At 65.8% G+C, this 227854-nt stretch carries 202 protein-coding genes and 3 tRNA genes (2 of these 205 cut by a window edge); 111 read left to right on the top strand and 94 right to left on the bottom strand.

From position 1 onward, the window contains the following. The 3 genes from AC1DOP_RS04170 to AC1DOP_RS04160 all read left to right on the top strand — a co-directional run. Positions 1-108, top strand: partial view of an aldehyde dehydrogenase family protein gene (locus AC1DOP_RS04170; protein WP_442122298.1) — the 3' portion only. The gene continues 2271 nt to the left of window position 1, outside the view; only the last 108 of its 2379 coding nucleotides appear in the window; the start codon falls outside the window, past its left edge; it ends in the stop codon at positions 106-108. 124 nt (positions 109-232) lie between these two features. Next, positions 233-1555 (top strand): thymidine phosphorylase, encoded by a 1323-nt coding sequence (deoA, locus tag AC1DOP_RS04165; protein WP_442122299.1) that lies wholly within the window; start codon positions 233-235, stop codon positions 1553-1555. Between the two features lie 24 nt (positions 1556-1579). Beyond that, positions 1580-1984 carry a cytidine deaminase gene (locus tag AC1DOP_RS04160; RefSeq protein WP_442122300.1) on the top strand — a complete coding sequence of 135 codons (405 nt, stop codon included), beginning with the start codon at positions 1580-1582 and terminating at the stop codon, positions 1982-1984. A gap of 31 nt (positions 1985-2015) precedes the next feature. Here the strand turns inward: AC1DOP_RS04160 and AC1DOP_RS04155 are convergent, their stop codons facing one another. Next, the gene (locus tag AC1DOP_RS04155; RefSeq protein WP_442122301.1) at positions 2016-2426 is read right to left on the bottom strand and encodes a DUF4259 domain-containing protein; all 411 of its coding nucleotides are present in this window, start codon (positions 2424-2426) and stop codon (positions 2016-2018) included. A gap of 245 nt (positions 2427-2671) precedes the next feature. Here AC1DOP_RS04155 and AC1DOP_RS04150 point away from each other — a divergent pair, with 245 nt between their 5' ends. Further along, positions 2672-4429, top strand: coding sequence for an ABC transporter ATP-binding protein/permease (locus AC1DOP_RS04150; RefSeq protein ID WP_477249962.1), 1758 nt, complete (start codon positions 2672-2674; stop codon positions 4427-4429). Between the two features lie 60 nt (positions 4430-4489). Then, positions 4490-5254: a DUF2076 domain-containing protein gene (locus tag AC1DOP_RS04145; RefSeq protein ID WP_477249960.1), complete on the top strand. Its 765-nt coding sequence runs from the start codon at positions 4490-4492 to the stop codon at positions 5252-5254. Between the two features lie 13 nt (positions 5255-5267). Here AC1DOP_RS04145 and AC1DOP_RS04140 read toward each other — a convergent pair whose 3' ends face one another. The 4 genes from AC1DOP_RS04140 to AC1DOP_RS04125 are packed head-to-tail and all read right to left on the bottom strand — an operon-like array spanning position 5268 to position 7694. Next, the gene (locus tag AC1DOP_RS04140) at positions 5268-5699 is read right to left on the bottom strand and encodes a VOC family protein (RefSeq protein ID WP_477249958.1); all 432 of its coding nucleotides are present in this window, start codon (positions 5697-5699) and stop codon (positions 5268-5270) included. Between the two features lie 53 nt (positions 5700-5752). Then, complete coding sequence (locus tag AC1DOP_RS04135) at positions 5753-6541, bottom strand: LytR/AlgR family response regulator transcription factor (protein ID WP_477249956.1); 789 nt, start codon at positions 6539-6541, stop codon at positions 5753-5755. Next, the gene (locus AC1DOP_RS04130; RefSeq protein ID WP_442122305.1) at positions 6538-7428 is read right to left on the bottom strand and encodes a sensor histidine kinase; all 891 of its coding nucleotides are present in this window, start codon (positions 7426-7428) and stop codon (positions 6538-6540) included. The genes AC1DOP_RS04135 and AC1DOP_RS04130 overlap by 4 nt, the downstream gene beginning before the upstream one ends. Before the next feature lie 11 nt (positions 7429-7439). Next, a complete protein-coding gene (locus AC1DOP_RS04125) occupies positions 7440-7694 on the bottom strand; it encodes a hypothetical protein (RefSeq protein WP_442122306.1) in 255 nt (84 codons plus the stop codon). A gap of 167 nt (positions 7695-7861) precedes the next feature. Between AC1DOP_RS04125 and AC1DOP_RS04120 the strand changes: the two genes are divergently transcribed. The 5 genes from AC1DOP_RS04120 to AC1DOP_RS04100 all read left to right on the top strand — a co-directional run bounded on the left by AC1DOP_RS04120 (position 7862) and on the right by AC1DOP_RS04100 (position 10715). Then, on the top strand, positions 7862-8398 hold the full coding sequence (locus AC1DOP_RS04120) for a DinB family protein (protein ID WP_442122307.1): 537 nt from the start codon (positions 7862-7864) through the stop codon (positions 8396-8398). Further along, positions 8395-9087 (top strand): helix-turn-helix transcriptional regulator, encoded by a 693-nt coding sequence (locus AC1DOP_RS04115; RefSeq protein ID WP_477249953.1) that lies wholly within the window; start codon positions 8395-8397, stop codon positions 9085-9087. Before AC1DOP_RS04120 ends, AC1DOP_RS04115 begins: the two co-directional genes overlap by 4 nt. Before the next feature lie 60 nt (positions 9088-9147). Next, complete coding sequence (locus AC1DOP_RS04110; RefSeq protein ID WP_442122309.1) at positions 9148-9765, top strand: glutathione S-transferase family protein; 618 nt, start codon at positions 9148-9150, stop codon at positions 9763-9765. Positions 9766-9858: 93 nt separating this feature from the next. Beyond that, the gene (locus AC1DOP_RS04105) at positions 9859-10257 is read left to right on the top strand and encodes a VOC family protein (RefSeq protein ID WP_442122310.1); all 399 of its coding nucleotides are present in this window, start codon (positions 9859-9861) and stop codon (positions 10255-10257) included. Positions 10258-10292: 35 nt separating this feature from the next. Beyond that, complete coding sequence (locus AC1DOP_RS04100) at positions 10293-10715, top strand: VOC family protein (RefSeq protein ID WP_477249950.1); 423 nt, start codon at positions 10293-10295, stop codon at positions 10713-10715. Here the strand turns inward: AC1DOP_RS04100 and AC1DOP_RS04095 are convergent. Next, on the bottom strand, positions 10697-11251 hold the full coding sequence (locus AC1DOP_RS04095; RefSeq protein ID WP_442122312.1) for a GNAT family N-acetyltransferase: 555 nt from the start codon (positions 11249-11251) through the stop codon (positions 10697-10699). The two genes, AC1DOP_RS04100 and AC1DOP_RS04095, sit on opposite strands and share 19 nt — an antisense overlap. A 129-nt stretch (positions 11252-11380) precedes the next feature. Between AC1DOP_RS04095 and AC1DOP_RS04090 the strand changes: the two genes are divergently transcribed. Then, the gene (locus tag AC1DOP_RS04090) at positions 11381-13441 is read left to right on the top strand and encodes a S9 family peptidase (protein ID WP_442122313.1); all 2061 of its coding nucleotides are present in this window, start codon (positions 11381-11383) and stop codon (positions 13439-13441) included. Here AC1DOP_RS04090 and AC1DOP_RS04085 read toward each other — a convergent pair. Both AC1DOP_RS04085 and AC1DOP_RS04080 read right to left on the bottom strand, forming a co-directional pair. Continuing rightward, positions 13434-14105, bottom strand: coding sequence for a TetR family transcriptional regulator C-terminal domain-containing protein (locus tag AC1DOP_RS04085; RefSeq protein WP_477249948.1), 672 nt, complete (start codon positions 14103-14105; stop codon positions 13434-13436). The two genes, AC1DOP_RS04090 and AC1DOP_RS04085, sit on opposite strands and share 8 nt — an antisense overlap. Before the next feature lie 11 nt (positions 14106-14116). Further along, positions 14117-15577: an aminotransferase-like domain-containing protein gene (locus tag AC1DOP_RS04080; RefSeq protein WP_477249946.1), complete on the bottom strand. Its 1461-nt coding sequence runs from the start codon at positions 15575-15577 to the stop codon at positions 14117-14119. A 154-nt stretch (positions 15578-15731) separates the two neighbouring features. Between AC1DOP_RS04080 and aptA the strand changes: the two genes are divergently transcribed. The 8 genes from aptA to AC1DOP_RS04040 all read left to right on the top strand — a co-directional run bounded on the left by aptA (position 15732) and on the right by AC1DOP_RS04040 (position 27859). Continuing rightward, the gene (gene aptA / locus AC1DOP_RS04075) at positions 15732-17048 is read left to right on the top strand and encodes an omega-aminotransferase AptA (protein ID WP_477249944.1); all 1317 of its coding nucleotides are present in this window, start codon (positions 15732-15734) and stop codon (positions 17046-17048) included. 11 nt (positions 17049-17059) lie between these two features. Beyond that, positions 17060-18553 carry a CoA-acylating methylmalonate-semialdehyde dehydrogenase gene (locus tag AC1DOP_RS04070; RefSeq protein WP_442122317.1) on the top strand — a complete coding sequence of 498 codons (1494 nt, stop codon included), beginning with the start codon at positions 17060-17062 and terminating at the stop codon, positions 18551-18553. A gap of 152 nt (positions 18554-18705) precedes the next feature. Beyond that, entirely contained in the window at positions 18706-20088 is a 1383-nt protein-coding gene (locus tag AC1DOP_RS04065) for an NAD(P)-dependent oxidoreductase (RefSeq protein WP_442122318.1), read from the top strand. Further along, positions 20076-21350, top strand: a complete 1275-nt coding sequence (gene preA, locus AC1DOP_RS04060) for an NAD-dependent dihydropyrimidine dehydrogenase subunit PreA (RefSeq protein WP_442122319.1) — start codon at positions 20076-20078, stop codon at positions 21348-21350. Before AC1DOP_RS04065 ends, preA begins: the two co-directional genes overlap by 13 nt. Before the next feature lie 94 nt (positions 21351-21444). Further along, positions 21445-22932, top strand: a complete 1488-nt coding sequence (locus tag AC1DOP_RS04055; RefSeq protein WP_442122320.1) for an NCS1 family nucleobase:cation symporter-1 — start codon at positions 21445-21447, stop codon at positions 22930-22932. A 39-nt stretch (positions 22933-22971) separates the two neighbouring features. Continuing rightward, complete coding sequence (gene hydA / locus AC1DOP_RS04050) at positions 22972-24372, top strand: dihydropyrimidinase (RefSeq protein ID WP_442122321.1); 1401 nt, start codon at positions 22972-22974, stop codon at positions 24370-24372. A gap of 103 nt (positions 24373-24475) precedes the next feature. Then, the gene (locus AC1DOP_RS04045) at positions 24476-25717 is read left to right on the top strand and encodes a Zn-dependent hydrolase (RefSeq protein WP_477249940.1); all 1242 of its coding nucleotides are present in this window, start codon (positions 24476-24478) and stop codon (positions 25715-25717) included. Between the two features lie 177 nt (positions 25718-25894). Continuing rightward, complete coding sequence (locus tag AC1DOP_RS04040; protein WP_477249938.1) at positions 25895-27859, top strand: MHYT domain-containing protein; 1965 nt, start codon at positions 25895-25897, stop codon at positions 27857-27859. Between the two features lie 6 nt (positions 27860-27865). Here the strand turns inward: AC1DOP_RS04040 and AC1DOP_RS04035 are convergent, their stop codons facing one another. The 5 genes from AC1DOP_RS04035 to AC1DOP_RS04015 all read right to left on the bottom strand — a co-directional run bounded on the left by AC1DOP_RS04035 (position 27866) and on the right by AC1DOP_RS04015 (position 32251). Further along, entirely contained in the window at positions 27866-29005 is a 1140-nt protein-coding gene (locus tag AC1DOP_RS04035; protein ID WP_477249936.1) for a TIGR03118 family protein, read from the bottom strand. A gap of 69 nt (positions 29006-29074) precedes the next feature. After that, positions 29075-29770 (bottom strand): TorF family putative porin, encoded by a 696-nt coding sequence (locus tag AC1DOP_RS04030; RefSeq protein WP_477249934.1) that lies wholly within the window; start codon positions 29768-29770, stop codon positions 29075-29077. Beyond that, positions 29728-31014 (bottom strand): S8 family peptidase, encoded by a 1287-nt coding sequence (locus tag AC1DOP_RS04025; protein ID WP_477249932.1) that lies wholly within the window; start codon positions 31012-31014, stop codon positions 29728-29730. Before AC1DOP_RS04025 ends, AC1DOP_RS04030 begins: the two co-directional genes overlap by 43 nt. After that, positions 31011-31670 (bottom strand): zf-HC2 domain-containing protein, encoded by a 660-nt coding sequence (locus tag AC1DOP_RS04020; RefSeq protein WP_477249930.1) that lies wholly within the window; start codon positions 31668-31670, stop codon positions 31011-31013. Before AC1DOP_RS04020 ends, AC1DOP_RS04025 begins: the two co-directional genes overlap by 4 nt. Further along, on the bottom strand, positions 31667-32251 hold the full coding sequence (locus tag AC1DOP_RS04015; protein ID WP_477249928.1) for an RNA polymerase sigma factor: 585 nt from the start codon (positions 32249-32251) through the stop codon (positions 31667-31669). The genes AC1DOP_RS04020 and AC1DOP_RS04015 overlap by 4 nt, the downstream gene beginning before the upstream one ends. A 134-nt stretch (positions 32252-32385) precedes the next feature. Between AC1DOP_RS04015 and AC1DOP_RS04010 the strand changes: the two genes are divergently transcribed. Then, a complete protein-coding gene (locus AC1DOP_RS04010; RefSeq protein ID WP_442122627.1) occupies positions 32386-33675 on the top strand; it encodes an Nramp family divalent metal transporter in 1290 nt (429 codons plus the stop codon). Positions 33676-33705: 30 nt separating this feature from the next. On the opposite strand, the gene AC1DOP_RS04005 is transcribed toward AC1DOP_RS04010, so the two are convergent. Next, on the bottom strand, positions 33706-34911 hold the full coding sequence (locus AC1DOP_RS04005; protein ID WP_442122628.1) for an ammonium transporter: 1206 nt from the start codon (positions 34909-34911) through the stop codon (positions 33706-33708). A 178-nt stretch (positions 34912-35089) separates the two neighbouring features. Next, complete coding sequence (locus AC1DOP_RS04000) at positions 35090-36028, bottom strand: LysR substrate-binding domain-containing protein (protein ID WP_442122629.1); 939 nt, start codon at positions 36026-36028, stop codon at positions 35090-35092. Positions 36029-36132: 104 nt separating this feature from the next. On the opposite strand from AC1DOP_RS04000, the gene AC1DOP_RS03995 reads away from it, so the two are divergent. Both AC1DOP_RS03995 and AC1DOP_RS03990 read left to right on the top strand, forming a co-directional pair. Beyond that, positions 36133-37347 (top strand): urate hydroxylase PuuD, encoded by a 1215-nt coding sequence (locus AC1DOP_RS03995; protein WP_477249925.1) that lies wholly within the window; start codon positions 36133-36135, stop codon positions 37345-37347. A 112-nt stretch (positions 37348-37459) separates the two neighbouring features. Next, positions 37460-37930: a DUF2726 domain-containing protein gene (locus tag AC1DOP_RS03990; protein ID WP_442122631.1), complete on the top strand. Its 471-nt coding sequence runs from the start codon at positions 37460-37462 to the stop codon at positions 37928-37930. On the opposite strand, the gene AC1DOP_RS03985 is transcribed toward AC1DOP_RS03990, so the two are convergent. From AC1DOP_RS03985 to AC1DOP_RS03970, 4 genes are all read right to left on the bottom strand, one after another. Beyond that, positions 37927-40158 carry a hypothetical protein gene (locus AC1DOP_RS03985; protein ID WP_477249923.1) on the bottom strand — a complete coding sequence of 744 codons (2232 nt, stop codon included), beginning with the start codon at positions 40156-40158 and terminating at the stop codon, positions 37927-37929. The genes AC1DOP_RS03990 and AC1DOP_RS03985 overlap by 4 nt on opposite strands. A gap of 81 nt (positions 40159-40239) precedes the next feature. Then, positions 40240-42657, bottom strand: a complete 2418-nt coding sequence (locus AC1DOP_RS03980; protein ID WP_477249921.1) for a S9 family peptidase — start codon at positions 42655-42657, stop codon at positions 40240-40242. Positions 42658-42792: 135 nt separating this feature from the next. Continuing rightward, on the bottom strand, positions 42793-42960 hold the full coding sequence (locus AC1DOP_RS03975; protein WP_442122634.1) for a hypothetical protein: 168 nt from the start codon (positions 42958-42960) through the stop codon (positions 42793-42795). Positions 42961-42986: 26 nt separating this feature from the next. Further along, positions 42987-43226, bottom strand: coding sequence for a hypothetical protein (locus AC1DOP_RS03970; protein WP_442122635.1), 240 nt, complete (start codon positions 43224-43226; stop codon positions 42987-42989). Between the two features lie 191 nt (positions 43227-43417). On the opposite strand from AC1DOP_RS03970, the gene AC1DOP_RS03965 reads away from it, so the two are divergent. The 8 genes from AC1DOP_RS03965 (at position 43418) to AC1DOP_RS03930 (ending at position 54348) form a co-directional block, all read left to right on the top strand. Continuing rightward, on the top strand, positions 43418-44050 hold the full coding sequence (locus AC1DOP_RS03965) for an ANTAR domain-containing response regulator (RefSeq protein ID WP_442122636.1): 633 nt from the start codon (positions 43418-43420) through the stop codon (positions 44048-44050). 20 nt (positions 44051-44070) lie between these two features. Continuing rightward, positions 44071-45225: a CmpA/NrtA family ABC transporter substrate-binding protein gene (locus AC1DOP_RS03960; protein WP_477249918.1), complete on the top strand. Its 1155-nt coding sequence runs from the start codon at positions 44071-44073 to the stop codon at positions 45223-45225. 235 nt (positions 45226-45460) lie between these two features. After that, a complete protein-coding gene (locus tag AC1DOP_RS03955; RefSeq protein WP_477249915.1) occupies positions 45461-46756 on the top strand; it encodes an MFS transporter in 1296 nt (431 codons plus the stop codon). Between the two features lie 12 nt (positions 46757-46768). Continuing rightward, the gene (gene nirB, locus AC1DOP_RS03950) at positions 46769-49297 is read left to right on the top strand and encodes a nitrite reductase large subunit NirB (protein ID WP_477249913.1); all 2529 of its coding nucleotides are present in this window, start codon (positions 46769-46771) and stop codon (positions 49295-49297) included. Positions 49298-49315: 18 nt separating this feature from the next. Continuing rightward, entirely contained in the window at positions 49316-49663 is a 348-nt protein-coding gene (gene nirD / locus AC1DOP_RS03945) for a nitrite reductase small subunit NirD (RefSeq protein WP_477249911.1), read from the top strand. Between the two features lies 1 nt (position 49664). After that, on the top strand, positions 49665-50882 hold the full coding sequence (locus tag AC1DOP_RS03940) for an NAD(P)/FAD-dependent oxidoreductase (RefSeq protein ID WP_477249909.1): 1218 nt from the start codon (positions 49665-49667) through the stop codon (positions 50880-50882). 12 nt (positions 50883-50894) lie between these two features. After that, positions 50895-53618, top strand: a complete 2724-nt coding sequence (locus AC1DOP_RS03935) for a molybdopterin-dependent oxidoreductase (RefSeq protein ID WP_477249907.1) — start codon at positions 50895-50897, stop codon at positions 53616-53618. Positions 53619-53718: 100 nt separating this feature from the next. After that, positions 53719-54348: a head GIN domain-containing protein gene (locus tag AC1DOP_RS03930; RefSeq protein WP_442122643.1), complete on the top strand. Its 630-nt coding sequence runs from the start codon at positions 53719-53721 to the stop codon at positions 54346-54348. A 2-nt stretch (positions 54349-54350) separates the two neighbouring features. Here AC1DOP_RS03930 and AC1DOP_RS03925 read toward each other — a convergent pair whose 3' ends face one another. Continuing rightward, positions 54351-55295: a LysR family transcriptional regulator gene (locus AC1DOP_RS03925; protein ID WP_477249904.1), complete on the bottom strand. Its 945-nt coding sequence runs from the start codon at positions 55293-55295 to the stop codon at positions 54351-54353. Positions 55296-55394: 99 nt separating this feature from the next. Here AC1DOP_RS03925 and AC1DOP_RS03920 point away from each other — a divergent pair, with 99 nt between their 5' ends. After that, complete coding sequence (locus AC1DOP_RS03920) at positions 55395-56597, top strand: MFS transporter (RefSeq protein WP_477249902.1); 1203 nt, start codon at positions 55395-55397, stop codon at positions 56595-56597. Between the two features lie 6 nt (positions 56598-56603). Here AC1DOP_RS03920 and AC1DOP_RS03915 read toward each other — a convergent pair whose 3' ends face one another. From AC1DOP_RS03915 to AC1DOP_RS03900, 4 genes are read right to left on the bottom strand one after another with little or no spacing between them, the layout of a single operon-like run. Beyond that, positions 56604-57254 carry a glutathione S-transferase family protein gene (locus AC1DOP_RS03915; protein WP_442122646.1) on the bottom strand — a complete coding sequence of 217 codons (651 nt, stop codon included), beginning with the start codon at positions 57252-57254 and terminating at the stop codon, positions 56604-56606. A 36-nt stretch (positions 57255-57290) separates the two neighbouring features. Further along, positions 57291-58040, bottom strand: coding sequence for a class I SAM-dependent methyltransferase (locus AC1DOP_RS03910; protein WP_442122647.1), 750 nt, complete (start codon positions 58038-58040; stop codon positions 57291-57293). Next, positions 58033-58521: a MarR family winged helix-turn-helix transcriptional regulator gene (locus tag AC1DOP_RS03905; protein WP_477249899.1), complete on the bottom strand. Its 489-nt coding sequence runs from the start codon at positions 58519-58521 to the stop codon at positions 58033-58035. The genes AC1DOP_RS03910 and AC1DOP_RS03905 overlap by 8 nt, the downstream gene beginning before the upstream one ends. A 32-nt stretch (positions 58522-58553) precedes the next feature. Then, positions 58554-58700 carry a hypothetical protein gene (locus tag AC1DOP_RS03900; RefSeq protein ID WP_442122649.1) on the bottom strand — a complete coding sequence of 49 codons (147 nt, stop codon included), beginning with the start codon at positions 58698-58700 and terminating at the stop codon, positions 58554-58556. A 389-nt stretch (positions 58701-59089) separates the two neighbouring features. On the opposite strand from AC1DOP_RS03900, the gene AC1DOP_RS03895 reads away from it, so the two are divergent. Then, the gene (locus tag AC1DOP_RS03895) at positions 59090-59488 is read left to right on the top strand and encodes a hypothetical protein (RefSeq protein WP_442122650.1); all 399 of its coding nucleotides are present in this window, start codon (positions 59090-59092) and stop codon (positions 59486-59488) included. Between the two features lie 43 nt (positions 59489-59531). On the opposite strand, the gene AC1DOP_RS03890 is transcribed toward AC1DOP_RS03895, so the two are convergent. The 3 genes from AC1DOP_RS03890 to ispB form a co-directional block, all read right to left on the bottom strand. Further along, positions 59532-59608 (bottom strand) — tRNA-Pro (locus AC1DOP_RS03890). Between the two features lie 33 nt (positions 59609-59641). Next, a tRNA-Pro gene (locus AC1DOP_RS03885) sits at positions 59642-59718 on the bottom strand. Positions 59719-59769: 51 nt separating this feature from the next. After that, the gene (ispB, locus tag AC1DOP_RS03880; protein ID WP_442122651.1) at positions 59770-60759 is read right to left on the bottom strand and encodes an octaprenyl diphosphate synthase; all 990 of its coding nucleotides are present in this window, start codon (positions 60757-60759) and stop codon (positions 59770-59772) included. A gap of 269 nt (positions 60760-61028) precedes the next feature. Between ispB and rplU the strand changes: the two genes are divergently transcribed. From rplU to proB, 5 genes are all read left to right on the top strand, one after another. After that, on the top strand, positions 61029-61340 hold the full coding sequence (rplU, locus tag AC1DOP_RS03875; RefSeq protein ID WP_036230184.1) for a 50S ribosomal protein L21: 312 nt from the start codon (positions 61029-61031) through the stop codon (positions 61338-61340). 38 nt (positions 61341-61378) lie between these two features. After that, on the top strand, positions 61379-61651 hold the full coding sequence (gene rpmA / locus AC1DOP_RS03870) for a 50S ribosomal protein L27 (protein ID WP_047824517.1): 273 nt from the start codon (positions 61379-61381) through the stop codon (positions 61649-61651). A gap of 189 nt (positions 61652-61840) precedes the next feature. Continuing rightward, complete coding sequence (gene cgtA / locus AC1DOP_RS03865) at positions 61841-62953, top strand: Obg family GTPase CgtA (protein ID WP_442122652.1); 1113 nt, start codon at positions 61841-61843, stop codon at positions 62951-62953. Position 62954: 1 nt separating this feature from the next. Beyond that, positions 62955-63365 (top strand): hypothetical protein, encoded by a 411-nt coding sequence (locus tag AC1DOP_RS03860; protein WP_442122653.1) that lies wholly within the window; start codon positions 62955-62957, stop codon positions 63363-63365. Next, positions 63362-64489 carry a glutamate 5-kinase gene (proB, locus tag AC1DOP_RS03855; protein WP_442122654.1) on the top strand — a complete coding sequence of 376 codons (1128 nt, stop codon included), beginning with the start codon at positions 63362-63364 and terminating at the stop codon, positions 64487-64489. Before AC1DOP_RS03860 ends, proB begins: the two co-directional genes overlap by 4 nt. A 3-nt stretch (positions 64490-64492) precedes the next feature. Here proB and AC1DOP_RS03850 read toward each other — a convergent pair whose 3' ends face one another. Genes AC1DOP_RS03850 through AC1DOP_RS03840 form a run of 3 tightly spaced genes read right to left on the bottom strand, consistent with a single transcriptional unit; the run spans position 64493 to position 65905 of the window. Continuing rightward, a complete protein-coding gene (locus AC1DOP_RS03850; RefSeq protein WP_477249895.1) occupies positions 64493-64978 on the bottom strand; it encodes a hypothetical protein in 486 nt (161 codons plus the stop codon). A 10-nt stretch (positions 64979-64988) separates the two neighbouring features. After that, positions 64989-65516, bottom strand: a complete 528-nt coding sequence (locus AC1DOP_RS03845; protein WP_477249893.1) for a hypothetical protein — start codon at positions 65514-65516, stop codon at positions 64989-64991. Beyond that, a complete protein-coding gene (locus AC1DOP_RS03840) occupies positions 65513-65905 on the bottom strand; it encodes a VOC family protein (protein ID WP_442122657.1) in 393 nt (130 codons plus the stop codon). Before AC1DOP_RS03840 ends, AC1DOP_RS03845 begins: the two co-directional genes overlap by 4 nt. Before the next feature lie 198 nt (positions 65906-66103). Between AC1DOP_RS03840 and AC1DOP_RS03835 the strand changes: the two genes are divergently transcribed. Genes AC1DOP_RS03835 through AC1DOP_RS03820 form a run of 4 tightly spaced genes read left to right on the top strand, consistent with a single transcriptional unit; the run spans position 66104 to position 68994 of the window. Continuing rightward, positions 66104-66751, top strand: coding sequence for a MotA/TolQ/ExbB proton channel family protein (locus tag AC1DOP_RS03835; protein ID WP_477249890.1), 648 nt, complete (start codon positions 66104-66106; stop codon positions 66749-66751). Beyond that, positions 66741-67166: an ExbD/TolR family protein gene (locus AC1DOP_RS03830; protein ID WP_477249888.1), complete on the top strand. Its 426-nt coding sequence runs from the start codon at positions 66741-66743 to the stop codon at positions 67164-67166. Before AC1DOP_RS03835 ends, AC1DOP_RS03830 begins: the two co-directional genes overlap by 11 nt. Continuing rightward, positions 67167-68606: a hypothetical protein gene (locus AC1DOP_RS03825; RefSeq protein WP_477249886.1), complete on the top strand. Its 1440-nt coding sequence runs from the start codon at positions 67167-67169 to the stop codon at positions 68604-68606. It begins immediately after the preceding gene. Between the two features lie 19 nt (positions 68607-68625). Beyond that, positions 68626-68994, top strand: a complete 369-nt coding sequence (locus AC1DOP_RS03820; protein ID WP_477249884.1) for a nuclear transport factor 2 family protein — start codon at positions 68626-68628, stop codon at positions 68992-68994. On the opposite strand, the gene nth is transcribed toward AC1DOP_RS03820, so the two are convergent. Both nth and rsxB read right to left on the bottom strand, forming a co-directional pair. Continuing rightward, a complete protein-coding gene (nth, locus tag AC1DOP_RS03815) occupies positions 68984-69661 on the bottom strand; it encodes an endonuclease III (protein ID WP_477249882.1) in 678 nt (225 codons plus the stop codon). The two genes, AC1DOP_RS03820 and nth, sit on opposite strands and share 11 nt — an antisense overlap. Next, a complete protein-coding gene (gene rsxB, locus AC1DOP_RS03810) occupies positions 69658-70329 on the bottom strand; it encodes an electron transport complex subunit RsxB (protein WP_442122663.1) in 672 nt (223 codons plus the stop codon). Before rsxB ends, nth begins: the two co-directional genes overlap by 4 nt. Before the next feature lie 142 nt (positions 70330-70471). On the opposite strand from rsxB, the gene AC1DOP_RS03805 reads away from it, so the two are divergent. Genes AC1DOP_RS03805 through AC1DOP_RS03795 form a run of 3 tightly spaced genes read left to right on the top strand, consistent with a single transcriptional unit; the run spans position 70472 to position 72060 of the window. Beyond that, the gene (locus tag AC1DOP_RS03805) at positions 70472-70978 is read left to right on the top strand and encodes an RcnB family protein (protein ID WP_477249880.1); all 507 of its coding nucleotides are present in this window, start codon (positions 70472-70474) and stop codon (positions 70976-70978) included. A 59-nt stretch (positions 70979-71037) separates the two neighbouring features. Next, positions 71038-71421: a YfeK family protein gene (locus AC1DOP_RS03800; RefSeq protein ID WP_477249878.1), complete on the top strand. Its 384-nt coding sequence runs from the start codon at positions 71038-71040 to the stop codon at positions 71419-71421. Between the two features lie 3 nt (positions 71422-71424). Then, a complete protein-coding gene (locus AC1DOP_RS03795; protein ID WP_442122666.1) occupies positions 71425-72060 on the top strand; it encodes a VTT domain-containing protein in 636 nt (211 codons plus the stop codon). Positions 72061-72106: 46 nt separating this feature from the next. On the opposite strand, the gene AC1DOP_RS03790 is transcribed toward AC1DOP_RS03795, so the two are convergent. The 5 genes from AC1DOP_RS03790 to AC1DOP_RS03770 all read right to left on the bottom strand — a co-directional run bounded on the left by AC1DOP_RS03790 (position 72107) and on the right by AC1DOP_RS03770 (position 77002). Next, on the bottom strand, positions 72107-73342 hold the full coding sequence (locus AC1DOP_RS03790; protein ID WP_442122667.1) for a polyhydroxyalkanoate depolymerase: 1236 nt from the start codon (positions 73340-73342) through the stop codon (positions 72107-72109). Positions 73343-73574: 232 nt separating this feature from the next. Beyond that, the gene (locus AC1DOP_RS03785; protein WP_442122668.1) at positions 73575-74672 is read right to left on the bottom strand and encodes an NAD(P)/FAD-dependent oxidoreductase; all 1098 of its coding nucleotides are present in this window, start codon (positions 74670-74672) and stop codon (positions 73575-73577) included. 36 nt (positions 74673-74708) lie between these two features. Beyond that, the gene (gene fdxA, locus AC1DOP_RS03780) at positions 74709-75032 is read right to left on the bottom strand and encodes a ferredoxin FdxA (RefSeq protein ID WP_430894621.1); all 324 of its coding nucleotides are present in this window, start codon (positions 75030-75032) and stop codon (positions 74709-74711) included. A gap of 163 nt (positions 75033-75195) precedes the next feature. Then, a complete protein-coding gene (locus AC1DOP_RS03775; RefSeq protein WP_442122669.1) occupies positions 75196-75474 on the bottom strand; it encodes a protealysin inhibitor emfourin in 279 nt (92 codons plus the stop codon). Position 75475: 1 nt separating this feature from the next. Then, the gene (locus AC1DOP_RS03770; protein ID WP_477249875.1) at positions 75476-77002 is read right to left on the bottom strand and encodes a hypothetical protein; all 1527 of its coding nucleotides are present in this window, start codon (positions 77000-77002) and stop codon (positions 75476-75478) included. Between the two features lie 159 nt (positions 77003-77161). Between AC1DOP_RS03770 and AC1DOP_RS03765 the strand changes: the two genes are divergently transcribed. Beyond that, positions 77162-77437 (top strand): polyhydroxyalkanoic acid system family protein, encoded by a 276-nt coding sequence (locus tag AC1DOP_RS03765; RefSeq protein ID WP_442122671.1) that lies wholly within the window; start codon positions 77162-77164, stop codon positions 77435-77437. A 9-nt stretch (positions 77438-77446) separates the two neighbouring features. Here the strand turns inward: AC1DOP_RS03765 and AC1DOP_RS03760 are convergent, their stop codons facing one another. Next, positions 77447-77704, bottom strand: coding sequence for an acyl-CoA-binding protein (locus AC1DOP_RS03760; protein ID WP_442122672.1), 258 nt, complete (start codon positions 77702-77704; stop codon positions 77447-77449). Between the two features lie 500 nt (positions 77705-78204). Continuing rightward, positions 78205-78561, bottom strand: coding sequence for an FKBP-type peptidyl-prolyl cis-trans isomerase (locus AC1DOP_RS03755; protein ID WP_442122673.1), 357 nt, complete (start codon positions 78559-78561; stop codon positions 78205-78207). Positions 78562-78760: 199 nt separating this feature from the next. On the opposite strand from AC1DOP_RS03755, the gene AC1DOP_RS03750 reads away from it, so the two are divergent. From AC1DOP_RS03750 to AC1DOP_RS03735, 4 genes are read left to right on the top strand one after another with little or no spacing between them, the layout of a single operon-like run. Beyond that, positions 78761-79732: a YncE family protein gene (locus tag AC1DOP_RS03750; RefSeq protein WP_442122674.1), complete on the top strand. Its 972-nt coding sequence runs from the start codon at positions 78761-78763 to the stop codon at positions 79730-79732. Then, on the top strand, positions 79732-80550 hold the full coding sequence (locus AC1DOP_RS03745) for a polysaccharide deacetylase family protein (RefSeq protein ID WP_442122675.1): 819 nt from the start codon (positions 79732-79734) through the stop codon (positions 80548-80550). Before AC1DOP_RS03750 ends, AC1DOP_RS03745 begins: the two co-directional genes overlap by 1 nt. Then, the gene (locus AC1DOP_RS03740) at positions 80547-81548 is read left to right on the top strand and encodes a sterol desaturase family protein (RefSeq protein WP_477249871.1); all 1002 of its coding nucleotides are present in this window, start codon (positions 80547-80549) and stop codon (positions 81546-81548) included. The genes AC1DOP_RS03745 and AC1DOP_RS03740 overlap by 4 nt, the downstream gene beginning before the upstream one ends. Further along, positions 81549-82373 carry an EI24 domain-containing protein gene (locus AC1DOP_RS03735; protein WP_442122677.1) on the top strand — a complete coding sequence of 275 codons (825 nt, stop codon included), beginning with the start codon at positions 81549-81551 and terminating at the stop codon, positions 82371-82373. Here AC1DOP_RS03735 and AC1DOP_RS03730 read toward each other — a convergent pair. Then, complete coding sequence (locus tag AC1DOP_RS03730) at positions 82357-83574, bottom strand: beta propeller repeat protein (protein WP_477249869.1); 1218 nt, start codon at positions 83572-83574, stop codon at positions 82357-82359. The genes AC1DOP_RS03735 and AC1DOP_RS03730 overlap by 17 nt on opposite strands. Positions 83575-83746: 172 nt before the next feature. Between AC1DOP_RS03730 and AC1DOP_RS03725 the strand changes: the two genes are divergently transcribed. The 3 genes from AC1DOP_RS03725 to AC1DOP_RS03715 all read left to right on the top strand — a co-directional run bounded on the left by AC1DOP_RS03725 (position 83747) and on the right by AC1DOP_RS03715 (position 89941). Beyond that, positions 83747-84550, top strand: coding sequence for a competence/damage-inducible protein A (locus AC1DOP_RS03725; RefSeq protein ID WP_442122679.1), 804 nt, complete (start codon positions 83747-83749; stop codon positions 84548-84550). 536 nt (positions 84551-85086) lie between these two features. After that, entirely contained in the window at positions 85087-88560 is a 3474-nt protein-coding gene (locus tag AC1DOP_RS03720; RefSeq protein ID WP_442122755.1) for a transglycosylase domain-containing protein, read from the top strand. A 25-nt stretch (positions 88561-88585) separates the two neighbouring features. Then, on the top strand, positions 88586-89941 hold the full coding sequence (locus AC1DOP_RS03715; protein WP_442122680.1) for a TAXI family TRAP transporter solute-binding subunit: 1356 nt from the start codon (positions 88586-88588) through the stop codon (positions 89939-89941). On the opposite strand, the gene AC1DOP_RS03710 is transcribed toward AC1DOP_RS03715, so the two are convergent. The 3 genes from AC1DOP_RS03710 to AC1DOP_RS03700 form a co-directional block, all read right to left on the bottom strand. Continuing rightward, complete coding sequence (locus AC1DOP_RS03710) at positions 89928-91007, bottom strand: NHL repeat-containing protein (RefSeq protein WP_477249866.1); 1080 nt, start codon at positions 91005-91007, stop codon at positions 89928-89930. The two genes, AC1DOP_RS03715 and AC1DOP_RS03710, sit on opposite strands and share 14 nt — an antisense overlap. A 56-nt stretch (positions 91008-91063) precedes the next feature. Next, positions 91064-92092, bottom strand: coding sequence for an NHL repeat-containing protein (locus tag AC1DOP_RS03705; RefSeq protein ID WP_477249864.1), 1029 nt, complete (start codon positions 92090-92092; stop codon positions 91064-91066). A gap of 153 nt (positions 92093-92245) precedes the next feature. Beyond that, positions 92246-92704: a rhodanese-like domain-containing protein gene (locus AC1DOP_RS03700; protein ID WP_477249862.1), complete on the bottom strand. Its 459-nt coding sequence runs from the start codon at positions 92702-92704 to the stop codon at positions 92246-92248. 295 nt (positions 92705-92999) lie between these two features. On the opposite strand from AC1DOP_RS03700, the gene glnA reads away from it, so the two are divergent. From glnA to AC1DOP_RS03670, 6 genes are all read left to right on the top strand, one after another. Next, on the top strand, positions 93000-94415 hold the full coding sequence (gene glnA / locus AC1DOP_RS03695; RefSeq protein ID WP_442122683.1) for a type I glutamate--ammonia ligase: 1416 nt from the start codon (positions 93000-93002) through the stop codon (positions 94413-94415). Between the two features lie 133 nt (positions 94416-94548). Then, entirely contained in the window at positions 94549-95082 is a 534-nt protein-coding gene (locus AC1DOP_RS03690; protein WP_442122684.1) for a DUF4124 domain-containing protein, read from the top strand. 31 nt (positions 95083-95113) lie between these two features. Continuing rightward, positions 95114-96172 (top strand): nitrogen regulation protein NR(II), encoded by a 1059-nt coding sequence (glnL, locus tag AC1DOP_RS03685; RefSeq protein ID WP_442122685.1) that lies wholly within the window; start codon positions 95114-95116, stop codon positions 96170-96172. 62 nt (positions 96173-96234) lie between these two features. Beyond that, the gene (gene ntrC, locus AC1DOP_RS03680) at positions 96235-97746 is read left to right on the top strand and encodes a nitrogen regulation protein NR(I) (RefSeq protein ID WP_477249859.1); all 1512 of its coding nucleotides are present in this window, start codon (positions 96235-96237) and stop codon (positions 97744-97746) included. 76 nt (positions 97747-97822) lie between these two features. Further along, entirely contained in the window at positions 97823-98788 is a 966-nt protein-coding gene (corA, locus tag AC1DOP_RS03675) for a magnesium/cobalt transporter CorA (RefSeq protein ID WP_442122687.1), read from the top strand. 275 nt (positions 98789-99063) lie between these two features. Continuing rightward, positions 99064-101823, top strand: coding sequence for a TonB-dependent receptor (locus AC1DOP_RS03670; RefSeq protein ID WP_477249856.1), 2760 nt, complete (start codon positions 99064-99066; stop codon positions 101821-101823). Between the two features lie 76 nt (positions 101824-101899). Here the strand turns inward: AC1DOP_RS03670 and AC1DOP_RS03665 are convergent, their stop codons facing one another. Genes AC1DOP_RS03665 through AC1DOP_RS03655 form a run of 3 tightly spaced genes read right to left on the bottom strand, consistent with a single transcriptional unit; the run spans position 101900 to position 105444 of the window. Next, positions 101900-102913 (bottom strand): acetamidase/formamidase family protein, encoded by a 1014-nt coding sequence (locus AC1DOP_RS03665; RefSeq protein WP_477249854.1) that lies wholly within the window; start codon positions 102911-102913, stop codon positions 101900-101902. A 57-nt stretch (positions 102914-102970) separates the two neighbouring features. Continuing rightward, positions 102971-103825: an EamA family transporter gene (locus tag AC1DOP_RS03660; protein ID WP_477249852.1), complete on the bottom strand. Its 855-nt coding sequence runs from the start codon at positions 103823-103825 to the stop codon at positions 102971-102973. Between the two features lie 2 nt (positions 103826-103827). Next, positions 103828-105444 (bottom strand): NAD(P)/FAD-dependent oxidoreductase, encoded by a 1617-nt coding sequence (locus tag AC1DOP_RS03655; protein WP_442122691.1) that lies wholly within the window; start codon positions 105442-105444, stop codon positions 103828-103830. Between the two features lie 636 nt (positions 105445-106080). On the opposite strand from AC1DOP_RS03655, the gene AC1DOP_RS03650 reads away from it, so the two are divergent. The 3 genes from AC1DOP_RS03650 (at position 106081) to AC1DOP_RS03640 (ending at position 112726) form a co-directional block, all read left to right on the top strand. Then, complete coding sequence (locus tag AC1DOP_RS03650) at positions 106081-109128, top strand: TonB-dependent receptor (protein ID WP_442122692.1); 3048 nt, start codon at positions 106081-106083, stop codon at positions 109126-109128. A gap of 103 nt (positions 109129-109231) precedes the next feature. Continuing rightward, positions 109232-109507, top strand: a complete 276-nt coding sequence (locus tag AC1DOP_RS03645) for a hypothetical protein (protein ID WP_442122693.1) — start codon at positions 109232-109234, stop codon at positions 109505-109507. 255 nt (positions 109508-109762) lie between these two features. Continuing rightward, positions 109763-112726, top strand: a complete 2964-nt coding sequence (locus AC1DOP_RS03640) for a TonB-dependent receptor (protein ID WP_442122694.1) — start codon at positions 109763-109765, stop codon at positions 112724-112726. Between the two features lie 119 nt (positions 112727-112845). Here the strand turns inward: AC1DOP_RS03640 and AC1DOP_RS03635 are convergent, their stop codons facing one another. Further along, on the bottom strand, positions 112846-113574 hold the full coding sequence (locus AC1DOP_RS03635; protein ID WP_442122695.1) for a 16S rRNA (uracil(1498)-N(3))-methyltransferase: 729 nt from the start codon (positions 113572-113574) through the stop codon (positions 112846-112848). 136 nt (positions 113575-113710) lie between these two features. Between AC1DOP_RS03635 and tkt the strand changes: the two genes are divergently transcribed. From tkt to AC1DOP_RS03620, 3 genes are all read left to right on the top strand, one after another. Continuing rightward, a complete protein-coding gene (gene tkt, locus AC1DOP_RS03630) occupies positions 113711-115705 on the top strand; it encodes a transketolase (RefSeq protein WP_442122696.1) in 1995 nt (664 codons plus the stop codon). A 98-nt stretch (positions 115706-115803) separates the two neighbouring features. Further along, positions 115804-116814, top strand: a complete 1011-nt coding sequence (gap, locus tag AC1DOP_RS03625; RefSeq protein WP_442122697.1) for a type I glyceraldehyde-3-phosphate dehydrogenase — start codon at positions 115804-115806, stop codon at positions 116812-116814. A gap of 249 nt (positions 116815-117063) precedes the next feature. Beyond that, the gene (locus AC1DOP_RS03620; protein WP_442122698.1) at positions 117064-119940 is read left to right on the top strand and encodes a TonB-dependent receptor plug domain-containing protein; all 2877 of its coding nucleotides are present in this window, start codon (positions 117064-117066) and stop codon (positions 119938-119940) included. A 102-nt stretch (positions 119941-120042) separates the two neighbouring features. Here AC1DOP_RS03620 and map read toward each other — a convergent pair whose 3' ends face one another. The 3 genes from map to glnE form a co-directional block, all read right to left on the bottom strand. Then, positions 120043-120807, bottom strand: a complete 765-nt coding sequence (map, locus tag AC1DOP_RS03615; protein ID WP_477249848.1) for a type I methionyl aminopeptidase — start codon at positions 120805-120807, stop codon at positions 120043-120045. A gap of 110 nt (positions 120808-120917) precedes the next feature. After that, positions 120918-123815: a TonB-dependent receptor plug domain-containing protein gene (locus tag AC1DOP_RS03610; RefSeq protein ID WP_442122700.1), complete on the bottom strand. Its 2898-nt coding sequence runs from the start codon at positions 123813-123815 to the stop codon at positions 120918-120920. 566 nt (positions 123816-124381) lie between these two features. Further along, a complete protein-coding gene (gene glnE, locus AC1DOP_RS03605) occupies positions 124382-127126 on the bottom strand; it encodes a bifunctional [glutamate--ammonia ligase]-adenylyl-L-tyrosine phosphorylase/[glutamate--ammonia-ligase] adenylyltransferase (RefSeq protein ID WP_477249845.1) in 2745 nt (914 codons plus the stop codon). 156 nt (positions 127127-127282) lie between these two features. On the opposite strand from glnE, the gene AC1DOP_RS03600 reads away from it, so the two are divergent. From AC1DOP_RS03600 to tldD, 3 genes are all read left to right on the top strand, one after another. Beyond that, a complete protein-coding gene (locus AC1DOP_RS03600; protein ID WP_477249843.1) occupies positions 127283-131620 on the top strand; it encodes a YhdP family protein in 4338 nt (1445 codons plus the stop codon). Then, entirely contained in the window at positions 131620-132423 is an 804-nt protein-coding gene (locus tag AC1DOP_RS03595) for a carbon-nitrogen hydrolase family protein (RefSeq protein WP_442122703.1), read from the top strand. Before AC1DOP_RS03600 ends, AC1DOP_RS03595 begins: the two co-directional genes overlap by 1 nt. 103 nt (positions 132424-132526) lie before the next feature. Then, a complete protein-coding gene (gene tldD / locus AC1DOP_RS03590; RefSeq protein ID WP_442122704.1) occupies positions 132527-133987 on the top strand; it encodes a metalloprotease TldD in 1461 nt (486 codons plus the stop codon). Positions 133988-134061: 74 nt separating this feature from the next. Here the strand turns inward: tldD and AC1DOP_RS03585 are convergent, their stop codons facing one another. After that, entirely contained in the window at positions 134062-136920 is a 2859-nt protein-coding gene (locus tag AC1DOP_RS03585) for a TonB-dependent receptor (RefSeq protein WP_477249841.1), read from the bottom strand. A gap of 441 nt (positions 136921-137361) precedes the next feature. On the opposite strand from AC1DOP_RS03585, the gene aroG reads away from it, so the two are divergent. From aroG to AC1DOP_RS03570, 3 genes are all read left to right on the top strand, one after another. Next, positions 137362-138420, top strand: a complete 1059-nt coding sequence (aroG, locus tag AC1DOP_RS03580) for a 3-deoxy-7-phosphoheptulonate synthase AroG (protein ID WP_442122706.1) — start codon at positions 137362-137364, stop codon at positions 138418-138420. Between the two features lie 97 nt (positions 138421-138517). Next, on the top strand, positions 138518-139123 hold the full coding sequence (locus AC1DOP_RS03575) for a TetR/AcrR family transcriptional regulator (protein ID WP_442122707.1): 606 nt from the start codon (positions 138518-138520) through the stop codon (positions 139121-139123). Positions 139124-139218: 95 nt separating this feature from the next. After that, a complete protein-coding gene (locus tag AC1DOP_RS03570) occupies positions 139219-139911 on the top strand; it encodes a type 1 glutamine amidotransferase domain-containing protein (protein ID WP_477249838.1) in 693 nt (230 codons plus the stop codon). Positions 139912-140013: 102 nt separating this feature from the next. On the opposite strand, the gene AC1DOP_RS03565 is transcribed toward AC1DOP_RS03570, so the two are convergent. After that, positions 140014-142788 (bottom strand): TonB-dependent receptor, encoded by a 2775-nt coding sequence (locus AC1DOP_RS03565; RefSeq protein ID WP_477249836.1) that lies wholly within the window; start codon positions 142786-142788, stop codon positions 140014-140016. A gap of 321 nt (positions 142789-143109) precedes the next feature. Between AC1DOP_RS03565 and AC1DOP_RS03560 the strand changes: the two genes are divergently transcribed. The 18 genes from AC1DOP_RS03560 (at position 143110) to AC1DOP_RS03475 (ending at position 164754) form a co-directional block, all read left to right on the top strand. Beyond that, a complete protein-coding gene (locus AC1DOP_RS03560) occupies positions 143110-144048 on the top strand; it encodes an ABC transporter permease (protein WP_477249834.1) in 939 nt (312 codons plus the stop codon). Between the two features lie 22 nt (positions 144049-144070). Next, a complete protein-coding gene (locus AC1DOP_RS03555) occupies positions 144071-145087 on the top strand; it encodes an ABC transporter permease (protein ID WP_477249832.1) in 1017 nt (338 codons plus the stop codon). 6 nt (positions 145088-145093) lie between these two features. Next, a complete protein-coding gene (locus tag AC1DOP_RS03550; protein ID WP_477249830.1) occupies positions 145094-146782 on the top strand; it encodes an ABC transporter ATP-binding protein in 1689 nt (562 codons plus the stop codon). A gap of 264 nt (positions 146783-147046) precedes the next feature. Further along, positions 147047-147997, top strand: a complete 951-nt coding sequence (locus tag AC1DOP_RS03545; protein WP_442122713.1) for a VTT domain-containing protein — start codon at positions 147047-147049, stop codon at positions 147995-147997. Between the two features lie 168 nt (positions 147998-148165). After that, positions 148166-149218, top strand: a complete 1053-nt coding sequence (locus AC1DOP_RS03540; protein WP_442122714.1) for a glucokinase — start codon at positions 148166-148168, stop codon at positions 149216-149218. Positions 149219-149566: 348 nt separating this feature from the next. Beyond that, a complete protein-coding gene (scpB, locus tag AC1DOP_RS03535; protein ID WP_442122715.1) occupies positions 149567-150220 on the top strand; it encodes an SMC-Scp complex subunit ScpB in 654 nt (217 codons plus the stop codon). Positions 150221-150234: 14 nt separating this feature from the next. After that, positions 150235-152274, top strand: coding sequence for a 23S rRNA pseudouridine(2605) synthase RluB (gene rluB / locus AC1DOP_RS03530; protein WP_477250113.1), 2040 nt, complete (start codon positions 150235-150237; stop codon positions 152272-152274). 342 nt (positions 152275-152616) lie between these two features. Then, entirely contained in the window at positions 152617-153105 is a 489-nt protein-coding gene (rimP, locus tag AC1DOP_RS03525; RefSeq protein ID WP_442122716.1) for a ribosome maturation factor RimP, read from the top strand. Continuing rightward, positions 153102-154667 carry a transcription termination factor NusA gene (nusA, locus tag AC1DOP_RS03520; protein ID WP_442122717.1) on the top strand — a complete coding sequence of 522 codons (1566 nt, stop codon included), beginning with the start codon at positions 153102-153104 and terminating at the stop codon, positions 154665-154667. The genes rimP and nusA overlap by 4 nt, the downstream gene beginning before the upstream one ends. A 95-nt stretch (positions 154668-154762) precedes the next feature. Then, on the top strand, positions 154763-157624 hold the full coding sequence (gene infB, locus AC1DOP_RS03515; RefSeq protein WP_442122718.1) for a translation initiation factor IF-2: 2862 nt from the start codon (positions 154763-154765) through the stop codon (positions 157622-157624). 113 nt (positions 157625-157737) lie between these two features. After that, positions 157738-158166, top strand: coding sequence for a 30S ribosome-binding factor RbfA (gene rbfA / locus AC1DOP_RS03510; RefSeq protein WP_442122719.1), 429 nt, complete (start codon positions 157738-157740; stop codon positions 158164-158166). Next, entirely contained in the window at positions 158163-159086 is a 924-nt protein-coding gene (gene truB / locus AC1DOP_RS03505) for a tRNA pseudouridine(55) synthase TruB (protein WP_442122720.1), read from the top strand. The genes rbfA and truB overlap by 4 nt, the downstream gene beginning before the upstream one ends. Before the next feature lie 128 nt (positions 159087-159214). Further along, a complete protein-coding gene (locus tag AC1DOP_RS03500) occupies positions 159215-159775 on the top strand; it encodes a hypothetical protein (protein WP_442122721.1) in 561 nt (186 codons plus the stop codon). Between the two features lie 237 nt (positions 159776-160012). Further along, a complete protein-coding gene (gene typA, locus AC1DOP_RS03495) occupies positions 160013-161848 on the top strand; it encodes a translational GTPase TypA (RefSeq protein WP_442122722.1) in 1836 nt (611 codons plus the stop codon). Positions 161849-162083: 235 nt separating this feature from the next. Next, positions 162084-162590: a DUF6160 family protein gene (locus AC1DOP_RS03490; RefSeq protein WP_442122723.1), complete on the top strand. Its 507-nt coding sequence runs from the start codon at positions 162084-162086 to the stop codon at positions 162588-162590. A gap of 78 nt (positions 162591-162668) precedes the next feature. Next, positions 162669-163445 carry a hypothetical protein gene (locus AC1DOP_RS03485; protein ID WP_477249825.1) on the top strand — a complete coding sequence of 259 codons (777 nt, stop codon included), beginning with the start codon at positions 162669-162671 and terminating at the stop codon, positions 163443-163445. Further along, positions 163445-164293 (top strand): hypothetical protein, encoded by an 849-nt coding sequence (locus tag AC1DOP_RS03480; RefSeq protein WP_477249823.1) that lies wholly within the window; start codon positions 163445-163447, stop codon positions 164291-164293. Before AC1DOP_RS03485 ends, AC1DOP_RS03480 begins: the two co-directional genes overlap by 1 nt. After that, complete coding sequence (locus tag AC1DOP_RS03475) at positions 164290-164754, top strand: hypothetical protein (protein WP_442122726.1); 465 nt, start codon at positions 164290-164292, stop codon at positions 164752-164754. The genes AC1DOP_RS03480 and AC1DOP_RS03475 overlap by 4 nt, the downstream gene beginning before the upstream one ends. Here AC1DOP_RS03475 and AC1DOP_RS03470 read toward each other — a convergent pair. Then, positions 164699-165766: an AraC family transcriptional regulator gene (locus AC1DOP_RS03470; protein ID WP_442122727.1), complete on the bottom strand. Its 1068-nt coding sequence runs from the start codon at positions 165764-165766 to the stop codon at positions 164699-164701. The genes AC1DOP_RS03475 and AC1DOP_RS03470 overlap by 56 nt on opposite strands. Positions 165767-165917: 151 nt before the next feature. Further along, positions 165918-166778 carry a helix-turn-helix domain-containing protein gene (locus AC1DOP_RS03465; protein ID WP_442122728.1) on the bottom strand — a complete coding sequence of 287 codons (861 nt, stop codon included), beginning with the start codon at positions 166776-166778 and terminating at the stop codon, positions 165918-165920. A 167-nt stretch (positions 166779-166945) separates the two neighbouring features. On the opposite strand from AC1DOP_RS03465, the gene AC1DOP_RS03460 reads away from it, so the two are divergent. From AC1DOP_RS03460 to AC1DOP_RS03440, 5 genes are read left to right on the top strand one after another with little or no spacing between them, the layout of a single operon-like run. Continuing rightward, entirely contained in the window at positions 166946-167707 is a 762-nt protein-coding gene (locus tag AC1DOP_RS03460; protein WP_442122729.1) for a C39 family peptidase, read from the top strand. 24 nt (positions 167708-167731) lie between these two features. Further along, positions 167732-168754, top strand: coding sequence for a transporter (locus AC1DOP_RS03455; protein WP_442122730.1), 1023 nt, complete (start codon positions 167732-167734; stop codon positions 168752-168754). Beyond that, on the top strand, positions 168751-170358 hold the full coding sequence (locus tag AC1DOP_RS03450) for an OmpP1/FadL family transporter (RefSeq protein WP_477249819.1): 1608 nt from the start codon (positions 168751-168753) through the stop codon (positions 170356-170358). The genes AC1DOP_RS03455 and AC1DOP_RS03450 overlap by 4 nt, the downstream gene beginning before the upstream one ends. A gap of 55 nt (positions 170359-170413) precedes the next feature. Next, complete coding sequence (locus AC1DOP_RS03445) at positions 170414-170971, top strand: DUF2059 domain-containing protein (protein WP_477249817.1); 558 nt, start codon at positions 170414-170416, stop codon at positions 170969-170971. A gap of 3 nt (positions 170972-170974) precedes the next feature. Continuing rightward, positions 170975-171739: a cyclic di-GMP-binding domain-containing protein, MshE-related gene (locus AC1DOP_RS03440; protein WP_442122733.1), complete on the top strand. Its 765-nt coding sequence runs from the start codon at positions 170975-170977 to the stop codon at positions 171737-171739. A gap of 142 nt (positions 171740-171881) precedes the next feature. Here AC1DOP_RS03440 and AC1DOP_RS03435 read toward each other — a convergent pair whose 3' ends face one another. The 12 genes from AC1DOP_RS03435 to flgB form a co-directional block, all read right to left on the bottom strand. Then, on the bottom strand, positions 171882-172919 hold the full coding sequence (locus AC1DOP_RS03435; RefSeq protein WP_477249815.1) for a hypothetical protein: 1038 nt from the start codon (positions 172917-172919) through the stop codon (positions 171882-171884). A gap of 6 nt (positions 172920-172925) precedes the next feature. After that, positions 172926-173837, bottom strand: coding sequence for a flagellar hook-associated protein FlgL (flgL, locus tag AC1DOP_RS03430; protein WP_477249813.1), 912 nt, complete (start codon positions 173835-173837; stop codon positions 172926-172928). A 16-nt stretch (positions 173838-173853) separates the two neighbouring features. Continuing rightward, positions 173854-175224 carry a flagellar hook-associated protein FlgK gene (gene flgK, locus AC1DOP_RS03425; RefSeq protein ID WP_442122736.1) on the bottom strand — a complete coding sequence of 457 codons (1371 nt, stop codon included), beginning with the start codon at positions 175222-175224 and terminating at the stop codon, positions 173854-173856. Positions 175225-175289: 65 nt separating this feature from the next. After that, positions 175290-175652, bottom strand: a complete 363-nt coding sequence (locus AC1DOP_RS03420) for a rod-binding protein (protein ID WP_442122737.1) — start codon at positions 175650-175652, stop codon at positions 175290-175292. Beyond that, complete coding sequence (locus tag AC1DOP_RS03415) at positions 175652-176791, bottom strand: flagellar basal body P-ring protein FlgI (protein ID WP_442122738.1); 1140 nt, start codon at positions 176789-176791, stop codon at positions 175652-175654. The genes AC1DOP_RS03420 and AC1DOP_RS03415 overlap by 1 nt, the downstream gene beginning before the upstream one ends. A 64-nt stretch (positions 176792-176855) precedes the next feature. Continuing rightward, positions 176856-177518 (bottom strand): flagellar basal body L-ring protein FlgH, encoded by a 663-nt coding sequence (gene flgH, locus AC1DOP_RS03410; RefSeq protein ID WP_442122739.1) that lies wholly within the window; start codon positions 177516-177518, stop codon positions 176856-176858. A gap of 12 nt (positions 177519-177530) precedes the next feature. Beyond that, complete coding sequence (flgG, locus tag AC1DOP_RS03405) at positions 177531-178316, bottom strand: flagellar basal-body rod protein FlgG (RefSeq protein WP_442122740.1); 786 nt, start codon at positions 178314-178316, stop codon at positions 177531-177533. A gap of 69 nt (positions 178317-178385) precedes the next feature. Next, positions 178386-179111 carry a flagellar basal body rod protein FlgF gene (locus AC1DOP_RS03400; protein ID WP_442122741.1) on the bottom strand — a complete coding sequence of 242 codons (726 nt, stop codon included), beginning with the start codon at positions 179109-179111 and terminating at the stop codon, positions 178386-178388. Then, on the bottom strand, positions 179111-180292 hold the full coding sequence (locus tag AC1DOP_RS03395; RefSeq protein WP_442122742.1) for a flagellar hook protein FlgE: 1182 nt from the start codon (positions 180290-180292) through the stop codon (positions 179111-179113). The genes AC1DOP_RS03400 and AC1DOP_RS03395 overlap by 1 nt, the downstream gene beginning before the upstream one ends. Positions 180293-180308: 16 nt before the next feature. Then, the gene (locus AC1DOP_RS03390; protein ID WP_477249808.1) at positions 180309-180977 is read right to left on the bottom strand and encodes a flagellar hook capping FlgD N-terminal domain-containing protein; all 669 of its coding nucleotides are present in this window, start codon (positions 180975-180977) and stop codon (positions 180309-180311) included. Continuing rightward, positions 180977-181381 carry a flagellar basal body rod protein FlgC gene (flgC, locus tag AC1DOP_RS03385; protein WP_442122744.1) on the bottom strand — a complete coding sequence of 135 codons (405 nt, stop codon included), beginning with the start codon at positions 181379-181381 and terminating at the stop codon, positions 180977-180979. Before flgC ends, AC1DOP_RS03390 begins: the two co-directional genes overlap by 1 nt. A gap of 14 nt (positions 181382-181395) precedes the next feature. After that, positions 181396-181755: a flagellar basal body rod protein FlgB gene (gene flgB, locus AC1DOP_RS03380; protein WP_442122745.1), complete on the bottom strand. Its 360-nt coding sequence runs from the start codon at positions 181753-181755 to the stop codon at positions 181396-181398. Positions 181756-181831: 76 nt separating this feature from the next. Here flgB and flgA point away from each other — a divergent pair, with 76 nt between their 5' ends. Further along, complete coding sequence (gene flgA, locus AC1DOP_RS03375) at positions 181832-182545, top strand: flagellar basal body P-ring formation chaperone FlgA (RefSeq protein WP_477249806.1); 714 nt, start codon at positions 181832-181834, stop codon at positions 182543-182545. Here the strand turns inward: flgA and AC1DOP_RS03370 are convergent. The 17 genes from AC1DOP_RS03370 to fliE are packed head-to-tail and all read right to left on the bottom strand — an operon-like array spanning position 182535 to position 196041. Then, on the bottom strand, positions 182535-183269 hold the full coding sequence (locus AC1DOP_RS03370) for a glycoside hydrolase family 73 protein (RefSeq protein ID WP_477249804.1): 735 nt from the start codon (positions 183267-183269) through the stop codon (positions 182535-182537). The genes flgA and AC1DOP_RS03370 overlap by 11 nt on opposite strands. After that, positions 183256-183684 (bottom strand): flagellar export chaperone FlgN, encoded by a 429-nt coding sequence (gene flgN, locus AC1DOP_RS03365; protein WP_442122748.1) that lies wholly within the window; start codon positions 183682-183684, stop codon positions 183256-183258. Before flgN ends, AC1DOP_RS03370 begins: the two co-directional genes overlap by 14 nt. A 2-nt stretch (positions 183685-183686) precedes the next feature. After that, positions 183687-183956 (bottom strand): flagellar biosynthesis anti-sigma factor FlgM, encoded by a 270-nt coding sequence (gene flgM, locus AC1DOP_RS03360; protein WP_442122749.1) that lies wholly within the window; start codon positions 183954-183956, stop codon positions 183687-183689. Between the two features lie 29 nt (positions 183957-183985). Continuing rightward, the gene (locus tag AC1DOP_RS03355; protein WP_442122750.1) at positions 183986-184942 is read right to left on the bottom strand and encodes a flagellar motor protein MotB; all 957 of its coding nucleotides are present in this window, start codon (positions 184940-184942) and stop codon (positions 183986-183988) included. 18 nt (positions 184943-184960) lie between these two features. Beyond that, positions 184961-185851, bottom strand: a complete 891-nt coding sequence (gene motA / locus AC1DOP_RS03350; RefSeq protein ID WP_442122751.1) for a flagellar motor stator protein MotA — start codon at positions 185849-185851, stop codon at positions 184961-184963. Between the two features lie 25 nt (positions 185852-185876). Next, the gene (locus tag AC1DOP_RS03345) at positions 185877-186608 is read right to left on the bottom strand and encodes a FliA/WhiG family RNA polymerase sigma factor (RefSeq protein ID WP_442122752.1); all 732 of its coding nucleotides are present in this window, start codon (positions 186606-186608) and stop codon (positions 185877-185879) included. A gap of 23 nt (positions 186609-186631) precedes the next feature. Then, complete coding sequence (locus AC1DOP_RS03340) at positions 186632-187093, bottom strand: flagellar basal body-associated FliL family protein (protein WP_442122753.1); 462 nt, start codon at positions 187091-187093, stop codon at positions 186632-186634. A 21-nt stretch (positions 187094-187114) separates the two neighbouring features. After that, positions 187115-188320: a flagellar hook-length control protein FliK gene (locus AC1DOP_RS03335; RefSeq protein WP_477249800.1), complete on the bottom strand. Its 1206-nt coding sequence runs from the start codon at positions 188318-188320 to the stop codon at positions 187115-187117. A gap of 2 nt (positions 188321-188322) precedes the next feature. Further along, positions 188323-188640 (bottom strand): hypothetical protein, encoded by a 318-nt coding sequence (locus AC1DOP_RS03330; RefSeq protein WP_442122485.1) that lies wholly within the window; start codon positions 188638-188640, stop codon positions 188323-188325. Further along, positions 188633-189022, bottom strand: coding sequence for a flagellar export chaperone FliS (gene fliS, locus AC1DOP_RS03325; protein ID WP_442122486.1), 390 nt, complete (start codon positions 189020-189022; stop codon positions 188633-188635). The genes AC1DOP_RS03330 and fliS overlap by 8 nt, the downstream gene beginning before the upstream one ends. A gap of 11 nt (positions 189023-189033) precedes the next feature. Beyond that, complete coding sequence (fliD, locus tag AC1DOP_RS03320; protein WP_442122487.1) at positions 189034-190473, bottom strand: flagellar filament capping protein FliD; 1440 nt, start codon at positions 190471-190473, stop codon at positions 189034-189036. A 9-nt stretch (positions 190474-190482) separates the two neighbouring features. Further along, positions 190483-190926 (bottom strand): flagellar export protein FliJ, encoded by a 444-nt coding sequence (locus tag AC1DOP_RS03315; RefSeq protein WP_442122488.1) that lies wholly within the window; start codon positions 190924-190926, stop codon positions 190483-190485. A gap of 8 nt (positions 190927-190934) precedes the next feature. Beyond that, a complete protein-coding gene (gene fliI / locus AC1DOP_RS03310; protein WP_477249797.1) occupies positions 190935-192251 on the bottom strand; it encodes a flagellar protein export ATPase FliI in 1317 nt (438 codons plus the stop codon). Beyond that, the gene (gene fliH / locus AC1DOP_RS03305) at positions 192248-192934 is read right to left on the bottom strand and encodes a flagellar assembly protein FliH (RefSeq protein ID WP_442122490.1); all 687 of its coding nucleotides are present in this window, start codon (positions 192932-192934) and stop codon (positions 192248-192250) included. The genes fliI and fliH overlap by 4 nt, the downstream gene beginning before the upstream one ends. Further along, complete coding sequence (locus tag AC1DOP_RS03300; RefSeq protein WP_442122491.1) at positions 192931-193953, bottom strand: FliG C-terminal domain-containing protein; 1023 nt, start codon at positions 193951-193953, stop codon at positions 192931-192933. The genes fliH and AC1DOP_RS03300 overlap by 4 nt, the downstream gene beginning before the upstream one ends. Further along, positions 193934-195679 (bottom strand): flagellar basal-body MS-ring/collar protein FliF, encoded by a 1746-nt coding sequence (fliF, locus tag AC1DOP_RS03295; protein WP_477249795.1) that lies wholly within the window; start codon positions 195677-195679, stop codon positions 193934-193936. The genes AC1DOP_RS03300 and fliF overlap by 20 nt, the downstream gene beginning before the upstream one ends. 17 nt (positions 195680-195696) lie before the next feature. Next, the gene (fliE, locus tag AC1DOP_RS03290) at positions 195697-196041 is read right to left on the bottom strand and encodes a flagellar hook-basal body complex protein FliE (protein ID WP_442122493.1); all 345 of its coding nucleotides are present in this window, start codon (positions 196039-196041) and stop codon (positions 195697-195699) included. A 349-nt stretch (positions 196042-196390) separates the two neighbouring features. Here fliE and AC1DOP_RS03285 point away from each other — a divergent pair, with 349 nt between their 5' ends. From AC1DOP_RS03285 to AC1DOP_RS03255, 7 genes are read left to right on the top strand one after another with little or no spacing between them, the layout of a single operon-like run. Then, entirely contained in the window at positions 196391-197245 is an 855-nt protein-coding gene (locus tag AC1DOP_RS03285) for a FliM/FliN family flagellar motor C-terminal domain-containing protein (protein ID WP_477249793.1), read from the top strand. Next, positions 197246-197608: a FliM/FliN family flagellar motor switch protein gene (locus AC1DOP_RS03280; protein WP_442122495.1), complete on the top strand. Its 363-nt coding sequence runs from the start codon at positions 197246-197248 to the stop codon at positions 197606-197608. Continuing rightward, on the top strand, positions 197605-198393 hold the full coding sequence (gene fliP, locus AC1DOP_RS03275) for a flagellar type III secretion system pore protein FliP (protein WP_442122496.1): 789 nt from the start codon (positions 197605-197607) through the stop codon (positions 198391-198393). Before AC1DOP_RS03280 ends, fliP begins: the two co-directional genes overlap by 4 nt. A gap of 12 nt (positions 198394-198405) precedes the next feature. Beyond that, a complete protein-coding gene (fliQ, locus tag AC1DOP_RS03270; RefSeq protein ID WP_442122497.1) occupies positions 198406-198675 on the top strand; it encodes a flagellar biosynthesis protein FliQ in 270 nt (89 codons plus the stop codon). Between the two features lie 13 nt (positions 198676-198688). Further along, the gene (fliR, locus tag AC1DOP_RS03265; RefSeq protein WP_442122498.1) at positions 198689-199468 is read left to right on the top strand and encodes a flagellar biosynthetic protein FliR; all 780 of its coding nucleotides are present in this window, start codon (positions 198689-198691) and stop codon (positions 199466-199468) included. After that, on the top strand, positions 199461-200600 hold the full coding sequence (locus AC1DOP_RS03260; RefSeq protein WP_477249789.1) for an EscU/YscU/HrcU family type III secretion system export apparatus switch protein: 1140 nt from the start codon (positions 199461-199463) through the stop codon (positions 200598-200600). Before fliR ends, AC1DOP_RS03260 begins: the two co-directional genes overlap by 8 nt. Beyond that, on the top strand, positions 200597-202690 hold the full coding sequence (locus AC1DOP_RS03255; protein WP_442122500.1) for a flagellar biosynthesis protein FlhA: 2094 nt from the start codon (positions 200597-200599) through the stop codon (positions 202688-202690). The genes AC1DOP_RS03260 and AC1DOP_RS03255 overlap by 4 nt, the downstream gene beginning before the upstream one ends. 32 nt (positions 202691-202722) lie before the next feature. On the opposite strand, the gene AC1DOP_RS03250 is transcribed toward AC1DOP_RS03255, so the two are convergent. Next, positions 202723-203571 carry a hypothetical protein gene (locus tag AC1DOP_RS03250; RefSeq protein WP_477249787.1) on the bottom strand — a complete coding sequence of 283 codons (849 nt, stop codon included), beginning with the start codon at positions 203569-203571 and terminating at the stop codon, positions 202723-202725. A gap of 101 nt (positions 203572-203672) precedes the next feature. Continuing rightward, entirely contained in the window at positions 203673-204554 is an 882-nt protein-coding gene (locus AC1DOP_RS03245) for a flagellin N-terminal helical domain-containing protein (protein ID WP_442122502.1), read from the bottom strand. Between the two features lie 585 nt (positions 204555-205139). On the opposite strand from AC1DOP_RS03245, the gene AC1DOP_RS03240 reads away from it, so the two are divergent. The 3 genes from AC1DOP_RS03240 to AC1DOP_RS03230 all read left to right on the top strand — a co-directional run bounded on the left by AC1DOP_RS03240 (position 205140) and on the right by AC1DOP_RS03230 (position 209581). Further along, positions 205140-207365, top strand: coding sequence for a tetratricopeptide repeat protein (locus AC1DOP_RS03240; RefSeq protein ID WP_442122503.1), 2226 nt, complete (start codon positions 205140-205142; stop codon positions 207363-207365). A 218-nt stretch (positions 207366-207583) separates the two neighbouring features. Next, positions 207584-208507 carry a glycosyltransferase family protein gene (locus AC1DOP_RS03235; protein WP_442122504.1) on the top strand — a complete coding sequence of 308 codons (924 nt, stop codon included), beginning with the start codon at positions 207584-207586 and terminating at the stop codon, positions 208505-208507. Positions 208508-208537: 30 nt separating this feature from the next. Beyond that, positions 208538-209581 (top strand): glycosyltransferase family 4 protein, encoded by a 1044-nt coding sequence (locus AC1DOP_RS03230; protein ID WP_442122505.1) that lies wholly within the window; start codon positions 208538-208540, stop codon positions 209579-209581. A 135-nt stretch (positions 209582-209716) separates the two neighbouring features. Here AC1DOP_RS03230 and AC1DOP_RS03225 read toward each other — a convergent pair whose 3' ends face one another. Continuing rightward, positions 209717-211078: a Fic family protein gene (locus AC1DOP_RS03225; protein WP_442122506.1), complete on the bottom strand. Its 1362-nt coding sequence runs from the start codon at positions 211076-211078 to the stop codon at positions 209717-209719. Positions 211079-211925: 847 nt separating this feature from the next. On the opposite strand from AC1DOP_RS03225, the gene dusA reads away from it, so the two are divergent. The 5 genes from dusA to AC1DOP_RS03200 all read left to right on the top strand — a co-directional run bounded on the left by dusA (position 211926) and on the right by AC1DOP_RS03200 (position 216579). Next, entirely contained in the window at positions 211926-212918 is a 993-nt protein-coding gene (gene dusA / locus AC1DOP_RS03220) for a tRNA dihydrouridine(20/20a) synthase DusA (RefSeq protein ID WP_477249783.1), read from the top strand. 347 nt (positions 212919-213265) lie between these two features. Continuing rightward, the gene (locus tag AC1DOP_RS03215; RefSeq protein ID WP_442122508.1) at positions 213266-215074 is read left to right on the top strand and encodes a methyl-accepting chemotaxis protein; all 1809 of its coding nucleotides are present in this window, start codon (positions 213266-213268) and stop codon (positions 215072-215074) included. 76 nt (positions 215075-215150) lie between these two features. Next, entirely contained in the window at positions 215151-215492 is a 342-nt protein-coding gene (locus tag AC1DOP_RS03210) for an energy transducer TonB (protein WP_442122509.1), read from the top strand. A 175-nt stretch (positions 215493-215667) separates the two neighbouring features. Beyond that, on the top strand, positions 215668-216042 hold the full coding sequence (locus AC1DOP_RS03205) for a YXWGXW repeat-containing protein (RefSeq protein ID WP_442122510.1): 375 nt from the start codon (positions 215668-215670) through the stop codon (positions 216040-216042). 126 nt (positions 216043-216168) lie between these two features. After that, a complete protein-coding gene (locus AC1DOP_RS03200; protein ID WP_477249780.1) occupies positions 216169-216579 on the top strand; it encodes a hypothetical protein in 411 nt (136 codons plus the stop codon). A 58-nt stretch (positions 216580-216637) separates the two neighbouring features. On the opposite strand, the gene AC1DOP_RS03195 is transcribed toward AC1DOP_RS03200, so the two are convergent. Together AC1DOP_RS03195 and murI are read right to left on the bottom strand one after the other, a co-directional pair. After that, a tRNA-His gene (locus tag AC1DOP_RS03195) sits at positions 216638-216713 on the bottom strand. 74 nt (positions 216714-216787) lie between these two features. Then, the gene (murI, locus tag AC1DOP_RS03190) at positions 216788-217651 is read right to left on the bottom strand and encodes a glutamate racemase (RefSeq protein WP_442122512.1); all 864 of its coding nucleotides are present in this window, start codon (positions 217649-217651) and stop codon (positions 216788-216790) included. 95 nt (positions 217652-217746) lie between these two features. Here murI and AC1DOP_RS03185 point away from each other — a divergent pair, with 95 nt between their 5' ends. Next, entirely contained in the window at positions 217747-219129 is a 1383-nt protein-coding gene (locus tag AC1DOP_RS03185) for a serine hydrolase domain-containing protein (RefSeq protein ID WP_477249777.1), read from the top strand. Positions 219130-219186: 57 nt separating this feature from the next. Here AC1DOP_RS03185 and AC1DOP_RS03180 read toward each other — a convergent pair whose 3' ends face one another. Together AC1DOP_RS03180 and AC1DOP_RS03175 are read right to left on the bottom strand one after the other, a co-directional pair. After that, on the bottom strand, positions 219187-220722 hold the full coding sequence (locus tag AC1DOP_RS03180; RefSeq protein WP_477249775.1) for a fumarate hydratase: 1536 nt from the start codon (positions 220720-220722) through the stop codon (positions 219187-219189). 17 nt (positions 220723-220739) lie between these two features. Then, a complete protein-coding gene (locus tag AC1DOP_RS03175; protein WP_477249773.1) occupies positions 220740-221348 on the bottom strand; it encodes a YqhA family protein in 609 nt (202 codons plus the stop codon). 222 nt (positions 221349-221570) lie between these two features. On the opposite strand from AC1DOP_RS03175, the gene acs reads away from it, so the two are divergent. Next, positions 221571-223574 (top strand): acetate--CoA ligase, encoded by a 2004-nt coding sequence (gene acs / locus AC1DOP_RS03170; protein ID WP_477249771.1) that lies wholly within the window; start codon positions 221571-221573, stop codon positions 223572-223574. A 60-nt stretch (positions 223575-223634) separates the two neighbouring features. On the opposite strand, the gene AC1DOP_RS03165 is transcribed toward acs, so the two are convergent. The 4 genes from AC1DOP_RS03165 to AC1DOP_RS03150 form a co-directional block, all read right to left on the bottom strand. Further along, the gene (locus AC1DOP_RS03165) at positions 223635-223916 is read right to left on the bottom strand and encodes a KTSC domain-containing protein (RefSeq protein ID WP_442122516.1); all 282 of its coding nucleotides are present in this window, start codon (positions 223914-223916) and stop codon (positions 223635-223637) included. Between the two features lie 23 nt (positions 223917-223939). Next, positions 223940-226645, bottom strand: coding sequence for a polysaccharide deacetylase family protein (locus AC1DOP_RS03160; RefSeq protein ID WP_442122517.1), 2706 nt, complete (start codon positions 226643-226645; stop codon positions 223940-223942). Positions 226646-226724: 79 nt separating this feature from the next. After that, positions 226725-227387: a PEP-CTERM sorting domain-containing protein gene (locus tag AC1DOP_RS03155; protein WP_442122518.1), complete on the bottom strand. Its 663-nt coding sequence runs from the start codon at positions 227385-227387 to the stop codon at positions 226725-226727. A gap of 292 nt (positions 227388-227679) precedes the next feature. After that, positions 227680-227854, bottom strand: partial view of a VOC family protein gene (locus AC1DOP_RS03150; RefSeq protein WP_442122519.1) — the end only. It continues 191 nt past the right edge of the window; only the last 175 of its 366 coding nucleotides appear in the window; the start codon falls outside the window, past its right edge; the stop codon is at positions 227680-227682.

Genomic DNA, 227854 nt, shown 5'->3' with positions numbered 1-227854 from the left:
GGCGGCGCCAAGGGCCGCGACTGGTTCGATGCCAAGCAGGCTTGCGGCAAGACGGTACTGCAGCACGCCAGCCAGGTTAAGAACGTCTGGATTCCGTACGGCGTTTAATACTGAGTTACCCCGTCGTTCCCGCGCAGGCGGGAGCCCAAGTTCTGCTAGCGTAACGCGAACAAACTTGGGTTCCCGCCTCCGCGGGAACGACGTTTACGAGCTAACACTTAAGGAAGCAATCATGTTCCTCCCCCAAGAAATCGTCCGCAAAAAGCGCGACGGCGGCACCCTGACCAAGGAAGAAATCCAGTTCTTCGTACGCGGCATCCCGAACGGTGAAGTCACCGAAGGCCAGATCGCGGCCCTCGCCATGGCCGTCTACTTCAACGACATGAACATGGACGAGCGGGTCGCCTTCACGCTGGCGATGCGCGATTCCGGCCAGGTCATGGAGTGGAAATCGCTGAACCTGCCGGGGCCGGTGGTCGACAAGCACTCGACCGGCGGCGTCGGCGACGTCGTTTCGCTGATGCTGGGCCCGATGATCGCGGCCTGCGGCGGCTTCGTGCCGATGATCTCGGGCCGTGGCCTGGGCCACACCGGCGGCACCCTGGACAAATTCGATTCGATCCCGGGCTACTCGACGGTGCCGGATCCCGAGCTGTTCAAGAAGGTGGTGAAGGAAGTCGGCGTCGCCATCATCGGCCAGACCGCCCAGCTGGCGCCGGCCGACAAGCGCTTCTACAGCATCCGCGACACCACCGCCACCGTCGAATCGGTGGCGATGATCACCGGCTCGATCCTGTCGAAGAAGCTGGCGGCGGGCCTCGACGCCCTGGTCATGGACGTCAAGGCTGGCAGCGGCGCCTTCATGCCGACCTACGAAAAATCGGTGGAGCTGGCCGAGTCGATCGTCAAGGTAGGCAACGGTGCAGGCACCCGCACTTCGGCGATCCTGACCGGCATGAACGAGTCCTTGTGCCCGGCGGCCGGCAATGCAGTCGAAGTGCGCGTCGCGATCGACTACCTGACCGGCAAGTCGAGACCAAAGCGCCTGCACGAAGTGACGATGGCGCTGTGCGCCGAGATGCTGGTCATCTCGGGCCTGGCCGCGACCAGCGAAGAAGCCCACGCCAAGCTGCAGCACGCCCTGGATTCGGGCGAAGCCGCCGAGCGTTTCGCGCGCATGGTCACCGCCCTGGGCGGCCCGGCCGACCTGATGGACAAGCCGGACGCCCATCTGGCCAAGGCGCCGATCGTGGTGCCGGTGCCGGCCCTGGAATCGGGTTACGCCTACTCGACCGACTGCCGCGGCCTGGGCCTGGCGGTGGTGGCGCTGGGCGGCGGCCGCGTGCGTCCGCAAGACCCGATCGACTTCGCCGTTGGCCTGACCGACCTGATCGAACTCGGTAACAAGGTCGATGCGGGTCAGCCGATCGCGCTGGTGCATGCGCGCTCCAGCGAAGCGGCGGAGCAGGCGGTGCGCCAGGTGCAGGCGGCTTACCGCATCGCGGCGGAGGCGCCGGCTGCGCAGCCGATGATCTACAAGACCATTCGTCCGTAAAAACCACGACGGCCTGGAGTTCCCATGAAATACGAAAAACTCATCGAAGAAGCCCGCGCCGCACGCGAACTGGCCTATACCCCCTACTCGAAGTTCAAGGTCGGCGCCGCACTCGAGTGCAAGGACGGCCGCATCTTCCGCGGCTGTAACGTGGAGAACGCGTCCTATGGCTTGTGCAACTGCGCCGAGCGCACCGCTTTCTTCTCGGCCATCGCCCACGGCTACAAGCCGGGCGATTTCACGGCCCTGGCCGTGATCGGCGATACCGACGGTCCGATCGCCCCCTGCGGCGCCTGCCGCCAGGTGACCCTCGAACTGGGTGGCAACGAGCTGCCGGTCGTGTTGACCAACCTGAAGGGCGACCTGCTCGAGACCACGGCCGCCGGCCAGCTGCCGAATGCCTTCGGCGGCTGGGATCTGCAGAAGTAAGCTGTCATACCCCCAGGCTGCGTACGCGTCGTCAGATGCGTATGCGGTCCTTGAGCTCTCTTACAGAAGCCTGCCACGCCTCCGATTCCCCGGATTCGTCCCACAGTTCCATCAACTCGGAAGGACCGGCGAGCACGCGATCGAGGGCACGACGCGCCTTCGCCGCAAGGTCGGCCGAGGGCAGGAGCCGGATGCGCTCCACCCAGGCGTCGAGTTCTTCCGGTAAGGCATCCGCCGTGCCGGGATTGCCCTGCAGCCGGGCCACCACTTCAGCCGCCGCAATGGCTTCGGACGCCTCCGGCGCCTCGAGCTCGTCGTCGCCGGCCTCGAGCACGGTGTCGAGCGTCGCCTCGACAAGGCTCAGGTCATCGTATTCGTCCAGCTGTGCTGCCCAATCGCATGCGTCATCGTTTCCGAATGACTCGTGAGACCACGCTCCCATTTGGCTCTCCCTGTGTATACGGCACCGGTTTCAGTCATTGTAATCAATCGCCGCTATGTCCGTTTCCGCACCGAACGCCTTCATTCCTGGTCGTATGCTGGGACTGATGCCACGTTTATGCCCTTGAAATGAACACGCCCACCTCCGCCAGAACCGACGCCAGGACCGATGACGCGTCGGCGGCACCAAAGAAACGACGCCGCGCCGCGCCCTTGTCGCTCGCTGCTTGGAAGCAATTTATCGGTGTGGCAAAACCTTACTGGCTGGGGGAAGAAAAGGGGAGGGCCTGGCTGCTGCTGGCGCTCCTGATCGTGCTGATGCTGGTCGAGACCAAGCTGGCCGTCATGCTGAACGACCAGTCCGGCGAGATGACTTCGGCGCTGGCGGCCAAGGATGGTGGCCGCTTCTGGAAATCGGTGAGGATGTGCCTGTTCGTGCTGGCTTTCGCGGTGCCGGTCTATGCCTTCTATTACTACATGCGCGACCTGTTCGCCAACCAGTGGCGGCGCTGGCTGACCGGGCGCTTCCTCGACGGCTATCTGAAAGGGCGCAGGTATTACGAACTGGGTTCGAGCAGCGAGATCGACAACCCCGACCAGCGCATCAGCGAAGACATCAATACCTTCACGGGAAGGTCGATCAATTTCCTGCTGATCTTCCTGGGTTCGGTCATGCAACTGGTGGCCTTCAGCGCCGTGCTGTGGTCGATTTCCCACCTGCTGGTCGGCGTGCTGGCCGTGTATGCGACGTTCGGCACCGTCATCGCCCTCTGGATATTCGGCACCCCGCTGATCCACCTGAATTTCTGGCAGCTGAGGCGCGAGGCGGATTTCCGCTTCAGCCTGATGCGCGTGCGCGAAAACGCGGAATCGATCGCCTTCTACCGCGGCGAAGCCCAGGAGCGGGTGCATATCGACAGTAAACTGGACAAGGTTATCCAGAATTATGGACGCCTCATCAAGAGGCAGCGCTCCCTCAACTTTTTCCAGCGCACCTTCAGCCAGCTCACCCTGGTGTTGCCGGGCGTGATCCTGGCAGACGGCGTCCTGTCCGGGGAACTGGAAGTCGGGCGGGCGATCCAGGCGGCCGGTGCCTTTACCGCGGTGCTCGGCGCCGTGGGCGTCATCGTCGACAACTTCGAGAGCCTGAGCCGCTTCGTGGCGGGCATCGGCCGCCTGGAGGCCCTGTCCGAACTCGTGCTCCCCGGTGCCGCGCCCGACACCGCAGCCGCCGACGGCCAGCATCCGCGCATCCAGCGGCATCCGGCCGGGCAGCTCGCGCTGGAATCCCTGACCTTGCATCCGCCGCAATCCGAGCGCGTGCTGATCAAGGAGCTGAGCCTGGTGCTGAAGCCGGGCGACGCGCTGCTCATCACCGGCGACAGCGGCTGCGGCAAGAGTTCGCTGCTGCGCGCGATCGCCGGCTTGTGGCACACGGGCAGCGGCGCCATCCATCATCCGCCGCTTGAAGAGTTCTTCTTCCTGCCCCAGCAGCCCTATCTGCAGCATGGCACCCTGCGCAGCCAGCTCATCTATCCGAGTGCGCAGTCCGACCTGAGCGACGACCAGTTGCTGGCGATCCTGGAGCAGGTCCATCTGCCGCAGCTGGCCGAACGCGTGGGCGGCCTGGAGGCGGTGCAGGACTGGGAGAAGCTGTTGTCGGTGGGCGAGCAGCAGCGCCTGGCCTTCGGCCGCGTGCTGGTGCATGCGCCGCGCATCGTAATCCTGGACGAGGCGACCAGCGCCCTCGACAGCGGCAACGAAGCCTCGCTCTACGGGCGCCTGCGCGACAGCGGCGCCACCCTGATCAGCATCGCCCACCGTCCCGCCGTGCTGCGCCATCACACCCATGTGCTGCACCTGATGGGGGAGGGGGCCTGGGAACTGCATGAGGCGGGCGGCTTCCGTTTCGACGGCGCGTCCGACGAAGCCGGCGAAGCTGCCGGCAGCGCAGGCAAGCCGCCTCCGGCGCGGCCAGCGCGCGAAACGGCGATCGTGACTTGAAATCCTGACCACACCCTCCAACATGGGGGCTATCCGGAATCACATTGAGGAGGCAAGGCCATGAGCCCGCAAGATTCACAGATGTTGCACGATTTCCTGAGCCAGCTGATCCAGGCGCGCGGGATCCAGAAGGATGCGGAAGCCGATGCGCTGATCCAGCGTGCGGTTGCCCAGCAGCCGGACGCCGCCTATCTGCTGGTGCAGCGCTCGCTGTTGCTGGAGCAGGCGCTGAAGAATGCCAAGGGGCAGATCGCCCAGCTGGAAGACCAGCTCCGCAGCGCCCAACAGGGCGACAGGCGCTTCCTGGACGCCAATACCTGGGGCAATAGCGGCGAGACGCGTCCCGCCAGTGCGCCGATGCAGCAGGAGCGGCGCGAGTACCAGCGAGAGGAAGCGCCGCAGCAATACCAGCAGCCATACCAGCAGCCGCCGGTGTCGGGCGGCATGTTCGGTTCGCGCTCCGGCGGCTTCCTTGGCGGCGGCCTGCTGGGCTCGATCGCGGCCACGGCGGCGGGTGTCGCGGCCGGTAATTTCCTGTTCCAGGGCATCGAGAACATGTTCGGTCACCACGGCCAGGGCGGCAACCACCTGCTGAACAGCGACGACCCGGGCAACAACCTGTTCAGCGACCAGTCGGGCAGCTCGCTGGCCGACCAGGCCGGCCTGGGCGACGTCGGTTCCCAGGGCAGGCGCCTGCTCGACAGCGGCTCGGGCGAGGTCGCGTCGGAAGGTCTGTTCGACAGCGGCCTCGATGACAGTGGCGGCCTGGACAGCAATGGCGGCTTCTTCGACGGCGACGGATCCGACGAGGGCCTGTTTGGCTGATCGTCCCGGCTGTTCAGGGCTTGTCGAACAGCGCCCCGGCCTGCCACGGGTCGTAGGTGCCGACATTCCACACATGGCCTTCGCGGTCGCGGCACAGGAAGCCGCGGCTGCCGAACTCGGTGTCGGCCGGCTCCTGCAGGATCGTCGCGCCGGCATCGCGGGCGCGTTCGCAGACGCGGTCGGCGTCCTGCACCCGCAGGTAGACGGTCTGGGTCTCGCGGCCGCCGATCTCGTCCGGCTGGGCCAGCAGGCGTCCGTATTCGCCTTCGCTGCTGACCGAACCGAGCATGATCATGCCGCCGTCCAGGGTCAGCTGGGCATGGGCGATGGCGCCGTCGCTGCCGGGCACCGCCAGCTGGCATTCGAAGCCGAAGACCTCGCACAGCCAGTCGATGGCGGCGGCCGCGTCGCGGTAGCGCAGGCAGGGAATCGCAATGGATGACATGGCAGCTCCTTCATGAAAGGGGAGGCGCCATCCTACCAGCGCGCCGCTGCGATTCACATCTGCTGGAATAGATAGGTGTGATTGCGGCTCACCTCGAGCTCGAAGGGATGGCCGCGCAGCTTCAGCATATGGCGTCCGCGCAGGTCGCGCGTGACTTCGCCGATGGCGTCCACGCGCACCAGGGTCGAGCGGTGGATGCGCCAGAACTCGTCCGGGTCGAGCTCTTCGGCCAGTTCCTTCAGTGTTTTACGGATCAGGAATTCGGCGCCGGCCGTCTGCACCCGCGTGTACTTCTCGTCCGACTGGAAGAACAGCACTTCGCGCGTGCTCACCATGCGCAGGCTGGAGCCGACCTGGGCCTGGATCCAGCGCAGGTAGCCGGTCTTCGGCTGGGACGAGCCCTTGTTTTCGAGCAGCGAGGTAAGCTTCGCCAGCTGCTGGCCGATATCCGGCTGGGCGGGCGCGTGCAGTTTCAGGCGCGTCTGCAGGCGCGCGCAGGTGGTGGCCAGGCGCTCCGCGCTCACCGGCTTGAGCAGGTAGTCGAGGGCGCCCTGTTCGAAGGCGTCCAGCGCGTACTGGTCGTAGGCGGTGGCGAACACGATGTGCGAGCGCCGGTACAGCTGGCGCGCCGCCTCGATGCCGCTCATGCCCGGCATGCGGATGTCGAGGAAGGCGATGTCGGGCTTGTGCTGCTCGCCGAGGGCGACGGCTTCGACGCCGTTGGCCGCCTCGGCGACGATGCGCAGTTCGGGCCAGACGGCGGCCAGGCGCGCGCGCAGCAGGTCGCGCATCGGCGCTTCGTCGTCGGCGATCATGGCGGTCAGCGCGCGCTCAATGCTCATGCGGTCTCCATCATCTTGTAGGGCAGCTTGATCAGGGCGCAGGCGCCGCCGCTTGGCGGCATCTGGATCACCAGCTCGGCCTTGTCGCCGTACAGCAGCTGCAGGCGTTCGCGGATATTCGCCAGGCCGATGCCGTCGTCGGCGTGCGGGTCGATGCCGACGCCGTCGTCGCAGACTTCGACGTGCAGGGTGGCGCCGTCGACGTAGGCGCGCACGGTCACGGTGCCGCCGGCGATCTTCGGCTCCAGGCCGTGCTTGATCGAATTCTCGATCAGGGTCTGCAGCATCATCGGCGGGAAGGGCGCGCTGCCGAGGAACATCGGGACCTCGAAGCGCACGTTCAGCCTCTCCTTCATCCGCGCCTGCATGATGGCCAGGTAGGCCTTCGACAGCTCGACCTGCTTGCCGAGGGTGCCGCCGTCGCGGGCGCGCATCTGCGGCAGGGTCGAGCGCAGGTACTCGATCAGGTGGGCGTGCACCCGCGCCGCTTCCGGCGGATCGGTCTCGATCAGCTGGCCGATCAGGGCCAGGGTATTGAACAGGAAGTGAGGCTCGACCTGGGCCTGCAGGGCCGCCATCTGCGCCTCCATCAGGCGGCGTTCGAGGGTGGCGACATTCGCCTGCATGGTCGCTTCCTTCGCCACCAGCTCGGCCCTGCGCTTGCCGCCGGCCAGCACCTTCACGCCGAAGGAAACGATGACGTACCAGACCGCCGGCTCGGGCACGTTCAGCGGCACGCAGACCATCAGGGCGAGGAACCAGGTGAGCGCCAGCTGGCGCCATTCGACCACGGCGAGCCAGTCGAAGAAGCGCCACCACAGCACGCTGGCTTCGCGGAAGGCATCGCGTAAAAAATCGAGCCCGGAATTGATCTGGCTGGCACGCATGATACTTCTCCTTACTGCTCGCGCACGCTGCGGCGGCGGTCGATCACGAAGGCGCCGGCCACCACCTTGACGGCCATGAACAGGACGAACAGGAACAGGGCCAGCGGCAGGATGCTGATCACGAAAGCCAGCAGGATGCAGCAGACCAGCATGGCCGGCCAGGGCATGGCGGCGATGGTGCGGGCGCCACGGCGGCAGGCGCGGACGATGTCGTGGGCGACGTCTTCCATGCTGTCGCAGAAGGTTTTGAAGTTGGCGCTTTTCATGGTTCGGGACTCCTGTGTTGTGCTTCGATGGAATCACTGTAATCCCGCTCGCAGCGCGGTTCCAGCATGCTCCGACGAAATGCAGTAAACATGGGATGACCGGTCATGCAGACAGATAAATGGAAGGATATTGTAGTATTGCAAACCCGGAATATTTCCCCCACGCCATGACCACCAACACCTGTTTTTCGCAGCTAGCTTCGTACAACCAATGGATGAACGGCAAGCTGTATGACGCGGCCGCCGCCTTGCCGGAGGAAGAGCTGCGGCGCGACCGGGGCGCGTTTTTCGGCTCGGTTTTCGGCACCCTCAACCATATCGCGATCGGCGATATTCTCTGGTTCAAGCGGATTGCCCGCTACCTGCCCGATCTCGCGTCCTTGAAGTGCGTGGAGCAGCTGCCGCCGCCGGGCTTCCCGAACACGCCGCTGCGCGACACCCTGGCCGAACTGGCCGGACTCCGGGCCATGCTGGATGAAGCGATCATCGCGTTCTGCGCGGAAGTCACGCCGGCCCGGTTGGGCGAAGCCTTCGAATGGACGTCGACCAGGGGCATCCCGAGCAGGAAAGTCCTCGGCGACGTGCTCCTGCACGTCTTCAATCACCAGACCCATCATCGCGGGCAGGCGACCACCCTGTTTTCGCAGATGGGCATCGATGTCGGCGCGACCGACCTGCTCCTGCTGCTGCCGGACGCCCCATGACCCGCACCGGCCGCCTGTTCCAGCTGATGGATGCCCTGCGCGGCAGCCGCCGCCCGGTCACGGCCGCGACCCTGGCCGAACGGCTGGGCGTGTCCGAGCGCACCATCTACCGCGACATCCAGAGCCTGGCCCAGCTCGGCGCGCCGGTCGAGGGATCGGCCGGCGTCGGCTACCTGCTGCGCAGCGGCTTCTTCCTGCCGCCGCTGATGTTCGACGCCGACGAGCTGGAAGCGCTGGTGCTGGGCGCGCGCTGGGTGAGTCACCAGGGCGATGCCGGCCTGAGCGAGGCCGCCAGGCGCGCGCTGGCGAAGATCGCGACCGCCACTCCGCGCGACCTGCGCGACCACATGGCCGAGACCAGCCTGTGGGTGCCGGTGGCGCCGGCCAATGCCCAGCCGGATGTCTTCGTGCAGCCGGCGCGCGAAGCGATCCGGCGTCAATGCAAGCTGCATATCGCCTACCGCGACGAGCAGGGCACGCCCTCGGAGCGCCTGGTGTGGCCGTTCGCGCTTGCCTTCTTCCAGGAGCGCCGCGTGATGGCGGCCTGGTGCGAGCTGCGCGACGCCATCCGCCATTTCCGCGTCGACCGCATCGTGCACGCCGAGCTGGGCGGCGAACGCTATCCGACGCCGCGCCACGCCCTGCTGAAACAGTGGCGGACGATGTACGACGTTCCCGATCATTCCTGACAGGATCTGTCATGGCTCGTCGCTAACATTGCCGCATTCTCAACCCGTAAGGAGACGGCAATGCAGCTCTACTACCACCCGGTTTCGTCCAACGCCCGCCGCGCACTGATGGCGGCCGACCACCTCGGCATCCAGCTCGACCTCATCGAATGCAACCTGATGAGCGAGGCCGACCGCCGCCGACTCGGCGAAGTCAACGACAACAACAAGATCCCGGTGCTGGTGGACGACGGATTCGTGCTGTGGGAATCCTGCGCGATCATGCAATACCTGGCCGACAGCAAGCCGGGCCAGACTGTCTATCCGCAGGACCCGCTGGCGCGCGCCGACGTCAACCGCTGGATGTTCTGGGCCTGCCAGCACTTCTCGCCGGCGATCGGCGTGATCGCCTGGGAAAACGTGTGGAAGAAGGCGGTGACCGGGCAGGATGCCGACGTTAACGAGCTGGCGCGCGGCGCCGCCGACCTGGCCCGGGGGGCCGCCGTGCTGGACAGGCACCTGGCGACCCGCCGCTGGCTGGTGTGGGAGGGCGTCACCCTGGCCGACTATGCGGTGGCCGCCCCGCTGATGTACCGCGAACGCGCCCGCCTGCCGCTGGACGAGTACCCGCATCTGCTGGCCTGGCTGGAGCGGGTGCAGGCCTTGCCGGCCTGGCGCAATACCGAAGCGGTCTGGTAAAAAATATTTTCAGACGCTTGTCGATTTCGTTCATCATCACTCGTCGTCGAAATGCAGGGCCATTTTTCACTCACCTTTCAACATGGGGATGTCATGAACAAGCAGATCTTCGTCAACCTGCCGGTCAAGGACCTGGACAAGTCCAAGGCCTTCTTCAACGCGCTCGGCTACAGCTTCAACCCGCAGTTCAGCAACGAGAGCGGGGCCTGCATGGTCATCGCGGAGGGCAGCATCTACGCGATGCTGTTGACCGAACCCTTCTTCAAGACCTTCATCGACAAGCCGATCGTGCAGGCGAAGGAGGCGACCGAGGTGCTGGTCTGCCTGAGCTGCGAGAGCCGCGAAGAGGTCGACGGCCTGGTGGCGAAGGCCGTCGCCGCCGGCGGCCTCACCCCGCGCCCGCCGCAGGACCACGGCTTCATGTACGCCCACGCCTTCGAAGACCTGGACGGCCACATCTGGGAACTGGTGTGGATGGCGCCCCAGGCTTGAGCGCTTCAACCCGCAATCGACAAGGAGACAACATCATGAGCAAGCAAGTCATCTTCAACCTGCCCGTCAAGAACCTGGAAAAATCGAAGGCCTTCTTCGCCAGCCTCGGCTTCGGCTTCAACCCGAACATGTCCAACGAGAGCGCGGCGATGGTGGTCATCGAGAAGGACAAGATCAGCGCCATGCTGACCACCGAAGCCTTCTTCAAGAGCCTGATCGACAAGCCGGTGGTGCAGGCGAAGGAAGCCAACGAAGTCATCATCTGCCTGATGTGCGAGACCCGCGACGAAGTGGCGGGCCTGGTGGAGAAGGCCGTCGCCGCCGGCGGCCGCACCCCGCATCCGCTGGAAGACCATGGCTTCATGGTCACCCAGGGTTTCGAGGATATCGATGGCCATTTGTGGAACCTGGTCTGGATGAATCCCGCCAGCGGGGCCTCTCAGGCCTCGTCCCAGTAACGCTTCAGCAGCCCGTAGTTGACCGTATCGGCAAACTCGCCGAACACGAACCAGCGTTCGGGCATGAAGCCTTCCTTCCTGAAGCCGAGCTTTTCCAGGACCCGCGCCGAGCCGATATTGCGCGGGTCGATGTCGGCTTCAATGCGGTTCAGGTCCAGGGCCTCGAAGCCGTGCCGGATTGCCGCGCGCAGCGCTTCGGTCGCATAACCCTGGCCCCAGTGGCGGCTGCCGAGCGCATAGCCGATCTCGCAGCGGCGGTTCGATCCGAAGAAGTGGTGCAGGCCCACGTTGCCGATCAATTCGCCGGTGGACAGCAGCTCGATGCCGAAGCGGGCTTCGCTGCCGTCCGCCTGCGCGGCCAGGATGGCCTTGATCGATTCCTCGGCCTGGACGATGTCGGTCCAGGGTTCGCGGCTCCAGTAGCGCGCCACGTCGGAATCGGAGAAGACGGCGTAATGCGCCGGGATGTCGGCCTCGAGCAGCGGGCGCAGCCTGAGGCGGGCGGTCTCGATGGTGGGGAGATGGATCGTGGGCATGGCGGATCTCGGAATCGGGAAAGCTTGCTAGTCTAGCACTGTCGAGTATTGACAACACGCCGGAAAATTGTCTTTCTTCCAAGGCCCGATCTGGCTAGGATGGCTTTTCATCCCTGTCGCGAGGTCACTATGCTGCGCACTATTCTGCTTGCATGTTTCGCCCTCAGTTTCACGCCCGCCGTGCTTGCCCAGGGCGCGGCCGCATCTGCCAACCCGCCCGTCAACAACGAGGTCCCGCTGATCGAGCGCGCCAAACTGTTCGGCAATCCCAGCAAGACCGCCGGCAGCATCAGCCCGGACGGCAAGTGGCTGTCGTGGATCGCCCCGCGCGACGGCGTGCTGAACGTGTGGGTGGCGCCGATCGGCGCGCCCAACGAAGCCAGGCCGCTGACCGCGGAGAAGACGCGGCCGATCCGCACGGTGTACTGGGCGCCGGATTCGAAGTCGCTGCTGTTCATCAACGACAAGGGCGGCGACGAGAACTTCCTGCTGTACGGCGTCGACATCGCCAGCGGCAAGCAGACCCTGTTCACGCCTTTCGAGAAGACCCGGGTCCAGATCATCAACATCAGCCGCCACGTCAAGGACCGCATCCTCGTCGGCATCAACAACCGCGACCCGCGCTGGCACGACGCCTACAGCCTGGACCTGAAGAGCGGCAAGCTGAGCCTCGTCTACAAGAACGTCGACGACTATGGCGACCTGTTCGCGGACGAGCAGCTGAACCTGCGCGTGGCCAGCAAGTCGCGCAAGGATGGCGGCATCGACTACTACCGGCTGGCCATGGGCAAGGACAGGGGCAAGGCCGAGGAGACGCCCTTCGTCAAGGTCGACCTGGACGATGCGCTGACCACCTCGCCGCAGGGCTTCACGACCGACGGCAAGACCCTGTACTGGAGCGACTCGCGCGGCCGCGACACGGCGGCGCTGGTGGCCCAGGACATCGCCACCGGCGCAACCAGGGTCGTGGCCCAGGACGCGCGCGCCGACATCGGTGCGGCCCTGTTCGATCCGCGCACCGGGCGCGCCCAGGCCTACGAGCTCGAATACCTGAAGCGCGACTACGTGCCGCTCGACCGCGCGGTGGCGCCCGACCTGACCTGGCTGAAGGAGCACGTGAAGGGCGACTTGACGATCCGCTCGCGCGACGATGCGGACAGCAAATGGGTGGTCATGGCCGACCCGGTCTCGGCGCCGGCCGCGACCTGGCTCTACGAGCGCAAGGGCAAGCGCCTCAGCAAGCTGTTCACCTCGCGCCCCGAACTGGAAGGCGCGCCGCTGGTCGCCATGTTCCCGCAGGAGATCCGCTCGCGCGACGGCCTGACCCTGGTGTCCTACCTGTCGCTGCCGAAGGCCGCCGGCGCGGACGCCAACGGCAAGGCCGCGCGCCCGGTGCCGATGGTGCTGCTGGTGCACGGCGGCCCATGGGGACGCGACCGATACGGCTACTATGCCTTCCACCAGTGGCTGGCCAACCGCGGCTACGCGGTGCTGTCGGTGAACTTCCGCGGCTCCACCGGCTTCGGTAAGGCCTTCATCTCGAAGGGCGACCTGCAGTGGGGCCGCAAGATGCACGACGACCTGCTCGATGCCGTCGACTGGGCGGTCGGGAGCGGCGTCACCACGCGCGAGAAGGTCGCCATCATGGGCGGCTCCTACGGCGGCTACGCGACCCTGGCCGGCATGAGCTTCACACCCACCACCTTCGCCTGCGGCGTCGACATCGTCGGCCCCTCGAACCTGTTCACGCTGCTGGAGACCATTCCGCCGTACTGGGAGGCGTTCAAGCAGCAGTTCTACAAGCGCATGGGCGATCCGACCACCGAGGAAGGCCGCGCGCTGCTGAAGGAACGCTCGCCGCTCAACTTCGCCGACAAGATCTCGAAGCCGCTGCTGATCGGGCAGGGCGCGAACGACCCGCGGGTGAATGTGCGCGAATCCGACCAGATCGTCGCGGCGATGAATGCGCGGCGCATCCCGGTGACCTACGTCGTGTTCCCGGACGAAGGCCACGGATTCGCGCGGCCGGTCAACAGCATCGCCTTCAACGCCGTCTCCGAAAACTTCCTTGCGCCCTGCCTGGGCGGGCGCGCGGAGCCGATCGGCGACGCCCTGAAGGCGTCCACCGCCGAGGTCAGGCAGGGCGCCGAATTCGTGCCCGGCCTGAAGAACGCGACAGGGCTCAGGTAGCGCGTCCGCCGCGCACGAGGGACAGGACCATCGCCGTGATCACGCGTTCGGCATCCTCGAAGTCCTGTCCCGTCAGCTCGTTCCGGCCCAGCACCAGGGTCATCTGCGCCGCGAAGTCGGCGTAGGACTGGGTCATGGCCCATACCGCGAACAGCAGGTGGGTGGCGTCGACCGGCGCGATGCGCCCGTCCGCGATCCAACGCTCGAACACGGCGATGTCCTGGCGCAGCAGCGGCACCACGCGCTCGCGGATCTGCGCGCCGTACAGCTTGGCGCCGCCGATCACTTCCATCGCATACACGCGCGAGGCCAGCGGCTGCTCGCGCGAGAAGCGCAGCTTGGCCGCGACGTAGGCGCGCAGCACGTCGGCCGGATCCTGGCCGGGGTCGGCCAGGCTGGCCATGCGCGCCAGCCAGTCGTCCAGCACGTCGTCCAGCACGCGTTCGTAGAGCGCCTGCTTGGTCGGAAAGTAGTACATCAGGTTCTGCTTCGAAAGGCCGGCGCGCTCGGCGACTTCCTGGATCGGCGTGCCCTCGAAGCCGCGTTCGGCGAACAGACGCACGGCTTCGCGCAGGATCGCGCCCTCGACCTCCTCGCGATGCTGGACTCTTTTGCCGGGCATGGTGTCGTTGGCAGACGTGATCGTGTTCGTGGGCGTGGTCATGGCCATCCTTGTCAAGATTGGGCGCGCAGGAAGTCGAGCAGCAGCGGCTCGTGCGCATAAGCGACGTTGAAGCGGAACCAGGGCGTTTGCGGCGGCCGAAGGCTGAAGAATTCGCCGGGCGCCAGCAGGATGCCGGCGCGCAGGGCGCGTTCGGCGATCGTCCTGCCGTTGCGCTCCGCGGTGGCGGGAGACGTCCAGCCGGCGCTGACGAACATGCCGCCGCGCGGGCGCGCCAGCGGCTGCAGGCCGGCCTCGACCAGCTTTTCCTGCGCGCGCTCGCCGGCCTCGATCAGTTGCTGGGCCAGGCGCTCGGTCTGGCGCCGGTAGGCGCGGCTGCTGACCGCATCGAACACGGCGCGCTCGTTGACCTCCGAAGTCGTCAGCCCGGTCAGCATCTTGACCCGCACCAGTTCCGGGATCAGCGAACCGGAGGCGCAGATCGAGCCCACCCTCAGCACCGGCGACAAAGTCTTGGAAAAGCTGCCGATGCGGATCACGCGGCGCAGGCCGTCCATCGCCGCCAGCGAGGCTTCGCCGGGGGCGGCCAGCTCGCGGTAGATGTCGTCCTCGACCAGCCAGAAATCGAAAGCTTCGGCCAGCGCCAGCAGGCGGTGGGCCTGGGCCTGCGACAGCGAGGTGCCGAGGGGATTCTGCAGCACCGTGTTGACGAACATGAGCTTGGGATGATGCAGCTCCGCTTCGCGCGCCAGCGCCTCCATGTCCAGCCCGGCCGCGCCGCGCGGAATGCCGACCGGGACGCAGCCGTGGTGGCGCACCAGGGCCAGCAGGTTGCTGTAGCCGGGATCCTCGACGAACACCACGTCGCCGGGGCGCGTCAGGGTGCGCAGCACGAGGTCGAAGGCGTGGGTGGCGCCATTCGTCAGCAGCAGCTGTTCCGCTTCGACCGCGCACAGCTCGTCCGACAGGGTGTGGGCCAGGTGCTGGCGCAGCGAGGGAAAACCGAGAGGGTGGCCATAGCCGCGCAGGCGGCCGGCCGGGATCTTCATCGCGTGGCGCACCGCGTCCAGGATCGTCGATTCGCCATACCACTCCGGCGGCAGCCAGCCGGCGCCGACCGGCAGCGCATCGGACTGGCCGGAATACAGGTCGGGCGTGAGGGCGTCGACCGCCGCGGACAGGTTGCCCGTGAAGGCGGTGGGGCAGGGCGGTGATGTGGCGTCGGGGCCGCGGGCGACGAAGAAGCCGGAACCGCGGCGCGAGGACAGCACGCCCAGGTGCAGCAGGCGGTCGTAGGACTCGACCACCGTGAAGGTGCTGACGGCGTTGACCTTTGCGAATTGTCGAACCGAGGGCATTTTGGTGCCGACCCGCAGTTCGCGCCGATTTACCATCCCGGAGATCGCCGCGACGATCTGGTCGACCAGGCTGCCGCGGCGCTGGCGGTCGATCGGCAGCGCCGGCCAGGCCGGGTCGGCTTTCGTCGCGCGCAGGTCTTCCCCAGTCCCAGCCATGGTCCACTCCTTCGGTGCGACGCCGGCAACTGTACAGGTTATGCTACCAGTACGGTTGGCCGATTTCGCCGGTTGTGTATATGTGCCGCCGTTGTCTTGCTGACTATTATTGCACGATGATTTTGCCAATTGGTAAATCTTTTGGGAGAGCCGCATGAACCAGTCAAAGCCCCAGTCGATGTCGTCGTTCTGGATGCCGTTCACGAACAACCGCGACTTCAAGGCCAACCCCCGCCTGCTGGTGTCGGCGGAAGGCATGTACTACAAGGACGTCGACGGCAATGCCATCCTCGACGGTACCGCCGGCCTGTGGTGCGTGCCCTGCGGGCATGCGCAGCCGAAGATCGTCGCCGCCGTCAGCGAAATGGTCGGCCAGCTCGACTTCGCGCCCACCTTCCAGATGGGCCACCCGGCCGCCTTCGACCTGGCCGAGCAGCTGATGGAGTATACGGGCCACAAGTTCGGCCACGTGTTCTACACCAACTCCGGTTCGGAAGCGGTCGATACCGCATTGAAGATCGCGCTGGCCTACCATAAGGCGCGCGGCGAGGGCGGACGTACCCGCCTGATCGGCCGCGAGCGTGGCTACCACGGGGTCGGCTTCGGCGGCCTGTCGGTGGGCGGCATCGGCCCGAACCGCAAGAACTTCGGCCCGCTGCTGCCCGGCGTGGACCACCTGCCGCACACCCACAACCTGCTGAAGAATGCCTTCTCGCGCGGCGAGCCGGACTTCGGCGCCGAGCTGGCCGATGAGCTGGAGCGCATCGTCGCCCTGCACGACCCGTCGACGATTGCCGCCGTGATCATCGAACCGGTGTCGGGCTCCACCGGCGTGCTGGTGCCGCCCAAGGGCTACCTGAAGCGCCTGCGCGAGATCACCAGCAAGTACGGAATCCTGCTGATCTTCGACGAGGTCATCACCGGCTTCGGCAGGCTGACCACGCCGTTCGCGGCCGACTACTTCGACGTCGAGCCGGACATGCTCACCACCGCGAAAGGCATCACCAACGGCACCGTGCCGATGGGCGCCGTGTTCTCGAAAAAATTCATCCACGATACCTTCATGGAAGCGCCGCCGGGCATCGAACTGGCCCACGGCTACACCTATTCCGGCCACCCGCTGGCTTGCGCGGCCGGCATCGCCACCCTCGAAGTCTTCAAGGAGCAGGGCGTGCTGGAAAACGCGAAGGCGATCCAGCCCTACTGGGAAGATGCGGTGCACTCGCTGCGCGGGCTGCCGCACGTGATCGACATCCGCACCATCGGCCTGGTGGCCGGCATCGAGCTGGAGCCGATCGCCGGCAAGCCGGGCGCGCGCGCCTATGCCGCGTTCAAGAAGGCCTTCGCGGACGGCATCCTGATCCGCACGACGGGGGATATCATCGCCCTGTCGCCGCCGCTGATCCTCGAGAAAAAACATATCGACGAGCTGTTCGGCAAGCTGGCCGACGTACTCCGGAACCTGGACTAATAAAGCACATCATGAACGAGACCATCCAACACTTCATCAATGGCGAAGGCGTGGAGGGCGGCGGCCGCTATGCCGACGTCTACAACCCGGCGCTCGGCCAGCCCTGCGCACGCGTGGCGCTGGCCTCGGCCGACGACGTGAACGCGGCCGTGGCCGCGGCCCACGCGGCCTTCCCGGCCTGGGCCGCGACCCCGCCGCTGGCGCGCGCACGGGTGCTCTTCAAATACCTGCAGCTGTGCCAGCAGCACGTCGACGACTTCGCCGCGCTGGTGACGCGCGAGCACGGCAAGACCTTCGCCGACGCCCAGGGCGAGGTGGCGCGCGGCATCGAGGTGGTCGAGTTCGCGGTCGGCATCCCGCAACTGCTGAAGGGTGAATTCACCGACCAGATCGCACGCGGCATCGACGCCTGGTCGATGCGCCAGCCGCTCGGCGTGGTCGCAGGCATCACCCCCTTCAACTTCCCGGTGATGGTGCCGATGTGGATGTTCCCGGTCGCCATCGCCTGCGGCAATACCTTCGTGCTGAAGCCCTCGGAGCGCGATCCTTCGGCGTCGCTGCTGCATGCGAAATTGCTGAAGGAGGCAGGGCTGCCGGACGGCGTGTTCAACGTGGTCCAGGGCGACAAGCTTGCTGTCGACGCCATCCTCGACCATCCGGACGTGCAGGCCGTCAGCTTCGTCGGCTCGACCCCGATCGCCGAATACATCTACGCCCGCGGCAGCGCGGCCGGCAAACGCGTGCAGGCGCTGGGCGGCGCCAAGAACCACATGGTGGTGATGCCGGACGCCGACATGGACATGGCCGTCGACGCCCTGATCGGCGCCGCATACGGCTCGGCCGGCGAGCGCTGCATGGCGATCTCGGTGGCGGTGGCGATCGGCGACGCCGGCGACAAGCTGATGGAGCGCCTCGCCGAACGCACCAGGGCGCTGAAGGTGGGCGACGGCATGGAGCAGGGCGCCGAGATGGGCCCGGTCGTGACCCTGGCGGCCAAGCAGCGCATCGAGAAGCTGATCGGCGAAGGCGTGGAGCAGGGCGCGACCCTGGTGGTGGACGGCCGCGGCTTCAAGGTGGCCGGCCGCGAGGAAGGCTTCTTCGTCGGCGGCACCCTGTTCGACCACGTGCAGCCCGAGATGAGCATCTACCGGGAAGAGATCTTCGGCCCGGTGCTGTGCGTGGTGCGCATGCCGGACGTCGGCAGCGCGCTGGAGCTGATCAACAGGAACGAATACGGCAACGGCGTCGCCGTCTTCACCCGCGACGGCGGCGTGGCCCGCGAATTCGTGCGACAGGTACAGGTGGGCATGGTCGGCGTGAACGTACCGCTGCCGGTGCCGATGGCCTTCAACAGCTTCGGCGGATGGAAGAAGAGCCTGTTCGGCGATCACCATGCCTATGGGCCGGAGGGGGTGAGGTTCTATACGCGGCACAAGGCGGTGATGCAGCGCTGGCCGAATACCGCGAGTAGCGGGGTGGAGTTCGCGTTTCCGCAGATGAAGTAAGCATCGTTAGCCCGTCGTTCCCGCGCAGGCGGGAACCCAAGTTTGCATGCGTTTCGACGGCTAATCGAACTTGGACCCCCGCCTTCGCGGGGGCGACGGGGACTTGCCAGCATTTCCCGCAGTACGAAGTACTCAAACAAAAAGGGATGCACATGATCGAGTCACTCCACTACCTGCCGCCAGCAGGCGGCACGCACAGCGCATTGTCCGAGCGCTTCACCGACCTGGCGCCGCCGCTCACCGCGCGCCAGGCCGCCATCGAAAGCGCGCGCTGCCTCTACTGTTACGACGCACCCTGCATGCGCGCCTGCCCGACCGGCATCGACGTCGCCAGCTTCATCCGCAACATCCACGACCACAATATCGAAGGCGCGGCGATCAAGATCCTGCAGCAGAACATCTTCGGCGGCAGCTGCGCGCGCGTGTGCCCGACCGAGATCCTGTGCGAGGACGCCTGCGTGCGCAACCACGACGCCGAAGGACAGCCGGTCAGGATCGGCCTGCTGCAGCGCCATGCGATCGACAACGCCGAATTCAAGGGCCATCCCTTCCAGCGCGCACCCAGCACCGGCAAGACCATCGCCGTGGTCGGCGCCGGTCCCGCCGGGCTGGCCTGCGCCCACCGGCTGGCGATGCTGGGCCACGGCGTGGTCGTGTTCGAGGCGCGCGAGAAGCCGGGCGGCCTGAACGAGTACGGGATCGCCAAGTACAAGCTGCCGGGCGACTTCGCCCAGCAGGAGGTCGAGTTCCTGCTCTCGATCGGCGGCATCGAGATCCACTACGGCCAGGCTCTGGGCGACAATCTGCAGCTGGCCGACCTGCACGCCTGCTTCGATGCCGTCTTCCTCGGCCTCGGCCTGGCCGCCAGCCGCCGCCTGGGCCTGACCGGTGAAGACGCGCCCGGCCTGATGGCGGCGGTCGACTACATCGCCACCCTGCGCCAGGCTAGCGACCTGGCCGCGCTGCCGGTGCCGCGCCGCGCCATCGTGATCGGCGCCGGCAATACCGCGATCGACATGGCGGTGCAGCTCAAGCGCCTGGGCGCCGACGAGGTCACGCTGGTGTACCGGCGCGGTTTCGAGGCCATGAGCGCGACTGGCCACGAGATCGAGATCGCCAAGACCCATTTCGTGCGCATCCGTACCTGGGCTGCGCCGCTCGAGGTCCTGCTCGACGGGGACGGCCGCGTGCGCGGCATGCGCTTCGAGGAGACCCGGCTCGAAGACGGACGCCTGGTGAACACCGGCGCGATCATCGAGATCGCGGCCGACGCCGTGTTCAAGGCGATCGGCCAGGGCATGGCCGCGCTGGCCGATCCGCTGGCACCGGGGCTGGAAAATGAGCTCGAGCATGAGCGCGACAAGATCCGCGTCGACGCCCATTTCCGCACCGCGCTGCCGGGCGTGTACGCGGGCGGCGATTGCGTCGCACCCGGCCAGGACCTGACGGTGCAGGCGGTCCAGCACGGCAAGCTGGCCGCGCTGGCCATCCACAACGACATCCTATCCAAAGCGGAGGCAGCATGGCCGACCTGAGCATCGATTTCTGCGGCATCAAGTCCCCGAACCCGTTCTGGCTGGCCTCGGCGCCGCCGACCGACAAGGCCTACAACGTGGTGCGCGCCTTCGAGGCCGGCTGGGGCGGCGTGGTGTGGAAGACGCTGGGCGAGGATCCGCCGGCCGTCAACGTCTCTTCGCGCTACTCGGCCCTGCACGGCAAGAACCGCGAAGTCATCGGCTTCAACAACATCGAGCTGATCACCGACCGGAGCCTGGCCATCAACCTGGAAGAGATCACCGCGGTCAAGAAGGCATGGCCGGACCGCGCCATGATCGTCTCGCTGATGGTGCCCTGCGAAGAGGCGCCGTGGCGCGAGATCCTGCCGCTGGTCGAAGCCACCGGCGCCGACGGCATCGAACTGAACTTCGGCTGCCCGCACGGCATGCCCGAGCGCGGCATGGGCGCGGCGGTGGGCCAGCAGCCGGACCTGATCGAGCGGGTCACGCGCTGGTGCAAGACCTATACGCGGCTGCCGGTCATCGTCAAGCTGACGCCCAACATCACCGACGTGCGCGCGCCGGCGCGGGCGGCGCTGGCGGGCGGGGCGGACGCGGTCTCGCTGATCAACACCGTCAATTCCATCACCCACCTGGATCTCGACCGCATGGTGGCCCATCCCATCGTCGGGGGCGCAAGTACCCACGGCGGCTATTGCGGCGCGGCGGTGAAGCCGATCGCGCTGAACATGGTGGCCGAGATAGCGCGCGATCCGCTCACCAGCCGGCTGCCGATCTCGGGCATCGGCGGCATCGGCAGCTGGAGCGATGCCGCCGAGTTCATCGCGCTGGGCGCCGGTTCGGTCCAGGTCTGTACCGCCGCCATGCTGCACGGTTTCCGCATCGTCGAGGAGATGAAGGACGGGCTGTCGCGCTGGATGGACAGCAAGGGCTACGAGAACATCGCCGCCTTCTCGCGCAAGGCGGTGGCCAATACGACCGACTGGAAATACCTGGACATGAATTACCAGGTCATCGCCAGCATCGACCAGGACAAGTGCATCCAGTGCGGCAAGTGCTACGTGGCCTGCGAAGACACCTCGCACCAGGCGATCGCTCGGCTGGTGGAGGGAGAAGCGAGGCGCTACGAGGTCAAGCCCTCCGAGTGCGTGGGCTGCAACCTGTGCGAAATCACCTGCCCGGTCGAGAACTGCATCACGATGGTGCCCCAGCCGACCGGCCTGCCCTACATGAACTGGACGAAGGATCCGCGCAATCCCAGGGCGGAGGTGAGCGCGTAGGGCGGGCATATCCTGCCCACGCGAATGGTGGCATCATGTGGCCATTCGCGTGGGCGAAGGCCGCCCACCCTACGTCCCGATGGAGAACGACCCGATGAGCATGGACCCAGCCGCACACCCCGACCTCTGGAACCACGACCTGGCACCGACCGGCGCCGCCCAGCGCACCTGGCGCTGGTATCACTTTGCCGCCCTGTGGGTCGGCATGGTGATCAGCATTCCCGCCTATATGCTGGCGTCGAGCCTGATCGAGGGCGGCATGTCGGCCTGGCAGGCGGTGATGACGGTGTTCGCCGCCAACGTGATCGTGCTGCTGCCGATGCTCCTGATCGGCCACGCCGGCACCAAGTACGGGATTCCCTACGCGGTACTGGCGCGCGCCTCCTTCGGCACGCGCGGCGCGCGGCTGCCGGCGCTGATGCGCGCCGTGGTCGCCTGCGGCTGGTACGGCATCCAGACCTGGTTCGGCGGCAGCATGATCTACACGCTGCTGGGCGTGCTGCTCGGCGCCCCGATCGGCGGCGACAAGCTGCCGGGGCTGGGCATCAATGCCGGCCAGCTGGGCTGCTTCCTGGGCTTCTGGGCGATCCAGATGTATTTCATCGTGCACGGCATGGATTCGATCCGCAAGCTCGAAACCTATACCGCGCCGCTGAAGATCGCGATCTGCTTCCTGCTGCTGTGGTGGGTCTACGACAAGGTCGGCGGCTTCGGCCCGCTGCTGGACCAGCCTTCGCAGTTCGCCCCGGGCGGACCGAAGGCCGGGATGTTCTGGTCCGTGTTCTGGCCCTCGCTGACCGCGATGATCGGCTACTGGGCCACGCTGGCGCTGAACATTCCCGACTTCACCCGCTTCGCGAAGACCCAGCGCGACCAGGTGGTCGGCCAGTCGCTCGGCCTGCCGCTGCCGATGGCACTGCTGGCGGCGCTGGCCGTGACCGTCACCTCGGCCACCGTCGTCCTGTACGGGAAGGCGCTGTGGGACCCGGTCGACGTTTCCAGCCGCATGACCGGCGCCGGGGTGCTGGTGGCGCTGCTGATCCTGCTGATCGATACCGCCAGCGTCAACCTGGCCGCCAACATGGTCGGCCCCGCCTACGATTTCTCGGCGCTGTCGCCGAAGCGCATCTCCTACCGCGTCGGTGGCTACATCACCGCCGGCATCGCGCTGGCCATGATGCCGTGGAAGATACTCGAGAAGACCGAGAACTACATCTTCATCTGGCTGACCGGCTATTCGGCCCTGCTCGGACCGATCGCCGGCATCCTGATCATCGACTACTACTTCATCCGCAAGACCGAGCTGGCGGTCGATCAGCTCTACCGCGACGACGGCATCTATACCTACCGGAGCGGCTGGAACACGGCCGCCATCGTGGCCTTCGTCGCCGGCGTGCTGCCGAACATCCCGGGCTTCCTGAACGCGGCCTTCCCGGACGCCTTCCCCGGCGTCGGCGCCACCTTCAAGACCCTGTACACCTATGCATGGTTCGTCGGCATCGCGATCGCCGCGGTGGTGTACGGCCTGATGATGAAGGGCAGGGCGGTGCCTGCGATGGCGCCCGCCCGCTCGCTGGACTGACCACGTGGGCACGGGGTGCCCACCCTACAGGAGATATGTATGAGTGTACTGATCCGCGGTGGTACCGTCGTGAACGCCGACCGGGCGTTCCGTGCCGACGTCCTGTGCGAAGGCGGCAAGATCGTTGCCGTCGGCGAGAATCTCGAAGCGCCTGCAAATGCAAGCGTGATCGATGCCGGCGGCCAGTACGTGATGCCGGGCGGGATCGACACCCATACCCACATGCAGCTGCCCTTCATGGGCACGGTCACCGCCGACGATTTCTATACCGGCACCGCGGCCGCGCTGGCCGGCGGCACCACCACCATCATGGACTTCGTGATCCCCGATCCGAAGCAGCCGCTGATGGACGCCTTCCACACCTGGCGCGGCTGGGCGAAGAAGTCGGCCGCCGACTACACCTTCCACGTCGCCGTCACCTGGTGGGACGAGTCGGTGCACGAAGACATGGGCACGCTGGTGCGCGAGCATGGCGTGAACAGCTTCAAGCACTTCATGGCCTACAAGAACGCGATCATGGCCGACGACGAGACCCTGGTGAAGAGCTTCCGCCGCGCGCTCGAACTCGGCGCGATTCCGACCGTGCATGCGGAGAACGGCGAGCTGGTCTACCAGCTGCAGCGCGAGCTGCTGGCCAAGGGCATCCGCGGACCGCAAGCGCATCCGCTGTCACGTCCTCCGGCGGTGGAAGCCGAGGCGGCGAACCGCGCGATCGCCATCGCCGGCGTGCTCGGCACCCCGGTCTACATCGTGCACGTGTCCTGCGCCGAATCGCTGGAAGCCATCACGCGCGCCCGCGCCCACGGCCAGCGCGTGTATGGCGAGGCCCTGGCCGGCCACCTGGTGATCGACGACAGCGTCTACAGCAATCCCGATCCCGCCTTCGCGCGCGCCTTCGTGATGAGTCCCCCGTTCCGCTCCAGCCACCACCAGACCGCGCTGTGGCAGGGCCTGCAGGGCGGGAACCTGCACACCACGGCAACCGACCATTGTACCTTCTGCGCCGAGCAGAAGGCGATGGGCGCCGACGACTTCACGCGGATTCCCAACGGCTGCGGCGGGGTCGAGGAGCGCATGGCCGTGGTCTGGGACGCCGGCGTCAACACGGGGCGCCTGACCCCGTCCGAATTCGTGCGCGTGACCTCGGCCAACGCGGCGCAGATCTTCAACATCTACCCGCGCAAGGGCGTGGTGCAGGTGGGCGCCGATGCCGACATCGTGGTGTGGGATCCGGAGGCGACGCGCACGCTGTCGGCGGCGACCCAGCATTCGAAGGGTGGGTTCAATGTGTTCGAGGGGCGGACCGTCCGCGGGGTGCCGACGCATACGGTGGCGGCGGGGAAGGTGGCGTATGCGCAGGGCGATTTGCGGGCGGAAGAGGGGGCTGGTCGTTACCTTGAACGGCCGGCGTTTACGGCCACGACCGCAGCCGCTGCGTGAACGCGAACAGCACCGCCAACGCCCGAACGTCGTCCCCTCCTTCGCGGTGACGACGTTAGCCAGTTCTCCGTTACATCCAGCGATACGAATCCGAAGGATCACCATGAACGAACTCCGCATCAACGGCTCCCGCCTCTGGACCTCCCTGATGGACCTCGCCCGCATCGGCGCCACCGACAAGGGCGGCGTCAAACGCCTGGCCCTCACCGACCTCGACCGCCAGGGCCGCGACCTGGTGGTCCAGTGGGCGCAGGAAGCAGGCCTGAGCATCACGGTAGACCGGATCGGCAACGTCTTCATGCGCCGCGAAGGTACGAATCCGGCGCTGCCGCCCATCGTCACCGGCAGCCATATCGACACCCAGCCCACCGGCGGCAAGTTCGACGGCAACTACGGCGTGCTGGCCGGGCTCGAGGTGGTGCGTACCCTGAACGACCTTCGAATAAAAACCGAGGCCCCGATCGAGGTTGCGTTCTGGACCAACGAGGAAGGCTCACGCTTCGTGCCGGTGATGATGGGTTCGGGCGTGTTCTGCGGCGCCTTCAGCCTGGAGACGGCCTATGCCGCGCGCGACGTCGACGGACTGAGCGTCGGCGAGGAACTGGCGCGCATCGGCTACCAGGGAGAACAGACCCCGGGCGAGCACCCGATCGGCGCCTACTTCGAGACCCATATCGAGCAGGGCCCGGTGCTGGAAGACGAGGATAAGGTGATCGGCGTGGTGCCGGCCGTGATGGGCCTGTCGTGGTACGACTGCACGGTCGAAGGCATGGAGGCGCATGCCGGCCCGACCCCGATGCACCTGCGCCGCGACGCGCTGCAGGTCGCGACCAGGATCATGCAGGAGACGGTGGCGATCGCGAACCGCTATCCGCCGTATGGCCGCGGCACGGTCGGCATGGTGCAGGTATTCCCGAACAGCCGCAACGTGATTCCGGGCCGGGTCAAGTTCAGCATCGACCTGCGCAACGTGAACGACGAACTCCTGAACACCATGCACGAGGAGATCACCGCCTTCGTCGAACGCAGCGCCAGGGAGACCGGCTTGAAGATCCAGCTCGAGCGCGTGTCCTACTATCCGCCTTGCCCCTTCCACCCGGATTGCGTGGGCGCGGTGCGCAATGCCGCCGCGAAGCTCGGCTACTCGACCATGGACGTGGTGTCCGGCGCCGGCCACGATGCGATCTACGTGGCGCGCCTGGCCCCGGCCGGCATGATCTTCGTGCCCTGCAAGGACGGCATCAGCCACAACGAGATCGAGGACGCCCAGCCGACCCACCTGGAGGCCGGCTGCAACGTGCTGCTACATGCGATGCTCGAGCGGGCGGGGGTGCTTGCGGGCTAGCACACGGGCGCGCCAGCACGATAGACGAAATTGTTTCATAGTCGTAACAATTCGACTGGGACGTTTCTTGTGTCGCCGAACCGGAGGAAGTCGTAGCATACTGGGGGCAGACTTCTTCCGTGGAGCGCTGCCTGGCGCAGCCTGCTCCGGCCTTCAGTCCTCCAACGGGCTTCGACGATGCTGACTGGACACTACGAAACACCGCTGGTCCTGGTTTCGATCCTGGTCGCGATCGCCGCCTCCTATGCGGCGCTCAGCCTCGCGGGCCGCGTGAGCCAGTCGCGCGGCCGCGCCGTCGCCGCCTGGATCGTCGGCGGCGCCATCGCCATGGGCTCGGGCATCTGGGCCATGCACTTCGTCGGCATGCTGGCCTTCCGCCTGCCGATCCCGATCGCCTTCGATTTCTCGCTGACCCTGGTCTCGCTGCTGCTGCCGATCGCCGCCTCCGGCCTGGCCCTGTGGCAGGTCAGCCGCGGCGAGCTGGGGAAGAAGCGCCTGGCCGCCAGCGCCGTGCTGATGGGGATCGGCATCAACGCCATGCACTACACCGGCATGGCCGCCATGCGCATGGAGCCGGGCATCGTCTACGATCCCTGGCTGTTCGCGCTGTCGGTGGCGATCGCCATCGCCGCGTCCGGCCTGGGATTGTGGATCGCCTTCCGGCTGCGCCGTAACGCCCCCAACGTGTGGCTGCCGCGCGTGGGTGCGGCGGTGGTGATGGGCGTGGCCATCGTCGGCATGCACTACACCGGCATGGCGGCCGCCAGCTTCCCGCTGGACTCGGTCTGCATGGCCGCGAAGGGCGGCGTCAACCACGACGGCCTGGCGACCCTGGTCGTGATCGCGACCTTCGGCGTGCTCGGCTTCGCCCTGCTGGCGTCCGTGTTCGATGCGCGCCTGGAGGCGAATGCGCGCGTGCTGTCGATCTCGCAGGCCACCGCCGCCGAGCGCCAGGAGCTGCTCACGCGCGAGCGCGCCGCGCGCGACGAGGCCGAGCGCCTGAGCGCCCTGAAGGACGAATTCCTGGCCACCCTCTCGCACGAGCTGCGCACGCCGCTCAACGCCGTGCTCGGCTGGGCCAGCATGCTGCAGCGCGGCGTCAGGGACGAGGCGACCCTCAAGCGCGGCCTCGAAACCATCGAGCGCAATGCGCGCGCCCAGGCCCAGCTGATCGACGACCTGCTCGACATGAGCCGCATCATTTCCGGCAACCTGCGCCTGGACGTGCAGCTGATCGAGCCGGACAAGGTGATCGAGGCGGCGCTCGGCACCGTGTATCCGGCCGCGGTGGCCAAGCGCATCGATTTGCGTGTCGACGTCGCGCGCGGCATCGGTACCGTGCTGGGCGACCCCGGCCGGCTGCAGCAGGTGATGTGGAACCTGCTGTCGAATGCGGTCAAGTTCACGCCGAGCGGCGGCATGGTGCATGTGCTGATGGGTCGCGAAGGCCAGGACGTCGTGATCCGCGTGACCGATTCCGGCATCGGCATCGCGCCCGAATTCCTGCCCTACGTGTTCGACCGCTTCCGCCAGCAGGATGCGTCGATCACCCGCAGGCACGGCGGCCTGGGCCTGGGCCTGTCGATCGCGCGCCAGCTGGTCGAGCTGCATGGCGGCACCATCGACGTCGTCAGCGCGGGCTCGCATGCCGGCGCCACCTTCACGCTGCGCCTGCCGCTGGCCGAGCCGGAAGCCGCGGCGGCGCCGGCGGCTGCTCGCGCGGAACCGGCGCACGCGCCGGGGCAGGGCGGCCTGGCGGGCGTCAAGGTGCTGCTGGTGGACGATGCCGAGGACACCCTCGACGTGCTGCAGCAGATCCTGCACCAGAGCGGCGCCACCACCATGGCCGCCTCCAGCGCCGGCACCGCCCTCGCGCTGCTGGAGCGCGAGCGGCCGGACGTGATCGTCAGCGACATCGGCATGCCCGACGTCGACGGCTTCGAGCTGATGCGCCGCGTCCGGCGCCGTTCGGCCGGCGCCGGCGGCGCCATCCCGGCCATCGCCCTGACCGCGTTCACGCGCCAGGACGACCGCAACCGGGCGATCCAGGCCGGCTTCACGGACTACCTCGCCAAGCCGGTCGAGCCTGGCTCACTGGTCGACCACATCGCCCAGGCGGTGGGGCCGCGCGTGCTTCACTGACGGGCTTCACTGAGCATCGATGCGGCCATACGCGCCATGCGCCTCGTCGCCGGGGCCGGCGGTGTAGAACAGGGTGTTCGCCGGCTGGTTGTTGACGCCGTTGCCGAAGGCGATGCCCCACAGGCCGTCGATCACGATCGCGCTGCCGTCGGCGCGCATCAGGGTGCCGGCGAAGGCGCCGGTGTCGGCATTGTAGGCATTGATTTTCCCATCGCCGAAATTCCCCACCAGCAGCATGTTGCTGGCGCCGCCGAAATTGGCCGGCGCCATCGCCAGGCCCCAGGGCGCGTTCAATGCGCCGCCGGTGACGAGCCGCTTCACCAGCGCGCCGCTGGCATCGAAGACGTCGACGATACCGAGTCCGGCGCCCTTGGTTTCGTCGATGCTGCCGGTGGTGCGCTGGGCGTAGGCGACAACGATGCGGCCGCCGATGGCCTGGATGCCGAAGGGCGCGTAGCCGGCCGGCAGGTTGGGATCGGCGAAGGCGCCGCCGGGCAGGGTCACCCGGTTCCAGCCAGCGTCGTAGACGTCGACCCGGGCGTTGCGGAAGTCCGCCGCGTACAGGTAGTTGGCGCCGGCGTAGGTGGCGATCGCCAGGCCCTTGTAGACCGCGCCGCTGGCGCCGGTGTCGACCGCCAGCACCGCGTTGTTGCGGTTGACCGCCGGCGACCAGCCCGATAACGTGCCGTTCTCGGTGGCGAAGATGAAGGCGCTGGCCCCGCTCACGCCGTTCTGGGTCACCTGGAAGCTGGTGCTGCCGTTGTAGACGATGCCGGTCGGGCTGGAGGTGCCGGCGCTGCCCGGCGGAATCGCGACCACCAGCGTCTGGGGCACGCCGTTGCCGTCGTACAGGGTCGAGGTGGCGCTGCCGTTGTTCGCCACCCAGACGAAGCCGGTCGGATTGAAGACGAGGCCCCAGGCATTGACGAGATGGCCGTCGAGGTGTTCGGCGCCGCTGCCGCTGTCCGCCACCAGGGTCCGGGTGGCGAAGGCGCCGGCGATGGTGGGCGTGACCGGGGGCGGGTTCATCTGCATGGAACTGCCGCCGTCGCCGCCACCGCCGCCGCAGGAGGCGAGGGCGATGGCGAGACCGGCGCCGAACAGGCCTGCCCTGAGGCAGGCGGTCGCTCTGGAATGAAGGTTCATGATTGCTCCTGTCAGGACGAATCGAAGGAAGGGCAGGTGTTTATGCCCTTCTGTCCGCCAAAGGTTCAATCAGAAGCGGATGCCGACGCTGCCGGACAGGGCGCGGGCGCGTGGTGCGTTGCCGCCGGCGCGCAGCAGCGTCTGCCAGCCGAGCTGCACGGTGCAGTCGCCGAAGGTGGCGGCCAGGCCGAGGCGCAGGTCGGCGTGGTCGCGCGGCCCCGCGTAGGCGCCGAAGCGGTGCAGCAGCCCGGCGTGGAAGGTCAGCCTGAGCCGCTCGCCGAGGGGATGGAAGGCGTTCAGGTCGAGATAGGCGCTGGGCTCGTTGCCGTAATAGGCGGGCGATACGAAGAGGCTGGCGCTGGCCTGGTCCAGCGCGATGCCGGCATGGAATTCGGTGTAGTCGTACTCATGGCTGCGCAGGAAGACGGCGCGGCTGAGGCCGGCGTCCCAGGACAGGCCGGACGGCAGGCTGCCGGCCCGGCCGCCGTAGACGATCAGGCCGGCCTGGCGGCCGTCGTTGCCCAGTTTGACCGGCGAGGCGAAGCCGCCCGCATACCAGCCGTCCGCCATGTCATGGTCGATGCGCAGCTGCAGGGCCGGACGACCGCCACTCAGCGAGATGCCGCGCACCGCGTACTCGGACACCAGGCCCAGGCTGCCGCTGGTCTGGGCGCACGCCGGGCCGGCCGCGCAAACCAGGCCCAGGCCCAGGCAGGCGGCCGTCAGGGAGAAGCATTGGCGGTCATGGCGGTGGTCTGGTGACATCGGCAAACGCATGCTCCGGCGGCGCGCGCAATGGTCGCGCATGCGTCTATGCTACCAGTTTGCTCCTGCTCCCGATCAGCATCGTGCGCGGCCAGGGCGGTGTGCAGCGGCGGCGCCAGCATGCTGCGCAGTTGCAAGGGCGCGGTGCCCGGCCGCAGCTCGAGCACCAGCGCGGCCAGCCCGGCCACATGGGCCGCCGCATACGAGGAGCCCGACACCAGGCCCCAGCGCGCGCCGGGCAGGGTGGTGGGGATGTCGGCGCCGGGGGCGCGCAGCGCGCCGGGCGGCAGGGCATGCCGGTCGCCGGCCTGGGCCACCGCGATCACGCCGCGCTGCGAGGCCGGAAAGCCGCCGTCGGGGCGCAGCGGATCGACCGCGGCGACCACCGCCATGCCGCGTGCCAGGGCGGCGTCGATCAGGGTCTGCAACAGGCGGTCCGCCGGGCCGCCCAGGCTGAGGTTGATGATGCGGGCCCCGTTCAGCAGCGCGAAATGCAGGGCCTTGCCCAGCGTGAAGCTGTTGCAGAGCGTTTCCTGTTTTGCCGTTTCCCAACAGGCGCGCAGGGCCATCAGCCTGGCCTGCGGGGCGATCCCGGCGATACCGACCCCATTGCCTTCGCGTGCGGCAACGATGCCGGCAACTGCGGTGCCATGCGCTTCGGCGACATCCGGCACACCGTCGACGAAGTTCTGGCGCAGCGCCAGCTGGCCGGCCAGGTCCGGATGGTCGCCGTCGACGCCGCTGTCCACCACCGCCACCATCACCATGCGGCCGGTGCCGGCGCGGTGCAGCTCGGCCAGGTGCCAGGCGCGCGCCGCCGGCTGCACCGCATACAGCGGATCGCCGTCCAATCCATGGTAGGTGTTGACCGGCTGGGCCCAGGCCACGCGCGGATCGTGGGCGAGGGCGTCCAGCACGCGCTCGAGCGGGACGTCGTCGGCATCTTCCATCACGAAGCAGTCGATGCCGATCGCCGGCATCGGCCAGTCGTCCACCACCCTGAGCCCGTGGGCGGCGGCCAGTTCCGCGGCCTGGCGGCGGCGCGCGGCGCGGCTGCCGTCGTCGGCGTAGCCGCTGCCGTAGGCGCTGTCGGGACGGAAGTGGGGTGGCGGCATGCGCAGCATCACCAGCACCTGGCGCGCCGCCCTGGCGCCGGTGTCGCCGCCGGCGCCGGCGCCGGCCCCGCATGGCAGGGCGCAGCAGGCCAGCGCCAGCGTCAGCAGGGCGGCGAGCAGGCGTTTCACGGCCGTGCTCCGGCGCCGAGCGGCTCGGCCAGCTCGACGGCGGGTTCGGCGCGCAGCCGGGCCAGCACCGCCGCCGTGTCGCCGCCGTCCAGCAGCCAGGCGTCGGCGGCGGTCGGGCCGCCGGCCAGCCGGGCGCCGCTGGCACGCACGATGCGGCGCAGCTCGCGTTCCGGGGTGTCGGGGCGGAACACGACCACGATGCCGGCCCGGACCGGCGCCGCGGCGCCGAGCCCGCGGTAGGCCGTGCCCGCGTCCTGGCCCTGATCCGGGCGCACCAGCAGGGCCGCCAGCACGGCGATCAGGCAGCATTGCAGGGCCACCGCGCCGCGCAGCCAGCTGCGGTCGTTGGCGGCGATGCGCGCACCCCAGCGCGCCAGGGTGCCGGGCATGGACGCGGCCTGCGGCTGGTCGAGGCGTTGCTGCATGCGCGCCCAGGCGCGGTCGGGGTCGCAGCCGGGTGCCGGCCCCGAGCCGGGGCCCGGCCCGGCGGCCCGCACGGCCTGCAGCAGCGCGAGCTCGTCGCGGCAGCAGGCGCAGCTGCGCAGGTGGGTGCGCAGCCGCTCTTCCTCGCCGGCGTCCAGCGTGGCGTTGGCGAGCCAGGGCAGGGCTTCCTGCGCCGCCCTATGCTCTGCCGAAAAGGTCTCGTCGAGGCTCATGTCCTGCCCTCCAGTTGCCGCCCCAGCTGCAGGGCAAGGCGGCGGCGCGCATGGAACAGCCGGGTCTTGATGGTGTTGACGGGGCATTCCATGATGTCTGCGATCTCCGCGTAACTCATGTCGTGATAGAAAGTCAGCTGGAAGGCGGCGCGCTGCTCCAGCGGCAGGGCGGCGAGCGCGGCGTCCAGCGCATGGCCGAGGCGCAGCTGCTCGAAGCGGCATTCGGGCTGCTCTTCTTCGGCGCCTTCCCAGGTGTCCGGGAAGGCCTCCAGCGGCTCGTCGAGTCCGTGCAGCGCCTTGCAGGCCTTGCGGTAGGCGATCGCGAACACCCAGGTCGAGAGCTTGCAGCTGCCGTCGAAGGTCGCCGCCCGCTGCCACACGACCAGCATGGTGTCGTCGACGATCTCCTCGATCGTGGCGGCGTTGCGCGTCATGCGGTGCAGGAAGCGCGTCAGCCGCGGAAAGTAGCTGCGGTACAGGATTTCGAAGGCATGCCGGTCCCCGGCCGCGATCCGGTCAACCAGGTCCGCCTCGCCATCGGACCGCTCATTCGCCTGCTGGTCCACGCATTCGGTCTCCACTGTTTCCGGTGAATACCCGGTTGCCGCGCAAAGGTTCAATCGCATTGTTACACGGAAGGGCGCAGCCCGCGCCGGCCCGCACTTGCGTGCGCGGGCGAACGGATGACACAGCCGTTTGCCCGCATCATGCAGGCATGGACGACAAGGACGCAGACAAGCCATCGCCGGAAGCCGCCGCCTGGCTCTCGAAGCTGGGCCCGGGCCTGATCACCGGCGCGGCGGACGACGACCCGAGCGGCATCGCGACCTACTCCCAGGCCGGGGCCCAGTTCGGCTTCAACCTGCTGTGGACCCTGCTGCTCACCTATCCGCTGATGGTGGCGATCCAGGTGATCAGCGCCCACATCGGCCGGGTCACCGGCCGCGGCCTGGCCACCAACCTGCAGCGTTTCGCGCCGCGCCGGCTGGTCTGGCTGATCGTCGGCCTGCTGCTGGTCGCGAACGTCATCAACATCGCGGCCGACATCTCGGCGATGGGCGACGCGATGGCCCTGGTCGCTCCCGGCAAACCCCATTACTACGCGGTCGGATTCGGCGTGCTGTCGATCCTGCTGCAGGTCTTCATTCCCTACCAGCGCTACGTCAACCTGCTGAAATGGCTGACCCTGGTGCTGCTGGCCTATGTCGCCACCGTGTTCGTGGTGCGCGTGCCCTGGGGCGAGGTGCTGCATGCCACGCTGCTGCCGCGCCTGGAGTGGCACAAGGAATACCTGACCACCATCGTCGCCGTATTCGGCACCACCATCAGCCCCTACCTGTTCTTCTGGCAGGCTTCGCAGGAAGTCGAGGAGCTGCGCGCGGACGCCGATGCGCAGCCGCTGCGGCGCGCGCCGGAACAGGTGACGGCGCAGTTCCGCCGGATCCGCTTCGACACCCTGGTCGGCATGGCGGTGTCGAACCTGGTCGCCTTCTTCATCATGCTGACCACCGCCACCACCCTGCACGCGCACGGCACGCTCGACCTGCAGACTTCGGCCCAGGCCGCAACGGCATTGAAGCCGGTCGCCGGCGAACTGGCCTTCCTCCTGTTCGCGCTGGGCATCGTCGGCACCGGCCTGCTGGCGATTCCGGTGCTGGCCGGTTCGGCCGCCTATGCGATGGCCGGCACCTTCCACTGGAAGAGCAGCCTGGATTCCAAGTTCTCGGCGGCGCGCAAGTTCTACGCCATCATCATCGTCTCGACCCTGGCCGGGATCGGCATCAACTTCGCGCCGATCGACCCGATCAAGGCGCTCTACTGGAGCGCGGTGCTGAACGGCGTGATCGCGGTGCCGGTCATGGTGATCATGATGGCGGTGGCCTCGAGCACGAAGATCATGGGCGAGCTGAAGATCTCGGGCCGGCTGCGCGTGCTCGGCTGGATCTGTACCGGCGTGATGGCGGTCGCCGTGCTGGCGATGTTCGGGGCCGGGTTCATGCATTGACGGCTTCCCCCGCACGGGGGGGGAAGGAATCTACTGGAAGGTGGTCTCGCGCTCCGGCGTGGCGCTGATGCGGTGGATCGACAGGTCGGCGCCGTCGAATTCCTGTTCCGGATCCAGGCGCAGGCCCACCGTCTTCTTCAGCAGGCCGTACACGATCCAGCTGCCGAGCCCGGAAATGACGATGCCGAGCACGGTGCCGACCAGCTGAGACCAGATGGAGACGCCGCCCAGCCCGCCCAGCGCGCGGCTGCCGAAGATGCCGGCCGCGATGCCGCCCCAGGCGCCGCACAGGCCGTGCAGCGGCCACACGCCCAGCACGTCGTCGATCTTCCAGCGGTTCTGCGCCAGCGTGAACAGCGAGACGAACATCGCGCCGGCGACCGCGCCGGTGACCAGGGCGCCGAGCGGATGCATCAGGTCCGAGCCGGCGCACACCGCCACCAGGCCGGCCAGCGGCCCGTTGTAGACGAAGCCGGGGTCGTTGCGGCCCATGACGAAGGCGGTCAGGGTGCCGCCCGTCAGCGCCATCAGGGAATTCACCGCCACCAGGCCGTTCATCTTGTCGAGGGTCTGGGCGCTCATCACGTTGAAGCCGAACCAGCCCACCGTCAGGATCCAGGCGCCCAGCGCCAGGAAGGGGATGTTCGAGGGCGGGTGGGCGGCGATGCGTCCGTCCTTCGCATAGCGGCCGCGGCGCGCGCCCAGCAGCAGCACCGCCGGCAGCGCGGCCCAGCCGCCCACCGCGTGCACCACCACCGAACCGGCGAAGTCGTGGAAGGGCGCGCCGAAGACGGTGTGCAGCCAGTCCTGGATGCCGAAGCGGTTGTTCCAGGCGATGCCCTCGAAGAGGGGATAGACCAGGCCGACCAGCACGGCGGTGGCGGCCATCTGCGGGTGGAACTTGGCGCGTTCGGCGATGCCGCCCGAGATGATGGCCGGGATCGCCGCGGCGAAGGTCAGCAGGAAGAAGAACTTGACGAGTTCATAGCCGTTCTTCGCCACCAGGGTATCGGTACTGCCGAAGAAGTGCATGCCGTAGGCGATGCCATAGCCGACGAAGAAGTAGGCGATGGTCGAGACGGCAAAGTCGATCAGGATCTTGACCAGGGCGTTGACCTGGTTCTTGCGGCGCACCGTTCCCAGTTCGAGAAAGGCAAAGCCGGCGTGCATCGCCAGGATCATGATCCCGCCGAGCAGGATGAAGAGCGCGTCGGCCCCGGTTTTGTAGGCATCCATGCAAGTCTTTCCAAAAAAGTGCGTGAAAACAGCGTTAGCACTTCTTGGTAGCAATAAGCGTTCCAATTTGGTGAAGGAAGGCCCTGAGAATGCACCGGCCGCGGGCGGAAGTCACGTAGCGCCCCGTTCGCGTGCGTCTGCACTGCCGAGGTGCAGGCGTGCGCCAAAAAGGAACGTCTCAGCCTTTGACGAGGGCCTGGGCCGCCGCCGTCACCAGGTCGCGCAGCCACTTGTGCTCGGGCGACTGGTGCACCCGCTGGTGCCAGAGTTGATAGAAGCGCATCGGCGGGAACTTGATCGGCACCGTGAAGTTCTTCAGCGGCAGCGTCTTTTCGTAGAAGCGGATGAACTGGCGGCCGGTGGTCAGCACCAGGTCGGTCTGCGTCAGCATGTAGGGAATCAGGCCGAAATAGGGCGACTCGACCGCCACCTTGCGCTGCATGCCCTGGCGTTCCAGGAAGGCATCGATGACGCCGTGATAACCGGGCAGCATCGGCGAGGGCGCCACGTGCGGCAGGCTGAGGTAGTCCTCGAGCGTCATCGCATCGCCGGCCGTGCGGCGCGCGTAGGCACTTTCTGCGCGCATGGTGCAGATGATCGGGTCTTCGAACAGCTTCGAGATGTGCAGGTGGGCCGGCGGCTCGTCCCAGTTGGCGATCACGAGGTCGATCTCGCCGTCCGACAGCATGCGCAGGTAGTCGGTGCCCGGCCCCAGGTGGTGGATGGCGACCTTGCTGTTGGGCGCGCCGCGGCGGATCGAGGCCACCACGCTCGGCAGGAACTGGGTGTCCAGGTAATCCGGGGCGGCGATGTGGAAGGTGCGCGCCGCCTGCTCGGGCACGAAGGGCGACTTCCTGATGAACAGGCTCTCGGTTTCGTCGAGGATGCGCTTGGCCGGTGCGAGCAGGCTCTCGCCATGCTGGGTCGGCACCATGCCGCGCGCGCCGCGCACCAGCAGCGGATCGCCGGTCAGTTCGCGGAGCTTGCGCAGCGAGGCCGAGATCGACGGCTGGGGCTGGTTCAGCTTGAGGGCCACGCGCGACACGTTCTTTTCCACCAGCAGCAGGTAGAGGATGCGGATCAGGTGCAGGTCGAGGTGCTGGGGCAGGCTGCTCATCGGAAGGTCATATGCGTGTGCTTATGTCGAATATACGGTATTTTTCATGTTGAATAAATGGAAACCGGCGTATCTTCTCGTAATCACACGTGCAAAGGATGTGCATGGACTACCTGCTTCCGTATGGCCTCGAATGGATGAACCTGCTGGTGCGCTGGCTGCATGTCATCACCGGCATCGCCTGGATCGGCGCCTCCTTCTACTTCGTCTGGCTCGACAACTCCCTGCGGCCGCCGGCGCCCGGCAGCGAACTGGCGAAGAAGGGCGTGGCCGGCGAGCTGTGGGCCGTGCACGGCGGCGGCTTCTACAACCCGCAAAAGTACCTGGTCGCGCCTGCCGAGCTGCCCAAGGAACTGCACTGGTTCAAGTGGGAAGCCTATTCGACCTGGCTGTCGGGCTTCGCCCTGCTGACCATCGTCTACTACTTCAATGCCCAGGCCATGATGGTCGACCGCAGCGTGGCCGACCTGTCGAGCTGGCAGGCTATCGGCCTCGGTCTCGGCAGCCTGGTGGTGGGCTGGATCGTCTACGACCTGCTGTGCCGCTCGAAGCTGGGCAAGCACGACCTGGCCTTCGGCGCGGTGATGTTCGTCTTCCTGAGCGCGGCCGCCTGGGCGCTGACCCACTGGCTGAGCGGGCGCGCGGCCTATATCCACGTCGGCGCGATGATCGGCACCATCATGGTCGCCAACGTGGCGATGGTCATCATTCCGGGCCAGCGCAAGATGGTGGATGCGATGATCGCCGGCCAGAAGCCCGACCCCGTCTACGGCATCCGCGGCAAGCAGCGCAGCGTCCACAACAACTACTTCACGCTGCCGGTGCTGTTCATCATGATCAGCAACCACTTCGCCATGACTTACCGCCACGAGCACGCCTGGGCGGTGCTGGCCGCGATCATGCTGGCCGGCGTCTTCATCCGCCACTTCTTCAACCTGCGCCACAAGGGCCGGGTCGAATGGAAGTACCCGGCCGTGGGCGTGGTGCTGCTGCTGACGGTGGCCGTGGCGATCGCCCCGAAACCGCCGGCGGCCGCCCCGGCCGCAGCCGATGCCGGCGCGCAGTTCGCGGCGGTGCAGGGCATCCTGCAGCAGCGCTGCGTGTCCTGCCATTCGGCCCATCCGACGCAGCCCGGCTTCGCCACCGCGCCGGCCGGCGTGATGCTGGACAACCCGCACGGCATCACGCAGAACGCCCAGCGCATCTACCAGCAGGCCGTGCAACTGAAGGCCATGCCGCTGGCGAACATGACGAACATGACGGATGCCGAGCGGGCCCAGGTCGCGGCCTGGTTCGAGGGCGGCGCCAGAACGAAGTGAAGAAGTTGCTGTAGTTACAAAGCGAGGATTTTCCGGACCCTCTTGCTTGCTATCCTGCTGGTCCTTCAATTGCATCAAAGAAAGATCGGCTATGAATATCGCATACGTCCTCATGGCAGTGCTGTTGGTGCTCGCGCTGCTCATGGGGTTCGCACTGCGCAAGGCGAAGAGACGCGGCCCGGCGCCGGCCTACACCCGCCGCGCCATCATGACGGAAAACGAAATGGAATTTTTCGGCAGGCTGGTCGCGGCCCTGCCCGAGCATTACATCTTTCCCCAGGTAGGAATGGCGGCCCTGCTCGAATCCGCCGCCGCGGACCGCAAGCGCGCCCACGGCGACCGCCTGCGCATCGCGCAACAGCGGATCGATTACGTCGTCTGCAACCGGCGCTGCGAAGTCGTCGCGGTGGTGGAGCTGGACGACAAGACGCATTCGAGCGCGAAGGACCAGGTGCGCGATGGCCGCCTGGCGCAGGGCGGCTTCAGGACGGTTCGCTTCGAGTCGCGCCTGAAGCCTTCGCCGGCCGTGATTCGCGCCGCGGTCCTGCCGGCTGCCGTTCATGTTTCCGAGGTGGCTGCCTAATCCGGCTTCTCCTGAGGTGGCGCTTTGCGCGGCACGATCGCATACTGCGGCGCCGCGCTGTAATCCGGCTTGACGGCGCGCGCCTTGAACAGCGCCCAGGCGCGGCCGCCGGCTTCGCCGCCGGCGTCGGCCGCATAGGCCAGGGCCGGCTGGATGATGGCGGCGCTGCCGATCGGGCTGGCCGCGCCGCCCATCATTTCGCCCGGCTTGATCTTGAGCGCCTGGGCCATCTCGGCGCTTGCGCAGGTCATGCCGGTGGCTTCCGGGCGGCTCGCCTTGTAGACTTCGGCCATGGTCGGGTAGAACGGGGCTTTTTCGTCGTCGCGCACGATCATGTCGTACATCGAGGCTTCGACCCAGCAGCCGCCCGGCGCCGTCATGCGCGCGATCGGGAAGCGCGCCTTCCAGCCCAGCAGCCGGCCGGCCTCCGGAAAACCGAGTTCGGCCAGGTGGCCCGACACGGCGGTGAAGAAATCGTCCTGCCAGGGCGCGAGGCCGGTCTTGTTCTTGTAGACCACGGCATAGCTATGGCTGATGAAACCCAGTTTGGGGGCCCCCGGATCGTCCGTGTAGTGGGCGTTGTACCAGGCCAGGTTGTTGTCCAGCAGGCGGCGGAAATGGCTTTTCAGCGGATCGGCGTCGGGCACGATATAGGCCGCTTCGCCGAGCGTACGCATGCTCCAGGCCTGGCCGCGCACCTGCCCGGACGCCAGCAGCCCCTTGACGTTGCTGCGGTAGGGCGTGTAGATCGCGAACACGTTGTACATCGCCCAGAACTCCAGCTCTTCGAGATAGTAGAAGTCGCCGGTGACCAGGTAGGGCAGGTAGACGAAGGCCGGCTGGTGCGCGTCGTCGTGGGCATAGCTCGTCTTGCAGGCATTCCCGGCGCAGGTCGGCAGGCGTTCCGACTTGCCGGTCTTCGGGTTGAGCGTGTCGGTACCGGTGCCGATCAGGCCCATGTAGGGATAGTCGATCACGCTGATCGGCCTGCCGCTGCGCTGGTCGCGGTAGTGCACCGACCAGCTGCCGGCCAGGTCGGCCGTGCCCAGGGTGACCGTCTTCGCGCGCGGATCCATGCTGAGCAGGTAGGCGGCGGCCCAGGCGGGCAGCAGGCCGATGTCGTTGCGCGCACCGGTGGTCGGCATGTAGGCCAGCGCCAGGCCGATGCCCATCGGTTCGGTCTTCGGTCCGTTCCAGCCGGACCCGTAGTCCGCCAGCGCCTTGCCGGAAACGCGCACCGAGCGGTCGTAGTTCGGCAGCGCGCGGCTGGCGATCAGGTAGGCGCTGTCGTGGCGGATGTGGACGTCCGGGACCTCGCCCCACCAGAACACCTTGCGCCAGCGGGCCTGGTTCAGGTGAACGAGGTTGGTCTTCGCGTAGACCTCCTTGCCGCCCACCAGCACCCGCGCATCGTAGGCGATGTTGCCCGGCGAGGGCTCGAATGCCCAGGTGTTTTCCAGCGTGACGTCGACCCTGGCCTTGCCAAGCGTGCGGTACCAGCGCACGGCAAAATGCGCGGACAGGCGCGGATGCTCGGCGCCCTTGGCATCCTTCAGCGGCGCCGACACCAGCCATTCGGTGACCAGCGGCCCGTCCAGCCAGACCGCCGGCTTCTGGCGCAGCAGGCGGTCGGCGGAGGCCGTATAGACCTTGCCGTCGATGGTGGCGCTGACGGAGGCCGTGAAGCCGTCCTCGAGCAGGGCCGCCGGTCCGGCGCCGGCGGCAGGCCTGGCGCCCGCCTTGTCCTTCACCAGCACCAGGGTCTGGGGCTTGCCGCCGGCGGGCGGCAGGACGGCGCTGATCACCGCGTGGCGCAGCGAGCCGTCCGCATGCGTGGCCTTGACGTCCACCTGCAGCGGCACCTTGCTGCCGTCGGCCAGGCGTCCGGCCAGGCTTTCGCCGCGCCTGACGTCGCCCGGCGCGAACACCTGGCCGAAGCTCAGCGGAATGGCGGCCTTGTCCTTGCCCTCTTCGGCGTCGACCTGCACGCCGGTGATCGCCCCCTCGATACCGGCCTTGAAGTCGATGTCGGCCAGGACGGCAGCGGGCTGCCGGGCGGCGCCTGACGAAGGCAGGCCGGCGGCGGGAGCGCCTGGCGCGGCCTTGCCGTAGCGGGACTGCAGCACCTTGGCGTCGTCGAGCTGGCCGGTCTCGGGCAGGCTCTGGGCCCGGGCGGCGGGAAGAAGGGCAGCGAGGAACAGGACGAACGCGGGACGGAATGCAGGCATGGCGGTGTCTGGGGCTGAAATGAAAAGGGCGCCTTGAGGCGCCCGATGCTGAAGCGCCCGAAGGCGCCCCGATCATACCGCTTATTGTCCAGCGGGCGCTTGCTTGAGCGTGCGCTCGAACAGCTGGTAGATGCGGCGGTACTCGTCATACCAGCTTTCCGGCTGGACGAAGGAGTGGCGCTCCATCGGATACGGCGCCAGTTCCCAGTGATCCTTCTTCAGCTCGATCAGGCGCTGGGCCATGCGCACCGAGTCCTGGAAGAACACGTTGTCGTCGACCATGCCGTGGGCGATCAGCAGGTGGCCCTTCAGGTTCTGCGCGTACTCGATCGGCGAGGAGACCTTGTAGGCTTCCGGGTCGAGCTCCGGCGTGTTCAGGATATTCGCCGTGTACTCGTGGTTGTAGGTGGTCCAGTCGGTCACCGGACGCAGCGCGGCGCCCGACTTGAACACCTCCGGCGCGCGCAGCAGGGCCATGAAGGTCATGAAGCCGCCGTAGCTGCCGCCGTAGATGCCGACGTTGTTCGCATCGCCCTGCTGGTTGGCGACCATCCAGTTGACGCCGTCCAGGTAGTCCTCCAGTTCCGGGTGGCCCATCTGGCGGTAGATCGCGCTGCGCCATTTGGCGCCATAGCCTTTCGAGGCGCGGTAGTCCATGTCCAGCACCACGTAGCCCTTCTGCACCAGCAGGTTGTGGAACATCTGCTCGCGGAAGTAGGGCGTGTAGCGGTGCGAGACGTTCTGCAGGTAGCCGGCGCCGTGCACGAACATCACCACCGGATACTGCTTGCCCGGCTCGAGCTGGGCCGGGCGGTAGAGCTTGGCCCAGATCGGCTCCGCACCGTGGGTGGACGGCACCGTCACGAACTGCGGCTGGATCCAGTCGCGGGCCTTGAAGTCGGCGGTGCGGGTGTCGGTCAGCCTGACCGCCTCGCCGCCGTTCGACGGCAGGGTGGCGATCTGCGGCGGGAGGTAGGGGCCGGAATAATGCACCAGCAGCTTGCGCTGGTCCGGCGACAGGCGGAAGTCCTCGACGCCGCCATCCAGCTTGCTGACCTCGCGGGTGGCGCCGTCCTTTGCGTTGACGACGCAGACTTCATAGGTGCCCGGATCCTTGCGGTTGCAGAGCAGCCAGGCGGTGTCGCCGTCGCGCGACCAGGCCACGTCCTGGGCTTCCCACTTGCCCTGGGTGAGCGCGCGGGTACGGCCGGCGCCGTCCAGGGTGTAGAGGTGGGAGTAGCCGGTTTCCTCGGACAGGTACCAGAGCGTGGTGTCATCCGGCAGCCAGCCGAATTCGCTGTTGTCGAAGTTGACCCAGGCCTGGTCCGTCAGGCGGTGCACCGGCTTGAGCGCGGCGTGCGGCAGATCGACGGTGGCGATCCAGCGGTCCTTGTTGTCGACCGAGCGCAGCATCACGGCGGCGTTCGCGCCATTGGTGCTCCAGACCACGGTCTCGCCGTCGAAGCCGATCTTCACCGGACGGTTGCCCTTGAGCGGATCGAGCTTGCGCTCGGCACGCAGGGAGGCCAGCGGATCGTCCTTCACGCCCGGCAGGACGTCGAAGGACAGGTCTTTCACCTCGCGGGTCTGCAGGTCGATGAGTTTGAGGCCGTGCGGACGCGGATCCTTGCGGCCGACGCGGGTGCGCTCGTCCGAGGTCTCTTCATAGCCGCTCTCCGTCACGTAGCGCGGCATCTTGCCGACGCGGCCCTTGTCGGCGTCCTTCGGGCCGGTCACGACCAGCAGCCAGCGGCCGTCCGGCGACAGGTGGGTGTTCACGATGGCCAGCTTGTCGCCCAGGTAGATCGGGGCCGGGGCGCGGGTCGGATCGACGCGGCGCTCTTCCTCCTCACGGGCGCGGGTGGCGTCGCGATCAGTCTTCTGGCGCTTGAGGGTGGCGATCAGGCGCAGCTGCATGTCGCGCAGCGCATCCGGATCCTGGACGGCCGGGTCCTTGGCCGCGCGCGGCAGCGCCAGCGGCGACACCAGGCGGCTGGCGCGGTCCCAGCTGGCCCAGTCGTCACCGACGCGGAACTGCACGCTGCGGCCGTCGGCGGAATACTGCACGGCGGCGATGGCGACGCCGCTGGCGCGCGAGATCTGTACCAGTTCGCCGCTCTTCAGGTCGCGCTCGAAGAGGTCGCCGTTGCGCACGAAGGCGGAGCGGGTGCGGTCGCGGTTGTAGACGACCAGCCAGCCGTCCAGTTTGGCGAACTCCGCATCCTCGACCCTGCGCGCCTTGTTCAGGCCGGACGTGGCGCCAGTCTGGTAGACGTCGCGCAGCGGCGATCCGGCGCGCTTCTGTTTATACAGGACCTGCTTGCCGTCCCAGCTCCACCATGCGTTTTCCACGGGGTTGCCGATCCAGTCGGGCTGGGCCATGGCCTGGTCGAGGGTGACGGGTGTGCCGGCGTCGGCTGCAATGGCCGAGGTGAGGGGAACTGAGGCCAGCAGCGCGGCAAGGACGGTGAGGGCGGAAGCGGAGACAGGAAGGCGCATCGTCGGTTGTCTGAGTAGAAATTGCAAAAAAGCATTCTAGCTCAGCCAACAGTGATGCAGTGTGGATTCGATTTGCAAAAAACAACGCCCGGCCAATGCCGGGCGTGTGGAGACGCGAGCAACAACCAGGAAAGCTTAGCGCAGCTTCTCCAGGCGCGACGGGTCGCCGATCCACATTTGCGGGTGATCCGCGATCCACAGTTCCGACGGCGCGGTCACGGTCGGGTTGCGGATGAAGAACACGATGCGGGTGACGATGGCCAGGGCCGAGATGGCAACGGTGACGTATTCGACTGGGGTCATGATGGTGTCCTGTGTGAATTACTTAATTACTTGGAGGCGAAGTGGCGCAGCTCGGCCGACAGGCTCGGGCTATGCGATTCGGCGGCGGCGGCCAGCGACAGCATCTCGCGGCGGCTTGCCTGCTCGTCGCGCTTGGCATCGTGGGCGAACCAGCCGCCGTGGGCGACATAGAGTTCGATGGCGAAGGCGCGGATGTTGCGAGCGGTTTCTGCGAGTTGGTGGCGCAGACCTTTGCTCTGCGCCTGGGTGATCGTTGCGGTGCTCATTGTTTTCTCCAATAAATACTGTGTTGTTGCGGTGCAGTATAGGGAACATCGAGACATAAGTGAACTTTTACTTTTTGATGTTCTCCATCAACGTGGTGAATATTTCTTGATGGATAACTGTGGCTCGTCCTTACTTCGGTTATGCGCCTCGGAAATATCTCTCTGGCCCGGAACTTGCATATTCCCAAGGCATGAAATCGCCACCTCCCGTTCCGCGCACCCTGCGCATCGTCGTGGTCAACACCACACAAGGCACCGGCGAACAGGCCGCGGCGGCCCAGGCGCGGCGCAACACGGCGTTGCGCATCGGGTTGCTGGAATCGGGCTACGACATCGTCGCCTCGCTGCCGGCCGATATCTTCCTGCCCGAACGGATCGCCCAGATCCAGCCGGACATGATCATCATCGACAGCGAATCCGCCGCCCGCGACGTGCTCGAGCACATCGTGATCGCCACCCGCGACGAGCCGCGCCCGATCGTGCTGTTCACCGACGACCAGGATCCGTCCAGCATGGACGCCGCGATCGGCGCCGGCGTGACGGCCTATATCGTGGCCGGGCTGCAGGCCGAGCGCGTGAAGCCGGTGCTGGACGTGGCCCTGGCCCGCTTCCGGCGCGAGCGCAAGCTGCTCGACGAACTCTCCGACACCCGCCGCCAGCTGGCCGACCGCAAGCTGGTCGAGCGCGCCAAGGGCGTGCTGATGGCGCGCAGCGGGCTCAATGAAGAAGAGGCTTACAGGAAGCTGCGCAGTATGGCGATGAACCGGAAGCTGAGGTTGGCGGAGGTGGCGCAGCGGGTGCTTGACGTGGAAGACCTTCTATAGCGCCGTCCTAAGGAACTAACATGAAAACCACCCTCCAAGCCGGCTTCATGCCGCTCACCGACTGCGCCCCCCTGATCATGGCCTCGGTACTCGGCCTCGACGAGAAACACGGTATCAAACTCGCCCTCAGCCGCGAACACTCCTGGTCCGGCATGCGCGACCGCCTGCTGAACGGCAGCCTCGACGTCGCCCACGCGCTCTACGGCCTGGTGTACGGCGTCGAGATGGGCATCGGCACGCGCGCGGTGCCGATGGCAGTGCTGATGAATTTGTCGCGCAACGGCCAGGCCATCACCCTGTCGCGCGCGCTGGGCGAGGCCGGGGTGACGGACGGCGCCGCGCTGGCGGTCCAGGTCCGCAGGAGCCGCCGGCGCTTCACCTTCGCCCACACCTTCCCGACCGGGAACCACGCGATGTTCCTGTATTACTGGCTGGCCGCGAGCGGCATCGACCCGCTGCGCGACGTGCAGATGGCGACGGTGCCGCCGGGCCAGATGGCGGCCAGCCTGGCGGCCGGGCATATCGACGGCTTCTGCGCGGGCGAGCCCTGGGGCGCGCGGGCGGTGCTGGACGGCAGCGGCTTCACGGCGGCCACCAGCCAGGACATCTGGCCGGACCATCCCGGCAAGGCGCTGGGCGCCACCGCCGCCTTCGCCGACGCGCATCCGCAGGCTTGCCGCGCGCTGGTGGCGGCGCTGCTGGAAGCGGCGCGCTGGATCGACGCCTCGCCCCTGCACCGCGACGCCACGGCCGAGGTCCTGGCCAGCCCGGCCTACGTGGACGCCGGGCGCGCCACCATCGCCGCGCGCCTGCACGGGCTCTACGACGATGGCCTGGGGCGGCGCTGGCAGGACCCGGATCCGTTGCGCTTCCACGCCGGCGGCGAGGCCAACTTCCCCTGGCTCTCCGACGGCATGTGGTTCATGACCCAGCACCGGCGCTGGGGCCTGCTGCGCGAGGATCCCGACTACTATGCCACCGCCGCGCGCGTGAACCGGGTCGGCCTGTACCGCGAGGCCGCCGTGCTGGCGGGCGTGGCGGCGCCTGCCGCGTTGCTGCGTTCCTCGGTGCTGGTCGACGGCCGGATCTGGAACGGCCGCGACCCCGCCGCTTATATCTCGTCCTTCGCGAACGGTGCGCCGCGCCCTGTTTTCGGGCATGGTGCACCGCAATGAAGCGATCCAGCTGATGCTATCCCGGCGTGCCAGAGGGAAGGGCGTCTGGCACGGCTCTTGCAGATACTCTCACCAAGAGCGTTAGGCGCTCCAGGATCAACGGCGATCCCTTGAAACAAATCCAGCCGGTTCAACGAGGAACCGGCGCACAGGACAACGGCGTCCGCTGCACCCGAGCACATATGAAACGTGTTCGGCCAGGCAGCGGACGCCTTTCTTTTTATCGGGAGCGATCATGGCCGGCAAAGCGAATCACCTACAGTTGTTCTCCATCGGCACGCCACAGATGCGTGCCTTCCACCTGACCTGGGTGGCCTTCTTCATCTGCTTCTTCGCCTGGTTCGCCTGCGCGCCGCTGATGCCGGTCATCAAGGGCGAATTCCACCTGTCGGTGTCCCAGATCGCCGACATCAACATCGCCGCGGTCGCCATCACGATCCTGGTGCGCCTGCTGGTCGGCCCGCTGTGCGACCGCTTCGGCCCGCGCAAGACCTATACCGGCCTGCTGGCAATCGGCGCGATTCCCGTGCTGGGCGTGGCCATGGCCCAGAGCTACGAGAGCTTCCTGCTGTTCCGCCTTGGGATCGGCGCGGTCGGCGCCAGCTTCGTGATCACGCAGTACCACACCTCGGTGATGTTCGGCCCGCGCGTGGTCGGCACCGCCAACGCGGCGGCGGCCGGCTGGGGCAACAGCGGCGGCGGCGTGGCCCAGGCCACCATGCCCCTGCTGATGGGTGCCATGGTCATGCTGGGCGTGAGCGAGACCATGGGCTGGCGCGTGGCCCTGCTGGTGCCGGGCGTGCTGATGCTGGTGATGGCCGTCGTCTACTGGAAGTTCACCCAGGACTGCCCGGAAGGGAATTACGCCGAGCTGCGCGCCGCCGGCATTCCTTTCGAAGCCAGCGGCAAGGGCGGCTGGGCGAGCTTCGTCCAGGCCTGCGGCAACTACCGCGCCTGGCTGCTGTTCGTGACCTATGGCGCCTGCTTCGGCATCGAGCTCTTCATCCACAACGTCGCCGCCGTGTATTACGTCGACCATTTCGGCCTCTCGCTGAAGGCAGCCGGCATGGCGGCCGGCAGCTTCGGCCTGCTGGCCCTGTTCGCCCGCGCCCTGGGCGGCTGGCTGTCCGACAAGGCGGCCGCGAAGGGAGACCTGAACAGCCGCGTCAACCTGCTGTTCATCCTGATGGTGGGCGAGGGTCTGGGCCTGCTGTGGTTCTCGCAGACCGGCAGCGTGGTGCCGGCGATCGCCGCCATGCTGGCCTTCGGCGTGTGCACCCACATGGCCTGCGGCGCCACCTATGCGCTGGTGCCCTTCGTGAACCGCAAGGCGCTGGGCGGCGTGGCCGGCATCGTCGGCGCCGGCGGCAATGTCGGGGCGGTGCTGGCCGGCTTCCTGATGAAAGGCACGGGCGACGTGCGCCAGACCCTGCTCATCCTCGGCGGCGCCGTGCTGGTCTCGAGCGTGTGCGCGATCGGCGTGCGCTTCTCCAGCACCGCCATCGACACCGCGGCACCGGCCGCAGCATAAGGAAAGCGCATCATGAAACTCATCGTCATCGGCCACGGCATGGTGGGCCACAAATTTCTCGAGACTCTCCATGCCGATCCCGGCGCCTCCTCCTTCGAGGTGACGGTCCTGTGCGAGGAACCGCGGCCGGCCTACGACCGGGTGCACCTGTCGGAGTTCTTTGCCGGCCGCAGCGCCGACGAACTGTCGCTGGTGGCGCCGGGCTTTTTCGAACGCCCAGGCTTGACCCTGAAGCTGAATGCAAAGGCGGTGGCGGTCGACCGTGCGGCCAAGACCGTGACCCTGGCCAGCGGCGAAGTGCTCGGCTACGACAAGCTGGTATTCGCCACCGGTTCGTCCGCCTTCGTGCCGCCGGTTCCGGGCCGCGAGCGCGCCGGCTGCTTCGTCTACCGCACCATCGAGGACCTGGAAGCCATGCTGGCCCACGGCGGAACGGCGCGTTCGGGCGTGGTCATCGGCGGCGGCCTGCTGGGCCTGGAGTGCGCGAAGGCCCTGCGCGACATGCGGCTCGAGACCCACGTGGTCGAATTCGCGCCACGCCTGATGGCGGTGCAGGTCGACGAACTGGGCGGGCGCATGCTGCGTTCCCATATCGAGGCACTGGACGTGACGGTGCACACGCAAAAGAACACGCTGCGCATCGTCGACGGCGAGTCGGCCATGCACCGCATGGAATTTGCCGACGGCAGCTTCCTCGAGACCGACATGATCGTGTTCTCGGCCGGTATCCGCCCGCGCGACGAGCTGGCGCGGGCCAGCGGCCTGGAGCTTGGCCCGCGCGGCGGCATCGCCATCGACGATGCCTGTGTCACCTCCGATCCAGACATGTACGCGATCGGCGAATGCGCGGCCTGGAATGGCCAGACCTTCGGCCTGGTCGCACCGGGCTACGACATGGCGCGCACGGTGGCGCGCGCTTTGCTCGGCCAGCAAGGGACGTTCGGCGGCGCCGACATGAGCACCAAGCTGAAGCTGATGGGCGTGGACGTGGCCTCGATCGGCGATGCCCACGCGGCGACGCCGGGCAGCCGCAGCTTCCAGTTCAGCGACGAACGCAAGCGCGTGTATAAGAAAATCGTGGTCTCGGACTGCGGCAAGCGCCTGCTGGGCGCGGTGCTGGTCGGCGATGCGGCCGAATACGGCAGCCTGCTGCAGACCATGCTGAACGGCCTGAAGCTGCCCGCGGCACCCGAGTTCCTGATCCTGCCGGCGGGCGAGGGCGGTGCGCGCCCGGCGATCGGCGTCGACGCGCTGCCGGCCACGGCCCAGGTCTGTTCCTGCAACGCCGTCAGCAAGGGAGCCATCCTTGACGCGGTGGCGGGCGGCGCCTGCGATATCGCCGCCGTCAAGGCCTGCACCAATGCGGGCACCGCCTGCGGCGGCTGCGTGCCGCTGGTGAACCAGATCATGAAGGCGGAAATGCTTCAACGCGGGCTGGCGGTCAGCAACCACCTGTGTGAGCACTTTCCGTACTCGCGCCAGGAGCTGCACCACCTGGTCCGTGTCGGCGGGCTGCATTCCTTCGGCGAGCTGCTGCGCAAGCACGGCAAGGGCCTGGGCTGCGACATCTGTAAACCCGTGGCGGCCAACATCCTGGCCTCGACATGGAACGACTTCGTGCTGAAACCCGAGCACGCCAGCCTGCAGGACTCGAACGACTACTTCCTCGGGAATATCCAGAAGGACGGCAGCTATTCCGTGGTGCCGCGCATGCCGGGCGGCGAGGTCACGCCGGACGGCCTGATCGCGGTGGGCCAGGTAGCGAAAAAGTATGGCCTGTACACCAAGATCACCGGCGGCGCCCGCGTCGACATGTTCGGCGCCCGGGTCGACCAGCTGCCGGCGATCTGGGAAGAGCTGATCGCGGCCGGCTTCGAGTCCGGCCACGCCTACGGCAAGTCGCTGCGCACCGTGAAATCCTGCGTCGGCTCGACCTGGTGCCGCTACGGCGTGGGCGACAGCATGGCTTTTGGCGTCGCGCTGGAGAACCGCTACAAGGGCCTGCGCGCGCCGCACAAGATCAAGTTCGGCGTGTCCGGCTGCACCCGCGAGTGCGCCGAAGCCCAGGGCAAGGACGTCGGCCTGATCGCCACCGATAAAGGCTGGAACCTCTACGTGTGCGGCAACGGCGGCATGAAGCCGCGGCACGCCGAGCTGCTGGCCTCGAACCTGGACGAAGCGGCGGTCGTCAAGCTGGTCGACCGCTTCCTGATGTTCTACGTGCGCACCGGAGACAGGTTGCAGCGCACCAGCACCTGGCGCGAGGGGCTCGAGGGCGGCCTGGACTACCTGAAGCAGGTGGTGGTCGAGGACAGCCTGGGGCTGGGCGCCGAACTCGAAGCCGACATGCAGCGCGTGGTCGACAGCTATGCCGACGAATGGAAGAACGCGGTCGAGGACCCGGCCGTGCGGGCGCGCTTCCGCAGCTTCGTCAACAGCGACCAGCATGACGACAACGTGGTCTTCATGCCGGAACGCGGCCAGCAAAGGCCTGCGACGCCGGAAGAACGCCGCTTCATTCCCATCATTCGTAGCGCCTGATCATCGAGGAGAATCGACATGCATCGCGATATTCAATTAAGCCAGTGGAACGCCATCTGCCCCCTCGAGCGCATCGTGCCGGATACCGGCGTGTGCGCCCTGCTGAACGGGCGCCAGGTGGCCGTGTTCCGCGTCGGTGCGGAATCCCCGCGCCTGTTCGCCATCGATAACTACGATCCGAATTCGCACGCCGCCGTGCTGTCGCGCGGGCTGATCGGCAGCATCGGCGAACGCGTGGTGGTGGCCTCGCCGATCTACAAGCAGCACTTCGACCTGCGGACCGGCGAATGCCTGGAGGCGCCGCAGCACTCGGTGTCCAGCTATCCGGTGCGGGTCCAGGACGGCCAGGTCTGGGTAGGGGCCTAGCATGGACAAGCCATCGCTGGTCGTGATCGGCAACGGCATGGCCGGCATGCGCACGGTCGAGGAACTGCTCAAGCTGGACCGCGACAGGTACCGCATCACCGTGTTCGGCGCCGAGCCGCATGGGAACTACAACCGCATCCTCCTGTCGCCGGTGCTGGCCGGCGACAAGACGGTCGAGGACATCATGCTGCACACGCGCGAATGGTATGCGGAGCATGGCATCACGCTGCACGCGGGCGATCCGGTCGTGCGCATCGACCGCCGGCGCCGTACCGTGCACGCGGCCTCGGGATTGGCCGTCGCTTATGACCGGCTGCTGGTCGCCACCGGTTCGAAACCCTTCATCGTGCCGGTACCCGGCCACGAACTGCCGGGCGTGATCGGCTTTCGCGACCTGCACGACGTCGACGCCATGCTGGCGGCCGCGCGTGCCGGCGGCCGTGCGGTGGTGATCGGCGGCGGCCTGCTGGGACTGGAGGCCGCCAACGGCCTGCTGCGTCGGGGGATGGAGGTGACGGTGGTGCACGTGACCGCCAGCCTGATGAACCAGCAGCTCGATGCGCCCGCCGCCGAGCTGCTGCGCGCCTCGCTGGAGCGGCGCGGCCTGCGCATCCTGCTCAGCCGCCAGACCGCCGCCATCGAAGGCGAGGGAAGAGTGCAGGCGCTGCGTTTCGACGGCGGCGAGAGCATCCCGGCCGACCTGGTCGTGATGGCGGCCGGCGTGCGGCCCAACGTCGCGCTGGCGAAGGAAGCCGGCCTGCACGTCGAGCGCGCGATCGTGGTCGACGACACCCTGCAGACCTACGACCCGCGCATCTATGCCGTCGGCGAATGCGTGCAGCACCGCCGCGCCACCTTCGGCCTGGTGGCGCCGATCTGGGACCAGGCCAGGGTCTGCGCGGCCCACCTGGCGGGCGCCGGCCACCGCCGCTACGTGCAGCAGGCCACCGCCACCAAGCTGAAGGTGACGGGCGTCGACCTGTACTCGGCCGGCGACATCGTCGGCGGTGAGGGCAGCGAAGACCTGGTGCTGCGCGACCGCCGCGGCGGCGTCTACAAGCGCCTGGTGGTGAGCGGGCGCCGCCTGCTGGGCGTGGTGCTGTACGGCGACGTCGCCGACGGTCCCTGGTACTTCGAGCTGATCCAGAACCGCAGCGACATCTCTTCCATCCGCAACCACCTGCTGTTCGGCCAGGCCCAGGCCCTGGCGGCGGCATAACCGGAACTCCGCATGAAGCTGTCCGCCATTCCCACCACCGTTCGTACCACCTGTCCCTATTGCGGCGTCGGCTGCGGCGTGCGCGCCCAGGTCGGCCAGGATGGGCAGCTCGCCATCGCCGGCGACGACACGCATCCGGCCAGCCAGGGCCGCCTGTGCGTGAAGGGCTCGGCGCTGGGCGAGACCGTGGGCCTGGAGGGCAGGCTGCTGGCGCCGATGCTGCGGGACGGCGGCGCCTTGCGCGAAGTGTCGTGGGACGAGGCGCTCGGCAACGTGGCCGAAGGCTTCCGGCGCATCGTCGCCGAGCACGGCCCGGACGCGGTGGCGCTGTACGTCTCGGGCCAGCTGCTGACCGAGGATTACTACGTCGCCAACAAGTTCATGAAGGGCTATATCGGCAGCGCGAACATCGACACCAATTCGCGCCTGTGCATGTCCTCCGCCGTGGCCGGCCACAAGCGGGCCTTCGGCGAAGACATCGTGCCCGGCTGCTACGAGGACTTCGAACTGGCCGACCTGCTGGTGCTGGTGGGCTCGAACGCGGCCTGGTGCCATCCGACCCTGTACCAGCGCATCGCGCGCGCCAGGGAAGCGCGGCCGCAGATGAAGATCGTCGTGATCGACCCGCGCCGCACCGCCACCTGCGACCTGGCCGACCTGCACCTGCCGCTCAAGCCGGGCAGCGACGTCTGGCTGTTCAACGGGCTGCTGGCGTATCTGGCGACCCGGGACGCGCTCGATGCCGGCTTCGTGGCCGCGCATACGGCCGGCCTGGGCGACGCGCTGGATGCGGCGGGGCAGGCCGGCAGTCTGCTGGACGTGGCCAAGGCCTGCCGGCTCGATCCTGGCCAGCTGCTGGCCTTCTACGAGCTGTTCGCGAACACGGAGAAGACCGTCACCGCCTTCACCATGGGCGTGAACCAGTCGTCCAGCGGCGCCGACAAGGTCAACGCCATCATCAACTGTCACCTGGCCACCGGCCGCATCGGCCGTCCCGGCATGGGCCCTTTCTCGCTGACCGGCCAGCCGAACGCGATGGGCGGGCGCGAAGTCGGCGGCCTGGCCAACATGCTGGCGGCCCACATGGAGCTGGACGATGCCTCCCAGCGCGCCGCCCTGCAGGCCTTCTGGGATGCGCCGCGGATGGCGGACAAGCCGGGACTGAAGGCGGTCGACCTGTTCCGCGCGATCGAGGAGGGCAAGGTCAAGGCCGTGTGGATCATGGCGACCAATCCCCTGGTCAGCCTGCCGGATGCGGACCAGGCCCGCCGCGCGCTGGCGAAGTGCGAGCTGGTGGTGGCCTCCGACATCGTGGCCGGCACCGACACCAATGCGATGGCCCACGTGCTGCTGCCGGCCCTCGGCTGGGGCGAGAAGGACGGTACGGTCACGAACTCCGAGCGCTGCATCTCGCGCCAGCGCGCCTTTTTATCCGCGCCGGGGCAGGCGAAGGCGGACTGGGAGATCGTCTGCGAGGTCGCGCGCCGCATGGGTTTCAACGGCTTCGATTTCACTTCGCCGCACCAGATCTTCGACGAGCACGCCCGCCTGTCGGGCTGGCAGAACGGCGCCGGCAGCCAGCGCCGCCGCCTGTTCGACATCAGCGGCCTGGCCGGGATGACGCGCCGCGAATACGATGTCCTGGCGCCGCTGCAGTGGCCGGTGCGCCGTCCCGGCGACAGCGCGAAGCGCCTGTTCGGCGACGGCATGTTCTCCCATCCGGACGGCAAGGCGCGCTTCGTCGCCACCCGCGCCCGGCTGCCGGCGCACGCGCCCGACGCCGACTATCCGCTGGTGCTGAACACCGGCCGCGTGCGCGACCAGTGGCACACCATGACGCGCACCGGCCGCTCCGCCAGGCTGGCCGAGCACGTCGCGGAACCCTTCGTCGACCTGCACCCGCAGGACGCGCTGCTGTGCGGCGTGAAGGAGGGCGAGCTGGCGCGCGTGAGCAGCCGCTGGGGCGCGAGCGTGGCGCGGGTGCGGCATGGCGGCGGCATCGCGCGCGGCAGCGTCTTCATGCCCATCCACTGGAGCGGCCAGACGGCTTCCGACGCGCGGGTCGGCGCGGTGGTGAACCCGGCGGTCGACCCGGTCTCGGGCGAGCCGGAATTCAAGCACACGCCGGTACGCATCGAACCCTTCGGCGTGCGCTGGTACGGCTTCATCCTCAGCCGCGCCGCACTGCCGCTGGAAGATGCCGCCAACTGGACCCGCATCCAGGGAAGGGACTTCATCCGCTACGAGCTGGCCGGACGCCATCCCTTCGCCGAAGCGGCCGGCTGGGCGCGGCGCCTGCTGCGGGTGGAAGACGACGACGCCGACTGGATCGAACTCGAAGACCGAAGCGGCGGCGTCTACCGCGCTGCCCACCTGCTCGACGGCCGCATCGAGGCCTGCCTGTTCGTGTCGCAGCGCCAGGACCTGTCGGCGCCCGGTGCTCCGTCCCGGAATTGGCTGGCGCAGATGTTCGGCAAGGAGGCCTTGACGCAGCAGGACCGCATCGGCCTGCTGTCCGGCCGCGCGAGGGAGCAGGGCGCCGATCCGGGACCGACCGTGTGCTCCTGCTTCGGCGTGGGCCGCAACACCATCCGCATCGCCATCGAGAGGCACGGTTTGCGGGACGCTTCGCAGGTGACGACCTGCGTGAAGGCCGGCGGCAATTGCGGTTCCTGCGTGCCGGAGATCCGCGCGCTGCTGGCGGAAGTGCATGCAGCGGAAAAGGAAAGGGTTTGAACCGTTCGGGCGGCGAATCCTGCATTCCATCTCAAAAAGACAATATGGCGGGGACTTCATGCTTACAATGATTTCACCTTAACCCCACCGAGAGTATGCAATGCGTCCATTCACACTTGCAGTTGCCGCCGCCCTTTCCATCGCCGCCGCCGGCGCGCAGGCGGAGAGCGAGGTCCGCACCACGCCGGCCTTCACCTCGATCAGCGTGCAGGGTCCGATCAGCGTCACCGTGGACGCCGGCAAGGCGCAGTCGCTGACGGTGCGCGGCGACCCCCGCTTCCTCAAGGAGCTGACGAGCGAAGTCGTGAATGGCGAACTGCGCCTGCACATGCGTAACAAGAGCTACAGCACCAAGGATGGCGACCAGCGCATCGCCATCACCATGCCGGAGCTGCGCGCCATCGCCGTCGAAGGCGCCGGCGAGATCAAGCTGAATCACATCCGCGGCGAGCGCCTCGACGTCAACTACCGTGGTGCCGGCAGCATGGGCATCAACGGCGAAGTGAAGACCTTCAAGATGCAGGCCGAAGGCGTGGGCGAAGTCGATTCGAGGGCCCTGATCGCCAACGATGTCGACATCCGCTTCCGCGGCATCGGCGACGTCAAGGTCTATGCGAAGAACAGGCTCGACGCCGTCGTGCAGGGCATGGGCAGCCTGACCTATTACGGCAAGCCGGCCACGGTCAATAAATCGGTCGGCGGCATCGGTTCGGTGAAGGCCGGCGACTGAGTTCAGCCCGGCGGCAGGATCCCGAAAGCCTGCGGCACCGCCACCTTCATGATGTCGATGAAGCGCCGCAGCCGCGCCGGATAGAAGCGCGCCGGCGGATAGATCAGGTGGATGGGCAGCGGCGCGGCATGCCAGTCCGGCGTCAGCTGCACCAGGCGGCCGGCCTCCAGTTCTTCGCGCAGCGCCCAGGAGGAGCCGAGCGCCACGCCCACGCCCAGCATGGCCGCATTGCGCATCGCGTACAGGTTATCGGTGAACATGCGCGGCTGGATCGGAATGCGCTGCGTCTCGCCGCTCTGGCCGTGGGTCAGCGCGACCTCGTTGCGGTAGAAGGGGAAGACCGAGATCCAGGGCAGGGCCGCCAGCTGCTCCGGGTGGGTGGGCACCGCGCCGCCTTCCAGCACGGCGGGCGCGCACACCACGATGCGCGGCACCTCGCCCAGCCGGATCGCCACCACCGAAGGGTCGGGAATGTCGCCGACCCGGATCGCGCAATCGATGCCTTCGGCGATGAAGTCCGGCGTGCGGTCGTGCAGGGTCCAGTCGACCGTCATCTTCGGATAGCGCTTCAGGTACTCCACCAGCGGCGTCACCAACTGCTGCTGGCCGAAGGCGTGCGGCGCGATCACGCGCAGCAGCCCGACCGGTTCCTCGCCGGCGCCGCGGATCTCGCTCTCGAATTCCTGCCAGCCGGCGATCAGCTCCTTGGCCCGCGTATAGCAGCGCATGCCGTCGTCGGTCAGCTTCATCGCGTGGGTGGAGCGCTGCAGCAGGCGCACGCCCAGCGATTTTTCCAGGGTCTTGAGACGCCGGCTGATGGTCGGCTGGGTGGTCTCCAGGAGCCGCGCCGCCGCCGACAGGCTGCCGGCCTCCACGATGCGAACGAAGGTTTCCACGAGCATCATGCGATCGGCGGTGGAAACAACGCCGTTGAGGTCAAGGTTCATACGTCCATCGTATAACACTTCGACGTTACGCGCGTCTACCATACGCTGGCCGTACTGGCGATAATGGCACCATCCTCGAAGCCATCAACAATACAAGCCATGAATTCCGCTACCACTACCGCGAAACCGGCCCAGCCGCATCTATCGTCGTCGCTGACCTTCCTGCTGGCCGGCGGCACCGGCCTGACCGTCGCCGCCCTCTATTACAGCCAGCCGACGCTCGGCGTGCTGGCCGGCGACCTGCACGCCAGCCCGCGCCAGATCGGCTGGATCCCGACCCTCACCCAGTTCGGCTACGCGATCGGCCTGCTGCTGCTCGCGCCGCTGGGCGACCGCTTCGACCGCCGCAACATCATCCTGCTGAAGGCCGTGATCCTGTGCGCGGCGCTGCTGCTGACCGGCCTGGCGCCCGGCCTCGGCGTGCTGCTGGCGGCCAGCCTGCTGGTCGGCCTGTTCGCCACCGTGGCCCAGGACATCGTCCCCGCCGCCGCCACGCTGGCCCCGCCGCACGAACGCGGCAAGGCGGTCGGCACCGTGATGACGGGCCTGCTGATGGGCATCCTGCTGTCGCGCGTGGTGAGCGGCTTCGTCGCCGAGAACTTTGGCTGGCGCACCGTGTTCATTGCCGCCGCGGTCAGCGTCGCGCTGCTGGCGGTGGTGCTGGCCAGGGGCCTGCCGCGTTTCGCGCCGACCAGCACCCAATCCTATCCGGCGCTGCTGAAGTCGCTGGCCCACCTGTGGGCCCAATATCCGAAGCTGCGCCAGGCGGCGCTGGCCCAGGCCCTGCTGGCGCTCGGTTTCTCGGCCTTCTGGTCGACCCTGGCCGTGATGCTGCACGAAGCCCCGTTCCACCTCGGTTCGGCCGCCGCCGGTTCCTTCGGCCTGGCCGGCGCCATGGGCGCCCTGGCCGCGCCCTTCGCCGGCCGCCTGGCCGACCGACATGGCCCGGCCCGCGTCATCCGCATCACCGTCGGCGTGACCGTGGTCTCGTTCGCATCGATGTTCCTGATGCCGCTGCTGCCGGCGCCGGCCCAGCTGGCCCTGCTGGCCCTGGCCACGGTCGGCTTCGACCTGGGCGTGCAGGCCAGCCTGATCTCGCACCAGACCATCGTCTACGGCATCGCACCGGAAGCGCGCAGCCGCCTGAACGCGATCCTGATGACCTGCATGTTCGTCGGCATGTCGCTGGGCGGCCTGCTGGGCGCCCAGGCTCTGGCGGCCTGGGGCTGGACCGGCGTGGTGCTGCTGGCCACGGTCTCCTCGATCGGCGCGCTGCTGGTACGCCTGCGGGCCCGCAACTGAGGGAAATCAGCCCGGCGGCGGGGCAGTATTGACCGCCAGCTGCGCGGCGAAAGCGCGCCGGTAGGCCGGGCGCGCTTCGCCGCGCGCGACATAGGCGGCTAGGTTCGGAAACTCGGCCAGGATGCCGGACGACCTTGCCCTCAGCAGCACCGACACCATCATCAGGTCGCCCGCGCTGAATGCGCCGTCGAGCCAGTCGGCATCGCCAAGGCGAGCGGACAGCTGCCGCAGGCGGCTGCGTACGCGATCCCCGACCAGCGGCAGGCGCTCCGCGGCCCATGGTTTGTCGCCCTCGAGGATCCTGGCGGTGAACAGGTCGAGGATAGGCGGCTCCACGGTATTCAGCGCCGCGAACATCCAGGTAATGGCGCGTGCCCGGGCATGCGCATCCACCGGCAGCAGGCCGGCAAAGCGCTGGGCGATATGGAAGACGATCGCGCCGGTCTCGAACAGCGCCAGACCGTCTTCCTCGTAGGTCGGGATCTGGCCGAAGGGATTGAGCGCCAGGTGGGCGGCTTCCTTCATCGCGCCGAAGGACAGCAGGCGCACCGCGTAGGGCTGGCCGGCTTCTTCCAGTGCCCAGCGCACGCGGGTGTCGCGCGCCAGTCCCTTGCCGCCGTCCGGCGAGCGTTCGAAAGCGGTGATGGTGATGCTCATGTGCGGGTCCTTTCGGCGATGGCGATCGAACGGTGATTATCTACCGATCCGCATATTGATGGGCCAGCGCACCGGCCGCCTGCGGTTCGGGTCGCCCCAGGCCGCACCGATATCGTTGGCGAAGGCGATCAGCAGGTCTTCCCGTCCCGCTTCCCTGGCGCTGCGCACGGCCGACCAGGTGGTCAGATAGCCGAGGAATTCGGACAGGTGCCAGTCGAGGCGGATCTCCAGCGCGGGCGGCGCCAGCTCCTCGAAGGGGAAGGCGATGGTGGCGTAGCCGCTGTCGACCAGCTTGCGCTCCGGCGGCCAGTAGGGCCCGATCTCGTCCCAATAGAACTTCTGGAAGCGCTCGTCGAGTTCCGCTTCGAGTTTCATCACGCCATAGCTGACCAGGGCCACGGCCGCACCCGGCCTGGCGATCCGGCGCACCTCGCGGTAGAAGGCCGGCAGGTCGAACCAGTGCGCGGCCTGGGCCGCGGTGATCAGGCTGGCGCTGGCATCAAGCAGGGGAAGCTGCTCGGCCGGCGCGCAGCGGTATGCGATGCGCTCGTTCGGGATGGCGTTCGCGATCTGGTCGGCGCTCGGGTCGAGCCCGACCACTTTATTGAACCAGGGCGCCAGAAGCTGGGTCAGTTGCCCGTTGCCGCAGCCGACGTCGACGGCGGTGTCGTGGTCCGGCGCCAGCGAGGCCAGCCAGGCCGCGAGCTCGCGCGGGTATTCCGGGCGGAAGCGGGCGTAGGCGCGGCCACCCTGGTCGAACCAGTTGCGTGCCGGTGGATTAGTCATTGGCATTCTCTCCTTGTAGTTCGGTTTTCGCGGCCATCACGCGGGACGCGAAGCCTTCGCGCTCCAGGGCCCCGGCCGCGGCCTCCAGCACCTGCCTGAGCGGATAGCCGATTTCCTGTTCCAGGCGGTCGATGGCGGCAAAGGTCGCGGTCCAGTGCCGTTCCAGCTTGCGGACCAGGGCGCGGCCGGACGCGGTGAGCCGGATGCCGGTCTTGCGCCCGTCGTCGAGGGCGTGGCGTGACACGAGTCTGTCGCCGTCCAGCAGGGCGACGGTCTGGCTGATCGCGCCTTGCGTCAGGCGGGTGCTTTCGGTGATGTCGGTGACGGTGCGGGCGCCGGCGTGCAGGGCGCGCAATACCGGTGTGTAGCGCGCCCGGTAATTCAGGCGCATGGCACGGTAATGCTCCTCGGCCCCCTGTTCGACGAGGTCGTTGACGTAGCGGAGCAGTTCGCCGAGTCCGGGATTCTGTCTGGTATCCATGCGCCCGATAATACATTAGCGCTAATGTAAATTCAACGACGCGGTGGATCCGTCCTCGACGTCAGCGGATTGGCCGCGACCGCCGCCGCCAGCATCAGCCCGACCACGTCCGGCAGCAGCATCCTGGCGCCGATGAAGACGAGGATGGCGAGGATGGGGAGGATGTCCGAGGCGAACACCAGGTCCGCGGCCTCGACCGGCGCCGGTACCAGGAACAGCGGCGTGGCATGGCCTATCGGGCGGCGGGGCGCCTTGCCGTCCTGCGCATGCCGCGCCGTATCGCGTTGACGCGCCGTTCCAGTTCGGTGATCCTCGCCTCGTCTGGATCGGCCGGCACTCCTTCAGACGGCAGAGCTGCGCTAAGTTTGCGCATGAAGCGCCGGAAGGCATCCTCATCCTGCTTGTGTGCACGTTTTTTCATTTCCCTCATGTTGCCATGGAGGTGCGGCAAGCCGTGTCGCGGCACCTTGCCCTCAATTTGCCGATGCCGTATTGATGCTAAGATACTTTTCGGGACAGGCGCCAAAAGTGCCCAAGATGACGATAAAGCGAATCAAGGAGATTGCCGTTGCAAGATTTTAATAATAGTGGGCAGATCAACGTCCAGGGAGACTTTAACGTAACCGACAACTCGCATAATCAGCACAAACTGCTGATCTATTGCTCGAATGAAGAGTTGCTGGAGGAGAGGCCCTTCAGACAGGAAAATATCCGCCTTGAGCAGGCGAGGAAAATCAAGAGGTTGAGGCCACTCTACGTACTTTGTGTTCTCTTGTTTGCGAGCGCTGCTGCGTGGGCGACCATCAATGGCAAGGCTGATCTGGCGTCGTTCCTCATGGGAGCCGGCGGCCTCTTTGTCGGTTTTCAGACGCTCAAGGCCACCATCGAGCCAAATGGTTTCCAAATCGACGAGCAGAACGCCGTTAACGAAATCAATAAATTGCTGAAACAGCGTAGAGCGGAGTGAGTGCGGCTGGCAGGAAGGATCGCTGTGAACCAGCAAGATGAGGTGGTCGGGGTGAGAGGATTCGAACCTCCGGCCTCTACGTCCCGAACGTAGCGCTCTACCGGGCTAAGCTACACCCCGACTGGTATGGGTACTGCTGAGGGAAAACACTGATGGTCGGGGTGAGAGGATTCGAACCTCCGGCCTCTACGTCCCGAACGTAGCGCTCTACCGGGCTAAGCTACACCCCGACTGGTTTGAGATCCGTCGCCGAATCTCGGGAAGGCATTACTATAGTTGCCTCAGTGGTTCCTGTCAACTGCGAAGCTGCACAGCTGGAGCAGGCTTTGCTTGTATTCGCTCTCCGGCAGGTCGGCGATGGCGGCGGCTGCGCGCTCGGCGGCGGCTTCGGCTTCCCGGCGCGTATAGTCGAGCGCACCGCTGGTGGTGACGGCCGACAGCACGGCGTCGAAATGGGTCTCGTCGCCCTGTTCGATGCAGCTGCGGATCAGTTCGCGCTGCTCGGCGCTGCCGTTTTCCATCACGTAGATCAGGGGCAGGGTGGGCTTGCCTTCGCGCAGGTCGTCGCCGACGTTCTTGCCGATCTCGGCGGCGTCGCCGGCATAGTCGAGCACGTCGTCGATCAGCTGGAAGGCGGTGCCCAGCGAGCGGCCGTACTCGCCGGCGGCGTCGATCTGGGCGTCGTTGGCGCCGGCCACCAGGGCGCCGAGCTGGGCGGCGGCCTCGAACAGCTTGGCGGTCTTGGAGCGGATCACGGTCAGGTAGCTTTCCTGGGTGACGTCCGGATCGTGCATGTTCAGCAGCTGCAGGACTTCACCCTCGGCGATGACGGTGGTGGCGCGCGACAGGATTTCCATCACGCGCATGTTGTCCAGGCTGGTCATCATCTCGAAGGCGCGCGAGTACAGGTAGTCGCCGACCAGCACCGAGGCGGCGTTGCCGAACATCGCGTTGGCGGTCTGGCGGCCGCGGCGCATCGAGGATTCGTCGACCACGTCGTCGTGCAGCAGGGTCGCGGTGTGGATGAACTCCACCACGGCGGCCAGTTCGTGATGGCCGGCGCCTTTGTAGCCGTAGGCGTTGGCCAGCAGTAACACCAGTACCGGACGGATCCGCTTGCCACCGGCGCTGATGATGTATTCGGCGATCTGGTTCACCAGTGCGACGTCCGACTGAAGCCGCTGTCGGATCACGCCGTTGACGGCCTCCATGTCGGTTGCGATCGTGCGGGTGATGGGGTTCTGTTGGGCGGTATTGGTGGCGGCGGACAAGGCGGACCTGCGTGACGTTGTGGGCGGTGTGGACGTGATAAGTGGCGCGATTATACGATAAGCAAGCAAAACTCGCGCTTTTTCACATCGGTTTGGCCGGGAGGAGGCCTTTGCCACGTGCGGCTGCGGAAGCGGCATGAGGTTTCGCTGCCACAGCAGTTTTGACGCCCTGCACCAAATTATGTATAATCCTCTGTTCCCCGAATCCTGGGCACGCTGTACGCCGGGTTCGCTGGAATTTCTTTAAACAATTAATGAGGTTTCAAATCATGTACGCGGTCATAAAAACCGGTGGCAAGCAATACAAAGTTGTCGCTGGCGAAAAACTCAAAGTAGAACAGATACCGGCAGACATTGGTTCCGAACTCACTATCGATCAGGTTCTCGCCGTCGGCGAGGGCGAGAGCATCAAATTTGGTGCTCCGCTGGTGGAAGGTGCTTCGGTTCGCGTGACTGTTGTTTCGCACGGTCGTCACGACAAAGTGCGTATCTTCAAGATGCGTCGTCGTAAGCACTACCAGAAGCGTCAGGGCCATCGCCAGAACTACACCGAAATCCAAGTGGTTGCGATCAACGGCTAATTGCCGCGCGTCCTCATCAGTCATCAAGGAGCATCTAAATGGCACACAAAAAAGGCGGCGGTACTACCCGCAACGGCCGTGACTCAGAAAGCAAACGCCTTGGCGTGAAAGTCTACGGCGGCCAGTCGATCAACGCAGGCGGCATCATCATGCGTCAGCGCGGCACCACCATCCGTCCGGGCACCAACGTTGGCCTGGGCAAGGACCACACCCTGTTCGCCCTGGTGAACGGTACCGTGAAGTTCGTCAAGCAAGGCGTCGGCTCGAAGCAGTACGTGACCGTCGTTGCTGCTGAAGCAGTCGCTGCTTAAATAAAGCGGCCAGCGGAACCTCGCTCTGGCAAGGTTCCGCGACGTGAGGCGCAAGCCTTGCAATCGATAGGCTCTGCCCTCAGGTAGGGCCTTTTTAATTTCTGGCGTTGTCACCGTTAAGTGCGGATCCATGGGCCCATCTTGTGGCACATTTAACAGTGACATAGCCCTCAGTTTTGGTGGTTCATCATGAAGTTTATCGACGAAGCAAGAATCGAAGTCATCGGCGGTGACGGCGGCAACGGCTGCGCCTCGTTCCGACGCGAGAAATTCCGTCCCTTCGGCGGTCCGGACGGCGGCGACGGCGGCCGCGGCGGCTCGATCTGGGCGATCGCCGACCGCAACGTCAACACGCTGGTCGATTTCCGTTTCTCCAAGGTCCACACGGCGCGCAACGGCGAACCGGGCCGCGGCTCCGACTGCTACGGCAAGGGCGCCGAGGATGTCTACCTGCGCATGCCGGTCGGCACCCTGATCATCGACGATAACAATGGCGAGATCATCGCCGACCTTACCGAACACGAGCAGGTCGAACTGCTGGCCAAGGGTGGCGAGGGCGGCTGGGGCAACATCCACTTCAAGACCTCGACCAACCGCGCGCCGCGCCAGAAGACCGAAGGCAAGGAAGGCGAGCGCCGCGCGCTGCGCCTCGAGCTGAAGGTGCTGGCCGACGTCGGCCTGCTGGGCATGCCGAACGCCGGCAAGTCGACCTTCATCACCGCCGTGTCGAACGCGCGTCCGAAGATCGCCGACTATCCGTTCACGACCCTGCATCCGAACCTCGGCGTGGTGCGCGTCTCGCACGCGAAGAGCTTCGTGATCGCCGACATCCCGGGCCTGATCGAAGGCGCGGCGGAAGGCGCCGGCCTGGGTCACCAGTTCCTGCGCCACCTGAGCCGCACCGGCCTGCTGCTGCACATCGTCGACTTTGCGCCGGCGGACGGCAAGAGCGACCCGGTCAAGGACACCAAGGCCCTGGTCAAGGAACTCGAGAAGTACGACGAGGAACTGGTCAACAAACCGCGCTGGCTGGTATTGAACAAGCTGGACGTCGTGCCTCCGGACGAGCGCAAGAAGCTGGTCAAGGACTTCGTCAAGAAGCTGGCCTGGAAGGGTCCGGTCTTCGAGATCTCGGCCCTGAACCGCGAAGGCTGCGAAGACCTCATCCACGCGATCTACCAGTACCTGGAAGAGAAGCGCCACGCGGAACACCGCTCGGAAGAAAAGCAGATGACCGAAGAAGCGCGCGGCATCTCGTCCATCGATCCGGACGATCCCCGCTTCAAGATCCTCGAAGACTGATTTGCTGCCAAGCCCGTCGCGTCGCCTCCACCTGCGCAGCCAGCTGCTGCAGGTGACCGCCGTGGCCAGTTCGCTGGCCGCGCTGTCGGCATTGCTCGATCCGGACCGGATCGCCAACGCGCTGGGACTGTTTCTCGTCGGCGTGAACGGCTACAGCCAGTTCTACGCCATCTATGTCGGAGTGCGCCTCGCCACCGCGGGGCTGGCTCTGCTGGCGGCCAGGCGGGGCGACCAGCCCATCCTCGGCGACCTCGCAGCATTATTCATCCTGGCGCAGCCGCTCGGCCGCATCGTCGCGTCCTTCGCGATCGGCCTGCCCCAGGGCTCATTGTTCGTCGTTAGCGGGATCGAGCTGCTGGTCGGCCTGGCGCTGCTGCTGCTCCGCCCGCACGGAAAGCTTCTGTCGCCATGAATCCTGCCACCTCCGTCATCCAACAGGCCGCCCGCATCATCGTCAAGGTCGGCTCCTCGCTCGTCACCAACGAAGGCCGCGGCCTCGATAACGCCGCCATCGCGCGCTGGGCCGCGCAGATCGCCTCGCTGCGCACCCTCGGCAAGGAAGTCGTGCTGGTGTCTTCCGGCGCGATCGCCGAAGGCATGCTGCGCCTCGGCTTTTCCGCACGCCCGACCGACATCCACGAACTGCAGGCCTGCGCCGCCTGCGGCCAGATGGGCCTGGCCCAGATCTACGAAACCAGCTTCGCCACCCACGGCGTCAAGACCGCCCAGGTGCTGCTGACCCACGCCGACCTGGCCGACCGCGAACGCTATTTGAATGCGCGCTCCACCTTGACCACGTTGCTGCGCCTGGGCGTGGTCCCGATCATCAACGAGAACGACACCGTGGTCACCGACGAGATCAAGTTTGGCGACAACGACACCCTCGGCGCCCTGGTCGCCAACCTGATCGAGGCCGATGGTCTGGTCATCCTGACCGACCAGAAAGGTTTGTATTCGGCCGATCCGCGCAAGGACCCGTCCGCGAAGCTGATCCAGGAAGCCGAAGCCGGCGACACCACGCTCGAAGCGATGGCCGGCGGCGCCGGCAGCAGCATCGGCCGCGGCGGGATGCTGACCAAGGTGCTGGCCGCCAAGCGCGCCGCGCGTTCGGGCGCGCATACCGTGATCGCCTGGGGCAGGGAAGACAATGTGCTGGTGCGCCTGGCCGGCGGCGAGGCGATCGGCACCCAGCTGCTGGCGCCGACCGCGCGCCTGACCGCGCGCCGCCAGTGGATGGTCGACCACCTGCACACGGCCGGCGAACTGGTGCTGGATGCCGGCGCCGTGCAGAAACTGGTGAAGGAAGGGAAGTCGTTGCTGCCGATCGGCGTGTCCGCCGTGCGCGGCGAATTCGGGCGCGGCGCCCTCGTCTCCTGCGTGAACGAAGACGGCGCCGAGATCGCGCGCGGGCTGACCAACTACACCGCTTCCGAAGTGAAGCGCATCATGCGCCATGCCTCGTCCGAGATCGAGTCTATCCTCGGTTATGTCGAGGCGCCGGAGCTGGTGCACCGGGATAACCTGGTGCTGCTCTGACAGTCAGCGGCGCAGCAGCGCCGCGTGATTGAGCTCGACCTGGTCTTCCGCTGCGCGGAAAGTGAAGCGCAGGCCCTCTACCACCTGCTTCTGCGGCAGCTGCTGTTCGAAGCAGGTCTGCTCGACACCCGGCGCCGGCGCCGGCATACGTCCCTCCCAGGCCTTATGCCAGCCGCCGTTCCCATCCTGCACTTCGACCAGCGCCAGGTCGCGTGCGCCCATCCCGTTCATCGCGGCATGGATCGTGTCGGTGGCGACCGGTTGGTCGAAGCTCACGCTCATCCGGCGCGCCGGACTGCCTTCGACGGCGACGCCGTTCGCCTCCACCCAGCGGCCCTGCGCGGCCGTCTTGCCCCACTGTTGGCAGTCCAGTGCCGGCGCCACGCCGTAGCGAACGCCGGTGGCGGCCTGCGTCGCCGCCATGCAGCTCAGGGTCATCAACACCAGCATCAACCGGGCGCGCGCACGTGTCATGAAATGCTCAGGCATGGTGTCCTCCTTAATTCGATTTGAAGATCGCGGCATCGGCCAGGATCACCGCTTCGTCGCTGCGGCGGAAAGTGTAGCGCAGCGCCGCCACCTGGCGCGCACCGCCCAGGTCCTGCTGCAGCCACACGTAGCCGCAGCCGGCCGGCGCTTCGTGGACGCCGACCGGCGTGAGCCCGGTCCACTTGCCCTCGGCGTCGCGGATTTCCACCTTGTCGAGCGCGGCGAGCGCCGCGCGGTTCAGTCCCGCGCGCACCGCGCTGGCGGTGGCCGGGGCATCGAACAGCTCGACGAAGGTGGAAGGCCGGCCGGGTTCCGGCATTGCCCTGGGTGCGATCAGCCAGCTGCCCTGCGGCGCCCGCGCAGCCGTTCCCAGCGTGCACGCCGGCGGCAGTGCGGACAGCGTGGCACGCAGGGTTTCGGCATTGCGGCGGGCGGTCTCGATATCGTGGACAGGGTCCTGTGCGGGAGCCGTCCTGCTGCACGCGCAGGCCAGGGACAGGCAGGCAAGCAGCAGGGCCGGACGGTAAATATCGTTCATGGTCGTGCCTCGTGGCAGACCACGCACAGCTTGTTGCCGTCGGGGTCGCGGAAATAGGCGCCGTAATAATTGGCGTGGTAGTCGGGGCGCAGTCCCGGGGCGCCGGCGCAGCTGCCGCCGTGGGCGAGCGCGAGGGCATGGGCGCGGTCGACGGTGGCACGGTCCGGGGCAAGAAAAGCCGTCATCTGGCCGTTGCCGGCGGCGTGCTCGCCCTCGAAGGGCGCGCCGACCAGGAACAGCGGCCGCGGCTGGCCCGGCAGTTGCCAGCCGGCCCAGGGACGGGAGCGGTCGCAGAAGCGCTGCGCGATGGCGAGCAGGGACATCAGCGGTTCGTAGAAGGCGAGGGAGCGGTCGAAGTCGGCCGTGCCGACGAATACATGAGAAAACATGTTGCAAGACTAACAGTTTATGAGCGGCGAATGTGCGTGGATTGTTGCATCCCGGGAATCAGGAAACTGGTGCAGAGAGCTTGAGTCGGCATCGTTCGAGTATTTTTATTGCGACAATATGGAAATAAAGATTGCTAGTTAATGGATGCTTCATGCTACATTATCTCGAAATCAAGAACATCCACGGGAAGGATAGCCATGCAGGAATTGAACCTCGCCTCACAGTTGCTGGAGGGCGGCACCGGCATCGTCGTGATCGGCGCCCTGTCCGTGCTGGCACTGGCCGTGTCGCTCGAGCGCTTCGCCAACTTCCGTGTGGCCAGGGTGGCGCCGCAGGCGCTGGCCGACGAAGCCCTCGACCTGTGGCGCGCCGGCGATTACCCGGCCCTGGCGGCACTCGCCGGCGCAAGCCGCAGCAGCCTGGCGCGGGTACTGGAATTCATGGCCGGCCATTCGCGCCTGCCGGTCGAGACCCTGTCGGCGCGCTCCGCCGAGATCGCGTCCACCGAGCTGCGCCTGCAGCAGCAGAAGGCGTATGCGCTGAACGTGGTGGCCACCATCGCGCCCATCGTCGGCCTGCTGGGCACCGTGATCGGCATGATCGAAGCCTTCCACGTGATCGCCTTCAACGGCATGGGCGATCCGACCCTGCTGGCCGGCGGCATCTCGAAGGCGCTGGTCAATACCGCGGCCGGGCTGTCGGTGGCGCTGCCCGCGCTGGCGATGCATCACTTCTTCCGCAACCGCATGGTCAATATCGGCATCACGCTCGAACGCCAGCTGGGAAGGCTGCTGGACGAGACCCGCGCGCGGGAGCACATGGGGGAGGAATACCGTGCGCATTGACCTCGGCGGCGACGAGCAGCCCGAGATCGGCCTGATCGCGCTGATCGACTGCATCTTCTTCCTGCTGATGTTCTTCATGGTCGCGACCTCGTTCAAGCAGAAGGAGCAGCAGCACAAGGACAAGCCGCTGCCGATCCAGCTGCCGCGCGCCAGTGCGACGCCGGTGCGCGCCCTGGCGGCGCCGGATCCGCTGGTGATCCGGGTCGACCAGGCCGGCGTCGTCTCGATCGGCGGAGAAGGCATGGGCGCCGAAGCCCTGCACGAGCGCCTGCGCGAGGAGGCGCGGCGCCAGCCGGGACGCCCGGTGCGCATCGAGGGCGACGGCCGCGTGCATTACCAGAGCATCGTCCGCGTGCTGGACCTGTGCCAGTTCGAGGGCCTGACGAATATCGCGATGCTGACGCGGCGGCAGTAGATGGAAGCCCTGGCCGATCCGAAGCTCGAGCGTGCGAGCCTGCGGCAGCTGGCGCTGCGCCGGCCCTGGTTGCCGCTGTCGGCCGCCGCGCATGGCGTGCTGCTGCTTGCCCTGATCGGCGCCGGCCCGGTGCGCGTGGAACTCAGGCGCGACGAAGGCTTGCGCGCGCAGGTGGACGAATCGCTGCGGCAGACCGCGCGCCGCGAGATGCAGCGCGAGTTGCGGAGCATGGAAGAGATCCGGGACGCGCTCGAGAGCAGCAGCGGACGCGCGCCCGCCGGAGAGGGCAGGCAGGGCGGGGCCAGGGGCGCGCCGCCGGCCAGCGATCCGGCACGGCGGGCGCGCCAGCTGATGGAGGCGATCGGGAAGGTGCAGCAGGAAGTGCGCGCCGCCGAGATGGCGCGTGTGCTGGGCATTCCCGAAAACGAGGCGCTCAGGCGCGTGCAGGCCGAGGAGGCGGGCAAGCCGAAGGCGGCGCTGCCCAAGGGCCGGCCGGAAGCGGTGGTGGCAAAGCTGGCCGCCGACGCCAGGGCCGCGTTGGCGCAGCGCCGCGCCCAGCTGATGGCGCAGCAGCAGGGCGTCAAGCTGAGCCAGCAGGGGCAACAGCGTGGCCCGGGCAGCCGCGGCGGCCAGGGTGGGCAGACCGGCCAGCTCGCGAAGACCGCCGATGCCGGGCAGGGCGGGCTGGGGGCCATGAACGGCGGCGTCGCCACCAACGGTCCGGGCGGCCAGTCGGCGTCGATGGGCGGCCGGCTCGACGCCCTGGCCAGCGGCCTCGGGATGAACACGCCGACTGCGCTGGCCGGCAGCAGCCTGGACATGTCGAGCGAAGGCTTCAGCGACCAGCGCCGCTACGGCGAATTCCTCGCGCCGCCGGTCGTCGACGCGGCCACGGTGCGCACCGGCGCCGGCCGCACGCTGGGCCGCGGCGGCAGCTACGCCAACCGCATCTACCTGAATACATGGTACGTGATCGGTCCCTTCGCCGGCCGCGGACGCGACAGCATCGAGGCCGTCTATCCGCCCGAGCGCGGCGTCGACCTGGACGCGGTCTACTACGGCAAGAACGACGAACCGGTGCGCTGGATCTGGCAGCAGGACACCGACTATCCCTTCGTGCCGCGCCCGCGCGCCGAGAGCGCGGTCTACTACGCCTACACCGAGGTCATGGTCGAGGAGGACACCGACATGTGGATGCACATCGGCGGGGACGACGACACCAGGCTGTGGTTCAACGACCGCCTGGTCTGGAACAGCGGCGACGGCGACAAGCCCTGGTACCGCCAGCCCTACACCACGCTGGACACGCAGATGGCGCTGTTGAACCTGACCGAAGGCCAGCGCAAGCTGCACTTCCACAAGGGCCGCAACACGATCCTGCTGAAGCTCTACAACGGCACGAACCTGATGTTCTTTTCCGTCGTTCTCACGCCAGCATGATGCTGTAGACTCGAGGGCCATGGAAAATACTTCGCCCCTCGCCGTCGTCCAGGCCCAATTGGACGCCTTCAACGCCAAGGACATCGATGCCCTGATGCGCACCTATGCGCCGGACGCCGAGCAGTTCGCGCTGCACGGCGAACGCCTGGCCAGGGGGCATGAAGAACTGCGGCCGCGCTACCTGGCGCGCTTTTCGGAGCCGGACCTGCATGCGCGCCTGCTGTCGCGCACCGCGATGGGAAACTTCGTGACCGACTTCGAACTCATCACCCGCAACTTCCCGGAAGGCCCGGGCACCCTCGAGATGCTGTGCATTTACGAGGTGATCGATGGACGCATCCGGCGCGCCTCGTTCGCGCCGGGCGCGATGACTCTCCTTACTCGCTGAGCGAAGGCACGGCGGCGGGCAGGAGGTTCTTCGGCGCCGGCGTCTTGTCCTTGAACTCGCACAGGTCGCTGATGATGCAGTTCCAGCACTCGGGCGTGCGCGCCACGCAGGTGTAGCGGCCGTGCAGGATCAGCCAGTGGTGGGCGTCCTGCAGGAATTCCTTCGGCACGAATTTGAGCAGCTTCTGCTCGACCACGTCGACGTTCTTGCCCGGCGCGATTCCGGTGCGGTTCGAGACGCGGAAGATGTGGGTATCGACCGCCATGGTCGGTTCGCCGAAGGCGGTGTTCAGCACCACGTTGGCGGTCTTGCGGCCCACGCCCGGCAGGGCTTCCAGCGCCTCGCGCTCGCGCGGCACTTCGCCGCCGTACTGGTTCACCAGGATCTCGCAGGTGGCGATCACGTTCTTGGCCTTGTTGTTGTACAGGCCGATGGTCGAGATATAGGTCTTCAGCTCGTCGAGGCCGAGGTCGAGGATGGCCTGCGGTGTGTTCGCCACCGGATACAGCCTGCGGGTGGCCTTGTTGACGCCGACGTCGGTGGACTGAGCCGACAGCAGCACCGCGATCAGCAGTTCGAAGGGCGTGCTGAATTCGAGTTCGGTGGTCGGATGCGGATTGGCGGCGCGAAAGCGCGTGAAGATCTCGTAGCGCTTGGTTGCGTTCATTCGGGTTTTCCTGCGGCCTTCTGGCGCGCGCGCTCGATGGCGGCGGCGATGATGGCACGCTTGCGCTCCTTCTCGGCCAGCTCTTCGGCGGTGTTGGTTTCTTCGGCGGTCACGGCGCGCATCTTTTCCAGGGCCTTGGCGGCCAGGCGCGCATCGTTTTCTTCTTTTTCGCGTTGCAGGCGCTCGGTGCGGAAGTCGTGGCGCGCACGCGCGGCGTCGGCCTGTTCCTGCGACCAGGCGTCCCAGCCGGTGCGCTCGCCGGTCACCGGAATCATCGCGATGCAGTCGACCGGGCAGGGCGCCACGCACAGGTCGCAGCCGGTGCACAGGCTGGGCAGGATGGTGTGCATCTGCTTGGGCGCGCCGAGGATGGCGTCGACCGGGCAGGCCTGGATGCACAGGGTGCAGCCGATGCACAGGTTCTCGTCGATGAAGGCGACCGGGCGCGGACGCTCCAGGCCATTCGCGGGATTGATCGGGATGACGGGACGGCCCGTCAGCCGCGCCAGCCGCGCGACGCCCTCCATGCCGCCCGGCGGGCAGCGGTTGATGTCGGCCTCGCCGCTGGCGATCGCTTCCGCGTACGGACGGCAGGCGGGATAGCCGCACTTCGTACACTGCGTCTGCGGCAACAGGTCTTCAATCTGGTCGGCGAGGGTCTTCGTCACGATGGGTCGCGCAATGTTCTAAACCGCCATTATCCGATAAACGACCAGCCTTTGTCCTACATGGTTTCGTGAGGCAACGAACGGAGCAGTAGTTGTGGATGGTGGTCTACTGGACCCAGGCAATAAACTACTGGAGGGTCTTATGGAAAAGAAGCACCTCATCATTCCGGCATTGGTCACTGCACTGCTGAGCGCCAGCGCCGCGAGTTTTGCCCAGGACCGCTATCAAGGCGACCGTGACCGCAACGACCATGGCGACCGTTATAGCCAGCGCGACCGCAACGACGGCCGCCGTGACGACAACCGCCGTGACGACAACCGCCGTGACGACAACCGCCGTGACGACGGCCGCCGCGACCATGGATACGACAACCGCGGGGATGGCTACCAGGCCCGTGGCGGCGGCCGCGCCGGCAACGAAGGCTGGGGCGAGGAGCGCCGCTGGAGCGGCGCCGGTCCGGACCACAGTTTCCGCCGCGGCGACCGCCTGCCCGAACGCTACCGCAACCACCAATATGTGGTGAACAATTATCGGGAACATCATTTGCGGCCGCCGCCGCGGGGCTATCACTGGGTGCAGACGGGTGGCGACTATGTGCTGGCGGCGATTGCCACCGGCGTGATCGCAGACCTGATCATCAATCACTGAAGCCGTGGGCTGCCCCCGCGTGGGGCGGCCCCGGTAGGTGACACACCGGAAGGGAAGCCATGCGCCGCAGACAGCCGTTCACAACCTTGTCCATCGCCCTCGCCATGTGCACGTGTGCGCCCGCATGGGCCCAGCAGGACGTGCATGCTCGCCAGGAAATCGCCCACCTGCTCGATTTCGTCGCCCAGTCCGGCTGCCAGTTCAATCGCAACGGCAGCTGGCACGACAGCAAGGCGGCGCGCGACCATCTCCAGGACAAATACGCTTACCTGCAGCGCCGCAATCTGGTGCCGGACACCCGCGCCTTCATCGAACGGGCGGCCTCGGAGAGCAGTTTCACGCACCGGGCCTACCAGGTCCGCTGCGGAAATGGACAGCCGATCACCAGCGCGCAATGGCTGAACGCCGAGCTGGAGCGTTACCGGGCCGGCGAGCATAAATAGTCCATGTGGCATACGCTGACGGACTGGCTGCTCCATCCCGATACCCACCTGGCCGCCCTGGCTGCCAGCCATGGCATGGCGGTCTACCTGCTGCTGTTCGCCGTCATCTTCATCGAGACCGGGGTCGTGATCCTGCCTTTCCTCCCGGGCGACTCGATGCTGTTCGTGGCCGGCGCCTTCGCGGCCCAGGGCACCTTCAATCTTGCGATCCTGTTCCCGCTGCTGGCGCTGGCCGCCATCGCCGGCGACAGCGCCAACTACGCGGCGGGAGGCCTGGTGCGCAAGCGGGCCGTCGACACGCGGCGCCTGCCCTTCGTGAAACCCGAACACATCGACCGCACCCGCGCCTTTTTCGAGCGCCACGGTCCGAAGACCATCGTGCTGGCGCGCTTCGTGCCGGTGGTGCGCACCATGGCGCCTTTCGTGGCCGCGCTCGGCAGCATGGCTTATCGCCGCTTCTTTGCCTATAACGTGGCCGGCGGCCTGGTCTGGGTCGGCGCGCTGCTGGCCGCCGGGCGCTTGTTCGGCAATATCGCCTGGGTGCGCGAGCACCTGACCATGGTGCTGCTCGGGATCGTCGCCCTGTCGCTGGCGCCGGGCATCGCCGGCTGGTTGATGGAACGCGGGCGCGCGGAATGAAAAAAGCCGCGGAACAATCCGCGGCTTTGCATGGGCGCTCTGAAAATCAGGCGTTCTTGCGAATGAACTCGCCGATCATCGGGCAGATGATCTCGCGCCAGCGGCGGCCCGAGAAGATGCCGTAGTGGCCGCATTTCGGCGCCGTGAAGTGCAGCTGCTTTTCGGCCGGGATGCCGGTGCACAGCTCGTGGGCGGCCTGGGTCTGGCCGGCGCCCGAGATGTCGTCCAGTTCGCCTTCGATGGTGAACAGGGCCACGCTCTCGATATCCTGCGGGCGCACCAGCTGGCCGCCGACTTCCCAGGTGCCTTTCGGCAGGCGGAACTCCTGGAACACGGTCTTGATGGTCTCCAGGTAGTACTCGGCCGGCATGTCCAGCACGGCGTTGTACTCGTCGTAGAACTTGCGGTGGGCTTCCGCCGAATCGTCGTCGCCGCGCACCAGGTGCTGGTAGAACTCGCGGTGGCTCTGGGCGTGGCGGCCCGGGTTCATGGCGATGAAGCCGGCATGCTGCAGGAAGCCAGGATAGACCTTGCGGCCGAAGCCCGGGTAGTTGCCCGGCACCGCGTAGATCACGGTGTTCTCGAACCAGGAGAAGGGCTTCTCGGTGGCCAGGTCGTTGACCGCGGTCGGCGATTTGCGCGGGTCGATCGGGCCGCCCATCATGACCATGGATTTCGGCAGCTTCGGATCCTTGTTGGTCGCCATCAGCGAGATCGCGGCCAGCACCGGCACGGTCGGCTGGCAGACCGAGATCACGTGCACGTCCGGGCCGAGGTGGCGGATGAAGTCCTGCACGTAGTAGATATAGTCGTCGAGGTGGAACGGTCCGTCCGACAGTGGCACCATGCGGGCATCGACCCAGTCGGTGATGTAGACGTCCTGGTTCGGCAGCAGGGCGCGCACGGTGTCGCGCAGCAGCGTGGCGTGGTGCCCCGACAATGGAGCAACCACCAGCACGGTGGGCTGCTTGAGCGCCGCGAAATCGGCGTCCGGCATGTCTTTCTTGAAATGCATCAGCTTGCAGAAGGGCTTGCTGACCGCGGTGCGTTCCATGATGCCGACGGTCTGGCCGTCGATCGTGGTCGAGTTCAGGTCGAAGGCCGGTTTTTCGTAATCCTTGCCCAGGCGGTACATGAGTTCATAGCCGGCGGCGATACGCTGGGAGAACGGGGTGTGGGCGAACGGCGAGACGGGATTCGTGAACAGCTTTGCAGAGGCATCGGCCCACTGCATCAGCGGGTTCAGGAAGGAGCGTTGCATCTCATGCAGTTGATAAAGCATATTATTTCCTTCACATTGCTCTGCTTACAGAATGGTTGCGCAGCAGATTCAATCAATTATAGGCCAATTGCCTTGGCATGGGGCAACATGAAATGATGACCGCCATTGAAAAAATAGTGCATTGCAACATTAGTATCACAGTTCCCTATCCGCCTTCGGTTAGGTGCCCTACATAAGAAAAATGCCCCGCGCTGGCGGGGCATTTTTTGTCGTACGTCGGTAACGGAACGTTCTAGTCGAATACCGGGGTCTCGACACCGAGGATCTTGTGCAGCTTCGGCGAAGTCGTCGTGTACTGCATGTGGATCTTCTTGTCCGGGAAGATGTAGGGCGCGGCGCCGAAGGCGGCCAGCGCGGCTTCGTGGAAGCCCGACAGGATCAGCTTCTTCTTGCCCGGGTAGGTGTTGATGTCACCCACGGCGAAGATGCCCGGCACATTGGTTTCGAACTTCTCGGTGTCCACCACCTTGAGCTGCTTGCGCTCGATGTCCAGGCCCCATTCGGCGATCGGGCCCAGCTTCGGCGACAGGCCGAAGAACACCATCAGCATGTCCAGCGGGACGCGGCGGGTCACGCCGTCGGCGCCGGTGACTTTCACTTCGGACAGCTGGCCGTCCTTTTCGTCGAAACCGGTGACCTGGCCGATGATCAGCTGCATCTCGTACTCGTCGCACAGCTGCTTCATCTTGGCGACCGAGGCCGGGGCGGCACGGAAGTCTTCACGGCGGTGCACCAGCACGACCGATTCGGCCTTGCCGACGAAGTTCAGGGCCCAGTCCAGGGCGGAGTCGCCGCCGCCGCAGATGACCAGGTTCTTGCCTTCGAACGGTGCCGGATCCTTGACGCGGTAGAACAGCTGCTCGCCTTCGAACTTCTCGATGCCGTCGACCTTGATCGTACGGGCCTGGAAGGAGCCGACGCCGGCGGCGATGAAGATGGTCTTGGTGATGAAGCGGGTGCCGGTCGAGGTCTCGACGTTGAAGCGCTGGTCTTCGCGGCGCTGCACGGTCGTGACTTCCTGGCCCAGGTGGAAGGTCGGGTCGAAAGGCTCGATCTGCTTCAGCAGGTTGTCGGTCAGTTCCTGGCCAGTGCAGACGGGCACGGCCGGGATGTCGTAGATCGGCTTGTCCGGGTACAGTTCCACGCACTGGCCGCCGACGGCCGGCAGCGAGTCGATCACGTGGGCCTTGATTTCAAGCAGGCCCAGTTCGAACACCTGGAACAGGCCGACAGGGCCCGCGCCGATGATCACGGCATCGGCTTCGATGGCGCCGGCAAAAGAGCTGTTGGGAGCGATGGTGCCCACTTCCTGGGCAGCACTGATAGTCATGCGTATATCCTGTTGATGTGGTTCGGCAGACGCGTATTAGCGGGCCAGTTGGTCCAGCTTGTCCTTGACGTCTTTCCACTCTTCCGCGTCGGGCAGGGCGGGCTTGGTCTTGGTGATCGACGGCCAGAAGCGCGACAGGTCGGCGTTGATCTTGATGAATTGCTGCTGGTCCGACGGCACGTCCTCTTCCGCGTAGATCGCGTTGACCGGGCATTCCGCCACGCACACGGCGCAGTCGATGCACTCGTCCGGATCAATGGCGAGGAAGTTCGGGCCTTCCCGGAAACAATCTACCGGGCATACATCCACGCAATCGGTATAGCGACAACGGATGCACGATTCGGTGACAACGTGGGTCATAACAGTCCTTAATCAGTGGAAGCGGCGGCGTGTTGGGTACGGGGGAGTTCGCCGGACGCGGCAAAGCACTGTATTTTAGGGCAATTCCGCATTTACGACAAATCAGGCTTATACACAATACACATAAGCAAATGTTCTTCTTACGCGCAAAATTGCCGAATATTTAACGGCTCGCGCGCAGGTGTTCGATCAGGGCCCGCCAGTTGCCCGCGTTGGCGCCGCCTTCCGGCAAGCTCACCGTGCGGCAGCGGCGGCCGTCGTCGGCCGTGATCTCCCAGCGCACCAGGTCGGCACCCACCGGACAGGCCGGCGTGGCGCCGAAGAAGTCGAGGCGCTCGAGCAGGGACTCGATCGCCCGGCCGTCGCGATGGCAGCCGGTGTCGAGCTCGAAGCGTTCCGTGCGGCCGGCAAAGCCGCCGCTCGCGCGGGCCGTGATCTTCATGTCAGCTTGCGGGAATGGTGGCGACCTTGAGCGCCGCCACCGTCGCTTCGGCTTCGGCGGCAGCGCTCTCTTCGCCGGCCGGGCCGAAGCGGCCATGCTCGGCGCACCAGCGCGCCAAGGCCTGCGCCTCGGCGTCCAGGATGCGTTCGACCTCGTAGTACTCGGCCAGGTTCATGGTGCCGCAGCAGGCGCGCCGGTCCTGCCTGGCGCCGGGGGCGTCCTGCACGCAGGGCGCCAGGCGCAGCCCGGCCGGATGCGGGGCGGCGAGCATGGCGGCCGGCACCTCGACCACCTCGCGCTGGGCGAAGCGGTTGCGGATGAAGGTGGCGTACTCGGCCGGCTTGCCGTCCTCGAGGCCCAGGCGCAGCATTTCGTTGGCGACGTCGGCATAGGTGGCGCCGGTGTCGGGCGCGGCGATCAGCGCGCGCAGCAGCACGCCGCGCAGCCAGGCGGCGACCCGGTGCAGCACGCTGGCGCAATCCTCGAATTCGGGGTTGCGCTCGAAGGCGAAGATGTCGGCCAGGATGTCGTAGATGGCGCCGGTGAAGACCTGGGAGATGGCGTGGACTTCGGTGCCGGCCTCGCTCAGGGTCAGGTCGTTGTCGGCGTTGCGCAGGCCGTTTGTGCTGCCCAGGGCCAGTCCGAACTGCTCGGCGATGTCGGACAGGAAGGTTTTGTCGTGCAGGTGGGCCTTGGTCTGGGCCACCACCGCCTCGCACTGGTCGAGCTGCGAGAGGGCCAGGAAGATCGCGGTCAGGTCGCCGAAGGATTCGTGCAGGCCGCCGGTCTGCGGCGGATTGTCGGCCATCAGCCATTGCGGCTTGAGGCCGTCCAGCACCGCGTGGCCGGTCTCGTGGGAGACGATGTCGAAGGAGCGGCAGGTGTAGACGCGCGCGGTCTCGCCGGGCGGAATGAAGTCGCCGAACTTCAGGCAGGACTGGGTCCGGCTGTAATAGGCGTTCATCACGTTCGGCAGGCCGTAGGGATGCACCTGCAGCGGCGAGGTGTCGACGCTGCTGTTCCACTGCCAGGGCAGGGGCATGGTGCTGCCTGCGGTGGACAGGGCGCGCTGGTACATGGTGAGGGTCTGGCGCACCACGGCCCAGGTGTGGACGGCATCGAATTGCGGCGTGTCCGGCATGGTGACAAAGTCGCCGAAGGCATTCGGCTCGACCGCCGGGATGTCCGGATCGCCGGCGATGGCGATGCGGGCGTCGCGCGGGCCGGCCAGCACCACGCCCGGCAGGTAGACCTTGCGGGTGCCGATCTCGGCCACCGACGGGTCCTGCTTCCACATCAGCACCCGCGCGCCGAAGGCATACGGCAGGGGCAGGTCGTTATGCGGGTTTTCCTCGCCATCGCCGGCCAGGCCCGGGCCCCGGGGCGCCGGACCGGCCAGCGGGCGCGGCCGGCCGGGCTGGTCGAGCAGCTGGGCGGCCTTGCGGTGCTGGCGATAGGGAGCGGCCGGCATCGGCACGTAGCCGATCGGGGGCTGGGCGGATTCGGGCAGGCTGGCTTCTGTTGACATGATCGTTTCTCCGGTGGAGCAGGCCGCGACAGGCAGGCCGCAAGGGAAATGGTCGCCCGTCATCCGAATCGGACATTGATTTGAGTCAACTAGCCAATGCGCGGCACAGCTGGCATCATGGCGGGCTCTGTGGTTTTCGATTCAGGAAGGATTGCCAGGATGGCGGATATCAGCATTACCCAACAGCACCAGCTCAGCCAGGACGCGGCGCGCGCGGCGGCCCAGAAAGTGGCGGACAAGCTGGCCGGGGAATATGGCCTGCAGTGCAGGTGGGATGGCGACGTGCTGCGTTTCGAGCGCAGCGGTGTGGAGGGCACGCTCGCGCTGGGCGAGCGTCAGGCGGCCTTGCGTATCAAGCTGGGCATGCTGATGAGCGCTTTCCGCTCCACCATCGAGGCGAAGGTGGCGGAAAGCATGCGCAAGACCTTTGCCTGAAACGCCGGATCAGGCGTCCTTCAGGTCTTCGATCAGGTCGACGTACTGCTGCATGGCGTCTTCCTGCGAGCTGCCTTTCAGCGCCGCCCAGGCATCGTACTTGGCGCGGCCGACCATGTCGGTGAAGCCCGGACGTTCGCCGGTGGCGTCGCCGCTCGAACCCTGCTTGTACAGGGCGTAGATCTTCAGCAGGGTCATGTTGTCCGGACGCTCGGGCAGGTTCTTCGAATCGGCCTGGGCCTGGGCGAACTGTTCTTGCAAACTCATGGGGACTCCTTGGATAAAATGGCAATACTTCGGCCATCTTAGCGCATCTCGAAGGGAATCAGCGGTTAATTAGAGGGAATTCTCAAACGCCGTACGTGGGCTCGGGAGTCCACCCTACGCAATGGTAGGGCTCCCAGTGACTACTGCAGCTACAGGAAGGGTTCCGGCGCGCTTGATCGCACGCGCCGTCTTCGACGATTCAGCCGCGCTCCAGGCGTTCTTGGATGGTTGCTTATGCAACCTTATTGGCTGCCAAATCCCAATCGCCGACAGTCGAGCCGCCTCTTTGATGCCGTCCGAGTCAAGAAATAATTAGTGGCTCATATCACGTCGATATGTGCATTCCAAATACTCTGGTGACGGATTGTCCGTCACCAAAGGCCTTGTCGCATCAGTTGCGTGTCCACGCTATAAGTGCAATTACGTTAGTACCATTGCGATGGCGCCGAATCGGTGGGGGCGCGCGGCCGGCGTAGGCACGCCGTGCCCACGCCGTCGAATTACAGACCCAGCAGCTCGACGTCGAAAATCAGCGTCGCATTCGGCGGAATCACGCCGCCGGCGCCGCGGGCGCCATAGCCCAGCGCTGCCGGGATGATCAGGCGGCGCGCGCCGCCGACCTTCATGCCCTGCACGCCTTCGTCCCAGCCCTTGATCACGTGGCCGGCGCCCAGCGGGAACTGGAACGGGTCGTTGCGGTCTTTGCTGGAATCGAACTTGGCGCCCTGGCTGCCGTCGTCGTTCTGCAGCCAGCCGGTGTAGTGCACGGTCACGTACTGGCCGGCCTTGGCTTCCGGACCGTCGCCGACGACGGTGTCTTCGTATTGCAGGCCGGAATTCGTGGTGGTGATGGGCATGGGATTGTCCTTTTGTTCAGGGTGAAATAGCGATTGTAGTGCATGGCGTGTCAAGCTGCCATCGACGCGCCGTTGACGCCTTTTCCACTGTGTTGCGACAGCGCGCCGAATTCCGCACTAATCCTGTCAACCACCCCTTGAGCCAACGCGTTTCCTCGTAGAATAGTGACTTTCCACCCTCCGGGCACCACGTCCTCCCATGCTGCGTCGTTTTCGTAAGCTTTTCCTCTCCGGTATTTGTCTGTTGGGCGCTGTGCATGCCGCGCAGGCCAACGTCGTCGTCGTCCTGAATTCGCGTGACGCCACGGTCCAGTTGATCGACCAGGCGACCGGCGCCGACAACGGCACCTTTGCCGTCGGCAAGGAGCCGCACCACCTGATGGCCACGCCGGACAACAAGTCCGTGATCGTCGCCAGCTCGGTCGGCAACGAGCTGATCTTCCTCGATCCGATCACCGGCAAGATCCAGCAGCGCCTGACCGACGTGCTCGATCCTTACCAGATCGGCTTCTCGCCGGACCAGAAATGGTTCGTCTCGACCGCGCTGCGCCTCGACCGCGTCGACATCTACCAGTACGTGAACGGCAAGCTGATCCTGAGCCGCCGCGTGCCGATGCCGCGCATGCCCAGCCACATCGCCTTCGACGCCGCCAGCACCACCGCCTTCATCACCCGCCAGGGCAGCGACCAGGTCAGCGCGATCGACCTGAAGACCGGCGTCATCAAGTGGACCCTTGCGGTCGGTAAGCTGCCGGCCGGCATCACCATGACCCCGGACGACAAATACCTGCTGGTCGGGATCATGGGCAGCGACTACGTCGAAGTGATCGACTGGCGCACCGCCAAGAGCGTCAAGCGCATCAAGACCGGCAACGGCGCCCACAACTTCCGCGCCGTCGGCGACAAGCGCCACGTGTTCGTCTCGAACCGCGTGCAGAACTCGATCAGCATCATCGACCAGGTCACGCTGGAGAACGTCGGCATGATCCCGGTGCCGGGCGGTCCGGACTGCATGGAACTGTCGGCCGACGGCAAGACCCTGTGGGTCACCCAGCGCTGGATCAAGAAGGTGGCGGTGGTCGACGTCGCCAGCCGCAAGGTGATCAAGATGATCCCGGTAGGGCGCTCGCCGCACGGCGTGTTCTTCGCCAACGCGGCGCCGAGGATGTGATGTCCGGGCGGCCAAGGTCTCGATGGACTCCGGCCGCCGCGGCGCTGCTGCTGGCGGCCACCATCTTCCCGGGCCTGCACGCCTCCGCGGCGGCCGAGCCTGCGCCCGGACCCTGCAAGGGCACGATTTATCTCAGCTTCGACACCGGCAGCCAGTCCCAGGCCGAGCTGATCGCCGATACCCTGCGCCGTCACCACATCAAGGCCACTTTCTTCCTGGCCAACGAAAAGACGGTGCGCGGTGACTGGTCGCTCGACCCGTCCTGGGCCGCGTTCTGGAAGGCGCGGGTGGCGGAGGGGCACGCCTTCGGTTCCCACACCTTCGACCACGTCTACTGGAAGCGCGACGAGCCTGGCGGGCGCATCGCGGTCAAGCCGCAGTTCGGCGCCCAGGCCGGCAAGCTGGCCAGCTGGACCCCGCAGCAGTACTGCGACGAGCTGAACCGCGTCGACACCCGCTTCCACGAACTGACCGGCCACCACATCGACCCGATCTTCCGCGCGCCCGGCGGGCATACCTCGCCGAACCTGCTGGCGGCAGCCAAAAGCTGCGGCTACAGCCACGTGGGCTGGGCCAAGGCCGGTTTTTCCGGCGACGAGACGTCCAGCGAGGTCTACCCGAACGCACTGCTGCTCAAGCGCGCCCTCGGGGCTTTGCGCGACGGCGACATCTTCATGGCTCACATGGGCATCTGGTCGCGCAAAGACCCGTGGGCGCCGGCCAACCTGGAGCCGCTGATTGCCGGGCTCGAGCAGAAAGGCTTCTGTTTCGCTACACTGCGTGAGCATCCGGATTACCTTAACCGATTTAAAAAATGATTCAGCATTTCCTCGACTGGTTCGCATTCCTGCAGGGCTGGCTGTTCGAGTCCGTGGTCGAACCCTTCCTGTTCTACACCGGCATGGGCGAGTATGCCGAGGACGCCTTCGAGGGCGTCGAGTGGTTCCTGGCCGGCGCCTGCGAGGTGGCGGCCCTGTGGCTGGTGCTGCGCCCGCTGGAAGCCCTCATTCCGGCGCAGAAGATGAGCGACCGCTACGCGCGCTGGAACGACTTCGTCTACACCCTGATCCACCGCCTCGGCTTCTTCACGATGGCGGTATTCTTCACCCTCGACCCCATCATGGACCACGTGGCCGGCGCGCTGCGCATGGACGGCATGCATCCCTTCAACCTGGAGTCGCTGGTGACCGGCATGAGCCCGCTGGCCAGCTTCCTGGTCTATCTGGTGGTGATCGACTTCTTCGACTACTGGTTCCACCGCGGCCAGCATAAATTCCGCTGGTGGTGGGCCCTGCACAGCCTGCACCACAGCCAGCAGAACATGAACCTGTGGAGCGACGACCGGAACCACCTGCTGGACGACCTGTTGCGCGACGTCTACCTGGCCGTCATCGCGCTGGCGATCGGCGTGGCGCCGTCGCAGTACGTGCTGCTGGTGTCGGTGTCGCGGGCGCTGCAATCGCTGCAGCATGCCAATGTGCGCATCCACTTCGGCTGGCTCGGCGAGCGCCTGCTGGTGTCGCCGCGCTTCCACCGCACCCACCACGCGGTCGGCATCGGCCACGAATCGAAGGGCCGGGAATTGGGCGGCTGCAATTTCGGCGTGCTGCTGCCGGTCTGGGACCTGCTGTTCAGGACCGCCAACTTCGCGCCGGGCTGGTACGGCACCGGCGTGCGCGACCAGTTCGAGCGCACCGCGGCGGACGGCAGTGTCAAGCCGGCGCGCGACTACGGGCGCGGCTTCTGGCGCCAGCAGTGGCTGGGCCTGGTGCGCCTGATGGATGCCATCGGGCGCCGCCCAAGAGGCGCGCCTTAAATGGTCCGTCCGATCGCCATCGCCTACGGCCGCGCGCTGCGCTCGCAGTTTTCCGGCCGTATGCTGCTGCTGTCGGTGGTGCCCCTGCTGCTGTCGCTGGCGCTGTGGGGCAGCCTGCTGTACGCCGGCATGCAGCCGCTCTACGACTGGCTGCAGGACACCTTCAGGGAATATGGACTGTTCGAGACCAGCGGCAGCATCCTGACCACCCTGGGCCTGGGCTTCCTCAAGACCATGGTGGTGCCGCTGGTGGCGATGCTGGCGCTGTTGCCGCTGATGATCATCACCTCGCTGCTGTTCATCGGCGTGGGCGCGATGCCGGCCATTGCGCGCCATGTCAGCCGGGTGCAGTTCCCTCATCTGGAGCGCAGGGAAGGCGGCAGCTTTCTCGGCAGCCTGGCCGTCAACCTGACCGGCATCGTGGTGTTCGCGCTGCTGTGGATCGTGACCTTGCCGCTGTACGCACTGGCGCCGGTGGCGCTGATGGTACAGGCGTTGCTGTGGGGCTGGCTGACGGCGCGCGTGATGAGCTACGACGCGCTGTCGATCCATGCCAGCCTGGAAGAGCGCCGCATCATCGTGCACAGCCGGCGCCGCCAGCTGCTCCTGATCGGCACCATTTCCGGCCTGCTGGGCGCGCTGCCCGGCGTGGCCTGGATCGGCGGCGCGCTGTTCTCGGTGGTGCTGTTCCCGGTGCTGGCGGTGCTGTCGATCTGGCTCTACCTGATCATCTTCATCTTCACCGGACTGTGGTTTCAGTACTACTGCCTGCAGGCGCTGGCCGACCTGCGGGCCGGCCAGGACACCCTTAACGCACCAGGGTAAGCAACAGCACCCGGCCCTCGCTGCCGTTCTTCAGGTTGACGGTCACGATCACGCGGCCCTGCGGATCCTCGCTCACCGAACTCACTTCCGCGAACGCGGTGTCGCCCGCCGCGCGCGCATAGCCCGGCAGCAGCGAGGAGATGTCGGTCCAGCTGGTGCCGCCGTCGGCCGACCACGCCAGGTAGGGCAGGGCCCTGGCCTTGTCGAAACCGCCCACCACCATCGTGTCGGGCTTGCCCGACAGCGCCAGAAAGTAACGGATATACGGGTAGCCCGCATTCCCCTCCAGTGGCTGCTGGATCACGAACCTGAAGGACTGGCCGCCGTCGTCGCTGCGCAGCAGGCCGCCCTCGACGCCGGCAAACACGCGCTGGCTGTTCGCCACCTGCTGGATGAACTGCACGTTGCGGTTCTCCAGCTTCGGCAGCGATACCGGCAGCTCGTCCGTCGAGGCCGGCATGCCGTCGGCGCCGAGTTCATAGGCGCGGATGTAGGCGAAGTCGAGCGGGCATTCGCCGCCCACCAGCAGGCGTTCTCCAACGATCTGGAACGCCTGGTGGGTGCAGATCATCGAATCGAACTGGCCCAGCGCCACGCGCCAGCTGGCGGCGGCATCGCCGGACACGAACAGGTTCTGGCCGGCGCCGGCGTTGGCGTAGAGGCGGTTGTTGAACAGCTTCAGATCGTTCATCGCCAGCGGTGCGCACCAGCCGCCGATGCAGTTCTCGAGCGGCAGGTCGCGCGCCGCGAAGCTGCCGGAAGCGTCGAGCGTGCACAGGCCGTGTTCGCCGGCCTGGCCCTGCTGGCGTTCGTGGGCGCTCTGGAACAGCCACAGGGTCGAGCCGAGCGCGCGCAACGACGGCGTGCGCGCGGTTTCTGCGCTGTCCGACCTGGGCAGCGCGCAGGCGCCGAGCGGCACCTCGGTCCAGCGCGAACTCGCCTGCAGCGGCAGGGGCGTCTTCATGACGACGCTGCCGCCGGTGGTGGAATTCGACATCGACACCCAGGCCGCGCCGTCCTTGTAGACGAGGTTGCCGAGGCCGCGCGTCGACGTGGCCAATACTTCGATGCGGGTGCCCGCGGGCGTGGTGCCGCCGGCATCCGGCGGCAGGCCGACACCGACGGAACCGCCGCCGCAGCCGGCGACGAGGAGAAGGGCGGCCGCGGCGGCGATGGCCGGGCCCGGACGTTTCTGGATCATGGATCTTCCTTGCGCACTCGAAAAGGTAGGGCGATTCTAGGACCGGACGGCGCGCCGATCTTGCGCAGGTTTGTCGGGAGATTGTCGGGAAATGTATCGGTACGAAGCAGCGCGCGACGGTTTCGCCGTTCGTGGCACACTGGAACCAACGACATCTCGGGAGCGGCGGGCGATGGCATTCGGCCTGATCATCATCGGCGACGAAATCCTGTCCGGCAAACGCAGCGACAAGCACCTGCCCAAGGTGATCGAACTGCTGGCCGAACGCGGACTGCAGCTGGCATGGGCCGAGATCGTCGGCGACGATCCTGCGCGCATCACCGCGCTGCTGGAACGCAGCTTTGCGGGAGACGACATCGTGTTCTCCTGCGGCGGCATCGGCGCCACGCCCGACGACCACACGCGCCAGTGCGCGGCGGCCGCGCTCCGGGTGCCGCTGGTGCTGCATCCGGAAGGCAAGCTGCTGGTGCAGGAGAGGATTCGCGACACGGCGCGCGAAGCCGGCATCGAAGCGGACCTCGACGCGCCCGAGAACCTGCAGCGCCTCAAGATGGCCGAGTTCCCGCAAGGGGCCACACTCATCCCGAATCCCTACAACCGCATTCCCGGCTTCAGCGTGGCGTCCCACGCCGGCGCCGCTCATCATTTCGTGCCGGGCTTCCCGGTCATGGCCTGGCCGATGATCGCCTGGGTGCTCGATACCCATTACCGCGACCTGTTCCACCGCGAAGACCGCGCCGAGCGCGCGCTGCTGGTGTTCGAGCAGGCCGAGGCCGTGCTGACTCCGCTGATGGAGCGCCTCGAGGCCGCCTATCCAGGCGTGCGCGTGTTCAGCCTGCCCAGCGTCGGCGATGCGCAGACGCGCCGCCATATCGAACTCGGCGTCAAAGGCGATGCGGCCCAGGTCGGTTTCGCCTTCGCGGAAATGCGTGCGGAACTCGATCGCATGAAGGCCGACTATCGGCTGTCAACCTAGCCCGTCGCTTGGCCGTTGCAAGGCTGGTACGCTCGTGCAAACTGGGCCGTTGTTTTTTTGCGAAAATACACGGACGACGCCAAAAATCTGTACGAGTGGTTCCTGAATGTCACATTGATGTGGTGGAATGGTGTCTGTGGGCAGAGCGATCTGGAGTGAGGTCGCGCCTGACTTTGTGAAATTCTTGACAACCTGGATCACTCGCACCGACCAGCATCATGGGCGCGCCGGTTGACGGGAATTGCAGGTAGTAGATTCAAACCGGTTAAGCCAATATGGAAAGTATTCGCCGTCAAGGACGGCCCCGCATCTCCACCCGCATGCTGCGCCGCCTCCGCAGGCTCGTGCTGCCGGGCCAACCCGAACTCGCAGGCCTGCCCGTCATGGCTGCCGTGCAGGAAGTCCCGCTGCACGGCGCCGATACGCGCCTGGAACCCGCACTCGATCCCGGCTTCGAACCGGCGCCGGTCCCGGCCCCCGCCGAATCCGGCCAGGGCGCGGAACCGCCGCCGGCGCCGCCCAGGCGCCGATGGCGCATGGTCAAGCGCGCCTTCCTGGTACTGCTGCTGATCGCGGTGGCCGGCGGCGCCGCCTTCGCCGTCTACGAAAGCCGCACCTCGGCGATGCAGGCGCGCTTCTTCGCCGGCCTGGCGAAAAAGGTCAGCTACCGCGTCGAGAAGGGACCGAGCGACGCGATCCGCTTCCCCGCGTCCAGCCCCTACGACGAGCGGCTCGGCTATTCGAACCTGCCGAACTACCTGGCCAAGCTGAAGACGCGCGACTACGTGATCGAATCGCAGGCGCGCATGTCGCCGAAGATGGTCGAGCTGGCCGACATGGGCCTGTTCGCGACCTATCACGAGAAGACCCGCGCCGGCCTCGACATCCTCGACTACAGCGGCGAGCCGCTGTTCTCGGCGCGCTTCCCGGAACGACTGTACGAGAAGTTCGACGCCGCGCCCTCGCTGCTGGTGCATAGCCTGCTGTACATCGAGAACCGCGAGCTGCTCGACACCACCTACCCGAAGCGCAATCCGGCGGTGGAGTGGGACCGCTTCTCGAAAGCGGTGTTCGACAAATCCCTGCACGCGGTCGGCCTGGGCGGCGGCGGCAGGGTGGCCGGCGGCAGCACGCTGGCGACCCAGATCGAAAAATACCGCCATTCGCCGGAAGGCCGCACCGCCTCGCTGTCGGACAAGCTGCGCCAGATGGCCTCGGCCATGCTGCGCGCCTACCAGGACGGCGAGGACACCAGCGCGACCCGGCGCCGCATCGTGCTCGAGTACCTGAACACGGTGCCGCTGTCGGCCAAGCTGGGCTACGGTGAAGTCAACGGCATCGGCGACGGCATGTGGGTCTGGTATGGCCGCGACTTCGCCGACGTCAACCGGGTCCTGTCCAGCAACCAGGTCACGCCCGACTTCGCCTTGGTGTACAAGGAAGCGCTGTCGCTGATGATCGCGCAGCGCCGTCCGGCCTACTACCTGGGCGCCGGCGAGAAGGATCTCGAACAGCTCACCAACAGCCACCTGCGGGTGCTGGCCCAGGCCGGCGTGATCTCGCCGCAGCTGCGCGACGCCGCGCTGGGCGTGGTCCTGCATCCGGCCCTCGGCTCGGGCGTGGCGCCGCCGCCGGCCAACACCTTCGTCACCCGCAAGGCCGCCAACGCGGTGCGCAACCACCTGGCCAACCTGCTGGGCGACTCGCGCCTGTACAACCTCGACCGCCTCGACCTGTCGGTGGTGACGACCCTGAATTCGGAAGCGCAGAAGGCCGTCACCGCGGCACTGCGCCGCCTGACCGACAACGAAGCGGCGGCCGCCGCCGGCCTGACCGGCAAGGGCATGCTCGGCAACGGCGATCCGTCCAAGGTCGTGTACAGCTTCACGCTGATGGAACGCGGCGACAAGGTCAACTACCTGCGCGTCCAGACCGACAACTACGACCAGCCGCTCGACATCAACGAAGGCGCCAAGCTGGATCTCGGCTCGACCGCCAAGCTGCGCACCCTGACCACCTACCTCGACATCGTCGACCAGCTGCACCAGCGCTACGAGCCGATGTCGAAGGCAGAGCTGGCCAAGGTCAGGATCGACCCGAAGGACAGGCTGAGCCAGTGGGCGATCGACTACTTCCTGGCGCTGCCGCCGGGCGCCGACCGGACCCTCCCCCCGATGCTGGGCGCGGCGATGGAGCGCAAGTATTCGGGCAATCCGGGCGAAGCCTTCTTCACCGGCGGCGGCGTCCACATCTTCGGCAACTTCAGCAAGCTGGACAACAGCCGCATCCTCACCGTCCAGCAGGCGTTGCAGAACTCGACCAACCTGGTGTTCGTGCGCCTGATGCGCGACGTGGTGCGCTACTACATGTTCCAGCTGCCGGGCTCCTCGGCCCAACTGCTGGCCGACGCCGACGATCCGCGCCGCGCCGAATACCTGTCGCGCTTCGCCGACCGCGAAGGCAAGGACTTCCTGGCGCGCTTCTGGAACAAGTACCGCGGCATGGACTGGCCCGAGATCGAAACCGCGCTGATGCAGGGCGTGCGCCCGGCGGCCTCGAAGATCGCGGCGGTCCACCGCACCATCATGCCGGACGCCTCGCTGGCCGAGTTCAGCAAGTTCGTCCATACCTACCTGCCCGATTCCAGGGACGTCGACGAAGAGCGCATCGCCAAGATGTACGACCAGTACTCGGTGGCGAACATGTCGCTGGCCGACCGCGGCTACGTGGCCTCGGTCCACCCGCTCGAGCTGTGGCTGGCCGGCTACCTGCGCACCCATCCGAAGGCGGGCTGGGACGAGGTCACCAAGGCGTCGGTGAAGGAGCGACAGGAAGTGTATTCCTGGCTGTTCAAGACCCACCGCAAGCATGCCCAGGACAAGCGCATCGCCGGCCTGATCGAGGTCGAAGCCTTCCTGAAGATCCACGCGCAGTGGAAGAAGATGGGCTATCCCTTCGATTCCCTGGTGCCGTCCTATGCGACGACCCTGGGCGCCTCGGCGGACCGTCCGATCGCGCTGGCCGAACTGATGGGCATCATCATCAACGGCGGCGTGCGCAAGCCGACCGAGCGCATCGACTCGCTGCACTTCGCCAAGGACACGCCTTACGAGACCATGGTCAAGCGCAGCCAGGACAGCAAGGGCGAGCAGGTGCTGAACCCCGACGTCGCGCGTGCGGTGGCCAACGCCATCCGCGGCGTGGTGCAGGAAGGCACGGCCAAGCGCGTCAAGCAGGCCTTCTACAAGCAGGACGGCAGCGTGATCGCACTGGGCGGCAAGACCGGCACCGGCGACCAGCGCTTCGACGTCTACGGCGCCGGTCACCGCCTGATCGAGTCGCGCTACGTGAACCGTTCGGCGACCTTCGTGTTCAACATCGGCGAGCGCTTCTTCGGCAGCATGACGGCCTATGTGCACGGTCCGGAATCGGCCCACTACGACTTCACCAGCGCGTTGCCGGTGCAGCTGCTGGTGACGCTGGCGCCGAGCCTGATGCCGATGATCGAGAAGCAGGACACGGTGACGGTGCCGGGCCTGCACGTGACCCCGGCCAAGCCGCCGGCGCCGACGCCGACCCCGCTCACCGACGACGTCGCCACCGTGAAGCCGGCGCCCGACAGCGCCCAGGCGGAAGAGATCGAGGCGCCGGCCAAGCCTGCGAAACCGGCTGCCGCGGAAGCCGAGGCGGTCAAGCCGGCCAAGCCTGCCGCCGAGGCAACGCCGGTGCATCCCAAGCCGGTGAAGGAAGCGGCGCCGGAGGCCAAATCCGAGGCCGCCGACACGCCGCACCACAAGCCGGCCGCGCCGAAGCCGGCCGTTCCCAAGCCGGCGGGCGAAAGCGCCCACGCAAAGCCGGCCGACGCGGACGAGCACCCGAAGGCGGTGGACGCCCTGCGCGCCAGGGCGCCGGCCAAGCCGGTCAAGCCGCGCACCGAGCCTTCGGAACAGCCGAAGGCAGAGCCGGCGCCGCGCCAGAAGCCGGCGGCGGTGGAGGAAGTGCTGCATTGAGCGGGACCGCCCGCAAGGAGGGCGCGTGAAGCGGCCCAGGATCGGCAAGTTCAGCCTGGTATCGCTGCGCGACCTGGTGGTCGCCTCCCTGCCCACCATCCTGCTGGTGCTGGCGGCCTGCGTTGTCGCCTATATCGTGGTCGACCCGGCGCCGCCGCGCCACGTGGTGCTGGCCACCGGCCAGGAAAACAGCGCCTACGAGGAGTTCGGGCGCAAGTACGCGGCCGTGCTGGCGCGCGACGGCATCAAGGCCGAGCTGCAGCGCTCCCTCGGCTCCGAAGACAACCTGCAGCGCCTCATCGACGGCAAGGCCGACATCGCCTTCGTGCAGAGCGGCTCGACCAGCGAAGCCCAGGCCGAGCGGCGCAACCTGATGTCGCTGGGCAGCCTGTTCACCGAACCGGTGTGGCTGTTCCTGCGCGAAGGTAAGAAGAGCCGTAAAGCCGACATCCACAGCCTCACGCAACTGAAGGGCCTGCGCATCAACCTGGGCCCGGAAGGCACCGGCGTGCCGCGGCTGTTCCGCCAGGTGCTGGCGGTGAACGGCGTCGAGCCGGGCCAGCTGACCATCTCGTCGCTGGAGAATACCCCGGCCACCGTCGAGCTGCTGGCGGGACGCATCGACGGCCTCGTGTTCAGCTCCGCGCCCGAGGCGCCGCTGATCCAGATGCTGCTCCAGACCCCGGGCATCAGGCTGTTCGACTTCCGCCAGGCCGAAGCCTATACGCGCCGCCTGCCTTTCCTGACCCATGTGGTGCTGCCGCGCGGGATCGTCGATCTCGGCAAGGATATCCCGGCCCAGGACTTCCACCTGATCGCGCCCACCGCCACCCTGGTCGCGCGCGACGATTTGCATCCGGCCCTGGTCGACGAACTCGTGAAAGCCGCCACCGAGATCCACGGCGGCGCCGGCTGGTTCCAGCAGCAGGGCCAGTTCCCGTCGCCGAAGTACACCGAGATCCCGGTCTCGCGCGAGGCGGCGAAATACTACCGCGACGGCCCGCCCTTCCTGCAGCGCTACCTCTCGTTCTGGCTGGCGAATCTGTTCGACCGCCTGTGGGTCGTGGTGGTGGCGCTGGCGGCGCTGGTGATCCCGCTGTCGAAGATCGTGCCGCCGCTGTACGTGTGGCGGATCCGCTCGCGCGTCTACCGCTGGTACGGCCAGCTGCGTGCGGTCGAGCAGGCACTGGAGAGCGCCGATCCGGCGCATTGCGACGAGGTGCGCACCAACCTGCTGCGGCGCCTCGACGACATCGAGGCGCGCGTCAACCACATCTCGATCCCGCTGGCCTATGCCGATGCGCTGTACGGCTTGCGGAGCCACATCAACTTCGTGCGCCAGCGCGTGCGCGCCGGCCTGAAGAGCTCTACGGCAGGGTGATCTTCACCACCGCATTGCCGGAAATCGCATACAGCTTCCCCTTGCCGTCGCCCGTTAGTCCGCCCAGCGCGGGCAGGGCGCCCGGTCCGTTGCCGAGCTGGAGCGTCGTAGCGCCGATGGTGCCGGCCACCGTGGAAACCGTCCGGTCCGGCGCGATCCTGCGGACCAGGTCGTTGCCGGCGTCGGCCGCATACAGCATGCCGGCGGCGTCCAAGGTCAGCGCGATCAGGTGGTCGAAGCGCGCCGCGCCGGCCACGCCGTCGGCAAAGCCGCGCCCGCCGGACAGGCCGGCCAGCGCCATCTTGTTGCCGGCAGTGTCGATGCGGCTGACCGTGCTGGCAAAGTCACCCACGTAGACGGTGCCGTCCTTCGCGGCGGCCACCCCGCGCTGCTGGAAGGCATGGCTGCCCAGCACGCTGGCGATATTGTCCAGGCGCGCCACACCGTCGATCATGGTGACGGCGCCGGTGGGCGAGATCTTGCGCACCCCGATCGCATTCGCCACCACCACGTTGGCGAAGCCATCGACGGCGATGCCGCCGCCGTAGAAATAAGGGATGTCGGCGGCGTTCACCACGGTGGCGGTATCGAGGGTGGCGATGGTGCGCACCGTGCCGGCCTGGTCGATCTCGCGCACCGCCAGGCCGTCGGTGGCGTACAGCCTGCCGTCGGGCGAAGCGGCGATCGCGGTCAGGAAGGAAAAGCCCGCCACGCCGGCGGCGCCGTCGATGCTCCGGCAGCGCTGGGGCGAGCCGGCGAGGGTGCTGACGGCGCCCGCCCCACTGATCCTGCGGATGCTGCAGTTGTCGCGGTCGGCCACATACAGGTTGCCGGCAGTGTCGGCGGCGATCCCGGCCGGATGGGCGAAGCGGGCCGCGGCGCCGGTGGCGTCGACGTTGCCGGCCTCGCCGGCGCTGCCGGCCACCAGGGTCAGCGTGGTGACGCCGGCGGAAAAGCCCGGGCTGCCTGGGCCGCTCGAGCCGCCGCTGCCGCCACCGCCTCCGCAGGCGGCGCACAGGGCCGTTACCATCGCAAATTCGAGCGATCGTGCTGTTTTCGGCGGCATGCCGTTCTCCGAATATTGTGTTTTCGGCATCCTAGCATGGCGGGCGGCCGTGCCGCTCAGGGAAGGACGATCTTGACGATGGTGCTGCCCGAGCTTGCGTACAGATTGCCCTTGCCGTCGACGGCGATACCGCCCAGCAGGGACAGGCTGCCGGGCAGAGCGCCGGTTTGCAGCTCGTTCACGCCTGGCTTGCCGGCGATGGTCGTGACCACGCCTGCGGGGGTGATTTTCCGGATCAGGGTGCTCCTCGTGGAGCTGCCGCTGCTGTCGGGGAGCAGGCCGGATTCCGCAGCATACAGGTTGCCCTGTCCATCCAGCGCAAGCGCAACGATGCCGTAGAAGCGCGCTTCGGCGCCGGTGCCGTCCCTGGCGCCGAATTGGCCGCTGCTGCCGGCCAGGACCGTCGTTTTGCCGGCCGTGTCGATGCGCAGGATCGTGGCGTCGTAGCTGGCCAGGTAGACCGTGCCGGCGGCGTCGACGGCTACGCCGCGGCGTTCCGGAACATAGGTATTGAATCCGGCTTCTCCGCTGGCCGTGCCCGCCAGCATGGTATAGCTGCCAGAAGGGGAGAGCCGGCGCGCGCCGAAGCCGGTGGTCACGATCAGGTTGCCGGCGGCATCGACGGCCAGGCCGTTGCCGAAGCCGATCCCGGCGCCGCGTCCGCCTCCGGTGGGCGCTTCCAGCACCGCGACCGTGCGCGTCGCCCCGGTCGGGCTGACCTCGAAAATATCCAGGCCGTAATCGGTCATGAACAGCCTGCCCTCGGACGCTGCCGCCAGGGCGAAAGCTGTCGGAAAACCATTCTGGGTAGTGCCGGTGCAGTAGGTGCCGGCGTGGAGGGAGACCACGCCCGACGGCGTGATCTTGCGGATGGCGCAGGATGCGCCTGCGTAGAGATTGCCGCTGGCATCGATCGTCAGCGGCGTGGGTCCGATGAAACGTGCCGCGGCGCCGCTGCCGTCGACTTCGCCGGATTCGGTGGGGCTGCCGGCAAGCACGGAGATCGCGGGCATGACGACGGGCGGGGAAGTGCCCACCGGCGGCGTGGGGTTGCCGCCACCACCGCAGGCAATGCACAAGGCCATCGACAGCCCTGCGCCGAACGCATTCAGAAGCGGGCGAAGCCGCAGCGTGATCGTGGATGCCATACCGGAACTCCTTCGTTGGAATCCCGGCAGGCTAACACGTTGGAACTGTGAAAATTCTGTTAAATTGTCGCGGCGCCGCGGCGCGGTGGATCAGGCGCCGGTCCAGGGCAGGCCGGCCTTGCACCAGCCGCCCACGGTCTTGCGGTGGCCTTCGCCGTCGCGGTCGCCTTCGAAGCCTTCCAGGATGTCGAAGGCGTTCTCGTAGCCGAGTTCGGTTGCCACGCGCGCGGCGTGGCGCGAGCGCACGCCCGAGCGGCACAGGAAGAGCAGCACGTCGTCCTTGTCCGCGGCCTGCTGCAGCTGGGTGGCGAAGTCCGGATTCGGCGCACCGCCGGGGTACAGGGTCCACTGCACCGCACCGTGCTGGGCCTCGGGGATGGCGGGGCGGCCGATCCAGTCGCGCTCCGCATTCGTGCGGACGTCGACCAGCTTGACGCGCGGATCGGTCTTGATCAGGGTGAACGCTTCCTGCGGCGTGACGGCGCCCGCATAGGGCTGGCCGGGGGCGCGCTCCCTGGCGGCGGCCAGGATTTCGTCGGTTGTGCTCATGGTCGTTTTCCTATGATTGTTGTGCTCGCACAAATGGTGCATCCTGCATCAAGTTGGTGCATACTGCCGCACTTGCACCAAGCTGGTGCGTATGGATGAGCTCGCAGCGAGCCTGCATCAAGTTTGTGCACCGCACCGGTGGTCGATTTTAAGGGGCAAATCGCAGGCGGTCCAAGGACAGATTGCTTATTTGCTCAGAGTCAAGTGCTGGCACAGTTTTCGCTTTAACGGAGATGTGCCTGTCGCACGCCCCGTTGGCGTCACCGACACCCCTTTTTCAATCAGGAGAATACGAATGGCAAGGACCGCCGCAGATGTAATGCAGATGCTGAAGGATAACGAAGTCAAGTTCGTCGATTTGCGTTTCGCCGATACCCGCGGCAAAGAGCAGCACGTGACCGTTCCCATCTCGCATTTTGACGAAGACAAGTTCGAATCCGGCCACGCCTTCGACGGCTCGTCGATCGCCGGCTGGAAGGGCATCGAAGCATCGGACATGCTGCTGATCCCGGACCCGAGCACCGCCAACATCGACCCGTTCATGGAAGAGACCACCGTCTTCATGCAGTGCGACGTGATCGAACCGTCGGACGGCAAGGGCTATGACCGCGACCCGCGCTCGATCGCCAGGCGCGCCGAAGCCTACCTGAAGTCCTCGGGCGTGGGCGATACCGCCTTCTTCGGCCCGGAACCGGAATTCTTCATCTTCGACTCGGTCCACTGGAAGATCGACATGTCGGGCTCGATGGTCAAGATCAGCTCGGAAGAAGCATCCTGGTCGACCGACAAGGAATTCGAAGGCGGCAACAGCGGCCACCGTCCGACCGTCAAGGGCGGCTACTTCCCGGTCCCGCCGGTCGACAGCTTCCAGGACATGCGCTCGGAAATGTGCCTGATCCTCGAATCGCTGGGCATCCCGGTCGAAGTGCACCACCATGAAGTGGCCGGCGCCGGCCAGAACGAAATCGGCACCCGCTTCTCGACCCTGGTCGAGCGCGCCGACTGGACCCAGACCATGAAGTACGTAATCTGGAACGTCGCCCACAGCTACGGCAAGACCGCCACCTTCATGCCGAAGCCGATGAACGGCGACAACGGCTCGGGCATGCACGTGCACCAGTCGATCTGGAAGGACGGCAAGAACCTGTTCGCCGGCGACGGCTATGCCGGCCTGTCGGAAACCGCCCTGTACTACATCGGCGGCATCATCAAGCACGCCAAGGCCCTGAACGCGATCACCAACCCGGGCACCAACTCGTACAAGCGCCTGGTGCCGGGCTACGAAGCCCCGGTCAAGCTGGCTTACTCGGCCCGCAACCGTTCGGCCTCGATCCGCATCCCGCACGTGGCAAACCCGAAAGGCCGCCGCATCGAAGTGCGCTTCCCGGACCCGCTGGCCAACGTCTACCTGTGCTTCGCCGCGCTGCTGATGGCCGGCCTGGACGGCATCCAGAACAAGATCCACCCGGGCGAAGCCGCGAGCAAGGACCTGTACCACCTGCCGCCGGAAGAAGACAAGCTGATCCCGACCGTGTGCGCATCGCTGGAAGAAGCCCTGGAAGCCCTGGACAAGGACCGCGAGTTCCTGACCCGCGGCGGCGTGTTCAGCGACAGCATGATCGACGCCTACCTCGAGCTGAAGATGCAGGAAGTGCAGCGTCTGCGCATGACCCCGCACCCGGCCGAATTCGACATGTACTACTCGTCGTAATCTCTCGACAAGCTGTATCCATGCGGTAACAAAAACGCGGGGAAAGCCGGCCGGCTGCCCCGCGTTTTTCTTTGGATGCGGTATAGTCGGTGGATTCCCAACCAGGCACATCGTGCCGACTGACCTGATGCGAATGACAAGCTCTGCCGTTTGCCTGCGCCTGGCCGGCATCTACCTGGCGCTCGCGCTGGCCGTCCCGGCCTTCGCCCAATCCGTCGTCTACCGCTGCGTCGACAAGGAAGGCCGCGTGCTGTACACCGATACCAATACCGGCAACTGCAAGGTGGTCGATTCGATCGTCTCCGGCGCCATCTCGACACCGGCGCCGACCCGCGCCCCGGCCGCGAATCCTGCTGTGACGATGCGCCAGGGCGCCAGCCGTCCGCCGGCCGCGGCCTCCAGCCCGGCGAATTTCCCGCGCGTCGACAACGCCACCCAGCGCGCCCGCGACGACGACCGCCGCGCCATCCTCGACGAGGAATTGCGCGCCGAAGAAAAGAAACTGGCCGACCTCAAGCGCGACTTCAACAACGGCGAGCCCGAACGCCAGGGCAACGAGCGCAACTACGCCAAGTACCAGGAGCGCGTGGCCCAGATGCGCGAGGATATCGGCCGCGCCGAAAAGAACATCGAAGCGATCAAGCGCGAGATCGCCAATATCCGCTGACCCAATTTCCGCTGACCCAATACCCGCTGACATGACGCCGAACCACGAGCGCTTCGCCGGTCTCGACCTGCTCGCATCCAGCGTGCTGGTGACCGATGCCGCCGGCCAGGTGCGCTACGCGAATCCGGCCGCCGAGCACCTGCTCGAGGTGTCGGTGAAATCGCTGTCGCGCCAGACCCTGGCGGAACTCTTCACCAACGGCGAGGAGCTGGATGCGCTGTGCCGCCAGGCGCGGGCGCACAAGTACGCCGACCTGCGCCAGGACCTGACCCTGCAGCGCAGCGGACGCGAGCCCCTGCACGTGCACGTGATCGTCAGCGCCGCCGGCGAAGAGGAGGTGATGGTCGAGCTGCGCGAGAACGTCCAGCAGCTCAAGCTCGACCGCGAGGAGCGCATCCTCGACCAGAGCCAGGCCAACAAGGAACTGGTCCGCAACCTGGCGCACGAGATCAAGAACCCGCTGGGCGGCATTCGCGGCGCCGCCCAGCTGCTCGAGCTCGAACTGCCGGATGCCTCGCTGCGCGAATATACCCAGGTCATCATCAAGGAGGCCGACCGCCTGCAGACCCTGGTCGACCGCCTGCTGGCGCCGCACCGCCGTCCCCATATCGTCGGCGACGTCAACATCCACGAAGTCTGCGAGCGGGTGCGCAGCCTGGTGCTGGCCGAATTTCCGTCCGGCCTGGCGATCCGCCGCGACTACGACGCCTCGATTCCCGAGTTCCGCGGCGACAAGGAGCAGCTGATCCAGGCCGTGCTGAACATCGTCCACAACGCCGCCCAGGCCCTGCGCGAGCGGATTGCCGCGGGCGATGCCGAGATCGTGCTGCGCACCAGGGTGGCGCGCCAGGTCACACTGGCCAAGGTTCGTTACGGGCTGGCATTAGACTTGCATATCATCGACAATGGACCGGGCATCGCCCCCGATATCCGCGACCGCATCTTCTATCCGCTCGTCTCCGGGCGCGACGGCGGCAGCGGTCTCGGGCTGACGCTGGCGCAGACCTTCGTGCAACAGCACCTGGGGCTGATCGAGTGCGAAAGCCGGCCTGGACTGACGGATTTCCGCATCCTGATCCCGCTGCCATAAGCGCCGGGATGGTGCGGCCGCGGTCCAACGATGGATGTACTTATGCGGGAAGCACTGAACCAATGAAACCAATCTGGATTGTCGACGACGATGCATCGATCCGCTGGGTGCTGGAAAAAGCCCTGGCGCGCGAGAACCTCGCAACCCGGAGCTTCGCCAGCGGACGCGAGGCGCTGGCCGCGTTCGAGGAAGATACGCCCCAAGTCCTGGTCTCGGACATCCGCATGCCGGGCGAATCCGGCCTCGACCTGCTGGCCGCCGTCAAGGAAAAGCATCCCGGCCTGCCGGTGATCGTGATCACCGCCTTCTCCGACCTCGATTCCGCGGTCGCTTCCTTCCAGGGCGGCGCCTTCGAATACCTGGCCAAGCCCTTCGACATCGACAAGGCGGTGGCCCTGATCCGCCGCGCCCTCGAGGAAAGCCTGCGCGAAGCGAGCGTCGAGACCGTGCCCAGCGAGACCCCCGAGATCCTCGGCCAGGCGCCGGCGATGCAGGAAGTGTTCCGCGCCATCGGCCGCCTGTCGCAATCGAATGTGACGGTGCTGATCACGGGCGAGAGCGGCACCGGCAAGGAGCTGGTGGCGCGCGCCCTGCACAAGCACAGCCCGCGTGCTTCCCAGCCTTTCATCGCCCTGAACACGGCGGCGATCCCGAAGGATCTGCTGGAATCCGAACTGTTCGGCCACGAGCGCGGCGCCTTCACCGGCGCCCAGGCGATGCGGCGCGGCCGCTTCGAGCAGGCCGAGAACGGCACCCTGTTCCTGGACGAGATCGGCGACATGCCCTTCGACTTGCAGACCCGCCTGCTGCGGGTGCTGTCCGACGGCCACTTCTACCGCGTGGGCGGGCACCAGCCGGTCAAGGCGAACGTGCGCGTGATCGCCGCCACCCACCAGAACCTGGAGCAGCGCGTGCGCGACGGCCTGTTCCGCGAAGACCTGTACCACCGCCTGAACGTGATCCGGCTGCGGCTGCCGTCCCTGCGCGAGCGGCGCGAAGACATCCCCATCCTGGTGCGCCACTTCCTGGTGCAGAGCGCACGCCAGTTGGGCGTCGAGCCCAAGCGGCTGAGCGAGGATGCGCAGCGCTTCCTCTCCAGCCTCGACCTGCCGGGCAATGTGCGTCAGCTGGAAAACCTGTGCAACTGGATCACCGTGATGGCGCCCGGCCAGACCGTCGAGGTCAAGGACCTGCCGCGCGACCTGACGACCCAGGCCCAGGCGCTGCCCGCGGCGGCCATGGCGCCGGTGGTGGCGATGCCGGCGCCGGCGGCGAGCCCCCTGTACGGCGGCACGGACGCCAGCGGCATCCTGTCGGCGATGACGCCAGCCGCGCCGGCCGCCGCCGACGGCTGGATCGGCCTGCTCGAACTGCAGGCCGCGCGCATGCTGTCCGACGGCCAGGTCGAGGTGATGGACGTGCTGGGCAAGCAGTTCGAAACGGCCTTGATCCGCACGGCGCTCAAGCATACCCACGGACGCAAGAACGATGCGGCGATCCGGCTGGGGATCGGGCGCAATACGATCACGCGCAAGATTGCCGAGCTGGGGATTGATGGGGCCAAAGACGAATAAGCGGTACGCGGGGACGGCGGCGGGGTAGCGTCCGCGCGGGCGCGGGAGCGCCCACCCTACGTGATAAACTGTTGGCATGCTGATCAACTGCGTCGCCTACCAGGAAGGTAAAAAACTCTCCGACATCCCCGTCGAGGACATCAGTGATTATCTGGAGCGCCCCGGCTGCTTCGTGTGGGTCGCGCTGCGCGATGCCACCGACGCCGAGATGGTGCAGATGAAGGAAGAGTTCGGCCTGCACGAGCTGGCGGTCGAGGATGCCGCCCGCGGCCACCAGCGGCCCAAGATCGAGGAATACGGCGACAGCCTGTTCACCATCGTGCACACGGTCGACCTCGAGGGCGATGCCCTGGTCACCGGCGAACTCGCGATCTTCGCCGGCCCGAATTACGTGCTGTCGGCGCGGCGCGACGCCGTCAAGGGTTTCCTCGGCGTGCGCGCCCGCGCCGAGCGCGAACCCCACCTGCTGAGCATGGGCTCGTGCTTCGTGATGTATGCGCTGATGGACGCCGTGGTCGACCGCTACTTCCCGGTGGTCGACATGCTCGAATCCGAACTGGAAACCATCGAGGACCGCATCTTCACCCACGGCGCCCAGCGCCAGAACGTCGAGCGCCTGTACCAGCTCAAGCGCAAGGGCCTGGAGCTGCGCCATGCCGTGATCCCGCTGGTGGATGCCGTCGGCTCGCTGCTGGGCGGGCGGGCGCCGGCGCTGGCGACCGGCGTCCAGGATTACCTGCGCGACGTCCACGACCACCTGATCCGCATCGCCGGCCGCCTCGACAGCATCCGCGACACCATCGCCACCGCGATCCAGGTGAACCTGGCCATGGTCTCGATCGACGAGAGCGAGGTGAATAAACAGCTGGCCGCCTGGGCCGCGATCTTTGCCGTCTTCACCGCCTTCGCCGGCGTGTGGGGCATGAATTTCAAGGTGATGCCCGAGCTGGAATGGAAGTGGGGCTACCCGATGGCCCTCGGCGTGATGATTGCGGTATGTGTCTATTTGTATCGGCGTTTCCGCAAGGCTGGATGGCTGTAATCATGGGAAACGTCATCAAAACGTCATGAAAATGTGAAAAAATCCGAAAGAAGGCGCCTTGAGCGCCTTTTTTTATTGCTATGCAGCAAATGGAACGAACCATACGTTGTTCAGCAACCTTACAATTGTTACTAAATGTTCTGTTGCGAAAATGTATTTCGAGCGCTGTAAATATTGACCGATACTCAAGGCGGCGATCATTATTCAGTCCGCCGACTTGGGCGACCTGATCTTCCCAAGCCAGCGACATCTCATCATCGTTTGGGAAAACATCCATGTTCAAAGAAAAAACCTTGTCGCGCGCCGTGCGCGTCATGTTCGCCGGCGCCGTTGGCGCAGGCATGTTCGGCCAGGCGCTGGCGCAGGAGTCGGCTCAGGAATCCGCCAAGCCGATCGCCCGCGTCGAAGTGACCGGCTCCTCGATCAAGCGCGCCGACGTCGAAGGCGCGCTGCCGGTGCAGATGGTCACCGCCGCCGACATCAAGCGCAGCGGCGCCACCAACACCGCCGAACTGCTGACCACCCTGACCTCGAACGCCATGGCCGGCGCGACCAACCAGGCCGAAGGCGCGGGCCAGTCGACCTACGGCATGTCCAGCGCCAGCCTGCGCGGCCTGGGCTCGAGCAAGACCCTGGTGCTGGTCAACGGCCGCCGCCTCGGCAACTACGCCACCGACGGCACCGCCGTCGACGTCAACGCGATCCCGCTGGCGTCGATCGACCACGTGGAAGTCCTGAAGGACGGCGCCTCGGGCGTGTACGGCTCCGATGCGATCGGCGGCGTCATCAACTTCATCACCCGCCAGAACTACCAGGGCGTGGAAGCCACCGGCTACACCAGCGTCAGCCGCTACGGCGGCGGCCAGACCCACAAGGCCAGCCTGCTGGGCGGCTGGGGCGACTTCGACAGCGACCGCTACAACATCACCCTGTCGGCCGACGTGAGCAAGGACGACGCCATCTTCGGCCGTCAGCGCGACTATGCGCGCAACGGCTGGAACAACAACGGTCTGCGCGACGCCAGCGCCACCCCGAGCGGCGCGTACAGCACCTTCGATCCGTCCACCACCCCGAACGCCATGGGCGTGGTCCCGAATTCGCTGAACTCGATCGGCACCGGCATCGGCCACGGCCTGTCGCAGGCCAACTGCGCGGCCAACGGCAGCGCCTGGGACGCCAACCTCGGCAAATGCCGCTTCGACAGCTCGCCGTACGTGAACCTGGTGCCGGCGGCCAAGCGCGCCAACATCGGCGGCAACTTCCGCTTCAAGCTGAACGACAACGCCGAATTCTTCATGGAAGGCTTCGTGTCGCGCAACGAGACCACGCAGCAGGCGCAGGCTTCGCCGTACAGCGCCTCCTTCCTGTCGACCGACCCGGCCTTCGCGACCAACAACCAGTACCCGGCCATCGTCGTCTCGCCGAACAGCCAGTACTACCCGACCGCCCTGGCCACCGCGGCCGGCGTCAACGGCCAGCCGCTGACCGTCAGCTACCGCGCCTTCGACGGCGGCGACCGCATCGCCAAGGACACCGCGATCGCATCGCACCTGGTGCTGGGCTTCCGCGGCAACGTCAAGGGCTATGACTACGACGTCGCCTACACCCACAACTCGAGCGACGTCACCGAGCGCGCGATCCAGGGCTACCAGCGCCAGACCGAACTGGTCAAGCTGCTGAGCAACAACCCCGACTTCAACCCGCTGGTCCAGTACCAGTCGGCCGACCTGGCGCGCAAGATCTACGGCACCAACTACGTCGGTCCGGTCATGAACGCCGTGCTGCGCAACGACGCCCTGAACGCACGCATCTCGGGCGACCTGTACCAGCTGCCGGCCGGCATGGTGAAGTTTGCCGTCGGCGCTTCGATGTCCGACGAGAACCTGGCGATCAACCCGAGCGCGGCTTACCAGAGCGGCGACGTGTCGGGCTACGGCGGCGCCCAGCTGCCGCTGTCGGCATCGCGCAATTCGTCGGCGGTGTTCGCGGAAGCCATCGTCCCGATCGTGAAGAACCTGGAAGCCGACCTGGCCGTCCGTCACGACCGCTACCCGAACGCCAGCGCCACCAACCCGAAGGTCAGCCTGCGCTGGCAGCCGATCTCGCAGGTGCTGCTGCGCGGCTCCTACGGCAAGGGCTTCCGCGAGCCGTCGCTGCCTGAGCTGATGAACCAGCAGACCATCGGCACCAGCGCCAACCTGACCGACCCGGTCACCGGCCAGTTCGGCCAGTTCAACCAGACCTACGGCGGCAACCCGAAGCTGCAGCCGGAGAAGTCGGAACAGTCCTCGCTGGGCATCGTCGTCGACCCGGTCAAGGGCCTGTCGATCGCCGTCGACTGGTGGAAGATCAACGTGAACAACCTGGTGACCACGCTGTCGCCGTCGTTCACGCTGGGCCAGGCGGCTGCCGGCAACCCGGCCTACACCGGCCTGGTGACCCGTGATTCCGCAGGCAACATCACCAACATCGTCGGCACCAACATCAACGCCGGCAGCGTGAAGACCGAAGGCGTCGACCTCGACCTGCGCTGGGCACTGCTGAAGAGCCCGACCTACGGTAACTTCAACCTGCGCCTGAACGGTACCTACACCTCGAAGTACGACCTGACCCTGGCCGACGGCACCGTGCAGCGCAGCGTCGCCGCCACCATCGACAAGGACGGCAACGTGCTGAGCGCAGTCTCCAACGGCGGCATCATCTTCCGCTGGAGGGATCAGCTGACCCTGGACTGGAAGTACAAGAAGTTCGGCCTCGCGCTGACCAACAACTTCCAGTCGGGCTACTGGGATGCGGCCCGCGCGGACGCGGACCTGCCGGTCGCCCAGCACGTCGGCGCCTTCTCGACCTGGGACCTGCAGGGCACCTACGGCGGCATCAAGAACCTGACCCTGACCGCGGGCGTCAAGAACCTGTTCAACCGCAAGCCGACCGAAGTCATCACTGGTGGTTCCTACTTCCAGACCGGCTACGATCCGACCTGGTACGATCCGCACGGCCAGACCGGCTACGTGAGCGCGACCTACCAGTTCTAAATCCTGTCCTGGTAAGCGTGTAAACGACGAAACCCGCCGCATGCAGATGCGGCGGGTTTTTTCATGCCTGCGCGGCTTATCGTTTCGCGCTGAAGATCTTCTTCGGCAGCATGGCATGCACGCCGACGTTGCCGTCCACCAGTTGGGTGATCTCCATGTCGACCGCCACGCTGGACAGCATGTAGGCGTCGTCGCGCGACAGCTTCTTTTCCTCCATCAGGAACGCGATCATGTCGCGCAGCGCCAGGGTGGTCGCTTCCTTCAGGTCCTTCGAGAAGCCCATCGAGATGTAGTGGGTCGGCGTTTCGGCGCGCGGCCAGATCAGGCGGCGGTCCTTGTGCACCACGAAGCGGAAGGTCCCCGACAGATAGGTCTCCAGCGCGGTGATGTCGACCTCGCCGTTGCCCTGGGCCGCGTGGCCGTCGCCGGCCTGGAACAGCGCGCCCTTCGCCGCCACCGGGATGTAGAGGGTGGTGCCGGCCACCAGCTCCTTGTTGTCCAGGTTGCCGGCGTGGACGAAGGGCGGCGCGGTGTCGATCTTGCCGCCGGCGGGCGCCACGCCCATGCTGCCGAAGAAGGGCCGCAGCGGGATCTCGATGCCGGGCGCGAAATGGCCGATCATCTTCTTGCGGTCGAGCGGGACCACCTTGTAGCGGCCGTAAGGATAGTCGGTCGGCAGGAAGCCGGAACCGACGCCGAACACATTGCAGGCGAAATCGGCGTCCAGGTCGACTTTCAGGATCTGCACCTCGAGCACGTCGCCGGGCTCCGCTTCCGCGATCGCCACCGGCCCGGTCAGGATATGCCCGCCCGGGCCCTTTTCCTTGACCTCGTTATAGATCGCTGCGGTGTAGGGCGGGATGTCTTCCGCCCTGACCCCGTTGGCGATCATGCGCTCGGGCGAGCCGCAGGTCGACAGGGCCTGCAAGCGGACCGTGTCGCCGGAATGGACGGTGAGGACGGGTTTCGACTGGCCCGAGTAGTAGCCCCAGGCCACCGTTTGCGGCGTGGCGGGCAGGGCGTATTCGGCGGCCACGGATGGGGCGCAGATGGCCAGGGCCAGGCAGCTGGAAAGGAAGGTTTTGCGCATGGAGACTGTGGTCGAAGTGGCAACAATCCTAGTCTACACGCGAACCTCAAGCGAAGGTCAGTCCGATGCGCTGGCCGCGGTCGCGCCGCAGGCGAGAATGACCAGGGCGATCCCGATCCACTGGCCGGGGGCGAGGCGCTCGCCCAGCACCACGAAGCCGGCCAGCGCGGCCACCGCCGGCGAGGAGCTGACCAGGATGCCGAACACCCGCCGCGGCAGCCGGCGCAGCGCGATCATCTCCAGCGTGTACGGGGCGGCCGAGGACAGCACCGCCACCGCCAGGCCGGCCGCCAGCACGAAGGGCGAGAGCAGGGCGCTGCCCGCGTAGTGGGCGCCGATCGGCACGATGAAGACGCTGGCCGCCAGCATGCCCCAGGCGACGATGCCGGAACCCCGGGCCTGGGAGGCGCGCTTGCCGAACACGATGTACAGCGCCCAGCAGAAGGCGGCGCCGGCCGCATAGGCGATGCCGACCGGGTCGAGGGCGGCGCTGGAGCCGCGCAGCGGCAGCAGCAGCCACAGGCCGAAGCCGGCGCAGGCCACCCACGCGAAGTCGCGCGCGCGGCGCGAGGACAGCAGCACCACGGCGAGCGGTCCCATCACCTCGATCGAGACCGCGATGCCGATCGGGATGCGCGAGAACGCACGGTAGATCAGCAGGTTCATGGAGCCGAGCGCCAGGCCGTACAGCAGCAGCCAGGGGAGGTCGGCGCGCGAGGGCAGGGCGCGCCAGGGCCGGGCGAATCCCGCCAGCAGCAGGGCCGACAGGCCGACGCGCAGCCCGACCACGCCCTCGCTTCCTACCAGCGGGAACAGGTGCTTGGCGAAGGCCGCGCCGGCGTAGGTCGAGACCATGCTTGCTGCGATCGCCAGCACCGGGATGGCGGCGCCGTCCTTGCTCTCGGACGCCACGCTCAGCCGGCCATCGACAGGGCGACCGCTTCGGCGACCCGGATGCCGTCCACCGCGGCCGACATGATGCCGCCCGCGTAGCCGGCGCCTTCGCCGGCCGGGTACAGGCCGCGGGTGTTCAGGCTCTGCAGGTTGTCGTCGCGGCGCTTGATGCGGATCGGCGAGGAGGTGCGGGTCTCGACCCCGGTCAGTACCGCGTCCTCCTTGTAGTAGCCCTTGATCTGCTTGTCGAAGGCGACGAAGGCTTCGCGCAGGGCGTGGGTGGCGTAGTCGGGCAGGGCGGTGGCGAGGTCGGTCAGGTGCACGGCCGGCTTGAAGGACGGGACCACCGAACCGAATTCGGTGGAAGCGACGCCGCGCACGAAGTCGCCCATCAGCTGGCCCGGGGCATCGTAGTTGCTGCCGCCGAGGACGAAGGCGCGCGACTCCAGCTCGCGCTGGAAGGCGATGCCGGCCAGCGGGTGGCCCGGATAGTCTTCCGGCGTGATGCCGACCACGATCGCGCTGTTGGCGTTGCGCTCGGCGCGCGAGTACTGGCTCATGCCGTTGGTGACCACGCGGCCTTCTTCCGAGGACGCGGCGACCACCGTGCCGCCAGGGCACATGCAGAAGCTGTACACGCTGCGGCCGTTGGAGGCGTGGTGCACGATCTTGTAGTCGGCCGCGCCGAGGATCTTGTTGCCGGCGTTCGGGCCGAAGCGGCAGGCGTCGATCAGCGATTGCGGGTGCTCGACGCGGAAACCGATCGAGAACGGCTTCGCTTCTATATAAACGCCGCGGTCGTACAGCATCTGGAAGGTGTCGCGCGCGCTGTGGCCGATCGCCATCACCAGGTGGCGGGTCGGGATTTCCTCGCCCGAGGCCAGGCGCACGCCGACCACCTGGCGATTGTCGCCTTGGCCTTCGACCAGCACGTCTTCCAGGCGGGTCTCGAAGCGGATTTCGCCGCCCAGCGACAGGATCTCGGCGCGCATCTGCTCCACCATCTTGACCAGGCGGAAGGTGCCGATGTGGGGTTTGCTGACGTACAGGATCTCTTCCGGCGCGCCCGACTTCACGAACTCGGACAGGACCTTGCGGCCATAGTGCTTCGGATCCTTGATCTGGCTGTACAGCTTGCCGTCCGAGAAGGTGCCGGCGCCGCCTTCGCCGAACTGCACGTTCGACTCGGTGTTCAGCTTGCGCTTGCGCCAGAAGCCGAAGGTGTCGACGGTGCGCTCGCGCACGATCTTGCCGCGCTCCAGGACGATCGGGTTCAGGCCCATCTGGGCCAGGATCAGGGCCACGAACAGGCCGCAGGGGCCCAGGCCGACCACGATCGGGCGCGGCATGCCGGGGGCCGGTTTGCCAGCCTGCACGAATTTGTAGCCGGTATCGGGGGCAGGCATGACCTGGCGGTCGTCGCGCATGCGGGCCAGTACCTGTGCTTCGTTCTTCACCTCCACGTCCAGCGCATAGATCAGCACGATGGCGCTGCGCTTGCGCGCGTCATAGCTGCGCTTGAACACGGTGAAGTCGATCAGTTCGTCTTCAGCGATGCCGAGGCGCTTCAGCACGGCCTGGCGCAGTTGGGGCTCGGTATGGTCGAGGGGAAGTTTTAATTCGGCAATTCTCAACATGGTAGGGTCGTCGCTAGCAAACGCTTGGTCGGTTCAACCTTCTATTGTAACCCGCCGGGGCCGGCGGCAAAATGCCCTGTCCGCATTGTCCGTTTTCCATGCCTTGCCGGGGCCGGGCGCCATGTCTGCTGCATGTCCGCCGGGTGTCCGCCATATGTCCGCTGCATGCCCCCGACGTTGCACCGGCCCAACATTTGACAAATTCCAGACAAAATTCTTGAATGCACCATAACGGTGCATTATTTCTTGATATAAGAATTTTGTATATACAAATACCGCGCTGCAATAAACTCAAGACGCATGGTATTGACGCATATGTATATGTATTGACTTGATTTTATTGAGGTTTTTTCAAGCATGCGGATGCCTGGTGTAGTCGGAAGCGTTTGTATTGCTGCGCCACACAATTGTGCATATCGGCATGCCCTCTTTCGGTGCACGATTTTTTTGTAATTACGCTGCGGTCATCAGGCAATTTCCGGCAATTGACAGTTGCAGAATCGCCATGTTTCTATGTGTGTACATATCCTTAACGAAAGAAGGATACGGCCTTCGCTTGCGGGCGAATTAGAGAGAGAAGTTTTCGATCTGGCTAGTTGAGTGATTCAAAACGTACTACCCATAATAGGAAATCACATGCTTAAGAAAACAGTTTTAGTACATGCGTTGACGCTGGCATTCAGTGGCGCCGCGCTGACCGTTGCCGTGATGGAACCGGCAATGGCGCAGTCGAACGCCACCGGCAGCATCTACGGCCGCACCACGGCCGGCAGCGACGTCAAGGTCGTGGTCGAAAACCCTGCGACCGGCCTGCGCCGTGTCCTGACGCCGGATGCCCAGGGTCGTTTCCAGGCAACCGCACTGCCGCCGGGTACGTACAAGGTTTCCCAGGTGCGTGGCGACACCGTGGTGTCGTCGGTCGACGTCGACGCCAGCGTCAGCTCGAATTCGGAAGCCGTCTTCGCGCCGGCCGCCGGCGTGCAGACCGTCCAGATCACCGGCCAGCGCCGCACCATCGACGTCACCAGTTCCACCGGCGGCGCGACCTTCAATGCGCGCCAGCTGGCGGCGCTGCCGATCGCCCGCAACATCAACGCCATCATCCAGCTGGCCCCGAACACCACCCGCGTCGACTCCCGCTTCTCCGGCGGCGCTTCGATGGGCGGCGGCGCCGCATCGGAAAACTCGTACTACATCAACGGCTTCCCGGTCACCAACCCGCTGACCGGCCTGGGCGCGTCCCAGCTGCCTTACGGCGCAATCGCCGAGGCGCAGGTGCTGACCGGCGGCTTCGGCGCCGAATTCGGCCGTTCGGTCGGCGGCGTGCTGAACATCATCACCAAGAGCGGTACCAATACCTGGGAAGCCGGCGCCATGGCGATGTGGGAGCCGGAGAGCCTGCGCGCCCGCGAGAAGGACATCTACTACGGCAATACGCACCAGACCTATAACGCGGCAACCGACGGCACCATCCGTTTCTACCAGCACGACAACACCCAGACGCAGAAGACCTACGGCGCCTATGTCGGCGGTCCGATCATCAAGGACAAGCTGTTCATGTTCGTGTCGGCCGAATATAACGACCGCCAGCGCGGCTACGTCAACCTGGAGCGCATCTCGCCGTCGATGGCCAACAACGGCTGGCGCGACGACGACAAGAAGGTCAAGCGCTGGATGGGCAAGCTCGACTGGAACATCACCGACGACCACCGCCTCGAGTACACCAATATCGGCGACACGCCCGAGCGCAACCTGACCGACAGCGGCTTCGACTTCGCGAACAAGAAACGCACCGGCAACGTCACCTCGCAACAGACCCTGAACAACGTCAACGACAATGGCGCCGTGGTCAACATGGGCAAGTACACCGGCAACATCACCCAGGACTTCACGGTGACCGCGCTGTACGGCCGTTCGGTGTCGAAGCACGAGAACGCCTTCGTCGGCTATAACCCGAACGTGTTCTCGACCAGCTCCGACCCGTCGGTGCGCGCGCCGGGCCTGACCTACACCAACCCGCAGGTCATCGCCGGCAATATCCTGGCGCCGGGCTCGAAGGACATCGTCAAGAACGGCCGTCTGGACCTCGAATACCGCCTGGGCGAACACACCCTGCGCGGCGGCTTCGACCAGTCGAAGATCTCGTCGCTGAAGGCCGGTGAGTTCAAGGCCGGCGGCGGTACCTGGATCTACTACCGTACCGACACCCCGAACGCACCGGTCGACGTGACCGGCGGCACCATGCCGGCGCCGGCGACCGGCGGCGGCCTGGGCACCCAGGGCTACTACGTGGCCAAGGACCTGTTCTCGACCGTGACCGACTCCTTCAGCGAGCAGAGCGCGCTGTACCTGGAAGACAAGTGGCAGGTCACCAAGGACGTGCTGCTGACCCTGGGTCTGCGCAGCGAGTCGTTCAAGAACCAGAACGACGCGCACGTGACCTTCCTGGAGATGAAGAACCAGATCCAGCCGCGTATCGCCGCTGCCTGGGACGTCTATGGCGACGCCAGCCTGAAGGTCTACGGTACCCTGGGCCGCTACTCGGTGCCGATCCCGACCCACATCTCGGTGCGCGGCGCCGGCCGTTCGACCTTTACCGACCAGTACTACACCTATACCGGCGTCGACGCCAACGGCGCCCCGACCGGCCTGGTGCAGCTGACCCCGCCGCTCTCGGGCAATAACGAGTTCGGCCAGGACAAGGTCACCGCGACCCTCGCCGCCCTCGACATGAAACCGTCCTACCAGGACGAGATCAGCCTGGGCTTCGAGCGGGCCTGGTCGCCGAACCTGAACTTCGGCGCCAAGTTCACCTACCGCAAGCTGGGCGCGACCATCGACGACTTCTGCGACGTGCGTCCGTTCGAGCGCTATGCGAAGGCCAACAACATCGCGATCACCAACCCGCTGTGGGGCAATACCTGCCAGAGCTTCAACCCGGGCGAGGCCAATGTCTTCCTGGTGGACTTCTCGGGCGATACCTCGAAGCTGACCCGTGTTCCGCTGAGCGCGGCCGACATGGGCTTCGACAAGGCGAAGCGCACCTACTCCGCCCTCGACCTGTTCGCCGAGCACCCGTATCGCAACGGCTGGTACGGCAAGATGACCTATACCTGGTCGCGCAACAAGGGTAATACCGAAGGCCAGGTGAAGTCGGATAACGCCCAGACCGACGTGTCGGCGACCTCGACCTGGGACTACCCGGAGCTGATGGTCGGCGCCTACGGCTATCTGCCGAACGACCGTACCCACCAGATCAAGGCCTACGGCTTCTATGACGTGACCAAGGAATGGATCGCCGGCGCCAACTTCCTGGCAGCATCGGGCCGTCCGCGCAGCTGTATCGGTACTTCGGCACAGCCGGGCGACTCGCCGAACTACGCCAACCAGTCCTTCTGGTGCCTGGGTTCGGACGTGCCGCACAACACGGTCCATCAGCGTGGCAGCATCGGCCGCCTGCCGTGGGATATCAACCTGGACCTGAACATGGCCTACAAGCCTGACTTCCTGCCGGGCCTGCAGGCACGCGTCGACCTGTTCAACGTCTTCAACAAGCAGACCGTGCAGAACGTGGAAGAGCGCTACAACAGCGGCAATCGTATCCGCAACACCTACGAGACCCCGCTGAGCTATACCCAGCCGCGTTCGGTTCGCCTGACCGTGTCGTACGACAAGAAGTTCTGATCAGCCTGGCCTGAAGCAAAAATGCCCCGGTTCGCCGGGGCATTTTTTTTGCTTGTTGCAGCAATCAGACATGTCGATTGCATAATTTGTATATGCAAGCCGCATGATTTTTACATTGGGTTTGCCGAATTTGCTTCGGCAAAGTGCGCCATACGCACCAGATTGTTGCGCCGCATGGGGCGCAATACGGAACAGTGGCTCTTTAATTCTTGCTAACTTCGGCGATCGTTACCCGAAAATAGCAAAAAATCAAATCACGGGGATAAAACGACTCGGCCGGCATACTGCGACGCAGCATGCTGGAGATATGGATTTGCACCAAATCGGCGCATCAAATTTTGGCTGCGGCAATGCGATGTCAATACGTAAAGAAAATTGACATTGAAAGAATGCATATGTTTTTATGGCAAAACATTATCTTTGTGCACCAAAGAAATGGGCGCCCTATTTTGATCCCTATAAATACAGGTGTCAATACAAAGTGGGTAGGGGCCGTGATTTAAAAAGAAACGGTCTACAAGACTGTTTGAATCGAAAATAAGGGAATCACATGTTGAAGAAATCCGTATTAGTTCATGCCTTGGCCTTGGCATTTGGAGGGGTTGCGCTGACCGTTGGCGTCGTCGAGCCGGCAATGGCGCAGTCGAATGCGTCAGGCGCCGTGTTCGGCAAGATCGCGGCCGGCAGTGGAGATGCCGTCGTCCTGAAGAACACCGGCACGAACGCGACCCGTACGACCGCGGTGGATGCAGGCGGTAACTTCCGCGCTACCAGTCTGCCGATCGGTAGCTATACCGCTACCCTGATGAAAGGCGGAAACGTCGTCAGCACCACCCAGCTCGAAGTCATCGCAGGCCAGGGTGTCGAAGCTTTCTTCGCGAATGGCCCCGTGCAAACGGTGCAGGTGAGCGGACGCCGTACCCGTATCGACGTGTCGAGCTCCGTCAACGGCGCCACCTTCACCGCACGTGAACTGGACAAGCTGCCGATCGGCCACAACGTCGACGCCATCATCCAGCTGGCCCCGAACACCACTCGCAGCGACCCGAGCTATGGCGCCGGCGCCAGCTTCGGCGGTGGCGCGGCCACCGAGAATGCCTACTACATCAACGGCATGACCGTGACCAACCCGCTGACCGGCCTGGGCGCGATGGAGCTGCCGTTCGGTGCGATCGCCCAGGCATCGGTGCTGACCGGCGGCTACGGCGCCGAATTCGGCCGTTCGATCGGCGGCGTGGTGAACATCACCACCAAATCCGGTACCAACACCTGGGAAGCCGGCGCCTACGCGGCGATCACCCCGTCGTCGACCCGCGCCAAGTACCGCGACCGCTACTACGCGAACACCGGCGCCTTCCCGGCCACCGACGGCACCCTGTACGTGCGCCGTTCGCAGAACGAACTGGAGCAGAAGCAGTACTCGGCCTACGCTGGCGGCCCGCTGATCAAGGACACCCTGTTCGGCTTCGTCGCGCTGGAGCAGACCCGGAGCGACCAGCACGCGGTCGCCAGCGCCATCAGCGCGACCAACCTGGCCACCGCGGGCTGGCGTGACACGCAAACCACCAACAACCGCTACATGGGCAAGTTGGACTGGAACATCAACGACAATCACCGCCTGGAATTCACGTCCATCGGTGACCTGCCGAAATCGGATGCCTCTTCCCGTTCCTACGACTACGCGACCGGCGCGATCGGTTCGACCGTCACCGCTTCGAACCACCAGGAATTCGGCCCGGACCAGAACAATGGCGGCAAGTTCAACAGCCTGCGCTACGTCGGCAACATCACCGACAACCTGACCATCAACGCCCTGTACGGCAAGATGAAGTCGGAACACATCTATGAGCCGACCGGCTACGATCCGACCCTGCCGCAGGTGTCGGCAGCGACGGCCAACCGCTATCCTGGCTTTAACTACACCAGCGGCCAGAAGGTCACCGGCACGGTGCCGCTGAGCGGATCGAGCGACGAAGTGCAGTCGAAGCGCCTGGACCTCGAATACAAGCTGGGCGACCACACCATCCGCGGCGGCGTGGACAACAACAAGATCGTGACGCAGTCCGCCGGCGTCGGCTATGCCGGCGGCAGCCTCTGGCAATACCAGAAGACCAGCAACGTGACCACGCCGCTGGTCGTGTCGGGCGGCGTCCTGCCGGCACCGCTGAACACCTATGGCGGCATCGCTGCGCAAGGCTACTACGTCCGTAACATCGTTTACAAGACCTACTCGAACGCCTTTGCCGGCCAGGACGCGCAGTACCTGGAAGACCGCTGGCAGGTGACCAAGGACGTGCTGCTGACCGCCGGCGTGCGCCGTGAAGGCTTCTACAACGCCAACCAGGACGGCGCCAAGTACATCGAGATGAAGAACCAGTGGCTGCCGCGCCTGAACGTGGCGTGGGACGTGAACGGCGACAGCTCGTTCAAGGTCTACGGCAGCGCCGGCCGCTACACCGTGCCGATCCCGAGCTCGGTTGCCCTGCGCGGCGCCAACGGTTCGACCTACACCTTCGAGTACTTCACCTACACCGGCACCGATGCGAACGGCCTGCCGACCGGTACCCAGCGCATCCTCCAGCCGGTGTCGAACAACAACGAGTTCGGCCAGGCCAAGGATCCGAAGACCGTCGCCGCGCAGGACATGAAGCCGGCTTACCAGGACGAGATCACGCTGGGCCTGGAACGCCAGTTGACCCCGGACTACACCTTCGGCATGAAGTTCACCTACCGCAAGCTGAAGTCGACCATCGACGACTTCTGCGATTCGCGTCCGATCGACGCCTATGCCGTGGCCCACAACATCGACACCTCGAACTATGCCGGCTTCGGCTGCGCCACGTTCAATCCGGGTGAAGACAACAACTTCCTGGTCGACTATGCCGGCAACAAGAACTACACCCAGGTTCACCTGAGCAAGGCCGACCTGGGCTTCGACAAGCCGACGCGTTCGTACGCGGCACTCGACTTCACCTTCGAGCACCCGTACCGCAATGGCTGGTGGGCACGCCTGACCTATACCCTGTCGCGCAACAAGGGTAATACCGAAGGCCAGACCCTGTCGGATACCTCGACCGCCCAGGCCGACGTCGCAGCAACCCAGACCTGGGATTACCCGGAGCAGATGATCGGCGCAGATGGCCTGCTGCCGAACGACCGTACGCACCAGATCAAGGCTTTCGGTTTCTACGACCTGACGCCTGAACTGGCCATCGGCGGCAACCTGCTGCTGGCATCGGGCCGTCCGCGCTCGTGCTTCGGCACCGACCCGCTGCATCGCGGTGGCGACTACAGCAGCGCCGCGCACTACTGCTTCGGTGACGTTGCCGAAAACAATGTGCTGTCGCCGCGTGGCTCCCTCGGCCGCCTGCCTTGGGAAAAGACTGTCGACCTGAACCTGACCTACCGTCCGAAGTTCCTGCAAGGCCTGTCGCTGCGTGCGGACATCTTCAACGTGTTCAACAGCCAGACCGTCACCAAGGTTGATGAAAGCTACAACAGCGACAGCGCGCGCGTCGCTACGTACGAAATGCCGATCTATTTCTCGGCACCGCGTTCGATGAAGTTCAGCGCCGAGTACAACTACAAGTTCAAGTAATTGAAACTGTAGCCTTGGGGTCAGAGCCCGGTTTTCACGGGTGGGCTCTGACCCCGACTGATCACCGACTGATCAAGTCGCCTGATCAAGCAAAGCCCACGGTTCGCCGTGGGCTTTTTTTATACTTCAGCCCAGACAGCGTTCAAGGTCGCCAGCGCCGCCAGCCCGGCGGTCTCGGTGCGCAGCACCCGCGGCCCCATCGACAACGCCAGTGCGCCGGCAGCGATGGCGGCATCCTCTTCCTGGGCACTGAAACCGCCTTCGGGCCCGATCAGGAAGGTGACCGGGCAGGGCGGCGTGGCGCGCGCCCAGCCGGCCAGCGATTGCGTCGCCCGCGGCGACAGTAAAATCCGCGGCTGGTCCGGCGGCTGCGCGATATAGCGCCCGAAATCCTGCAGTGGCGCCAGCCGCGCCAGCCGGTTGCGGCCGCTCTGCTCGGACGCGGCCACGATCACGCCTTCCCAGTGCGCCTGGCGTTTTTCCGCGCGCTCGCCCGACAGCTTGACCACCGAGCGCGCCGCCGCCAGCGGCTGGATCGCGGCCACGCCCAGTTCGACCGCCTTCTCGACGATCCAGTCCATCTTGGTGCTGCCTTCGGGCAGGCCCTGGGCCAGGGTGACGGGGTAGGGGAGTTCGACGTCGACGTCCTCGAAGGCGACCACGTCCGCGCTGGCGCGCCGCTTGCCGATCTCGCGCAGGCGCGCGCGAACCTGGCCGCCTTCGCCGTTGAACAGCACCACCTCGTCCCCCGGCTGCTGGCGCACGACGTGCAGGTGGTGGGCGACGGCTTCCGGCAGGTCGACGATCGCGCCTTCGATGAGCGGCTGGGGGCAGTAGAAACGTGGCATGAACGGCAAGCTCTCTATATAAGAAGTCGGCATTTTAAGGCTTCGCCGGCATGCTCTGGTAAAATACCCGGTTAAGACCAGCAGTGCTCATGCATTGCAGCACCACCGCTTTCCAATCCTCAGACTTACCACATCCATGAAACCAGTTCAAACCACCACCCTGATGGCCAACGCGATCCGTGCGCTGGCGATGGACGCCGTCCAGAAAGCCAATTCCGGCCACCCGGGCATGCCGATGGGCATGGCCGAGATCGCCGTTGCGCTGTGGGACGGCCACTATCGCCACAATCCGGGCAATCCGGGGTGGATGAACCGCGACCGCTTCCTGCTCTCGAACGGCCACGGTTCGATGCTGCATTATTCGCTGCTGCACCTGTCGGGCTACGACCTGTCGATGGACGACCTGCGCAACTTCCGTCAGATGCACTCGAAGACCCCGGGCCACCCGGAAGTGCATATCACGCCGGGCGTGGAAACCACCACCGGCCCGCTGGGCCAGGGCATTGCCAACTCAGTCGGCATGGCGCTGGCCGAGTGGCTGCTGGCGAAGGAATTCAACCGTCCGGGCTTCGACGTGGTCGACCACCACACCTACGCCTTCCTGGGCGACGGCTGCCTGATGGAAGGCATCTCGCACGAAGTGGCCTCGCTGGCCGGCACCCTGCGCCTGAACAAGCTGATCTGGCTGTACGACGACAACGGCATCTCGATCGACGGCAAGGTCGAAGGCTGGTTCACCGACGACACCCCGAAGCGCTTCGAGGCCTACGGCTGGAACGTGATCCCGGACGTCGACGGCCACAGCGTCGAAGCCGTCGATGCCGCCATCGCCAAGGCCAAGACCTCGGACCGTCCGACCCTGATCTGCTGCAAGACCATCATCGGCAAGGGTTCGCCGAACCTGCAGGGCGGCGACAAGGTGCACGGCGCCGCGTTGGGCGAGAAGGAAGTGGCGGCCGTGCGCGAACACCTGATTTGGGATGCGATCCCGTTCGACATCCCGGCCCCGATCTATGAAGCATGGGACCACAAGCAGAAAGGCGCCGAGGACGAAGGCCAGTGGAACAAGCTGTTCGACGGCTACCGCGCGCAATTCCCGGAACTGGCCGCCGAATTCGAGCGCCGCATGAAGGGCGAGCTGCCGGGCAAGTTCGAGGAAACCCTGGCCGCCGCCATCGCTGCGACGCTGGAGAAGAAGGAAACCATCGCCACCCGCAAGGCCAGCCAGAACGCGATCCAGGCGCTGGCCGGCGTGCTGCCGGAATTCCTGGGCGGCTCGGCCGACCTGACCGGCTCGAACCTGACCAACTGGAAGGAATCGATCCCGGTCCGTTCGGGCACCCCGGGCAACCACATCAACTACGGCGTGCGCGAATTCGGCATGGCCGCCATGATGAACGGCATCGCCCTGCACGGCGGCTACATCCCGTTCGGCGCGACCTTCCTGACCTTCTCGGACTACAGCCGCAATGCGCTGCGCATGGCCGCGCTGATGAAGATCCGCTCGCTGTTCGTGTTCACCCACGACTCGATCGGCCTGGGCGAAGACGGCCCGACCCACCAGTCGGTCGAGCACGTGTCCTCGCTGCGCCTGATCCCGAACCTGGACAACTGGCGTCCGTGCGACACCACCGAATCGATGGTGGCCTGGGGCGAGTCCCTGAAGCGCAAGGACGGCCCGTCGACCCTGATCTTCTCGCGCCAGAACCTGCCGTTCATGGAGCGTGACGCCACCACCGTGGCCAACATCGCCAAGGGCGGCTACATCCTGCGCGACGCCGACAATCCGCGCGCCGTGCTGATCGCCACCGGTTCGGAAGTCGAACTGGCCGTGAACGCCGCCGCTACGCTGGCCGGCCAGGGCATCGCCGTGCGCGTGGTCTCGATGCCGTCGACCGACGTGTTCGAGCGCCAGGACGCCGCCTACAAGGCCGCCGTCCTCGGCAAGGGAATTCCTCGCGTGGCCGTCGAGGCCGGCGTGACCGACTTCTGGTACAAGTACGTCGGCCTGGAAGGCGCCGTGGTCGGCATCGACACCTTCGGCGAATCGGCCCCGGCCCCGGTGCTGTTCAAGTACTTCGGCTTCACCGTCGAGAACGTGGTCGGCAAGGTCAAGTCCGTGCTGGTTTGAGTTTTGATGTAGATGCCGCGCGGGCCCGGAGACGGCCTGCGCGGCAAGCGTCTCGCGCTATGCTTCGACGATAAGATTTTTTTCAATCAGGAGTAAACATGACGATCAAAGTAGCAATCAACGGCTATGGCCGCATCGGCCGCAACGTGCTGCGCGCTTTCTACGAAGGCGGCAAGAAGCAGGACATCCAGATCGTGGCGATCAACGATCTCGGCAACGCCGAGCACAACGCCCACCTGACCCGTTACGACACCACCCACGGCAAGTTCCCGGGCACCGTCGTGGTCGAGGGCGATACCATGATCGTCAACGGCGACAAGATCCGCGTGTTCGCGCAGCGTAACCCGGCCGAAATCCCGTGGGGCGAGCTGGGCGTGGACGTGGTGCTGGAGTGCACCGGCTTCTTCACCACCAAGGAAAAGGCGTCGGCCCACCTGAAGGGCGGCGCCAAGAAAGTCATCATCTCGGCCCCGGGCGGCAAGGATGTCGACGCCACCATCGTCTTCGGCGTGAACCAGGACGTGCTGAAGAGCACCGATACCGTCATCTCGAACGCTTCCTGCACCACCAACTGCCTGGCCCCGCTGGTCAAGCCGCTGCACGACGCCATCGGCCTGGAAACCGGCCTGATGACCACCGTGCACGCCTACACCAACGACCAGGTGCTGACCGACGTGATGCACGAAGACCTGCGCCGCGCCCGTTCGGCCACCCAGTCGATGATCCCGACCAAGACCGGCGCCGCCGCCGCGGTCGGCCTGGTGCTGCCGGAACTGAACGGCAAGCTGGACGGCTACGCGATCCGCGTGCCTACCATCAACGTGTCGATCGTCGACCTGTCCTTCATCGCCAAGCGCGACACGACTGTTGAAGAAATCAACAAGATCATGAAGGACGCTTCGGAAGGCGCGCTGAAAGGCATCCTGACCTACAACACCGAGCCGCTGGTGTCGGTCGACTTCAACCACAACCCGGCCTCGTCGAACTTCGACGCCACCCTGACCAAGGTCTCGGGCCGTCTGGTGAAGGTCTCCTCGTGGTACGACAACGAGTGGGGCTTCAGCAACCGCATGCTGGATACCACCGTCGCGCTGATGAACGCGAAATAATCGGTTAGATTTAACCGGCAGTAAAAACGCCCCTGGACTGGGAAACCGGACCAGGGGCGTTGTTTTATGCTAGTTGTAAATACTATATTAGCAAAAAGATGTTTCGAAAATACAACGAAGGTCATTTTCTTGTAATAATTTGATACAAATCAGTACAAAAAAATATTTTCCTCAGCGACACTCTTGATGTGCATACAGGTGATGCATATAACAACTAGATGCCGAGGGATTAACTTGAACAAGCAACTCATGCTGAAACGTAGCGTCATCGCCGTGGCGATGACGCTCGGGGGAACGTCGATCACGTTCGCCCAAACCGTAAGTGGCAGTGGCAGTGCAGTTACCGAGACCACGACTGGCAGCCACATCCAGAAAGTCGTCGTGACGGGTTCCAACCTGAAGCGCACCGACACGGAAGGCTCCTCGCCGATCGCCGTCATGACGGCACAGGACATCAAGAACACCGGTGCCGCGTCCGTATCCGAACTGATGAAGTTCGTGCCGTCGATGGGTACCGACGGCGCTCAGGACTTCCAGAGCGGCTCCGGCTTCGCCAAGGGCGTGGCCACCGCCTCGCTGCGCGGCCTGGGCTCGTCCTCGACCCTGGTGCTGCTGAATGGCCGCCGTGTCACCCCGGCCCCGTATGCCGACCCGAACGACGGCAACTCGGTCCTGTACGACCTGAACTCGATTCCGATCTCGGCCATCGAGCGCGTCGAAGTGCTGCAGGACGGCGCATCGGCCGTGTACGGCTCCGACGCCATCGCCGGCGTCATCAACTTCATCCTGAAGCAGAACTACGAAGGCGTGGAAGTCGCCGGACGCTACAGCGCGAACGACGACAACCTGTTCCGCCGCAAAGGCTTCAACGGCATCTTCGGCAAGGGCAACCTGGACACCGACGGCTACAACTTCATGATCACCGCCGACGTGAACCAGCGTGATCGCACCACCCGCCGCGATGCCAAGGATGTCGAATACGACCAGCTCAAGCTGCTGAACGGCCGCTTCCTGTCGCCGTATGCCAGCTCGGTGTCGCAGTACCCGACCATGTACAAGGAAACCCGTCCGGGTTCCAAGAACTTCGGCGTGACCCAGGCCACCGGTCCGACCAACATGCTGTTCGACCTGGGCTGCCCGGCCAGCCAACAGATCACCGGCAGCGTTGCCGGCAATGGCCTGCTGCCGACCAGCACCCTGGTGGGCCGCACCTTCTGTAACTTCGACAACACGCCTTACCTGGAAGCCCAGGGCTATGGCCGCGATGCCAACATCATCTCCCACGGTGAGCTGAAGCTGGGCAAGGACGTCACCGGTTTCGCGGACATCGCCTATTCGCGCGCCCGCCGCGACTACACCGGCGAGCCGATCACCATCGGCACCGGCGTCGTGACCAACTGGACCGCCAACGGTCCGGGTGCTTCCTACCAGACCATCCTGCCGATCGGCCACCCGAACAACCCGTTCCCGGATGCGCGCGCTTCGCTCGGCTACCGCTTCGTCAACCTGCGCGGCGGTTCGCAGGCTATCAACGAGGGCAAGCGCCTGCTGGCCGGCGTCAAGGGCACGCACTTCGGCTGGGACTGGGAATCCGCGCTGCTGTGGAACCGTGCCGAGAACGAAAGCACCAACTACGGCCGTCTCTACCTGCCGACCCTGAGCAAGCTGAACGCCGGCGCTTCGATCGCTTCGGTGGCGGCCGACCCGACCATCGGTCATGACGTGGTCACCCACAACATGTCGCAGATCACGCAGTGGGACGGCAAGGCCACCACCGAGTTCGGCCAGCTGGCTGGCGGCGCAATCGGCTTCGCGGCCGGCTTCGAACTGCGCAAGGAAAAGATCAACCTGACCCCGGATCCGCTGGTGGCAAGCGGCCAGATCTACGGCCTGGCCAATACCATCCTGAACAGCGAGCGCAACGTCAAGTCGGCCTTCGTCGAGGCGCGCCTGCCGGTCCTGAAGAACCTCGAGTTCGATTTTGCCGGCCGCGCCGACAAATATCCGAACCTGAAGACCAACTATGTGCCGAAGATCAGCGGCAAGTGGACCGTCACCGACACCTTCGCGATCCGCGGCACCTACGCGGAAGGCTTCCGCGCACCGTCGCTGAGCCAGGTCGTGCCGGGCGGCGCCCAGTTCTTCCTGAACGGCACCTGGGATCCGAAGCGTTGCAACGAAGACGAGGTCACCCCGAAGCCCAACGGCACCACCGCCGACTGCTCGAAGAGCGTGGGCGGCTCCGGCGGCTTCAACCCGGACCTGAAGCCGGAAACCTCGAAGAGCTACAACCTGGGCTTCGTCTGGTCGCCGAGCACCAAGTTCGACGTGTCGGTGGACTTCTACCGCATCAAGCGCGAGAACGAGATCGTGCTGGGCAGCTCGTATGACGCACTGAAGAACGAAGACCGCGTGCCGGCCAACGTGGTGCGCGACACCAACCCGGTCAACTTCATCACCGACGCCAACGGCAAGCCGATCCCGGGCACCGGTCCGCTGATCATGCTGTTCCTGCCGTGGCAGAACCAGGGCATGACCGAACTGCGCGGCGCCGACATCGAAGCTCACCTGCGCCAGAACCTTGGCCAGTGGGGCTCGCTGTCGACCACCCTGCGTTCGACCTATGTAGACACCCTCTACATCCAGACCTTCGCCGGCGATCCGATCCACAACCTGGCCGGTTCGTTCCCGAGCGTCCGCGACTGGGCACTGTCGACCGGCAGCGCGACCCCGCGCTGGAAGAGCAACGTCTCGACCACCTGGCGCTATGGCGACCACGCGGTCAACCTGTCGGCCAACTACGTGGGCAAGGTTTCCCGCCTGCGTATCTGGGAAGGCGACACCACCTACGCGCAGCCGTTCTGCCAGTACAGCACCAAGGGCAGCAACACCATCCCGCTGTACACGACTTACTACCCGCGCTGCGAAGTCAAGGAATGGCTGACCTTCGGCCTGGGTTACACGTACACCGGCCTGAAGAACTGGACCATGAGCCTGAACATCCAGAACATCTTCGACGAGAAGGCTCCGTACGATCCGGGTTACACGGCTTCCGGCTACAACGAAACCCTGCACAACCCGTACGGCCGTTACTTCAGCCTGAGCGCACGCTACATCTTCAAGTGATTCCTGCTTGAGTCACCCGTCCGGCTTGCCGGACGGGCAGCAAAAAGCCCGCGGATGTTTGCCCGCGGGCTTTTTTCGTTTTGCGCGGGTGTTCCGCCGAAATTACCGCTTGGGCCAGGGCGTCAGGATCTCGAAGCCATTCTTCGTCACCGCGATCATATGCTCCCACTGCGCCGACAGCGATTTGTCCGCCGTCACCACGGTCCAGCCGTCGTCGAGCTGCTCGACGTCGGCGTCGCCCGCGTTCAGCATCGGCTCGACGGTGAAGGTCATGCCTTCCTTCAGCAGCAGGCCGGTGTTCGGGCGGCCGTAATGCAGCACCTGCGGGTCTTCATGGTAGACGCGGCCGATGCCGTGGCCGCAGTATTCGCGCACCACCGAATAGCCGGCCTTTTCGGCCAGGGTCTGGATCGCGTGGCCGACGTCGCCCAGGCGCGCGCCCGGCTTCACCACGCGGATGCCGGCCATCATGGCCTCGAAGGTGACGTCGACCAGGCGCTTCGCCTCGGGGGAGGGCGTGCCGGCGAAGTACATGCGGCTGGTGTCGCCGTGCCAGCCGTCCTTGATCACGGTGACGTCGATGTTGATGATGTCGCCGTCCTTCAGCACCTCCTTCTCGCTCGGGATGCCGTGGCAGACCACGCCGTTCACCGAGGTGCACAGGGTCTTCGGGAAGCCGTGGTAGCCGACGTTGGCCGGGGTCGCCTTCTGCACCTTGCGGATGTATTCGTTGCAGCGCCGGTCGAGCTCCTCGGTGGAGACGCCGGGCACCACGTGTTCGGAGATCATGTCGAGCACCTCGGCGGCCAGGCGGCCGGCGACGCGCATCTTGGCGATGTCCTTGTCGTTCTTGAGTTTGATGACCATGTATATAGAGTGTGATGGCCGGCCCTGCGCCGGCATCCCTCTATGATAACCGCGAATAAAAAAACGCCGGGCGAACCCGGCGTTCCTGGATCATCCCCGCAGGGAAGCGATCAGAGCTTCACGCGGATACCTGCGTAGTAACGGCGGCCGATCGGATCGTAGGTGCTGGCATCCGTTTCGGTACCGGTGCTGTCGCCCGGCAGGCCACTGATGATCGGTGGCGCCTTCTGGTTGAACGCATTGTTCATGCCGAAGTACAGCTCGGTCGACTTCATCAGGGCCCACGATGCCTGCAGGTCGGTGTAGGTACGCGAGCCGACCTTGATCGAGTTCGCCGGCAGCTTGAAGCCAGCCAGGAACTGGTCATCCAGCGAAGAGCGGCCGAGGTAGGTCATGGTCGCGCTCACGCTGAGCTGGTTCCACTTGTAGCCGATGTCGAACAGTGCCTTGTTCTTCGGCGCGCCCAGTTCGCCGGCGAACTGATTGCGGTCGGAATTCGGTTGCGGCGTGGTGTAGCCCTGCTTCACATAGGTGTACGCCAGCTTGGTCGACAGACGGCCAGGGCCGACGCGGTCATTCCAGGAAGCCGTCAGGTCGATACCCTCGGTGCCGAGCGTGCCGCTGTTCGACACGGCGGTGTCGATATATTGCAGCGAGCCGGCGCTGTTGTTGCCGGTGGCTGCCGGGCGGCGGGTAATGAATTGGCAGAACGATGGGTTCGAACCACTGTAGCAGCTCGTCAGGATGAACGCACGATCGGTGCTCACGATCGCATCGGCGATCTTGATGTTGAAGTAGTCAGCCGTGAAGGTGAAACGCTTCAGCGCGTCGATCGAACGCGGGGTCCAGACCACGCCGACGGTGGTCGACCGGCCTTTTTCCGCCTTCAGGTTCGGGTTACCCCGGTTGAAGCCGCTGATGCCCTGCAGGTCGGCCTGGTTCTGCGTGAAACTGCCGTTGGCGGCGATGTTCGCCGAGACGCCCGGTGCGGCGCGGCACAGTGCGTCATACGGTGTTGCGTTCGAGGTCGCGGTCACGCCGAGGCAGGGGTCGACGATGCCGGACGGGAAGTCCTGGCTCGGGGCCTGGTACAGCTCGTTGATGTTCGGCGCGCGGGTCGACAGCGAACGGGTGCCGCGGAACTTGACGTCGTCGACCAGCGACCATTCGAAGCCGGCGTTCCAGCTGTTGGTGCTGCCCACCGACGAGTAGTCGCCGTGGCGGAAGGCGCCCAGGAAGTTCAGTTCCTTGACGAAAGGCAGGCCCTTCAGCACCGGCACGCGGGTTTCGACGAAGACTTCCTTGACGCTGAAGTCGCCCGAGGTCGGCGGGGTCGCGTTACCGGCGTTCAGGCCGGCCTGGGTCAGGGCATCCGGAACGGCTTCCGAATGTTCCTTGCGCCATTCGAAACCGGCGGCGATGCCCAGCGGGCCGGCCGGCAGGTCCCAGATTTCGCTGTTGATCTGGCCGCCCACCAGCTTCTGGGTGGTGCGGGTCACCAGCGAGCCCGGTGCGGTCACGTAGGCCAGCGCGGCCGGCGTGATGCTGTTGAAGCCGAACACATTGATCGGCACGCAACCCTGGGCGCGCGCATCGGCGCTGGCGCAGACCGGCGGACCGCCGTTCTCGCCCGGAATCGCCTGCAGTGCGTTGGCGAAGTTCAGGACATTGACCTGGCCGGTCGACTGCTGGGCTTCCTTGGTCTGACCGTAGGCGCCGTACACTTCGTAGTTCCAGGTCTTCCAGGCATCGAAGTCTCCCTTGAGGCCGGTGACGAAGCGGAAGGTGTCGCGGTCCGCGGTGCTGCTGCGGGTGCCGACTTCCGACAGGCGGCGGGTGAAGTAGTAGTCCGGGATACCGTCGCCGTCGGTGTCGCTGATGCGGTCGTACAGGTACTGCGGCACCAGCGGATTCTTCACCAGCTTGCCGTTGACCATCGAGGCGGCCGGGACCTGGCCGGTGGTCGGGAAGATATTTTCCGCGCCCAGTGCAAACGGCTCGATGGTCGAGGACACGCGGCTGGAGGCATAGGTGCCTTCCATGAAGGCGCGGGTACGCTCCGTGATCTTCAGCTCGCCGTTGGTGGCGAACAGGTAGCGGTCGACCGGCACGGCGATCGAGCGGTAGAAGGAGCGGTTGAAACCGGTCGCGCCGACGCCGTTGGTGCCGTTCTGGTTCCACGGAATGACGTTGCCCTGCGCATCGTAAGTATAGCTGCCGGTATCATGGAAGAAGCGGCCTTGCGGTGCATAGCTCGAGTAGAACGGGCGGATCGGCGTGAAAGCGTCGGCCGGATTGCGGGTGCTGATCATTTTCGAGTTCTGGTCGATCGCCGAGGCTTCGCGGTCGCGCGACCAGACCTGGCCCTGGCGCGTGAAGCCCAGGTGGCCCATCAGGAAGCCGTCGTCGTTGCTGGTGCCGAAGGTCAGCGAGAACTTGCGCTTCAGGTCGTCGTGGTGGGAGCTCTGGCCGGCCTGGGCGTCCAGCAGCAGGCCGTTGAAGTTGCGCTTGGTGATGATGTTGACCACGCCGGCCACGGCGTCGGAGCCGTAGGCTGCGGAGGCGCCGCCGGTCAGGAGTTCGACGCGCTCGATGAAGTCGGTCGGGATGGAGTTCAGGTCGACTGCGGATTCGCCCGGGATGCCGGAAACGAAGCGGCGGCCGTTGACCAGCACCAGGGTACGCGAGATGCCCAGGTTACGCAGGTCGACGGTGGACACGCCCACGCTGGCGGTCTGGAAAGCCGAGTTGGTGCGGCTGATCGCCGGCGAGCCCATGGTCGGGTTTTCCAGCAGCACCTGCTGCAGGTTGGTGGCGCCGGACGCGGCGATGTCGGCGGCGGACAGCACCTGCAGCGGCGACGGCGAATCGGCGTTCGGCGAGGCGATGCGCGAACCGGTCACTTCCACACGCTGGATCGCGGCGGGTGCCTGCGTCGGCGTCTGGGTTGCCGCTGCAGCTTGCTGCTGTGCGGCACCGCTCTGGTTCTGTCCCTGCTGCGTCTGCATCTCCTGCGCATACGTAGCGTTCACACTGAGAGCAACGCCACCCAGACAGATCAGGCGGATCGACCGGGATAAGACTTTTTCCATCATCATTGCAAAACTCCTAGGGTTAGGGCACGGTGGACTGATCAAGCAAACCGTGAAGAATGCCGTCGTTGTCGCGGCTTATTTGAAACGATGTGCAGAGTACATACATTCCAAAACAGCAATAAAATCATCTTGTGGAACCGGATGTCAATCGTTTCCGGAGAATAAATAATTTTGTTGCATATTTGCGTAAATACCAACGTTCTTTTGAAACATTTCACGTTACGCAAGCAGCCGAATTCTCACAAAGAATTGCGCGTGAGAATTGTTTCCGAACAGCTGGAAACCAGCCTGTGCAGTGTGTCATCGGGTTTATGCTTTGCAAAGCTGGCACAATAGAAATGCAGCGTGAGAGCGCTATTTCTTAGCGCTTTGTCACTTTTGCGCAACGTTCAACCTTAACTGTTTGTCTTGGGGAAATATCAAGATTGACGTCTATTGTTTATGCTGCGTGCATAAACGAGTCGGAATTTCGCGGGATCTCAGCCGAAACAGGCGCGCCACAGGCGTAAAACCACATCGGCGTGGGCTGCCACGAGGGCGGGGTCGACACGGGCCTGTTCCTGGCCCTGCAGGCGCACCTGGTGCTGGAGCCGGCGCATGACGCGGTAGGCGTCGGCGGCGCCTTGTGCCAGGGCGGGATCGATGAGGCCGAGTTCGCCGCACATGCGCAGCAGGGCGATATTGCCCTTGTTGGCCGTGAGCTGGGGATGGGCGTGGGAATGGCGCAGGACCAGGTACTGGACGATGAATTCGATGTCGATCATGCCGCCATCGTCCTGCTTCAGGTCGAAACGGTCGCTGTGGCTGGGGTGGGCGTCGTGCATGCGCTTGCGCATTTTGACCACTTCGTCGCGCAGCTCGGCCTCGCGCGTGCCGCGGTCCTGGCGCAGCACTTCCTCGCGGATGGCTTCGAAACGGGCGCCGATATCGGTGTCGCCGGCGCAGAACCTGGCCCGGGTGAGGGCCTGGTGCTCCCAGATCCAGGCCGAGCTGCGCTGGTAGCGTTCGAAGGCGGAAACGGTCGAGACCAGCATGCCGCTGGCGCCGTCCGGGCGCAGGGCGGTGTCGATATCGAACAGGATGCCGGCCGGGGTGTGCGTCGTCATCCAGGTGATGAAGCGCTGGGCCAGCTTGGCATAGTTGCCGGGCGCGTCCTGGTCGTCGTCGTCGAACAGGAAGATCACGTCGAGATCGGACACATAGCCGAGCTCCTTGCCGCCCAGCTTGCCGTAGGCGATCACGGCGAAGCGCGGCACCTCGCGGTGGCGGCGGGGCAGGGTGAGCCAGGCGCGCTTGACGACTTCAAGCACGATCAGGTCGGCCAGCGCCGACAAGTGGTCGGCCAGGCGCTCGACCGAGAGCTCGCCGGCCAGGTCCAGCGCCAGCAGGCGGAACAGCTGGGCATGGTGGGCTTCGCGCAGGATGTCGAGCTGGCGCTCGGTGTCGCCCGCGGCGGCGTCGAGCTGGCCGGCCAGGCTGGCGGCGAGGGCGGTGAGTTCCCCGGTCCAGTCGGTGGTCGTGCCGCGGTCGTCCAGCAGCTCGTCGAGCAGGATCGGGTGCTGGGTCAGGAAGGTCGCGGCCCAGCCGCTGGCGTTGATCATGCGGATCACGCGGTCCAGCGTGTGCGGATACTCGATCAGCAACGACAGGTAGGCCGCGCGGCGCGCGATCGCCTCGAAGAAGTCGAGCAGGCGGCCGAGGGTGGCGGCATGGCTGCCCAGGCCGGCTTCGCGCACCACGGCGGCGATCTGCGGCAGGGCCGTGTTGACCAGCGCCGCCAGCTTGTTGCGGCTGGCTTCCGGCAGGGTCTGCAGGCGCGGCGCGTGCCAGGTCGCGACCAGGCGGGCGGCCGCTTCTTCCGGCCGGTCGAAGCCGAGGGCGGCCAGCTGCTGGGCGATCGCCTCGCCGTTTTCCGGGTCGCTCATGGCGGGGCCGAAGGAGGCCGCCGGGTCGGCCGGCTCGGCGCCCGCGGCCTTGTCGGCGAAGATGGCGTCGAACTGGGCCGCCACATAGGCGCGCTGCTCGTTCAGGCGCGCCAGCAGGGTGGCTTCGTCCGGCAGGCCCATCATGCGCGCCACCGTCAGCCGGTCGTCGGGCGAGACCGGCAGGGTATGGGTCTGGGCATCTTCCAGGTATTGCAGGCGGTGTTCGAGGTTGCGCAGGAAGGTATAGGCCTCCAGCAGGCGCTCGACCGTCTCCGGCGGCAGCAGCTCGCGCTCGGCCAGCAGGCGCAGGGTCTTGCGGGTCGAACGTTCGCGCAGCGCCGGGTCGCGCCCGCCGCGGATCAGCTGGAACACCTGGGCCAGGAATTCGATCTCGCGGATGCCGCCGCGGCCCAGCTTGACGTTGTCGCTGCGTTCAGGGTGCAGGCGCTCCTGGCGGTTGACCTCGGCGCGGATCTGGGCGTGCATGGTGCGGATCGCATCGATCACGCCGAAGTCGAGATAGCGCCGGAACACGAAGGGGCGGACGATGGCGGTAAGCAGCTCGATATCCAGCGGGTCGCCGCTGACGGCGCGCGCCTTGACCCAGGCGTAGCGCTCCCATTCGCGGCCCTGGACGATCAGGTAGTCCTCGACCATGTTCAGGCTGGCCGCCAGCGGCCCCGACTTGCCGTTCGGGCGCAGCGCCATGTCGACCCGGAAGGTGAAACCGTCTTCCGTGATTTCCGACAGCGCGGCGATCAGCTTCTTGCCGAGGCGGATGAAGAACTCGTGGTTCGACAGCGAGCGCTGGCCCGGCCCGGCCTGGGTGTCGCCGTCTTCCGGGTAGACGAAGATCAGGTCGATGTCGGACGAGACATTGAGCTCGCCGCCGCCGTGCTTGCCCATCGCCAGCACCATCATCTGCTGGGGACGCCCGGATTCGGCCCCGACCGGGATGCCGTGGATGGCGGTCATCTCATCCATCAGCTCGGCCAGGTGGGATTGCACGGCGAAGTCGGCGAAGCGGCTCATGGCGGTGACGACTTCGTCGAGGTCGGCCCTGCCGTCGAGGTCGCGCTCGATAATGGCGCAGATCAAAAGATTGCGCAGGCGGCGCATTGCCCGGCCCAGCGGCAGCCTCGCGCCATTCGGGCCGGCGCTGGCTTCACGCTCCAGTGCTGCGCCGAAATCGAGGGAGGACAGCGATAATTCGGCCAGGGCCGCAAGCCGTTCGGCCCGTGTGGCATCGGCGCCGAGCCAGCGTTGAAAGAAGCGTGATGCGCTTGCGGGGGAATTCATAGGGCGGATCCAGGCGAGTTTCTACGTTCCGGGAGGCGTGCTATGCGGTAAAATTGCCCGCCATGCTGCCCTGGGTCAGCGTGATGGTAAGGTAGACGCCGCGATTGTTGCAAGCGCTTCTCTTATTGATGAAATAATTTACGGCGAAGCCTTTATTTGAGCATCCTGATGCACAACCCGGAACAGCAGGGCGGACGAGAGGACGAGGACCGGCACGCGGCAGACGCCCGTGTCGCGGATGCGCCTGCGCCTTCCGAATCCGCATCCGGCCCCGCGTCCGATTCGCCTGCGGCCCACGCCCACCTGCCGCTGTCCGAGCGCTGGCACCGCCTGCAGGCCGCCTACCGCTATGCCAACCTGGCTTCGCACCATGTGCTCGGCTTCACGGTGAAGGTGGTCCTGCTCGCCTATTTCACCTTCATGCTGCTGTTCCTGGCGCTGCGCTGGGCGGTGCTGCCGAACATCGACCTGTACAAGCCCGACATCGAGCGCGCCGCCAGCCGCGTGCTCGGCAACCAGGTCACGATCGCCCGCGTCTACGCCTCCTGGCGCGGACTGCATCCCAGCCTCTTCCTCGGCGACGTCCACCTGCGCGACCGCGAAGGGCGCCAGCTGCTGGCGCTGCCCTCCGTATCGGCGACCCTGTCGTGGTGGTCGGTGGTGGCCGCCGAGCCGCGCTTCGAGAGCCTGGAAATCAACCGCCCCGAGCTCGACGTGCGTCGCACCGCGGACGGCGTGTTCTGGGTGGCCGGCGTGCGCATCGACCCGAAGCAGAAGAAGGAGGAGGGCGGCGGCGGCGCCGACTGGCTGCTGCGCCAGCACGAAATCGTGGTGCGCGAGGGCCGCCTGTCCTGGACCGACGAGCTGCGCGGCGCGCCCGTGCTGCAGCTGTCGAACCTCACCATGGTGCTGGAAAACCGCTGGAAGGCGCACCGTTTGGCCCTGCGCGCCACGCCGCCGGCCGGGGTCTCCGATCCGCTCGACGTGCGCGTCCGCTTCACCCATCCGGCCTTCGGCGCCAAGGCTTCCGACGCCAGCCGCTGGAAGGGCGAGCTGTACGCCGACCTGCGCAATACCGACCTGGCCAGCTGGAAGCAGTACATCAGCTATCCCTTCAACGTCGATGCCGGCCGCGGCTCGGTGCGCGCCTGGATCAATTTCGACCAGGCCCGCCTGGCAGGCTTTACCGCCGACCTCGCCCTGGCCGGGGTCAGTGCCCGCCTGGCGGCCGATGCGCCGCCGCTGCAGCTGGCGCGGGTCTCCGGACGGCTGTCGGCGCGCGAAGAGATCAAGCCCGGCGTCCAGGAAGGCAAGCCGACCTTCGGCGCGCTCGGCCACAGCATCGGGGTCGAGAATTTCGCGGTCGTCACCCGCGACGGCGTGGTGCTGCCCCCGGCCACGCTGAGCGAGACCTGGCGTCCGGCGGCGCACGGCAAGCCGGAGCGCTTCGAGGTGCGTGCCGACCAGGTCGACCTTGGCGCCCTGGCCACCTTGGCGGCCCAGATGCCGCTGGCGCCGCAGCAGCGCGAACTGCTGACCGCGCTGGCGCCGCGCGGCCGCCTGACCGACGTCGACGCCGAATGGGATGGCAGCCTGCCGCGGCCGGCCGCCTGGCGCCTGCGCGGCCAGGTCGACGGTTTCGGCATCGAGCCGCTGGCGGCGCGTCCGGCCCAGCCGGCCGAGGGCGCCAACCCGGCCCGCCCGGCGCGCGCGGCGGTGCCGGGCGTACGCAACCTGAGCGGCAGCATCGACGCCAGCGACCGCGGCGGCAGCCTGAACATCGCCTCCGAAAAGATGGCGCTGGCGCTGCCGGCCTGGTTCGCGGAAGCCGACCTGCCGTTCGACGATCTGGGCCTGCGCGCGCGCTGGTCCTACCCGCAGGACGATCAATTGCTGGTCGAAGTCGACGGCTTCAATTTCACCCAGGGCAGCCTGAAGGGCTCGCTGTCGGGCCGCCACCTGCTGCCGCTGAACGAACACCGCGACGGCGTCAAGGGCCCGGGCAGCGCCGACTTTTCCGGCACCGTGGACGGCTTCGACATCGCCACCATCGGCCGCTGGCTGCCGCTGGTGACCCACGAAGGCCTGCGCGATTGGCTGACCGGCGCGCTGCAGGGCGGCACCCTGCGCGACGCCAGGGTGCGCCTGCGCGGCGAACTCGCCCACTTCCCCTTCCACGGCGACACCGCGGCCGAGCGCGCGCGCGGCGAATTCCGCGTCAGCGGCCGCATCGACAACGGCAAGCTCGAGTACGCGCCGACCCACCGCGCGGCCGACGGCAAGACCCCGCTGTGGCCGCTGGCCGAGAACATTAACGGCTCCATCGTGTTCGACCGCGCGCGCATGGAAATCCGTGCCGAGACCGCCCGCACCCTCGGCCTGAACCTGAGCAATGTGCGCGCCGTGATCCCCGAACTGGGCGCCCACGAGTCGATGCTCGACATCGACGGCACCGCCGCCGGCCAGCTGCAGGAATTCCTGCGCTACGTGGCGAGCAGCCCGGTGCTGGAATGGATCGGCCACTTCACGGAAGACACCAAGGGCACCGGCGGCGCGCGCCTGGGCCTGAAACTGCACCTGCCGCTGGCGGACCTGCACGAGACCAAGGTGCAAGGCGCGCTGCAGCTGCAGAACAACGACATCACCCTGTTCCCGGAACTGCCGCCGGTCCAGGCCGCGCTCGGCAAGGTCGAATTCACCGAACACGGCGTGAACCTGAACGGCATCGGCGCCAGCTTCCTGGGCGGGCCGCTGCAGCTGTCCGGCGGCACCCAGCGCGACGGCGCCATCGTGATCCGCATGGCCGGCACCGCCACCGCCGATGGCATGCGCGCGACGAGCTCGCTGCCGGCCCTGCAGCGCCTGGCCGGCAAGCTGTCCGGCGGTGCCCGCTTCGGGGGCTCGGTGACGGTCAGGGACCGCCAGGCCCAGATCGTGCTCGACTCGAACCTGGCCGGCCTCGGCGTCGAACTGCCGGCCCCGCTGAACAAACCGGCCGCCGACGCGCTGCCGCTGCACTTCACTCTCACCGGCCAGCCGACTGGGGAAAACGGCGTGGCCCACGACGAGATCCGCGTCGCCCTCGGCAGCACGATGGCGGCGCGCTACGTGCGCGAGCGCCAGCCCCACGGTCCCTGGATCGTCAAACGCGGCGGCATCGGCGTGAACGTGCCGGCGCCGGAGCCGGACAGCGGCATGATGATCAACGTCGACATGAAGTCGGTGAACGTCGACCGCTGGCTGGCGGCGGCATCGAGCATCGCCGGATCTGCCGAGGCATCCGGCCAGGGCGCGGCTTCGCTTGATGCCGGCGGCGGCATGGCCCAGTACGTGGTGCCGGACCTGATCGGCGCGCGCGCCGGCGAACTGGTGATCGGCGAGCGCTCGCTGCACGACGTGGTGCTGGGCGTGTCGCACCAGCCGGGCGTGTGGCAGGCGAGCGTTGATTCGCGCCAGATCACCGGCTGGGTCACCTGGGATGAAGCCCGGAACGGCCAACTGTCGGGCAAGGTGACGGCGCGCCTGGCCTCGCTGGACATCCCGGAATCCTCGGCCAGGGAAGTCAAGGATCTGCTGGAAGCGGGCAAGGACCCGGGCGCCAACATCCCGGGCCTGGACATCGTGGCCGAGCGCTTCGAGCTGTTCGACAAGCAGTTCGGCCGCCTGGAGCTGGTGGCCAGCAATGCCCAGGCCCTGGCCGGGCGCGAATGGCGCATCGAGCGGCTGGCCATCACCAATCCGGACGGCCAGCTGAAGGCCAACGGGCGCTGGCTGACGCGCGACGGCAAGAGCAATACCGCGCTCAACTTCAATCTCGACATCAGCGATGCCGGCCGCCTGCTCGACCGCCTCGGCTTCCCCGGCACCCTGCGCCGCGGCAAGGGCTCGCTGTCGGGCGACATCTCCTGGGCCGGGCTGCCGTATTCGCTCGACATCCCGAGCCTCTCGGGCCAGCTGCAGATGAACGTCGAGGACGGCCAGTTCCTCAAGAAGGACCCGGGCGCGGCCAAGCTGCTCGGCGTGCTGAGCCTGCAGATGCTGCCGCGCATGCTCAAGCTCGACTTCCACGACGTGTTCTCGGAAGGCCTGGCCTTCGACGGCATCACCGCCAACGCCATGATCTCGCGCGGGGTGGTGCACACCGATAATCTTAAAATGCATGGGGTGGCGGCCACGGTGCTGATGGACGGCACCGCCGACATCGCCAACGAATCGACCAACCTGCACGTGGTGGTGATCCCGGAATTCAACCTCGGCACCGGACCGCTGGTGTATGCGCTGGCGGTCAACCCCGTCATCGGCCTGGGCAGCTACCTGGCCCAGCTCTTCCTGAGGGCGCCGGTGATGAAGGCGCTGACCTACCACATGCAGGTGACCGGTCCGTGGAAGTCGCCCAATGTGATCAAGCTCGACACCCAGGCGGCGAATGCGGCGGCCACCGCCGCGGGCAATCCGGCGCCGCCTGCGCAAACCGCGAAGAAGAAAGGCCAATGATGAGCAAGACGACAGTCGCAGCAGTGCAGATGGTGTCCTCACCGGACGTCGACGAAAACCTGGAAACCGCGCGCCGCCTGCTGGCGGAAGCCGCCGGCAAGGGCGCGAAGCTGGTGACCCTGCCGGAGTACTGGCCGATCATGGGCATGTCGGATTCGGACAAGGTCGGCCACGCCGAACAGGCGGGCCAGGGCCCGATCCAGGAATTCATGGCGGCGCAGGCGCGCGAGCACGGTTTCTGGCTGATCGGCGGCACCTTGCCGCTGGTGTCGCCGGAAGCGGGCCGCGTCCTCAACACCACCCTGGTCTACGATCCGGAAGGCAGGCCGGCCAGCCGTTACGACAAGATCCACCTGTTCGGCTTCACCCGCGGCGAGGAAAGCTACGACGAAGCGCGCACCATCGTGCCCGGCGAAGCCGTCGGCAGCTTCGAAGCGCCGTTCGGCAAGGTCGGCCTGTCGGTCTGCTACGACCTGCGCTTCCCGGAACTGTACCGGGCGATGGGCGAGGTCGCCCTGATCGTGGTGCCGGCCGCCTTCACCCATACCACCGGCATGGCCCACTGGGAAGTGCTGCTGCGCGCCCGCGCCATCGAAAACCAGTGCTATGTGCTGGCCTCGGCCCAGGGCGGCACCCATCGCAACGGCCGCCGCACCTTCGGCCACAGCATGCTGATCGGGCCCTGGGGCGAGGTGATCGGCCAGCTGCCGGAGGGTGAAGGCGTGGTTGTCGGCGAGATCGATACGAACGTCCTGGCCGAAGTCCGTCAGAGCCTGCCCGCGCTGAAACACCGCAAACTGTAATCATGGTCGTGCGTGGGCACAGGGTGCCCACGCGAACGCAGCCAAACGCGAACGCCGGCGCGATATGGCAAAATGCCCCTATCCTTACCAGAAAGACCTGAACATGAAGCCATTCGAACCGAATCTTTCCTCCCTCGCCGTCGCGCGCGACGTGCTGTTGACGCCGTTCGGGCTCGACGAAGGCAAGCTCATCACCACGCTCGGAACGATGTTCACGCACAAGGTCGACTATGCCGACCTGTACTTCCAGTTCACCAAGAGCGAAGGCTGGAGCCTGGAAGAGGGCATCGTCAAGAGCGGCAGCTTCTCGATCGACCAGGGCGTGGGCGTGCGCGCCGTGTCCGGCGACAAGACCGCCTTTTCCTATTCCGACGAGATCTCGCAGGCCGCGCTGCTCGACGCCGCCGCGGCCACTCGCACCATCGCCCGTGCCGGCGCCGGCCGCGTGAAGGTCGCCTCCAGCATCCAGCCGAGCGGCGGCCGCTCGCTCTACCTGCCGCACGATCCGCTGAATTCCCTCGACGCCACCGCCAAGGTGAAACTGCTCGAGCGCATCGAGAAGATCGCGCGTGCCAAGGATCCGCGCGTGGTGCAGGTGATGGCCGGCCTGGCCGGCGAATACGACGTGGTGCTGGTGGTGCGCAGCGACGGCGTGCTGGCGGCCGACATCCGTCCGCTGGTGCGCGTGTCCGTCACCGTCATCGCCGAGCAGGACGGCCGCCGCGAGATGGGCTCGTCCGGCGGCGGCGGCCGCTACGACTACAGCTATTTCAGCGACGAGCTGCTGGACAAATATGCCGACGAAGCCGTGCAGGCGGCCCTGGTCAACCTCGAGGCGCGTCCGGCCCCGGCCGGTCCGATGACCGTCGTGCTCGGCCCGGGCTGGCCCGGCGTGCTGCTGCACGAAGCGGTGGGCCACGGCCTGGAAGGCGACTTCAACCGCAAGGGCTCGTCCTCGTATTCGGGCATGATCGGCCAGCGCGTCGCCGCCAAGGGCGTGACCGTGGTCGACGACGGCACCCTGAAGGACCGCCGCGGCTCGCTCAATATGGACGACGAAGGCAACCCGACCCAGTGCACCACGCTGATCGAGGACGGCATCCTGAAGGGCTATATCCAGGACACCATGAACGCGCGCCTGATGAAGATGCCGGTCACCGGCAACGCGCGCCGCGAATCCTTCGCCCACCTGCCGATGCCCCGCATGACCAACACCTATATGCTGGCCGGCGACAAGGATCCCCAGGAGATCCTGGCCTCGGTCAAGAACGGCATCTACGCGGTCAACTTCGGCGGAGGCCAGGTCGACATCACCAACGGCAAGTTCGTGTTCTCGGCCAGCGAAGCCTATATGATCGAGAACGGCAAGGTGACCTACCCGGTGAAGGGCGCGACCCTGATCGGCAACGGCCCGGACGTGATGAACCGCATCTCGATGATCGGCAACGACATGCGCCTGGACTCCGGCGTGGGCGTGTGCGGCAAGGAAGGCCAGAGCGTCCCGGTGGGCGTGGGCCAGCCGACCCTGCGCATCGATGGCGTGACGGTGGGTGGTACGGCTTGATCGACAGCCCCCGCCACACGAAAAATGCCCGCATCGCTGCGGGCATTTTTGTTTTTGCGCGGTGTATCAGCCGCTCACTGGAAGGTATACCGCGCCCCCAGCGTGAACAAGCGCCCCCGCGCGCCTTCGAAGTCGAGCGGGTTGTACGACTGGGCGCCGTAGGTCAGCGGGTCGAGCGGCGCGACCTTGTCGAACAGGTTCTGGATCGAACCGAAGACCTCCCAATCCTTCAGCGGCTTCCAGCGTGCCACCAGGTCCCAGCTCGTGAACGAGGGCAGTTCGCAGCTGCCGTTCGGGGCGTTGGCGCCGCTGTCGAAGGTCACTGCGCAGGCGTCGCCGCGGAACAGGGTGTTCTGGATCCGGCCGCGGAAGTTGGCGTTGAGGGAGACCCGCCAGTCGTTGCGCTCCCAGCCGAAACGCAGGTTCATCTTGTTGTCCGGTGTGCCGGTGCAGTTGGTCACGTCGCAGTTGCCGTGGGTGCCGGCGTACTCGGTCCTGCTGCCGTCCTGCTCGGTGCGCAGCCATTCGAACAGGCGGGTGTACTTGACGTCGACGGTCGCCAGCCCGTAGTCGTCCGGCAGGCGCTGGGCGTAGCGCGCATCGACGTCGAGGCCGCGCACCTTGGTCTGGTTCGAGTTCACGTAGCGCGTCAGCACCGCGGTGATCGGGCCGGGGTCGCCGGGAATGGCGCTGACGTTGGTGGGGTCGCGCGCCACGCTGCCGGCGGCGATGGCGGAGGCGACCTGTTCCTGGTTGATCTCGTTCTTGCGCTTGATCTTCCAGTAGTCGACCGAGATGCTGGTGCGCGGGAGCGGATCCCAGATCATGCCCAGTGAGTAGTTGCGCGAGCGCTCGGGCGACAGCTTGGGGTTGGGCGAGGTGATCAGGGCGACCGAGGCCGGGTTGCAGGCGCTGGCGATGCCCAGGGCGCAGCGCACCGGGTCGGCGGCGGTCGAGTACGCGGCCAGGCCGCCGCGTCCGTTCTCGGCGAAGCTCGGCGCACGGAAGCCGCGCGCGAAGGTGCCGCGCAGGGCGAACTCGCGCACCGGCGTCCACTTCAGGCCGGCCTTCGGCGTATAGGAGTTGCCGACGTCGGTGAAGTGGTCCCAGCGCAGGGCCAGCGAAGCTTCGACCTTGTAGGGCAGGGGCACCAGCGCCTCGCCGTAGAGGGCGAACACGTTGCGCGCGCCTTCGTAGGCGGAATAGCCGAGGCCGATGATGTTGCCGCGCTCCGTGCCGCTGGTCGGCTGCAGCTCGGTCGCCTCGTGGCGCCATTCGGCGCCCAGTGCCAGGCCCAGCTTTCCTGCCAGGTAGGGAATGCCGTCGAATTCGCGCGTGGCCTTGACGTCGCCCTGCACCATCTTGGTGTTGGCGCGGTTGCCGATCGTCGGCGACAGCGCCGCATACAGCGCCGGCGAGTTCAGGCCGGCGTTCTCGCCGATGCGCGAGACGGTGCCCGGCGGCAGGGCCGCATAGGCCGGGCTGCCGGCGCGGGCGGCGGCGACGTTCGCCGCGCTCGGATCGAGCAGGGCGAAGGCGACGTCGCGCTGCAGGAAGCCGTTCTGGGTGTTGTTGACGTGGTTGTGCGAGAACAGGATCGCCGTGTCCCAGTCCCAGCCGTAGTTGCTGCCCTTGGCGCCGCCGATCCAGCGGATGAAGTTGCCGTCGAGACGGGCGGTGCGCGGACCGACGTCGGCGGCCAGGTAGCGCAGGGTGGCGGGTGTGCCGGGGAAGGGATTGTCCGGATGGGTGGGGCCGAGGCGGACGATGCCGTTGTTGACCGGGCCGCCCGGGAAACCGACCGAACCGCTGACCGTGGACGGCGTGGTCGAGGTGCTGGTCTGGCTGGTGTAGTAGTTGAGCTCGCTGTACGCCTGGATGTCCGGCGTGACCTGGAAGGTGCCGCGCGCGAAGAAGCTCAGGTTTTCCTGTTTCGGGATCAGCTGGTTGTAGAGCTGGGGCGCATCGATCAGGCAGCCGCCGCCGGGGTCGCCCTGCGGGTGGCTGGTGAAGTTCGAGCAGGCCGCGGCCGGGATCAGGGTGCCGCGGTTGACGTAGTCGCCGGTCGAGCCCACCGGGCGCACGTTGCCGTTGATGGCGCTGCCGGCGGTGCCGCTGCCGGGAATGATGGCGCCGGTGCCGCCCAGGGCCTGTTCGGACGAATAGCCCCAGGGCCGCAGGTCGACCCGGCCGATCCAGTCGCGGTCGGCGCGGTCGCGGTACCAGATTTCGTCGAACTTCTTGTATTCGATGCTGAACAGGAAGTTGTAGCGGTCGGTGTCGAGGCTGCCGACACCCTTGGTGAAGGCGATGTTGGTCTGCTTGCCGTCCCAGTCCTGGGTGAAGGCGCGCGAGACGCGCCCCGTGTTGCCCTGGTAGTCCTTGCGCAGGATGACGTTGACCACGCCGGCGATGGCGTCGGAGCCGTAGATGGCCGAGGCGCCGTCCTTCAGCACCTCGATGCGCTCGACGGCGTCGCTCGGAATGATGTTGAGGTCGGCGAACTGCTTCTGGCCGTCGTCCGCCAGGCCGTAGGGCGCGATGCGGCGGCCGTTCAGCAGCACCAGGGTCGAGGCCGCGCCCAGGCCGCGCAGGGAGATGCCGGAAGCGCCGGCGGCGAAGCCGTTGCCGAAGCTGACCGGCACCGAGCCCTGGTTGTCGACAGCCAGGGTCTGCAGCAGCTCGGCCACGGTGGCCTTGCCGGAGCGCTCGATGTCGGCGCGGTTGACGGTGATGACGGAGGACGCGGTCTCCGCCTCGGAGCGGCGGATGTTCGAGCCCGTGATTTCGACGCGCTGGATCGGCTTGGGCGCGGCTTCCTGCGCCTGGGCCGACAAGGGCAGCGTGGCCGGCAGCGCCAGCAGCGCCAGACCGGCAGCGCCGCCACTGGCGAACAGGCGGCGGATCGATCGGGATATCGGGGTTTCAGTCATTTCCAGACTCCAGTTGGCATTGAGGGATTCCCGGCCCGGCTCGCGGAGGGCGCAAGTCGGCCGGGGCATGTCCCGACTTTTGCATCGGAGCTGCATGAACGACTGACATCTCTCAACCGTGTTTGGCTTGCCCAGGTTGGATGTCTGCTTCACGCAACCGATCGACTGTCATGACGGTCGCACGCGACGGATAAAGATCTTGCCAATGCTCATATATTGTTGTTATAGTCAACCGAACACCCCGGACCACACATGCGCCACACTGCCTTCTTTACCTTTTATTTTTGGTTTAGCCATTCCAGCCCGACGGCGGTGGAGTAGCGGCAGGTTCACGCATCAGCAGAACGAAGTCCGACGCAAGATTCCAGAAAAACCGCCAGCGATGGCGGTTTTTTCGTTTTCAGACCAGCTCAGCGCATCAACAGACAACGGAGAACAGCAATGCCCCGCACCGACGACCTACGCATCCGCGAAATGAAGGAACTGACGCCGCCGTCTCACCTGATCCGTGAGTTTCCGGTGACGGCGAGCGCCGAGAACACCGCGGCTTCGGCGCGCGTGGCGCTGCACCGCATCCTGCACGGCCAGGACGACCGCCTGATGGTGGTGATCGGCCCGTGCTCGATCCACGACACCAAGGCCGCGGTGGAATACGCGCGCCGCCTGGCCGAGCAGCGCCGCCGCTTCATCGGCGAACTCGAGATCGTGATGCGTGTGTATTTCGAGAAGCCGCGCACCACGGTGGGCTGGAAGGGCCTGATCAACGACCCCTACATGGACAACAGCTTCCGCATCAACGACGGCCTGCGCATGGCGCGCGAGCTGCTGCGCGACATCAACGAGCTGGGCCTGCCGGCCGGCACCGAGTTTCTCGACGTGATCAGCCCGCAGTACATCGCCGACCTGATCAGCTGGGGCGCGATCGGCGCCCGCACCACCGAATCGCAGGTGCACCGCGAGCTGGCTTCCGGCCTGTCCTGCCCGGTCGGCTTCAAGAACGGTACCGACGGCAACATCAAGATCGCGGCCGACGCCATCAAGGCGGCCTCCCAGCCCCACCATTTCCTGTCGGTGACCAAGGGCGGCCATTCGGCGATCGTGTCGACCGCCGGCAACGAGGATTGCCACATCATCCTGCGCGGCGGCAAGACCCCGAACTACGACGCCGCCAGCGTCGAGGACGCCTGCAAGCAACTGGCCGCGAACGGCCTCGCCGGCCGCCTGATGATCGACGCCTCGCACGCGAATTCGAGCAAGAATCCGCAGAACCAGGTGCCGGTGTGCGCCGACATCGCCGGCCAGATCGCGGCCGGCGACGACCGCATCGTCGGCGTGATGGTCGAGTCCCACCTGGTGGGCGGACGCCAGGACCTGGTGCCGGGCAAGGAGCTGGTCTACGGCCAGTCCGTGACCGACGGCTGCATCGACTGGGAGACTAGCGTGGGCGTGCTGGAGGGGCTGGCGCAGGCGGTGCGCCAGCGCCGGCTGCGCCAGGACTGAGCGCTAATGCCAGTCCAATTGCTGCTCCGGCTCGCTTGAGCCGGAGCAGCGGAAATAGTTCTAGACGACTGGTCTAATTCGGTTTAAGCTGCATCCCATGACAACTGAAAGCACAGCCCAGTATTCCGATGTCCGTGCCGGCATTCTCGCGACCGGTCAGCGCATCATGGCCGGCAAGGGCTACTCGGCCGTGGGCCTGAACGAGATCCTGACGGCGGCTGGCGTGCCGAAAGGGTCGTTCTATCACTACTTCGGCTCCAAGGACGCTTTCGGCAAAGCCTTGCTGGAGCATTATTTCGAGGACTACCTGGCCGAATTCGACCGCATCCTGGCACAGCCGGGCCTGACGATGGCGCAGCGCCTGATGGACTACTGGCAACTGTGGCGGGCATCGCAGTCCTACGAGGATTGCCAGGGAAAGTGCCTGGCGGTCAAGCTGGGCGCGGAAGTGGCGGACCTGTCGGAAGCGATGCGCCTTGCGCTGCAGCACGGCACGGAAGGGATCGTCAGCCGGCTGACCCAAGCCATCGCGGCCGGCGTGGACGAGGGCTCGCTGGCCATCGACGGCGATGCCGCGAGCGTGGCGCGCAGCCTGTACCAGCTGTGGCTGGGGGCCAGCATCATGGCCAAGATAGAGCGCGCAGCCAGGCCCTTCGATACCGCACTGGCGACGACGCGCCGGATGCTTCACCTTGCCCCCTGACCGGAGCAGGGGCAATGGCACCTCGTCGTGAGGTGCATTTTTTACCGCGAATTAGACGACTGGTCTATTAGTGGTCTCAACCATGGGAGAGTAGCATGAAAGTTCTGATCGTCCTGACCTCGCACGACCAACTCGGCAACACCGGGCGCAAGACCGGCTTCTGGCTGGAAGAGTTGGCCGCGCCTTACTATGCCTTCAAGGATGCCGGCGCCGAGATCGTCCTGGCGTCGCCGAAAGGCGGCCGCCCGTCGCTCGATCCGAAAAGCAGCGAGCCTGATTTCCAGACCGATCTCACCCGCCGTTTCGAAGCCGACGCCGACGCGATGGCGCAGCTTGCTTCCACGGTGCCGCTCGACAGCGTGTCCCAGGCCGCTTTCGATACCGTCTTCTATCCGGGCGGGCACGGCCCCTTGTGGGACCTAGCCGAGGATCCCGTTTCGATCGGCCTGATCGAATCCTTCGTGGCGGCCGGCAAGCCGGTCGGATTCGTCTGCCACGCGCCAGGCGTGCTGCGCCACGTGCGTGCGCCGGACGGCCGTCCCCTGGCCGAGGGCAAGCGGGTGACCGGCTTCACGAACAGCGAGGAAGCCGCGGTCGGACTGCTTGATGTGGTGCCCTTTCTCGTCGAGGACGAGCTCAAGGCGAAGGGCGGGGTGTATTCGAAGGGAGCGGACTGGGCATCCTACGTGGTCCGCGACGGGCTCCTGATCACCGGCCAGAACCCCGGATCGTCGGCGGAAGCGGCAAGCGTGCTGCTGGAGCGCCTGCGCGCAGGCGCCGCGGAATGAAAAACGGCGAGCCCGAGGGCTCGCCGTTTTGCCAATCAGCTTGGATCCCCGCCTGCGCGGGGACTGCGAAAAACGGCGAACGAGGTTCGCCGTTTTTCTTGCTTACATGGTCCAGCGCAGGCCGACCTTGAGGTAGCGGCCGATGGCGCCGCTGGCGTCCATCGGGTTGTAGCTCATGCCGCCGTAGGTCAGCGGATCGAGCGGGGCGACCTTGTCGAACAGGTTCTGGATCGAGCCGTAGATCTGCAGCTGGCGGGTCACGTTATAGCGTGCCGACAGATCGACCGTGGTGAACGAAGCCAGGCGGCAGTCGCCAGGCGCCGGGTTGCCGTTCGCGAACTGCGAGGCGCACTTGTCGCCGGCGAAGTACACGTTCTGCATGTCGGCGCGGTAGTTGGCCGTCGCGGTCATGTTGAATTTCGGGCTGTAGTCCCACGAAGCGCTGAGGCTGATCTTGTCCTTCGGCGTACCGGCGCAGTTCGAGGTGTCGCAGTTGCCATGGGTGCCGGCGTACTGGTAACGGGTGCCGCTCTTCTCGGCGCGTACCCACGACGCGATGTGGGTCCAGGTCAGGCCCACGACCGCGCGGCCGTAGTCGCCCAGCTTGACGCGCTGCTTGACGTCGAAGTCCACGCCCTTGATCTCGGTGAAGCTCGAGTTCTGGTACGGTGCGTTCGACAGCAGCAGGGTGCCCGTGTTCGGGATCACGACGCCGTTCACGACCAGGTTGTTGTCGTTGCGGATCGCGGTCGGCAGGGCGGCTGCTTCGACGTAGGACAGCGGGTTGATCTCGTTTTCACGGCGGATCTTGAAGCCGTCCACGGACAGGCTGGTGTTGGCCAGCGGATCCCAGACCATGCCCAGGGTGTAGCCCTTCGAGGTTTCCGGCGACAGTTTCGGGTTGCCGACCTTGACCGCACCGATCGAGATCGCGCAGTCGGCCTGGGTTGCGCCGCCGGCTGCCGGGACGCCGCCCGGGCAACGGACCGGATCGCGCACCGAGGAGCTGCCGGTGCTCTGCGACTCGACGCCTGCTTCGGCCGGACCCGGGGCGCGGAAGCCTTCCGAGTAGGTGCCGCGCAGGGCGAAGGTCTTCAGCGGGGTCCACTTGATGCCGACTTTCGGGGTGGTGGACGAGAAGTTCTTGTACTTGTCGTAGCGCAGTGCACCGGTCAGTTCGACGGTCTGGATCACAGGCGCAGCCACTTCGACGAAGACCGCCGAGATGTTCTGGTCGCCCTTGGCCGCCACATAGGAGGAGTTGATCGAACCGTCGGCGGTGCCCGACAGCGACGGGTTGTCCAGCGACTCGCGGCGGTGTTCGGCGCCGACCGCCAGGCCCATGGCGCCGCCCGGCAGCTGCATCAGCTCACGCGAGGCCTTGAAGTCGACGATGTCGAGCTTGGTGGTCGAATGCGAGGTCGCATTGGTCACCATCGCGGCGTACAGCGAGGACGGGTTCTTGCTGGCCTGGGTGCCGATGTAGTACGGGAAGTACGGGCTGGAAGGATTGCCCAGGGCGGCCTGCAGCACCTTCATGTTGATCATGTTGCTGTAGTTCAGGTCCAGCTTCGACATCGAGTGCAGGTAGGCGGTGTCGAAGTCCCAGCCGAATTTCTGGCCTTTGATGCCGATCACGAAGCGGTTGAAGGCATTGTCCACCGAGCGGGTGCTGGGGCCGACGTCGAACATCGAGTAGCGCAGGCGCACGTCGGCGCCGTACGGGTTCTGCGGATGCTTGGCCGACATCAGGATCGTGTTGCCGTAGGCGATCACGCCGGTCGGGCTGGCCGCGTTCGGCGGGAAGGCGACGGTCGGGCTGGTCGACGGCGGGGTCAGGGTGAACGAGGTGTCACGCTTGGAGTAGCCGGCTTCCGCGTACAGCTGCAGGCCGCCGTCCAGGTTCTTGGTGCCGCGCGCATACAGGTTCACGCCGTCGATATTCGGCTGCATCGAGCGGAACTGGTCCTGGTACCACAGGCAGCCGCCGGCCGGGTCCTGGTTGACCACCGGCGAGAACTGCGAGCAGCCCGGCAGCGAGACGTAGTTGCCGGTCTTCGGATCGCGCAGTGCGCCGGTCGGGGTCGGGCTGGAAGCGCCCGGCGTGATGTAGCCGCCGGCGAACTGGCTGTTGGCCGCATAGCCCCACGGACGGATGTCGCCCTGGCCGATCCACTTGCGGCCGGCGCGGTCCTTGTTCATCAGCTCGTGGTTACCGTAGACCTCGAGGTTGGTCATGACGTTGAAGCCGTCGGTGTCGAGGTCGCCCTTGCCCCAGGTCAGGGTGCCCTTGGCCACTTCGCCGTCGCGGTAGCGCGACTCGCCCAGTTCGCCCTTGGCGACCAGGCCGGTGAAGTCCTTGCGCAGGATGATGTTGACCACGCCGGCGATCGCGTCCGCGCCGTAGATCGAGGACGCGCCGTCCTTCAGGATCTCGATGCGTTCCACCGCTTCCATCGGCACGGTCGACAGGTCGGTGAAGCTTTTCTGGCCGTCGTCGGCGCGCGCGAACGGCGCCATGCGGCGGCCGTTCAGCAGCACCAGGGTCGAGGTCGCGCCCAGGCCGCGCAGCGAGATCGCGGTCGAGCCGGCGGCGAAACCGTTGCCGAAGCCGGTCGGCAGCGAACCGGCGCCGTCGGCGGTCAGGGTCTGCAGGTATTCGGCGACGGTGCCCTTGCCGGACTTGGCCAGGTCTTCGCGGGTGACCACCTGGACCGGCGAGGCGGTTTCGGCGGTGGCGCGCTTGATGCTCGAGCCCGTGACTTCGACACGCTGCATCGGGGCGGACGAGGTGTCCTGCGCCATCGCGGCGGCGCCGAACGCCACGTAGGCGACGGCGAAGGAGACTGCTTGGGCTACAGCTTTTCTTTTATACATTCCAACTCCAAGAAATGGTCTGATGAATCGGTCCACACATGCATATGCTTTTTTGTCAATCTTTGGCATGCATATACCAAGGAATACGAGCACTAGAGGTAACCAATGGTGGTCCGGTGAGAAATTAGAATTTTTTCACCTTACGGGGGCTCATCAGATCATTCCTGTCCTTACAGTGTCAATATGAATGAATATGAATTCCTCGTAACATTGCGTAAATGCCACACTTGTATGCATTTCCCCTGTTAGGAGGTGGGAAATTTTTTGCTCTGCAACATTCGGAAACTGTTCTATAGTTTCGTTTTTCACCCGGAATACCCGATGTTTGCTTATATCCTCCGGCGGCTGTGGCAAATGCTGCCGACCATGGCCGGCGTGGTGGTGCTGGTCTTCGTGCTGTTCAACTGGGTCGGCGGCGACCCGTCCTACCTGCTGGCGGGCAAGATGGCGGATGCGCAGGCGATCGCCAACATCCGCACCCAGCTCGGCCTGGACCAGCCCTGGTACGTGCAGCTCGGCATCTTCGTCAAGCAGATCCTGAGCTTTGATTTCGGCAATGCCTGGAGCACCGGCGAACCGGTCTCGCACATCCTGGCCACCCGGCTCGGCCCCTCGCTGACGGTGCTGGTGCCGCTGACCGTGCTGGAGACCCTGATCGGGATCGCGCTGGCGCTCGCCATCGCTTTCGTGCGCGGCTCGCTGACCGACCGCCTGGTGATGATCGCCTGCACGGTCGGCATGTCGATCTCGATCCTGGTCTACATCATCGTGTTCCAGTACGGACTGGCCTACAAGCTGGGGCTGTTTCCGGTGCAGGGCTGGGGCGACCATTTCCTCGAAAACCTGCTGCGCTACGCCACCTTGCCGATCCTGATCGGGCTGACGGTGTCGGTGGCGCCCACCCTGCGCCTGTTCCGCAGCTTCGTGCTGGACGAAGTCGGGCAGGACTATGTGCGCACCGCGCGCGCCAAGGGCCTGTCGGAGCGGCGCATCGTCTGGGTCCACGTGCTGCGCAATGCCGCGATTCCGATCATCACCTACGTGATGGCGAACCTGCCGGCCCTCCTGATCGGCGCCTTCCTGCTGGAGCGCTTCTTCGGCATCCCGGGTATCGGACGCGAGGTGATCCTGGCGGTCGAGCGCAGCGACTTTCCGGTGATCAAGGCGATCACGGTCTACGTGGCCGCCGCCACCATGGTGTTCAACCTGCTGGCCGATCTGATGTACCAGGCGGTGGACCCGCGTGTCCAGCTCAAGTGATCTGCTCAAATGAGCAAATGAAATGACTCAAATGATCGAAAACGCTTCGCCCGGCCTGTGGGCGCTCGCCTGGCGCCGAATGCGCGCCGACCGCATCGCCATGGCTTCGCTGGCGGTGGTGCTGATCTTCCTGCTGTCGGTGCTGCTGTCCGCCACCGGCCTGGTGGCCGCCGACTGGGAGGACGAAGTCGCGCTCAACTATGCGCCGCCGACCTTCGTCGGTCCCGATCCCGCGCTGGCGGCCTTGGGCCGTCCGTCCGCGCCCACGCCGCCGAATGCCTTCGATCCGCTGGCGGCCGATATCGCCGAACTGAGGACGGAGCTGGTCCGGCACGGCCATGCCACGCAGGCGGTCAAAGCCACGACCCTGCCTTTCGGCGCCGACAAATGGGGCCACGACATCGTTAAAAAAACCATCAAGGGCGGCCAGACCTCGATCGTGGTCGGTTTAGTGGCGGCCCTGGTGGCGGTGGCGCTGGGGACCCTGTTCGGCGCCGTCTCCGGCTTCTATGGCGGCAAGGTCGACGACCTGTTCAACTGGTTCTACAGCATCTTCACCTCGATTCCGTCGATCCTGATGATCCTGACGGTGGCCGCGGTGCTGCAGACCAAGGGCGTGCTGACCATCGTGCTGATCCTGGGGCTGACGGGATGGACCGGGCCCTACCGCCTGATCCGCGCCGAGTACATCAAGCACAAGGCCCGCGAATACGTGATGGCGGCGGACGCCATCGGCGCCTCGAGCTGGCGGCGGATGTTCTCGCACATCCTGCCGAACGTCTCGCACGTGGCGCTGGTGCAGATGTCGATCCTGGTGGTCGGCTTCATCAAGGCCGAAGTCATCCTGTCCTTCCTGGGCTTCGGCGTGCCGGTGGGCGTGGTGTCCTGGGGCAGCATGCTGAACGAGGCACAGAATGAACTCATCCTGGGCAAGTGGTGGCAGCTGGCCGCCGCCGCCAGCGCGATGGCCCTGCTGGTGACGGCCTTCTCGCTGTTTGCCGACGCGCTGCGCGATGCGCTGGACCCGAAATTGAAGTGAGCCCGTATGACTTTTGATCAGCCATTGCTCGAGGTGCGCGACCTGCGCGTCTCCTTCCGCATCGACAAGAAGCGCACGTTCGAAGCCGTGAAGGGCATTTCCTTCAGCCTGCCGAAGAACGCCACCGTGGCCCTGGTGGGCGAGTCCGGCAGCGGCAAGTCGGTCAGCTCGCTGGCGGTAATGGGCCTGCTGCCTCGTGAAACCACGATCATGCACGAGGGCTCCTCGATCCGCTTCGACGGCCGCGAGCTGCTCGGGCAGTCGATCGAGGCGCGCCGCAAGCTGTGCGGCAAGGACATCGCGATGATCTTCCAGGAGCCGATGTCTTCGCTGAATCCGGTGTTCACGGTCGGCTTCCAGATCGGCGAAGTACTGCGCCAGCACCTGGGCATGGACAAGCGCCAGGCGCGCGCCCGCACGCTCGAGCTGCTGGACGAAGTCGGCATCCCCGACCCTGCAGCCAAGATCGACGCCTATCCGAGCCAGATGTCGGGCGGCCAGCAGCAGCGCGTGATGATCGCGATGGCGATCGCCTGCGAACCGCGCCTGCTGATCGCCGACGAGCCGACCACGGCGCTGGACGTGACGATCCAGAAGCAGATCATGGAACTGATCGCGGGGCTGCAGAAGAAGCACCAGATGTCGGTGCTGTTCATCACCCACGATCTCGGACTGGTGGGCGAGATTGCCGACCGCGTGATCGTGATGCGGCATGGCGAGGTGCGGGAGGAGGGGCCTGCTGCCCAGGTCTTGCATGCGCCATCCGACGCCTATACGCGTGCGCTGCTGCATTGCCGGCCGAAGCTGGACGAGCGGCCGGTGCGCCTGCCGGTCATCGACGACTATCTGAGCGGGCGTTTTACGGCGGGTGCAGAGCTGCCGCAGCGTGCGCGCGGGTATGCGCCGTCGGATGACAACGTGCTGGAGGTGCGCGGGCTGGCGAAGAGTTTTTATCTGCGCGAAGGCCTGTTCGGCAAGCGCGAATTCAAGGCGGTGAAGGACGTGTCCTTCACGCTGCCGCGCGGGAAGACCCTGGGCGTGGTCGGCGAATCCGGTTCCGGCAAGACCACGGTCGGCCTGACCCTGCTGCGCCTGCACCGCGCCACCGGCGGCAGCGCCCTGTTCGAGGGCCGCGACCTGCTGGCGATGAGCGACCGCGAGTACCAGGCGTATAAACGGCGCATCCAGATCATCTTCCAGAATCCTTATGCTTCGCTGAACCCGCGCTTCACGGTCGGCCAGATCCTGCTGGAGCCGATGCGCATCCATCGCATCGGCTTGAATGATGCGGAACGCATCGAGCACGCCCACTATCTGCTGAAGCGGGTCGGGCTGCCGGAGCAGGCCTTCCACCGCTATCCGCACGAATTCTCCGGCGGCCAGCGCCAGCGCATCGCGATCGCGCGCTGCCTGACCATGAAGCCGGAGATCCTGGTGTGCGACGAGTCGGTGTCGGCGCTGGACGTCTCGGTCCAGGCCCAGGTGCTGAACCTGCTGCAGGACCTGCAGGACGAGTACAAGATGAGCTACATCTTCATCTCGCACGATTTATCCGTGGTCAAGTACATCTCCGACCGCGTGATGGTCATGCACCACGGCAGCGTGGTCGAGATGGCAGACTCGGACGAGCTCTACCGCAACCCCCGGCACCCCTACACCCAGACCTTGCTGAACGCCATCCCGCGCGGGGCCTGAGGCCGCGTCAAAAATTCGGGGTCAGAGCACATTTCTGCTGAAATTCGGGGTCAGAGCGATTTTTTGGAACCGGGTCTTTAGGTGCGGTTGGCCGAGCTTCGGCATGGATTGCTTCAGTTAGCGCAAGGGCAAAAAGTGCTCTGACCCCGAATTTGTTGCGAAATGTGCTCTGACCCCGAATTTTACCGAATTTTAAGCTGTCGCTCCCGCGGTAAGTGGCATTAGGAGGGGGCGCGGGGCGGGCTTTTCCGATACCATATTGGCATGGCCTCGCTCTCCCACCTGATACACACCTATGGCGCGTTGATCGTGTTCGGCATCGTGCTGCTCGAACAGATCGGCCTGCCGATTCCCGCCTTCCCGGTGCTGATCATCGCCGGCGCGCTGGCGGTCGACAAGGGAGCCAACTGGCCGCTCTATTTGGCGGCCAGCATCGCCGCCTGCCTGATCAGCGATTATTTCTGGTTCCGCGCCGGCCGCTACTACGGCAAGCGCATCCTGCGCCTGCTGTGCAAGATTTCGCTGTCGCCGGATTCCTGCGTCAGCCAGACCGAGGATAATTTCAGCCGCTGGGGCGCGAAGTCGCTGGTGGTCGCCAAGTTCATCCCCGGCTTCAACACCATCGCCCCGCCGCTGGCCGGCGCCATGGGCACCACCACCCAGCGCTTCCTGTGGCTGTCGATGGCCGGCGGCCTGCTGTGGAGCGGCGTCGGCATGGGCCTGGGCGCCTGGTTCCACGGCAGCGTCGACGACGTCATCTCCTGGTTCGAGACCCTCGGCAGCACCGCGCTGATGGTGGTCGGCGCGCTGCTGGCCCTGTTCGTGTTGTTCAAGTACATCGAGCGCCGCCGCAACCTCGGCGCCGCCAACCTGCCGCGCATCACCACCGCCGAGCTGAAATCCCTGCTCGAGGCCGGCCACGACCCGCTGATCGTCGATGCCCGCGGCGTCACCGCGCGCCAGCTGGAGCAGGGCATCCCGGGCGCGCTGGTCTACGGCGACACCGTCCCGGAACGCCTGATGGCCAGCCTCGACCGCGACCGCCACATCGTCATCTACTGCAGCTGCCCGAACGACGTCACCGCGGCCCAGGTTGCGAAGACCTTCCTGGCCAACGGTTTCCACCACGCCCGTCCCCTGCGCGGCGGCCTCGACGCCTGGAACGCGGATTGCGCCGCCGAGGCGGACGTCGAACTCAAGCCGAAAGCCGGCTGAGCAAGCGTCTTTGCAGCCGAAGTTTGGTAGCTCGACTACTCATGAATCTCTGCAATATTTTGTGGGATTCCTAGCGAAACAAGGGCGGATGTACCTAAACTACAATAAGTGCTTGCGCTGAAGCCGAGAAGTCCTTAAGCTTCTGGAATCTGTTTCCGATTCCATGCCATGACTGTTGCGCCCGCATCCCCCGTTCTCCAGCCGTCCGCCGCTTCCCCGACCATGACCGCGGGGCATGCCAGCCCGCGCCTGCTCGCCGACATCGGCGGCACCAATGCGCGCTTCGCGCTGGAACTGGGCCCGGGCCGCATCGCGCACATCGAAGTGCTGTCCTGCGCCAGCCACCCGACGCTGGCGGATGCCCTGCGCGCCTACCTGGCCCTGCCGGCGGTGGCCGAGACGGTGGCCGGCTCGGGCACGGTGCGCCATGCGGCGATCGCGATCGCCAATCCGGTGCTGGGCGACATGGTGCGCATGACCAATCACCACTGGGAATTCTCGATCGAGGCGATGCGCCGCGAGTGCGGCTTCGATACCTTCGTGGTGGTGAACGATTTCGAGGCGCTGGCGATGGCCTTGCCCTGGCTGACGGACAGCGACAAGGTCCAGGTCGGCGGCGGCGCCCCGGGCGTGAATGCGCCGATCGGCCTGCTGGGTGCCGGCACCGGGCTCGGCGTGTCCGGCCTGATTCCGGCCCCGGACGGCAAGAGCTGGACCGCGCTGCGCAGCGAAGGCGGCCACGTCACCTTTTCTCCGGCCAACGACACCGAAATCGCGATCCTGCAGTACGCATGGCGCGAATTCGAACACGTGTCGGCCGAGCGCCTGCTGTCCGGCGCCGGCGTCGAGCTGATCTACCGCGCGCTGGCCGAGCTGCGCGGGGCGGCCGAGCGCGTACTGGACGCGCCGGAGATTTCGCGCCGCGCCCTGGCCGGCGAATGCCTGCTGTGCGACGAGGTCGTCGAAGCCTTCTGCGGCATGCTGGGCACGGTAGCCGGCAATCTGGCCGTCACCCTGGGCGCCCAGGGCGGGGTCTACATCGGCGGCGGCATCGTGCCGCGCCTGGGCGAGCGCTTTGCGCGCTCCTGCTTCCGCCGCCGCTTCGAGCAGAAGGGCCGCTTTGCCGCCTACCTGGCGGCGGTCCCGACCTATGTGATCACGGCCGAGTACCCGGCTTTCCTGGGCGTCTCCGCGATCCTTGCCGAACGCCTCGCCGCTTGAGCGGGCGCATCGCGGCGCATCGTCCGCCGTGCCGCGCTGCGCGCACCTGTTCGCGGCTTCTCCCTTTCCGGGTTTTATCGGGTACAATGGCCGCCAATCGGTAGAAACGATGTCGTCCTTCCTGCTCCAGCAGCGCCGTTTCTCCTGAAAGTCTATCTTTGCAGTCCGCTTTCCGGCGGGCTGCCGCGTGGCAGGCATGAGCCCCCACGGTATCCGCCCGGCGCCACTGCCGGGCCACGGAACCCAGTTTCAACGCGTACTGTCTCATTGGGGCGTAAGCTCCTGTGTCGCTGCAACGACACTTCGTGACCGTTGAAGCCGTTTGTGTTTGATGTTTTCTTTGCCGTTATGAACACTGATGAGGCCAAGAAGGTCCTCGAGACCGCCTTGCTGTGCGCGCGTGAGCCGATGACGATCCACGGCATGAAGAAACTGTTCGCCGACGTGGATGCGAACGGCCGCCAGATCGGCGCGGGCGTGGGCGCCGACACGATCAAGATCCTGCTGGAGGAACTGCGCCAGGACTGGCAGGACCGCGGCATCGAGATCGTCAGCCTGGCATCCGGCTGGCGCTTCCAGAGCCGGCCCGAAATGAAGCCTTACCTAGACCGGGTTGCCCCGGAAAAGCCGCCGAAGTATTCGCGCGCAACGCTGGAGACGCTGGCGATCATCGCCTACCGCCAGCCGGTCACGCGCGGCGACATCGAAGAGATCCGCGGCGTCGCCGTCAACTCGCAGACGATCAAGATGCTCGAGGACCGCGGCTGGATCGACGTGGTCGGCCACCGCGAGGTGCCGGGACGTCCGGCCCTGCTGGGCACGACCCGGCAGTTCCTCGACGACCTCGGCCTGGCCTCGCTGTCGCAGCTGCCGCCGCTGCAGGAAGTGGCGGACGGCACCGGCGGACGCAGTCTGGAAGCGCTGGAAGCGGCCTTGCAACAATTTGATGAACACGACCCTGCGACGCAACCGGTGGTTGATCTCGCGTCAGGTCAGCAATAACAACGAAACGAATGATGAATCCAACCGACAACACCGAGACGACCCCTGCCGAAGCAGGGCTGGAGGCGGCAGCCAAGCCGAAGCGCCGCACGCGCGCCCAGGCTGCAGCCGACGGCACGCAGCCGGAAGCCGACGCGAAACCCAAGCGCACCCGCAAGGCCGCCGCCAAGCCGGCCGCCGATATTCCGGAAGGCGCCGCGCCGGCAGCCGAGGCTCCTGCATCGCAGGATGCGAGCCCGGCCGCCAAGCCGGCCCGCAAGCCGCGTGCGAAAAAGGCCGATGCCGCGGAGGCCGTGAGCGCCCCGGCCGCCGAAGCCGCTCCGGCTCCCGCCCCGGCGCCCGCCGTCGATGCGGCCCAGGATGATGGCCAGCGCAAGCCGCGCGGTCCGCGCCAGATGCGCGAGCAGCGCCAGCAGCGGGAAGCCGTCGCTGCGGCCGCCGCGCCGCGCGGCCAGGCCGACGGCGCCGACGCCGTGGCCGAGCCGGCCCAGGCCGGCGCGGAGCAGGGCGAGCAGGCCGCCGAGAAGCGCACCGAGCAGCGCCAAGGGGCGCGCACCGGCAAGCACGACGGCCAGAATAGGGGCAAGAAAGGCCAGCAGCGCGGCCAGCAGGGTCAACAGGTCCAGCAAGGCCAGGCCGGCCAGCCGGGCCAGCAAGCCCAGAAGCAGGGCCAGCAGGCCCAGAAGCAGGGTCAGCAGCAAGGCAAGGGCAAGAACGCCCGCGGCGGCAAGGATAACCGCGGCGCCAAGCCGAACGATGCCGACGCCGTGTTCTCCTTCGTGACCTCGGACGCCTTCGACGCCCACGAGGGCGGCCAGGGCCAGGCCAAGGCGGCCAAGGTACGCCGCGACCTGACCGCCGAGGACGATGCGCCGAAGCTGCACAAGGTGCTGGCCGAGGCCGGCCTGGGTTCGCGCCGCGACATGGAAGAGCTGATCATCGCCGGCCGCGTGTCGGTGAACGGCGAGCCGGCCCACATCGGCCAGCGCATCCTGCCGACCGACGCCGTGCGCATCAACGGCAAGCTGCTGCAGCGCCGCGTGAATAACAACAAGCCGCCGCGCGTGCTGGTGTACCACAAGCCGGCCGGCGAAATCGTCAGCGCGGACGATCCGGAAGGCCGTCCGTCGGTATTCGACCGCCTGCCGACCATGAAGACCGGCAAATGGCTGGCCGTCGGCCGCCTCGACTTCAACACCGAGGGCCTGCTGCTGTTCACGAACTCCGGCGACCTGGCGAACCGCTTGATGCACCCGCGTTACAACATCGACCGCGAGTACGCCGTGCGTACCCTCGGCGTGCTGGAAGAGGGCATGCGCCAGAAGCTGCTGGCCGGCGTCGAGCTGGAAGACGGCCTGGCCTCCTTCACCAAGATCGTCGACGGCGGCGGCGAAGGCGTCAACCACTGGTACCGCGTGGTGATCGGCGAAGGCCGCAACCGCGAGGTGCGCCGCATGTTCGAGGCGGTCGGCCTGACCGTCTCGCGCCTGATCCGCACCCGCTACGGCGCGATGACCCTGCCGACCGGCCTGAAGCGCGGTCGTTGGGAAGAGCTCGAAGAAAACGACGTCCGCAACTTCATGACCGCCTTCGGCATCGAGAGGAAGGGCGAGCAGAAGGCCGGCGGCCAGGGCCAGGGCCAGGGCGGCCAGAAGCAGAAGCAGGGCGGCGGCAAGGACCGCGGTGGCCCCAATGCGGACCGGACCAACGGCAACCGCATCGATCGTGCCGATGCCAACCGCAACGTCGATCCCTTCGGCCCGCCGGTGGTGCGCGTCGGGTCCCAGCAGGGCGGCCGCGGTCAGCCCGGCATGCCGGGCGCCCAGGGGCGCGGCGGCAGCGGCTTCGGCGGCGGCCAGGGCGGCCGTAACGGCGGTCAGGGACGCAGTGGCGGCCAGGGCCGCAGCGGTGGTGGTGGCGGTGGCGGCAAGGGTCCGCGCCAGCCGGATCCGCTGCAGACCACCTTCGGCTTCGCCGGCGCCGGCCAGAACCGCCGCCCGGCGGGTCCGCGCGTCAGCGATAACGGCATGCCGCGGCGCGGCCGCCGCGGCTGATCGGCTCCGTCGCCCCCGCCTGCGCGGGGGTGACGTGTATGACCGCGGGGGCGACGTGGATGGCCATGGGTGAGGTATATGACTGCGGCGACGACGTATTTGAATGCGGCCTGTTCGCCAAAGGTGTAAACTGTTGCAGACCTGTTCATTTTGCAGCGCAGCGATTGCGAGCTGCCCTGTATCGGGTTATAATTCGCAACCAATTAAAGTTCTCCCCGGCGTTTTGTTTGGTGTAGACACTTTCATCTGGTTGGAAATATAAGAAGATGGGCAGTTGCCCATTTTTTTTTTGTTGAATCGTTTTAAGAGGTCCGGCGCCATGCCGGCGATCTGGAGAAATCAGTGCAGCTGTTTGATTTGATTGCCACCACAGTCAGTGGACTGGGCTACGAACTCGTCGATATCGAGCGTGCCGAGCGAGGCATCCTGCGCGTGTTCATCGATTTCCCGGCCGCGGTGGCGGACGAAAAGGGACCGATCTCGGTCGAAGATTGCGCCACGGTCAGCCACCAGCTGTCGCACGTGCTGACGGTCGAAAACGTCGATTACGAGCGCCTGGAAGTGTCGTCGCCCGGACTGGACCGTCCGGTGCGCACCCTGGCCGACTTCGAACGCTTTGCCGGCGAGGAATGCACGGTCAAGCTGCGCGTCGCGATGCCCGGCACCGCGAACCGCAAGACCTACACGGGCATTCTGCACGCCCCGCAAGGCGAGAAGATCGGGTTGGAATTTGAAAGCAAGGATGGCCTGGCGTTATTGGAATTTACGCTGGCCGAACTGGACAAGGCACGCCTGGTGCCGAAGGTGGATTTTAGGAGTCGCAAAGCATGAGTCGCGAAATTTTGTTACTGGTTGATGCGCTCGCGCGCGAAAAAAACGTCGATAAAGAGGTCGTCTTCGGCGCGCTCGAGTTCGCACTGGCGCAGGCCACGAAAAAACGCTACGAGGGCGATGTCGACATCCGTGTGAGTATCGACCGCGACAGCGGTGAATTCGAAACCTTCCGCCGCTGGCACGTCGTGCCCGACGAGGCCGGCCTGCAGCTGCCCGACCAGGAAATCCTGCATTTCGAAGCCAAGGAGCAGATTTCGGACATCGAAGTCGACGAATACATCGAAGAGCCGATCGAGTCGGTCGAGTTCGGCCGCCGCTTCGCCCAGGACACCAAGCAGGTCGTGCTGCAGCGCGTCCGCGACGCCGAGCGAGAGCAGATCCTGCAGGACTTCCTGGAGCGTGGCGACGCCCTCGTCACCGGCACCATCAAGCGCATGGAGCGCGGCGACGCAATCGTCGAGTCGGGCAAGATCGAAGCCCGCCTGCCGCGCGACCAGATGATCCCGAAGGAAAACCTGCGCATCGGCGACCGCGTCCGTGCCTACATCCTGCGCGTCGACCGCAATATGCGCGGCCCGCAGGTGATCCTGTCGCGCACCGCGCCGGAATTCATCATGAAGCTGTTCGAGCTGGAAGTTCCGGAAATCGAACAAGGCCTGCTGCAGATTAAATCGGCTGCCCGCGACCCGGGCGTGCGCGCCAAGATCGCCGTGTTCACCTCCGACAAGCGCATCGACCCGATCGGTACCTGCGTCGGCATGCGCGGTTCGCGCGTGCAGGCCGTGACCGGCGAGCTGGGCGGCGAGCGCGTGGACATCGTGCTGTGGTCGGAAGATCCGGCCCAGTTCGTGATCGGCGCGCTGGCCCCGGCCAACGTGTCGTCGATCATGGTCGACGAAGAGAAGCATGCGATGGACGTCGTGGTCGACGAAGAAAACCTGGCGATCGCGATCGGCCGTTCGGGCCAGAACGTGCGCCTGGCGTCCGATCTGACCGGCTGGAAGATCAACATCATGACGGCCGAGGAATCGGCCAACAAGGCTGCCCAGGAAACCGCCGCCGTGCGCGTGCTGTTCATGGAAAAGCTGGATGTGGATGAGGAAGTGGCGAATATCCTGGTCGAGGAAGGTTTCTCGAGCCTTGAAGAAATCGCCTACGTGCCCATCTCCGAAATGCTGGAAATCGAATCGTTCGACGAAGACACCGTCAACGAACTGCGCACCCGCGCCCGTGACGCGCTGGTGACCGAAGCGATCGCTTCCGAAGAAGGCCTCGAGGGCATGGAAGAGTCGCTGGTCAGCCTGGAAGGGATGGACCGTACCACCGCCGGCAAGCTTGGTCTTGCCGGTATCAAGACCCTCGAACAATTCGCGGGCCTGGCATACGACGAGTTCGGCGCCATCCTGGCCCTGCCGACCGACCGTGCCCGTGATTTGATCAAGAACGCATTTAATGATGTGTCTGACGATGAGATGAAACTGGTCGACGCCAAGTACGACGACCGGGCCAAGGCCCTGCAGGCGAAAGCCTGGAGCCAGGTAGAAACGGCCAAGGCATAAGGGTTGTGCAAAGACCGGGGCGGTGCCGCGGTCTTTGCGTTTCCAACCCGAGCAAAATTCTTTATCATCTCGCGACACATAGAAAAGAGGACTGAATGGCGAGTAACAACGTAGCCCAATTTGCCACCGAACTGAAGATGCCTGCAGATTTGCTGCTGACGCAGCTGCGTTCTGCTGGCGTCGAGAAAAGTTCGACGTCAGATCCCTTGTCCAAGGATGATAAGGATAAGCTGCTGAACCATCTGCGCCGTACCCATGGCGCCGCCGAATCGGGCGAAAAGAAGAAGATCACGGTGACCCGCAAGGAAACCTCCGAGATCAAGCAGGCTGACGCCAGCGGCAAATCGCGCACGATCCAGGTGGAAGTGCGCAAGAAACGCACTTTCGTACAGCGCGACGATCTGGTCACTGCCAAGGCGGCTACCGCCCCGGTGATCGACGCCGCCGAACAGGCACGCCGTGACGAGGAAGCGCGCCGCCAGTCGGAACTGCTGGCGCGCCAGGAAGCGGAACTGCGTGAGAAGCAGGAACGCCTGGCCAAGCTGGAATCCGAGAAGGCCGCACAGGCCAAGGCGGCCGAAGAGCAGGCCAAGCGCGACGCCGAAGAGCGTCTGCAGCGCGAAGCCGCGGCCGTCGCACAGGTGCAAGCCGACGCCGCTGCCGGCGCCGCCGATGCCGCCGCGGAAGCCAAGCGCGCCGCCGCCGAGGAAACCAAGAAGGCAGCCGCCGAGGAATCCAAGCGCAAGGCCGACGAAGCCGCCAAGGAAGCCGCCGAACGCGCCGCCGCCACCGAGCGCGCACGCAAGGCCGTGGCCGACGAAGTGGCCCAGATCAAGGCCATGATGGCCCAGCCGCGCCGCGTGATCAAGGCGCCGGAAGTGCCTGCGGCCAAGCCGAAGGCAGCCGAACCGGCAACCCTGCATAAACCTGCCGAAAAGAAACCGGGCGAAGCCAAGCCGGCCGACGCGACCGGTGGCGGTGCACGTCCGAAACCGGGCGACAAGAAGTCGATCAAGTCGGCCAACGTGGCCTCGACCTGGTCGGACGAGAAGAAGCGCGGCGCCCCTGGCGGCGGCATGAAGGGCCGTGGCGCCCCCTCGACCGGCGGCCGTGACGGCTGGCGTGCGGGCGGTGGACGTGGCGGCCGTCGTGGCGGCCACGACGATCGCGAATCGAACTTCCAGGCCCCGACCGAGGCGATCGTCAAGGACGTCTACGTGCCGGAAACCATCACCGTGGCCGAACTGGCGCACAAGATGGCCGTGAAGGCATCCGAGGTCATCAAGCAGCTGATGAAGCTGGGCCAGATGTGCACCATCAACCAGGTGCTGGACCAGGAAACCGCGATGATCGTGGTGGAAGAAATGGGCCACAAGGCCTTCGCCGCCGCCGAGGACGATCCGGAAGCGCTGCTGGCCGACCCGGCCGAGCATCACGAGTTCGAGGCCAAGCCGCGTGCGCCGGTCGTGACCGTGATGGGCCACGTCGACCACGGCAAGACCTCGCTGCTGGACTACATCCGCCGCGCCAAGGTTGCTGCGGGCGAAGCCGGCGGTATCACCCAGCACATCGGCGCCTACCACGTGGACACTCCGCGCGGCATGGTCACCTTCCTGGATACCCCGGGTCACGAAGCCTTTACGGCAATGCGTGCCCGCGGCGCCAAGGCGACCGACATCGTCATCCTGGTGGTAGCGGCCGACGACGGCGTGATGCCGCAGACCAAGGAAGCGATCGCCCACGCGAAAGCGGCAGGCGTGCCCCTGGTCGTGGCGATCAACAAGATCGACAAGCCGGGCGCGAATGCCGACCGTGTGACCCAGGAACTGGTTGCCGAAGGTGTGGTGCCGGAAGAATACGGTGGCGAATCGCCGTTCGTCCAGGTGTCGGCGAAGACCGGCCAGGGCATCGACGACCTGCTGGAAAACGTGCTGCTGCAAGCCGAAGTGCTGGAACTGAAGGCGCCGGTGGAATCGCTGGCGCGTGGCCTGGTGGTCGAAGCCCGCCTGGACAAGGGCCGCGGCCCGGTCGCCACCATCCTGGTGCAGTCGGGTACCCTGAAGCGCGGCGACGTCGTGCTGGCGGGTTCGTCCTTCGGCCGCGTCCGTGCGATGCTGGACGAGAACGGCAAGTCGGTGACCGAAGCCGGTCCGTCCTTCCCGGTCGAGATCCAGGGCCTGACCGAAGTGCCGAGTGCCGGCGAAGAAGTCATGGTCATGGCCGACGAGCGCAAGGCGCGTGAAATCGCACTGTTCCGTCAAGGTAAGTTCCGCGACGTGAAACTGGCCAAGCAGCAGGCAGCCAAGCTGGAGAACATTCTCGACCAGATGGGCGAAGGCGAAGTCAAGAACCTGCCGCTCATCGTCAAGACGGACGTGCAGGGTTCGCAGGAAGCGCTGGTCGGTTCGCTGCAGAAGCTGTCGACTTCGGAAGTGCGTGTCCAGATCGTCCACGCGGCGGTCGGCGGCATCACCGAGTCGGACGTCAACCTGGCGACCGCGTCGAAGGCAGTCATCATCGGCTTCAACGCCCGTGCCGATGCCCAGGCGCGCAAGCTGGCCGAGACCAACGGCGTCGACATCCGTTACTACAGCATCATTTACGATGCGATCGACGAGATCAAGACGGCACTGTCGGGCATGCTGGCACCGGAGAAGCGCGAGCACATCACCGGCCAGGTCGAAATCCGCCAGGTCATCCTGGTGTCGAAGGTCGGCGCGATCGCGGGCTGCCTGGTCACCGATGGCGTGGTCAAGCGTACCTCCTCGGTTCGCCTGCTGCGCAACAACATCGTGATCTGGACCGGCGAGATCGATTCGCTCAAGCGCTTCAAGGACGATGCGAAGGAAGTTCGCGCCGGTCTCGAGTGCGGCCTGTCGCTGAAGAACTACAACGAAATCCAGGTCGGCGACGTTCTGGAAGTGTTCGAAGTGCAGGAAGTGGCGCGTACGCTGTAATTACGGTCGTTCCAACGATTGGAGTAGCATTGGGGCTAGTAGGCCTGTGCCATGTGGCGCGGGCCACTGGCCCCAAATTATTTCCGTCGGATAACAATAAGCAGCTCAACAATATGCCTAAACACAGTAAAAGCATTCCATCGCGCGGCCTGCGCGTCGCCGACCAGATCCAGAAGGACCTGTCGGAACTCATCGCGTTCGAACTGAAGGATCCGCGCGTGGGGATGGTCACCATCAGCGAAGTCAAGCTGACCCCCGACTATGCGCACGCCAAGGTCTGGTTCACCCTGCTCAAGGACAGCCCGGAAGAGGTCAAGCAGACCCTGGAAGGCTTGAACAAGGCCTCCGGCTACCTGCGCAACCTGCTCGGCAAGCGCCTGCACATCCACACCTTGCCGCAGCTGCACTTCGTGCACGACACCTCGACCAGCCGCGGCCTGGCGATGTCGGCCCTGATCGACCAGGCCAATGCGACGCGCGCCGCCGACTACGTCGACGAGTCGGCCCCCGCCGACACTGACGAAGATTCGGATTCCGAGTGAACGCAAGACCGCCGAAAAAGCCCCGCGACCTGGTCGACGGGGTGCTCCTGATCGACAAGCCGGTCGGCCTGTCCTCGAACGACGCGCTGATCAAGGTCAAGCGCATCGTCAACGCCAAGAAGGCCGGCCACACCGGCACCCTCGACCCCTTCGCCACCGGCCTGCTGCCGCTGTGCTTCGGCGAGGCGACCAAGTTCTCGCAGGACCTGCTGGAAGCGGACAAGACCTATCTCGCCACCGTCCACCTGGGCATCACCACCACCACCGGCGATACCGAGGGCGAGGTGCTGGAGACCCGCGACGTCGATGTCAGCACCGAGCAGGTCGAAGCCGCGCTGGCGCGCTTTCGCGGCCCCATCCTGCAGGTGCCGCCGATGTACTCGGCCCTGAAACGCGACGGCAAGGCGTTGTACGAATATGCGCGCGAAGGCGTCACGCTGGAGCGCGAGGCGCGTCCGGTCACCATCCATGAACTGGAACTGGTCGCCATCGCCGCGCCTTTCCTGAGCATTCGCGTGAAATGCAGCAAGGGCACCTATGTGCGCGTGCTGGGCGAGGACATCGGCGCGGCACTCGGTTGCGGCGCCCACCTGAGCGCGCTGCGCCGGGTGCAGGTCGGCGCGCTCACCACCGCCAACATGGTCACGCTGGAAGAGCTGCAGGCGCACGAGAATCCGCTGTCGCTGCTGGCGCCGGTCGACGCGCTGCTGTCGACCTTCCCGCGCATCGACCTCACGCCCGAGCTGGAAAAGCGTTTCCTGAACGGCCAGCGCCTGGCGCTTGGCAAGGAAGCGGTGACCGTGCCGCCGGAGCTGGGCAGGGTGCGCGTCTACGCCGACGGCAGGCTGCTGGGCACGGCCATCCTGCAGGAATACGCGATCCTGGCGCCGGAACGCCTGATCGCGGCGCGCCAGGCTTGAGTCACTGTCCGCCATAGCCTGCGGACAAATCCGGGAAACAACAGTGAGGAAGGAAAAGCTTGCTTGTAATTAATACATGCAAGCAGAATATTGAACATCAGCCAATATTCCCTTCCTCCGGAGCCCGCATGCAAGCCGAGATCCCCCAGACCGTCAGCAATCTCTCCGCCGAGGCAGGTGGACGTGCCTTCGGCGCCATGCTGTTCTCGGTGTTCGGCGCCATCCTGCTCGAGGTCTGGGACTGCCGCGCCGGCGCCGGGCTGCTGGTGTTCGGCGGCATCGCCCTGCTGGGCATCGGTCTGGCCCTCACTGCCTGGCTGTGCTACCGCCGCCATGCCGTTGCCGTCGCCGCGCGCGCAAAGACTCCGGAACAGAAACGGGCCGATCGCGTGTTTCATCTGGTGAATGGCGGACAGTGGATCCTCATCCTCGTGCTCGGCAATGTGCTTGCCAACATCGGGCAGGGCGCCTGGGTGGTGCCGATGGCGATCGCCGTGATCGGCCTGCATTTCGTGCCGCTGGCTTATGTGTTCCGCAATCCCCCGCACTACGTGACGGCGGCCGCGCTGGTGCTGTTCGCGCTGGCGTATCCGCAGCTCGCCGCCGGCGGGCCGGCCGATCCGGTGGGCTTTCTCGGCATCGGCCTGATCCTCTGGGCCAGCGCCATGTGGGCGCTGCGCCGCTCTTGAAATCGGGCGAAGCGTCCTCCACATCTGGCCCGTAACCGCCCGTCATCATCCTTCAATATTTGGGCCTTAAGCTCAAACCGTTGAAAATTCAGGGCTTTTCTCGCCGCTGCAATGCAGCAGACGGAATCCGCATGCTATACTAGCGGGTTCTGGAAATCGGCAATGCCAACCGGCTCCCGCCGAGCGCCTCTAGCCGAAACTCCATCCATCACGCAACATTCACTGTTGAATACGCATATGTCAGACACCAAACGCGCGATTCGTAATATCGCAATCATTGCCCACGTTGACCACGGCAAGACCACCCTCGTGGACCAGCTGCTGCGCCAATCCGGCACCTTCCGTGAAAACCAGGCGGTCGACACCCGCGTGATGGACTCGAACGATCTCGAAAAAGAACGTGGCATCACGATTCTGTCGAAGAATTGCGCAGTCGAATATGAAGGCACCCACATCAACATCGTCGACACCCCGGGCCACGCCGACTTCGGCGGCGAGGTCGAGCGCGTGCTGTCGATGGTCGACTCGGTGCTGCTGCTGGTCGACGCCCAGGAAGGCCCGATGCCGCAGACCCGCTTCGTGACCCGCAAGGCGCTGGCCCTGGGCCTGAAGCCGATCGTGGTCGTCAACAAGATCGACCGTCCGGGCGCGCGCGCCGACTGGGCGATCAACCAGACCTTCGAACTGTTCGACAAGCTGGGCGCCACCGACGAGCAGCTGGACTTCCCGATCGTCTACGCCTCGGGCCTGAACGGCTACGCCGGCATGGACGAAAGCGTGCGCGGCGGCGACATGAAGCCGCTGTTCGACGCGATCCTGAAATACGTGCCGGTGCGTGACGACAACCCGGACGGTCCGCTGCAGATGCAGATCACCTCGCTGGACTACTCGTCCTACGTCGGCAAGATCGGTATCGGTCGCGTGAACCGTGGCCGCGTCAAGACCGGCCAGGACGTCGTGATCCTGAACGGTCCCGATTCGACCCCGATCAAGGGCCGCATCAACCAGGTGCTGAACTTCAAGGGCCTGGAGCGCGTGCTGGTCGACGAAGCGGTCGCCGGCGACATCTGCCTGATCAACGGTATCGAAGAAATCGGCATCGGCTCGACCGTCTGCGCCGCCGACGTGCCGGAAGCGCTGCCGATGCTGACCGTCGACGAGCCGACCCTGACCATGAACTTCATGGTCAACAACTCGCCGCTGGCCGGCCGCGAAGGCAAGTTCGTGACCAGCCGTCAGCTGCGTGAGCGTCTCGAGCGCGAACTGAAGGCCAACGTCGCGCTGCGTGTCTCGCCGACCGATGACGATACCGTGTTCGAAGTGTCGGGCCGTGGTGAACTGCACCTGACCATCCTGCTGGAAAACATGCGCAGGGAGGGCTTCGAACTTGCGGTCTCGCGTCCGCGAGTCGTGTACAAGATGGTCGATGGCGTGCGCCACGAGCCGTACGAAAACCTGACGGTCGACGTCGAAGAAGTCAACCAGGGCGGCGTCATGGAAGAACTGGGCCGCCGCCGTGGCGACCTGCAGAACATGGAATCGGACGGCAAGGGCCGCGTGCGCCTCGAGTACCGTATCCCGGCGCGTGGCCTGATCGGCTTCCAGGGCGAATTCATGACCCTGACCCGCGGCACCGGCCTGATGAGCCACGTGTTCGATGCTTACGCACCGGTCGACAACAGCAAGGGCGAACTCGCCGGCCGCCGCAACGGCGTGCTGATCTCGCAGGACGACGGCGCCGCCGTCGCCTACGCGATCTGGAAACTGCAGGACCGCGGCCGCATGTTCGTCGAGCACAACACCCCGGTGTACGAAGGCATGATCATCGGTATCCACTCGCGCGACAACGACCTGGTCGTCAACCCGATCAAGGGCAAGCAGCTGACCAACGTGCGTTCGTCGGGTACCGACGAAGCCGTGCGCCTGGTGCCGCCGATCCAGATGTCGCTGGAATACGCGGTCGAGTTCATCGAGGACGACGAACTGGTCGAGATCACCCCGAAGAGCATCCGCCTGCGCAAGCGTCACCTGAAAGAGCACGAGCGCAAGAAGGCCAGCCGCGAAGCCGTGTAATCCGGCGCCAAGGCTTGACGAAAAAAACCCGCTGCCCGCAGCGGGTTTTTTTTCGTCCCTCGGCTGGCTCAGGAATCCATCGATTTGGCTCCCTGAGCCAGGACAAAAAATGCATTAAATGAAACGGAAGTAATAACATGATTACCACTTAATTGACTTCCAATTAAGAAACAAGCTCCCAGGCGCTGCGGAGCCGAAGAGACACCCGTCGATCACAATAACTACTGGAGATACCATGAAACTGCTGAAACAACTCGCCGTCGTCGCCGCCCTGTCCTCGATCGCTTCGTACGCATCGGCCCTGACCCCGATCGCCGACAGCGACCTGTCCAAGGTCTCGGGCCGCGACGGTGTGTCGATCGCCGCCGACCTGCATATCAACATCGGTGAATTCAAGTACACCGATACCGGCACCGGCGGTGGTTCGGTGAGCTTCAATAACATCAACATCACTGGCGCGATTGCCGCCACCATCGACATCATCGACAACGCCAGCTTCCTGACCGAAGTCAGCGCTGCCAATCCGAAGTCCACCCTGGGCGTGTCCGGCGGCGCCGGCCTGAGCGCCTTCCAGCCGGCTGGCGACGTCGTCAAGATCGCGATTCCGCTGGTCGACACGACCAAGAACCTGTCGATGAGCGTCGATTCGATCAAGATGGGCAACTCGGACGCTTCCTACGGCAAGTTCGAAATCAACAACATGAAGCTGCAAGGCACCACCGTCTACATCTGGGCCCACTAATCCCTCCGGTCTGGTGACGGACGGCCCGCGGGCTTGGCCCCGGGCCGTTTTGACTTGCAACGCTCGTCGGGATAATCCATGAGCAGATATTTCTTTGTTGCGCTGGCGCTGGCCGCGTTCAACCTGCTGGCAGCGGGGAATGCGTCGGCCCAGATGCGCGCCTTGTCGGACAGCGAGATGTCCACCGTGAGCGGGCAGGGCCTGTTCACCGTCAGTAACTCCAGCTACAACGGTTTCGATTTCACCCGCATCGCTCTCGATGCCGACGTTACCCTGAACGCCAACCTGGCCAATCTGCGCCTGGGCGAATACAACTATGGCCCGCGCAACGGCGGCGGCGCCGACCTCGACATCAGCGCTCTGCGCTTCGGCCGCAGCGACGCCGGCGACGCCCAGCGCCTGGTGCAGATCACCAATCCCTACTTCGAATTCGTTTACCAGAACAGCGGCAGTGCCGGCCAGCGCGAGATCATCGGCATGCGCCTGGGCTTCGACGGCATCGCCGGCGACATCGGCATGAAGATCGCGACCCTGTCCGGCGCCCTGCGCATCGATGCCGGCGCGGCCGGCATCGTCGACAGCCTGAACGACGCCGGCGGCGGCAAGCGCTGGAACGGCGAATGCACCGGCTGCATCTCGCTGTCGAAAGTCGGCGGCATCACCGCCGGCGACGCCGCCGGGCCGAGCCGCGACTTCTGGATCTCGGTGCTGAAGACGCCGGTGAGCTTCCAGGCGGCGCCGGGCATGCCGGCCCTGACCGAGGCCCAGGCTGGGATCTGGCTGAACTGGCGCGACAAGCTGACGGCCCTGAACCTGACCGGCCTGGTACCGGCGAATAACCCGCCGGGCCACTGATGCGCGCCGCCGTTTCCCTGTTCTTCCTTGCGTTCGTGCCCGGCCTGGCCGCGGCGCTGGAACCGCTGTCGGACAGCGCGCTGTCGAAGATCGGCGGGCGCGACGGCATGAGCTTCAACCTGTCGAACTTCGCGGTGTCCGGCAACACGGTGCTGCGCTACACCACGCCTGACGGCCGCGGCAGCATCGGCATCGGCAAGCTGTCGGCCTCGCGCTCGGACAATGTGGACGCGCCTTTCGCCGACCCCTATCGCCTGGACATCCTGCCCGGCGCGCCGGGGAGGGCGGAGATCGTCAACGTCGCCATGCCGCAGAACCTGCTGGGGCGCGAAGCCTGGCAGGCGGCTTTCGATTTCGACGTCGACGACGGCGGCATTGTGGTCAAGGGCGGCAGCGTGGTCCTGAAGGACCTGATCTATTACGGCGGCGGCTTCCAGTGGTCGACGCCGGCGGCCGGCGACGGCCTCGCCTTCGGCATCTCGACCCGCATCGAGATCGGCAGCCTGGCGCTGCAGCCGAACGGCCGCGACGCGGGCGGCGAGGCGATGGTGCTGTCGAACGTGCGCATCGGCGCCGCCACCGATGATGGTTCGGCGCCGGTGGCGCCATGGCGCCTGGCCGACGTGAATTCCCAGGCCGGCATCTTCAACGTGCGCACCGACGATGCCGGCAATGCGCGCCTGCACATCGGCATCAACTGGCCGGACGCCGGCGCCGCCGCGCAGGCCGGCGCGCTGCAGATCGGGAATATCGGCTTCCGCAGCGATACGGGGGCCAACGTCGACCTGGGCAGCTCGCGCATCGGCTCGATCCAGCTGCAATACCTCGACATCAAGTTCAGGCCATGAGGATCGCCGCATCCGCCTCCACCATGTTAGCCATGCTGTTGTGCGGCGCCGCGGTTGCCGGACCGAAGGCGCTGCCGGACAGCGAACTGGCCCAGGTCAGCGGCGCTGACGGCATCAGCTTCGCGGTCCAGCTGAACCTGAACCGCCAGCCCGACGCCGCCGCCGCCGACAGCCGCCTGACCATCGCGCAGAATGTCGACGGCCGCATAACCTACATGGTGGTCCGGAACATCGGCGGCGTGATCACGATGGTGGGCCTGAACATCAGCCCGCAGACGGCGGCCGACGGCAGCAGCTATGTGGCGCTGACCCTGCCGGGCTATGTCCGCTTCACGGATACCGGCTTCGATTCGATCAGCGTGCAGTCCGACCCGCACGGCGCGGTGAGCGGCAACCTGGGGCGGGTCAGCCTGAACGGCGAGATGACGATGCAGGGCCAGCTGCGTTTATGGTCCCACTAGCGGTCTTCTGCTGGAACTCGCCGGGCGCCTTGCCGAACCAGCGCAGGCAGGCGCGGTGGAAGGCGCTGGGGTCGGAGAAGCCCAGCTTGTAGCTGAGGTTCTTGACGCTGATGCGGTCGCTGCCCAGGTATTGCTGGGCGATGGTGCGGCGCACTTCGTCGACCAGGGTGGAGAAGTCGGTGCCCTCGTCGGCCAGGCGCCGCTGCAGGGTGCGTTCGCTGATCGCGAGGCGCCGCGCGACCGCATCGCGCAGGGCGCCGCCCTGGTCGATCATGGCCGGCAGCATTTCGCGCACGCGCGCCGCGAAGCTGCTGCGCTCGGCCTGCACCAGGCGCTCGTCGAGCAGGCGGAACAGGCCCTCGGCGGCGAGCGGATTGGCGGTCGGTATCGGCGCGGTGATGTCGGTGTTGGCGAATTCGACGGCGTTGGCGGGCGCGCCGAAGCGCACCGGGCAGCCGAAGCGTTCGGCGTAGGCGGCGGCGCTGTCGCCGGGGGAGGGATAGGCGTATTCGACGCTGACCGGCTTCAGCCCGGGACGGGCGCCGACGAAGCGCAAGGTCGTCAACAGCAGGTTCCAGGTGAAGTCGTAGCGCTGCACCGGCACCGGACGCGCGCTGCCGACCAGGTTCAGGCCGACGCGCACGCGGTCGCTCTTCGGCTCGATGGTGGCGCGCACCACCGGCGAGACCAGCGGCATGTAGCGCATCAGGCTGTCCGCGGCCTGTTTGAGGGTCGGCGAGGCCAGCATCAGATGACCCAGCACCCCGAGCCAGCTCAAGGGATCGGGCGCGAAGACGCGAAAGCCGATCAGCGGATCGCCGCTGGCCGCAGCCAGGCCTTCCCAGAGCTGGCTGAACTGGTCGGACAGCGCCAGCAGGTCGGCGGCGCGGCCGCTGCCCTGCTCGAACCAGCCGAGGCCGGCGTGTTCGAACAGGCCCTCGACGTCCACGCCTTCGGCCGAGAGGCAGCTCTTGATGCGCTGCACCACGTCCGTGGCCGACAAATACTTCACGCTGGGCCTCGTGCCTTGGTCATGCCTGTCTCCTTGTTGTGTGGCCTCGGGTCTGCCGCCCGCTTGCCGTTTTTTATTATGTGTGCACGCCAAATGCTGGCGCGTCGGAAAATGATCGTTTCTTTTTCAAAAAACGCTCATTTCCTGCGGTTCACATTCGCGATTGCTGGCGCGCGCGCGCCGGCGTGATGCCGTAGGCGGCCGAGAAGCAGGACGTCATGTGGCTCTGGCTGTTGAAACCGCATTGCGCCGCAACACGGGCAATCGAAAAACTGGTGCGGGTCAGCAGCTCGTGGACCCGCTCGAGGCGCAGGCGCAGCACGTAGCGGTGCGGGGTCATGCCCATCGCTTCCTGGAAGATGCGGCGGAAGTGCGATTCCGATACCCCGGCCCGTTCGGCCAGTCCGGCATTCGAGAGTTCGTTCGACAGATTGTCGCCGATCCATTCCAGCACGCCCTGCAGGCGGCCCAGCTGCAGGGCGTCGGGCGGCACGTGGCGCCCGGTCTTGCCCTCCAGGACCCGGCAGGTCTGCTCGATCATGATGTGGGCCAGGCGCTCGACGAAGCCGTACTCCGTGCGGTTGGGGGAGCTGGTGCGCGCCAGTTCGCCCAGCAGCTGCTGGGCGCTGGCGTTCACCAGCGGATCGGAGAAGGGCGGGGCCTTGGTGCGCGCGGTGAGCAGGCGCTGCAGGTGGCGCACCAGTTCGTGGCTGGGATCCAGCACGTGGAACATGGCCATGTCGATCGCGCCGTGGAAGGACCAGCGGCTGGCGAAGCCCGGCTGGAACACGGTCGAGGAACCGGCCAGGAAATCGAAGGAGCGGGAGGCGGAGCGGCCGGCGGTGGCGCGCGCGCCGCCCAGGTGGCAGGCCAGTACCAGCGAGTCCAGCGGCGGCACCTCGCAGCCGCCGAGCTGGAAGATGTAGCGCTCCGCCCGCAGCGGCACGCCGCCGATCTCGACGCTGATCACCGGTTCTCCCAGCGCACTGCTGATCCTGTCCCAGGAATTCATCGCCTTGTTTTCGAATGAGCGGTTTTTTACAAAATCGACAGCGTTTTATAACACCGGCATAGCTTGCCTGCATACAAAATATAGAAAAACTGCAATAAACGTGGCCAAAACGCCACGCCAACCGGCAGGCCAACAAGGAACGCAAGAAGCGTCCGGGGAGACAAAACATGATCGCAGTCCTGCTGGGCGTCCTGGCGGCGTTGCTGGGTGGCGCGGGTGTGCTGGCCAAGCATGAGGCCAAGGACCGTCCGCTCGAACGCTTCGACATCCCGACCACCATGTCGGTGGCGGCCGCCGGCGTGCAGAACGTCGCCATCGAGCCGTTCTCCGAACTCAAGTACAAGAACATCGTCCACCAGGCCTACGACTACAGCTGCGGCTCGGCGGCCCTGGTCACCATCCTCAAGTACCACCTCGGCATCGACGTCAGCGAACAGCAGTCGATGGAAGGCATGATGGCCTTCGGCGAGAAGGACAAGATCATCGAGCGGCGCGGCTTTTCGCTGCTCGACATGAAGCGCTACCTGGCCTCTATCAACGTGCAGAGCGCGGGCTTCCGCGCCGAGATGGCCGACCTCCTGACCCTCGACCAGCCGGGCATCGTGCCGATCGACTACGCCGGCTTCAAGCACTTCGTGGTGCTGCGCGGCGTGCGCGGCGGCCTGGTGTTCCTGGCCGATCCGGCGATGGGCAACATCACCTTCCCGGTCGACGAATTCGCGACCCTGTGGGACCGCAACACCCTGTTCCTGGCCTATCCGCCGAAGGACAGGCCGCCGGTCATGAAGCTGGCCCTGTCCGATCACGAACTGGGCGTGGCCGACATGGACCGCGTGCGCGACCGCGGCCTGCTGCGCCCGATCGACAACCAGCTGCAGATGGAGCGCCTGCTGAACGGCTTCGGCGGCGTCTCGATCCGGAAACAATAGAAACAGACCACCACAAGGACCACCATGAAGATTCGTTCCCTGCTGGCGCTGGCCGTTTGCGGCCTGCTCGTCCAAGCGCCGGCCTTTGCCCAGCAGTCGTCGGCGCCCGCGACCTCGGATGCGGTGCGCGACGCCCTCGCGAAGAAGGATGGCGACGCCGACAACACCACCTTGCTGAAGGAGACGCTGACCGCCGTCGACAAGCAGTATTCGCTGATCCGCAAGGGCCAGGTCCAGCTGAACTACGAACTGAATTACGCCTACATCGGCCAGGAGAAGATCAACACCGACCTGAGCTCCGGGCTCGCGACCCTGTTCTCGATCGAGAACAGCAATTCGCACACGGTCACCAACACCCTGATGCTCGACTACGGCGTGCGCAACAACCTGACCGCCAACGTCATCATGCCCTTCATCAGCCGCTACGCCGACAATACCGGCTACTCGGGCGTCTCGCACACGATCGGCGACCTGGGCCTGAACGTGCGCTGGCAGCCGCTCGAGGTCAAGCGCGACGAGCCGACCTTCACCATCACCGGCGGCGTGCGCCTGGCCACCGGCGAGAGTCCCTTCAAGGTCGACAGCGAAAAGGGCCTGGCGACCGGCTCCGGCGTCAATACCTTCAGCCTCGGCGCCAACGTGACCCGCATCGTCGACCCGGTGGCGCTGTTCGGCTCCGTCAACGTCGGCTACGGCCTGAAGGCCAAGCACCTGCACCAGCAGCTGACCGGCGCCACGCTGCGCGAAGTGCAGCCGGGCGCCAGCTTCGGCTTCGGTCTCGGCTTCGCGTATGCGCTGTCGTACAAGATCACGACCTCGTTCTCGTTCCAGGAATCGATCTCGGCACGCTCCACGCTGACCTTCGAAAACGATGCCGGGACCCGCACCAAGGCCCAGACCCAGACCCAGAGCGCCGGCATCCTGTCGATCGGCCTGGGCTACCGCTTCACGCCCAAGACCACCGTCAACGTCACCGTCGGCGCCGGCCTGACCGCGGCGGCGCCGAACCTGTCGCTGACCATGAGCGTGCCGCTGCTGCTGAAATGAAGACCCGCCTGCTTGCCGCCGCCGTGGCCTCGGCCACGCTGGCCGCCGCGCTGCCGGCGGCGCGGGCCGGCGTCACCGACAACCTGGCCACCAGCCCGACCGCGATGGCGATGGGGAATGCGGTGACGGCCGACCCGCCGGGGATCGAGTCGATCCACTTCAACCCCGCCGGCCTGGCGCGCCTGACCGGCAGCCAGCACATCGACACCCTGTTCGTCGCTTCGATCCGCAATCCGAACAAGTTCGTGACCGCGCCCGACATCGACATCGGCGGCTTCAAGGACGACCCGATCAACGGCACCTCGAGCGGACCGGTGCGGCAAGCCATCGGGATCCCCTTCATCGGCATACCGAAGGCGCGGCTGCCGGCGGTGGCGGTGCCGGGGCTGGGCTTCTCGTACAACGCGCCCGGTTCGAACTGGACCTTCGGCACCCTGGTCTACCTGTCGCAGGCGATGAGCGTGGACCGCACCAAGGACCCGAACGACCCGGCGCGCTTCGACGGCCGCCTGGTCCAGCTGGAGCGTCTGAACTACCTGTCGCCGACCGCCGCCTACAAGATCTCGGACACGCTGCGGGTTGGCCTTTCGGTGCCGATCGCCTATTCCATCTTCGCGATCAACACCGACTTCCGGGCGCCGAACAAGCTGCTCGGCACGGTCGGCCAGCTGCAGCGGGCGATGTGCCCGAACGGCAACGGCACGGTGATCGACACCCTGACCTTCGGCCTGTGCGGCGGCGGTCCGGAAGCCATGGTCGACCCGTTCAAGCGCGCGGCCAACATCGACTTCGACCTGCACGCCTCCTTCGATCCGACCGTCAATGTCGGCATCCTGTGGGAGCCGAAGAAGTGGTTCGCGCTGGGCCTGGTGTATCAGGGCGGCAGCACCACCACTTTCCGCGGCCAGTACATGGTGCACTCCGACCCGATGCTGCGCGGCTTCGTGCGCGGCCTGAATTCCAGCCTGCTGGGGCCGATCGTCGGTGCCGTCACCGGCATGCCGTCCTCCATCCCCGAGTACCAGAGCGGCAACATGACGGCGAAGATTCCCTTCCCGTGGCGGGTGCAGGCCGGCATCAAGCTGATGGCGACCGACTACGTGCAGCTGAACGCGGACGTCAGCTATGCCGACTGGAACAAGTGGAACCAGCTGACCTTCGAGTTCGACCAGAGCGTCAAGCTGCTCGAGATGGCGCGCCTGTTCGGCTATGCGAACTCGCGCCAGGCCACCTTCAAGATGGGCTTCAGAAGCGTGGTCAACTTCAGCTTCGGCACCCAGATCAACCTGACCAGGAAGCTGTCGCTGCGGGCCGGTTACGAGCCGCGCAAGAGTTCGATCCCGGGCAACCAGATGAGCCTCCTGGCGCCGCTGCCGGACACGAAGTTGAAGAGCCTGGGCCTGCGCTACAAATTCGACAGCGGCGCCGAGGTGAACCTCACCGGCAGCTACATCAAGGGCAGCTACGACATCCCGGCGCGCAGCGACTGCAACCTGAACTGCGACAATTTCTTCAACCTGATCTATAACCCGTATGCGGCGACCTCGGTGTCGGGGAGCCTGATTGTGCGCTATTTTGGCGCGTCTTATACGCGCCCGTTTTAGCCGCGCGTCGTATACGCGGCCGTTCTGAACTTACATTTGGAGTGATGAGATGAACATGTCCCGATCGATGTCTGTAATAGGTGTGGCCGCGGGCCTGGCCCTGGCCCTGGCGGGGAGCGCCTGCGCCCAGAACGCGGCGGGCGTGCCGGCCGAGAAGCAGGCGCCGGTGAAGCGCGTACTGGCCAAGATGGCGCTCGATTCCGTCGGCATGCAGATGCTGCAGGCCCCGGTGGCCGAGATGGTCCGCCAGTCGCGCGTGGTGGTCACCAGCCGGGTGCCGGCCGAGAAGCAGGAAGCGGCGATGAAGGAGGTGACCGACGAGGCCAATAAATTCATCGAGCAGGAAGCGCCGCCGCTGCGCGCGAGCACCCAGGCCGTGGTGCAGTCGAGCGTGGCGCCGCTGCTGGCGCAGAAGTTCAGCACCGAGGAACTCAAGCAGCTGGCCGACATCCTCGAGTCGCCGCTGCTGGCCAAGTTCGAGAGCCTGGTGCCGGAGATGAAGCGGACCGTCGGCGAGAACGTGGCCAAGGCCAACGCCGCTCAGATCCAGCCGAAGATGACGGAGCTGCAGAACCGCGTCGGCCTGCGCCTGCGCACCGCGGTGGGGCAGTAAGCGATGGACTGGATGACGCAGAAGCGCGAGAAATCCCAGCTGGGTCAGATCCTGCTGGGCAAGAAGCTGATTTCGGAAGCCCAGCTGGATGCGGCGATCCGCGAGCAGGGCCGCAGCGGCCGCAGGCTGGGCGAGATCCTGGCCGACATGAAGCTGATCACCGAAGCCCAGGTACGCGGTGCGATCCGGCGCCAGCGCAACCTTCGGATGGCGGCGGCGCTGGCGGCGGCCCTGCTGGGGCCCTTGCACGCCTATGCCGCGGTGACGGCGGCGCCGGCCGCGGCGGTGTCGACCCGCGCGGCCGGCGAGCGCTCGCTGCGCGAATTGTCGGACGAGGAGCTGGGCGAGATCATGGCCCAAGGATGGAACAAAGGCGGGGACGACGCCGCCCTGCGCGACCAGGCCCGCCAGCTGGAGCTGCGCCTGGCCGCCCTGACCGGCCAGGCCGGCGTGAATGCGGCCCGCAACCCGGTGAGCGCGCTGCCGGACGGCGGCGTGCGTGTGCTGGGCGAGCTGGCCCAGGTCTTCAATCCGCTGGCGATGCTGCTGTCGGCCGACACCACGGTGCGCGACGTGAGCTATGACGCCGCGAATTCGCACGCAGTGATCAACAAGGACGGTTCGATCACGCTGCGCATGCCCAGCACCATCGGCGAGATCAGCTTCCGCAATATCCGCGTGGGGAGTGCGCCGGGGCCGAGCTTCGGCAGCGTGGAAATTCGCGATATCGATTTGCGGGGGACGACGATCAGTGTGAAGCCGCACTGAAATCGTTGGCTTCAAAACGTCGTCCCCGCGCAGGCGGGGACCCAAGTTTGCGAGCGTTAACGCAGCGCATGCAGAACTTGGATCCCCGCCTTCGCGGGGACGACGTAATTTTAGTGCGGGCGACCTTGTTTTATCGGTTGGCTCAGCGCAAGCCGAGCAGCGCCAGCACGCGTTCGCGGCTGACGCCCACCAGCGCCGAGGTCAGCGACAGCAGCGACTCGTAGTCGGGCTTCGTGGCGGTGCTGGCGAACTGCTGGGCCGCGTCCTGGGCTTCCGGCGGCGGGGTGGTCGCCTGGGTCATTTCGACGGTGGCGGCCGACAGCGCGTTGCTGGCGGCGTCGCGCGAACGGCGTACGCGTTCGAGCGCCTGCACCACTTCGCGCAGGCTGGAACGCAGGGCGTCGCCGGTGCTGTCCGCGGGCCACTGCTGCGGGGCGAGCGCGGGCGAGACTTCATCGGTGGCCACGCGGCCGCGGCCACTGATCGCGATGCTGTCCTTGACCGCCGGCCAGTTCGATTCCGGCGTCGAAAACACCAGCCCGCCCTGGCCATCGAGACCGGCGCGCACGCCCATCGGCGACATCGCGCGGTCGATCGCGGCCGCGATCTCGTCGTCGGTCTGGTCGGGGCCGATGCTCACCGACAGTTGCGGACCGCCGTTGCCGCCGACCGAGAAGGCCAGGCTCTGCGGACCGGCGCTGCGCAGCGAGGCGAGATCCAGGCCGCGGATGCGGAAGCGCTGGGTGGCCGGGTTGCCGGTGAAATTCAGGTTGCTGTCGATGCCGCCGCCGGCGTTCTTCTGGCGCGCGGCGAGGGTCGCGGCGAGCTGGCGCACCTGGGCGCCCAGCTGGCTGTCGTTCTGCTGGCGGGCGGCGCTGCGGGCGCCGGCCAGCTTGGTGCTCAGCGCGCCCTTCACGGCTTCGAGCTGGCCCTGGACCTGGTCGAGATAGTCGAGCGCCTGCTGGGCGCGGGCGACCTGGTCCTGCAGCGCGCCGACGGCGCTGGTGGCATTGCTGCGCAGCGGAGCGGCGGCGCTGCCGGCCACCTGCTTGTCGGTAGCGCCGGTTTCGCTCGTGTTCGTGGCGGCGCGTGACCGCACCACGGGCGCCGAGACGCGCGCGCGGGTGTCAAGGGGGCTGCCGGTGCCGCCGGCGGTCGTTGTACGTAATGTGGTTTCCATTGCGGATCAGAGCGCTGCGAACAGGGAGAGATTACCGATCTTGCTGTATGCCTTGTAGCTTGCCTGGAGTGCCGTCGAATAGCCGTTCAGATCGATCGCCGCCGTACCGACGTCGAGCTGGCTGAGGTCGAGCAGCGCCGTCTGGTTCGACAGGCTGACGTTCGCGTGGTTGGCGTCGATCGTCTTGAGGATGTTCTGCTGGCCGCCGAGTACCGCGACCTTGCCGGAAAAGAGATTCATGGCGGCGTCGAAGCCGTCCAGGTTGTTCGAGAGGACGGTGCGCACGGCCGGATCGCTCGGGTTCACGCCCGGCGCCGACAGGGTGGAGATGGTCTGGTCGAGCTGGTTGAGCAGCTTTTCCAGGCCGCTCACGTTCTGGTTCGCGACCTGGGTGATGCCGTTGCCGACCACCACGGTCTGGTCGTTGACGTTGCCGGCGAAGCTGTAGCGCGAGCCCAGCGGCGCGCTGGCGTCGAAAGCGATCGGCGCGACGTTGGTGGCGGTGCCGGAGAACAGGTAGCGGCCTTCCTGGTCGATCGAATTGGCGGTGTACATCAGGCTGTCGCGCAGGGCGCTCAGCGAGGTCACCATCGCGTTCAGGTCGGCCGGGGCATTGCTGCCGTCCGAGGCCCACACCAGCAGGTCGCGGCCGGAGTTCATGTCGCCGGTCATATTGCCCAGGTAGACCTCGTTCTTCGACAGGCGCTGCTGCACCGCGACGATGTTGTCGCGGTACTGGGCGATGGAAGCTTCCTCGCGTTTCAGGCGCGAGATGCGCACGCTGCCGACCGGGTCGTCCGACGGTACCTGGATGCGGTTGCCGTTGGCCATCTGCTGGGTCAGCTCGGTGATGCGGGCCTGGTTCTTCTGCAGCGATGCATTCATCATCGCCTGGTATTGGCTGGTCGCGATACGCATGGTTCTCTCCCTACTCTCAACCCATCATCGCCAGGGTGGCGTCGAACAGTGCGTTCGCGACCGACATCACCTTCATATTGGCCTGGTACATTTTCTGGTATTCGACGAGATTCACCGCTTCCTCGTCCTGGTTCACGCCGCTGGTCGACTGCCAGTCCGCCTCGGCCTGGCCGCGCATGGACTGGTAGGTGTCGAGCGCGCCCTTGTTCTGCTGGCTGTCGACCGCCAGCTTGCCGACCAGCTGGGTGTCGGCGTCGCTGAGCAGCACCGAGCCCAGGCCGGTGAGCGAGATCGACTGGCTCTTGATGGCGACCAGCTTCTGCAGGTTGCCGGTGTCGCCGGGCGTGCCGTCGCTGGAGAAGGCCAGGTCGGCAGTCTGGAAGCCGCTCGCCACCTGCAGCATGTTCGAAGTGCTGCCCGGGGTGTAGACGAACAGCGGCTTGCCGGGGTTGCCGTCCATGGTCTTGCCGAGCGCGAGCTGGTTGTTGACCTTGTCGGCCAGCTGCTGGGCCATCTCGGCCACGTTGTTCTGCAGCGGCAGCAGCACGTCTTTCTCGTAGGCGGACAGGCCGCCCAGCTGCCCGCCGGCGCGGGTCACGTCGAGGCCGAAGGTGGTGCCGGCGAAGCTCAGGCTGAAGCTCTGGTCGGCGCTGCCGGTGACGGTCAGCTTGCCGGCGACGCTGCCCAGCACCAGCGACTGGCCGCTTTTCAGCGAGACGTTGCGGGTGCCGTCCGGCTGGTCGCTGACTTCGAGCGCCATCTGGCTGGCCAGGCTGTCGATCGCCTGGTCGCGCTGGTCGATCAGCGAGGAGGCATTGCTGCCGGTGGCATTGGCGTTGGCGATGCGGGAGTTCAGCGAGGCGATCGCGGCGATCGAGGTGTTGGCCGAGTCGACGATCGCGCTGCGCTGCTGGCGCAGCGACTGCAACTGCGAGTTGTAGACGTTGTTCAGGCTGTTGAAGCGCTGCGACAGCAGGCCGGCCGCGGTCACCACCTGCTGGCGCAGCGGGGTCGAGGTCGGATCGACGCCGGCCACCGCGTTCAGGGCCGCGAAGAATTTGTCGATGCCGCCCGACAGGCTGGCGTCGTCGTTGCCCATCACGGTTTCGAGCTGGGTCAGGTAAGGCTGGGTCTGTGAACGCTCGCCCAGGTCGGACCCGGCGCGCCACAGCTGCTGGGTCTTGTAGTTGTCCGAAAAACGCATCAGCGAGCTGACGATCACACCGTTGCCGGCCTGGGTCGAGCCGGCCGCGGGGCCGACCGCGCTCAGCAGGGCTGCCTGGCGGGTGTAACCCTTGGTCTGCAGGTTGGCGATGTTCTGGCTGCTCGAGGACAGGGCCAGTTGCGATGCCAGCGCGCCGGACAGTGCGTTATTCAGGATGCTCATTGCGTGTCTTTCTTATTCGGGATCAGCAAGCGATCAGTAAGCGGTCAATCATCAAGGGCGACCGTTTACTTGGATTTATTAAGTCCTTGCGGCAACAATTGCCGCAGAATCGCATCCGCCACGCCGAAGGCACGCTGGTTCGCCATGTGGCCGGCCAGCAGCTTGTCGGCCATGTCCAGCATGTCGCTGTTGACCGGATCCTTCATCGGGCTGTCCTCGGGCGCCAGGGTGCGCTGGCTTTCGCGCATCTGCTGCAGCATGTGCGAGATGAAGAAGCTCTCGAATTCGACGGCGGCCTTGGTGGCCTTCTTCACGTATTCGCGGTCCGCCGAGGCGGGGGCGGGCAGGTCGGCGGCCGGCGCCACCGTGCCAGTGTCCTTGTCGGCGGCTTGCGCCTGTGCGTTCAGCGGGTCGAGTTTATCGAGCATCAGATCACCACCAGTTCGCCTTCGATGGCGCCGGCCTGGTCCAGCGCCTGCAGGATCGCCATGATGTCGTCCGGCGACGCGCCCAGGCTGTTGACCACGTCGATGATGGTCTGCAGCTTGGCGCCGGCCGGCCAGTGGAACATCTGGCCCGAGCCCTGGTCGACGGAGACCTTGGATTGCGGCGTGACCTGGGTCTGGCCCTTCGAGAAGGGGCCAGGCTGGCTGACCGCCGAGCTTTCCGAGATCACGACCTTCAGCGCGCCGTGGGTGACGGCCGCCGATTTCACGCGCAGGCCGTCGGAGATCACCACGGTGCCGGTGCGCGAGTTGAACACGACCTTCGGCACTTCGAGGCCGGCTTCGACCGGCATGTTTTCCAGCTTGGCCACAAAAGCGACCCGCTCGGTCGGATTGACCGGCGCGACCACTTCGACGCTGGTGCCGTCGGCGGTGGTGGCGACTTGGCCGAAGCGGCGGTTGATGGCCTCGACGACGTTGGTGGCGGTGTCGAAGTTCGGATGGCGCAGGCGCAGCACCACCTGCTGGCGGGTCGCGAAATCGGTCGGGATCTCGCGCTCGATCTGGGCGCCGTTCGGGATCCGGCCGCCGGTCGGTGTATTCACCGTCACCGAGGAGCCGCTCTTGCCGGATGCCGACAGGCCGCCGACCACCAGGTTGCCCTGGGCCAGGGCGTAGACTTCATTGTCGGCCGCGCGCAGCTGGGTGAGCAGCAGGGTGCCGCCGCGCAGGCTCTTGGCGTCGCCCAGCGAGGACACGGTGACGTCGATCGCCTGGCCGCGGCGGTAACCCGGCGGGAACACGGCCGACACCATCACCGCGGCGACATTCTTGTTCTTCGCTTCTTCGCCGTTCGGCAGCTTGACGCCAAACTGCTTGAGCATGTTGACCACCGACTGGCTCGAATACTTCACCTGGGTCGAGTCGCCGCTGCCGTTCAGGCCGACCACCAGGCCGTAGCCGACCAGCGGGTTGTCGCGCACGCCTTCGACGCTGGCCAGGTTGCGCAGCGGCTGCACGCGGCTCTGCGGCATGGCGGTAGCCGCCGCGCTTGCCGGACGGGCGGCCGACGCGGCCGGCGCCGCCAGGGCGGGCAGGGCCAGGGCCGCGGCCAGTGCCATCGAAATGATACGGAAAACCGAACCAGTGGAAGAAATTCGAATCATGTTTTGCCTTGGGTAGCGCTCAGAACGGCATCAGCGGACCGGTGAAGAACCGGGTCAGCCAGCCGGGCGTGTTGGCTTCGGCCAGCGTGCCCTGGCCGGAGTAGGCGATGCGGGCATTCGCCACGCGCAGCGAGGACACCTGGTTGTCGTTGTCGATGTCGGCGGCGCGCAGGTAGCCGGCCACGCGCAGGAATTCCTCGCCCTGGTTCAGTTGCAGGCGCTTCTCGCCGGCCACGCGCAGCAGGCCGTTCGGCAGCACTTCCTGCACGATCACGGTGACGGCGCCGGACAGCGCGTTCTGCTGGGTGCTGGTGGAATCGCCCTGGAAGCTGCGGTCGGCGCTGGCGCCGACGCCGGTGCGGCCCAGGGGCTTGCCGAGCAGGGTGATCGGGTTCACGGTGGCGCTCGACCCCTTCGAGAAGCTGGTACCGGCCTTCTTGCTGGCCTGGGTGGTTTCCTGCAGCAGCACGGTGACGACGTCGCCGACGCGGAAGGCGCGCGCATCGGAGGTCAGCGACACGGTGTCGGACGAGAACACGCCGCCGGAGATGCCGGCGCGGGCCGCCGACGCCTTCGGCAGGGCCAGCGCGTCGTCGACCGGCTTCGGGTTGTTCAGGGGGACGCTCGAAGCGCAGCCCGCGAGCAGCAATGCGGCTACTGCCGCGGTGGTCAGACGGATCATGTGATGAGCGTATTAGCGGGAAGCGGAAGCCAGGTACTGCAGCATGTTGTCGGCGGCCGACAGCACCTTGGTGTTCATCTCGTAGGTGCGCTGGGCGGCGATCATGTCGACCATCTCCTCGACCACCTGCACGTTCGAGCCTTCCAGCGCGCCCTGCTTGATCTTGCCGAAGGCGCCGTCGCCGGCCCGGCCTTCGTTCGGGGTGCCGCTGGCGGCGGTTTCCTGGAACAGGTTCTCGCCCAGGGCCTGCAGGCCGGCCGGGTTGACGAAGGTGGTCAGGGTCAGCTGGCCCAGTTCGGTCGGCGCGATATTGCCCGGGACGGTCGCGCTGACCATGCCGTTCTCGCCGATGGTGATGCCGGTGGCGTTGTTCGGCACCGTGATCTGCGGCACCAGCGGCAGGCCTTGCGCGTTGACCAGCACGCCGTTCGCATCGACCGCCAGCTGGCCGGCGCGGGTATAGGCCGGCTGGCCGTCCGGACGGCGCACTTGCAGGAAGCCGTTACCGGAGATCGCCACGTCGAGCGACTGGCCGGTGGTCTGGATGCTGCCGTTGGTGAAGACCTTCTGGGTGCCGACGATGTGGGTACCGTTGCCGAGCTGGACGCCGTTGGAGACGGTGTTGTCGGCGGTCTGGGCGCCCGGCTGCTTGTCGACCTGGTAGAACAGGTCTTCGAACACCACGCGGTCGCGCTTGAAGCCGACGGTGTTCACGTTGGCCAGGTTGTTGGCGATGGCTTGCAGTTTTGCGTCCTGGGCCTGCACGCCGGTCTTGCTGATCCACATTGCTGGATTCATGGACTACTCCTTGTTCATGGGGTCAGAGCCCGGTTCTCTCGGGTGGGCTCTGACCCCATCTGATTACGATTAGGCGCCGATGAGACGGTTGCCCGCTTCATTCATGCTGTCGCTGGCCTTGAACAGGCGCATCTGGATTTCGAAGCTGCGGTTCAGGCTCATGGTCGCGACCATTTCCTCGACCGCCGAGACATTGCTGCCCTCGAGGGCGCGCGGCTTGACCTTGACCGCCGGGTCGGCCGCCAGGTTGGCGCCGTCGCGGGTGACGATCAGGCCGGCCTCGTTCTTGGTCAGTTCGGTGCCTTCGGCATTCACGAGCTTGAGCTTGTCGACCACCTGCATCTGGGTCGCGCCTTCGGTCAGCACCGAGATCGTGCCATCTAGGCCGATCTCCACCGCGGTGTGCGGGGGCAGGGTGATCGGACCGCCTTCGCCGAGCAGCGGACGGCCGTGCACCGACAGCGCGCCCTCGGCGTCGATCTCGATCTCGCCCGAGCGGGTATAGGCTTCGCCGTCGCCGAACTGCACGGCGAGGTAGCCCTGGCCGCCGATCGCGACATCCAGCGGACGGCCGGTTTCGCGCACGCTGCCGGCGCGGGTCAGGACGGCGTCGGCCCGCATGGTCGACAGGTGGCGGTCGTCGTAGCCGAAGCCGGCCAGCTCCGTGTTCCCTGCCGTTTCCATGCTGGCGCGGAAACCGGAGGTATCCATGTTCGCCAGGTTGTTGGCGTGGACCTGCTGCGAGCGCAGCAGGCGTTCGGCGCCGGAGACGGCGGTGAAGATCAGCTTGTCCATTACAGGGCCTGCATCAGGGCCTGCATCATCTGGCTCTCGGTGGTCAGCACCTTCGAGTTGGCCTGATAGTTGCGTTGGGAGGTCATCAGGCCGACCAGTTCGGAGGTGATGTCGACGTTCGAGCCTTCCAGCGCGCCGGTGTTCAGCTTGCCCGACAGGCCCACGCCCGGCACGCTGTACAGGGCGGCGCCGGAATCGGCGTTGGCGGTCCAGCTGGTGTCGCTGATCGCCTGCAGGCCGCCTTCGTTGGGGAAGGTCGCGATGGCGACGGTGCCGACCACCTGCGACTGGTCGTTGCTGTACTTGGCGACCAGCGAGCCGTCCTTCGACAGCTCGACGCCGACGAAGGCGCCCGAAGCGTAGCCGTCGCTGCGGTTGGTGGTGGTGGTGGCTTCGCCGGCGAAGCGGGTGGTGCCGGTGTAGTCGAAGGCGATGGAGCTTGCGGCTGCGCCGCCGGTCGCCGGGATGGCGACGGTGCTGGTGCCGCCGCTTGCCAGCGCGCCCTGGTTGTCGAAGGTCAGCGTCGCGCCCTTGGTCGGGGTGCCGGCCGAATCGACGGCGTAGTAGACGTCGACGGTATTGTCGCCGGTCTTGACGAAGTAGGACGAAACGGTGTGCTGGGCGCCCAGCGAGTCGTAAGCGACCGACTGCTTGACCATGTTGTAGGTGGTCGAATCGCCCGGGCTCGGAGTGCCGGCGATCGGCTTCCAGTCGGACGACAGATTGCCGACGAAGTTGACCTTGGTGGTCGCCACCGCCGGGATCTGGCCGGTCGGCACCAGGAGGTCGCCCATGATGCCCAGCGCGCCGCCGTTGGCCGGACCGTAGCCCTGGACCTTCTTGCCGTTGCTGTCGATCAGATAGCCCTTGGTGTCGGTCGAGAAGATGCCGACGCGGGTATAGGTCAGGCCGCCCTGCGGGTCGCGGCTGACGAAGAAGCCGCGGCCGTCGATGGCGGCGTCGAGGGCGCGGCCGGTGGTCTGGGTGCTGCCGTTCTGGCCGATGGTCTGGGTCAGCGAGCCGACCTGCACGCCGTTGGCGGACGTGCCGGCATAGACCGAGGCGAAGTTCGCGCGGCTGCTCTTGAAGCCGTAGGTGGCGGCGTTGGCGATGTTGTTCGAAGTGGTTTCCAGCGACTGGTTGATGGCCTGGATGCCGGACAGGGCGATGTCGAAGCTCATGTCGATTCCTTGTTCTTTAAGATGCGGTTTTACCGTTGAAACCGGTGATGGACGAGGGATCGACCTCGCCGATGTTCGCCACCTGCAGCACCACGCCGCCGTTCGCGACGCGCACGCTGTTCAGGCGTGCGGCGACTTCGATCTGCGGGGAGGTGCCGTCCGAAGGCTTGGCCTGGATCGCATAGGTACCCGGCGGCAGGCCGAGTGCATCCGGGTCGATCGTGAACGACTGCGCGCCCGAACCATGGGCGCCCAGTTCGATCGTGTGCTGCTGGCCATCGAGGCCGGTCAGCACCAGCGTGGTGGCGCTGCTGGCGCCGTTCAGCTGGATGCTGCCGTTGACCTTGCTGCCGTCCAGCTTGACGGCATTCGTCGCGACCGTGACTTCCGAGCCGACCTGGCTGCCCATCGCCAGGGTCTGCATGCTCTGCAGGATGCTGGCGTTGGCGGTGGTCATCTGCGACAGGTTCTGCAGCGCCTCGGTCTGGGACAGCTGCGACAGCTGGTTGACGTAGGCGGTCGGGTCCTGCGGCGACAGCGGATCCTGGTTCCGGATCTGCGCCACCAGCAGCTTGGTGAACATGTCGCGGTTCTCGCTGGTGCTCGCCTGGGCCGCGACCTTGGCCGAGCCCTGGGTGCCGGTGCCGTTGAACTGGCTGTTGGTGGTGGAGGTGGTGGCGACCATCAGCTTTCTCCCAGCTTCAGCAGCGACTGCTGCATCGACTTGATGCGGCCCAGTACTTCGACATTGGTCTCGAATGCGCGCGAGGCCGACATCATGTCGGCCATCTCGGCCACTTCGTTGACGTTGGTGTAATAGACCATGCCTTCGGCATCGGCCTTCGGATTGTCCGGCTCGTGCACGCGGCGCAGCGGCTCGGCGCTCTGCACCACGTCCAGCACGCGCACGCCGCCGCCGGCGGCACTGTCCATCGCGGCGGCGAACACCGGCTTGCGCGCGCGGTAGGCTTCGGCCTCCGAGCCGGCCGACACGTCGGCGTTGGCCAGGTTGCTGGCGATCGTGTTCAGGCGCACCGACTGCGCCGCCATCGCCGAACCGGCGATCTGCGAGATATCTTTGAAGCCCATGCTGGTCGTGCCCCTTATTGGCCGTTGATGGCCTTGGCCAGGCCACGCAGCTGCATGTTGATGAAGGTGAGGCTGGTATTGAAGTCGGAGGCGTTCTGCGAGAACGCGGCCTGTTCGACCCCGATCTCGACGGTGTTGCCGTCGGCGCTGGGGTGGTAGGGCACGCGGTACAGCGGCGAGTCGTCGCCGAGGCTCAGCTGGCCGTTGTCCGCATCCTGGCGTTCCTGCATCATGGCGCCGAAGTCGAGGTCGCGCGCGGTAAAGCCTGGCGTGCTCTCGTTCGCGATGTTGGCGGCCAACACCTTGGTGCGCTCGGCGCGTACCTCGAGCGCGTCGGCATGCACCCCGAGCGCGGCCTTGAAGTTAATCGTCATGTGCAGAAACCTCCGGTTTTATTTGAACTTCAGTGTGATTGGTTAGAATCAGGTTTTTCGCTGACGCTATTGTCTAATGATTGCTTTCCGTAAGGCAACCCTTGTTGCTTCGTCATTTGCATTATTTTGTGCGTTTGCACAAGCCGCCACGCAATCGATTCCGGTGCAAATCGAACAAGCCGCCCGTGCCGAGCTCGACCGGCAGATGGCCGCCGCCGGCTTGACGGAGCCCCAATTCGAGGTTGCCGTCGTTACCAGCCGCGCCGCGCCGCCGTGCGCCCAGAACGTCGTCATCGAAGCGCTCGACACCCGCTCTCCGCAGAGAATGCGCTTCCTGGCGCGCTGTAATGACACCCCCGGATGGCGGTACGAGTACATCGTCCGCGCCCGCGTGACGGCGATGGTGGCCATCGCCGCGGCGCCGGTCGCGGCCAACGAAGCCTTGACGGATGCGCAGGTCACGATCGAGCGCCGTGATATTTCCAACATCGCCGATCCAATCAGTTCGCCTGATGAAGCTATCGGACAAATGTCACGCCGCATGTTGCGTCCTGGAGACATTTTGCGCAGCGGGCAGCTCAGCGCGCCGGTCCTGGTCAAGCGCGGCGATGCAGTACTCATGATTGCGCGCCGCGAAGGCGTCGAAGTCAGCACGGCCGGCGAGGCGATGGATGCCGGCGCGCGCGGCGCCGTGGTCCGGGTGCGCAACGCCGGCAGCGGCCAGGTGGTGCGCATGCGCGTTGCCGGACCGGGCACCGTCGAACCCATCGATAGCGGGCTCAGCCGCTGATTCCCTGCAGCTTGCCGGCCAGCCGCGACAACTTGGCCGCGTAGCCCGGATCGGTTGCATAGCCGCCCTTGGCCAGCGCCGAGGCGAAGGCGTGGGCGTTGCTGCCGGCTCCCAGGGCGCCGCGGAAGCGCGGGTTATCGATCAGCATCTGGGCGTAGTCGCGGAAGGCGCTGGCCTGGTCCGGATAGGCGCGGAAGCGCGCGCTCGTCTTGAGCGCTGCGCCGCCGACGTATTCGGTAGTCGCGGATTCGGCGACGTCGCCGGCCCAGCCCTTGCCGGCCTTGATGCCGAACAGGTTGAAGCTCGGGCTGCCGTCGGCGTTGCGCAGCGGGCGCTGGCCCCAGCCCGATTCCAGCGCGGCGTGGGCCGATACCAGTTCGGGGGCGACGCCCAGCTTGTCGGCCGCTTCCTTTGCCCACGGCGCGATGCTCTCCAAAAAAGCCTGCTGGTCGGGCGACGCCTCGCCGCCGTCGCCGACGATGGCGTTGGCGGCCTGGCCGACGCGCGCCTGCCATATGCTGCCTTCCGCGCTCAGCATCGCACGACCGCTGCCGCCAACGACGCTGTCGCCGCTGCCGTTCTGGATGAAGGACGCGACTTCTTCCTGGACCGAGCCGAAGATGTTCCCGAAGCCGCTACCGCCGCCGATGCCCGCCGTCGGGCGGGTCGCCGCGGTCGGCGCGGTCGCCGTGATCGAGGCAGTGGTGAATTCAGTCTGGCGCATAGAGCTGGTCCTCGCCGTGCAGCACGCGCTGCATCACGGTGTACTGGTCGGCCATCAGCTTGCCGTTGCGGGCGGTGGCCTCCTTGCAGTCGCGCACCTGCTGTTCCAGCTGCTGCCAGTCGGCAGTGGCGCGGCCGCGCTGCGCGGCAGGCAGGCCGTTCAGCATGTCGTCCATGGTGGCGGCGGCGCCGTGCAGGGCGCGCACCAGCTGCACGCGCTGCTGGCGGCGCTGTTCCATGGCGTCGAGCTGGGGCATCAGTTCGCCGGCCAGCGCGCCGAGTTCGGCGGCGCGGTGGCGCAGCGCGGCCTGGAACTGGCGCTCCAGCAGCTCGCGGATGACGGAGCAGGATTGCATGTCGTGCCGGATACCGTCCAGCAGGCGGGCGACAGCCTGGTCGCGGGTCAGACGGCCCATCGTCAGCCCTGACTGCCGTGGAAGCGCTGGATCAGGCCTGCCAGGCGGCCGGCGTCGAAGGGCAGCTCGCCCTTCTGCAGGGCGTCGCGCAGTTCGGCGACCCTGGCGGCGTCGAAGTCGGGCAAGGCTTTCAGCGCGCTTTGCGCCGGCTGCAGCACGCTCGATTCGAGTGCTTCGCTGGCGGCGACGGGGGCTGCGGCGGGAGCGGCCACGGGGCCGCCGGCCTGCGGCGCGATCGTGATGGAAGGTGTGGAGGCGCCTGTGATCTTCATGCGGGATCCTCGGGGTTTGGATTGAATCGTCATGGTTTCTTCGGCAATTGGCTGCGCAGTTCCTTGAGCCCGTCCTCGCCCGGCTTGGTGATCGACACGTCCTTGCTCAGGTCTTCGGTCTGGGCGGGCGTACCGAACATCGCGGTAATGGAGGCAGCCTGTTTGGTCGTCAGGATCAGCAGTTCGATACGGCGGTTGACGGCGGCGTCGGGTTTGGCGGCATCGACCGGTGCGCGGTCGGCCATGCCGACCACCTGCAGGACGCTTTCCTTCCGCATGCCGCCGATCAGGAGCTGGGAGCGCGCAGCCAGCGCGCGATGGGCCGACAGGCTCCAGTTGGAGTAGCTGTTCGGGTCCTTGCTAGTGTACTGCAAGGAGTCCGTATGGCCTACGACCAGCATCTGATTTTCCATGTTTTCGAACAGCGGCGCCATTGCGCGCAACAGTTTTGAAAAACGGTCAACGGGAATCGGGCTGCCGCGCACGAACATGCCCTGGCGGTCGGTATCGTGCAGCATCACGCGCAGGCCTTCCGGCGTGACCACGGTGGCCAGGTTCGATGCCAGGCCGGCATCGGCGCTCATCTTCTGCAGGGCGTGGGCCAGCGCCGCCAGCTCGGACGGCGATTCATAACGGGTGTGCGCGGTGGCCTTGCCGCCGGCGTCCGGCCCCTGCGCGCCGCCGTTCGCCTTCGGCATCGGGAAGCGTTCGATCAGGCTGCCGCTCGGATTCCCGGCGATCTCGTGCCTGCCGCCGCTGCCTTCGATCAGGCCGGCCGCGGTGTTGTCGCGCACGATGCTCTTGAGGGCCGAGGCCTCGCGCGCGGCAATCAGCCACAGCACCAGGAACAGCGCCATCAACGCCATGCAGAAGTCGGCGAATGCCACCTTCCACGCGCCGCCGTGCTCGTCGTCCTGCTGCTTGCCGCCGCCACGCTTGACGATGGTCTCCTCGAGGTGCTTCTCGCCTTTTTTTGCTGCTTGCATGCTGGTCCGCCCCGTCCCTTAAGCGCGCTTCCTGGCGGCGCCGGCGTCTTCGCCGTCGGCCATGGCGTTGATCCAGGTTTCCAGCTGGGCGAAGCTCGGCTTGGTGTTCAGCTGGATCAGGCGGCGGCCGGCGTCGATCGCCAGCAGCGGCGGCTTGCCGGCCACGTGGGTGCACAGCACGACCTTCACGGTCTCCATGGTCGACGCTTCCGAATTCACCAGCTGTTTCATCATGTTGGAGATCGGATCCAGAACGCCATAGCAGAAGAAGATGCCGATGAAGGTGCCGACCATCGCGGCGCCGATGTGCTCCGCGATCTCGGCGGTGTCGGCGCCGCCGCCGACCGAGTTCATGGTCATCACGATGCCGAGCACCGCGGCCAGGATGCCGAAGCCCGGCATCGCCTCCGCGATCTTGTGCAGCGACTTCGAGGGCTGCATCAGCTCTTCGTGGATGGCGTCCAGTTCCTGTTCCAGCACGCCTTCCAGCTCGTGGGCGTTGATCTTACCCATCGCCATCAGGCGGAAGTTATCGACGATGAAGGCCAGCAGCTTGGGCTCTTCGAGGATCAGCGGATAGCGCTGGAACATCGGGCTTTCCTTGGGCGCCTCGACGTGGGCATCGAGCGCCTTCAGGCCGCCGGCGGCGGTCTGCAGCAGTTCGTACATCAGCAGCAGCAGCTGGCGCTGGAATTCCGAGTCGTGCTTCTGGCGGCCGATGATCTTCTTGAACTGGACCAGCAGCTCGGCCAGCACGTGCTTGGGATTGCCCACCACCAGGGCGCCGACGGCGGCGCCGACGATGATGAGCATTTCGATGGGCTGCCAGATGGCGCCGACGGTGCCGCCCATGAAGGCAAAGCCGCCGAATACGGCGCCCAGCACGATCAGGATGCCAAGGATTTGCATGTTGTTACCTTTCTTGTTTGGTCGTTCAGGCCTGGGCCAGCGCCGCTTTCATCTTGGCCAGCGCACTCTTGTTCAGCTGGCAGACACGGGCGTCGGACAGGTCGAGCACGGCCGCGATTTCCTTGTAGCTGAGCTCGAATTCGTAAATCATCTGGATCACGCGCTGCTCGCGCTCGGACAGGGCGTTCAGGGCCTGTTCGAGACTGCGGCGCACGATGAACTGTTCTTCCGGCCCCGGCGCGCTCTGGGCGCGATCGGTCGACTCCTGCAGCACGTCGTCGAAGCTGAGCAGCTCCTCGGCGACGTCGTCCAGCAGGAACTGGCGCCATTCGTCCTGGCCGATGCCGAGGGCTTCCGCTGCTTCCCGGTCGTTCGGCTCGCGGCCCAGCTTGCGGGTGAGGGCGCGCACGGCGTCGCGCATCTTGTGGCTGTCCTGGCGGACCGCGCGCGGACGCCAGTCCTGGCGGCGCAGTTCGTCGAGGATGGCGCCGCGCACGCGCAAGGAGGCATAGCTGGCGAAGCCGGTGTCCGGCGTGCCGTAGCGGCGCAGCGCCTCCAGCAGGCCGATCAGGCCGATCTGTTCCATGTCCTCGCGTCCCATCGCGCCCGACACCTGCGAGTTGAGCTGGCGTGCGATGCGCTTGACCAGAGGCGCATATGCCACCAGGTGGCGCTGCTCCTCCGCTGCGCTCATCGCCGCGTGCATGGCGGCGCCGGCGTACTCGGTGCTGGCGTAACTGTCGGCGTAGTCGGTCATGTAACCCACATTGTCCCCGGCTGCTATTCGATGATCAGTTTGCCGATCATGACTTCCGCAAACGGCTTTTCAGCATGCTTGCGCTCATAGTCGGCATTGAAGGCGCGATTCAGCTGCGCCGCGTATTTTTCGACCGGCATGGTAGAGGCCTCGGCCATCGTGAAGTTCGACAGCGTGCTCACGGCCAGGCTGCGCAGCAGCGGCAGGTTTTCCTTGGTTTCCTTTTCCCTGGACGGCTCGGTGGCCAGCACCAGGTCGGTCGAGAGGTAGTGGCTCTCGTCTTCGTTCGGGCCGCGGCGCAGCATCACGATGACCTTGTCGAGGGTGACGTATTTCATCGGTTTGGCAGCCTTCGGCTTTTCCTCGGCTGCCCTCTTGTCCGCGCCCGCGGCGACGGCCGGCTTGGGCATGAACCACCACACGGCGCCACCGGCGCCAGCGGCGCTCAGGATCACGGCGCCGGCAATGGCGATGATTGTTTTCATTTTGCTCATCGTTGTCTGACCTTAGTCACGTCCACCCAGGGAGAAAGCGGACGCGTTGTTGCCTGCTTCGGCCAGGGCGCGGCCGGGCTGATTGTCTTCCTGCTCGCGGTCCTGCCGGCGGCCGCGGCCCTGCTGCGGATCGCCGAACGGCGCCGCGCCGTTCTTCGGCGCCGGGACGACCGTCACGGCGACCTCGGTGAACTGGCGCTGCGACAGGTCGCTGCGCAGGTTGTCGCTGACGGTCTGCAGCTGGCGCAGCACCTCGCCGTTGGAGGCCGAGATGTTCACTTCCAGCGCGCCGGCATTGTGACGGATCGCGATGTCGATGCGGCCCAGTTGCGGCGGCTCGAGCCGGATCACGGCCTGCTCGATGCCATTGCCGACCTGGACGTTCATGCGCTGGCCGAGCGCTTCCTGCAGGCTCTGGCGCCATGCGGTCGGCGGACCGGCCAGCTTGACGGTGTCGGCGGCCGCTGCGGTCGGCGCCGGCTGCGATGCGATCGCGCCGGCGAAGGCGGCGCGGTCCGGCGTACTTGCCGGCGCAGCGTTGCCGGTGCCGCCACGGTCGCTGCCCGCATCCTGGCCGCCGGCATTTGCGGCGGCGCCGTCGTTCTGCGCATGGACGGCGAAACGCACCGCCGGCACGGCGTCCGGCTGGACCTGGCGCGCGGCCGGGGGCGACGCCGCGTCGGCTGCCTGCGGCAGGGCCAGGGCGCGGTCCGGTGTCGCGGCGCGGCGGCCATCGGCGCCGGCCGCGGTAGCGCCGGTAGATCTGGCGTCGTCACCGGACTGCGCGCCCGGCGGCTGCGCGGCCTGCACCGCCTGCGCCACCTGGACCGGGGACAGGGGCATCAGCGGCATCGCCATCGCGGCCAGCAGCGCGCCGTCCTGCGGCGGCTGCGCGGCGCCGGCGCCGTCGTCGGCGGCCTTGTCCGGCGTGGCGGCAGCGGCGTCGCCCGCCTGGGTCGTGGCGTCCGGGGCCGCGCCGTCGGCCGGGAGGCTGGCCTGGACCGTCAGTGCGGCGCCCTGCGACTGTTCGCCGAGCCAGGCCGCGAAGGGCTGGATGGCCGCGACCAGCTGGGCGGCGTCAGGCTGCGCAGCGTTGGGCTGCGCGGCAGTCGGCTGGGCGGCGCCCGTTGCGTCGGACGCGGCCTGGGCCGGCTGGGCCGGGCCGGCATTCCTGGCAGCGGCGCCGGCGGATTGGTTGACGGTATTCAGCATCATCATGGTCAAGCCTGGCTCGAGGCAGGTTCGGTTGCGTCGTGCATGGCGTAGGCCATCCAGCCATCCTTGTTGGCGCGCATGTCGTCCATGCGGTCCTTCAGGGTCCGGGCGGCGGCGGCGACGGCGTCGGCGGCGTGATCGTGGGCTTCGCGCAGGCGCTGCAGGGCCGCGCGTTCGGCGCCGCTCAGCGGACCTGCGGCGGCGAGCGCGTCGAGCTGCGGGGCCAGTGCGCGCGTCATCTGCGCCACCTGTTCCCAGGCGGCGCCGTCTGCCGCGCGGCGCAGCGACTCGGCGGTACGGAGGAGGGCGGCCGATTTATCCATTGCGCGCCTGCACGCCGGCCCAACCCTGGCGAATGGTGGTGAGGACCTTCACGACTTCGTCGACCATCTGCGGGTCCTGCTTGACCCCGGCGGCATGCAGGTGCTGGGTGCAGAAATCGTAGAGGTTCGCCAGGTTGGCGACGACCTGTCCACCGCCGTCGAAATCGAGGGAGCTGGAGAGACCGTTGATGATGTCGTTGCACTTGTTGATGCTGGCGGCGCGCTGTTCGTAGCGCTTGGCGACGATGTGGGCGCGGGCGCGGGCCAGCTCTTCGAGCAGGCCGTCGGTAAGCAGCAGCACCAGCTCGATCGGCGAGGCGCGCGAGGTCTGCGCCTCCAGGTTGACGGCGTGGTAGCTGCCGTAGGCTTCTTGATAAGACATCGGAATATCTCTTAGTTTGACTTAGCGTTGCCGAAGAGTGCGTCGAACATCGACACGTTGCTGTTCATCCTGGCCTGCAGGGTCTGCAAGTCGGTGAACTGTTTCAGGTAGCGGTCGTAAGCGGCGTTGTACTGGGCATCCAGGTCGGACTGGCGTTTGGTCAGCGAGGTTTGCAGCTTGGTGATCGAATCGTTGCGCTGGGTGATCTGGCCGGTGGTGCTGTTGCTCCACTGGTTCAGGTAGGTGTTCAGGGAGCCGGCGATGCCCGTCGGGCTGCCGATGCTGGCCGATCCGATCAGCTTGTCCAGGCTGGTCGGATCGAGCGCCAGCTGCTTGGTCAGGCGCGCCGTATCGAGGCTCAGGGTGCCGTCGCGTGCGGCGGTGATGCCGTACGAGGCCAGCGACGGGTTGCCGGTTGCGCGCAGCATGCTGACCAGCCTGCCTTGCAGGGCGCGGACACCGGCGTCGTGTGCGAATGCGCCGGGGCTGGCGCCGGACGACGGATCGCCCGGATCGACCAGGCCGTCGATGACGGACTTGAGCTTGTTGTAGGCGTCGACGAAAGCCTGCACATTCGATTGCGTGGCGCTGGCGCTGCTGCCCACGGTCAGGGTGAACGGGCTTTCGGCCGCTGTCTGGGCACGGGTCACGGTCAGCGACACCCCATCGATGTTCGTGAAGGTGTTCGAGGCCTGCGTGATCGGGGTGCCGGTGGTGGAACTGGTGGCGCCGTACAGGAGAATCGCATCCGTGGCTGCGGCGGTCACCGTGCGCTTGTTGAGCGCCAGGCTGCCGGCGAGCGTGGGGCCGGCGGCGCTCGGGTCGAGCCAGACATTGTTGGCTACGCCGGTGTTCGCCGAGGTCAGCACGAGTTGCGGCACGCCGGCAATCGTGACCACGCCAGCCGACACCCGGCCGGCGTTGGTCGGCTCGCTGTTGATCGCGGCGGCGATCTCGCGTGCGCTCAGGCTGCCGTCGCCATCGGTATCGGCGGCGGCGCTCAGCTGCACGGTGAATTGTCCGGTCTGCGTGGCCGATGGCGAAGGCGGGGTCGCCGCTGGCGTCGCTGGCGGCGCCAGCGTGAGCGTCAACTTGCCGCCGATTTCGCCGTTCTGAGGGACCTGGTAGGAGGCCTGTCCCGCGGTCGCCACCTGCTGGACGAACAGGTTGTAGGTACCCGCCGCGGCGGTCGACTTCGCGGTCGCGCTGCCGACCGTGGTGTTGGACAGGGTCGCGCTCTGGGCCAGCATCGACTTGCCGATGCCGGTCAGGGAGCCCAAGCTGGTCTGGAAGGCGGAGATCGCCGAGCCCAGTTTCGACAGCGCGGTCGAGGTGGCGCTGGCGGTCTTGGTCTGGCTGGTCAGCATTTCCTGCGCGCTCGCGGTCAGCTTCTGTGCCATCGCCTGCGCGGTGCTGGTCGGATCGTAGGTTGGGGCGTTAATACTGGACATGCTTGCTCCTTATTGATTTGCCAGCCACGACTGCGTGGCGATGTCGTCTTCCTGTTTGCGCTGGGCGCGGTCCTGCTCGCGCGCGAACGCGGCTTCGTGCTGGGCCAGCACCTTGCCGAGCAGCTCGCGCCTGGTCCAGGCCTGGGCCAGGTTGCGCTGCGAGACCGCCATGTTCGCGTCAATCAGGTGCAGGTCGGTGCGCTGGGTGTCGGCCAGCGCGAACACGGCCTGCTTGTAGTTGCCGCAATTGGCCGCCAGGGCCGGCGACAGCTTGGCCCCGGGCTGCGCCGACGGGCCGCTGCCGACCGCGAGGTCGGTCAGGCGCTCGACGGCGGCCTGGTAGCGCGCGCGCGTCGCTTCCTGCCTGGCCAGGTCGGCCTGCAGGCGTTCGACTTCGGTGCTGCGCAGGCGCACCAGGGTGCCGAGGCTCGTGATCGTGTCGCTTTTGTTCATCCGGTTGCTCATGCCATCATCGCCATCAGCTGGTCGACGCAGGGGCCGAAGGGCGCGTCTTCGCGCGTGCCCTGGCACAGAAAGGCTTCGATGTGCGGATGCAGCTTCACCGCGCGGTCGGTTTCCGGATCGGCACCCGGCTGGTAGGCGCCGAGCGGGATCAGGTCGCGCACCCGCGCATGCTTCGCCATCGCCGCCTTCAGCCTGCGTGCTGCCTGAGCATGGTCCGGCGTGACCACCTGGGCCATGCAGCGGCTGATCGACTGGGCGACGTCGATCGCCGGGTAGTGGCCGCGCTCGGCCAGCTCGCGGGTCAGCACGATGTGGCCGTCGAGGATGGCGCGCGCGCTGTCGACCACCGGGTCCTGCTGGTCGTCGCCTTCCGCCAGCACGGTGTAGATGGCGCTCATGCTGCCGTCCGGATTCTCGCCGTTGCCGGCCGATTCGCACAGCTGTGGCAGATTCGAGAATACCGACGGCGGATAGCCGCGCGTCGCCGGCGGTTCGCCCAGCGACAGCGCCACTTCGCGCAGCGCCATCGCGTAGCGGGTCAGGGAATCGCACAGCAGCAGCACGTTCTGGCCGCGGTCGCGGAAGTGGGCCGCGATCGCGTGGCACAGTTCGGTCGCCATCACCCGCATCAGGGGGCTTTCGTCGGCCGGCGCCACCACCAGCACAGCTCGACGCAAACCCTCCACGCCGAGCGACTTCTCGACGAATTCGCGCACCTCGCGGTTACGTTCGCCGATCAAACCGACCACGATCACGTCGGCCACGGTCTGGCGCGTGATCAGGCCGAGCAGCACCGACTTGCCGACGCCGGAGCCGGCCATCAGGCCGACGCGCTGGCCCTTGCCGAGCGTGAGCATCGAATTGATCGCGCGCACGCCGACGTCCAGCGGCTCGTCTACCGGCGCCTTGCGCAAGGGATTGACCCTGGGCGGCGTGGTGGACAGGGTCTGGTCGCCGCCGAGGCGGCCCAGGCCGTCGATCGGCTCGCCCAGGCCGTTCACCATGCGGCCCATCCACGAAGGACCGATCTGGATGCTGGACGGGCCGCTGGCGGGCAGCACGCGGGCGCCGGTCACCAGGCCGTCGGCCTTCTTGAACGGCATCAGGTAAGTCACCTTGTCGCGAAAGCCGACCGCCTGCGCGTCCAGCCAGTCGCCGTCGACCAGTTCGACGCGGCAGCGCTGGCCGGTGTGCAGCTTCACGCCGACGCTCTCGAGCAGCAGGCCCTGCACCGCGACCAGGCGCCCGGTGGGCGTGGCCACCGGCACCGCGCCGATGTCGAGCGAACGCAGGGTCTGGGCCAGTGCGCTCACGCTTCCTCCGCCTCTTCGGCAGCCAGGCCTTCACGCACCTGCTCCATGCAGGCCGCGAGACGGCCCTGGCAGCCGGCGTCGACTTCGTGGTCGCCGGCCTTGACGCGGCATTCGCCCGGTTCCAGGCTCGGGTCGGCCAGCAGGTTCCATTTCTTGGCCCGCTTCGGATCCAGCTCCTGGATGCGCTTGAGCTCTTCGGGGTTGAGCAGCACCTCGACCTCGTCGCGGGTCGGCGGCATCGCCGCCAGCGCCTCGTCCACCAGCGCCAGCATCTGCACCGGCTGCAGCGCCAGTTCGGCGCGGATCACCTGGCGGGCGATCTTTCCGACCAGGTCCACCACTTCCTTGCGCTGGGCATTCTTGAATTCGGTATTGAGCTTCTTCAGGGCGCGCAGCATGGCGTCGACCGGCTCGGACATCGCTTCCAGCTCGGCGAGCGCCTGCTGGCGGCCTTCCTCGATGCCGCGCGCCAGGCCTTCGACGTGGCCGGCATCGAAGCCGTCGCTGCGGCCCTGCTCGACGCCGACGTCGTAGCCGTCCTGCTGGCCCTGGCGAAAGCCGTCGGCCATCGCGCCCTGCCAGTCCTGTTCCGCGGTGGCCGAGATTGATGCGGGCGAGGTGCTGCCGCTGGCGGCCAGGAATTGGGCCAGGGGCGGGAAGTGATAAGGCCGGAACTGCTTCATTCGGCGGTCGCCTCGGCGAACAGCTGGACTTCGATTTCACCGTTGTCGGCCAGGTCCTTCACGGCAGCCATGATCTCGCGGCGGGTCTGCTCGATGCGCGACATCGGCACCGGTCCGGAGCGGCGCATCAGGTCTTCGAAGCTCTGTGCCTGGCGCTTCGGCATCGCGCCCAGGATCGCATCGCGCAGGGCCGGCTCGGCGCCCTTGAGGGCGACGGCCCACTGCTCCAGCGGGATTTCGTCCAGCAGGCGCGTGATGGTCTGTTCGGTCTGTTTAGACAGGATGAAGAAGTCGTACATCGACATCTCGATCTGCGACACGACTTCCGGATCGTGGGCGCGCAACAGCTCGACCATGGTGGCGCGGTTGTTCGGCAGGCGGTTCAGGATATCGGCCGCCTGGCGTACGCCTTCCACGGTGGCGCTCTGGGTATCGAGCGCGGACAGGCAGCGCTGCACCAGCTCTTCCAGTTCGGCCAGCAGCTCGCGGTCGATCTCTTCCAGGCGCGCCAGGTTCAGCAGCACCAGTTCGCGGCCTTCTTCCGGCAGCGCGTCGATGATCTGGCCGGCCAGCGCGGGCGGCAGGAAGGCCAGGAAGACGGCCTGCATCTGCACGTGCTCGGCGGCGATGTAGTCGGCCAGCCACTTCGGCGAGGCGTACTGCAGGCGCGCCATCATCGGACGGATGGCGTCGCCGTAGATCGTATTGAGAACGCTGTTGGCGATCTCGCTGCCCAGCGCCAGGTCGAGCGAGCGCTTCAGGTAGTTGCGCGAGGCGCCGTGCAGGCCGCTCTGCTGGCGGTAGTCGTCGAAGAACTTCTGGATCGAGTTCTTCACGGCGTCGACCTTGATGCCGCTCATCCGGCTCATCACCTGGGTCAGCTCGATCAATTCCTCGCGCTCGAGGCAGCGCAGCACGGCGGCCGCCGGTTCCTCGCCGATCGACAGCAGCACGATCGCGGCCTGTTCGACCGGGGTCAGCGCCACTTCCTGCACGTCGTTATTGTTCAGATCCGCCATTTTTCTTCTGTACCCATTGTTTGACCACTTCCGCCACCCGCTCCGGCTCCTTGCCTGCCAGGACCCGCAGATGGTCGACCATCACGTCCACGGCCGAACCGGCCGGTGGCAAATCATAGTTTTCCAGCAGCGGCTGGACCGGCATCGCGTTGCCCAGCGAAGGCGTGCCCGCCGCCGGCAGCGCTGCCGCCGCGCTGCCCGCCAGTGCCGGCGCGCCCGGTGCGGCCAGTGCGCCGGCGGCGCCGTTCAGGGCCGCCGCACCGCCGCCCGGCAGCTGGGCCAGGGCGGGAGCTTGCGCCGCCTGCGGATTGCCGCGCCGGGTCAGCATGCGCATGAGCGGGCGCAGGACCGCGAACCAGGCGAACAGGGCGCCGACGATCCAGGCCGCCCAGCCGGTCATGTCGACCACATTGTCGCGCTGCTGGTACCACGGCTCGGCGGGAGCCGGGGCAGGGAAGCTCAGCGAGGACACCGCCAGCACGTCGCCGCGGTTGGCGTCGATGCCCAGGCCGCCGCGCAGGATCTTGTCGATGTTGGCGATCTCGTTCGCGCTCCAGCCGGTCTTCGGCGAGGCCGCCTTGGCGTTGTTCAGCACCACCGCCACCGACAGCTTCTTGAGGCGGCCGCGCGAGCGCTTGATCTGGGTGATCGCGCGGTCGTAGGCGTACTGGCGGGTGGTCGCATTCTTGCGTGCGCTGCCGTCGTCGCCCTTGGCGTTGGGATCGGCGGCGCCGTTGGCGGCCGCGTTCGGGTCGGCCGGAGGCGCCGAGACCGGAGGACGGTTCGACAGCGTGCCCGGCACACCCAGCGCCACGCGGCTCTTCTCCAGCTCTTCGCGCATCGCTTCGCTGGTGACCTTCGGCGCTTCGCCGTACTTTTCCTGGGTTTCCTCGATCTTGTCGTTGTCGACGTCGGCGGTCACGCTGACCTTAAAGTTGTCGGCGCCGAGGACTGGTCCGAGCAGCTCGTTGACGTTGGCGCGCACTTCGTCTTGGAAGCGCTTGGCGGCGGTGTCGCCCTGGGCGGCGCCGTCGAAGCCGTCGGCCAGGTCGACGCGCGAGGACAGGTAGTTGCCGTTCTGGTCGACCAGCGAGACCCGATTCGGCGCCAGGCTGGCGACGCTGCCCGAGACCAGGTTGACGATCGCGGCGATCTGTTCGTTGGAGAGGGTGTGGCCAGACTTGACCGCGACCACCACCGAAGCCGAGGACTTGTCGCCGTCGCTGGCGACGAAGGAGGTCGACTTGGCGATCGCCAGGTGCACGCGGGCCGAGGCGATGGCGTCGATCGTCAGGATCGACTGCGCCAGTTCGCCTTCCAGGCCGCGGCGGAAGCGCACGTCCTGCACGAATTGCGACACGCCCAGCGGGTCGCTCTTGTCCATCAGTTCCAGGCCGGCCGGCAGCTGCGCCGTCACGCCTTTCGCGGCCAGCAGCATGCGCACCTTGCCCAGCTGGTTGGAGGGCACCAGCACCTGGCCGCTGTCCGGGTGCACGCGGTAGGGCACGTGCTCCGCCTCGAGCACGCTCATCATGTCGGAAGCGGCGACTTTTTCGCGCGCGCCGAAGAGCGGTTTGTAGTCGGCCTGGTCCTTCCACATATACAGGGTGACCGCGGCGGTGATGGCGATCGCCAGCACCAGCATCGGGGTCAGGTTCTTCGACAGCGCGGGCGGCAGCGCCGGCAGGCGTTTTCCGCCGATGGCGGACTTGAGAGCGGCAATCACAGTGAGCTTCTTCCTGATCAGACGGGGAGCTTGAGCAGTTCGTCGACGGCGCCCATGACCTTGTTACGCACTTGCATCAGCATCGAGAAGGACAGGTTGGCCTGCTGCGAGGACAGCATGGCGCCGACCAGGTCGTCGCTCTTGCCGCTGTCGACGGCGGCCATCTTGTCGCTCGCCGCGCGCTGCTCGCCGTCGACGCTGGCCAGCGCATCCTTCATGCTTTGCGCGAAGGAGAAGCCGCCGGTCGCGCTGTTCTGGGTCGGCTGCCCGATGTCGATCGACGGGGCCACGGCAAGGCGGCTGGCGTCATTGGTCAGGGCGGCGAGATCGGCGCGGATCAGACCAGCAAGTTCAGTTCCCATCGTGTTTCCTGCTCCCATGCGTAGATTTCGTGTGTGAAGGTTGGTAGCGAATTGACAGTGTTTCCTAGTGTCAATGTGTCGAAATTTCGATTGCGCTTTGGAAATTGTTAAATTTTTAGGTTCTTGAAGAAGCTTGGTTTCTGTCGCGGAACCAGGGGAAATATCAGCTTCGTCTATCGTCGCCCTGTATGAATTTCCTCAATTCAGCGCTGAACACCAGCATATTACCGTACGGCAATGACGAATTCAAAGAGGAATCTCAAGCGTTGCGACACAATTTAACAGGTATAATAGTTGCCTTGGGGAATGAAAAGAAAGCATTCCTGCTTATTTAAATGTTAATTTGAACATGCCGATCGCAAGCCCTGACCCTACCTCGCAGCACCAAGTGCTCGACCCCTGCCTGCTGGGGCGTCCGGTGCATCTGCTGCCCCAGTTTGCGGGACGTCTGCTGGATGACATCGACGCTGCAATGCAAGGTGCCGCGCGCCGTTACTGGGGTGGCTGGCGTCTCGACAGTGTCGTATTCGGACGCGCGCCGCAGGACACCGGACTGCGTTGGATGGCCGCAACGGGTGCCTTGGGCACGGTTTCGGTGGCATTTGAACGTGGTTTATTGCTGACACTGTTGGAGCGGCGCTACGGTGGCCGTAGCGCCGCCGCAATGCCGCGCGATCCCGGAACGGAACGCGTGACGGCGACCGAAGAGCGCCTCATCGTCGTGTTGACGCAACAGATGGCCGACCTGTTGTATGCACGCGTCGCTGTAAGCGCAGCAATGGAAGTGGCGCCGAGGCCGGTGCCGGCCGGCGCCGTGGCCGGATCGACCATGCCGGGCAAGAGCGCCTGGACGATCTGCGCCACGGTGCGCGATGCCAACGGTGCAACGAGCCGGTTCTGGATCGCCCCGGACCAGTCGCTGATGGCTGCGATCCTGGGCAGCCTGCGCCCGGATCACCCGCACGCCCATGCGGTGCGCGGACCGAGCGAACCGCTGTCGTCGAAGCTGCAGGTCAAGCTCGACGGCCGCCTGATCAGCAAGGAGATCACGCTGGGCGCGCTGTTCGACCTGAAAGTCGGGGACGTGATACCGGTCAACGTGGGCCGGGCCGACGTCCTGCTCGACGAAGCGTGCCTGTTTACGGCCGCCGTCGCTGAGCACAAGGGAAAGCTGTGTTTAACCTCTTTTGAAGATGCCGAGTAAATGGACATGAACCTGAATGAGCAAATCGCCGGCGGCGACATCATCATCGACGACCTGGAAGGCGGCGATGCCCCGGTCGCCGCAAGCAGTGGGGCGGCCAAGTCGGCCCGCCTGCCGCAGATGATGCGCCGCATCCCGGTGACCCTGACGCTGGAAGTGGGCTCGGCCCGCATCTCGCTGCAGGAGCTGATGGAGATCGGCCCGTCCTCCGTGCTGCCGCTCGACGCGCTGGCCGGCGAGCCGCTGGTCATCAAGGTCAACGGCGCCGCCATCGGCCGCGCCGAAGTGGTGGTCGCGGGCGAGCAGTACGGCTTGAAGGTGATCGATCTCGACGGCCTCAACCTGGACCTGATCGCACCATGAGCTTGAAGCTGGACGGCGCGAAGCCGCGTCGAGCTTTGCGCCGCTACGCGCCGGCCTTCGCCGGCGTTTCTCTTTTGCTGATCGCGGGCGCGGCATCGGCTGCGCCGCAGCATCCCGACCTCCTGCCCGGGATCATCCCCGGCACCGGCAGCGGCCTCACCGTGAAGTCGCAGATCCTGGTGCTGATGACCGTCCTCGGGCTGCTGCCCGTGATGGTCATGATGATGACCAGCTTCACGCGCTTCGTGATCGTGCTGTCGCTGCTGCGCCAGGCGCTGGGCCTGCAAACGGGCCTGCCGAACCGGATCATCACCGGCGTCGCGCTGATTCTCACGCTGCTGGTGATGCGCCCGGTCGGCGAGCAGGTCTGGAACGAAGCCTTCGTCCCCTACGACAAGGACAAGATCACGCTCGAGCAGGCGCTCAGGACCGCCGAGGTGCCGCTGTCGCGCTTCATGCTGGCCCAGACCAGCAAGGCCGCGCTGGCCCAGGTCGCGCACCTGGCCGGCGAGCCGCCCGAGATGGCGCCGATGCAGCGCGGCTTCACCGTCAAGCTGGCGGCCTTCGTGCTGTCCGAGCTGAAAAGCGCCTTCCAGATCGGCTGCATGCTGTTCATTCCCTTCCTGATCATCGACCTGGTGGTGTCGTCGGTGCTGATGGCGATGGGCATGATGATGCTGTCGCCGCTCGTGATCTCGCTGCCTTTCAAGCTGCTGCTGTTCGTGCTGGTCGACGGCTGGACCCTGACCGTGAACACCCTGGTCGGCAGCATCCACGGATACTGAGTAAATAAAGATATGACTCCCGATATCGCCGTCGACTTCGTGGCCGAGGCGCTGCGGCTGGTGATGCTGCTGGCGGCCGTGCTGGTGCTTCCCGGCCTGGTGACCGGCGTGATCGTCGCGCTGTTCCAGGCCGCCACCTCGATCAACGAGCAGACCCTGAGCTTTCTGCCGCGCCTGCTGGTGACCCTGATGGCGCTGATCCTGGCCGGGCACTGGATGACCGGCAAACTGATGGACTACTGCGTGGCCGTGTTCCAGCGCGCCGCCCAGCTGGTCGGATAGGCCGGCGCGCACGATGCTCGAAGTCGCCGGTTTCCTGCTGCCCCTGATCAGCGCGCTGTGGTGGCCGTTCGCACGCTGCATGGCGATGCTGGCGACCGCGCCGGTGCTGGGAGAGTCCTATGTGCCGCTGGCGGTGCGCGCGCTGCTGTCGGTGGTGCTGGCCTTCATGATGCTGCCGATGACGCAGGGCCGCGCGATGCCCGATCCGTTCTCGCTGGCGGGCGTGGTGGCGATGGTCGAGCAGGCCGTGATCGGCGGCGTGATCGGCCTGGCGCTGCAGCTGACGATGGCGGTGGTGTCGACGCTGGGCTTCCTGGTGTCGAGCCAGATCGGCTTTTCGATGGCGCAGATGAACGACCCGGTCAACGGCCAGCAGTCGGACGTGGTGTCGGGCCTGCTCGGGCTGGTGGCGATCCTGGTGTTCTTCGCGATCGACGGCCACCTGGTGCTGGTCGGCGTGCTGGGCCAGAGCTTCCGCGCCTGGCCCGTCGGCGGCGGCTATGCTCCGCTGCTGCTGCAGACCGTGGCCCTGAACGTGGGCTGGGTGTTCGCGGCCGCGATCCTGCTGGCGCTGCCGATCGTCTTTTCGACCCTCGTGGTGCAGATCGGTCTCGGCTTCCTGAACCGGGTGGCGCCGTCGCTGAACCTGTTCTCGCTGGGCTTTTCGCTGGTGACGCTGTTCGGCCTGATGATGCTGGCGCAGGTCGTGCGCTTCATCCCCGAGCATTACGTGCAGATGACTAACCAGGTGCTGGAGATGCTCCAGCAGCAGATGAGGGCGGCCCATGGCTGAAGGCAGCGGCGGCGACAAGACAGAAAAGGCGTCAGGCCAGAAGCTGAGAAAGGCGCGCGAGCAGGGGCAGGTGGTCCGCTCGAAGGACCTGGCCACCGCGGTCGGCATCCTGGCCAGCCTGAAGCTGCTGGTGTTCCTGATGCCGGACTACCTCGAATCCTTCCGCGCGCTGTTCCGCATGGTGTTCGTGCCGCTCGGCGAAGCCGGGGCGATCGAGAACGCGCTGTCGATCGTGTTCGGCAATGCGGCCATCCTGCTGATCAAGATGCTGCTGCCGCTGTTCGGCGTGACCCTGGCGGTGCTGCTGTCGAGCCTCGTGCCTGGCGGCTGGAACTTCTCGACCGCCAGCCTGGCGCCGAATTTCAGCCGCTTCTCGCCGGTCACGAACCTGGGCAACCTGGCCTCGGCCAAGCACTGGAGCACCTTCGGGATCTCGGTCGCCAAGGCGCTCGTGCTGGCGACCGTGCTGTGGTACGTGGCGCGCTCCGGCGCGGCATCCTGGCTCGACCTGCAGCGCCTGCCGCTGTCGGACGCCATCCTGCGCGGCGTGTCGCAGCTGTTCGACGCCCTGATGGCGCTGATCTCGGTGTTCCTGCTGTTCGCCCTGGTCGACGTGCCGCTGCAGTCCTTCCTGTTCGCGCGCAGCCAGCGCATGAGCAAGCAGGAAGTGAAGGAGGAATTCAAGAGCACCGAGGGCAAGCCCGAAGTGAAGGCGCGCATTCGCCAGATCCAGCAGCAGCTGGCGCGGCGCAACGTGAACAAGACCGTGCCGACCGCCGACGTGGTGATCGTCAACCCCGAACACTACGCGGTCGCGCTGAAGTACGACACCAGCCGCGCCGAGGCGCCTTTCGTGGTCGCCAAGGGCATCGACGAGATGGCCCTGTACATCAAGGCGGTGGCGGCGAAACACAGGATCGAGACGGTCGCGCTGCCGCCGCTGGCGCGCGCGATCTACAACACCAGCCAGGTCCAGCAGCAGATCCCGGCGCAGCTCTACCAGGCGGTATCGCAGGTGTTGAACTATGTGCTGCAACTGAACGCATTCCGTGACGGCCGGCGCCAGGCGCCCCCACGGTTCCCGAACGAAGTCGTCGTTCCCAGTCATTTGAGTGAGGTATCCGCAACATGAACATGATTAACGGCTTGATGGCCGAGCTGCGCCGCCAGAAGTTCGCCACCCCGGCGTTCCTGCTGGCGCTCCTGGCGATGATCATGCTGCCGCTGCCGCCGGTGCTGCTGGACGTGATGTTCACCTTCAACATCGTGCTGGCGCTGATCGTGATCCTGGTGTCCGTGTCGGCCAAGCGTCCGCTGGACTTCTCGGTGTTCCCGACCGTGATCCTCGGCACCACGCTGATGCGCCTGGCCCTGAACGTGGCCTCGACCCGCGTGGTGCTGCTGCGCGGCCACGAGGGCAACGCCGCGGCCGGCCATGTGATCGAGGCCTTCGGCAACGTCGTCATCGGCGGCAACTTCGTGGTCGGCATCGTGGTGTTCGTGATCCTCATGATCATCAACTTCATCGTCGTCACCAAGGGCGCGGAGCGGATCTCCGAGGTCTCGGCGCGCTTCACGCTGGATGCGCTGCCCGGCAAGCAGATGGCGATCGACGCCGACCTGAACGCGGGCCTGATCAACCAGGAACAGGCGCAGCAGCGCCGCAAGGACGTCGCCAACGAAGCCGACTTCTACGGCGCCATGGACGGCGCCTCGAAGTTCGTGCGCGGCGACGCCATCGCCTCGATCCTGATCCTACTGATCAACCTGATCGGCGGCGTCGCAATCGGCGCGCTGATGCACGGCCTGTCGATGGGCGATGCCTTCCGCCAGTACGCGCTGCTGACCATCGGCGACGGCCTGGTCGCGCAGATTCCGGCGCTGCTGCTGTCGGCGGCGGCGGCGATCCTGGTGACCCGCGTCAGCGATTCCGGCGACCTCGAAGAGCAGGTCGGCGGCCAGCTGCTGGCCCAGCCGAGCGTGCTGTTCTCGGCCGCCGGCGTGATGATCATCCTGGCCCTGGTGCCTGGCATGCCGTGGTTCTTCTTCATGATCTTCGCCGGCGTGCTGGCTTATGTGGGCTGGCGCCAGACCGGCCAGGTCAAGGCGCCGTCGCAGGACAGCGTGGCCGCCATCGAGGCCGCGCTGCGCGACGACCGCGTGCCCGACCTCGACTGGCAGCAGCTGCCGGTGGTGCAGCCGATCTCGGTGGCCGTCGGCTATAAGCTCGTGCACCTGGTCGACAAGGCGCAGGGCGAGGCCCTGACCAAGCGCATCAAGGGCGTGCGCCAGAGCCTGTCCGAGCAAATGGGCCTGCTGCTGCCCGCCATCGGCGTGCGCGACGACCTTACCCTGCGTCCGAACCAGTATGCGATTTCGCTGAACGGCACCGTGGTCGCGGAAGGGGAGGTGGTGGCCGAGGCGCTGATGGCGATCCCGTCGCCGACCGTGTACGGGCAGCTGGACGGCATCCCCGGCATCGAGCCGGCTTTCGGCATGGCCGTCACCTGGATCGACCCGGAGCAGAAGGCGCACGCGCTGGGCCAGGGCTACCAGGTGGTCGAGGTGGCAAGCGCGATCGCGACCCACGCCTCGAAGATCGCCAAGGATTACCTGTCGGAGCTGTTCCGCCACGAAGACGTGCCGGCGATGATGGACCGCCTGACGGCGCTGTCGCCCAAGCTCGCGTCGGCGCTGGACAAGGCGCTGACCCACACCCAACTGCTGCGCGTGTTCCGCGTGCTCCTCGCCGAGAGCGTCTCGCTGAAGGACATCGTGGTGATCGCCACCACGCTGCTGGACAGCTCGGAGTCGACCAAGGATCCGATCCTGCTGGCGGCCGAGGTGCGCTGCGCGCTGCGGCGCCAGATCGTGTCCGGCCTGTACGGCAAGAAGAGGGACATGCCGGCGTTTAACCTGTCCGGCGACCTGGAGAACATGCTGCTCGGTTCCCTGAACCAGGCGCGCCAGAACAATGGCGGCAAGATCGCACTCGACAATTATCCGATCGATCCGCAGCTGCTGTCCCAGCTGCAGCTGAACATGCCGGTCGCGCGCGAGCAGATGAAGCAGCAGCACACGCCGCCGCTCCTGCTGGTGCTGCCGCAGATCCGTCCGCTGCTGGCCCGTTATGCGCGCCTGTTCGCGCCGGGGCTGCACGTGCTGTCGTATAACGAGATTCCGGAGAACCGCGAGGTCTCCATTATTGGTTCGGTGGGCTGACCATCGTGGGCACGGAGTGCCCACGCAAACCTTTATTGAAGAACGGGAAGCACCAGCGCCAATTCCGCCATCGCACGAAACACCGGAAGGCTGAGCGCCGACGCCGCGTCCGTCGAAGGCAGGCGGATGTGGGCAGGCCCCATCGGCAGGCTGGCGCGGTACTTCCATCCCAGCACGCGCAATCCGGCGCGTGCCACCGCTTTCTCGAGTTTCGGCTCCAGCGCGCGCAGGCGCGCGAGCGAGGCTTCGTCCGGCGCGCACAACTCCAGGCGCACGCCGTCGGCCAGGGGTTCGGCCTGCACGGTCACCACGGTGCCATCAATCAGCACCAGTTCCAGGCGCAGGGCGGCGCGGGCACGGCGCCTTTTTTGCTGCTGTTGCGCTTCGTGTTCTTCCTGCACCACGCGCAGGTGCTGGTCCTGCGGGCTGCCCGCATGCACCGTGAAGCGCCAGGCGTCGAGAGGAGAGGTCTGGTCGCCCTGGCGCAGCACGCGCGGATCCTGGCCCGCCAGCAGCATCGCCGTCGGCAGCTGGCCGGGGCGCGCCTGCAGTTCGCGGTTCACGAGCTGGGTGCCATAGCTGCGCACCATGCTGCGCCATGAACTGGCGAGCGTCCCGGCCTCTTGAGTGGGCCAGCTCAGCTGGCGCGCCATCAATACCTGGTCCGGCCGCATCGCGGCGCCTTCCGCCATGCCGTCGCCGCCCGGTGCGGCTTTCGCCTGCGCCTGTTGCGCGCCGGGCAGGGGCAGCGGCAGGGAATCCATCTCGGCCAGCAGCGCGGCCGGGGCGACGGCGGCGACCGCACCGACCGGCAGCGGCCCGGCGGCGGGTGCAGCGGGCAAGGCCGGCGCAAGGAGCGGGGGGAAGGACAGGGAGGCCATGATAAAGGCAGAGTAACAAGTAAAAAGGCCAACCGCAAGGCTGGCCTTTGGGGGCTCCCGGCTGGTCTAGCCCGGGAAGGCGGCCGATGCCGGCCCTGCGATTACTGCAGCAGGGACATGACCATCGACGACATGCTGTTGGTCTGCTTCAGCATGGCGGTCGAGGCTTGCAGCAGCATCTGGTTCGAGGTCATGTTCGAGCTTTCAGCTGCGAAGTCGACATCCATGATGCGGCCGGTTGCGGCTGCGGTGTTGGTCGAGACGTTCGACAGGTTGTTGTAGACGTGGTCCAGGCGGTTCGATGCGGCGCCCAGCTTCGAACGCAGGCCGCTGACGGCGTCGATCGCGTCCGACAGGGTCTTGATGCTGCCGTTGGCTGCCGTGCTCGAAGCGATTTCGGTGCCGACGGCGGTGACGGTCGAGCTGGCGGTCGAGCTGAAGGCGCCCGAGGTGCTGCTGATGTCGGTAGCCATGGTCGACAGGTCGGTCGAGAAGTCGGCGGTCATCTTCTCGGTTTTGTCCGAGCCGATCTGGAAGTCGATGGAGCTCTTCAGCTTGCCGGTCGAGGTGTTCAGCAGCTCGGTGCCGCCGAACTTGGTGTTCGACACGATGTTGCTCAGTTCCTTGCCCAGCGAGTCATACTCGGTCTGCATCGCGGTACGGTCGGTATCCGACGACGAACCATCGGCTGCCTGGGTTGCCAGGTCCTTCATGCGGACCAGGATGTTGTTCACTTCGCTCAGCGAACCTTCGGCGGTCTGCAGCATCGAGATCGAGTTCTGGGTGTTGCGCATTGCAACTGCCATGCCGCTGCTCTGGGCTTTCAGGCGGGTGGCGATCTGCAGGCCGGCTGCGTCGTCCATTGCCGAATTGATGCGGTAGCCGGTCGACAGGCGGGTCATCGAGGTCGACAGGCTGGTCTGGGTCTTGCTGATCGAGTTTTGTGCGGACAGCGAAGCGGCGTTGGTGTGAAGGCTCAGCATTTTCAAGCTCCTGAATATCGGTTTGGTCTGTTCGGAGCAGCCTTTCTGGCGCTCTCACAAGTACAAGACGACCGTTTCCACACATCCATTAAATTCCACGCGGAAATTTTTTTAAAAATTCTGCGGTCTCGCGTAAGCCCTTGATTTCATGGGTAGGGCGCGATTGCCTGACTATCCGCTCCTTGTTCAATCATCAAGAACGGCCCGGGCACGCCCTCGTGTCGGGAAAGCGCCACGATCCTACGCCGGTCGCAAGGCATCCAGCGATTATGTTGCCCTACGAAAACTCTTTCCTCTATATTCCACGCGGAAATTTTTTTAAAAATTTTGCGGTCGCGCGTAAGCCCTTGATTTCATGGCTAGGGCGCGATTGCCTGACTATCCGCTCCTTGTTCAATCATCAAGAACGGCCCGGGCACGCCCTCGTGTCGGGAAAGCGCCACGATCCTGCGCCAGTCGCAAGGCATCCAGCGATTATGTTGCCCTACGAAAACTCTTTCCTCTATAATCACGAAGACTTTCCTTCGCCGGCATACCGTTGCTCTCTCGCCGGGCGAACCCATCCTATCTATCGCGTTCCCCCACATGGCATATAGTAATAGTTCCGTTCCCGGCCATTCCGGCACCCAGGACCAGGCTCAGGCCAATCAGCTGTTCAACCACGGCCTGCAGCTCCACAGCCAGGGCCAGGTCAATGAAGCGATGCTGTCGTATGAACAGGCGCTCAAGCTCGCACCCCGGCATTTCCAGGCCTTGCACCATGTCGGCATCGGCGCTTTCCAGTTGGGCGACCCTGGCCTGGCGGAACATTTCATCCGCTACGCGCTGGCGGTCAACGCGAACGTGGCGGAAGCGCACGGCAACCTGGGCAATGCGCTGAAAGAACAGCAGCGCTTCGACGAGGCGCTGGACAGCTACGACGCGGCATTGGCGCTGCAGGCCGGCGATGCGGATACTTATTACAACCGCGGCATCGTTCTGCAGGGGCTGCGGCGGCAGGAAGAGGCGCTGGACAGCTACGACCGTGCGCTCGCGCTCAACGCCGACGACGCACAGGCCTGGAACAACCGTGCCGTGGCGCTCAAGGACCTGGGCCGCTTCGAGGCCGCCCTGGAGAGTGTCGGCCGCGCGCTGGCGCTGAACGCGCACAATGTCGAGGCCCACAATAATCGCGGCAACATCCTGAACGATAGCGGCGAGGCCGAAGCCGCGATGCAGGCCTATGACCTGGCGATCGAGCTGTTTCCCGGCTATGCGGACGCCTGGTATAACCGGGGCCGCGCACTGCAGGCGCTGGAGCGCACCAAGGAGGCCGTGGAAAGCTACAGCAAGGCGATCGCCCTGAACCCGCAGCTGGTGCAGGCCTACAATAACCGGGCGACGGTGCTGCGCAAGCTCAGGCGCCTCAAGGAGGCGCTGGCCGACTGCGAGCAGGCGATCGAGCTACAGCGCGGCTACGTCGAGGCCTATCGCACCCAGGGGCAGATCCTGCGCGACATGGGACGCCCGGACATGGCGGCCCTCAGCTACGAGGCGGTTACCGTCCTGGACAAGAGCGACGCCCTGGCGATGCAGCATCGCGCGCTGGCACTGAAGGATAGCGGGCAGTACGAAGCTGCGCTCGAAAGCGTCGGCCGCGCCATTGCCCTCGAGCCGGACAACGCCGACCTCTACCTGACGCGTGGCGTCATCCAGCGCGAAACCAGGGACCACGACGCGGCGATCGCCAGCTGCCACAAGGTGATCGAACTTTGGCCGCACCATCCGTCGGGCTATACCAACCTGGGCCGCGTAATGGAAGAGCTGGGGCGCAGTGAAGAAGCGATGGCCTGTTATGAGCAGGCGCTCGCGGCCGATCCCGCCTGCTCGCTGGCCCGCTTCAACCGTGGCCTGCTTCAGCTGCAGCAGGGTAACTACGCGGAAGGCTGGCGCAGCTACGAGTCGCGCTGGACGGCGCAAGAGCTTTCCCTGTCCAGGGACAGGCGCGAATACGAGCAGCCGCTCTGGACCGGCGTAGAGTCCCTGGCGGGCAAGACCATCCTGCTCTGGGGGGAGCAGGGCCTGGGCGACACGCTGCAGTTCTGCCGCTACGCAAGCATGGCCGCTCAGCGCGGCGCCACCGTCATCCTCGAAGTGAAGCCCGAACTGGTCAGCCTGACAAGCAGCCTCGATGGCGTGTCGCGCGTCATCGCCAAGGGCGATCCGGCCCCGGCCTTCGACCTCCATTGCCCGCTGATGAGTCTTCCGCTGGCGTTCGGCACCCTTGTCGAGACCATCCCGGCCGGCGTGCCTTACCTGGCCGCCGATCCCGCCAAGGTCGTGCACTGGGCCGGCACGCTGGGCGAGCAGACCCGTCCGCGTGTGGGCGTGGTCTGGAACGGCAATCCCAAGTACCAGAACGACGCCATCCGCAGCATCACGCTGGAGCAGTTCGCGCCGCTGTTCGGCGAGGAATGCGACTTCGTCGTGCTGCAAAAGGAGGTGCGGACGGCCGACAAGGCGGTGCTGGGCCTGCAGCCCAAGGTGCGCCAGTTCGCTGCGGCGATCCGGGATTTCAGCGACACGGCGGCGCTGTGCGAACTGATGGACGTGATCGTCACCGTCGATACCAGTGTGGCGCACCTGGCTGGCGCACTCGGCAAGCCCGTGCGGGTGCTGCTGCCCCGCCGTCCCGACTGGCGCTGGCTGCTCGAGCGGGAAGACAGCCCGTGGTATCCGAACGCGAAACTGTACCGCCAGCCCTCCGAGGGAAATTGGAGCGCGGTCATCGACAAGGTACGTGCGGACCTGCGCTCGCGACATGCGAACTGAATGACGAACGAATCGCTTTTTGACGGCTTGTTAACGAGAACCTTCGGCTCTGATGCGGCTTTCCAACGAAGCCTTGCATGTCGCCATCAATACGGTGGCGGCGGCTTGTTTGCTTGAGCGCATTCATGATATTGTCTGACGCCAACAAAGTAAAAAATGTCTCCTGGCCAAGTCTCAAACAGCGCCTCTTTTCTTTCCCTATCCTGATCGAAGTCTAAATGAGCTTTATCAATCAAATCATGGCGCTGCAAGAGATTGCGGTCACGCCTGACAATGCGGCCGCCATGATGACGGTATGTGCGAACCTCGAGCAGGAAAATCCCTACATTCCATCCGATTTCAAATGGATACTGGACTACAAGCGTTTCGAGATCGAGCGCTTGCGCGGCGCCGCGGGTCCGGCACTCGGCTACCTCAAGGCTGCCATTGCACTCGCCCCGTACCGCGAGAACCTGCAGCAGCTTTACAAGGGACTCGTCGCGAAGACGCCGGCGAAAGCGTCGCTGGCCTTGATCATCAGCTGCCGCCGCTATCAGGACAACGCGCTGCGCCTGGCCCAGCAGTTCGACGCGGCACAATTTCCGTACCTGATCGTGACCGGTTCGGATACCGCCCCGATCGAGCATCCGCGCGCAATCCAGGTCAACGCCCCCGACAATTATGAGAGCCTGCCTCGCAAGGTGACGGCAGCCTTGCACTGGGTGTATGAGAACGTCGATTCCCAGGTGGGTATCCTGAAGGTGGACGATGACCAGACCCTGGTCGATCCGGAAAGGCTCAAGGATGCGGTTTACCTGCTCAAGCAGGAGGACGTCTATGCCGGTTTCCCGGTGACCAGCCTGAGTCACGACCGTTGCTGGCACTGGAATAAATGCGAGGATCCGGTACTGAACCGGCGCGCATACGGCAAGCCCTTCCACCGTCCATGGGCACGTGGCGGCGCCTATTACCTCGGCAGCGGTCCGCTGGAAAAGTTTGTCATGGCTACCATTCGTTTCCCCGGCCTGCTGGAAGGCGAATATTACGAAGACAAACTGGTCGGCGACGTGATGGCACTCGAAGGCGTACCGCTTGGACAATTGGAGTCCGAGCGCGACTTCGGCCTGAGCCTGGACCATCAACATCGTTTCGTCGCCGCCTGAGCGGGCGGCACTGCCTATCACTAGGACATCATGAAAATACTGTTACTGAACGACGAGTTCTACACCACCGGCGCCAGCACGGCGATCCTGCGCCTGGCCGAACATCTCCGCGAACAACACGAGGTTTCCGTGATGCCGCGTATCGATGGGGAAGGCGACATCAAGACCAAGCTCAAGGCTCTGGACATTCCGATCGTCTCGAACGCTTCCGACGTCGACCTCGTCGTCGCCAACACCATGATGGGGGGTGAATTCGTGGCAAAGTTCGGCGCCCAATGCCCGATGATCTGGTGGATTCATGAGTCTGATATTGGCCGTCAATTTATCCTGAGGAACCCGGCGCTGGCCGAAGGTTTCCGCCAGGCTGCGGCAATCGTTTTCCAGACGACCTACCAGAAGATGGTGTACAGCAGCTTTACCTTCGATTCCCCTGCCGAGGTACACGTTCTGCCTTTCTGGAACGACGCCATCTACACGCAAGCGATCGAACCGGCACCCAAGGACAAACTTCGCATCGTGTCGATCGGAACAGTCGAGCCGCGCAAGCGCATGCAGGACACGATCAATGCGGTCGAGCTGCTCAGCGACAGCATGAAGCGCGAAATCGAATGTGTCTTCATCGGCAAATTCATTCATCTCCCGGAGAGGGAACAGGCAATCGTCAAGGCGCACCCGGAGCGTTACCACTTCCTGGGCGAGCAGCCGAATGAAATCGCGTTGCGATACCTGGCTTCCGCCGACTGCTTCGTATTGGCCAGCTCGAGCGAGTCGCAACCGTTGTCGATCTGGGAATCGTTCGAACTGGAAGTGCCAATCTGCGTCTCCGACCTGGATACCTATCGGCACATCGGCCTGAAACACGGCGTCAATGCGCTCGTGCACCCGGTCGGCAATACGGACATTCTCGCGGAAAACCTGAGAACGATCCTGAGTAATCAATCGGTACGCGCGAGCCTTCCGAAGGCGGCAAAGAGTCTGCTGCTCCGGACCCTGGCAAAAGACTGGCGCAGCGGTTTCGACGGCATCATCCGGGACGTCACCACGCGCCGGGAAATCAGCAAGCTGGGATATTGAACCGGCTCCGCCGCGCAAGGCCTTCTGCTGAAGCAGCCGGAGACCGGTGGTCGGTCTGGTGCAAATTTGGAGTAGCAGAACTTTGCAAGGTTCGCCGAATTCGCATGTTGAGGCTGGCGCCAACGCGTGAGGTTCTCAATGCCTGTGTACCGCCTTCCAGGCTGCGTATTCGGACGGTCGCAAACCATAGCGCGCCAGTACGCCCTCATGTAAGCGCTTGAGTTCTTCAACGATGAGCGCCTGCACGCTGGGCTGCTCATGCTCTGGGACATGGCGCGCCACGGATCGCTGGATGCTGGCGAGTGGCTCGTTTTCAGTGTGAATGACGATCTCGCGAATGGTCTGCTTGATCAGGTCACGCCAGGCCAGGCGCAGCGGATCGGGTTCGGTCAGATTCTGCTTCAGGGCGAGATATTCCTGTGTCGAGCGTTCATAGGCCCAGACGTACAGGTCACGCAGCAGCTCGACGCGCGTCAGCTCGTATACGCCGAGAGTGGCACGGCTGTAGGCTTGCTCGGGTACGTCCAGAAACGTGAGTGGGCACAGATTGGCGAGAAACAGCGGCAGATTCGCGGCCAGCCGCGAAGTGCGTTTATTGATGTCGGCAAATGGCTGCAAGTAAGGCAAATGCACCATCATGAAGAACGACTGCTCGAACGGATCACTGATCTGGTTTGCCTTGTTCAGCAGCGCGTCCAGGGCGTCCTCGAGCTGCTGGGACGTGAACAGGGGACGATAGACGTTTTTGCCGATGTCGACCGCATGCAGCCGGATTCTCCCTTCGTCCGCGGGGTTGGGCAGCAAGTTTTCCGCCAGGGCGCTGTGCAGGTTCATCAGCGTGTAGCGGTTGAACTCCGCCTCGCTGATGTTTTCGACAAGAAGTTCGATGGCCGTCTTGTGATTCAGAATCATCTGCGTTTCGATAGCGGCCTTGCCACGGGCCGCTTTCCCGTGCTCGATGAGTTCGCGCGTATCAAGGCGTGAATAGGTATTGCCTTCCAAATGGCTCGACGCCCACGACAGATCGATCAGCAAGCGATTCAGGATGGCCCGGCTGTAGGTGCCTGCAGGCGCCCCGACATCGGCGGTGATGCCCATTTTTCGTAGTTGGCGACGCAATGACTCGGACAGGTACCAAGTCTCGTTTGGGCGGTAGGCGTCCAGAAATTCGCGCTGGTAGCCCACTGGCTTGCGTGCTTCCACGGGCTGGTCGACATGGGCAAGAATGTCCTGGCTGTCCGCGGAGAGCGGGATAAAGCTGGGGAAAGCGTCCGTACCGGCATTTTTTACGCTCGTGTCAGTGCGGGTACCAACGCTGAAATAGCGGCGAGCTCGACCTTCACCTACCGCAGTGACTTGGCTCCGTGCGATCAGTTGTGCGATTGAGCGCTGAGCCGTACGCCGGGCAACATCGGGATGTTGACTAAGAAGTTCAGCCAGTGTCAGACCGGTGTCGGACATTCGGATACTGTTCAGCAAGTCAGCGGCGGTCGGCATGATTGATTGGCGCAGTCAAGAAATAGATGGCGCAATTGTGGCGCAGTTCTCTGAACTGCGCCAGCTTATATGCCAAATATGGCGCGGTTTAAGCTGGGTTTGTTTGACGCTACTGAAAGCTGAGTTCGCCAATAAGTGCTTTGGTATGGATATGAGGCTGGCGTTTTCTCTGCCCGAGCTTCGACCCCAAGCGTAGGCCCGACGCGCAGGCATGGTCTAGACGTGATCATTGTCGACTATCTCAGCTCGATACCGGGGAAGGCGACAAGCGAAACGAGCAGATTGGCTCGTACTCGCGTGGCGTGACGGCCCTGTCCAAGAAACTCCTATGATGGACAAAAGCCCAGCGACCGCGTGATATCCGACGGATGAGCAATATCCATTCGAAGGTCAAAACAAATGCTCATGCTCGAAATTCCTCGTTGTCTTTTGGGGAAGCGGCCTTACTGGTCCGCCAGGCAACGGCACGAAGTTCTCATCCATGCGCTGCCCAGGCGCTCTTGTAGTGCACATATGGCGATCCAAACCTACCCATACAGATCTATCGCCTTGGCGCCCGAGCCCATGGACCGGGCAATCCTTTCAAGACGACTCTTCGATTTCAGAAGGAGCAATTGGAGTTCTCGATCCACAAAGATTTTCTTTGATAAAGAGAATGAATAGTATGACTCATTGGCAACATCAGACGGAAAATTGCATGTTAGCGGTATGGCTGTGCGGACCCTTATTGGTCGGCGCGGATATCGTCACAACAAAACGATCATTGAGAACATATGGCCCTCTACGACGCTTTCGCTATAAACTATTGGGTTGCGCCAGACGCTGGACATATCGAATCAAAGAAAACATGAAATACCGCAAACGACTTCTAAGTACTGCGCCAATGATGGACTGGACCGACCGCCACTGCCGCGTGTTCCACCGTCAGATCACCCGCCACACCTGGATGTATACCGAGATGGTGACCACCGGTGCGCTGGTCTACGGCGACGTCGAGCGCCACCTGCGCTACGACGAGGTCGAGCACCCGATCGCCCTGCAACTGGGCGGCAGCGAGCCGGCCGACCTGGCGAAAAGCGCGAAGCTGGGCGAGCAATGGGGCTATGACGAGATCAACCTGAACTGCGGCTGCCCCTCGGAGCGCGTGCAGAAGGGGGCGTTCGGTGCCTGCCTGATGAACGAGCCGCAACTGGTGGCCGACTGCGTGAAGGCGATGCGCGACGCGGTCTCGATCGACGTCACCGTCAAGCACCGCATCGGCATCGACTACAACGAGGACTACGGCTTCGTGCGCGACTTCATCGGCACCATCGCCGATGCCGGTTGCCGCACCTTCATCGTCCACGCCCGCAATGCCGTGCTGAAAGGGCTGTCGCCGAAGGAAAATCGCGAGATTCCGCCGCTGCGCTACCACGTCGCCTACGAGCTCAAGAAAGAGTTCCCAGAGCTGGAGATCATCATCAACGGCGGCATCAAGACCAACGACGAGATCGAAAGCCACCTGCGGCACGTCGACGGCGTCATGATCGGGCGCGAGGCCTATCACAACCCCTGGCTGATGGCCGAGTGGGACGCCCGCTTCTACGGCGACGGGACGAGCGCACCGGCCTCGCGCGAGCAGGTACTGGAAGCGATGATTCCGTATATCCGCGAGCAGCTCGAGCGCTACGGCCCGCTGGGCCTGCGCCTGAACAGCATCACCCGCCACATGCTGGGCCTGATGGCCGGACTGCCGGGGGCGCGCAGCTTCCGCCAGGTGCTGTCCGATTCCCGCCGCCTGGCCGAAGGCAATCCGGAACTCCTGCTGGAAGCTGCCGGCCGCCTGCGCAAGGCAGCGTGAGAATTTAACATTCTATCAATACGGTCAAATCCTGGCCGTTTTTCCTGTTCACAATTCACCACACCGGCGCATGTAAATACGTGCGCCGCGTCTCTTTTCCTTGCTCAACAGCAAGAATAGACCCATAATTCGGGCTCTTCTCCCCGTACGGCCCTTGATATTGTTGTAGTAGCGAAACAGTATTGAGTAGAGTCATGTTTACTCGCTGCAACTGTCGAGTTTTGATTTATCCTGACGGAAATACACAAAAGTTCACGGAGAAGTTAAACTTTTAGTAATAAAAAGGGGGCGCGCGGCGCAGAAGTTCCGGGCGGATCCAATCATCTGAAGAACAGGGAAGACAGTAAATGAATTTATCCAACATGAAGGTCGGCATGCGCCTGGCGCTGGGCTTCGCTCTCGTGCTCGTGCTGATGGTCATCCTGACCGTCGTCGGCATCGTTCGCACCGGACAGATCCAGAGCAGGCTCGATCACGTGATCGGCGTCAGCAACGTCGTCACCCGTCTTGTCGTCGACATGCGCAACAACGTCAGCGAACGCGTCACCTCGCTGCGTACCCTGACCCTGATGACCGATCCGGCCGACATGGAACCGGAACTCAAGCGCTTCAAGGAGCAGACCGCCAAGTACGATGCGCTGCAGCAGAAGCTGAGCGAGAAGTTCGCACTGGAGGCCTCGGCCGAAGAAAAGGCGCTGCTGGCCCAGGTCAAGGAAGCGGAAGGCGTCGCCATGCCGGCCATCGCCAAGGCATCGGAACTCTATCTGGCGAATAACGCCATGGACGCGACCCGCGTGATGGTCAAGGAAATCCGCCCGGCGCAGAAGAAATGGCTGGAAGCGCTGGACCAGCTGGCCGACCGCGAAGACAAGCAGAACGCCCAGACCCAGGCCGACGCCGGCGCCCAGTATGAAAGCGCGCGTAACTTCATGCTGCTGACCTTGCTGGCCGCCGTCGCGATCGGCGTGGCGGCTGCCTATGTGATCACCCGCGGCCTGCTGAAGCAGCTTGGCGGCGAACCGAGCTACACCTCGAAGATCGCTACCAGCATCGCCGAAGGCGACCTGTCGATCTCGATCGACACTAAGTCGTCGGACAAAGGCAGCCTGCTGAGCGAAATGAAACAGATGCGCAACAGCCTGGTCGACATCGTCAGCCAGGTCCGTCGCGGCACCCATACCATCACCACTGCCTCGCGTGAAATCGCCGCCGGCAACGTCGACCTGTCCTCGCGTACCGAACTGCAGGCCAGCTCGCTGGAGAAGACCGCCTCGGCCATGGAAGAGCTGACTTCGACCGTGAAGCAGAACGCCGACAACGCCCGTGAAGCCAACCAGCTGGCCGCCACCGCATCGGATGTGGCGCGCAAGGGCGGTGAAGTGGTGTCGCAAGTGGTCGGCACGATGGGTGAGATCAACAGCTCGGCCGGCAAGATTGCCGACATCATCGGCGTGATCGATGGCATCGCCTTCCAGACCAACATCCTGGCGCTGAACGCTGCGGTGGAAGCCGCCCGTGCCGGCGAACAGGGCCGCGGTTTCGCGGTCGTGGCATCCGAAGTGCGTAACCTGGCCCAGCGTTCGGCCGCTGCGGCAAAAGAGATCAAAACCCTGATCGGCGACTCCGTCGAGAAGATCGGTCGCGGTTCCAAGCTGGTCGGCCAGGCCGGCGTGACCATGGAAGAAGTGGTCGACAGCGTCAAGCGCGTGACCGACATCATGAGCGACATCGCCGCCGCCAGCGCCGAGCAGAGCGCCGGCATCGAGCAGGTCAACCTGTCGATCATCGAGATGGACGGCATGACCCAGCAGAACGCCGCCCTGGTCGAGGAGGCTGCCGCCGCCTTCCAGAGCCTGCAGGACCAGGCTGCCGAGCTGCAGCGCGTGGTCAGCATCTTCAAGCTGGCCGAAGGCGAAGAAGCCGCCGCCTTTGACGCAGCCGCACCGGTTTCGGCCTCGACCGCGGTGGCAACCCGCGCCGTGGTGGCCCGTCCGGCACGTCGGCCAGCCGCATCTCCTCAGCTGAAAAAGCCGGCTGCCGCCCGCAAGCCGGCCGCCAAGGCCGAGGAAGCGCAGGCGCCGGAAGCCGGCGGCGCATCGTCGACCTCGAAGAAGGTCGCAGCGGCTGCCGCCAGCGACGACTGGGAAGAATTCTGAGCCAGGACGGCTCGTCAAATCGGCCGGTGAACAAACCGGCCATTAAAAAAAACTTTGTTATTTAGGGGAAATAAAAATGTCCAACAAGAAATTTGCCGCAGTCCTGTTTGCCAGTATGTTCGTTACCGGTTTCGCCGCCGCCGCCGAAACCCCGGCCAGCTTCGATCCGTCGAAGTGCAAGGTCGAATACCCGAAAGCCTCGCTGATGAATGAAGAGCAGGGCGTGACCTCGATGTCCTTCCTGGTCAATGCCGACGGTTCGGTGGCAGATTCGAAGCTGGAAAAGTCGAGCGGCTTCAAAGGACTGGACAAGGCAGCCCTGAAAGGCCTGTCGTCCTGCAAATTCAAGCCGGGCACCAAGGATGGCGCACCGGCCCAGACCTGGACCAAGGTCGACTACGCCTGGAAGCTGGACTGATCCGCTTCCCGTCCGTAGTGAGGAAACCGGCCCGCGCGGCCGGTTTGTCGTTTACTGCTTGCCCTTGTTACACATCTGTCGCTTCATGTTTCGGTTGTAAGCACTTGCATCAGAATCACTGTTTCGCGCTTCGGCTCGCTATAGTGGTCTCACACCAACCGAAAGGAGAAGCATCATGAAACGAATCCTCTGTGCCGCTGCCGCAGCCCTGATCAGCACCGCCGCTTTTGTCCCGGCGCAGGCCTTCGCGAAAGGTGACGTGGTGGTCGTCCGCACCGCACCGCCGGCGCCGCGCCACGAAGTCGTGCCGCATGCACGCCACGGCTACGAATGGGCGCCCGGCTACTGGAACTGGAACGGCCATCGCTACGTGTGGGCCAAGGGCCACTACGAGAAAGTCCGCAGGGGCTATACCTACCGCCGTCCGGAATGGCGCCAGGGCGACAACGGCTGGCAGTTGGAGCGTGGCGGCTGGCGCCGCGGCGACCGTGACGGCGACGGCGTCCCGAACCGCTTCGACGCCCGCCCGAACAATCCGAACCGTTCGTAATCCGTCTTCGCTGAAGCAAAAAGCCAGTCCGAGCGACTGGCTTTTTGTTTTTGCGGGTGAGGGCGCGCAAGCCGGCGGCATGCGGGATGCCTAGCATGGAGAATCCAATGATGACAAAAGATTACCATGCGATGCATTTCCAGGAAGAACATCACCTTCGCTGCGCTGCTGCTCGGCTGCTGCCTGGCGCACGCTGCCCCGCTCGAGTGCCCCATCAGTCCGCCTGCCGACTGGAAGCTGCCGAAAGCCCGGCTGGACCGGGCACGGATCCTCGGCTACCTGCCCGCCACCCGCGCCGATGAAAGAGGTCTGGCGGAAGGCATGCCGGAGAAGGAATGGCAGATGGGCGGGATCCTGTTCCAGTCCTGGAACATGAGGACGGGTTCGCGCTCGATGATCTACCAGGTCGACTGCCTGTATGCGGGAACGCCGCGCTTCCTGCGCCTGAATGTCAGGAATGTGGGCCGTTGCATGGCCCGGCGGCGGGTGAGGGGCGATGCGCTGATGGCGGGGTCGATGGAGTTCCGGTGCTGGTGAGGAGCGCGGAAAAACAAAAAGCCCGGGTCTTGCGAACCGGACTTCTCATCGAATTCTTTGGGGTGGCTGATGGGACTCGAACCCACGACAACAGGAATCACAATCCTGGACTCTACCAACTGAGCTACAGCCACCACTGTCTTACTTACTGTCTCGTTGTTGCCGAGACAGAACGAGATTATAGCGGCACCTTCCCCATCTGGCAAATCTAAATGTGCCCGGCAGTGCCAGGCAGGTCGAAGCCGGTCTCTTCCACCTGCGGATCGATGCCGATCAGGCTGTTGAACGCCGCCGACAGGGCGGTCGCGCTGGCGCTCGTATAGGCTTGCAGGCGGGCCGGCGCAGTCGCATCGGGGGAGCGCAGCAGGCCGCCGGTTTCCAGCAGGCGTCCCAGCTGGCGGGCGACTGCTTCGCCGGTATCGATGATGGTCACGCCGCGCACGCCTTCTTCCTCGATCACCCGTTCGATCGACGCCTGTACCAGCGGGTAGTGGGTGCAGCCGAGCACCAGGGTGTCGGCGCCTTGCGCCAGCAGCGGTGCGATGTAACGCCGCAGCATGCCGGAGGTTTCCTGCGCATCGAGTTCGCCGAATTCGATCTGGTCGGCCAGGCCCTTGCAGGGCTGCAGCAGGAACTCGGCGCCGGTGGCTTGCGCGATCTCGTCGCGCAGCGTCAGGAACTTGGCGCCGGCCAGGGCCCGCTCGGTGGCCAGTACGCCGATCTTGCCGTTGCGGCTGGCCGCAGCCGCCGGTTTCAGGCCAGGTTCGACGCCGACGATCGGCATCTCCGGAAAGCGGGCGCGCAGCAGCTTCACGGCAGCGATGGTCGCCGTGTTGCAGGCCACCACCAGGGCCTTGGCGCCGTGGGCGGCAAGGAAGCGGGCGATGGCCAGCGAACGTTCGGCCACCACCTGTTCGGGCTTGTCGCCGTAGGGTGCGAAGCCGGAGTCGGCCACGTAGATCAGGTGTTCGTGGGGCAGCTGGGCGCGGATATGGCGCAGGATCGAGAGTCCACCGACGCCGGAATCGAAGATGCCGACCGGGGCGTCGCTGGGCAGGTAGGGCAGATTCATGCGGAGATGGTAGCACGCGGCGGCCCCACCATGGCTGGGGGGAGGCGGCGGCGCGCTTCGCTGCTATATTTTTGGCACCGAACAATGGAGACGCCATGCCTCAAGCAATCGGAAACGCCATCGCCGGCCTGGCGCTGGCCTGCATCGCGGCCGCGCCGGTCCACGCCGACCGGGTCGACGACTACATCCGCAAGCAGATGGCGCTGAACCACGTGCCGGGCGCCGCGGTCGCCATCGTCAGGGACGGCAGGATCGCCAAGCTGCAGACCTACGGCCTGGCGAACCTCGAATGGCAGCAGCGCGTCACGCCGGATACCGCATTCCAGCTCGCCTCGTCCACCAAGCCGTTTACCGGCATGCTGCTGATGCGCCTGCAGGAGGCGGGCAAGCTGTCGCTGGACGCGCGCATCGCGCAGTATTTGTCGAACGCGCCCGAGGCTTGGCAAGCCATCACGGTGCGCCACCTGGCCGACCACTCGTCCGGCATCCCGGACAACGTCAAGGTCAAGCCGGACGCCACGCTGGACGACTACGTCGCCGCAGCCGCCGCCATGCCGCTCACGCACGCGCCGGGCGCATCGAGCGAATACGGCATCGGCGGCTACACCGTGCTGGCGAAAGTGATCGAGGCGGCGGCCGGCATGCCCTATACGCAGGCGCTCAAGCGGTACGTGACGGGTCCGCTCGGGTTGCGCGCCGATTTCGAATACAGCAGCGGCGAGCCGAACATGCGCAGCACCGAGGTGGTGCCGAAGCGGGTCGGCGTCTACGGCTGGAGCGACGGCCGCCATAAGAACTCCAGTTTCCATTTCTGGCCGCTCAGCTACGATGCCGGCGGCCTGCTGGCCTCCGTCTCCGATCTTGCGAAGGTGGCGGTGGCGCTCGACAAGGGGACTTTCCTTCGCAGGGAGGCCATGCAGGCGATGTGGACGCCGGCTCAGCTCGGGAACGGCACGGTCAACGGCTTCGGCATCGGCTGGGTGGTCGGCGAATTCAATGGCCGCAAGACGGTCGGCCATTCCGGCGGTCCGGCGCTGTCGGACATCCTGCGCTTGCCGCAGGAGCGCGCGACCTTCATCGTGCTGAACAATGGCCAGAAGCTGTATCCCTACCTGGCAAAGGGCGTGTCGGAGCTGTTCTATCCGCCGCCGAAGCTGGCGATGCCGGAGGGGATCGCGGATGCCCGTCCGGCGCTGAGCGCGGCGCTGCGCCAGGTCCTCGTCGACGGCGCCGCCGGCAAGGTCGACGACAGCCGCTTCACCGAGGACGCGCGCAAGCAGTTCGTCCCGGCCTTCAGGGACTTCCTGGTGCCCTTCCTGCGCTCGATCCCGCCCGCGGAGGAAATCGTGCTGGTATCGGAAAAGGAGACGGACAAGGGCATCGACCGCGTCTACCGCGTCCGCCATGGCGCCAAGGCCCAGAGCTGGGGCTTCGATCTCGACAGGGACGGCAGGATCCGCGGCTTCGGCCCGAAATAGGGACGTAAAAAAACCGCCGCGGCAGGGCCGGGGCGGTTTTTCGGGATCGCGCGTGGATTACGCGACGCTGACCGGAATACCCTTCAGCGATTCGATCTTCGCAGCCCATTCCTTCGGGCCGGTCTGGTGCACCGAGGTACCGGTGGAGTCCACGGCCACGGTCACCGGCATGTCCTTCACTTCGAACTCGTAGATCGCTTCCATGCCCAGGTCTTCGAAGCCGACCACCTTGGCCGACTTGATCGCCTTCGACACCAGGTAGGCCGAACCGCCGACCGCCATCAGGTAGGCCGACTTGTGGTTCTTGATCGATTCGATCGCCGCCGGGCCGCGCTCGGCCTTGCCGATCATCGCGATCAGGCCGGTCTGCTCGAGCATCATGTCGGTGAACTTGTCCATGCGGGTCGCGGTGGTCGGGCCTGCCGGGCCGACCACTTCGTCGCGCACCGGATCGACCGGGCCGACGTAGTAGATCACGCGGTTGGTGAAGTCCACCGGCAGCTGCTCGCCCTTGGCCAGCATGTCCTGGATGCGCTTGTGGGCGGCATCGCGGCCGGTCAGCATCTTGCCGTTCAGGAGCAGGGTCTGGCCCGGCTGCCAGGACGCGACTTCTTCCTTGGTCAGGGTGTCCAGGTTCACGCTCTTCGACTTCTGGGTGTCCGGGGTCCAGTGCACTTCCGGCCAGGTCGACAGCGCCGGCGGTTCGATGTAGGACGGGCCCGAGCCATCCAGCACGAAGTGGGCGTGGCGGGTGGCGGCGCAGTTCGGGATCATCGCCACCGGCTTCGATGCCGCGTGGGTCGGGTACATATTGATCTTCACGTCGAGCACGGTGGTCAGGCCGCCCAGGCCCTGGGCGCCGATGCCCAGCGCGTTGATCTTGTCGCACAGTTCGATACGCAGCTCTTCCAGCTTGTTCTGCGGGCCGCGCTGCTTCAGTTCGTACATGTCGATGTCTTCCATCAGCGACTCTTTCGCCATCAGCATCGCCTTCTCGGCCGAACCGCCGATACCGATGCCCAGCATGCCCGGCGGGCACCAGCCGGCGCCCATCAGCGGCACGGTCTTCAGGACCCAGTCGACCAGCGAGTCGGACGGGTTCAGCATCACGAACTTGGTCTTGTTCTCCGAGCCGCCGCCTTTCGCGGCGACCATGACGTCGACGGTGTCGCCCGGCACCAGTTCCATGTGCACGACGGCCGGGGTGTTGTCCTTGGTGTTCTTGCGCTCGAAGTGCGGGTCGGCGACGATCGAGGCGCGCAGCTTGTTGTCGGCGAAGTTGTACGCGCGGCGCACGCCTTCGTTGACGGCGTCGGTGATCGAACCGCTGCCGAAGCCTTCGAAGCGCACGTTCATGCCGACCTTCAGGAACACGTTGACGATGCCGGTGTCCTGGCAGATCGGGCGCTTGCCTTCGGCGCACATGCGCGAGTTGGTCAGGATCTGGGCGATCGCATCCTTGGCGGCCGGGCTCTGCTCGGCTTCGTACGCGCGCGCCAGGTGCTGGATGTAGTCGGCAGGGTGGTAGTAGCTGATGTACTGGAGTGCGGCGGCGACGGATTCGATCAGGTCGTCCTGTTTGATGACAGTCATTTCGTTCTCGTTCAGGGTTAGTGTTTGGTGTTACTTGCGGTGTTGGTCATGATGCGGTCGGTGTAGGCGATTGCCATTGCCGACAGCAGGAATACGACGTGGATGCAGGTCTGCGAAATCAGCACCTTCGGCTCGTAGGCATACGAGTTGATGAAGGTCTTCAGCAGGTGGATCGAGGAGATGCCGATGATCGCCATCGCCAGCTTGGTCTTCAGTACCGACGCGTTCACGTGCGACAGCCATTCCGGCTGGTCCGGATGGCCCTCGAGATACATGCGCGACACGAAGGTCTCGTAGCCGCCGACGATCACCATGATCAAGAGGTTCGAGATCATCACCACGTCGATCAGGCCCAGCACCACCAGCATGATGGTGGTTTCGTTCAGCTTGTCCGGAAGCGGCGCGCCGGGTACGGCCACGGCCTGGAAGATGTGCTGCAGGGCGTCCTCGTTGCCCATCGCGGCGAACACCAGGTCCTTCAGTTCGACCCAGAAATGGAACACGTAGACGCACTGCGCCAGGATCAGGCCGAGATAGAGGGGAAGCTGCAGCCAGCGGCTGGCGAACATGAAACTGGCGAGGGCGGAACGCCTGCGCGCGTCGGAAGGAGATTGCAAATCGGGCATCTGCGTTGAAAGCCGGTGAGCGGCCATGGTCAAGACAGCTCAACATTCTACACCCGTAACGGATGGCTGGCTTGGCCTTCGATGTTCCGGAAAGGTTGGTAGAATAATCTTGGGATGCCGGAAGGCGTGCCGCGGAGCTGTTATGGCAAAGGCTGGTCTGTAAGGGCTCAGTAAGCGAGCACGCATATGGTATGTGGCAAAACTACTACTGTGGAGACTAGTATGGCTGAGAACGAGACCAATCAAGATCAGGAGCAGGGCGCATTGCACGAGCATCGCGTATTCAACCCGCCCGCCGATTTCGCCGCCAACGCAACCATCTCCGGAATGGATGCATACCGCAAGCTGTGCGACGAAGCCGCCAGCGACTACGAAGGCTTCTGGGCCCGCCTGGCCCGCGAGAACCTCGACTGGCAGAAGCCTTTCACCCAGACCCTCGACGAATCGAACGCGCCGTTCTACAAGTGGTTCGCGGACGGCCAGCTGAACGCATCGTACAACTGCCTCGACCGCAACCTCAGCAACGGCAACGCGGATAAAACCGCGATCATCTTCGAAGCCGACGACGGCCAGGTGACCCGCGCCACTTACCGCGAGCTGTACGAGCGCGTCTGCAAATTCGCCAACGGCCTGAAGGCCCGCGGCATCAAGAAGGGCGACCGCGTCATCATCTACATGTCGATGTCGATCGAAGGCGTGGCCGCGATGCAGGCCTGCGCCCGCATCGGCGCGACCCACTCGGTGGTGTTCGGCGGCTTCTCGGCGAAATCGCTGCAGGAACGCATCATCGACGCCGGCGCGGTGGCCATCATCACTGCCGACGAGCAGATGCGCGGCGGCAAGTCACTGCCGCTGAAAGCCATCGTCGACGAAGCGCTGGCGATGGGCGGCTGCGACACCATCAAGGACGTGATCGTCTACAAGCGTACCGGCGGCAACATCAACTTCCAGCAAGGCCGCGACCTGTGGCTGCACGATGTCGTCGACGGCCAGCCGGCCGAGTGCGAGCCGGAATGGGTCGATGCCGAACACCCGCTGTTCATCCTCTACACCTCCGGCTCGACCGGCACCCCGAAGGGCGTCCAGCACAGCACCGGCGGCTACCTGCTGTGGGCCGCGCTGACGATGAAGTGGACCTTCGACATCAAGCCGCAGGACGTCTACTGGTGCACCGCCGACATCGGCTGGGTCACCGGCCACACCTATATCTGCTACGGCCCGACCGCCGTCGGCGCCACCCAGGTCATCTTCGAAGGCGTGCCGACCTTCCCGCACGCCGGCCGCTTCTGGGAAACCGTCGCCAAGCACAAGGTCTCGATCTTCTACACCGCGCCGACCGCGATCCGTTCGCTGATCAAGATGTCGAACGCCGACGAGAAAGTGCATCCGAAGAGCTTCGACCTGTCCAGCCTGCGCCTGCTGGGCACCGTGGGCGAGCCGATCAATCCGGAAGCCTGGATGTGGTACTACAGGAACGTCGGCAACGAGCGCTGCCCGATCGTCGACACCTTCTGGCAGACCGAGACCGGCGGCCACATGATCACCCCGCTGCCGGGCGCGACCCCGATGGTGCCGGGCTCCTGCACGCTGCCGCTGCCGGGCATCATGGCCGCGATCGTGGACGAAGCCGGCGCCGACGTGCCGAATGGCCAGGGCGGCATCCTGGTCGTCAAGCGTCCGTGGCCGTCGATGATCCGCACCATCTGGAACAATCCCGACCGCTTCCGCAGCGCCTACTATCCGGACGAACTGGGCGGCAAATACTACCTGGCCGGCGACGGCGCGATCCGCAACAAGGACACCGGCTACTTCACCATCACCGGCCGCATCGACGACGTGCTGAACGTCTCGGGCCACCGCATGGGCACGATGGAGATCGAATCGGCGCTGGTGGCGCACCCGATGGTGGCGGAAGCCGCCGTGGTCGGCAAGCCGGACGAGACCACCGGCGAAGCCGTGTGCGCCTTCGTGGTGCTGAAACAGGCCCGCCCGACCGGCGACGAAGCCAAGGCCCTGGCGGCCGAGCTGCGCAACTGGGTCGGCAAGGAGATCGGCCCGATCGCCAAGCCGAAGGAAATCCGCTTCGGCGACAACCTGCCGAAGACGCGAAGCGGCAAGATCATGCGCCGCCTGCTGCGCGTGCTGGCCAAGGGCGAGAGCATCACCCAGGACGTGTCGACCCTGGAAAACCCGGCCATCCTGGAGCAGTTGAAGGAATCGGCTTAAGGATTTATAGTGGTCGACAGCAGAGTTGACGCCGCACCGTGAAAATGGTGCGGCGTTTTTTTATTCTTCCCCGGGCTGCTTGAACAGCGCATCGAGCTCGGACCGCTGGCTGCCAACCGCCGCGCGCCCGCGCTTGCCGGCGAACTCTTCCTCGATATTGTCGCGGTAAAAACTCCAGGCTACGCCCGAGGTCGAGAACCTTCTCCAGACCTCGCTGCCGACGCCGGAATAGTCGATGGCGCTGCCGTCGTCGAATTCGACGCGCAGGATGCGCTCTTTCGGGTCGTAGCCGATGGCGCGGAGTTTGCCGGCGTTGATTCTCTTCATTTCCATGATCGTCATTCCCAATTCCGTCGTGGCAAGCGTTACAGTTTTTCCAACTGCTGTTTAGCATACCCCGCTCCACTCCCCCCAGGCGCCAGTTCCAGATAGGTCTTGTACGCAGACCTGGCTCTCTCGAGCTGGCCAGCCCGCGCATACGCATCGCCCAGGTTCATATAGGCGATCGCGCGCGACGGATCCATCCTGATCGCATTCTCGAACCAGCGCGCCGCCTCCGCATACTTGTCCTGCTTGTAGAACACGAAGCCGAGATTGTTGGCCGCCAGCGCGAAATTCGGCCGCAGCTTCAAGGCTTCCGTGAATTGCGCTTCGGCTTGGGCGTACTGCTTTTCCTTGTACAGCTGCAGGCCGTGGTCGTTGGCGCGCTGGGCCTGCTGGCGGCCCGATACCGGCACCGCGGCAGGCGCGGTAATTGTCGCGGTGCCGCCCTGCAGGTCCTTCACGACCACTGTTGAAGAAGGCGCCGAGGCTTTGGCATCCAGCTTCGTGTTCAGCGCGATCGCGTCGTTCGACAGCTGGGCCGTGTGCGTATTCAGGAACTCGGTCTCTTCCGGCAGTTCGAACACGAAGTCGCCGCCCTCCGAACCCGGCAGGCTGCCGAAGGCCGGCGTCTGCCGCGACACGCTCGACACCGCCGGCGCCACATAGGCCGCCAGCTCGGTAGCCGTGATCAGGCCGTCGCCATTCAGGTCGGCCTTGCCGCCCAGCCCCTGCAGCAGGGTCCAGGTGAAGATGGAGTGGCCGTTCGGACCGCCGTCGGACACCAGCTGGTCGGTGCCGCCGGCGGTCAGCATCTGGCGGCCCAGGCGGCGTCCGTTCTCGCGCAGGAAGGACGCATTGGCGCCGCCGCGTGTCAGCCCAAGGCCGCTGTAGCAGGCATCCATCACGAACAGCTCGTGCTTGGCCGGAAGGCTCTCGGCGATGTTCTGGATTTCCGTCATCGGGATCGCATCGGTTGCCAGGTTATCCGGATCGGCATCATAGGGAACGATGTAGCCGAGGTCGCGGCCCGAGCTGAGCTTGCGCGTGGCGCCGTGGCCGGCAAAGAACACGAAGACGCGGTCGTTCGGCTGCAGCCCGCCCTCACTCTTGCCACGCTCGAGCAGATCGTGGAAGGCGCCGAGGATGCCGGCGCGCGTCGCCTGTTCGTTCTTCAGCGTGAGCACGCGTCCGGGGGCAAAGCCGAACTTCTGCACCAGCACCTGGCCGACGCCCTCGGCATCGCGCACCGCGTACTGCAGGCGCGGCCACTTCTTGTAGTCGTCGATGCCGACCAGGATCGCCCATGAATTCGCATAGCCGGTGGCGGCCGCGCGCGGCACGGGGGCGGGTGCCGCGTTGCCGCTGGCCGGAGCACCGGCCGCCTTGAACGTCTTGCCATCCCAGCCGGCGAACTGGTAGCCCTCGGCCGCGAGTTTCTCCAGCACCAGCGGCAGGGCCTTGACGGTGCGCTCATGGATGTCGTGGAAGAGGATGATGCCGCGGCCTTCCTTCTCGACCGAGCGCAGCACGCGGTCGGCGATCGAGGACGGCACCGGATCGGCCCAGTCGAGCGAATCGATATTCCACATCACCGATTTCAGGTGCGCATCTGCCAGCATGTGCATGCCTTCCTTGTTGCGCGCACCGTAGGGGAAGCGGAACAGGCTCGATCGCTGCGGGTCGACCGCCTTCAGCAGCGTATCGGTGCCGAGGATCTCGACCTTCAAGCCATCGCCGCTCTGCTTGGACAGCTGCGCATGCGTGAGGCTGTGATTCGCCAGCACATAACCCGCCGCCTTCAGCTTGCGGCTGACGTCCGCGCCGGCATTGAGGTGGGCCGCGCCGTTCGCATCCAGCGAACCGAGGTTGCGGCCGACGCTGAAGAACACGGCGGGCGCATCGTACTGCTTGAGGATGGCGGCGATCTCTTCGCTGTAGCGGCGATGGGGGCCGTCGTCGAAGGTCAGCACGACGGTTTTCTTCGGCAGCGCCTTGCCGAAGATCTCGTCTTCCTCCTTCTGCGGCTGTTGCGCCTGCGGCGGGCCGGGTTCCGCCGGTTCAGGCTTGGACGGGTAGGGCAGGACCACGCCGTAATCCTTGAGGATGCGGTCACGCTGGTACAGCGTCTTCAGGTAGGCGACGTAGCTGTCCCACTTCTCGCGCCTGAGGGCGATCGAGCGCGACTCGTAGCGCTCGAACACCGCGCTGATCTCTTTCTCGTAGTTGCGCTCGATCTCGGCCAGCGCGTCGAGGTCTTCCGAGATGCGCTTGTGCAGCTTGATGGCGGGCAGCGACGATTCCTTGGCGACGTAAGCCTGCAGCGACTGCATCAGCTCGCGGAAGGCGAGGCGGTCGGCGTCGTACAGACCCTGGTTCGACTCGACGTAATCGAGCAGGCTGCCGACGGCGTCGAAGCGGCGCGGATCGCCGGAGGCCAGCAGCCTGGCCAGCGCCTCGTCGAGCTTGGCCGTACGTTCCTGGTTCTCGTGGAAGAGCTGCTGGCCGACTGCGTGTGTCTGGGCCTTTGCCGCTCCCGGCAGGGCGTCCTCGTCGAGCGTCAGCACGATCATCTTGCGGTAGGCTTCCAGCACGCGGCCCAGGTCGGCCGAGATGGCGCTGACATTCATGGCCGGCCCAGCGGCTTGCGGCGCCGGCGTGCCGGCCTTGCGGGAAGCGAGCCAGGTGCCGGAGCCCGCTCCAGCGGCGGCGACGGCGAAGATGACGAGATAAAGGGCTTTGCGTTTCACGGCCAGGTGCTAGAAATTATAACTTGGCAACAATAGCACCACTCGCCCGATCTGGAACAGGAAAAAGCGCGAGCGCGGACTAGGCGCGGCGCTTGCGCAGCAGGGCCAGCGATCCCAGGCCCAGCAGCACGATGGCTGCGCTCGACGGCTCGGGCAGGTCGATCGGCAGGCCTGCCTGATCCGACGGGGATGGCGAGATTCCGCTATTCAGCAGGGTGAGGGAGTTATCGTCGATGAAGGAGTCCAGGTCGATGCCGAAGTGACGGGTGAAGAACATCGTGTAGTCCACCGACCAGGCCCACAGCGGCACGTCGAAGACGCCCTGGTACTGCTGCCACACGCCGTCGTGGGAATCGATGTTGGGCGTGGACACGGTCGAGATGACGCTGCCGTCCTTCCCGCGATAGGTCAGCGCGACGTGGGCGCTGTCGCTGGGGATGTCCTGGTCCAGGCCCTGTTCCCAGAACGACACTGCGACCTGGCGAGACTGCCCGAAGAACGGCAGCACCACGTTCTGCGTCAGCGTGCCCCACAGGCCACGGTTGCCACTGAACATATAGTTGCCGCTGTGCGGATCGATGCCCGGATCGAAGCTGCCGTCGTCGACGCGCGGATTGGAGACGCCCCCGACGGTCCAGCCGAGCAAGGTACCGGTTTCCGCGCCGCCATTCGTCAGCAGGGTGGCATGGCTGGACATGGAAACCATCAGGGAAGCGAGGGCGATAGCAAGCTTGAGGCGCATGGGAACTCCGATAAATAGTTGCGAAATAGCGATATGGGAAAACGCCGTCTGGCACGCATGACGCAAGCTGTCTGTCGGTATTCGATAGAAGAGGACGTTCTGGTCCTGGACCCGATAACGGTGTACGCGTGTCGACGACGGTTACCGGCAGGGATGGGGCCGATGAGATGGTGGAGCGGACATCCGGCTCGCTGGCGTGGAGAGGATGTGATACGGCTCTGCTCGGCAGTGTAGCACGGAGCAGAGCTTTGGAGACTTTACAGGCAGCTACGCATGTCCTGAATACAACAGATCAGGAAGAAGACAGCACAAAGGTATTCCCGTCAGGATCCCGGAACTTGGCAAACGAACCCCAGGGCTGCGAAGTAGGCGGCTCGATAAACTCGACACCCCGCGCGCTGAGCTGGCGATAAGTCGCCTCCACGTTATCGCAAGCAAAGGAACCATTGAAGAAAGTACCGATGCGA

The organism is Massilia sp. 01N410, assembly GCF_056399665.1.
Note: the sequence above shows the minus strand (reverse complement) of the source record. Positions and strands in the feature narration are given on the sequence as shown.

Excerpts from the sequence above, each read along its gene's own strand:
- AC1DOP_RS04080 (WP_477249946.1), bottom strand. The coding sequence starts at position 15,577 with ATGGCTGGGACTGGGGAAGACCTGCGCGCGACGAAAGCCGACCCGGCC.
- AC1DOP_RS03255 (WP_442122500.1), top strand. The coding sequence starts at position 200,597 with ATGAACATGATTAACGGCTTGATGGCCGAGCTGCGCCGCCAGAAGTTC.
- AC1DOP_RS03985 (WP_477249923.1), bottom strand. The coding sequence starts at position 40,158 with ATGCCTGCATTCCGTCCCGCGTTCGTCCTGTTCCTCGCTGCCCTTCTT.
- AC1DOP_RS03700 (WP_477249862.1), bottom strand. The coding sequence starts at position 92,704 with ATGAGCACAACCGACGAAATCCTGGCCGCCGCCAGGGAGCGCGCCCCC.
- aptA (WP_477249944.1), top strand. The coding sequence starts at position 15,732 with ATGAACCAGTCAAAGCCCCAGTCGATGTCGTCGTTCTGGATGCCGTTC.
- AC1DOP_RS03300 (WP_442122491.1), bottom strand. The coding sequence starts at position 193,953 with ATGGCGGATCTGAACAATAACGACGTGCAGGAAGTGGCGCTGACCCCG.
- fliD (WP_442122487.1), bottom strand. The coding sequence starts at position 190,473 with ATGTCCAGTATTAACGCCCCAACCTACGATCCGACCAGCACCGCGCAG.
- glnE (WP_477249845.1), bottom strand. The coding sequence starts at position 127,126 with ATGAATTCCCCCGCAAGCGCATCACGCTTCTTTCAACGCTGGCTCGGC.
- AC1DOP_RS04090 (WP_442122313.1), top strand. The coding sequence starts at position 11,381 with ATGCTGCGCACTATTCTGCTTGCATGTTTCGCCCTCAGTTTCACGCCC.
- AC1DOP_RS03370 (WP_477249804.1), bottom strand. The coding sequence starts at position 183,269 with ATGCGCCAGACTGAATTCACCACTGCCTCGATCACGGCGACCGCGCCG.
- AC1DOP_RS03545 (WP_442122713.1), top strand. The coding sequence starts at position 147,047 with ATGGCCTCGCTCTCCCACCTGATACACACCTATGGCGCGTTGATCGTG.
- rplU (WP_036230184.1), top strand. The coding sequence starts at position 61,029 with ATGTACGCGGTCATAAAAACCGGTGGCAAGCAATACAAAGTTGTCGCT.
- ntrC (WP_477249859.1), top strand. The coding sequence starts at position 96,235 with ATGAAACCAATCTGGATTGTCGACGACGATGCATCGATCCGCTGGGTG.
- AC1DOP_RS03840 (WP_442122657.1), bottom strand. The coding sequence starts at position 65,905 with ATGTTTTCTCATGTATTCGTCGGCACGGCCGACTTCGACCGCTCCCTC.
- AC1DOP_RS04125 (WP_442122306.1), bottom strand. The coding sequence starts at position 7,694 with ATGAAAAGCGCCAACTTCAAAACCTTCTGCGACAGCATGGAAGACGTC.
- AC1DOP_RS03180 (WP_477249775.1), bottom strand. The coding sequence starts at position 220,722 with ATGACTGTCATCAAACAGGACGACCTGATCGAATCCGTCGCCGCCGCA.
- AC1DOP_RS03665 (WP_477249854.1), bottom strand. The coding sequence starts at position 102,913 with ATGCGCAAAACCTTCCTTTCCAGCTGCCTGGCCCTGGCCATCTGCGCC.
- fliR (WP_442122498.1), top strand. The coding sequence starts at position 198,689 with ATGCTCGAAGTCGCCGGTTTCCTGCTGCCCCTGATCAGCGCGCTGTGG.
- AC1DOP_RS03970 (WP_442122635.1), bottom strand. The coding sequence starts at position 43,226 with ATGAGCACCGCAACGATCACCCAGGCGCAGAGCAAAGGTCTGCGCCAC.
- AC1DOP_RS03250 (WP_477249787.1), bottom strand. The coding sequence starts at position 203,571 with ATGGCCTCCCTGTCCTTCCCCCCGCTCCTTGCGCCGGCCTTGCCCGCT.
- fdxA (WP_430894621.1), bottom strand. The coding sequence starts at position 75,032 with ATGACCCACGTTGTCACCGAATCGTGCATCCGTTGTCGCTATACCGAT.
- AC1DOP_RS03760 (WP_442122672.1), bottom strand. The coding sequence starts at position 77,704 with ATGAGTTTGCAAGAACAGTTCGCCCAGGCCCAGGCCGATTCGAAGAAC.
- AC1DOP_RS03725 (WP_442122679.1), top strand. The coding sequence starts at position 83,747 with ATGGCATTCGGCCTGATCATCATCGGCGACGAAATCCTGTCCGGCAAA.
- rbfA (WP_442122719.1), top strand. The coding sequence starts at position 157,738 with ATGCCTAAACACAGTAAAAGCATTCCATCGCGCGGCCTGCGCGTCGCC.
- flgH (WP_442122739.1), bottom strand. The coding sequence starts at position 177,518 with ATGATCCGTCTGACCACCGCGGCAGTAGCCGCATTGCTGCTCGCGGGC.
- AC1DOP_RS04135 (WP_477249956.1), bottom strand. The coding sequence starts at position 6,541 with ATGAGCATTGAGCGCGCGCTGACCGCCATGATCGCCGACGACGAAGCG.
- AC1DOP_RS03500 (WP_442122721.1), top strand. The coding sequence starts at position 159,215 with ATGCAAGCCGAGATCCCCCAGACCGTCAGCAATCTCTCCGCCGAGGCA.
- AC1DOP_RS03345 (WP_442122752.1), bottom strand. The coding sequence starts at position 186,608 with ATGACCGACTACGCCGACAGTTACGCCAGCACCGAGTACGCCGGCGCC.
- AC1DOP_RS03575 (WP_442122707.1), top strand. The coding sequence starts at position 138,518 with ATGACAACTGAAAGCACAGCCCAGTATTCCGATGTCCGTGCCGGCATT.
- AC1DOP_RS03240 (WP_442122503.1), top strand. The coding sequence starts at position 205,140 with ATGGCATATAGTAATAGTTCCGTTCCCGGCCATTCCGGCACCCAGGAC.
- AC1DOP_RS03485 (WP_477249825.1), top strand. The coding sequence starts at position 162,669 with ATGAGCAGATATTTCTTTGTTGCGCTGGCGCTGGCCGCGTTCAACCTG.
- AC1DOP_RS03595 (WP_442122703.1), top strand. The coding sequence starts at position 131,620 with ATGAGCAAGACGACAGTCGCAGCAGTGCAGATGGTGTCCTCACCGGAC.
- AC1DOP_RS04110 (WP_442122309.1), top strand. The coding sequence starts at position 9,148 with ATGCAGCTCTACTACCACCCGGTTTCGTCCAACGCCCGCCGCGCACTG.
- AC1DOP_RS03330 (WP_442122485.1), bottom strand. The coding sequence starts at position 188,640 with ATGGATAAATCGGCCGCCCTCCTCCGTACCGCCGAGTCGCTGCGCCGC.
- AC1DOP_RS03420 (WP_442122737.1), bottom strand. The coding sequence starts at position 175,652 with ATGCTCGATAAACTCGACCCGCTGAACGCACAGGCGCAAGCCGCCGAC.
- AC1DOP_RS03210 (WP_442122509.1), top strand. The coding sequence starts at position 215,151 with ATGTCCAACAAGAAATTTGCCGCAGTCCTGTTTGCCAGTATGTTCGTT.
- AC1DOP_RS03155 (WP_442122518.1), bottom strand. The coding sequence starts at position 227,387 with ATGCGCCTCAAGCTTGCTATCGCCCTCGCTTCCCTGATGGTTTCCATG.
- AC1DOP_RS03845 (WP_477249893.1), bottom strand. The coding sequence starts at position 65,516 with ATGAACGATATTTACCGTCCGGCCCTGCTGCTTGCCTGCCTGTCCCTG.
- AC1DOP_RS03645 (WP_442122693.1), top strand. The coding sequence starts at position 109,232 with ATGATTTTTACATTGGGTTTGCCGAATTTGCTTCGGCAAAGTGCGCCA.
- flgK (WP_442122736.1), bottom strand. The coding sequence starts at position 175,224 with ATGAGCATCCTGAATAACGCACTGTCCGGCGCGCTGGCATCGCAACTG.
- nusA (WP_442122717.1), top strand. The coding sequence starts at position 153,102 with ATGAGTCGCGAAATTTTGTTACTGGTTGATGCGCTCGCGCGCGAAAAA.
- AC1DOP_RS03215 (WP_442122508.1), top strand. The coding sequence starts at position 213,266 with ATGAATTTATCCAACATGAAGGTCGGCATGCGCCTGGCGCTGGGCTTC.
- AC1DOP_RS03260 (WP_477249789.1), top strand. The coding sequence starts at position 199,461 with ATGGCTGAAGGCAGCGGCGGCGACAAGACAGAAAAGGCGTCAGGCCAG.
- AC1DOP_RS03850 (WP_477249895.1), bottom strand. The coding sequence starts at position 64,978 with ATGCCTGAGCATTTCATGACACGTGCGCGCGCCCGGTTGATGCTGGTG.
- AC1DOP_RS03475 (WP_442122726.1), top strand. The coding sequence starts at position 164,290 with ATGAGGATCGCCGCATCCGCCTCCACCATGTTAGCCATGCTGTTGTGC.
- AC1DOP_RS04055 (WP_442122320.1), top strand. The coding sequence starts at position 21,445 with ATGAGCATGGACCCAGCCGCACACCCCGACCTCTGGAACCACGACCTG.
- AC1DOP_RS03415 (WP_442122738.1), bottom strand. The coding sequence starts at position 176,791 with ATGGCACTGGCCGCGGCCCTGGCCCTGCCCGCCCTGGCGGCGCCGGCC.
- AC1DOP_RS04155 (WP_442122301.1), bottom strand. The coding sequence starts at position 2,426 with ATGGGAGCGTGGTCTCACGAGTCATTCGGAAACGATGACGCATGCGAT.
- AC1DOP_RS03560 (WP_477249834.1), top strand. The coding sequence starts at position 143,110 with ATGTTTGCTTATATCCTCCGGCGGCTGTGGCAAATGCTGCCGACCATG.
- AC1DOP_RS04115 (WP_477249953.1), top strand. The coding sequence starts at position 8,395 with ATGACCCGCACCGGCCGCCTGTTCCAGCTGATGGATGCCCTGCGCGGC.
- AC1DOP_RS03710 (WP_477249866.1), bottom strand. The coding sequence starts at position 91,007 with ATGCCGCCGAAAACAGCACGATCGCTCGAATTTGCGATGGTAACGGCC.
- AC1DOP_RS03930 (WP_442122643.1), top strand. The coding sequence starts at position 53,719 with ATGCGTCCATTCACACTTGCAGTTGCCGCCGCCCTTTCCATCGCCGCC.
- glnL (WP_442122685.1), top strand. The coding sequence starts at position 95,114 with ATGACGCCGAACCACGAGCGCTTCGCCGGTCTCGACCTGCTCGCATCC.
- AC1DOP_RS03990 (WP_442122631.1), top strand. The coding sequence starts at position 37,460 with ATGGCAGTGCTGTTGGTGCTCGCGCTGCTCATGGGGTTCGCACTGCGC.
- AC1DOP_RS03755 (WP_442122673.1), bottom strand. The coding sequence starts at position 78,561 with ATGCCCATCACCACCACGAATTCCGGCCTGCAATACGAAGACACCGTC.
- AC1DOP_RS03235 (WP_442122504.1), top strand. The coding sequence starts at position 207,584 with ATGAGCTTTATCAATCAAATCATGGCGCTGCAAGAGATTGCGGTCACG.
- murI (WP_442122512.1), bottom strand. The coding sequence starts at position 217,651 with ATGAATCTGCCCTACCTGCCCAGCGACGCCCCGGTCGGCATCTTCGAT.
- AC1DOP_RS03570 (WP_477249838.1), top strand. The coding sequence starts at position 139,219 with ATGAAAGTTCTGATCGTCCTGACCTCGCACGACCAACTCGGCAACACC.
- AC1DOP_RS03910 (WP_442122647.1), bottom strand. The coding sequence starts at position 58,040 with ATGACTAATCCACCGGCACGCAACTGGTTCGACCAGGGTGGCCGCGCC.
- cgtA (WP_442122652.1), top strand. The coding sequence starts at position 61,841 with ATGAAGTTTATCGACGAAGCAAGAATCGAAGTCATCGGCGGTGACGGC.
- AC1DOP_RS03205 (WP_442122510.1), top strand. The coding sequence starts at position 215,668 with ATGAAACGAATCCTCTGTGCCGCTGCCGCAGCCCTGATCAGCACCGCC.
- tkt (WP_442122696.1), top strand. The coding sequence starts at position 113,711 with ATGAAACCAGTTCAAACCACCACCCTGATGGCCAACGCGATCCGTGCG.
- fliE (WP_442122493.1), bottom strand. The coding sequence starts at position 196,041 with ATGGGAACTGAACTTGCTGGTCTGATCCGCGCCGATCTCGCCGCCCTG.
- AC1DOP_RS03315 (WP_442122488.1), bottom strand. The coding sequence starts at position 190,926 with ATGAACAAAAGCGACACGATCACGAGCCTCGGCACCCTGGTGCGCCTG.
- AC1DOP_RS04045 (WP_477249940.1), top strand. The coding sequence starts at position 24,476 with ATGAACGAACTCCGCATCAACGGCTCCCGCCTCTGGACCTCCCTGATG.
- AC1DOP_RS03640 (WP_442122694.1), top strand. The coding sequence starts at position 109,763 with ATGGCGCAGTCGAATGCGTCAGGCGCCGTGTTCGGCAAGATCGCGGCC.
- nth (WP_477249882.1), bottom strand. The coding sequence starts at position 69,661 with ATGAACGCAACCAAGCGCTACGAGATCTTCACGCGCTTTCGCGCCGCC.
- AC1DOP_RS03455 (WP_442122730.1), top strand. The coding sequence starts at position 167,732 with ATGAAGATTCGTTCCCTGCTGGCGCTGGCCGTTTGCGGCCTGCTCGTC.
- AC1DOP_RS03435 (WP_477249815.1), bottom strand. The coding sequence starts at position 172,919 with ATGGAAACCACATTACGTACAACGACCGCCGGCGGCACCGGCAGCCCC.
- AC1DOP_RS03740 (WP_477249871.1), top strand. The coding sequence starts at position 80,547 with ATGATTCAGCATTTCCTCGACTGGTTCGCATTCCTGCAGGGCTGGCTG.
- AC1DOP_RS03185 (WP_477249777.1), top strand. The coding sequence starts at position 217,747 with ATGCCTCAAGCAATCGGAAACGCCATCGCCGGCCTGGCGCTGGCCTGC.
- AC1DOP_RS04100 (WP_477249950.1), top strand. The coding sequence starts at position 10,293 with ATGAGCAAGCAAGTCATCTTCAACCTGCCCGTCAAGAACCTGGAAAAA.
- AC1DOP_RS03490 (WP_442122723.1), top strand. The coding sequence starts at position 162,084 with ATGAAACTGCTGAAACAACTCGCCGTCGTCGCCGCCCTGTCCTCGATC.
- AC1DOP_RS03285 (WP_477249793.1), top strand. The coding sequence starts at position 196,391 with ATGCCGATCGCAAGCCCTGACCCTACCTCGCAGCACCAAGTGCTCGAC.
- AC1DOP_RS03690 (WP_442122684.1), top strand. The coding sequence starts at position 94,549 with ATGACAAGCTCTGCCGTTTGCCTGCGCCTGGCCGGCATCTACCTGGCG.
- rluB (WP_477250113.1), top strand. The coding sequence starts at position 150,235 with ATGAATCCAACCGACAACACCGAGACGACCCCTGCCGAAGCAGGGCTG.
- AC1DOP_RS03395 (WP_442122742.1), bottom strand. The coding sequence starts at position 180,292 with ATGAGCTTCGACATCGCCCTGTCCGGCATCCAGGCCATCAACCAGTCG.
- AC1DOP_RS03650 (WP_442122692.1), top strand. The coding sequence starts at position 106,081 with ATGCTTAAGAAAACAGTTTTAGTACATGCGTTGACGCTGGCATTCAGT.
- AC1DOP_RS03225 (WP_442122506.1), bottom strand. The coding sequence starts at position 211,078 with ATGCCGACCGCCGCTGACTTGCTGAACAGTATCCGAATGTCCGACACC.
- AC1DOP_RS04020 (WP_477249930.1), bottom strand. The coding sequence starts at position 31,670 with ATGAGCCTCGACGAGACCTTTTCGGCAGAGCATAGGGCGGCGCAGGAA.
- AC1DOP_RS04095 (WP_442122312.1), bottom strand. The coding sequence starts at position 11,251 with ATGCCCACGATCCATCTCCCCACCATCGAGACCGCCCGCCTCAGGCTG.
- AC1DOP_RS03280 (WP_442122495.1), top strand. The coding sequence starts at position 197,246 with ATGGACATGAACCTGAATGAGCAAATCGCCGGCGGCGACATCATCATC.
- AC1DOP_RS03355 (WP_442122750.1), bottom strand. The coding sequence starts at position 184,942 with ATGCAAGCAGCAAAAAAAGGCGAGAAGCACCTCGAGGAGACCATCGTC.
- AC1DOP_RS04160 (WP_442122300.1), top strand. The coding sequence starts at position 1,580 with ATGAAATACGAAAAACTCATCGAAGAAGCCCGCGCCGCACGCGAACTG.
- AC1DOP_RS04000 (WP_442122629.1), bottom strand. The coding sequence starts at position 36,028 with ATGAGCAGCCTGCCCCAGCACCTCGACCTGCACCTGATCCGCATCCTC.
- AC1DOP_RS03995 (WP_477249925.1), top strand. The coding sequence starts at position 36,133 with ATGGACTACCTGCTTCCGTATGGCCTCGAATGGATGAACCTGCTGGTG.
- AC1DOP_RS03965 (WP_442122636.1), top strand. The coding sequence starts at position 43,418 with ATGAAATCGCCACCTCCCGTTCCGCGCACCCTGCGCATCGTCGTGGTC.
- AC1DOP_RS03440 (WP_442122733.1), top strand. The coding sequence starts at position 170,975 with ATGGACTGGATGACGCAGAAGCGCGAGAAATCCCAGCTGGGTCAGATC.
- AC1DOP_RS03565 (WP_477249836.1), bottom strand. The coding sequence starts at position 142,788 with ATGTATAAAAGAAAAGCTGTAGCCCAAGCAGTCTCCTTCGCCGTCGCC.
- flgM (WP_442122749.1), bottom strand. The coding sequence starts at position 183,956 with ATGAAGATCACAGGCGCCTCCACACCTTCCATCACGATCGCGCCGCAG.
- AC1DOP_RS03655 (WP_442122691.1), bottom strand. The coding sequence starts at position 105,444 with ATGTTGAGAATTGCCGAATTAAAACTTCCCCTCGACCATACCGAGCCC.
- AC1DOP_RS03795 (WP_442122666.1), top strand. The coding sequence starts at position 71,425 with ATGTGGCATACGCTGACGGACTGGCTGCTCCATCCCGATACCCACCTG.
- AC1DOP_RS03610 (WP_442122700.1), bottom strand. The coding sequence starts at position 123,815 with ATGCAGACGCAGCAGGGACAGAACCAGAGCGGTGCCGCACAGCAGCAA.
- AC1DOP_RS03960 (WP_477249918.1), top strand. The coding sequence starts at position 44,071 with ATGAAAACCACCCTCCAAGCCGGCTTCATGCCGCTCACCGACTGCGCC.
- nirB (WP_477249913.1), top strand. The coding sequence starts at position 46,769 with ATGAAACTCATCGTCATCGGCCACGGCATGGTGGGCCACAAATTTCTC.
- AC1DOP_RS03540 (WP_442122714.1), top strand. The coding sequence starts at position 148,166 with ATGACTGTTGCGCCCGCATCCCCCGTTCTCCAGCCGTCCGCCGCTTCC.
- dusA (WP_477249783.1), top strand. The coding sequence starts at position 211,926 with ATGAAATACCGCAAACGACTTCTAAGTACTGCGCCAATGATGGACTGG.
- AC1DOP_RS04035 (WP_477249936.1), bottom strand. The coding sequence starts at position 29,005 with ATGAACCTTCATTCCAGAGCGACCGCCTGCCTCAGGGCAGGCCTGTTC.
- AC1DOP_RS04120 (WP_442122307.1), top strand. The coding sequence starts at position 7,862 with ATGACCACCAACACCTGTTTTTCGCAGCTAGCTTCGTACAACCAATGG.
- tldD (WP_442122704.1), top strand. The coding sequence starts at position 132,527 with ATGAAGCCATTCGAACCGAATCTTTCCTCCCTCGCCGTCGCGCGCGAC.
- AC1DOP_RS03805 (WP_477249880.1), top strand. The coding sequence starts at position 70,472 with ATGGAAAAGAAGCACCTCATCATTCCGGCATTGGTCACTGCACTGCTG.
- AC1DOP_RS03745 (WP_442122675.1), top strand. The coding sequence starts at position 79,732 with ATGTCCGGGCGGCCAAGGTCTCGATGGACTCCGGCCGCCGCGGCGCTG.
- AC1DOP_RS03165 (WP_442122516.1), bottom strand. The coding sequence starts at position 223,916 with ATGACGATCATGGAAATGAAGAGAATCAACGCCGGCAAACTCCGCGCC.
- AC1DOP_RS03585 (WP_477249841.1), bottom strand. The coding sequence starts at position 136,920 with ATGACTGAAACCCCGATATCCCGATCGATCCGCCGCCTGTTCGCCAGT.
- fliP (WP_442122496.1), top strand. The coding sequence starts at position 197,605 with ATGAGCTTGAAGCTGGACGGCGCGAAGCCGCGTCGAGCTTTGCGCCGC.
- AC1DOP_RS03765 (WP_442122671.1), top strand. The coding sequence starts at position 77,162 with ATGGCGGATATCAGCATTACCCAACAGCACCAGCTCAGCCAGGACGCG.
- AC1DOP_RS03720 (WP_442122755.1), top strand. The coding sequence starts at position 85,087 with ATGGTCAAGCGCGCCTTCCTGGTACTGCTGCTGATCGCGGTGGCCGGC.
- AC1DOP_RS03980 (WP_477249921.1), bottom strand. The coding sequence starts at position 42,657 with ATGCGCCTTCCTGTCTCCGCTTCCGCCCTCACCGTCCTTGCCGCGCTG.
- AC1DOP_RS03175 (WP_477249773.1), bottom strand. The coding sequence starts at position 221,348 with ATGCCCGATTTGCAATCTCCTTCCGACGCGCGCAGGCGTTCCGCCCTC.
- aroG (WP_442122706.1), top strand. The coding sequence starts at position 137,362 with ATGCCCCGCACCGACGACCTACGCATCCGCGAAATGAAGGAACTGACG.
- AC1DOP_RS03200 (WP_477249780.1), top strand. The coding sequence starts at position 216,169 with ATGCGATGCATTTCCAGGAAGAACATCACCTTCGCTGCGCTGCTGCTC.
- AC1DOP_RS03445 (WP_477249817.1), top strand. The coding sequence starts at position 170,414 with ATGTCCCGATCGATGTCTGTAATAGGTGTGGCCGCGGGCCTGGCCCTG.
- AC1DOP_RS03790 (WP_442122667.1), bottom strand. The coding sequence starts at position 73,342 with ATGCTTTATCAACTGCATGAGATGCAACGCTCCTTCCTGAACCCGCTG.
- proB (WP_442122654.1), top strand. The coding sequence starts at position 63,362 with ATGAATCCTGCCACCTCCGTCATCCAACAGGCCGCCCGCATCATCGTC.
- map (WP_477249848.1), bottom strand. The coding sequence starts at position 120,807 with ATGGTCATCAAACTCAAGAACGACAAGGACATCGCCAAGATGCGCGTC.
- AC1DOP_RS04140 (WP_477249958.1), bottom strand. The coding sequence starts at position 5,699 with ATGTCATCCATTGCGATTCCCTGCCTGCGCTACCGCGACGCGGCCGCC.
- AC1DOP_RS03940 (WP_477249909.1), top strand. The coding sequence starts at position 49,665 with ATGGACAAGCCATCGCTGGTCGTGATCGGCAACGGCATGGCCGGCATG.
- acs (WP_477249771.1), top strand. The coding sequence starts at position 221,571 with ATGGCTGAGAACGAGACCAATCAAGATCAGGAGCAGGGCGCATTGCAC.
- AC1DOP_RS03390 (WP_477249808.1), bottom strand. The coding sequence starts at position 180,977 with ATGGTCGCCACCACCTCCACCACCAACAGCCAGTTCAACGGCACCGGC.
- typA (WP_442122722.1), top strand. The coding sequence starts at position 160,013 with ATGTCAGACACCAAACGCGCGATTCGTAATATCGCAATCATTGCCCAC.
- flgN (WP_442122748.1), bottom strand. The coding sequence starts at position 183,684 with ATGGGCCGTCTGACCCGCGACCAGGCTGTCGCCCGCCTGCTGGACGGT.
- AC1DOP_RS03770 (WP_477249875.1), bottom strand. The coding sequence starts at position 77,002 with ATGTCAACAGAAGCCAGCCTGCCCGAATCCGCCCAGCCCCCGATCGGC.
- AC1DOP_RS03935 (WP_477249907.1), top strand. The coding sequence starts at position 50,895 with ATGAAGCTGTCCGCCATTCCCACCACCGTTCGTACCACCTGTCCCTAT.
- AC1DOP_RS04010 (WP_442122627.1), top strand. The coding sequence starts at position 32,386 with ATGGACGACAAGGACGCAGACAAGCCATCGCCGGAAGCCGCCGCCTGG.
- AC1DOP_RS03825 (WP_477249886.1), top strand. The coding sequence starts at position 67,167 with ATGGAAGCCCTGGCCGATCCGAAGCTCGAGCGTGCGAGCCTGCGGCAG.
- AC1DOP_RS03335 (WP_477249800.1), bottom strand. The coding sequence starts at position 188,320 with ATGATGATGCTGAATACCGTCAACCAATCCGCCGGCGCCGCTGCCAGG.
- AC1DOP_RS03450 (WP_477249819.1), top strand. The coding sequence starts at position 168,751 with ATGAAGACCCGCCTGCTTGCCGCCGCCGTGGCCTCGGCCACGCTGGCC.
- AC1DOP_RS03245 (WP_442122502.1), bottom strand. The coding sequence starts at position 204,554 with ATGCTGAGCCTTCACACCAACGCCGCTTCGCTGTCCGCACAAAACTCG.
- AC1DOP_RS03905 (WP_477249899.1), bottom strand. The coding sequence starts at position 58,521 with ATGGATACCAGACAGAATCCCGGACTCGGCGAACTGCTCCGCTACGTC.
- AC1DOP_RS03635 (WP_442122695.1), bottom strand. The coding sequence starts at position 113,574 with ATGCCACGTTTCTACTGCCCCCAGCCGCTCATCGAAGGCGCGATCGTC.
- AC1DOP_RS03340 (WP_442122753.1), bottom strand. The coding sequence starts at position 187,093 with ATGAAAACAATCATCGCCATTGCCGGCGCCGTGATCCTGAGCGCCGCT.
- AC1DOP_RS03800 (WP_477249878.1), top strand. The coding sequence starts at position 71,038 with ATGCGCCGCAGACAGCCGTTCACAACCTTGTCCATCGCCCTCGCCATG.
- AC1DOP_RS04145 (WP_477249960.1), top strand. The coding sequence starts at position 4,490 with ATGAGCCCGCAAGATTCACAGATGTTGCACGATTTCCTGAGCCAGCTG.
- AC1DOP_RS04065 (WP_442122318.1), top strand. The coding sequence starts at position 18,706 with ATGATCGAGTCACTCCACTACCTGCCGCCAGCAGGCGGCACGCACAGC.
- AC1DOP_RS03550 (WP_477249830.1), top strand. The coding sequence starts at position 145,094 with ATGACTTTTGATCAGCCATTGCTCGAGGTGCGCGACCTGCGCGTCTCC.
- AC1DOP_RS04105 (WP_442122310.1), top strand. The coding sequence starts at position 9,859 with ATGAACAAGCAGATCTTCGTCAACCTGCCGGTCAAGGACCTGGACAAG.
- flgA (WP_477249806.1), top strand. The coding sequence starts at position 181,832 with ATGATTGCTTTCCGTAAGGCAACCCTTGTTGCTTCGTCATTTGCATTA.
- scpB (WP_442122715.1), top strand. The coding sequence starts at position 149,567 with ATGAACACTGATGAGGCCAAGAAGGTCCTCGAGACCGCCTTGCTGTGC.
- flgG (WP_442122740.1), bottom strand. The coding sequence starts at position 178,316 with ATGAATCCAGCAATGTGGATCAGCAAGACCGGCGTGCAGGCCCAGGAC.
- fliH (WP_442122490.1), bottom strand. The coding sequence starts at position 192,934 with ATGAAGCAGTTCCGGCCTTATCACTTCCCGCCCCTGGCCCAATTCCTG.
- AC1DOP_RS03460 (WP_442122729.1), top strand. The coding sequence starts at position 166,946 with ATGATCGCAGTCCTGCTGGGCGTCCTGGCGGCGTTGCTGGGTGGCGCG.
- rpmA (WP_047824517.1), top strand. The coding sequence starts at position 61,379 with ATGGCACACAAAAAAGGCGGCGGTACTACCCGCAACGGCCGTGACTCA.
- AC1DOP_RS04005 (WP_442122628.1), bottom strand. The coding sequence starts at position 34,911 with ATGGATGCCTACAAAACCGGGGCCGACGCGCTCTTCATCCTGCTCGGC.
- flgC (WP_442122744.1), bottom strand. The coding sequence starts at position 181,381 with ATGGGCTTCAAAGATATCTCGCAGATCGCCGGTTCGGCGATGGCGGCG.
- AC1DOP_RS03465 (WP_442122728.1), bottom strand. The coding sequence starts at position 166,778 with ATGAATTCCTGGGACAGGATCAGCAGTGCGCTGGGAGAACCGGTGATC.
- AC1DOP_RS04070 (WP_442122317.1), top strand. The coding sequence starts at position 17,060 with ATGAACGAGACCATCCAACACTTCATCAATGGCGAAGGCGTGGAGGGC.
- AC1DOP_RS03670 (WP_477249856.1), top strand. The coding sequence starts at position 99,064 with ATGTTCAAAGAAAAAACCTTGTCGCGCGCCGTGCGCGTCATGTTCGCC.
- AC1DOP_RS03835 (WP_477249890.1), top strand. The coding sequence starts at position 66,104 with ATGCAGGAATTGAACCTCGCCTCACAGTTGCTGGAGGGCGGCACCGGC.
- AC1DOP_RS03555 (WP_477249832.1), top strand. The coding sequence starts at position 144,071 with ATGACTCAAATGATCGAAAACGCTTCGCCCGGCCTGTGGGCGCTCGCC.
- AC1DOP_RS03480 (WP_477249823.1), top strand. The coding sequence starts at position 163,445 with ATGCGCGCCGCCGTTTCCCTGTTCTTCCTTGCGTTCGTGCCCGGCCTG.
- AC1DOP_RS03975 (WP_442122634.1), bottom strand. The coding sequence starts at position 42,960 with ATGACCCCAGTCGAATACGTCACCGTTGCCATCTCGGCCCTGGCCATC.
- glnA (WP_442122683.1), top strand. The coding sequence starts at position 93,000 with ATGGCAAGGACCGCCGCAGATGTAATGCAGATGCTGAAGGATAACGAA.
- flgB (WP_442122745.1), bottom strand. The coding sequence starts at position 181,755 with ATGACGATTAACTTCAAGGCCGCGCTCGGGGTGCATGCCGACGCGCTC.
- AC1DOP_RS04085 (WP_477249948.1), bottom strand. The coding sequence starts at position 14,105 with ATGACCACGCCCACGAACACGATCACGTCTGCCAACGACACCATGCCC.
- AC1DOP_RS03775 (WP_442122669.1), bottom strand. The coding sequence starts at position 75,474 with ATGAAGATCACGGCCCGCGCGAGCGGCGGCTTTGCCGGCCGCACGGAA.
- AC1DOP_RS03730 (WP_477249869.1), bottom strand. The coding sequence starts at position 83,574 with ATGATCCAGAAACGTCCGGGCCCGGCCATCGCCGCCGCGGCCGCCCTT.
- fliQ (WP_442122497.1), top strand. The coding sequence starts at position 198,406 with ATGACTCCCGATATCGCCGTCGACTTCGTGGCCGAGGCGCTGCGGCTG.
- AC1DOP_RS03735 (WP_442122677.1), top strand. The coding sequence starts at position 81,549 with ATGGTCCGTCCGATCGCCATCGCCTACGGCCGCGCGCTGCGCTCGCAG.
- AC1DOP_RS03750 (WP_442122674.1), top strand. The coding sequence starts at position 78,761 with ATGCTGCGTCGTTTTCGTAAGCTTTTCCTCTCCGGTATTTGTCTGTTG.
- AC1DOP_RS03820 (WP_477249884.1), top strand. The coding sequence starts at position 68,626 with ATGGAAAATACTTCGCCCCTCGCCGTCGTCCAGGCCCAATTGGACGCC.
- AC1DOP_RS03620 (WP_442122698.1), top strand. The coding sequence starts at position 117,064 with ATGCTGAAACGTAGCGTCATCGCCGTGGCGATGACGCTCGGGGGAACG.
- infB (WP_442122718.1), top strand. The coding sequence starts at position 154,763 with ATGGCGAGTAACAACGTAGCCCAATTTGCCACCGAACTGAAGATGCCT.
- AC1DOP_RS03925 (WP_477249904.1), bottom strand. The coding sequence starts at position 55,295 with ATGAACCTTGACCTCAACGGCGTTGTTTCCACCGCCGATCGCATGATG.
- motA (WP_442122751.1), bottom strand. The coding sequence starts at position 185,851 with ATGCAAATCCTTGGCATCCTGATCGTGCTGGGCGCCGTATTCGGCGGC.
- AC1DOP_RS04130 (WP_442122305.1), bottom strand. The coding sequence starts at position 7,428 with ATGCGTGCCAGCCAGATCAATTCCGGGCTCGATTTTTTACGCGATGCC.
- nirD (WP_477249911.1), top strand. The coding sequence starts at position 49,316 with ATGCATCGCGATATTCAATTAAGCCAGTGGAACGCCATCTGCCCCCTC.
- flgL (WP_477249813.1), bottom strand. The coding sequence starts at position 173,837 with ATGCGTATCGCGACCAGCCAATACCAGGCGATGATGAATGCATCGCTG.
- deoA (WP_442122299.1), top strand. The coding sequence starts at position 233 with ATGTTCCTCCCCCAAGAAATCGTCCGCAAAAAGCGCGACGGCGGCACC.
- AC1DOP_RS03915 (WP_442122646.1), bottom strand. The coding sequence starts at position 57,254 with ATGAGCATCACCATCACCGCTTTCGAACGCTCGCCGGACGGCGGCAAG.
- fliS (WP_442122486.1), bottom strand. The coding sequence starts at position 189,022 with ATGTCTTATCAAGAAGCCTACGGCAGCTACCACGCCGTCAACCTGGAG.
- AC1DOP_RS03920 (WP_477249902.1), top strand. The coding sequence starts at position 55,395 with ATGAATTCCGCTACCACTACCGCGAAACCGGCCCAGCCGCATCTATCG.
- preA (WP_442122319.1), top strand. The coding sequence starts at position 20,076 with ATGGCCGACCTGAGCATCGATTTCTGCGGCATCAAGTCCCCGAACCCG.
- AC1DOP_RS03230 (WP_442122505.1), top strand. The coding sequence starts at position 208,538 with ATGAAAATACTGTTACTGAACGACGAGTTCTACACCACCGGCGCCAGC.
- AC1DOP_RS04030 (WP_477249934.1), bottom strand. The coding sequence starts at position 29,770 with ATGTCACCAGACCACCGCCATGACCGCCAATGCTTCTCCCTGACGGCC.
- AC1DOP_RS03785 (WP_442122668.1), bottom strand. The coding sequence starts at position 74,672 with ATGACTATCAGTGCTGCCCAGGAAGTGGGCACCATCGCTCCCAACAGC.
- corA (WP_442122687.1), top strand. The coding sequence starts at position 97,823 with ATGCTGATCAACTGCGTCGCCTACCAGGAAGGTAAAAAACTCTCCGAC.
- AC1DOP_RS04040 (WP_477249938.1), top strand. The coding sequence starts at position 25,895 with ATGCTGACTGGACACTACGAAACACCGCTGGTCCTGGTTTCGATCCTG.
- hydA (WP_442122321.1), top strand. The coding sequence starts at position 22,972 with ATGAGTGTACTGATCCGCGGTGGTACCGTCGTGAACGCCGACCGGGCG.
- AC1DOP_RS03705 (WP_477249864.1), bottom strand. The coding sequence starts at position 92,092 with ATGGCCTTGTGCATTGCCTGCGGTGGTGGCGGCAACCCCACGCCGCCG.
- gap (WP_442122697.1), top strand. The coding sequence starts at position 115,804 with ATGACGATCAAAGTAGCAATCAACGGCTATGGCCGCATCGGCCGCAAC.
- AC1DOP_RS03955 (WP_477249915.1), top strand. The coding sequence starts at position 45,461 with ATGGCCGGCAAAGCGAATCACCTACAGTTGTTCTCCATCGGCACGCCA.
- AC1DOP_RS03400 (WP_442122741.1), bottom strand. The coding sequence starts at position 179,111 with ATGGACAAGCTGATCTTCACCGCCGTCTCCGGCGCCGAACGCCTGCTG.